The sequence below is a fragment of the Mucilaginibacter puniceus genome (assembly GCF_054783175.1).
Genome location: NZ_BAAGRB010000002.1, coordinates 691,182 through 921,867, shown reverse-complemented (window position 1 = coordinate 921,867; position 230,686 = coordinate 691,182). Strand labels below are relative to the sequence as shown.

General features: G+C 39.8%; 212 protein-coding genes and 4 tRNA genes (2 of these 216 only partly in view). 78 read left to right on the top strand and 138 right to left on the bottom strand.

Features of this window, described 5'->3' with window-relative positions; genetic code table 11:
• Together ACYVJ6_RS11085 and ACYVJ6_RS11080 are read left to right on the top strand one after the other, a co-directional pair.
• Window positions 1-631: the 3' portion of a lysylphosphatidylglycerol synthase transmembrane domain-containing protein gene (locus ACYVJ6_RS11085; RefSeq protein ID WP_460694128.1), read on the top strand. Its footprint begins 335 nt before the window's first position; 631 of the gene's 966 nt are visible here — the last part of the coding sequence; its start codon lies off the left edge, out of view; the stop codon is at window positions 629-631.
• 14 nt (window positions 632-645) lie between these two features.
• Entirely contained in the window at window positions 646-1,350 is a 705-nt protein-coding gene (locus ACYVJ6_RS11080; protein ID WP_460694127.1) for an SDR family NAD(P)-dependent oxidoreductase, read from the top strand.
• A 48-nt stretch (window positions 1,351-1,398) separates the two neighbouring features.
• Here ACYVJ6_RS11080 and ACYVJ6_RS11075 read toward each other — a convergent pair whose 3' ends face one another.
• Window positions 1,399-1,674: a hypothetical protein gene (locus ACYVJ6_RS11075; protein WP_460694126.1), complete on the bottom strand. Its 276-nt coding sequence runs from the start codon at window positions 1,672-1,674 to the stop codon at window positions 1,399-1,401.
• 67 nt (window positions 1,675-1,741) lie between these two features.
• Window positions 1,742-2,089, bottom strand: a complete 348-nt coding sequence (locus ACYVJ6_RS11070; protein WP_460694125.1) for a single-stranded DNA-binding protein — start codon at window positions 2,087-2,089, stop codon at window positions 1,742-1,744.
• A gap of 148 nt (window positions 2,090-2,237) precedes the next feature.
• Here ACYVJ6_RS11070 and ACYVJ6_RS11065 point away from each other — a divergent pair, with 148 nt between their 5' ends.
• Window positions 2,238-2,600 (top strand): hypothetical protein, encoded by a 363-nt coding sequence (locus ACYVJ6_RS11065; RefSeq protein ID WP_460694124.1) that lies wholly within the window; start codon window positions 2,238-2,240, stop codon window positions 2,598-2,600.
• Here the strand turns inward: ACYVJ6_RS11065 and ACYVJ6_RS11060 are convergent.
• A complete protein-coding gene (locus tag ACYVJ6_RS11060) occupies window positions 2,597-3,805 on the bottom strand; it encodes a cation:proton antiporter domain-containing protein (protein WP_460694123.1) in 1,209 nt (402 codons plus the stop codon). The genes ACYVJ6_RS11065 and ACYVJ6_RS11060 overlap by 4 nt on opposite strands.
• A 123-nt stretch (window positions 3,806-3,928) precedes the next feature.
• On the opposite strand from ACYVJ6_RS11060, the gene namA reads away from it, so the two are divergent.
• A complete protein-coding gene (gene namA / locus ACYVJ6_RS11055; RefSeq protein ID WP_460694122.1) occupies window positions 3,929-4,996 on the top strand; it encodes an NADPH dehydrogenase NamA in 1,068 nt (355 codons plus the stop codon).
• Window positions 4,997-5,054: 58 nt separating this feature from the next.
• On the top strand, window positions 5,055-5,474 hold the full coding sequence (locus tag ACYVJ6_RS11050; RefSeq protein ID WP_460694121.1) for an OsmC family protein: 420 nt from the start codon (window positions 5,055-5,057) through the stop codon (window positions 5,472-5,474).
• A 91-nt stretch (window positions 5,475-5,565) separates the two neighbouring features.
• Here the strand turns inward: ACYVJ6_RS11050 and ACYVJ6_RS11045 are convergent, their stop codons facing one another.
• Entirely contained in the window at window positions 5,566-6,663 is a 1,098-nt protein-coding gene (locus tag ACYVJ6_RS11045) for an AI-2E family transporter (protein WP_460694120.1), read from the bottom strand.
• Window positions 6,664-6,956: 293 nt separating this feature from the next.
• Window positions 6,957-8,435 carry a glycine--tRNA ligase gene (locus ACYVJ6_RS11040; RefSeq protein ID WP_460694119.1) on the bottom strand — a complete coding sequence of 493 codons (1,479 nt, stop codon included), beginning with the start codon at window positions 8,433-8,435 and terminating at the stop codon, window positions 6,957-6,959.
• A gap of 84 nt (window positions 8,436-8,519) precedes the next feature.
• Between ACYVJ6_RS11040 and ACYVJ6_RS11035 the strand changes: the two genes are divergently transcribed.
• Window positions 8,520-9,017: a hypothetical protein gene (locus ACYVJ6_RS11035; protein ID WP_460694118.1), complete on the top strand. Its 498-nt coding sequence runs from the start codon at window positions 8,520-8,522 to the stop codon at window positions 9,015-9,017.
• A gap of 51 nt (window positions 9,018-9,068) precedes the next feature.
• Complete coding sequence (locus tag ACYVJ6_RS11030) at window positions 9,069-10,025, top strand: acetyl-CoA carboxylase carboxyltransferase subunit alpha (protein WP_460694117.1); 957 nt, start codon at window positions 9,069-9,071, stop codon at window positions 10,023-10,025.
• A gap of 72 nt (window positions 10,026-10,097) precedes the next feature.
• Here the strand turns inward: ACYVJ6_RS11030 and ACYVJ6_RS11025 are convergent, their stop codons facing one another.
• Entirely contained in the window at window positions 10,098-13,229 is a 3,132-nt protein-coding gene (locus ACYVJ6_RS11025) for a protein O-mannosyl-transferase family (RefSeq protein ID WP_460694116.1), read from the bottom strand.
• Window positions 13,230-13,438: 209 nt separating this feature from the next.
• Here ACYVJ6_RS11025 and ACYVJ6_RS11020 point away from each other — a divergent pair.
• The 7 genes from ACYVJ6_RS11020 (at window position 13,439) to ACYVJ6_RS10990 (ending at window position 19,388) form a co-directional block, all read left to right on the top strand.
• Window positions 13,439-13,509 (top strand) — tRNA-Gln (locus ACYVJ6_RS11020).
• 126 nt (window positions 13,510-13,635) lie between these two features.
• Window positions 13,636-14,580, top strand: a complete 945-nt coding sequence (locus tag ACYVJ6_RS11015) for a ribose-phosphate pyrophosphokinase (RefSeq protein WP_460694115.1) — start codon at window positions 13,636-13,638, stop codon at window positions 14,578-14,580.
• Window positions 14,581-14,724: 144 nt separating this feature from the next.
• Entirely contained in the window at window positions 14,725-15,309 is a 585-nt protein-coding gene (locus ACYVJ6_RS11010; protein WP_460694114.1) for a 50S ribosomal protein L25/general stress protein Ctc, read from the top strand.
• 321 nt (window positions 15,310-15,630) lie between these two features.
• Window positions 15,631-16,191 carry an aminoacyl-tRNA hydrolase gene (gene pth / locus ACYVJ6_RS11005; protein WP_460694626.1) on the top strand — a complete coding sequence of 187 codons (561 nt, stop codon included), beginning with the start codon at window positions 15,631-15,633 and terminating at the stop codon, window positions 16,189-16,191.
• A gap of 6 nt (window positions 16,192-16,197) precedes the next feature.
• Complete coding sequence (locus ACYVJ6_RS11000; protein ID WP_460694113.1) at window positions 16,198-16,545, top strand: Spx/MgsR family RNA polymerase-binding regulatory protein; 348 nt, start codon at window positions 16,198-16,200, stop codon at window positions 16,543-16,545.
• Between the two features lie 53 nt (window positions 16,546-16,598).
• A complete protein-coding gene (locus ACYVJ6_RS10995) occupies window positions 16,599-18,593 on the top strand; it encodes a M1 family metallopeptidase (protein WP_460694112.1) in 1,995 nt (664 codons plus the stop codon).
• Between the two features lie 111 nt (window positions 18,594-18,704).
• Complete coding sequence (locus ACYVJ6_RS10990; RefSeq protein ID WP_460694111.1) at window positions 18,705-19,388, top strand: peptidase associated/transthyretin-like domain-containing protein; 684 nt, start codon at window positions 18,705-18,707, stop codon at window positions 19,386-19,388.
• Between the two features lie 46 nt (window positions 19,389-19,434).
• Here the strand turns inward: ACYVJ6_RS10990 and leuB are convergent, their stop codons facing one another.
• From leuB to ilvD, 9 genes are all read right to left on the bottom strand, one after another.
• The gene (gene leuB, locus ACYVJ6_RS10985) at window positions 19,435-20,493 is read right to left on the bottom strand and encodes a 3-isopropylmalate dehydrogenase (protein ID WP_460694110.1); all 1,059 of its coding nucleotides are present in this window, start codon (window positions 20,491-20,493) and stop codon (window positions 19,435-19,437) included.
• A gap of 47 nt (window positions 20,494-20,540) precedes the next feature.
• The gene (locus tag ACYVJ6_RS10980) at window positions 20,541-22,058 is read right to left on the bottom strand and encodes an alpha-isopropylmalate synthase regulatory domain-containing protein (RefSeq protein ID WP_460694109.1); all 1,518 of its coding nucleotides are present in this window, start codon (window positions 22,056-22,058) and stop codon (window positions 20,541-20,543) included.
• A 95-nt stretch (window positions 22,059-22,153) separates the two neighbouring features.
• Complete coding sequence (leuD, locus tag ACYVJ6_RS10975) at window positions 22,154-22,750, bottom strand: 3-isopropylmalate dehydratase small subunit (RefSeq protein ID WP_460694108.1); 597 nt, start codon at window positions 22,748-22,750, stop codon at window positions 22,154-22,156.
• An 81-nt stretch (window positions 22,751-22,831) separates the two neighbouring features.
• Window positions 22,832-24,238: a 3-isopropylmalate dehydratase large subunit gene (leuC, locus tag ACYVJ6_RS10970; protein WP_460694107.1), complete on the bottom strand. Its 1,407-nt coding sequence runs from the start codon at window positions 24,236-24,238 to the stop codon at window positions 22,832-22,834.
• Between the two features lie 34 nt (window positions 24,239-24,272).
• Window positions 24,273-25,439, bottom strand: coding sequence for a 2-isopropylmalate synthase (locus tag ACYVJ6_RS10965; protein WP_460694106.1), 1,167 nt, complete (start codon window positions 25,437-25,439; stop codon window positions 24,273-24,275).
• 107 nt (window positions 25,440-25,546) lie between these two features.
• Window positions 25,547-26,605 carry a ketol-acid reductoisomerase gene (gene ilvC, locus ACYVJ6_RS10960; RefSeq protein WP_460694105.1) on the bottom strand — a complete coding sequence of 353 codons (1,059 nt, stop codon included), beginning with the start codon at window positions 26,603-26,605 and terminating at the stop codon, window positions 25,547-25,549.
• A 76-nt stretch (window positions 26,606-26,681) separates the two neighbouring features.
• Window positions 26,682-27,284: an acetolactate synthase small subunit gene (ilvN, locus tag ACYVJ6_RS10955; protein WP_460694104.1), complete on the bottom strand. Its 603-nt coding sequence runs from the start codon at window positions 27,282-27,284 to the stop codon at window positions 26,682-26,684.
• Window positions 27,285-27,360: 76 nt separating this feature from the next.
• Entirely contained in the window at window positions 27,361-29,100 is a 1,740-nt protein-coding gene (ilvB, locus tag ACYVJ6_RS10950) for a biosynthetic-type acetolactate synthase large subunit (protein WP_460694103.1), read from the bottom strand.
• 86 nt (window positions 29,101-29,186) lie between these two features.
• The gene (ilvD, locus tag ACYVJ6_RS10945; protein ID WP_460694102.1) at window positions 29,187-30,893 is read right to left on the bottom strand and encodes a dihydroxy-acid dehydratase; all 1,707 of its coding nucleotides are present in this window, start codon (window positions 30,891-30,893) and stop codon (window positions 29,187-29,189) included.
• A 490-nt stretch (window positions 30,894-31,383) separates the two neighbouring features.
• Here ilvD and ACYVJ6_RS10940 point away from each other — a divergent pair, with 490 nt between their 5' ends.
• From ACYVJ6_RS10940 to ACYVJ6_RS10925, 4 genes are all read left to right on the top strand, one after another.
• Window positions 31,384-31,608 (top strand): hypothetical protein, encoded by a 225-nt coding sequence (locus tag ACYVJ6_RS10940; protein WP_460694101.1) that lies wholly within the window; start codon window positions 31,384-31,386, stop codon window positions 31,606-31,608.
• Window positions 31,609-31,698: 90 nt separating this feature from the next.
• Window positions 31,699-32,127, top strand: a complete 429-nt coding sequence (locus ACYVJ6_RS10935) for a hypothetical protein (protein ID WP_460694100.1) — start codon at window positions 31,699-31,701, stop codon at window positions 32,125-32,127.
• Between the two features lie 23 nt (window positions 32,128-32,150).
• Complete coding sequence (locus tag ACYVJ6_RS10930) at window positions 32,151-32,405, top strand: hypothetical protein (RefSeq protein ID WP_460694099.1); 255 nt, start codon at window positions 32,151-32,153, stop codon at window positions 32,403-32,405.
• Window positions 32,406-32,457: 52 nt separating this feature from the next.
• On the top strand, window positions 32,458-32,778 hold the full coding sequence (locus ACYVJ6_RS10925; RefSeq protein ID WP_460694098.1) for a hypothetical protein: 321 nt from the start codon (window positions 32,458-32,460) through the stop codon (window positions 32,776-32,778).
• Between the two features lie 48 nt (window positions 32,779-32,826).
• On the opposite strand, the gene ACYVJ6_RS10920 is transcribed toward ACYVJ6_RS10925, so the two are convergent.
• The 3 genes from ACYVJ6_RS10920 to atpD form a co-directional block, all read right to left on the bottom strand.
• Window positions 32,827-33,996 carry a TlpA family protein disulfide reductase gene (locus ACYVJ6_RS10920; RefSeq protein ID WP_460694097.1) on the bottom strand — a complete coding sequence of 390 codons (1,170 nt, stop codon included), beginning with the start codon at window positions 33,994-33,996 and terminating at the stop codon, window positions 32,827-32,829.
• 267 nt (window positions 33,997-34,263) lie between these two features.
• Window positions 34,264-34,512 (bottom strand): ATP synthase F1 subunit epsilon, encoded by a 249-nt coding sequence (gene atpC / locus ACYVJ6_RS10915; RefSeq protein ID WP_460694096.1) that lies wholly within the window; start codon window positions 34,510-34,512, stop codon window positions 34,264-34,266.
• Window positions 34,513-34,591: 79 nt separating this feature from the next.
• The gene (gene atpD / locus ACYVJ6_RS10910) at window positions 34,592-36,097 is read right to left on the bottom strand and encodes a F0F1 ATP synthase subunit beta (RefSeq protein WP_460694095.1); all 1,506 of its coding nucleotides are present in this window, start codon (window positions 36,095-36,097) and stop codon (window positions 34,592-34,594) included.
• Window positions 36,098-36,335: 238 nt separating this feature from the next.
• Here atpD and ACYVJ6_RS10905 point away from each other — a divergent pair, with 238 nt between their 5' ends.
• From ACYVJ6_RS10905 to obgE, 4 genes are all read left to right on the top strand, one after another.
• On the top strand, window positions 36,336-37,634 hold the full coding sequence (locus tag ACYVJ6_RS10905; protein WP_460694094.1) for a G-D-S-L family lipolytic protein: 1,299 nt from the start codon (window positions 36,336-36,338) through the stop codon (window positions 37,632-37,634).
• A 136-nt stretch (window positions 37,635-37,770) separates the two neighbouring features.
• Window positions 37,771-37,847, top strand: a tRNA-Arg gene (locus tag ACYVJ6_RS10900).
• A 63-nt stretch (window positions 37,848-37,910) separates the two neighbouring features.
• On the top strand, window positions 37,911-38,483 hold the full coding sequence (locus tag ACYVJ6_RS10895; protein ID WP_460694093.1) for an adenylate kinase: 573 nt from the start codon (window positions 37,911-37,913) through the stop codon (window positions 38,481-38,483).
• A gap of 90 nt (window positions 38,484-38,573) precedes the next feature.
• Window positions 38,574-39,572 (top strand): GTPase ObgE, encoded by a 999-nt coding sequence (gene obgE / locus ACYVJ6_RS10890; protein WP_460694092.1) that lies wholly within the window; start codon window positions 38,574-38,576, stop codon window positions 39,570-39,572.
• Window positions 39,573-39,746: 174 nt separating this feature from the next.
• On the opposite strand, the gene ACYVJ6_RS10885 is transcribed toward obgE, so the two are convergent.
• The 27 genes from ACYVJ6_RS10885 to ACYVJ6_RS10755 all read right to left on the bottom strand — a co-directional run bounded on the left by ACYVJ6_RS10885 (window position 39,747) and on the right by ACYVJ6_RS10755 (window position 68,694).
• The gene (locus ACYVJ6_RS10885) at window positions 39,747-40,298 is read right to left on the bottom strand and encodes a WcaF family extracellular polysaccharide biosynthesis acetyltransferase (RefSeq protein ID WP_460694091.1); all 552 of its coding nucleotides are present in this window, start codon (window positions 40,296-40,298) and stop codon (window positions 39,747-39,749) included.
• Window positions 40,295-40,843: an exosortase Y gene (xrtY, locus tag ACYVJ6_RS10880; RefSeq protein WP_460694090.1), complete on the bottom strand. Its 549-nt coding sequence runs from the start codon at window positions 40,841-40,843 to the stop codon at window positions 40,295-40,297. The genes ACYVJ6_RS10885 and xrtY overlap by 4 nt, the downstream gene beginning before the upstream one ends.
• Window positions 40,824-41,696 carry a glycosyltransferase family 2 protein gene (locus ACYVJ6_RS10875; RefSeq protein WP_460694089.1) on the bottom strand — a complete coding sequence of 291 codons (873 nt, stop codon included), beginning with the start codon at window positions 41,694-41,696 and terminating at the stop codon, window positions 40,824-40,826. The genes xrtY and ACYVJ6_RS10875 overlap by 20 nt, the downstream gene beginning before the upstream one ends.
• Window positions 41,693-42,313 (bottom strand): class I SAM-dependent methyltransferase, encoded by a 621-nt coding sequence (locus ACYVJ6_RS10870; RefSeq protein ID WP_460694088.1) that lies wholly within the window; start codon window positions 42,311-42,313, stop codon window positions 41,693-41,695. The genes ACYVJ6_RS10875 and ACYVJ6_RS10870 overlap by 4 nt, the downstream gene beginning before the upstream one ends.
• Window positions 42,306-43,445: an XrtY-associated glycosyltransferase XYAG1 gene (locus ACYVJ6_RS10865; RefSeq protein ID WP_460694087.1), complete on the bottom strand. Its 1,140-nt coding sequence runs from the start codon at window positions 43,443-43,445 to the stop codon at window positions 42,306-42,308. The genes ACYVJ6_RS10870 and ACYVJ6_RS10865 overlap by 8 nt, the downstream gene beginning before the upstream one ends.
• Window positions 43,442-44,836 (bottom strand): exosortase Y-associated Wzy-like protein, encoded by a 1,395-nt coding sequence (locus ACYVJ6_RS10860; protein WP_460694086.1) that lies wholly within the window; start codon window positions 44,834-44,836, stop codon window positions 43,442-43,444. Before ACYVJ6_RS10860 ends, ACYVJ6_RS10865 begins: the two co-directional genes overlap by 4 nt.
• Before the next feature lie 34 nt (window positions 44,837-44,870).
• A complete protein-coding gene (locus ACYVJ6_RS10855; protein WP_460694085.1) occupies window positions 44,871-45,716 on the bottom strand; it encodes an FkbM family methyltransferase in 846 nt (281 codons plus the stop codon).
• Window positions 45,694-46,863, bottom strand: a complete 1,170-nt coding sequence (locus tag ACYVJ6_RS10850; RefSeq protein ID WP_460694084.1) for a glycosyltransferase family 4 protein — start codon at window positions 46,861-46,863, stop codon at window positions 45,694-45,696. Before ACYVJ6_RS10850 ends, ACYVJ6_RS10855 begins: the two co-directional genes overlap by 23 nt.
• A 2-nt stretch (window positions 46,864-46,865) precedes the next feature.
• On the bottom strand, window positions 46,866-47,756 hold the full coding sequence (locus ACYVJ6_RS10845; protein WP_460694083.1) for an FkbM family methyltransferase: 891 nt from the start codon (window positions 47,754-47,756) through the stop codon (window positions 46,866-46,868).
• Complete coding sequence (locus tag ACYVJ6_RS10840) at window positions 47,749-49,032, bottom strand: glycosyltransferase (protein ID WP_460694082.1); 1,284 nt, start codon at window positions 49,030-49,032, stop codon at window positions 47,749-47,751. The genes ACYVJ6_RS10845 and ACYVJ6_RS10840 overlap by 8 nt, the downstream gene beginning before the upstream one ends.
• Window positions 49,029-50,252, bottom strand: a complete 1,224-nt coding sequence (locus tag ACYVJ6_RS10835) for a glycosyltransferase (RefSeq protein ID WP_460694081.1) — start codon at window positions 50,250-50,252, stop codon at window positions 49,029-49,031. The genes ACYVJ6_RS10840 and ACYVJ6_RS10835 overlap by 4 nt, the downstream gene beginning before the upstream one ends.
• Window positions 50,253-50,257: 5 nt before the next feature.
• Window positions 50,258-52,312, bottom strand: coding sequence for a glycosyltransferase (locus tag ACYVJ6_RS10830; RefSeq protein WP_460694080.1), 2,055 nt, complete (start codon window positions 52,310-52,312; stop codon window positions 50,258-50,260).
• A gap of 9 nt (window positions 52,313-52,321) precedes the next feature.
• Window positions 52,322-53,308 carry a glycosyltransferase gene (locus ACYVJ6_RS10825; protein ID WP_460694079.1) on the bottom strand — a complete coding sequence of 329 codons (987 nt, stop codon included), beginning with the start codon at window positions 53,306-53,308 and terminating at the stop codon, window positions 52,322-52,324.
• Window positions 53,305-54,279 carry a glycosyltransferase family 2 protein gene (locus tag ACYVJ6_RS10820; protein ID WP_460694078.1) on the bottom strand — a complete coding sequence of 325 codons (975 nt, stop codon included), beginning with the start codon at window positions 54,277-54,279 and terminating at the stop codon, window positions 53,305-53,307. The genes ACYVJ6_RS10825 and ACYVJ6_RS10820 overlap by 4 nt, the downstream gene beginning before the upstream one ends.
• A complete protein-coding gene (locus ACYVJ6_RS10815; RefSeq protein ID WP_460694077.1) occupies window positions 54,272-55,402 on the bottom strand; it encodes a glycosyltransferase family 61 protein in 1,131 nt (376 codons plus the stop codon). The genes ACYVJ6_RS10820 and ACYVJ6_RS10815 overlap by 8 nt, the downstream gene beginning before the upstream one ends.
• The gene (locus tag ACYVJ6_RS10810) at window positions 55,403-56,275 is read right to left on the bottom strand and encodes a hypothetical protein (RefSeq protein WP_460694076.1); all 873 of its coding nucleotides are present in this window, start codon (window positions 56,273-56,275) and stop codon (window positions 55,403-55,405) included.
• Window positions 56,272-57,336 (bottom strand): glycosyltransferase family 4 protein, encoded by a 1,065-nt coding sequence (locus ACYVJ6_RS10805; protein WP_460694075.1) that lies wholly within the window; start codon window positions 57,334-57,336, stop codon window positions 56,272-56,274. Before ACYVJ6_RS10805 ends, ACYVJ6_RS10810 begins: the two co-directional genes overlap by 4 nt.
• Complete coding sequence (locus ACYVJ6_RS10800; RefSeq protein WP_460694074.1) at window positions 57,337-58,242, bottom strand: class I SAM-dependent methyltransferase; 906 nt, start codon at window positions 58,240-58,242, stop codon at window positions 57,337-57,339. It lies immediately after the preceding gene.
• Entirely contained in the window at window positions 58,229-59,122 is an 894-nt protein-coding gene (locus ACYVJ6_RS10795; protein WP_460694073.1) for a glycosyltransferase, read from the bottom strand. The genes ACYVJ6_RS10800 and ACYVJ6_RS10795 overlap by 14 nt, the downstream gene beginning before the upstream one ends.
• Window positions 59,115-59,789: a class I SAM-dependent methyltransferase gene (locus ACYVJ6_RS10790; protein WP_460694072.1), complete on the bottom strand. Its 675-nt coding sequence runs from the start codon at window positions 59,787-59,789 to the stop codon at window positions 59,115-59,117. Before ACYVJ6_RS10790 ends, ACYVJ6_RS10795 begins: the two co-directional genes overlap by 8 nt.
• 5 nt (window positions 59,790-59,794) lie before the next feature.
• Window positions 59,795-61,045 carry an ABC transporter ATP-binding protein gene (locus ACYVJ6_RS10785; RefSeq protein WP_460694071.1) on the bottom strand — a complete coding sequence of 417 codons (1,251 nt, stop codon included), beginning with the start codon at window positions 61,043-61,045 and terminating at the stop codon, window positions 59,795-59,797.
• Entirely contained in the window at window positions 61,045-61,908 is an 864-nt protein-coding gene (locus tag ACYVJ6_RS10780; protein WP_460694070.1) for an ABC transporter permease, read from the bottom strand. Before ACYVJ6_RS10780 ends, ACYVJ6_RS10785 begins: the two co-directional genes overlap by 1 nt.
• A complete protein-coding gene (locus tag ACYVJ6_RS10775; protein ID WP_460694069.1) occupies window positions 61,892-63,019 on the bottom strand; it encodes a glycosyltransferase family 4 protein in 1,128 nt (375 codons plus the stop codon). The genes ACYVJ6_RS10780 and ACYVJ6_RS10775 overlap by 17 nt, the downstream gene beginning before the upstream one ends.
• Complete coding sequence (gene asnB, locus ACYVJ6_RS10770; protein ID WP_460694068.1) at window positions 63,012-64,796, bottom strand: asparagine synthase (glutamine-hydrolyzing); 1,785 nt, start codon at window positions 64,794-64,796, stop codon at window positions 63,012-63,014. Before asnB ends, ACYVJ6_RS10775 begins: the two co-directional genes overlap by 8 nt.
• A 155-nt stretch (window positions 64,797-64,951) precedes the next feature.
• Window positions 64,952-65,455, bottom strand: a complete 504-nt coding sequence (locus ACYVJ6_RS10765; protein ID WP_460694067.1) for a UpxY family transcription antiterminator — start codon at window positions 65,453-65,455, stop codon at window positions 64,952-64,954.
• 18 nt (window positions 65,456-65,473) lie between these two features.
• Window positions 65,474-67,885: a GumC family protein gene (locus tag ACYVJ6_RS10760; protein WP_460694066.1), complete on the bottom strand. Its 2,412-nt coding sequence runs from the start codon at window positions 67,883-67,885 to the stop codon at window positions 65,474-65,476.
• Window positions 67,885-68,694, bottom strand: coding sequence for a polysaccharide biosynthesis/export family protein (locus ACYVJ6_RS10755; RefSeq protein ID WP_460694065.1), 810 nt, complete (start codon window positions 68,692-68,694; stop codon window positions 67,885-67,887). Before ACYVJ6_RS10755 ends, ACYVJ6_RS10760 begins: the two co-directional genes overlap by 1 nt.
• Window positions 68,695-68,768: 74 nt before the next feature.
• On the opposite strand from ACYVJ6_RS10755, the gene ACYVJ6_RS10750 reads away from it, so the two are divergent.
• The 5 genes from ACYVJ6_RS10750 to ACYVJ6_RS10730 all read left to right on the top strand — a co-directional run bounded on the left by ACYVJ6_RS10750 (window position 68,769) and on the right by ACYVJ6_RS10730 (window position 73,467).
• Window positions 68,769-69,515 carry a glycosyltransferase family 2 protein gene (locus ACYVJ6_RS10750; protein ID WP_460694064.1) on the top strand — a complete coding sequence of 249 codons (747 nt, stop codon included), beginning with the start codon at window positions 68,769-68,771 and terminating at the stop codon, window positions 69,513-69,515.
• Window positions 69,516-69,577: 62 nt separating this feature from the next.
• On the top strand, window positions 69,578-70,681 hold the full coding sequence (locus ACYVJ6_RS10745; RefSeq protein WP_460694063.1) for an MraY family glycosyltransferase: 1,104 nt from the start codon (window positions 69,578-69,580) through the stop codon (window positions 70,679-70,681).
• Between the two features lie 80 nt (window positions 70,682-70,761).
• Complete coding sequence (gap, locus tag ACYVJ6_RS10740; RefSeq protein WP_460694062.1) at window positions 70,762-71,757, top strand: type I glyceraldehyde-3-phosphate dehydrogenase; 996 nt, start codon at window positions 70,762-70,764, stop codon at window positions 71,755-71,757.
• Entirely contained in the window at window positions 71,754-72,188 is a 435-nt protein-coding gene (locus ACYVJ6_RS10735; protein WP_460694061.1) for a GNAT family N-acetyltransferase, read from the top strand. The genes gap and ACYVJ6_RS10735 overlap by 4 nt, the downstream gene beginning before the upstream one ends.
• 88 nt (window positions 72,189-72,276) lie before the next feature.
• A complete protein-coding gene (locus ACYVJ6_RS10730) occupies window positions 72,277-73,467 on the top strand; it encodes a phosphoglycerate kinase (protein ID WP_460694060.1) in 1,191 nt (396 codons plus the stop codon).
• Window positions 73,468-73,547: 80 nt separating this feature from the next.
• Here the strand turns inward: ACYVJ6_RS10730 and abc-f are convergent, their stop codons facing one another.
• From abc-f to ACYVJ6_RS10715, 3 genes are all read right to left on the bottom strand, one after another.
• Window positions 73,548-75,461, bottom strand: coding sequence for a ribosomal protection-like ABC-F family protein (gene abc-f, locus ACYVJ6_RS10725; protein WP_460694059.1), 1,914 nt, complete (start codon window positions 75,459-75,461; stop codon window positions 73,548-73,550).
• Between the two features lie 66 nt (window positions 75,462-75,527).
• Window positions 75,528-75,803: a hypothetical protein gene (locus tag ACYVJ6_RS10720; protein WP_460694058.1), complete on the bottom strand. Its 276-nt coding sequence runs from the start codon at window positions 75,801-75,803 to the stop codon at window positions 75,528-75,530.
• A gap of 37 nt (window positions 75,804-75,840) precedes the next feature.
• A complete protein-coding gene (locus tag ACYVJ6_RS10715) occupies window positions 75,841-76,599 on the bottom strand; it encodes an SGNH/GDSL hydrolase family protein (RefSeq protein WP_460694057.1) in 759 nt (252 codons plus the stop codon).
• A gap of 182 nt (window positions 76,600-76,781) precedes the next feature.
• On the opposite strand from ACYVJ6_RS10715, the gene ACYVJ6_RS10710 reads away from it, so the two are divergent.
• Complete coding sequence (locus ACYVJ6_RS10710; RefSeq protein ID WP_460694056.1) at window positions 76,782-77,819, top strand: quinone-dependent dihydroorotate dehydrogenase; 1,038 nt, start codon at window positions 76,782-76,784, stop codon at window positions 77,817-77,819.
• 166 nt (window positions 77,820-77,985) lie between these two features.
• Here ACYVJ6_RS10710 and ACYVJ6_RS10705 read toward each other — a convergent pair whose 3' ends face one another.
• The 3 genes from ACYVJ6_RS10705 to ACYVJ6_RS10695 all read right to left on the bottom strand — a co-directional run bounded on the left by ACYVJ6_RS10705 (window position 77,986) and on the right by ACYVJ6_RS10695 (window position 79,046).
• Window positions 77,986-78,159: a spore protein gene (locus tag ACYVJ6_RS10705; protein WP_460694055.1), complete on the bottom strand. Its 174-nt coding sequence runs from the start codon at window positions 78,157-78,159 to the stop codon at window positions 77,986-77,988.
• Between the two features lie 30 nt (window positions 78,160-78,189).
• Window positions 78,190-78,260 (bottom strand) — tRNA-Cys (locus tag ACYVJ6_RS10700).
• Between the two features lie 30 nt (window positions 78,261-78,290).
• A complete protein-coding gene (locus tag ACYVJ6_RS10695; RefSeq protein WP_460694054.1) occupies window positions 78,291-79,046 on the bottom strand; it encodes a TrmH family RNA methyltransferase in 756 nt (251 codons plus the stop codon).
• Here ACYVJ6_RS10695 and tamL point away from each other — a divergent pair.
• Window positions 79,037-81,430 (top strand): translocation and assembly module lipoprotein TamL, encoded by a 2,394-nt coding sequence (tamL, locus tag ACYVJ6_RS10690; protein WP_460694053.1) that lies wholly within the window; start codon window positions 79,037-79,039, stop codon window positions 81,428-81,430. The genes ACYVJ6_RS10695 and tamL overlap by 10 nt on opposite strands.
• Window positions 81,431-81,517: 87 nt before the next feature.
• Here tamL and ACYVJ6_RS10685 read toward each other — a convergent pair whose 3' ends face one another.
• The 3 genes from ACYVJ6_RS10685 to ACYVJ6_RS10675 form a co-directional block, all read right to left on the bottom strand.
• Entirely contained in the window at window positions 81,518-82,051 is a 534-nt protein-coding gene (locus ACYVJ6_RS10685) for a hypothetical protein (RefSeq protein WP_460694052.1), read from the bottom strand.
• Window positions 82,052-82,164: 113 nt separating this feature from the next.
• Complete coding sequence (locus ACYVJ6_RS10680) at window positions 82,165-82,740, bottom strand: YceI family protein (protein ID WP_460694051.1); 576 nt, start codon at window positions 82,738-82,740, stop codon at window positions 82,165-82,167.
• A gap of 107 nt (window positions 82,741-82,847) precedes the next feature.
• Window positions 82,848-85,073, bottom strand: coding sequence for a S9 family peptidase (locus tag ACYVJ6_RS10675; protein WP_460694050.1), 2,226 nt, complete (start codon window positions 85,071-85,073; stop codon window positions 82,848-82,850).
• A gap of 106 nt (window positions 85,074-85,179) precedes the next feature.
• Here ACYVJ6_RS10675 and ACYVJ6_RS10670 point away from each other — a divergent pair, with 106 nt between their 5' ends.
• Window positions 85,180-85,701 carry an acyl-CoA thioesterase gene (locus ACYVJ6_RS10670; RefSeq protein ID WP_460694049.1) on the top strand — a complete coding sequence of 174 codons (522 nt, stop codon included), beginning with the start codon at window positions 85,180-85,182 and terminating at the stop codon, window positions 85,699-85,701.
• Between the two features lie 134 nt (window positions 85,702-85,835).
• On the opposite strand, the gene ACYVJ6_RS10665 is transcribed toward ACYVJ6_RS10670, so the two are convergent.
• From ACYVJ6_RS10665 to ACYVJ6_RS10655, 3 genes are all read right to left on the bottom strand, one after another.
• Complete coding sequence (locus tag ACYVJ6_RS10665; RefSeq protein ID WP_460694048.1) at window positions 85,836-86,768, bottom strand: TolB-like translocation protein; 933 nt, start codon at window positions 86,766-86,768, stop codon at window positions 85,836-85,838.
• Between the two features lie 202 nt (window positions 86,769-86,970).
• Window positions 86,971-88,377 (bottom strand): D-alanyl-D-alanine carboxypeptidase/D-alanyl-D-alanine endopeptidase, encoded by a 1,407-nt coding sequence (gene dacB, locus ACYVJ6_RS10660; RefSeq protein ID WP_460694047.1) that lies wholly within the window; start codon window positions 88,375-88,377, stop codon window positions 86,971-86,973.
• Window positions 88,355-89,788, bottom strand: coding sequence for an APC family permease (locus ACYVJ6_RS10655; RefSeq protein ID WP_460694046.1), 1,434 nt, complete (start codon window positions 89,786-89,788; stop codon window positions 88,355-88,357). The genes dacB and ACYVJ6_RS10655 overlap by 23 nt, the downstream gene beginning before the upstream one ends.
• A gap of 148 nt (window positions 89,789-89,936) precedes the next feature.
• On the opposite strand from ACYVJ6_RS10655, the gene ACYVJ6_RS10650 reads away from it, so the two are divergent.
• From ACYVJ6_RS10650 to ACYVJ6_RS10640, 3 genes are all read left to right on the top strand, one after another.
• Entirely contained in the window at window positions 89,937-92,183 is a 2,247-nt protein-coding gene (locus ACYVJ6_RS10650; RefSeq protein ID WP_460694045.1) for a sodium-translocating pyrophosphatase, read from the top strand.
• Between the two features lie 166 nt (window positions 92,184-92,349).
• Window positions 92,350-93,828, top strand: coding sequence for an amino acid permease (locus ACYVJ6_RS10645; protein ID WP_460694044.1), 1,479 nt, complete (start codon window positions 92,350-92,352; stop codon window positions 93,826-93,828).
• 84 nt (window positions 93,829-93,912) lie between these two features.
• Window positions 93,913-94,485, top strand: coding sequence for a MarC family protein (locus ACYVJ6_RS10640; RefSeq protein ID WP_460694043.1), 573 nt, complete (start codon window positions 93,913-93,915; stop codon window positions 94,483-94,485).
• A 177-nt stretch (window positions 94,486-94,662) separates the two neighbouring features.
• Here the strand turns inward: ACYVJ6_RS10640 and ACYVJ6_RS10635 are convergent, their stop codons facing one another.
• The 7 genes from ACYVJ6_RS10635 to ACYVJ6_RS10605 form a co-directional block, all read right to left on the bottom strand.
• Window positions 94,663-94,827 (bottom strand): type II toxin-antitoxin system RelE family toxin, encoded by a 165-nt coding sequence (locus ACYVJ6_RS10635; protein ID WP_460694625.1) that lies wholly within the window; start codon window positions 94,825-94,827, stop codon window positions 94,663-94,665.
• Between the two features lie 97 nt (window positions 94,828-94,924).
• Window positions 94,925-95,128: a hypothetical protein gene (locus ACYVJ6_RS10630; RefSeq protein ID WP_460694042.1), complete on the bottom strand. Its 204-nt coding sequence runs from the start codon at window positions 95,126-95,128 to the stop codon at window positions 94,925-94,927.
• A gap of 58 nt (window positions 95,129-95,186) precedes the next feature.
• Window positions 95,187-96,356: an RsmB/NOP family class I SAM-dependent RNA methyltransferase gene (locus ACYVJ6_RS10625; protein ID WP_460694041.1), complete on the bottom strand. Its 1,170-nt coding sequence runs from the start codon at window positions 96,354-96,356 to the stop codon at window positions 95,187-95,189.
• The gene (locus tag ACYVJ6_RS10620) at window positions 96,353-97,561 is read right to left on the bottom strand and encodes an ABC transporter substrate-binding protein (protein ID WP_460694040.1); all 1,209 of its coding nucleotides are present in this window, start codon (window positions 97,559-97,561) and stop codon (window positions 96,353-96,355) included. Before ACYVJ6_RS10620 ends, ACYVJ6_RS10625 begins: the two co-directional genes overlap by 4 nt.
• Complete coding sequence (gene guaA, locus ACYVJ6_RS10615) at window positions 97,548-99,077, bottom strand: glutamine-hydrolyzing GMP synthase (protein WP_460694039.1); 1,530 nt, start codon at window positions 99,075-99,077, stop codon at window positions 97,548-97,550. The genes ACYVJ6_RS10620 and guaA overlap by 14 nt, the downstream gene beginning before the upstream one ends.
• A gap of 69 nt (window positions 99,078-99,146) precedes the next feature.
• Window positions 99,147-99,707 (bottom strand): DMP19 family protein, encoded by a 561-nt coding sequence (locus ACYVJ6_RS10610; protein WP_460694038.1) that lies wholly within the window; start codon window positions 99,705-99,707, stop codon window positions 99,147-99,149.
• Window positions 99,704-99,871: a hypothetical protein gene (locus ACYVJ6_RS10605; protein WP_460694037.1), complete on the bottom strand. Its 168-nt coding sequence runs from the start codon at window positions 99,869-99,871 to the stop codon at window positions 99,704-99,706. The genes ACYVJ6_RS10610 and ACYVJ6_RS10605 overlap by 4 nt, the downstream gene beginning before the upstream one ends.
• 61 nt (window positions 99,872-99,932) lie before the next feature.
• Between ACYVJ6_RS10605 and ACYVJ6_RS10600 the strand changes: the two genes are divergently transcribed.
• The 3 genes from ACYVJ6_RS10600 (at window position 99,933) to ACYVJ6_RS10590 (ending at window position 104,236) form a co-directional block, all read left to right on the top strand.
• Window positions 99,933-100,517 carry a hypothetical protein gene (locus ACYVJ6_RS10600; protein WP_460694036.1) on the top strand — a complete coding sequence of 195 codons (585 nt, stop codon included), beginning with the start codon at window positions 99,933-99,935 and terminating at the stop codon, window positions 100,515-100,517.
• 31 nt (window positions 100,518-100,548) lie between these two features.
• The gene (locus tag ACYVJ6_RS10595) at window positions 100,549-100,866 is read left to right on the top strand and encodes a nucleotidyltransferase domain-containing protein (protein ID WP_460694035.1); all 318 of its coding nucleotides are present in this window, start codon (window positions 100,549-100,551) and stop codon (window positions 100,864-100,866) included.
• A 76-nt stretch (window positions 100,867-100,942) separates the two neighbouring features.
• On the top strand, window positions 100,943-104,236 hold the full coding sequence (locus ACYVJ6_RS10590; protein ID WP_460694034.1) for a leucine--tRNA ligase: 3,294 nt from the start codon (window positions 100,943-100,945) through the stop codon (window positions 104,234-104,236).
• Between the two features lie 95 nt (window positions 104,237-104,331).
• Here the strand turns inward: ACYVJ6_RS10590 and ACYVJ6_RS10585 are convergent, their stop codons facing one another.
• The 4 genes from ACYVJ6_RS10585 to ACYVJ6_RS10570 form a co-directional block, all read right to left on the bottom strand.
• Window positions 104,332-105,183, bottom strand: a complete 852-nt coding sequence (locus ACYVJ6_RS10585) for an alpha/beta fold hydrolase (RefSeq protein WP_460694033.1) — start codon at window positions 105,181-105,183, stop codon at window positions 104,332-104,334.
• The gene (locus tag ACYVJ6_RS10580) at window positions 105,183-105,635 is read right to left on the bottom strand and encodes an SRPBCC domain-containing protein (RefSeq protein WP_460694032.1); all 453 of its coding nucleotides are present in this window, start codon (window positions 105,633-105,635) and stop codon (window positions 105,183-105,185) included. Before ACYVJ6_RS10580 ends, ACYVJ6_RS10585 begins: the two co-directional genes overlap by 1 nt.
• Window positions 105,625-105,960 carry an ArsR/SmtB family transcription factor gene (locus tag ACYVJ6_RS10575; protein WP_460694031.1) on the bottom strand — a complete coding sequence of 112 codons (336 nt, stop codon included), beginning with the start codon at window positions 105,958-105,960 and terminating at the stop codon, window positions 105,625-105,627. The genes ACYVJ6_RS10580 and ACYVJ6_RS10575 overlap by 11 nt, the downstream gene beginning before the upstream one ends.
• 65 nt (window positions 105,961-106,025) lie before the next feature.
• A complete protein-coding gene (locus ACYVJ6_RS10570) occupies window positions 106,026-107,843 on the bottom strand; it encodes a MutS-related protein (RefSeq protein ID WP_460694030.1) in 1,818 nt (605 codons plus the stop codon).
• A 64-nt stretch (window positions 107,844-107,907) separates the two neighbouring features.
• On the opposite strand from ACYVJ6_RS10570, the gene rlmH reads away from it, so the two are divergent.
• Window positions 107,908-108,381 carry a 23S rRNA (pseudouridine(1915)-N(3))-methyltransferase RlmH gene (rlmH, locus tag ACYVJ6_RS10565; protein ID WP_460694029.1) on the top strand — a complete coding sequence of 158 codons (474 nt, stop codon included), beginning with the start codon at window positions 107,908-107,910 and terminating at the stop codon, window positions 108,379-108,381.
• A 43-nt stretch (window positions 108,382-108,424) separates the two neighbouring features.
• Window positions 108,425-108,844, top strand: a complete 420-nt coding sequence (locus ACYVJ6_RS10560; protein ID WP_460694028.1) for a hypothetical protein — start codon at window positions 108,425-108,427, stop codon at window positions 108,842-108,844.
• A gap of 111 nt (window positions 108,845-108,955) precedes the next feature.
• Here ACYVJ6_RS10560 and ACYVJ6_RS10555 read toward each other — a convergent pair whose 3' ends face one another.
• Together ACYVJ6_RS10555 and ACYVJ6_RS10550 are read right to left on the bottom strand one after the other, a co-directional pair.
• Window positions 108,956-109,498, bottom strand: a complete 543-nt coding sequence (locus ACYVJ6_RS10555; RefSeq protein ID WP_460694027.1) for a DUF5606 family protein — start codon at window positions 109,496-109,498, stop codon at window positions 108,956-108,958.
• Between the two features lie 84 nt (window positions 109,499-109,582).
• Window positions 109,583-110,020 (bottom strand): peptidylprolyl isomerase, encoded by a 438-nt coding sequence (locus ACYVJ6_RS10550; protein WP_460694026.1) that lies wholly within the window; start codon window positions 110,018-110,020, stop codon window positions 109,583-109,585.
• A 120-nt stretch (window positions 110,021-110,140) separates the two neighbouring features.
• On the opposite strand from ACYVJ6_RS10550, the gene ACYVJ6_RS10545 reads away from it, so the two are divergent.
• Both ACYVJ6_RS10545 and ACYVJ6_RS10540 read left to right on the top strand, forming a co-directional pair.
• Entirely contained in the window at window positions 110,141-111,406 is a 1,266-nt protein-coding gene (locus ACYVJ6_RS10545) for an asparagine synthetase B (protein ID WP_460694025.1), read from the top strand.
• 72 nt (window positions 111,407-111,478) lie between these two features.
• Window positions 111,479-112,795: an asparagine synthetase B gene (locus ACYVJ6_RS10540; protein ID WP_460694024.1), complete on the top strand. Its 1,317-nt coding sequence runs from the start codon at window positions 111,479-111,481 to the stop codon at window positions 112,793-112,795.
• Here ACYVJ6_RS10540 and ACYVJ6_RS10535 read toward each other — a convergent pair.
• The 4 genes from ACYVJ6_RS10535 to ACYVJ6_RS10520 all read right to left on the bottom strand — a co-directional run bounded on the left by ACYVJ6_RS10535 (window position 112,792) and on the right by ACYVJ6_RS10520 (window position 117,902).
• Window positions 112,792-114,903: a putative porin gene (locus ACYVJ6_RS10535; protein ID WP_460694023.1), complete on the bottom strand. Its 2,112-nt coding sequence runs from the start codon at window positions 114,901-114,903 to the stop codon at window positions 112,792-112,794. The two genes, ACYVJ6_RS10540 and ACYVJ6_RS10535, sit on opposite strands and share 4 nt — an antisense overlap.
• The gene (locus ACYVJ6_RS10530) at window positions 114,903-115,718 is read right to left on the bottom strand and encodes a purine-nucleoside phosphorylase (protein ID WP_460694022.1); all 816 of its coding nucleotides are present in this window, start codon (window positions 115,716-115,718) and stop codon (window positions 114,903-114,905) included. The genes ACYVJ6_RS10535 and ACYVJ6_RS10530 overlap by 1 nt, the downstream gene beginning before the upstream one ends.
• Complete coding sequence (lpxK, locus tag ACYVJ6_RS10525; RefSeq protein WP_460694021.1) at window positions 115,681-116,745, bottom strand: tetraacyldisaccharide 4'-kinase; 1,065 nt, start codon at window positions 116,743-116,745, stop codon at window positions 115,681-115,683. The genes ACYVJ6_RS10530 and lpxK overlap by 38 nt, the downstream gene beginning before the upstream one ends.
• Before the next feature lie 209 nt (window positions 116,746-116,954).
• Window positions 116,955-117,902 (bottom strand): MBL fold metallo-hydrolase, encoded by a 948-nt coding sequence (locus ACYVJ6_RS10520; protein ID WP_460694020.1) that lies wholly within the window; start codon window positions 117,900-117,902, stop codon window positions 116,955-116,957.
• Window positions 117,903-117,947: 45 nt separating this feature from the next.
• Here ACYVJ6_RS10520 and ACYVJ6_RS10515 point away from each other — a divergent pair, with 45 nt between their 5' ends.
• Window positions 117,948-118,253: a hypothetical protein gene (locus tag ACYVJ6_RS10515; RefSeq protein ID WP_460694019.1), complete on the top strand. Its 306-nt coding sequence runs from the start codon at window positions 117,948-117,950 to the stop codon at window positions 118,251-118,253.
• Here ACYVJ6_RS10515 and ACYVJ6_RS10510 read toward each other — a convergent pair whose 3' ends face one another.
• Both ACYVJ6_RS10510 and ACYVJ6_RS10505 read right to left on the bottom strand, forming a co-directional pair.
• Window positions 118,254-119,348: an AI-2E family transporter gene (locus ACYVJ6_RS10510; RefSeq protein WP_460694018.1), complete on the bottom strand. Its 1,095-nt coding sequence runs from the start codon at window positions 119,346-119,348 to the stop codon at window positions 118,254-118,256.
• 53 nt (window positions 119,349-119,401) lie between these two features.
• Window positions 119,402-120,277 (bottom strand): nucleoside phosphorylase, encoded by an 876-nt coding sequence (locus ACYVJ6_RS10505; protein WP_460694017.1) that lies wholly within the window; start codon window positions 120,275-120,277, stop codon window positions 119,402-119,404.
• Window positions 120,278-120,339: 62 nt separating this feature from the next.
• Between ACYVJ6_RS10505 and ACYVJ6_RS10500 the strand changes: the two genes are divergently transcribed.
• Window positions 120,340-120,513 (top strand): DUF6496 domain-containing protein, encoded by a 174-nt coding sequence (locus tag ACYVJ6_RS10500; RefSeq protein WP_460694016.1) that lies wholly within the window; start codon window positions 120,340-120,342, stop codon window positions 120,511-120,513.
• A gap of 101 nt (window positions 120,514-120,614) precedes the next feature.
• Here ACYVJ6_RS10500 and ACYVJ6_RS10495 read toward each other — a convergent pair whose 3' ends face one another.
• From ACYVJ6_RS10495 to ACYVJ6_RS10430, 14 genes are all read right to left on the bottom strand, one after another.
• Window positions 120,615-121,595, bottom strand: a complete 981-nt coding sequence (locus ACYVJ6_RS10495) for a Gfo/Idh/MocA family protein (protein ID WP_460694015.1) — start codon at window positions 121,593-121,595, stop codon at window positions 120,615-120,617.
• 136 nt (window positions 121,596-121,731) lie between these two features.
• A complete protein-coding gene (locus ACYVJ6_RS10490) occupies window positions 121,732-123,024 on the bottom strand; it encodes a bifunctional folylpolyglutamate synthase/dihydrofolate synthase (protein WP_460694014.1) in 1,293 nt (430 codons plus the stop codon).
• Window positions 123,025-123,036: 12 nt separating this feature from the next.
• The gene (locus ACYVJ6_RS10485) at window positions 123,037-123,762 is read right to left on the bottom strand and encodes a hypothetical protein (protein ID WP_460694013.1); all 726 of its coding nucleotides are present in this window, start codon (window positions 123,760-123,762) and stop codon (window positions 123,037-123,039) included.
• 84 nt (window positions 123,763-123,846) lie between these two features.
• The gene (locus tag ACYVJ6_RS10480; RefSeq protein ID WP_460694012.1) at window positions 123,847-124,659 is read right to left on the bottom strand and encodes an energy transducer TonB; all 813 of its coding nucleotides are present in this window, start codon (window positions 124,657-124,659) and stop codon (window positions 123,847-123,849) included.
• An 88-nt stretch (window positions 124,660-124,747) separates the two neighbouring features.
• On the bottom strand, window positions 124,748-125,149 hold the full coding sequence (locus ACYVJ6_RS10475) for an ExbD/TolR family protein (RefSeq protein WP_460694011.1): 402 nt from the start codon (window positions 125,147-125,149) through the stop codon (window positions 124,748-124,750).
• The gene (locus ACYVJ6_RS10470; RefSeq protein WP_460694010.1) at window positions 125,149-125,865 is read right to left on the bottom strand and encodes a MotA/TolQ/ExbB proton channel family protein; all 717 of its coding nucleotides are present in this window, start codon (window positions 125,863-125,865) and stop codon (window positions 125,149-125,151) included. Before ACYVJ6_RS10470 ends, ACYVJ6_RS10475 begins: the two co-directional genes overlap by 1 nt.
• Window positions 125,866-125,874: 9 nt before the next feature.
• The gene (locus tag ACYVJ6_RS10465) at window positions 125,875-127,098 is read right to left on the bottom strand and encodes an HU domain-containing protein (protein ID WP_460694009.1); all 1,224 of its coding nucleotides are present in this window, start codon (window positions 127,096-127,098) and stop codon (window positions 125,875-125,877) included.
• A 34-nt stretch (window positions 127,099-127,132) separates the two neighbouring features.
• Entirely contained in the window at window positions 127,133-128,932 is a 1,800-nt protein-coding gene (locus ACYVJ6_RS10460; RefSeq protein WP_460694008.1) for a TonB-dependent receptor, read from the bottom strand.
• A gap of 22 nt (window positions 128,933-128,954) precedes the next feature.
• Window positions 128,955-132,023, bottom strand: a complete 3,069-nt coding sequence (locus tag ACYVJ6_RS10455; RefSeq protein ID WP_460694007.1) for a tetratricopeptide repeat protein — start codon at window positions 132,021-132,023, stop codon at window positions 128,955-128,957.
• Between the two features lie 149 nt (window positions 132,024-132,172).
• Complete coding sequence (locus tag ACYVJ6_RS10450) at window positions 132,173-132,535, bottom strand: response regulator transcription factor (RefSeq protein WP_460694006.1); 363 nt, start codon at window positions 132,533-132,535, stop codon at window positions 132,173-132,175.
• Between the two features lie 187 nt (window positions 132,536-132,722).
• On the bottom strand, window positions 132,723-135,656 hold the full coding sequence (locus ACYVJ6_RS10445; RefSeq protein ID WP_460694005.1) for a M16 family metallopeptidase: 2,934 nt from the start codon (window positions 135,654-135,656) through the stop codon (window positions 132,723-132,725).
• A 95-nt stretch (window positions 135,657-135,751) separates the two neighbouring features.
• Window positions 135,752-136,249: an RNA recognition motif domain-containing protein gene (locus ACYVJ6_RS10440; protein ID WP_460694004.1), complete on the bottom strand. Its 498-nt coding sequence runs from the start codon at window positions 136,247-136,249 to the stop codon at window positions 135,752-135,754.
• Between the two features lie 158 nt (window positions 136,250-136,407).
• Entirely contained in the window at window positions 136,408-136,770 is a 363-nt protein-coding gene (locus tag ACYVJ6_RS10435; RefSeq protein WP_460694003.1) for a response regulator transcription factor, read from the bottom strand.
• Between the two features lie 247 nt (window positions 136,771-137,017).
• The gene (locus ACYVJ6_RS10430) at window positions 137,018-137,344 is read right to left on the bottom strand and encodes a hypothetical protein (RefSeq protein WP_460694002.1); all 327 of its coding nucleotides are present in this window, start codon (window positions 137,342-137,344) and stop codon (window positions 137,018-137,020) included.
• Window positions 137,345-137,550: 206 nt separating this feature from the next.
• Between ACYVJ6_RS10430 and ACYVJ6_RS10425 the strand changes: the two genes are divergently transcribed.
• The gene (locus ACYVJ6_RS10425) at window positions 137,551-138,774 is read left to right on the top strand and encodes a multidrug effflux MFS transporter (protein WP_460694001.1); all 1,224 of its coding nucleotides are present in this window, start codon (window positions 137,551-137,553) and stop codon (window positions 138,772-138,774) included.
• Here ACYVJ6_RS10425 and ACYVJ6_RS10420 read toward each other — a convergent pair whose 3' ends face one another.
• Together ACYVJ6_RS10420 and ACYVJ6_RS10415 are read right to left on the bottom strand one after the other, a co-directional pair.
• A complete protein-coding gene (locus ACYVJ6_RS10420; RefSeq protein ID WP_460694000.1) occupies window positions 138,775-139,155 on the bottom strand; it encodes a hypothetical protein in 381 nt (126 codons plus the stop codon).
• Between the two features lie 69 nt (window positions 139,156-139,224).
• On the bottom strand, window positions 139,225-139,383 hold the full coding sequence (locus ACYVJ6_RS10415) for a hypothetical protein (protein WP_460693999.1): 159 nt from the start codon (window positions 139,381-139,383) through the stop codon (window positions 139,225-139,227).
• Window positions 139,384-139,545: 162 nt separating this feature from the next.
• Between ACYVJ6_RS10415 and ACYVJ6_RS10410 the strand changes: the two genes are divergently transcribed.
• Entirely contained in the window at window positions 139,546-139,728 is a 183-nt protein-coding gene (locus tag ACYVJ6_RS10410) for a hypothetical protein (protein WP_460693998.1), read from the top strand.
• 65 nt (window positions 139,729-139,793) lie between these two features.
• On the opposite strand, the gene ACYVJ6_RS10405 is transcribed toward ACYVJ6_RS10410, so the two are convergent.
• The 3 genes from ACYVJ6_RS10405 to ACYVJ6_RS10395 are packed head-to-tail and all read right to left on the bottom strand — an operon-like array spanning window position 139,794 to window position 142,407.
• The gene (locus ACYVJ6_RS10405; protein ID WP_460693997.1) at window positions 139,794-140,804 is read right to left on the bottom strand and encodes an MlaD family protein; all 1,011 of its coding nucleotides are present in this window, start codon (window positions 140,802-140,804) and stop codon (window positions 139,794-139,796) included.
• A gap of 20 nt (window positions 140,805-140,824) precedes the next feature.
• Entirely contained in the window at window positions 140,825-141,598 is a 774-nt protein-coding gene (locus ACYVJ6_RS10400) for an ABC transporter ATP-binding protein (RefSeq protein ID WP_460693996.1), read from the bottom strand.
• Complete coding sequence (locus ACYVJ6_RS10395; protein WP_460693995.1) at window positions 141,598-142,407, bottom strand: MlaE family ABC transporter permease; 810 nt, start codon at window positions 142,405-142,407, stop codon at window positions 141,598-141,600. The genes ACYVJ6_RS10400 and ACYVJ6_RS10395 overlap by 1 nt, the downstream gene beginning before the upstream one ends.
• A gap of 123 nt (window positions 142,408-142,530) precedes the next feature.
• Between ACYVJ6_RS10395 and ACYVJ6_RS10390 the strand changes: the two genes are divergently transcribed.
• The 4 genes from ACYVJ6_RS10390 to ACYVJ6_RS10375 all read left to right on the top strand — a co-directional run bounded on the left by ACYVJ6_RS10390 (window position 142,531) and on the right by ACYVJ6_RS10375 (window position 145,372).
• Window positions 142,531-142,836 carry a hypothetical protein gene (locus ACYVJ6_RS10390; RefSeq protein ID WP_460693994.1) on the top strand — a complete coding sequence of 102 codons (306 nt, stop codon included), beginning with the start codon at window positions 142,531-142,533 and terminating at the stop codon, window positions 142,834-142,836.
• A gap of 89 nt (window positions 142,837-142,925) precedes the next feature.
• Entirely contained in the window at window positions 142,926-143,774 is an 849-nt protein-coding gene (gene nadC, locus ACYVJ6_RS10385; protein ID WP_460693993.1) for a carboxylating nicotinate-nucleotide diphosphorylase, read from the top strand.
• A gap of 79 nt (window positions 143,775-143,853) precedes the next feature.
• Window positions 143,854-144,501, top strand: a complete 648-nt coding sequence (gene plsY, locus ACYVJ6_RS10380; protein WP_460693992.1) for a glycerol-3-phosphate 1-O-acyltransferase PlsY — start codon at window positions 143,854-143,856, stop codon at window positions 144,499-144,501.
• 70 nt (window positions 144,502-144,571) lie between these two features.
• On the top strand, window positions 144,572-145,372 hold the full coding sequence (locus tag ACYVJ6_RS10375; protein WP_460693991.1) for a M48 family metallopeptidase: 801 nt from the start codon (window positions 144,572-144,574) through the stop codon (window positions 145,370-145,372).
• A 99-nt stretch (window positions 145,373-145,471) separates the two neighbouring features.
• Here the strand turns inward: ACYVJ6_RS10375 and ACYVJ6_RS10370 are convergent, their stop codons facing one another.
• The 4 genes from ACYVJ6_RS10370 to ACYVJ6_RS10355 form a co-directional block, all read right to left on the bottom strand.
• Entirely contained in the window at window positions 145,472-146,734 is a 1,263-nt protein-coding gene (locus ACYVJ6_RS10370; protein ID WP_460693990.1) for an anthranilate synthase component I family protein, read from the bottom strand.
• 130 nt (window positions 146,735-146,864) lie between these two features.
• Entirely contained in the window at window positions 146,865-148,142 is a 1,278-nt protein-coding gene (locus ACYVJ6_RS10365) for an adenylosuccinate synthase (RefSeq protein ID WP_460693989.1), read from the bottom strand.
• Between the two features lie 33 nt (window positions 148,143-148,175).
• Window positions 148,176-148,643, bottom strand: coding sequence for a Fur family transcriptional regulator (locus ACYVJ6_RS10360; RefSeq protein WP_460693988.1), 468 nt, complete (start codon window positions 148,641-148,643; stop codon window positions 148,176-148,178).
• Window positions 148,644-148,755: 112 nt separating this feature from the next.
• On the bottom strand, window positions 148,756-150,978 hold the full coding sequence (locus ACYVJ6_RS10355; protein WP_460693987.1) for a RelA/SpoT family protein: 2,223 nt from the start codon (window positions 150,976-150,978) through the stop codon (window positions 148,756-148,758).
• A 151-nt stretch (window positions 150,979-151,129) separates the two neighbouring features.
• Between ACYVJ6_RS10355 and ACYVJ6_RS10350 the strand changes: the two genes are divergently transcribed.
• The 3 genes from ACYVJ6_RS10350 to bshB1 are packed head-to-tail and all read left to right on the top strand — an operon-like array spanning window position 151,130 to window position 152,933.
• Window positions 151,130-151,702: a DUF4294 domain-containing protein gene (locus tag ACYVJ6_RS10350; protein ID WP_460693986.1), complete on the top strand. Its 573-nt coding sequence runs from the start codon at window positions 151,130-151,132 to the stop codon at window positions 151,700-151,702.
• A gap of 2 nt (window positions 151,703-151,704) precedes the next feature.
• Window positions 151,705-152,205: a glutathione peroxidase gene (locus ACYVJ6_RS10345; RefSeq protein WP_460693985.1), complete on the top strand. Its 501-nt coding sequence runs from the start codon at window positions 151,705-151,707 to the stop codon at window positions 152,203-152,205.
• A gap of 5 nt (window positions 152,206-152,210) precedes the next feature.
• Window positions 152,211-152,933, top strand: coding sequence for a bacillithiol biosynthesis deacetylase BshB1 (gene bshB1, locus ACYVJ6_RS10340; protein WP_460693984.1), 723 nt, complete (start codon window positions 152,211-152,213; stop codon window positions 152,931-152,933).
• Here bshB1 and ACYVJ6_RS10335 read toward each other — a convergent pair.
• The 3 genes from ACYVJ6_RS10335 to ACYVJ6_RS10325 all read right to left on the bottom strand — a co-directional run bounded on the left by ACYVJ6_RS10335 (window position 152,928) and on the right by ACYVJ6_RS10325 (window position 155,567).
• A complete protein-coding gene (locus ACYVJ6_RS10335; protein WP_460693983.1) occupies window positions 152,928-153,365 on the bottom strand; it encodes a hypothetical protein in 438 nt (145 codons plus the stop codon). The two genes, bshB1 and ACYVJ6_RS10335, sit on opposite strands and share 6 nt — an antisense overlap.
• Before the next feature lie 239 nt (window positions 153,366-153,604).
• A complete protein-coding gene (locus tag ACYVJ6_RS10330; protein WP_460693982.1) occupies window positions 153,605-154,492 on the bottom strand; it encodes a 1-aminocyclopropane-1-carboxylate deaminase/D-cysteine desulfhydrase in 888 nt (295 codons plus the stop codon).
• Window positions 154,493-154,499: 7 nt separating this feature from the next.
• Window positions 154,500-155,567 (bottom strand): DUF6588 family protein, encoded by a 1,068-nt coding sequence (locus ACYVJ6_RS10325; protein ID WP_460693981.1) that lies wholly within the window; start codon window positions 155,565-155,567, stop codon window positions 154,500-154,502.
• A gap of 119 nt (window positions 155,568-155,686) precedes the next feature.
• Here ACYVJ6_RS10325 and ACYVJ6_RS10320 point away from each other — a divergent pair, with 119 nt between their 5' ends.
• From ACYVJ6_RS10320 to ACYVJ6_RS10310, 3 genes are all read left to right on the top strand, one after another.
• The gene (locus ACYVJ6_RS10320; RefSeq protein WP_460693980.1) at window positions 155,687-156,742 is read left to right on the top strand and encodes an RluA family pseudouridine synthase; all 1,056 of its coding nucleotides are present in this window, start codon (window positions 155,687-155,689) and stop codon (window positions 156,740-156,742) included.
• 5 nt (window positions 156,743-156,747) lie between these two features.
• On the top strand, window positions 156,748-157,584 hold the full coding sequence (locus tag ACYVJ6_RS10315) for an aminotransferase class IV (protein WP_460693979.1): 837 nt from the start codon (window positions 156,748-156,750) through the stop codon (window positions 157,582-157,584).
• 79 nt (window positions 157,585-157,663) lie between these two features.
• The gene (locus ACYVJ6_RS10310; protein WP_460693978.1) at window positions 157,664-158,545 is read left to right on the top strand and encodes a 3-keto-disaccharide hydrolase; all 882 of its coding nucleotides are present in this window, start codon (window positions 157,664-157,666) and stop codon (window positions 158,543-158,545) included.
• Between the two features lie 371 nt (window positions 158,546-158,916).
• Here ACYVJ6_RS10310 and fmt read toward each other — a convergent pair whose 3' ends face one another.
• The gene (gene fmt / locus ACYVJ6_RS10305) at window positions 158,917-159,837 is read right to left on the bottom strand and encodes a methionyl-tRNA formyltransferase (protein WP_460693977.1); all 921 of its coding nucleotides are present in this window, start codon (window positions 159,835-159,837) and stop codon (window positions 158,917-158,919) included.
• A 73-nt stretch (window positions 159,838-159,910) separates the two neighbouring features.
• Complete coding sequence (locus tag ACYVJ6_RS10300) at window positions 159,911-161,110, bottom strand: exo-beta-N-acetylmuramidase NamZ family protein (RefSeq protein ID WP_460693976.1); 1,200 nt, start codon at window positions 161,108-161,110, stop codon at window positions 159,911-159,913.
• A gap of 94 nt (window positions 161,111-161,204) precedes the next feature.
• Here ACYVJ6_RS10300 and ACYVJ6_RS10295 point away from each other — a divergent pair, with 94 nt between their 5' ends.
• The gene (locus ACYVJ6_RS10295) at window positions 161,205-162,425 is read left to right on the top strand and encodes an ABC transporter permease (protein ID WP_460693975.1); all 1,221 of its coding nucleotides are present in this window, start codon (window positions 161,205-161,207) and stop codon (window positions 162,423-162,425) included.
• 6 nt (window positions 162,426-162,431) lie between these two features.
• Here the strand turns inward: ACYVJ6_RS10295 and ACYVJ6_RS10290 are convergent, their stop codons facing one another.
• The 6 genes from ACYVJ6_RS10290 to ACYVJ6_RS10265 all read right to left on the bottom strand — a co-directional run bounded on the left by ACYVJ6_RS10290 (window position 162,432) and on the right by ACYVJ6_RS10265 (window position 168,553).
• Window positions 162,432-163,784: a hypothetical protein gene (locus ACYVJ6_RS10290; RefSeq protein WP_460693974.1), complete on the bottom strand. Its 1,353-nt coding sequence runs from the start codon at window positions 163,782-163,784 to the stop codon at window positions 162,432-162,434.
• Window positions 163,777-164,331 (bottom strand): RNA polymerase sigma factor, encoded by a 555-nt coding sequence (locus tag ACYVJ6_RS10285; RefSeq protein ID WP_460693973.1) that lies wholly within the window; start codon window positions 164,329-164,331, stop codon window positions 163,777-163,779. The genes ACYVJ6_RS10290 and ACYVJ6_RS10285 overlap by 8 nt, the downstream gene beginning before the upstream one ends.
• An 81-nt stretch (window positions 164,332-164,412) precedes the next feature.
• Window positions 164,413-164,844 carry a hypothetical protein gene (locus ACYVJ6_RS10280; RefSeq protein WP_460693972.1) on the bottom strand — a complete coding sequence of 144 codons (432 nt, stop codon included), beginning with the start codon at window positions 164,842-164,844 and terminating at the stop codon, window positions 164,413-164,415.
• Between the two features lie 64 nt (window positions 164,845-164,908).
• Window positions 164,909-165,712, bottom strand: coding sequence for a nucleoside triphosphate pyrophosphohydrolase (gene mazG, locus ACYVJ6_RS10275; protein WP_460693971.1), 804 nt, complete (start codon window positions 165,710-165,712; stop codon window positions 164,909-164,911).
• Window positions 165,713-165,762: 50 nt separating this feature from the next.
• Entirely contained in the window at window positions 165,763-166,443 is a 681-nt protein-coding gene (mnmC2, locus tag ACYVJ6_RS10270) for a tRNA (5-methylaminomethyl-2-thiouridine)(34)-methyltransferase MnmC2 (protein ID WP_460693970.1), read from the bottom strand.
• A 70-nt stretch (window positions 166,444-166,513) separates the two neighbouring features.
• On the bottom strand, window positions 166,514-168,553 hold the full coding sequence (locus ACYVJ6_RS10265) for a M13 family metallopeptidase (protein WP_460693969.1): 2,040 nt from the start codon (window positions 168,551-168,553) through the stop codon (window positions 166,514-166,516).
• A gap of 132 nt (window positions 168,554-168,685) precedes the next feature.
• Between ACYVJ6_RS10265 and ACYVJ6_RS10260 the strand changes: the two genes are divergently transcribed.
• Both ACYVJ6_RS10260 and ACYVJ6_RS10255 read left to right on the top strand, forming a co-directional pair.
• Complete coding sequence (locus ACYVJ6_RS10260; protein ID WP_460693968.1) at window positions 168,686-171,367, top strand: valine--tRNA ligase; 2,682 nt, start codon at window positions 168,686-168,688, stop codon at window positions 171,365-171,367.
• A gap of 76 nt (window positions 171,368-171,443) precedes the next feature.
• Entirely contained in the window at window positions 171,444-173,303 is a 1,860-nt protein-coding gene (locus ACYVJ6_RS10255; RefSeq protein WP_460693967.1) for an ATP-binding protein, read from the top strand.
• Here ACYVJ6_RS10255 and ACYVJ6_RS10250 read toward each other — a convergent pair.
• Window positions 173,300-173,758 (bottom strand): type I restriction enzyme HsdR N-terminal domain-containing protein, encoded by a 459-nt coding sequence (locus ACYVJ6_RS10250; protein ID WP_460693966.1) that lies wholly within the window; start codon window positions 173,756-173,758, stop codon window positions 173,300-173,302. The two genes, ACYVJ6_RS10255 and ACYVJ6_RS10250, sit on opposite strands and share 4 nt — an antisense overlap.
• A gap of 159 nt (window positions 173,759-173,917) precedes the next feature.
• Between ACYVJ6_RS10250 and holA the strand changes: the two genes are divergently transcribed.
• The 3 genes from holA (at window position 173,918) to ACYVJ6_RS10235 (ending at window position 175,753) form a co-directional block, all read left to right on the top strand.
• Entirely contained in the window at window positions 173,918-174,940 is a 1,023-nt protein-coding gene (gene holA, locus ACYVJ6_RS10245; protein WP_460693965.1) for a DNA polymerase III subunit delta, read from the top strand.
• A 144-nt stretch (window positions 174,941-175,084) separates the two neighbouring features.
• Window positions 175,085-175,321: a hypothetical protein gene (locus ACYVJ6_RS10240; RefSeq protein WP_460693964.1), complete on the top strand. Its 237-nt coding sequence runs from the start codon at window positions 175,085-175,087 to the stop codon at window positions 175,319-175,321.
• Window positions 175,322-175,465: 144 nt separating this feature from the next.
• On the top strand, window positions 175,466-175,753 hold the full coding sequence (locus ACYVJ6_RS10235; RefSeq protein WP_460693963.1) for a hypothetical protein: 288 nt from the start codon (window positions 175,466-175,468) through the stop codon (window positions 175,751-175,753).
• A gap of 61 nt (window positions 175,754-175,814) precedes the next feature.
• Here the strand turns inward: ACYVJ6_RS10235 and ACYVJ6_RS10230 are convergent, their stop codons facing one another.
• Together ACYVJ6_RS10230 and ACYVJ6_RS10225 are read right to left on the bottom strand one after the other, a co-directional pair.
• Complete coding sequence (locus tag ACYVJ6_RS10230; RefSeq protein ID WP_460693962.1) at window positions 175,815-176,744, bottom strand: DUF2806 domain-containing protein; 930 nt, start codon at window positions 176,742-176,744, stop codon at window positions 175,815-175,817.
• A gap of 3 nt (window positions 176,745-176,747) precedes the next feature.
• Entirely contained in the window at window positions 176,748-177,485 is a 738-nt protein-coding gene (locus ACYVJ6_RS10225) for a YEATS-associated helix-containing protein (protein WP_460693961.1), read from the bottom strand.
• Window positions 177,486-177,597: 112 nt separating this feature from the next.
• On the opposite strand from ACYVJ6_RS10225, the gene ACYVJ6_RS10220 reads away from it, so the two are divergent.
• Both ACYVJ6_RS10220 and ACYVJ6_RS10215 read left to right on the top strand, forming a co-directional pair.
• Window positions 177,598-178,002, top strand: a complete 405-nt coding sequence (locus ACYVJ6_RS10220) for an EVE domain-containing protein (protein ID WP_460693960.1) — start codon at window positions 177,598-177,600, stop codon at window positions 178,000-178,002.
• A 12-nt stretch (window positions 178,003-178,014) separates the two neighbouring features.
• The gene (locus ACYVJ6_RS10215; protein WP_460693959.1) at window positions 178,015-178,998 is read left to right on the top strand and encodes an aldo/keto reductase; all 984 of its coding nucleotides are present in this window, start codon (window positions 178,015-178,017) and stop codon (window positions 178,996-178,998) included.
• On the opposite strand, the gene ACYVJ6_RS10210 is transcribed toward ACYVJ6_RS10215, so the two are convergent.
• From ACYVJ6_RS10210 to tyrS, 3 genes are read right to left on the bottom strand one after another with little or no spacing between them, the layout of a single operon-like run.
• Entirely contained in the window at window positions 178,995-179,444 is a 450-nt protein-coding gene (locus tag ACYVJ6_RS10210) for an RES family NAD+ phosphorylase (RefSeq protein WP_460693958.1), read from the bottom strand. The genes ACYVJ6_RS10215 and ACYVJ6_RS10210 overlap by 4 nt on opposite strands.
• Window positions 179,444-179,944 (bottom strand): type II RES/Xre toxin-antitoxin system antitoxin, encoded by a 501-nt coding sequence (gene parS / locus ACYVJ6_RS10205; RefSeq protein ID WP_460693957.1) that lies wholly within the window; start codon window positions 179,942-179,944, stop codon window positions 179,444-179,446. The genes ACYVJ6_RS10210 and parS overlap by 1 nt, the downstream gene beginning before the upstream one ends.
• A gap of 37 nt (window positions 179,945-179,981) precedes the next feature.
• Window positions 179,982-181,265, bottom strand: coding sequence for a tyrosine--tRNA ligase (gene tyrS, locus ACYVJ6_RS10200; RefSeq protein ID WP_460693956.1), 1,284 nt, complete (start codon window positions 181,263-181,265; stop codon window positions 179,982-179,984).
• A gap of 132 nt (window positions 181,266-181,397) precedes the next feature.
• Between tyrS and ACYVJ6_RS10195 the strand changes: the two genes are divergently transcribed.
• The 5 genes from ACYVJ6_RS10195 (at window position 181,398) to ACYVJ6_RS10175 (ending at window position 187,266) form a co-directional block, all read left to right on the top strand.
• Entirely contained in the window at window positions 181,398-182,069 is a 672-nt protein-coding gene (locus tag ACYVJ6_RS10195) for an ACP phosphodiesterase (RefSeq protein ID WP_460693955.1), read from the top strand.
• 157 nt (window positions 182,070-182,226) lie between these two features.
• Window positions 182,227-184,209 (top strand): 30S ribosomal protein S1, encoded by a 1,983-nt coding sequence (gene rpsA, locus ACYVJ6_RS10190; RefSeq protein WP_460693954.1) that lies wholly within the window; start codon window positions 182,227-182,229, stop codon window positions 184,207-184,209.
• A 143-nt stretch (window positions 184,210-184,352) separates the two neighbouring features.
• Complete coding sequence (gene pyrR / locus ACYVJ6_RS10185; RefSeq protein ID WP_460693953.1) at window positions 184,353-184,895, top strand: bifunctional pyr operon transcriptional regulator/uracil phosphoribosyltransferase PyrR; 543 nt, start codon at window positions 184,353-184,355, stop codon at window positions 184,893-184,895.
• A gap of 4 nt (window positions 184,896-184,899) precedes the next feature.
• Window positions 184,900-185,826 carry an aspartate carbamoyltransferase catalytic subunit gene (locus ACYVJ6_RS10180; RefSeq protein ID WP_460693952.1) on the top strand — a complete coding sequence of 309 codons (927 nt, stop codon included), beginning with the start codon at window positions 184,900-184,902 and terminating at the stop codon, window positions 185,824-185,826.
• Between the two features lie 9 nt (window positions 185,827-185,835).
• Window positions 185,836-187,266: a serine hydrolase domain-containing protein gene (locus tag ACYVJ6_RS10175; protein WP_460693951.1), complete on the top strand. Its 1,431-nt coding sequence runs from the start codon at window positions 185,836-185,838 to the stop codon at window positions 187,264-187,266.
• Window positions 187,267-187,268: 2 nt separating this feature from the next.
• Here the strand turns inward: ACYVJ6_RS10175 and ACYVJ6_RS10170 are convergent, their stop codons facing one another.
• From ACYVJ6_RS10170 to ACYVJ6_RS10140, 7 genes are all read right to left on the bottom strand, one after another.
• On the bottom strand, window positions 187,269-187,931 hold the full coding sequence (locus tag ACYVJ6_RS10170; RefSeq protein WP_460693950.1) for an MBL fold metallo-hydrolase: 663 nt from the start codon (window positions 187,929-187,931) through the stop codon (window positions 187,269-187,271).
• Window positions 187,932-187,970: 39 nt separating this feature from the next.
• Window positions 187,971-188,615 (bottom strand): HAD family hydrolase, encoded by a 645-nt coding sequence (locus ACYVJ6_RS10165; RefSeq protein WP_460693949.1) that lies wholly within the window; start codon window positions 188,613-188,615, stop codon window positions 187,971-187,973.
• Window positions 188,616-188,850: 235 nt separating this feature from the next.
• Entirely contained in the window at window positions 188,851-190,521 is a 1,671-nt protein-coding gene (locus ACYVJ6_RS10160; RefSeq protein WP_460693948.1) for an ArnT family glycosyltransferase, read from the bottom strand.
• Between the two features lie 17 nt (window positions 190,522-190,538).
• Window positions 190,539-191,789 carry a type IX secretion system plug protein gene (locus ACYVJ6_RS10155; RefSeq protein WP_460693947.1) on the bottom strand — a complete coding sequence of 417 codons (1,251 nt, stop codon included), beginning with the start codon at window positions 191,787-191,789 and terminating at the stop codon, window positions 190,539-190,541.
• A gap of 33 nt (window positions 191,790-191,822) precedes the next feature.
• Window positions 191,823-192,467, bottom strand: coding sequence for a PH domain-containing protein (locus tag ACYVJ6_RS10150; protein ID WP_460693946.1), 645 nt, complete (start codon window positions 192,465-192,467; stop codon window positions 191,823-191,825).
• A 115-nt stretch (window positions 192,468-192,582) separates the two neighbouring features.
• On the bottom strand, window positions 192,583-192,942 hold the full coding sequence (locus ACYVJ6_RS10145; protein ID WP_460693945.1) for an endonuclease domain-containing protein: 360 nt from the start codon (window positions 192,940-192,942) through the stop codon (window positions 192,583-192,585).
• A 97-nt stretch (window positions 192,943-193,039) separates the two neighbouring features.
• A complete protein-coding gene (locus tag ACYVJ6_RS10140; RefSeq protein ID WP_460693944.1) occupies window positions 193,040-194,026 on the bottom strand; it encodes a LuxE/PaaK family acyltransferase in 987 nt (328 codons plus the stop codon).
• A 90-nt stretch (window positions 194,027-194,116) separates the two neighbouring features.
• On the opposite strand from ACYVJ6_RS10140, the gene ACYVJ6_RS10135 reads away from it, so the two are divergent.
• From ACYVJ6_RS10135 to glgB, 6 genes are all read left to right on the top strand, one after another.
• The gene (locus tag ACYVJ6_RS10135; RefSeq protein ID WP_460693943.1) at window positions 194,117-194,821 is read left to right on the top strand and encodes a DNA alkylation repair protein; all 705 of its coding nucleotides are present in this window, start codon (window positions 194,117-194,119) and stop codon (window positions 194,819-194,821) included.
• A 21-nt stretch (window positions 194,822-194,842) separates the two neighbouring features.
• Window positions 194,843-195,493 carry a beta-phosphoglucomutase gene (gene pgmB, locus ACYVJ6_RS10130; protein ID WP_460693942.1) on the top strand — a complete coding sequence of 217 codons (651 nt, stop codon included), beginning with the start codon at window positions 194,843-194,845 and terminating at the stop codon, window positions 195,491-195,493.
• A 140-nt stretch (window positions 195,494-195,633) separates the two neighbouring features.
• Window positions 195,634-197,898: a glycoside hydrolase family 65 protein gene (locus ACYVJ6_RS10125; protein ID WP_460693941.1), complete on the top strand. Its 2,265-nt coding sequence runs from the start codon at window positions 195,634-195,636 to the stop codon at window positions 197,896-197,898.
• A gap of 51 nt (window positions 197,899-197,949) precedes the next feature.
• The gene (locus tag ACYVJ6_RS10120) at window positions 197,950-199,668 is read left to right on the top strand and encodes an alpha-amylase family protein (RefSeq protein WP_460693940.1); all 1,719 of its coding nucleotides are present in this window, start codon (window positions 197,950-197,952) and stop codon (window positions 199,666-199,668) included.
• Window positions 199,669-199,829: 161 nt separating this feature from the next.
• Complete coding sequence (locus tag ACYVJ6_RS10115; protein WP_460693939.1) at window positions 199,830-202,286, top strand: glycoside hydrolase family 31 protein; 2,457 nt, start codon at window positions 199,830-199,832, stop codon at window positions 202,284-202,286.
• A gap of 258 nt (window positions 202,287-202,544) precedes the next feature.
• Window positions 202,545-204,575, top strand: coding sequence for a 1,4-alpha-glucan branching protein GlgB (glgB, locus tag ACYVJ6_RS10110; protein WP_460693938.1), 2,031 nt, complete (start codon window positions 202,545-202,547; stop codon window positions 204,573-204,575).
• 182 nt (window positions 204,576-204,757) lie between these two features.
• Here the strand turns inward: glgB and ACYVJ6_RS10105 are convergent, their stop codons facing one another.
• Window positions 204,758-207,796 (bottom strand): glycosyl hydrolase 115 family protein, encoded by a 3,039-nt coding sequence (locus ACYVJ6_RS10105; RefSeq protein WP_460693937.1) that lies wholly within the window; start codon window positions 207,794-207,796, stop codon window positions 204,758-204,760.
• Between the two features lie 654 nt (window positions 207,797-208,450).
• Here ACYVJ6_RS10105 and ACYVJ6_RS10100 point away from each other — a divergent pair.
• Together ACYVJ6_RS10100 and ACYVJ6_RS10095 are read left to right on the top strand one after the other, a co-directional pair.
• Entirely contained in the window at window positions 208,451-211,615 is a 3,165-nt protein-coding gene (locus tag ACYVJ6_RS10100) for a SusC/RagA family TonB-linked outer membrane protein (RefSeq protein WP_460693936.1), read from the top strand.
• 11 nt (window positions 211,616-211,626) lie between these two features.
• The gene (locus ACYVJ6_RS10095) at window positions 211,627-213,612 is read left to right on the top strand and encodes a RagB/SusD family nutrient uptake outer membrane protein (protein WP_460693935.1); all 1,986 of its coding nucleotides are present in this window, start codon (window positions 211,627-211,629) and stop codon (window positions 213,610-213,612) included.
• Window positions 213,613-213,740: 128 nt separating this feature from the next.
• On the opposite strand, the gene uxuA is transcribed toward ACYVJ6_RS10095, so the two are convergent.
• The 4 genes from uxuA to ACYVJ6_RS10075 form a co-directional block, all read right to left on the bottom strand.
• Window positions 213,741-214,931, bottom strand: a complete 1,191-nt coding sequence (uxuA, locus tag ACYVJ6_RS10090) for a mannonate dehydratase (protein ID WP_460693934.1) — start codon at window positions 214,929-214,931, stop codon at window positions 213,741-213,743.
• Between the two features lie 192 nt (window positions 214,932-215,123).
• A complete protein-coding gene (locus tag ACYVJ6_RS10085) occupies window positions 215,124-216,800 on the bottom strand; it encodes a sodium:solute symporter family transporter (protein ID WP_460693933.1) in 1,677 nt (558 codons plus the stop codon).
• A 36-nt stretch (window positions 216,801-216,836) separates the two neighbouring features.
• Window positions 216,837-218,168 carry a xylose isomerase gene (gene xylA / locus ACYVJ6_RS10080; protein WP_460693932.1) on the bottom strand — a complete coding sequence of 444 codons (1,332 nt, stop codon included), beginning with the start codon at window positions 218,166-218,168 and terminating at the stop codon, window positions 216,837-216,839.
• 43 nt (window positions 218,169-218,211) lie between these two features.
• Entirely contained in the window at window positions 218,212-219,696 is a 1,485-nt protein-coding gene (locus tag ACYVJ6_RS10075) for a xylulokinase (RefSeq protein ID WP_460693931.1), read from the bottom strand.
• A 130-nt stretch (window positions 219,697-219,826) separates the two neighbouring features.
• Between ACYVJ6_RS10075 and ACYVJ6_RS10070 the strand changes: the two genes are divergently transcribed.
• Entirely contained in the window at window positions 219,827-220,858 is a 1,032-nt protein-coding gene (locus ACYVJ6_RS10070; RefSeq protein WP_460693930.1) for a LacI family DNA-binding transcriptional regulator, read from the top strand.
• A 13-nt stretch (window positions 220,859-220,871) separates the two neighbouring features.
• Here the strand turns inward: ACYVJ6_RS10070 and ACYVJ6_RS10065 are convergent, their stop codons facing one another.
• From ACYVJ6_RS10065 to ACYVJ6_RS10025, 9 genes are all read right to left on the bottom strand, one after another.
• Window positions 220,872-221,642 carry a hypothetical protein gene (locus ACYVJ6_RS10065; RefSeq protein ID WP_460693929.1) on the bottom strand — a complete coding sequence of 257 codons (771 nt, stop codon included), beginning with the start codon at window positions 221,640-221,642 and terminating at the stop codon, window positions 220,872-220,874.
• Window positions 221,643-221,653: 11 nt separating this feature from the next.
• The gene (locus tag ACYVJ6_RS10060; protein ID WP_460693928.1) at window positions 221,654-222,460 is read right to left on the bottom strand and encodes a hypothetical protein; all 807 of its coding nucleotides are present in this window, start codon (window positions 222,458-222,460) and stop codon (window positions 221,654-221,656) included.
• Window positions 222,461-222,466: 6 nt separating this feature from the next.
• Window positions 222,467-223,297 (bottom strand): hypothetical protein, encoded by an 831-nt coding sequence (locus ACYVJ6_RS10055; RefSeq protein ID WP_460693927.1) that lies wholly within the window; start codon window positions 223,295-223,297, stop codon window positions 222,467-222,469.
• Window positions 223,298-223,416: 119 nt separating this feature from the next.
• Window positions 223,417-224,952, bottom strand: a complete 1,536-nt coding sequence (locus ACYVJ6_RS10050; protein WP_460693926.1) for an alpha-N-arabinofuranosidase — start codon at window positions 224,950-224,952, stop codon at window positions 223,417-223,419.
• 89 nt (window positions 224,953-225,041) lie between these two features.
• Window positions 225,042-225,851: a hypothetical protein gene (locus ACYVJ6_RS10045; RefSeq protein WP_460693925.1), complete on the bottom strand. Its 810-nt coding sequence runs from the start codon at window positions 225,849-225,851 to the stop codon at window positions 225,042-225,044.
• Window positions 225,852-225,863: 12 nt separating this feature from the next.
• The gene (locus ACYVJ6_RS10040) at window positions 225,864-226,661 is read right to left on the bottom strand and encodes a hypothetical protein (RefSeq protein ID WP_460693924.1); all 798 of its coding nucleotides are present in this window, start codon (window positions 226,659-226,661) and stop codon (window positions 225,864-225,866) included.
• 180 nt (window positions 226,662-226,841) lie between these two features.
• A complete protein-coding gene (locus tag ACYVJ6_RS10035) occupies window positions 226,842-227,507 on the bottom strand; it encodes a porin family protein (RefSeq protein WP_460693923.1) in 666 nt (221 codons plus the stop codon).
• 142 nt (window positions 227,508-227,649) lie between these two features.
• Window positions 227,650-228,423: a hypothetical protein gene (locus ACYVJ6_RS10030; RefSeq protein ID WP_460693922.1), complete on the bottom strand. Its 774-nt coding sequence runs from the start codon at window positions 228,421-228,423 to the stop codon at window positions 227,650-227,652.
• 123 nt (window positions 228,424-228,546) lie between these two features.
• A tRNA-Arg gene (locus tag ACYVJ6_RS10025) sits at window positions 228,547-228,620 on the bottom strand.
• A 130-nt stretch (window positions 228,621-228,750) separates the two neighbouring features.
• Here ACYVJ6_RS10025 and ACYVJ6_RS10020 point away from each other — a divergent pair.
• Entirely contained in the window at window positions 228,751-229,605 is an 855-nt protein-coding gene (locus ACYVJ6_RS10020) for a BadF/BadG/BcrA/BcrD ATPase family protein (protein WP_460693921.1), read from the top strand.
• A gap of 82 nt (window positions 229,606-229,687) precedes the next feature.
• Here ACYVJ6_RS10020 and ACYVJ6_RS10015 read toward each other — a convergent pair whose 3' ends face one another.
• Window positions 229,688-230,374, bottom strand: coding sequence for an NUDIX hydrolase (locus ACYVJ6_RS10015; RefSeq protein WP_460693920.1), 687 nt, complete (start codon window positions 230,372-230,374; stop codon window positions 229,688-229,690).
• Window positions 230,375-230,499: 125 nt separating this feature from the next.
• Here ACYVJ6_RS10015 and pfkA point away from each other — a divergent pair, with 125 nt between their 5' ends.
• Window positions 230,500-230,686, top strand: partial view of a 6-phosphofructokinase gene (gene pfkA / locus ACYVJ6_RS10010; protein ID WP_460693919.1) — the 5' end (the start) only. It continues 800 nt past the right edge of the window; 187 of the gene's 987 nt are visible here — the first part of the coding sequence; it begins with the start codon at window positions 230,500-230,502; its stop codon lies off the right edge, out of view.

Here is a 230,686-nt window from a genome sequence, read left to right as displayed (position 1 = left end):
ATTTAATTTGCGTTTATATATGTTGGGCATATTTTACAATCTATGTTTACCTGGTGGTATAGGCGGTGATGGATATAAAATCTATTTACTAAATAAACGATATAAGCAACCAGCCAAAAAAGTTTTTTGGGCGATATTATTTGATAGATTAAGCGGTTTTTGGGCTATAGGATTTATCACCGTTGTATTGATAGTTTTTTTACCACAATTAAAAATACCACTTGTATTAGCATGGAGCGTTTTTTTGGCAGGCACTGCTATATATTATTTTGTAGCGCATAAGTTTTTTAAAGATTATACAAATAATTTTTGGGAGGCACATGCGAAAGCAATTGTTGTACAAGGTTTTCAAGTTTTAACCATTTTATTGGTTATGATTGGTTTAAATCATGATGGAAAATTTGCTCCTTATTTGTCAGCATTTTTGGCATCATCAATGGCGGCGGTAGTTCCATTTAGCATAGGGGGACTTGGCTTTAGGGAGTTTATTTTTAAATATGTAATAACAGAGCTATTTCATTCAAACGGTGAATTGGCTGTTGTTTTAAGTTTGTCTTTTTACGTAATATCTGCCATAATAGCGCTATTAGGTGTTTATTATGTATTTCGTGATGATAAACTGGCAGAGTAATATCTATTGAAATTATGAACATCATTATAACAGGCGCAAGCAGTGGGGTAGGGTTTGAGGCGGTGTTAGAGTTAATATTATCCGGCAACCATAAAGTGATTGCTTTGGCCAGGTCGCAGGAAAACTTAACACGTTTAGCCGAAATAGCTGCAGGGTTAAATCCTGATGGTGTATTATATCCGATAGCTTTTGATATTGTGCATGATGATTATGACGGCCTGCAGCAGTTTATAACTACCCATTTTGACGGCCGTGTGGACGTTTTAATAAACAATGCCGGTGTTTTAATTAACAAGCCGTTTACCGAATTATTAGAAACCGATTTTGTAGAAATGCTGCAAAGCAATTATATAGGCCATGTACGCATTATACAAAGTTTGTATAAGTTAATGCCAAAGGATTCACACATAGTAAACATTGGCAGTATGGGTGGTTTCCAGGGTAGTGCAAAATTTCCGGGACTATCAGCCTATTCGGCCAGTAAAGCGGCATTACACACATTGACCGAATGTTTAGCACAGGAGTTTGCTGAATTTGGTATCAAGGTTAATTGCCTGGCGTTAGGCTCGGCACAGACCGAGATGCTGGAGAAAGCTTTCCCTGGATATGAATCGCCGGTAATGGCGTTTGAAATGGGTAAATACATTGCCGACTTTGCCGTAACCGGGCATAAATTTTTTAATGGAAAAATATTGCCGGTAGCGGTAACCACTCCGTAAAAGAAAAAGCCTCCCCGAATTTCAGGAGGCTTCTTCTTTGCATGGAGTTTATTTATTCAAAAACAGAAAAGCAATAGTGAGGGTTGCGCCGACTTGTCCAACCCAAAAAATAAACATCCATTTAATGGAATTGCTTATTTCTTTGCTCAAGTCGTATTTGACTTTTGCCAAGTCTTCTTTTGTAGCTAATGTTTTGATAGTTGCTTCCACAGATCGTTCTGTTTTGTTATCAATGTATTTAAACATAGCCTCGGTTGTATCGTTACCTAATTTATCTGATAATAACGTATATAGCCGGGCTGTTTCTTTTGCTTCTAAGTACATAACAAATATAATAATAAAAATAGTGATAAGGTTTAGGTTTTAGGTAAAGGTGTAGGGTTGGTATAAATTACTGATTACTAATTCTGCCGGTTATCTTCAAAAATTCATTTACTACAATTTCGTTAGTGTAACGTTTCACACCATCTTTGTCTACATAACTGCGGTTGCTAATTTTGCCTTCAATGGCTACTTCGTCGCCCTTTTTCAAAAGGTCCTCTGCCAGTTTAGCCTGTACGCCCCAAAATACCAGGTTATGCCATTGGGTATCTGTTATACGTTCGCCTTTGTCATTCTTATAACTATCATTGGTAGCTATTGATAAACGGGCCAGTTTTTTGTTAGTGTCAAAAGTTTTTACTTCGGGATCCATGCCTAAGTTTCCTACTAAGCGTACGCTGTTTCTTAATGTGTTCATGCTATTTAATTTTATGTTTTAATTCGTGTTGATTAACAATACAAAGGTGCATCCATCACCAACTATTAGTCGGTTATTAAGTGTTTATAGTCGACAATATCCGTTTGCAAACGTTTGCAATTGAATAATAAATAACTATCTTAGTTAAATGAATAGCGAAAGAACCTGTTTAGACTGCGGCGAGATCATCCATGGCCGGGCCGATAAAAAGTTTTGTAATGACCTTTGCCGCAACAATTACAATAATCAACTCAATAGCAATAGCTATAATTTGGTGCGTAATATCAATAATATTTTAAAGCGCAATCGCCGGATAATGGAAGAACTCAATCCATCAGGCAAAACAAAAACCACGCGCGAAAAAATGGGGGCAAAGGGGTTCAATTTTAAATACCTTACGCACAAGTATGATACACAGAATGGCAAAACCTATCATTTTTGCTATGAATATGGTTACCTGCCATTAGAGGGCGATGAAGTTTTATTAGTTAAGCGCGAAGATAAAGATTAATGGTTTAAGGTGTCACCTAATTCGCTATAGCTTTCAGGATCTTGTTTTTTGGTTATTAATAGCCCCAGACTCATAATTATACTGGTACCCAGTACTACCATAAATAGTAAACCGGTTTCAACCCCGGGTATTAGCATTTCGGGAGGTAAATTATAATATAGTAAAACACTTATTAGTCCCCGCGGTATCAGCACCAATTCGGGCATCAGGTCGGTTTTGGTAAATTTGATGTATAAAAATCTTACTAAATAAACAGCCAATAAAATTATACACCCATTGGCTAACAACGACCAGTTTTTTAACTGACTAATATCCATAGTTAAACCAAAAATTATAAAAAAGAAAGTACGCATAACAAACGCGCTTTCGGCAGATAGCTGGAACAACTGTTTAATATCATTATTCAATTTAGGATAGATAAATACCTTTTGGAAGATAGGGATATTTATTTGGGAGGCATTATTCAGAAACAGGCCGAGTGCCAATACAATTATTAATGATGATAAATGAAACAATTGCCCTAAACAATAAACCATTATAAGTAAGGAGATAATTAAAAAGGATTTAATGTGATGGGTTAATCGCCCTATAATGTACAGTAACAATAAACATGATCCGATAGATAGTAGCATTATTATACCTAACTCCACACCCAGATTAGTGAACGACCCAAAGCCTATATGCTTATTATGAATCATGAAATTAAACAGAATTACGGTTAGTATATCTGAGAACGATGATTCGTAAATAATAAATTCTCTTTTTTTTCTGTCGATATTGGCAGCAGCGGGTATAGCTACGGATGAACTAACTACGCAAAATGGTATAGCATTTATAAAACATAAGTAAATGCTTTGGCCGCTTATTAAATAAATAATATAGGTAATTATTGCTGTAGATGCAAGTAATACCGTTAAAGCAGAGATAAGAGATTTAATAATTACTGCATTTTTATCGGCAGTATATTTTAACTCAAGTGCGCCCTCAAATACAATTAAAATTAAACCAAGCGTACCCAACGTTGGTAATATGGACACGAAATTAAAAATGGGGAAGTTAAAATATTGAATTACCTGTTGTATAATTATGCCCAACAACATCAATAAAATAACCGATGGTATTTTGGTCCTGCCGGCAATAATATCAAACAGGTATGAAAATATTACCAGTCCGCTTAGTATAATTAATGTAGTGTACGATGTCATGTTTTATATAGGATATCGCAATATGCTGTTTTTAAACAAGAATAAAAATACGGCGTATGCGGTATTTTACAAACCAGTGATACCATTACAAATGTTACTTCTAATATTTGAATAAAAAACAACATGCCTCATCTGTTTTCGCCATTAAAAATAAAAAATATTGAATTTAAAAACCGTATTGTGGTATCGCCCATGTGCGAATACTCCAGCCGGGATGGGTTTGCCAATAACTGGCACCTGGTGCATTTAGGTAGCAGGGCAGTAGGTGGTGCAGGTTTAGTTATTACCGAAGCTACTGCTGTAGCCCCGGAAGGCCGTATTAGTTATGGTGATTTAGGGATTTACAACGACGATCATATACCCAAACTAAAAGAGATAACCGATTTTATACATGAGCATGGCTCTGTAGCCGGTATCCAGCTGGCACATGCGGGGCGCAAAGCCAGCCAGGACCTCCCATGGGATGGTGGCAAACAAATACCATCAACCGCTGAAAATGGATGGCAAACACTTGCACCAAGCCCAATAGCTTTTGAAGGTAGCCCGGAAACACCACTTGAATTGGATAAAGCAGGCATAGAAAAGGTTAAGACGGATTTTAAAGATGCTGCTTCAAGAGCAAAGAAAGCGGGCTTTAAAGTAATTGAACTACATGCTGCACATGGTTATTTACTTCACCAGTTTTTATCGCCTTTAAGTAATAAGCGTACAGATGAGTATGGGGGCTCGTTTGAAAACAGGATACGTTTGGTATTAGAGATTGTTGAAATAGTACAGCAGGTTTGGCCTGTAGAAAATCCACTGTTTGTACGTATATCTGCAACCGACTGGACCGAAGGTGGCTGGGAAATTGAAGATTCTGTAGCGCTGGCAAAAATATTAAAAGATAAAGGAATTGATTTGGTTGATTGTTCGTCTGGTGGCAACGTATTAGCTAAGATTCCATTAAAGCCGGGTTACCAGGTTGAGTTTGCTGAAGCCGTACGCCAAACAGGCATGCTAACCGGCGCAGTAGGATTAATAACAGAACCAAAGCAAGCTGACGATATTATACAAACCGGACAGGCAGATATGGTTATTATGGCGCGCGAATTTTTACGCGACCCATATTTTCCGCTGCGTGCCGCGCATCAGCTTGACCAGGAAGTTAAATGGCCGGTACAGTATGAACGGGCTAAATGGCGCAAATAAGCTGTAGGTAAATTAAAAACAAACCCTATTTTTACAATAATAAAAAACTTAAATAACTATGAAACGCACAGCAAAAGCACACTGGAACGGAACCCTGCAAGAAGGCAAAGGCGAAATTTCAACTCAAAGCACTACACTTAACAATACCCAGTATTCATTTAAAACACGTTTCCAGGAAGGTGTGGGTACCAACCCTGAGGAATTAATTGCCGCCGCACACGCAGGTTGCTTTACCATGGCCGTTGGTGCCGAGTTAACTAAAGCAGGATTTACCCCAGGCGATTTGACAACCGATGCAGTTTTAGATCTGGACATGGCAACATTAAGCATCACTAATATTCATTTAGAATTGAAAGGTTCGGTGATTGATGGTGTATCTGAAGATCAGTTTAAACAAATTGCCGAAGGTGCCAAAGCCAATTGTATTATATCAAAAGCATTAAGTGTGCCTATTACTTTAGGCGTAAACTATCAGTAATAATTATTAAAATTAAGATGGGATAGGTAGAGACACCATATGGTGTCTCTATTTTTTTGCCCTTAAATAATGCCACCAAAAAATTCAGGCATTAATTTACGCCTACTGCTTTTTTACGGCTACGGCTCCATAGCTGCCCCTTGTGTTTGGTAGGTATATTGTCGCCCAATAATTTACCCCAGGGTTTAAGGGTATCAATACGGTCGAATATTATTTTTAATACGGCTATGAACGGTATGGATAAAAACATACCTGATACACCCCACAGCGCATTACCCAATAATACCACCACGATGGAAATTAAAGCATTGATCTGCACTTTTGATGATACGATGCGTGGCACTAAAATATTATTATCAATAAATTGAATAACGATATAAGCACCAACAACACCTAATTGTGTACTGTAACCATCTTTAGTGATAGTAGCCATTATAACCGGCAAAGCAATAGCAATAATACCCCCCAGGTAAGGTATCAGGTTTAATATGGCGCCTAAAACGCCAATTAATAAACCATACTTTACACCTAATAACATCAACGCTGCCGAGTTCATGGCGGCCACAATGATGGTTTCTATTAACAAACCTACTATGTAGCTCTGTATGGCTGTTTTGGTTTCCTTTAAAACTTCTCCTACTTTCTTAGAGTTTTCTTCCGAGAAAACCTCGTAGAAAAAATTAAGGATAAGCGTTTTATAAAGCATCATTAAAAAAATATAAACCGGTAATAAAACTACAATAGACAGTACACCTAATAAGCCGCCCAATGTTTTACCTAGTATAGCCGGGGCAGTATCTAATGCTTCTTTAATCATTTTATCCTGCTTTGTTATAGGCACGTTAAATGTAGCGGCAAGCCAGCTTTTCAAATCAGCGGTTATTACGCCAAATTTTTCTTTAAGCATGGGTAACGAATCGGTAAACTGAGCAATTTGGGTGGAAAGGAAATACAATACCCCTGCTACTCCTATAACCGCTATAAGCAATGATAAAAGGATAGAAAAAATTTTAGGTATCCCAAATTTTTCAAAGCGGTTACTCAACGGGTTTAGTAGGGTGGCTAAAAAAGCAGCAAATGCTATTGGCACCAATATGTCTGCCAGTTGGGCAAATAAATATATTACCAATATTAAACCAAATAATATGACGGTGCTTTTTAAATAAAATGGATATTCTTTAATTGCCATTGCCTGATTAATAAATGCTATCAAACAAAGCAAAATTGAGGCGCATTGTTTTAAAATATTGCATAGATAATTTAGTGCTTTAAAGATGTATTAAATGTCAAACTAAAATTTCTTTACCTATAGCAAATGTTTTGATATAACTTATGTTTTAGTTATCTTGACAGGCGAAACAATAGCCCTCCCGGGCCAGCCTAAACCTTATCACTTATGCCAGCTATTATAAGACTAAAGCTTATAAAAAAAGCCTTGCCATGTAAACTGGCAAGGCTTTCGCTTTAAATTTGTATTTCGGGCTAACTCAACAAATTTTTCCAGCTAACCAAATCGCCAATAATTTTATCTAATTTGTCGGCAGCTACGCGCTCTTGTTTCATGCTGTCGCGATGGCGTATAGTTACGGTATTGTCTTCTAAGGTTTGGTGGTCAACCGTGATACAAAACGGCGTACCAATAGCATCCTGACGGCGGTAACGTTTACCAATAGCGTCTTTCTCTTCGTATTGCAGGTTAAAGTCAAGCTTTAACTTATCCATTATCTCGCGGGCTTTTTCAGGCAAGCCATCTTTTTTAATCAACGGGAATATAGCCGCTTTAACAGGAGCCAAACAAGGGTGTATACGTAATACCGTACGGCTATCTTGTTTCTCATCAATGCTCAGATCTTCTTCTTCAAAAGCGTTAATCATCGTCAGTAAAAACATCCTGTCTAAACCAATTGAAGTTTCGATCACGTAAGGGATATAGTTACCATAAGGCTTGCCGTCAGGGCCCAGTTCGGGGTCAAAATATTGCATTTTTTTGCCCGAGAATTGCTGATGCTGGCTCAAATCAAAATCGGTGCGGCTATGTATACCTTCCACCTCTTTAAAGCCAAATGGGAACTCAAATTCAATATCATAAGCTGCGTCGGCATAATGAGCTAACTTGGTATGCTCGTGATAGCGGTATTTAGCGGCATCGGTACCTAATGCCAAATGCCATTTTAGGCGGGTCTCTTTCCATTTTTCAAACCACTCGGCTTGTGTGCCGGGGCGTACAAAAAATTGCATTTCCATCTGCTCAAACTCGCGCATACGGATAATAAACTGGCGGGCAATAACCTCGTTACGGAAGGCCTTACCAATTTGTGCAATACCAAACGGAATTTTCATCCTGCCTGATTTTTGCACGTTCAAATAGTTTACAAATATACCCTGGGCAGTTTCGGGGCGAAGGTATATCGTGTCAGATTCGTCAGCAATAGCACCTACTTGTGTGCTAAACATCAGATTAAACTGCCTAACTTCCGTCCAGTTAGCTGTTTTTGACAGCGGACATGTAATGTTTTGCGCTATAATTAACTCGCGCAGGCGGGGTAGGTCCTCGGCTTTAAGGGCGTTGTCCATTTCAAGTTGAAGTTCTTCGGCCTCGTTGGTTTTACCTTCCTCGTCAAGTTTGGCTATTTTATCTTCCAATAGCTGATCCGCGCGGTAGCGTTTGTTTGAGTCTTTGTTATCAATCATCGGGTCGCTAAAGCCATCAACATGGCCGCTGGCTTTCCATATTTTGGGGTGCATAAATATGGCCGAATCAATACCTACAATATTATCATTCATCTGCACCATGGCCTTCCACCAATAGGTTTTAATGTTGTTCTTTAGCTCGGCACCGTATTGGCCGTAATCATAAACAGCACTTAAGCCATCATAAATCTCGCTGGAAGGAAAAACAAAGCCATATTCTTTGGCGTGTGCGATAACATTTTTAAAAAGCTCGTCGGTATTTTTACTCATAGTGCAGCAAAGATATATTTTTTTGATTTTGGATGATGGAATTTTTGGTGCAATAATTGTGGCTTACTGAAAAATTTATAATGTATGATCAGACCCTTATTTTTAGGTGTAGTTTTATTGGTTGCTGTTAGGGCTAACGCCCAATTTGCCGATAGTGAAAAAAAATCGCCGGTGCGGACGCTTACTTACCAGCAATATAATGATTACCTGAAAGGCGAAGCAGGTAGTGACATGGCCATGGTGGCCGAAATTAATCATTACCCGATGCCTGATAAGGTGCTGAAGTTTAAAAAGGAACTGGACCTTAGCCCCATCCAAATTAAAAATATTGAAACCGCTAATACCTATATGCATCGCAGAAGGCTGGAAATAGGCGGATCAGTAATTAGTACAGAGCGGACATTGGATAGCCTGTTCCGTAACCATAAAATGGATGATGGTAAACTTATTTTTTTTACCAACCGTTATGGTTTATACCAGGGCGAGTTAAAAAATGCCATTTTACAAGCTTGTTTTGCTACCGAAAAGCAGCTTACACCACAACAAATTAAGCGGTTTGAAGCTTTGCAAAAACCTAATTAGCAATATGCCGTTGGTTTTATTTAATTTAGCGCCCTCATTATTCATAATTGTATGAAGATTAGTTTTGATTTTGAAAAGCCGATAGCTGAGTTAATACAGCAGATAGAAAAAGTAAAGCAGGTTGAAGACAAGAACAAGTTGGATATGACTGCAACTGTTGTTGAACTGGAAGCTAAACTGGAGGCAGCAAAGCAGGAAATATATGGCAACCTTAACGGTTGGCAAAAAGTGCAGATATCCCGCCACCCGGAAAGGCCTTACACTTTACAGTACCTGGAGCTGATGTGCGATGATTTTATTGAATTGCACGGCGACAGGACAGTAGGAGATGATAAAGCCATTATTGGTGGGTTTGGTTCTATCAACGGACAAACAGCGATGTTTATCGGCCATCAAAAGGGACGTAACACCAAAGAGCGCCAGTATCGCAATTTTGGTATGGCCAATCCCGAAGGTTACCGTAAGGCATTAAGGCTGATGAAACTGGCCGAGAAATTTAATAAACCCGTTATTACTTTAATTGATACCCCGGGAGCATTTCCGGGTTTAGAGGCTGAAGAACGCGGACAAGGCGAAGCTATTGCCCGTAACTTGCTGGAAATGTCCATACTGAAAGTGCCAATAATTTGTGTGGTGATAGGCGAGGGTGCATCGGGTGGTGCATTGGGTATTGGTATAGGCGATAGGGTGCTGATGCTGGATAATTCATGGTATTCTGTTATATCACCCGAAAATTGCTCGACCATATTGTTTAAAACCTGGGAACAAAAGGAACGCGCTGCAGAAATGCTGAAACTGACCTCGACAGAGATGTTGAAGAATAAGCTGATTGACGGTGTAATAAAAGAACCACTTGGTGGCGCTCACCAGGACCCAATTGCTATGGCAACCATATTAAAGAAGCAGTTATTAAAAGATTTGAAGGTACTTAAAGAACGCGATATTAACGAGTTAGTTACCGAGCGTATAGACAAGTTTTGCGCTATGGGTGTGGTTAACGAAGGATAATAATATTTAAAGTATCAATAAAAAAGCAGCTTCCTTACGAAAGCTGCTTTTTTTGTTTACAGTAGGTGTTACTTACTGCCCGCTACTCACATTAAATTTTTGTTCGTAACTTTTAAGTTCCTGCGTTACTTGTTTATATAACGCCGGATTATTTTTTTGCGATAAGGCTAACAACCCGTTCAATAACGACATGCTCAGTTGAACATCACTATCTTTCACATCAATTTTGCCATCCTGGTACAAGGTATAGTTATAATTTAATGTACTGGTTACGTATTGATGTACCTGGTTAATTAATTTATCGGCTACGCCTTTTTCGTTTACTTTATAAGCCGCTTCGCTTAAATAGTATTTTCTTATGATCGCGTCGGATGTTGGTACCAGATCCGGCATTACCTCCATGTATTTTTTCAAAGCATTTTTTGCCAGGTCAGTATGGCCCTCTTTTGTCAGGTTCTCAACCAGGTTTAAATATATACGTGTTATTAGCGGATAAAACATGGTTATTGATTCATGATCCAAATATTTGGCATTTTTCATATTGCCCCATTTAAACTTAGTCATGATGTTGTTATACATCTGCAAGGTATTGTCGGCTTCAAGCACCGCGGTTGTAGTGTCAGGTTTTAAAGGCATCAACCTAAAGGCAAAACCTTCATTGTACATATATTTCTCCATCCCAATCATATTTTCATTAGGCATGGTAACCGTAAAGTACACCGGTCTTTTCCAGTTATTGTGCGCCAAAATATCTAACAAGGCCAAATTGTCTTTTGCTACATAGTTGCCCGGATATTTAAATTCCATAACCGGCGTTATCTGGTCCCTTTTTGATGCAGGTACCGCGCCGTTTTTTATAACCTCATCGGGGTTAATAGTTATCTTAAAGTTTTTGGTTGGCAGGTAATTGATCAGTTCGCCGCTTTCCATTTGGGCCTTGGCATCTTTATTATCTGAAGTCAAGAAGTCAAATATTTCCTTCACTTCTATTGATTCATCAATCTTGGCATCGTTATAATACAATACATCCCGCACGCCCGATTTAAATTTATCATCAGCCATAGTGATAGGCAAAGGCTCGCTCTCGTTCATTTTTTTCTTCATCTGGCGGATGTACCAATCGGTACCCAACAAACTCAAATTTACAATACGTACATCCGGGCGCACATTTTCTACCTCCTGTATATACCACAACGGGTAGGTATCATTATCGCCATAGGTAAATAATATAGCATTTGGCGCGCACGAGTTTAAGTAGTTATAGGCCATATCATGCGCGGTCATTTTTTCTGAGCGGTCGTGATCATCCCATTCCTGGCAAGCCATTAATGCAGGTACAGCCACTAAACAAACCGCCGTTGACGCGATAGCTGCCAGTTTTCCGTTAGCTTTTTTGCTGATAAAATCGGCAATAGCTAATACACCCAAACCAATCCAAATGGCAAAAGCATAAAACGAACCGGCATAGGCATAATCACGTTCACGAGGTTGCAGGGGGTCCTGGTTAAGGTATAATACAATAGCTAACCCGGTAAAGAAGAACAATACACCTACAACACCGGCATCGCGCTGGTTACGTTTAAAGTGATATATAACACCAAATAATCCTACCAAGAAAGGTAAAAAGTATAAACGATTATAGGATTTACTTTCCAGCACAGATTCGGGCCATACTTTTTTAAAGTTTAAACCGCTGGTCCAATTACCATCTGGTCCGTCACTGCTGGTTTGGCCATCAAACTCGTTGGTGCGGCCAACAAAGTTCCATAAAAAGTACCGGGTGTACATTTGGTTAACCTGCCAGCTAAAAAAGAATTTCATATTAGTAGCAAATGATGGACTTTCGTTGCCCAGATCTGTCCAACTCCTGTAAAAAGAATCATGTCCCGGTTTTTGGCTAAACATACGCGGGAAGATGGTATTACGATCATAAATCGTTTTTAATTTGGTACCGGCTACCTCGTATTGTTTTTCGCCGCGGCGGTATATTTTAGCACCTTCGGTTTGATCAATAGGTTTCGAATCAAAATATTCGCCGTACAATAATGGGGTGTCTCCATACTGGTCGCGATTTAAATAGCCGTTTAATGCAAAAGCATCCTGCGGATCGGAGTTGTTTAAGTTAGTACCAGCCTTCGCCCTGATCACGATCATTACAAATGAGCTGTAGCCAAATAAAATAAAGGCGGTACAAACTAAAAAGCTGTTTAAGGCAAAGCGTTTTTCGCGTATTTTAACTACATACTCCAATAAAGCTACAATCGCGATAGCGGCAATAAAACCTATTATACCGCTGCTAAGCGTTAATAACAAAACAAAGCTTGCCGTCGCTGTAATAATGGCCGGTACCGATGTGGTTGTGGTAAAATAAATACCCGCTACAACTACAGTGATTAATAAAGCAAAGAAAACAATAGCGCCGGTACCAAAGCCCAAACCCAGGGTGTTTACAAAAAACAGGTCGGCAAAGGCAGCGCCTTTAACCGTAAATTGTATAATACCCCATAGTACTACACCAACAATAACGCATCCTAATAAAAACACATTGATAGTGCCTTTGGTAGTAATGTTTTTTGATTTATTAAAGTAAATCACCAACGCTATTGCCGGTATAACCAACAGGTTTAATAAGTGTATACCTATTGACAGGCCCATTATGTAGGCAATAAATACTATCCATTTATTAGCATTAGGCTCATTTGCATGGGCATCCCACTTTAATACGGCCCAAAATACAATAGCGGTACACAATGATGATTGTGCGTAAACTTCGGCCTCAACTGCCGAGAACCAAAATGTATCTGAAAAAGCATAAGCCAGCGCACCAACCATACCCGCACCAATAATTAATATGGTATTGGTTGTATTTAGGTCTTCCGCTTTTTTAACTAATAACTTTTTAGCCAGGGCCGTAATGGTCCAAAATAAAAACAATATGGTTGCCGAGCTTGATAGGGCCGAAGCCATGTTTGCCCAGTAAGCTACCTTAGTGGAATCGCCCATTGAAAATAAGGAAGCAACCTTGCCTATCATGGTAAACAAAGGCGCGCCCGGCTGGTGTGCTACCTGCAGGCGGTATATACACGCAATAAACTCGCCGCAATCCCAAAAACTGGTGGATGGCTCTAAGGTTAAAACATAGGTGATGGTGGCTATAAGGAATGCTACCCAGCCAAAAATATTGTTTACTTTATTGTAATTCATTTCAAAGATTTTTTGAAAAATTATGGTTATTGCCGACGAAATTAATAAAACTATGCAGATGTTTTATGTTATAGCCTTTGTTTAACACATTTTAACTAATTTATGCCTGATAAATAAGTTATATACTTTTTTAAAATTGGGTTTTAAAGTTTAAAAAATCGTCTTATATTTGCATTCCTTTTCAGAGCATATGTTTTGAAGGAGGAGATTGCCTGATAGTATAATGGTAGTACGACGGTTTTTGGTACCGTTTGTCTAGGTTCGAATCCTGGTCGGGCAACATTCTAATTTCGGATTTCGAATTTTCGATTTCGGATTTACTCCGAACGATGTTCAAATCCGAAATTGTTTTTTAATAGGATTGATAAATTCAAAGTTATAAATCCGAAATTCGAAATAAAAAAAGATGCCCTTACAGTTTAACACGGTTAAATTATTTGCAGGTTCAGGCTCCATACAGGTGGCCGAGAGCATTGCAAAAGCTTATGGCCAGGAATTGGGGGATATGGCGGTGTCGCGTTTTAGCGATGGCGAATACCAGCCGCATTTTAATGAAACTGTGCGTGGCTGCGATGTGTTTTTAATACAATCAACCCACCAACCTACAGATAATTTAATGGAGTTGTTAATGATGATTGATGCCGCTCGCCGTGCATCTGCTCATTATGTAAATGCCGTTATACCTTATTTTGGATTGGCCCGCCAGGACAGAAAAGACAGACCGCGTGTTGCAATTGGGGCGAAGTTGGTTGCTAATTTATTGGTTGCTGCAGGTATCGACCGTATTATGACCATGGATTTACATGCGGCGCAAATACAGGGTTTTTTTGATATCCCGGTAGATCACCTGGATGCTTCAATTGTGTTTGTACCCTATATAAAAAGCCTGGGTTTGGAGCAAATAACCATTGCTTCGCCGGATATGGGCGGATCATACCGGGCACGTAGCTTTGCTAAGTTTTTTAATGCCGAGGTAGTAATTTGCGATAAGCGCCGTAAACGCGCCAATGAAATTGAATCAATGACATTGATAGGTGATGTTACCGATCAGGACATTGTATTGATTGACGATATATGCGATACAGCCGGTACATTGGCTAAAGCAGCCGGATTAATTATGGAGCGTGGTGCACGCAGTGTTCGCGCGGTATGTACACACCCGGTATTATCAGGTAATGCTTATGAAACTATTGAAAAATCGGCATTGACAGAATTAATTGTTACCGATACTATCCCATTAAAGCGCCAAAGCAATAAAATAAGGGTATTATCAACTGCCGATTTGTTTGCAAAGGCAATTACAAACGTTAACGAACACGGATCAATAAGCCAGTTATTTAAGGTAGATTGATAGGTAGCATATAGTTAATAGTTCATAGTATACCATGAACCATGATCTATCAACTATGAACTAATTAGAATAAGAACTTATGGTAAGCAGGTCAACAAATGATCGATGAACCATGAACTAACAATAAACAAATAAATAAAAACAATGAAATCAATTGCTATTAGCGGTTCTCCAAGAGAGAACGTAGGGAAACGAGACGCTAAAGAACTGCGTTACCAATCATTGGTACCTTCAGTACTTTACGGTGGGCCAACCCAAACCCACTTTGCAGTGTCCGCAGCTGATTTGAGACCCGTAGTTTATACTCCGGATGTTCATTTCATCGACCTTGACATTGCTGGTGTTAAAACACAAGCTATCATTAAAGACATTCAGTTCCATCCGTTAACTGAGCAGATCATCCACGTAGATTTTTTACAGTTAGATCCTGCTAAACCGTTAACTATGGAGATCCCTGTACGTTTAACAGGTACTTCTCCGGGCGTTAAAGTGGGCGGTAAATTAGTGCTTAAACTGCGTAAATTACGTGTTAAAGCATTACCTAAAGATCACCTGGACAACATTGAAGTTAGCATTGCAGAATTAGAAGTAGGTAAATCGGTTCGTGTATCTGAAATAAACATACCTAATTTAACTATTACTAATGCTGCCGAAGATACTATCGTATCTGTAACCACTTCACGTGCGTTACGCCAGGCTGAGCAGGAAGCTGCAAAAGCTGGTAAGTAATTAGCCCCCCAGCCCCCTAAAAGGGAGTATGGAGCAGTTTATAATAGCGATGACATTGTCATCGCTATTTTTGTTTAAATGTAATATCTTCGTTCACTCAGCCGGTCTTGCTTCGCTCGACCACCCTTTCTACTGCAAGCGGTAAAGAGGGGGTTAATTAACGCAACAACCCTCTTTACGCCAAAGGCGAAGAGAGGGTCGACCAGCGTAGCGTAGTCGGGGTGAGTCAATAGACGATGGTAAATGAGCATCAGACCTTATTTTAGTAAATTTTTTAAGAAAGCTGCACCGGCTGCAAAACCGGTTCAAAGCAACAGTGGTATGAAATATCTGGTAGTTGGTTTAGGTAATATTGGTCCCGAGTATGCAGATACCCGGCATAATATTGGTTTTATGATATTGGATGAGTTAGCTAAGCAGGAAGGGGCAAAGTTTAGTAATATGCGGCTGGCCTATTATACCGAAGTGAGCCACAAAAGCCGTACCCTGCATTTAATTAAGCCAACCACCTACATGAACTTAAGTGGCAAGGCGCTTAATCATTGGATGAAGGAACTGAAAATACCTATTGAAAACGTGTTGGTTTTGGTAGACGATATTGCATTACCATTAGGCACCCTGCGTTTAAAGCCAAAAGGCAGTGCAGCGGGTCATAATGGACTAAAAAATATTGAGGCCACTTTGGGTCATAACAATTATGCACGCCTGCGTTTTGGCGTAAGCGACAACTACCCCAAAGGCCGCCAGGTTGATTATGTATTAAGCGGATTTGATGAGGATGAGAAACCTGAATTGCCTGCATTGATAGATAGATCAATAGAAATGATCAAAAGCTTTGCCACCATTGGTACAGAGTTGACTATGACCAAATACAATAAATAACTCCCTATGAAAGTTTACGGCATACCCAATTGCAATACAGTTAAAAAGGCGTTAGACTGGTTCAAGGCTAACAACGTAGCTTATGAGTTTCATGATTTTAAAAAGCTGGGTGCACCTGCCCAAAAGCTGGCAGAATGGAATAGCAAAGCCGGATACGAAAAGTTTATGAACAAGCAGGGGCTTACCTGGAAACAGCTGGATCCGGCTGTTAAAGATAGCATCAAAACCAAAGCTGATGCTTTACAATTATTAGCGCAAAAAACAAGTATGATCAAACGTCCGGTGATTGAGGATGGTGATTTTTTGTTTTTTGGTTTTGACGAAGCCGCTTATCAGCAGCATTTTAAGGGTTAACCCATTAATTGACCGGCATTTTTTATAAATTTACGGCAATTAACAATTAACTGATGAGATTTAACAGATTTGCCGGTATAGCACTGGCCTTATTTGCTGGGACTACTATTGCCCATGCACAGCGCGCTCAGGATATCCCTGCCGAGTTGGACGCTTCAAAAACCAAATACGATTATCACGAATTATTCGCCCCGTTTTTTTATACCAAAAACGGAAATGAATATCGCGCGGCTTCAGGCGAACCGGGGCCAAAGTACTGGCAAAACCGTGCCGACTATCAACTGTCAGCAAAGTTGAATGATCAAACTAATGAAATTACGGGTACCGAAGTTTTAACCTATACCAATAACAGCCCGCAAGCCCTGGGTTTTATTTGGATGCAACTGGATCAAAACTTATTTAAGCAAGATTCAAGAGGTACAGCTATTGTGCCCGTATTGGGCAGCCGTAATGCAGGTAAAGGCCAGGTATTTGATGCAGGTTATAAAATTAAATCGGTTAAATTACTTAATGGCACTATAGCTACCGATGTAAAGTTTTTAATAAATGATACCCGTATGCAGGTGTTCTTACCAAAGACTATAGCTCCGGGGGGTGGACAATTGAAATTAAAAATAGAGTATTCATTTATATCCCCTGATTATGGATCGGATCGTATGGGCATCATGCAAACAAAAAACGGTAAAATTTATACTGTTGCACAATGGTACCCGCGCATGTGTGTATTTGATGATGTAATGGGATGGAACACTGTTCCATATACCGGGCCGGGTGAGTTTTATTTGGATTATGGCGATTTTGATATCAGTATTACTGCCCCGGCAAACCACATAGTAGTATGCTCGGGCGAGCTGCAGAATCCTTTAGAGGTTTACACCCCTGCACAGCAAAAGCGCTGGGCACAAGCAGCTGTAAGCAATAAAACGGTGTTGATCCGTTCGGCAGATGAGGTTACCAACCCTGCATCACGCCCGGAAGGCAAGGCTCAATTAACCTGGCGTTTTAAATTACGCAATGCCCGCGATGCTTCATGGGGATCATCAGCCGCGTTTATAATTGACGCTGCTAAAATGAATTTGCCAAGTGGTAAAAAGGGGTTGGCTATATCAGCTTATCCTATTGAAAGTGCTGCTGATACAGCCTGGGCACGTTCAACCGAATATGTAAAGAAATCTATAGAGTTTAACTCCAAAAAATGGTTTGAATACTCTTATGGCAACGCTACCGCGGTAGCCGGCATAGTAGGAGGCATGGAATACCCTGGTATTGTATTTTGCGATGCCAAACGGGGTAATAAAAGATTATGGTCTGTTCATGACCACGAATTTGGCCATAACTGGTTCCCGATGATAGTAGGCTCAAACGAGCGTTTATACGGTTGGATGGACGAAGGTTTTAATACTTTCATCAACACCCTGTCTACAGAAAATTTCAATAATGGCGAATTTAAAGCAGCTAAAGCTCCTGATTTGCAAGCTTTATCCGCAAGGTATACTCCTGAAAGCATGGAGCCGGTTTTAAGTTATCCGGATAACTTAAAAGAAAAAAATAATGGCACATTATTATACTCAAAACCGGCAGCGGGTTTGGTTTTGCTGCGCGAACAGGTATTGGGCCCTGAACGTTTTGACCGTGCCTTTAAAACCTACATTGATCGTTGGGCCTACAAGCACCCAACCCCTGATGATTTTTTCCGCACCATGGAAAATGTTGCGGGCGAAAGCCTGCAGTGGTTTTGGCGCGGATGGTTTGCCAATAACTGGCGACTGGATGTTGCGGTGCGTGATGTAAAGTATATTGATAATGATGCTACAAAAGGCGCATTGATCACCATCGATAACCTGGATAAAATGGCCATGCCTGTAACGCTTGAAGTTAAGCTGAGTAGCGGTAAAACAGATCGCGTTAAGTTGCCTGTTGAGATATGGGAGCGCAATGTAAGCTGGACATTCAAGTATCCATCAACCGAGCAAATTGAAACGGTTACTTATGACCCGGATAAAAACATGCCCGATTATAATCCTGCCAATAACGTTTGGAAAAAATAAAGCAGAAGCCCGTTAACAGCCGGGTTTTTTATTAAAGCAAGTGTTAAATTAAGTTATACTAAAACCATTAATACCTTAAATAAGTTATCTTAACAGGAAATTTGCCGGATCATGAAAAAGTATATCGGAGTTACTTTGCTATTATTAGTTGCTGTTACCGTACATGCCCAAGATTATATTAAAGGGAGTGTTAGAGAGAAGGGCAGTGGAAAAAAGATGGCTGATGTTTTTATCAAAGACAATAATAATAAGCAAATAACGGTAACAGATAAAAAGGGAAATTATACAATAAGGGCAGCTGCCGGCCACTTGCTAATTTTTTCATCACCGGGGTATATATCGGATACGTTATATTTAATCAATACTCAACCAAAATTTATTGAATTGCAACCAGTTCCTATGTCATTGGGCGAGGTTAATATTCGGTCAACCAAAACGACCTTTGATCCCAGGGCAGAATATCCTGAGATATACAGAAAGAGTAAAATATACCCGCTTTCATTAAGTTCCATATTTTCAAAAGAGGCAAGAAATGCGCGCAGGCTAAAAAAATACTTTGAACAGGAGGAGAAAGAACGTTATATTGATGGTATTTATACCAAGTTGTACGTTAGCGGCATTGTGCCGTTAAAAGGGAGGGACCTGGATAATTTTATGGGGATGTCAAGACCGAGCTATGAGTTTTTAAAGCAAAATTCGGGCGGCGAGTTGGTACTGTATGTGAATGATCAGTATAAAAAGTTCATGGCTATGTCGCCGGAACAAAGGGCTTCATTTGGTTTATCAACCGAATAAAACAAAAAGAGCCGCAATTTGCGGCTCTTTTTGTTGAAATATAACATTAAACGTTTTTAGCTAACCAATCACCAACTTCGCTGGTTTTGTAGGCTTTGTTTTTTCCGGCAAGGTCTTCAGTAACTATGCCTTCGGCTAATGATTTGTTTACTACTTCTCTGATGGCTTCAGCTTCGGCTTTTAATCCGAATGCATCCTCAAACATCATAGCTGCTGATAAAACAGTTGCCAATGGGTTAGCAATGTCTTTACCTGCTGCCTGTGGGTAAGAACCATGTATAGGCTCGAATAACGACGTATGCAAGCCGATTGATGATGACGGCATCAATCCCATTGATCCTGAAATTACTGATGCCTCATCGGTTAAAATATCGCCAAATAAGTTTTCGGTAATTAACACATCATAGCTGTTTGGCCATTGTACCAAACGCATGGCAACCGCATCAACAAACTCATAGCTCACCGTAACTTCAGGGAAATCTTTTTCCATATCCTGTACGGTTTCTCTCCAAAGGCGGGAAGTTTCCAGTACGTTAGCTTTATCTACACAGCATAATTTTTTGCCACGTGTCATCGCCATTTCAAAACCAAGTTTAGCCAGGCGCTGTACTTCTGCACGGGTGTAGGTACAAGTATCAAAGGCAGTGTTTCCATCGTCTTTACGGCCACGTTCGCCAAAATAAATACCGCCTGTTAATTCGCGAAGAATGATCAGGTCGGTTCCTTCAATGCGCTCTCTTTTTAAGGGAGAGTTGTCAATTAGCGATGGGAAAGTAAACGTAGGGCGAACGTTTGCAAATAGCCCTAATTTTTTACGCATTTTTAAAAGACCTTGTTCCGGCCGTACAGTAGCCTTAGGATCGTTATCATATTTTGGATGGCCAATAGCACCAAACAAAACCGCGTCAGCAGCCATACATATCTCGTGGGTAGCGTCAGGATAAGGCTCGCCAACGGCATCAATGGCACATGCGCCGGTTAAGGCAGATGTCCATGCAATTTCATGATCAAATTTTTTAGCTATAGCTTCAGATACTTTTACAGCCTGATCAATAACCTCAGGTCCAATTCCGTCTCCTGCTAAAAGGGCGATATTAAGTTTCATTGTAATTTTATAAGGTGTTTATATGTCTTGTTTCTTAATTTTTGACTCTAAATGATATTCAGCATTTTCTGCGTAGCCTTTATCGCGCAAACAGTTTGGTCCGAATCTAACCCACGGGTTATAAATTTCCTTTCCGCGGTTTCCCAGGTAATAATAGCTTCACATAATGCATCCGAATCGCTACCCGGCGCTATCCTTACCGCGTAATCAATCAGGTTAGGTAGGGTTAATTTCTTTTTATCATAAACCTTTGTCAGCGCATTCATAAAGGCATCAAACTGGCCATCACCTTGTGCATTCTCCTCAAATTTTTCACCGTCTATTTTTACAGAAATGGTAGCCGAAGGACGTAAGCCCATTGAGTTCATCAACACGTACGATTCAACCACAACTTTTTCTTCATACAAGTTGCTATCTAAAACATCAGATATGATATAAGGGAGATCTTCTTTAGTAACGGTTTCCTTTTTGTCGCCCAGTTCAATAACACGCTGGGTTACTTTTTTAAGGTCTGCATCATTTAATTTAAGGCCCAGTTCCTGCAGATTTTTTTCAATGTTGGCTTTGCCTGATGTTTTACCTAAAGCATATTCGCGCTTTCTGCCAAATCGCTCGGGCAATAAGTCATTAAAATACAGGTTGTTTTTATTGTCACCATCGGCATGTATACCTGCGGTTTGGGTAAATACATTATCGCCTACAATAGGTTTGTTAGATGGTATACGTACTCCCGAAAACGTTTCAACCAACTTACTTACCGAATAAATAGACGACTCCTTAATATCAACCTGAACATCCTTGGCAAAATCATTAATTACCGCTACAGCGCTTGCCAACGCGGCATTACCCGCTCTTTCGCCCATGCCGTTTACCGTTAAATGCAAACCGTTTATACCGGCGTTTACCGCCTCTAAAACATTGGCTGTTCCCAGGTCATAATCATTATGCGCATGGAAGTCGAAATGGATACCGGGGTATTTCTGGATAATGATGGTTAAAAACTTAGAGGTTTCTTCAGGAGTTAATACGCCTAAAGTATCGGGTAACATTATCCTTTTTACCGGCTGCTTTGTCAAAAAATCTAAATACTGCAACACGTATTGCGGCGAATTACGCATACCATTGCTCCAGTCTTCTAAATAAACATTGGTTTCAATGCCATTGGTCTTAGCCAGATCGATTACATGCTTTATCTCGGCAAAATGTTGTTCTGGCGTTTTTTTAAGCTGATGGGTAAGGTGGTTTAATGAGCCTTTGGTTAAAAGGTTTTGCACTTTAACCCCTGCCTTCGCCATCCAGTCGATAGATACGCCATTATCCACAAAAGACAATACCTCAATTTGATGGGCATGGCCATTCTCTGCGGCCCAGTTTAAAATGACCTTTACCGATTCAAATTCTCCTTCGGATACACGTGCAGAGGCTATCTCGGCCCTGTCTACACGTAATTCTTCCAATAATAATTGGGTAATAGTCAATTTTTCGGAGGTGGAAAACGATACTCCCGATGTTTGTTCTCCATCGCGAAGTGTGGTATCCATTATCTCTATTTTCCTCTTTTCCATGTTATTGGATTTGGCTTGGTTTATAAACTATATAAGGTGAAAGCGTTTCATTTGATACTATGAAACGCTTTCACCTTTATAATTCATAGTATATTTTAAAACGGCAGTTTTTCAGCAAATTCCTGAATTTCGCCTTTAATGCTTTGCAAATAGTCAATATCATCAAAGCCGTTAAGCATATTATTCTTTTTGTACGAGTTAATGTCAAACGTTTCTTTATCGCCTGTGGCTAATAATGTAATGGTTTGTTCAGGCAGGTTTACTTCCAGTTCAGTATTAGGGTCAGCATGTATGGCAGCAAATATTTTATCTGCAAACTCCGGGCTAACCTGTACTGGCAATACACCTATATTTAAGCAATTTCCTTTGAAAATATCAGCAAAAAAGCTGGATACCACGCAACGGAAACCATAATCATAAACCGCCCAGGCAGCATGCTCACGCGATGAACCAGAACCAAAGTTTTTGCCACCTACCAGTATTTTACCACTGTAAATAGGGTTGTTTAGTACAAAATCTTGTTTAAGGGTATTATCCGGGTTGTATCTCCAATCGCGGAAAAGGTTATCACCAAAACCAATACGTTCTGTAGCTTTTAAAAAGCGGGCAGGTATTAATTGGTCGGTATCCACATTCTCAATAGGCAGTGGTACCGCGGTGCTTGTAAGTATATTAAATTTATCGTAAGCCATTTCTTTTAAGTCGATGGTCGATGGTCCATGGTCGATAGATAGTTTCGCTATGGACTATCAGCCATGGACTATGGACCGTATTTATACCAATTCTTCTATTAATGTTCTTGGGTCGGTTACTACGCCGGTTACCGCAGCAGCAGCAGCCACTAACGGGCTGGCCAGCATAGTACGTGAGCCCGGACCTTGTCGTCCTTCAAAGTTTCTGTTTGAGGTACTTACCGCGTATTTACCGGGAGGTACTTTATCATCATTCATAGCTAAGCAGGCAGAGCAACCAGGCTGGCGCAATTCAAAGCCGGCCTCGTTTAAAATATCTAACAAGCCTTCTTCTTTAATTTGAGCCTCCACAATGTGCGATCCCGGTACTAACCAAGCAGTAACATTAGGTGCTTTGTGTTTGCCTTTTATAAGCGATGTAAACGCCCTGAAATCTTCAATACGTCCATTGGTACAGCTGCCTACAAATACAAAGTCGACCGGTTTGCCTATCATGCTTTCGCCTTCATGGAAACCCATGTAACCTAACGATTTCTCGTAAGTAGCCACACCGCCTTCAACCTGGCTTGCATCAGGAATATCATGAGATATACCCATACCCATACCCGGGTTAGTACCGTAAGTTATCATTGGCTCAATGGTTGTACCATCAAAGCTTAATTCTTTATCAAACACTGCACCTTCGTCGGTCTTTAAAGTTTTGTAATAAGCTAATGCTTTATCCCAAGCCTCGCCTTTAGGGCTAAACTCGCGGCCTTTTACGTAATTGATGGTAGTTTCGTCAGGGGCTATCATACCGCCGCGTGCACCCATTTCAATACTTAGGTTACAAACCGTCATGCGACCTTCCATGGTCATGTTTTCAAAAACATCACCCGCATACTCTACAAAATAACCCGTAGCACCTGATGTAGTTAATTGAGATATGATGAACAAGGCAACATCCTTAGGGGTAACCCCTACACCTAATTTGCCATTAACATTAATGCGCATTTTTTTAGGCTTAGGCTGCATAATACATTGTGTAGCCAAAACCATTTCTACTTCTGATGTACCTATACCAAAAGCTATAGCACCAAAAGCACCGTGTGTTGAAGTATGTGAGTCGCCGCAAACAATAGTAGCACCTGGTTGGGTAATACCATACTCCGGACCTACTACGTGTACAATACCATTTTTTTGGTGGCCTAAGCCCCAATGGCTAATGCCGTACTCTGCAGAGTTTGATTCCAGCATTTGTAACTGGTTAGCCGATAGCGGATCAGCAACCGGTTTGTCCTGGTTAATAGTGGGCGTATTATGATCGGCCGTAGCAAATGTACGGTTAGGATATAATACGGTTGTTCCCCTGGTTTTTAAGCCTAAAAAAGCAACAGGGCTGGTAACTTCGTGGATAAGGTGACGGTCTATAAAAAGCACATCTGGCCCGCCTTCTATCTTACGTACTACGTGTGCGTCCCACACCTTATCAAATAATGTTTTGCTCATTTTATTATTACTGTTATATATTTAATTTGAATGATCAGCCGGTAACTTTCTCGCTGTTCATTAACAAAATAAGATCCTCGTCTTGTATGTCTAATTTGCTATCGGCTAACACCAAAAAGCGGTGATAAGCTTCGGCTAATTCTTCTTTGCTTAGGTTATAACCTAAACGTTCCAAATGGAACTTTAATGCATGCCTGCCGCTACGTGCGGTAAGCACAATAGTTGCGCTTGGGAAACCTACATCCTCAGGGCGAATGATCTCGTAATTTTCACGCATTTTCAAAAATCCGTCCTGGTGAATGCCCGAGCTGTGTGCAAAGGCGTTGCTGCCTACAATAGCTTTGTTGGGTTGTACCGGCATACGCATTTGCGAACTTACCATGTGGCTAAGCTCATAAAAGTTTTTTGTGTTGATATTAGTATGTAAACCTAATACCTGGTGTGTTTTTAAAATCATCACTACTTCTTCAATAGAGGTGTTGCCTGCACGTTCGCCAATACCGTTTATGGTACCTTCAATTTGGCGTGCACCATTTTGCAAACCGGCAACCGAGTTAGCAGTAGCTAAACCTAAGTCGTTATGGCAATGCACAGATATGATGGCCTGGTCAATATTTTTAACGTTCTCTTTCAAAAATTTGATCTTGCTGCCGTATTGATCTGGCAAACAATAGCCATTAGTGTCGGGGATATTTACAACGGTAGCACCCGCAGCAATAACTGCCTCTACCATTTTAGCTAAATACTCAATGTCGGCACGGCCGGCATCTTCTGCATAAAACTCAATATCCTCAACAGATTTTTTGGCATATTTTACGGCTTCAACAGCGCGCACTAATATTTCTTCCCGGGTGCTGTTAAATTTATGTTTGATATGCATGTCAGACGATCCGATACCAGTGTGGATGCGGGGGCGTTTGGCATATTTTAATGCTTCAACTGCCGCATCAATATCGCCTTTGTTGGCACGGGTAAGTGCGCAAACGGTAGGGTTTTTAACCGCTTTTGATATCTCCACCACGCTTTGAAAATCGCCTGGGCTTGATATAGGGAAACCTGCTTCAATGATATCCACGCCTAAGGCTTCCAGTTCACGGGCTATCTCAATTTTTTCGGGGGTAGTCAATTGACAGCCCGGTACCTGTTCGCCATCGCGTAACGTGGTATCAAAAACGTAGACTCGGTTTGGATCGTGTAACATATCTTTTATTTCTTTTCAAGTTTGATAAAAGTGGCAGTTCTTAGTTGCAGTGGCAGTCAAATTTTTTGTCTAACTGCAACTGCTACTAAAAACTGCTACTAATTAAATTATGCTTCTACAGCCTGGTTCTCCGGACGTAAGCTACGTACGGTTTTACCTGCTTGCCATAATTCGCTCTCGCGTAATTCTGCTAATTCAGCATCTAATTTCTCGCGGTAATCTTCTTTACTGTTCAAGTCGATAGAACGTTGAGACTCTTTACCGGTAGCAACGCTATCATATAATTTTTCAAATACCGGTTTAGTAGCATCACGGAAAGGTTTCCACCAATCTAAAGCACCACGTTGTGCAGTAGTTGAGCAATTTGCATACATCCAGTCCATACCATTTTCTGCAACTAAAGGCATTAATGATTGCGTTAACTCTTCAACAGTTTCGTTGAAAGACTCTGATGGAGAGTGGCCATTGGCACGTAATACTTCGTACTGTGCAGCAAAAATACCCTGGATACAACCCATTAAAGTACCACGCTCGCCGGTTAAGTCGCTATATACTTCTTTTTTGAAATCAGTTTCAAATAAGTAACCGCTACCAACAGCAATACCTAAAGCGATAACACGCTCAAAAGCACGGCCAGTAGCATCCTGGAAGATTGCGTAGCTTGAGTTTAAGCCACGGCCCTGCAAGAACATACGACGTAACGAAGTGCCTGATCCTTTAGGAGCAACTAAAAACACGTCAACATCAGCAGGAGGGATGATGCCGGTTTGCTCTTTGAAAGTGATACCGAAACCATGAGAGAAGTATAATGCTTTACCCGGAGTTAAGTGTTTTTTAACAGTTGGCCATAAAGCTATCTGTGCAGCATCACTTAATAGGTAGCAAATAACTGTTCCACGCTCTAAAGCTTCTTCAATTTCAAATAGAGTTTCTCCCGGTACAAAACCATCAGCGATAGCTTTATCCCAAGTTTTTGAATTTTTACGCTGACCAACAATAACATTAATGCCATTGTCTTTTTGGTTTAACGCCTGGCCCGGGCCCTGAACGCCATAACCGATTACAGCAACAACTTCATTTTTTAAAATGTCCTGTGCTTTTGATAAAGGGAACTCCTCGCGGGTTACTACATTTTCTTCAGTGCCGCCGAAATTTAATTTTGCCATTGTTTTGTTTTTTTATTGTTTTGATTTCACCGATTCGCATCGGTTGGTTTTTGATTTACTTATTTATTAATGGTGCTTACATCGTAAACACTTTACTTCCTTTGTTTAAATATTCGTTTTCCATTACATCCTCGCCCGGTTCTAACCTTTCAAATTCGCGTAATTTAGCGTTAAAGCCTTCGCTGTCTTTAATAATAGCTACACGCGCGCTGCGTACAAACTCAATCAAGCCGTAAGGTTGCAGTATGTTGATCAGGTTATCGGTTTCTTCACGATGGCCTGTGGTTTCAAATACGGTATAGTCCTTACGTATCACTACCGCGCGGGCACCGTTTTCGCGTAATAAACGCTCAACGCTTACCTTTTCGGCAATTACATCGGTTGATACTTTGTATAATGCCATTTCCTGCCAGATGATATCCTCGTTGGTATGGTAGTACACTTTTAATACCTCTACCTGTTTTTCTATCTGGCGGCAAAGTTTACGTACCACCTCTTCCGATTCCATAATAACTATATTAAAGCGGTGAATACTGTCAATTTCTGAAGGTGAAGTATTCAGGCTCTCTATATTGATTTTACGGCGGGTAAATATAATAGCTATCCGGTTTAATAAACCAACCTGGTTCTCGGTATAGATGGTAATATTATATTCCTGCTTTTCTATTTCTTCGCTCATTGTCTTAGTCATTTAGTCATTTGCTTCGCTGTCATTAGGTCATTAACCTTTTCAGCATTAAGCTTTACCTTTCCGCTTATTTAAGTCTGATCTCACTTACACTACATCCCTGCGGTACCATCGGGAACACATTGTTCTCTTTGGTTACCATCACTTCAAGCAAGAAAGAGCCTTTACTATCAATCATTTCTTTTAAAGCACCCTGCAGGTCGGCACGCTGATCTATTGATTTGCCCGGAATACGGTAAGCCGCAGCTAAAGCCACAAAATCAGGACTTTGAATATCAACGAAAGAATACCTGCGCTCGTTAAATAATTCCTGCCATTGGCGTACCATGCCCAGGAAACGGTTGTTTAATATAATGATCTTCACATCTACACCGCATTGCATAATGGTGCCTAGTTCCTGACAGGTCATCTGGAAACCGCCATCGCCAATAATGGCTACTACGGTGCGGTCCTGTGCGCCGTATTTAGCGCCTATCGCCGCAGGCAAAGCAAAACCCATAGTACCTAAACCACCGCTGGTAACATTGCTGCGTGTTTGGTTAAACTGTGCGTAACGGCAAGCCACCATTTGGTGCTGGCCTACGTCGGTTACTATTACCGCCTCGCCATTGGTTAGTATGTTTAATTGTTTAATAACCTCGCCCATGGTCATTTCGCCCGATGTTGGGTTCAATTCAGGCTCAATAACCGCTTCAACTTCTTTTCGGGTAAACTCATTGAATTTATTAACCCACTCGGTATGTTGTTTAGCCTCAACAGCTGCAGTTAAAAGCGGCAAAGTTTCTTTACAATCGCCCCATACCGGTACGGTTGATTTTACATTTTTATCTATCTCGGCCGGGTCAATATCCAAATGGATAACCTTAGCCTGTTTAGCATATTTATCTAAGCGGCCGGTTACACGGTCGTCAAAACGCATACCTATGGCAATTAATACATCGCACTCATTAGTTAACACGTTAGGGCCGTAATTGCCATGCATGCCCAACATACCCACGTTAAGCGGATGATCGGTTGGTATAGCGCCTGCACCTAATATGGTCCAAGCCGCAGGGATGCCGCTTTTCTCGACAAATGCTTTAAATTCCTGCTCGGCACTACCTAATAATACGCCTTGTCCCCATAATATAAATGGTTTTTTGGCTTCGTTTATCAGTTTGGCAGCTTCTTCTACATATTGCGGGCGAACAATTGGTTTCGGCCTGTAGCTACGGATGTGGTTACAGGATGTATAGCCCGCATAATTAAATTTCTGTATCTGCGCGTTTTTGGTGATATCGATCAATACCGGGCCAGGGCGACCGCTCCTGGCAATGTAAAATGCTTTAGCAATAACTTCCGGAATTTCGTTAGCATCAGTTACCTGGTAGTTCCATTTGGTTACAGGGGTGGTGATGTTGATCACATCTGTTTCCTGGAAAGCATCGGTACCTAACAGGTGCGCGAATACCTGCCCGGTGATACATACCAATGGGGTACTGTCTATTTGCGCATCAGCCAAGCCGGTTACTAAGTTAGTAGCACCCGGACCGCTGGTGGCAAAAACCACACCCACACGGCCTGACGTACGGGCATAGCCCTGACCTGCGTGTATACCGCCTTGCTCATGCCTAACTAATATATGGTCAAGCTTATCATTATAATCATATAATGCATCGTAGATAGGCATAATAGCGCCACCCGGGTAACCAAAAATGGTATCGGTACCCTCGGCAATCAACGCCTCTAATAATGCTACAGAGCCGCTAACCTCGGTAGTTTGTTTCGGTTCTGTTTGTTTTAGTATTTCCTGTTGTGCAACTTCCATAGTGCCCCCTAACCCCCTAAAGGGGGAATTTTTGTTAATATTTTATTTAGTAGACCCTCTAACTCCCCCTTTAGGGGGCAGGGGGGCTACATCTCGTCTGTCACGCAACCTTCGGCTGCAGAGGTAACAGTTTTAGCATACCTGTATAACAGGCCTTTGCTTACTTTTAATTTGGGTTGTACCCAGGCTGCTTTACGTGCTGCCATTTCTTCGTCAGATAGTATAACGTTGATCTGGTTAGTTGTAGCATCAATAATGATCTTATCATTATCCTGTATCAAGCCTATTGCCCCGCCATCAAAAGCTTCGGGGGTGATGTGGCCTACCACAAACCCGTGTGTACCGCCGCTAAAACGCCCATCGGTAATTAACGCTACCGAACTACCTAAGCCTGCGCCAAAAATGGCTGATGTTGGTTTAAGCATTTCGGGCATACCCGGCGCGCCTTTAGGGCCCACGTTGCGGATAACCACCACATCACCGGTTTTGACTCGGCCGCTTGATATGCCCGCAATCAGTTCAAATTCGCCATCAAATACGCGGGCAGGTCCTTCAAAATGAGTTCCCTCTTTACCGCTTATTTTGGCTACGCTACCACCTGTGGCAATATTGCCGTACAGTATTTGTAAGTGACCGGTAGCTTTAACTGGCGCTTCAACCGGCCATATAATTTTTTGACTGTCAAAATCAAGTTCGGGTACATCTGCCAGGTTCTCGGCAATGGTTTTACCGGTAACGGTAAGGCAATCGCCATGTAACCAGCCTTGTTGTAGGCAATATTTCATTACCGCAGGTACACCGCCAACATTATGCAGATCTTCCATCATGTATTTACCGCTTGGCTTCATATCTGCCAATACCGGTATGCGGTTACTTACCGCCTGGAAATCATCCTGCGTTAATTTAACGCCAACACTTTTTGCCATAGCTATCATGTGCAGTACAGCGTTAGTGCTTCCGCCCAGTACCATAATTACCACCATTGCATTTTCAAATGCTTCGCGGGTCATGATATCGCTTGGTTTAATATCTTTTTCTAATAATATCTTAATGGCTTTACCTGCTGCCAAACACTCGGCTTTCTTTTCGTCGCTTAACGCGGGATTAGAAGAGGAATAAGGCAAGCTCATGCCCATTGCCTCAATAGCAGCGGCCATGGTATTAGCCGTGTAAACACCACCGCAGGCACCCGCGCTTGGGCAGGCATTTTTAATTACGCCCATAAAATCCTCGGGAGTAATGGTGCCGGCAATTTTTTTGCCTAAAGCCTCAAATGCCGATACAATGTTCAGATCCTCGCCTTTATAATGGCCGGGTTTAATAGTACCACCGTAAACCATGATAGACGGGCGGTTTAACCTGCCCATAGCCATGATAGATCCCGGCATGTTTTTATCGCAGCCCGGCAGGGTAATTAACCCATCATAATATTGTGCGCCAGTAACGGCTTCTATACTATCGGCAATTACATCGCGGCTTACTAACGAGTAGCGCATGCCTTCGGTACCGTTGCTCATGCCATCGCTTACACCAATGGTGTGGAATATTAAACCTACCAGGTCCTCATCCCAAATACCTTTTTTTACAATTTTAGCCAGATCATTCAGGTGCATATTGCAGGTATTGCCATCATAGCCCATGCTTGCCACGCCTACCTGTGCTTTGCGCATATCGTCATCAGTTAAACCTATCCCGTACAACATGGCCTGCGCGGCAGGTTGCGTTGGGTCCTGGGTAAAGGTTTTACTGTATTTATTCAACTCTACGGCGTTGCTCTTATCTGACGAACTCATATATGTATTGGTGTACTGTGTGCTAAATTGTATTAAATGTTATTGTATAGATAACTACCCCGGCACGTGCCCGATTATTTACCTGTAAGATAGCTATCGGCGAAAAAATGGGCAATAGATAAAATATTTTTTTAGAAAAAATATTTAAAATTGATTTTATATGAATTAATAAAACAATATACTTAATTTATAATTTAAAACAAAATATAATTTTTAGTCAACTATACCAAAGTTTAAAACGGTATTCGGTACAGATTTTATGCATGCATAGCAAATGATCATTTTTCTGCCCGAAATGGGCAGGTGCCGCCAAAAAGTTAGTAAAAACGCAGATGTGTTAATTGTCCTGTTTTGTGGAGCAAGTGATCAAATACTTACCCATTGGTTTATTGTGTTTTTACCTTTAAATTATATGTTTCGTGACAGCGACATTAAATCAGTTATTTTAAAACTTTAGTGGGTATGGCTTAAAAATTGCCTACCGCTGTTTATGGAAGCATTAGAATATAGAACCAAATTAGGTCAACTGGTAATGATCAACCCTAATAAAGACGGTGAAGATTACCACGTTTTTGTAGATAATGATTACCAGGGCAACGTAGAAAAGCAAAATGGCCATTGGATTGGCGATCTGGAAGGACACTCGGCCCTTACTATTGATGAAGTAAAGATATTGGGCGCAATCATTGAAGAGAAGTTGGGTAAGGCTGTATAATTTCCTTTGTCACTTTATTATTGCGATATGGTGCATGGGCAGTTTGTTCCTTAAACTATTTATATATTTAAGCCACTTATTAAGCTTAATATGAAAAAAGCAATTTTAGCATTTTTATTAATAACCGCGTTTTTAGGCGCAAAGGCACAGGACGAACCGAAACTGCCGCCGGATATAGATATGCTGAAGTTTTTTTATACATACTACATGCTACCCTATATTGATGGCAGCAAACCGACTGAATTTTACAGTAAACAATATCAAATGCGAAAAAGATATTGTACTGCCCGCTGCCTGGCCAGGTATGAGCAATTAATGCAAATACCAGATTCAATAGATGACCCCTTTATTAAAGCGGCAGGCAGCGACAGGGAAGCCATCATATCCCTCGCGTTTGCCAAAGACCCCAAACAGCCCAATAAATACACAGTAACCTACAATGCTGGGGAAGAAAAAATAAGCATTGAGCTTAGCCTGGTTAATGATAAAGGCGATTGGAAGGTAGATTATTTGTATTAGTATGTATTCTTTAACTTTAGTACATGAAAAAAACTTCCTACTGGGTTATCGGTACAGCTATTAGTCTTCTATTACTACTTATTATTTCTAACCCAACAACAAATAATCTAAAGAATTACGCTAAGCTTCCCAAACAAGACAAAGTGACTATAAATAGAGAAAATTATTTCCTATTTAGTTTATATACCATAGATGGTACAGATGGTGCTGATTTTTATCAGTATAAATACGTTGGGGTTTTGTGGACTTTTTTTGGGAGCTTGACAATGATAACCTAATAACCATCCTGTCAACTAAAATCCTACCTTTAACTAACCAACCTTATTAATTATGAAGAAGGAATTGCTATTTAGCCTGATAGGTTATGTATGTTTGCTAATAGTGGGCTGGGTTGCTGGACTATGGATTTATATTGCAGATTACACCAGACCTTACGAAGAGGTAAAGCAAGAATATTATAGCTACTTCCCCGCCGCGCTGGCAAATGGCACATTACTATGCTTCATTAGCATTGTTATAGCAGCTATAGGTTTATTTTGTGTAACCGTGGCAAACAAACACCTCACTTCAAAACCCTGGATAACCATCAATACAGTAGTAACCGTTTTATTAGGGTTGATATTGTTTTTGAATGTGTGGTCGTTGATGTAGGGTTTGTCCCGCTGTCACATAGTATAAGAGTGGGACAGTGTAGGAATATTACCCTTTTTTAACTAACGCTTTAATAATAGCCTCCATTTTTATTTCAGTTTGCTCATCAAATCCATCCAGTACATTTGCTATTTTTCCGTTTTTGTCTATGAAATAAAAAGTCGGCCATCCACTTACATGATAAGCTTTCACCACTTCGGCCGCATCTGCAAAACCGGCATAGGCTATTTTATGTAGCTTATCAAATGCGGCTACATCTTCCTTGCTGTCTCTTTGGGTAAGGCTTGCAATTATTAGCCTGTCTTTATATTTTTTGTATAAGTTGCTCAACGGTTTTAACGATTGCATGCAAGGGGCACAGCCAATAAAGTAAAAATCCATCAATACAATTTTGCCCTTCATATTATTTAATGATGTCTTTTTACCATTAACGTCATATAAGGTCCAGTCAGGCGCATCGGTTCCCGCTGCTAATAAGGCCGGTGGTGCCGCTTGCTTTTTTGGGGGATGATAACCTTTAGGTATGGAGAATTTAGCCAGATCAATACCCGGATCATTTATCTTATAATCGTAATACTCATAAGCCGAGTAAACACTGGTTATCCCGTTCCCATATCCTGCATGTTGACCTTTAGTTATCACAGCTTTTGGTAGTCCCGTGTTTTTGTCGGCTAACAAATGCCAGCGCATAACCAGGCGTTGTTTATTTACGGTGGTATCGCCTGTAATGATGGTGAAATGATCATACGCCACAGCATTGATCACGCTATCTTTTACCTTAGTTAAACTGGCCGGGTGGCTTTTTACAAAATCATTTATCCATTTCAGTTTATAAACTGCGGTTAAATTAAATGCCCTTGCTTGCATTTTGCTGGTTGTGTAAACACTATCGTTAGGACTTAAGGTGACCAGGTTATCGCCAAAAAAAAGATCTGTTGATGGAAACTTATTGGTGCTAAGTTTTTCTGTAGTGCTAAAAAAATATCCTACCGTTTTTTCTTCGGGTATTTTTAAAAGTATATCCTGCGCATTTCTTACCAGGGTATCGCCCACATCATCTTTTTGTTTATAAAGGCTTTTATAGCTCAAGCTATTAAAGCCTTGAACTTTGTCTAATATACTTTGAATAATAGAGGACTGTGCCCGGGCAGATGTTGTGTATATTATTAATGCTATGCAGGCAGCAAATTTTAAAAATGATTTAATAGTGTGACTCATGTTGTGTAAGGGATTAATCAATCAAATTTACGAATATTTCGTAATATTACGAATATTTAGTAATAAAAATATTTTTTAACAATTTTTAACACTACCGGAGTTCTGATTAAATGGATGAAGAAAATTCGTTGCATTGATTTGCATATGCAGTCCCCAATTAATTGGGGATCGTTCCTCGCAATGGCGCGTAGGGAGTATGGTAGGGGGAGTCAAAAAAAAGACCCGGATAAAACTACCCGGGTCTCAAAAAAAAATATAAAAAAAATATTATTTCTGGGTAATGCCTTCGGCCAATACCACTACTTTATTGTTTGAGGCTTCAACCACACCGCCGTTTATAAAAAACACTTCTTCTTTACCATTGCCGCGTACGGTTAGTTTACCGTCCTGCAGGGTAGAGATAATAGGCGCGTGGTGATTTAATATCTCAAAAAATCCCATAGTACCCGGCAGCGTTACTGAACTAGCTTCGCCTTCGTATACTTTTTTATCGGGAGTAAGAATTTCTAATGTCATTTGTGTTAGTGATTGGTGATTAGAGATCAGAGATTAGTAAATATCAACTATTCACTAATCTCCAATCACTATTCACTATTTAAGCATTCGCTTCTTCTAATAGTTTTTTACCTTTTTCAATAGCATCTTCAATGCTACCTACTAAATTAAAGGCTGCTTCCGGATACTCATCAACTTCGCCATCCATGATCATGTTAAAGCCTTTAATGGTTTCTTTAATATCAACCAATACGCCTTTTAAGCCGGTAAACTGCTCGGCTACGTGGAATGGTTGTGATAAGAAACGTTGTACACGGCGTGCACGGGATACCACCAATTTATCTTCTTCAGATAACTCGTCCATACCTAAGATGGCAATGATATCCTGTAACTCTTTGTAACGTTGTAATATTTCTTTAACACGCTGGGCAGTGTTGTAATGCTCATCACCTAATACAGCAGGGCTCAAGATTCTTGAAGTTGAATCCAATGGATCCACAGCAGGATAAATACCTAACTCGGCAATTTTACGTGAAAGTACGGTAGTAGCATCTAAGTGGGCAAATGTTGTTGCCGGTGCTGGGTCGGTCAAATCATCCGCAGGTACATATACCGCTTGTACTGATGTAATTGAACCACGTTTGGTTGAAGTAATACGCTCTTGCATCATACCCATCTCGGTAGCCAAAGTTGGCTGGTAACCTACCGCTGACGGCATACGGCCCAATAACGCTGATACCTCTGAACCTGCTTGTGTAAAGCGGAAGATGTTATCAATAAAGAATAATATATCACGGCCTTTACCATCAGCATCACCATCACGGAAATACTCGGCAATAGTTAAACCTGATAAAGCCACACGTGCACGTGCGCCCGGAGGCTCGTTCATTTGTCCGAAAACGAAGGTTGCTTTTGATTCTTTTAAAGCTTCGCTATCTATTTTAGACAGATCCCACCCGCCTTCTTCCATTGAATGCATAAATGCATCACCATATTTTATAATACCTGATTCCAGCATCTCGCGCAGTAAGTCGTTACCTTCACGGGTACGCTCACCAACACCGGCAAATACTGATAAACCATCGTATGCTTTAGCAATGTTATTGATCAATTCCTGTATCAATACAGTTTTACCAACACCGGCACCACCAAACAAACCAATTTTACCACCTTTTGAGTATGGTTCCAATAGGTCAATTACTTTGATACCTGTAAACAATACTTCAGCCTCGGTTGAAAGATCTTCAAAACGCGGAGGAAGATTGTGGATAGGGCGCCCATTGGTTTTATCTAAGTTAGGGATACCGTCAATAGCATCGCCCACTACGTTAAATACACGGCCTTTAATGTTGTCGCCAACCGGCATTTTAATAGCCGATCCTAAGTCAACTACATCCATACCGCGCAATAATCCGTCGGTCGAGTCCATGGCTACGGCACGCACGCGGTCTTCACCTAAGTGCTGCTGAACCTCTAAAATAATTTTCTGGCCATTATCCTTAGTAATTTCTAACGCGTTAAAAATTTTAGGAAGCTGGGCATTGTCAGCAAAGCTAACGTCAACTACTGGACCGATGATCCTTGAGATTTTTCCAATGTTTGGCATATATACCTGGTAATTTTTTAAAGATTATTATTGAAATGGATACACTACTGTCTATCCGCTATTTCAGGGCGCAAAGTTATAGTTTTTGGTGTAATATTAAAACACTTATATCAACATTTTTTAAAACTTATTTTTAGCGTATTACGTATTTATTGATACACAAAGTATTTATTATGAGCGTTAAGCAATAGTATGCTGTGTTTTGTATATTTGCATATAGATATTAACATCTAAAGAAATGAATAAATTTAGATTTTTTATTGCCGGAACAGTATTTTTATTGGGGGGATGTAAGCTTGATGCAGTTACCGATTTACCCGGCCCGCCTGATTTTTCTACGTTTATAGCTATAGGCGATTCGCAAACGGCGGGGACTGCCAATGATGGTTTGTACCGTGACGCGCAGCTGGTATCTTTTCCGGCTATAATGGCCAAACAAATGAATACCACTTTTGCTCAGCCCTTATTTAGCGAGGCCGAAAAAAATGGGTCAGGATATTTACAGCTTATTAGTTTTAATAATGGCATACCTGTAATAACCCGGGTTACTACCGAGCGGGCCATACGTGGTACTATATCGGTACCGCTAAAAGGCAATGTTAGCCTGTACACCAAATACCAGGGGAGTATTAATAACTATGGTATACCCGCCATGAAACTGGCCGATATAAATAATACTAACCTGGGTAATACCAATGGGTTTTTTGAACGTTTGCTTAGTGGCAATGCGCCCAATAATACTACTACCTATTTTAATTTTGCTACGGCAAAGGCCCATACTTTTTTTACCTGTTGGCTTGGTGGTAATGATGTATTAGGATATGCGGCTACAGGGGGCGCAGGTGATACCCTAACCAGTAAAAGTTATTTTAACACTACTTATACTCAACTTATAGGCCAATTAACTGCTAATAAGCAAAAGGGGGTGGTAGCAACTATACCTGATGTAACCAGCCTTCCATTTTTTACTATTTTAACTACCGATTCCATTTCAAAACTCATACGGGCGGTTAATCCTAATTTTTCCGGGTTATATATATCGGCAAAAAGTACTGCTGATGTAGCAGCCACCTATACTACACGTTTGGCTACGGCAAATGATCTGTTTAATATGAGTTTTGATATAAGCCTGATAGGCAAACCTACTGCGACAGCATCCGGAATTATGCCTTACGGCTTATCGCCTTTAGCACCTATTGAGCATAAGTACGTGCTGGATCAAAACGAGGTATTGATTGTTAAGGATCATACACAGGCCTATAATGCCTTTATCAAAGCAATAGCAAAAGCTAAAGGTTTGGCGGTGTTTGATGCTTATACTTACTTAAATTCATTAAAAGGGCAGGCTATAATTAAGGATGGTGTTAAACTAAGCGGGGCCTACATTACGGGGGGGATGTTCTCGTTAGATGGTGTGCACCTTACGCCCAGGGGTAATGCCGCTACGGCTAATGAATTTTTGAAAGCCATTAATGAGTATTACCGAACCAATTTGCAACCGGTAAATATTAGTGGTTATGCTGCGGTGCTGCCGTAGTTACTCCCTGAATATGCTTCATTTTAACGTAATTAAGCTAAACTGTATAAGTAATTTCAAATTTTTTAGGGGAGATTGAAAAGAAATCCTATTTTTGCAGTCCGTTAAAAAACGCGTTAGTTTAATATCGGGAAATGCATTTGTAGCTCAATTGGATAGAGCATCTCACTACGGATGAGAAGGTTTGGGGTTCGAATCCCTACAAGTGCACCAATTTAATTCAAGCCTTTCTGTATATACATCTATATATCGAAAGGCTTTTAATTTGAAAACGCTATGCTAAACTTAGTGCTATTTGGCCCTCCCGGTGCAGGTAAGGGTACGCAATCACAAAAACTTATTGAAAAATACGGTTTGATCCATTTGTCAACAGGCGATTTATTGCGTGGTGAAATATCACAGGGTACCACCTTGGGTTTAGAGGCCAAAAAGCTAATGGACGAGGGTGCATTAGTGCCTGATGCCGTAGTAATAGGTATGATAAGTAATAAACTGGATGCCAATAAAGAAGCCAAAGGCTTTATTTTTGATGGTTTTCCGCGTACAGTAGCACAAGCGGAGGCTTTAGATAATTTACTGGAGAGCAAACAATCGGCCATTTCAGGCATGATAGCTTTGCAGGTTGATGATGTGGAGTTGGAGAAGCGTTTATTATTACGTGGAAAAGATTCGGGCCGTGCAGATGATGCCAACCCTGAGGTTATCCGCAAGCGTATAAAAGAGTATAATGATAAAACTGCACCTGTTGCTGATTTTTACCAGGCTCAAAATAAATTTACAAGCATAAACGGTATAGGATCAATAGAAGAGATATCAAAATCTATTGATAATGTGGTTGCCGGTTATTAAAACTATATCAGGTTTTAATAGTTTTTCTTGAAACATTCTAATATTGCGATATAGGTAATCTAAAATCGTAAATCGTAATTCTGAAATCAAATGTCGGGTTCCAATTTTGTTGATTATGTAAAGATCTGTTGTCGCTCTGGTAAGGGTGGTGCAGGTTCTGCGCATTTACATCGTGATAAGCACACGGCAACAGGTGGCCCTGATGGTGGTGATGGTGGCCGTGGCGGGCATGTTATTGTAAAAGGTAACGCGCAGTTGTGGACACTACTCCACTTGAAATTCCGCAAACACGTCATAGCCGGTAACGGCGACCCGGGCAGCAGCTCGACCAGTACCGGCAAAACCGGCCGCGATGAGATATTGGAAGTGCCGTTGGGTACTATAGCCAAAAATGCCGAAACCGGTGAGGTGCTGTTTGAGATAAACACCGATGGCGAAACTAAAATATTAACTCCCGGCGGACGTGGTGGATTGGGTAACTGGCACTTTAAAACGCCAACCATGCAAACCCCCCGTTTTGCACAACCCGGCGAAGAGGGCCATGAAGAATGGAACGTGCTGGAGCTAAAATTATTGGCCGATGTGGGTTTGGTGGGTTTCCCTAATGCGGGCAAATCAACACTATTATCGGTAGTATCGGCAGCTAAGCCCGAGATAGCAGATTATGCGTTTACTACCTTAGTGCCTAACCTGGGTATCGTATCGTACCGTAATGGTCGCTCATTTGTGATGGCCGATATCCCGGGAATTATTGAAGGGGCATCACAAGGTAAAGGTTTGGGTATACGCTTTTTAAGGCATATTGAGCGTAACTCGGTATTGCTGTTTATGGTGCCGGCTGATACATCGCGCACGATAAAAGAAGAGTTTGAGATTTTATTAAAGGAGTTAAACGAATACAACCCCGAACTGATGCACAAACCACGTGTATTAGCTATTACCAAAGCAGATATGCTGGATGATGAACTGATAGCCGAGATGAAAAAGGAAGTACCGGCTGATATCCCTTCGATATTTATATCATCAGTAGCTCAAAAAAACATTACCGAGCTGAAGGATATGCTTTGGGCCGAGATTAATAAGCAGTAGCGGTACTTATTGGTGTAGAACGGTGTTTCTAATATGGATTTATTTAGAAATAAGATAGACATTTGCTAAATACCAAAGAGCTAATAAAAGTCTAAGTAAGACAACTATAGCAATTACCCAGAGAATATACTTAATAATACGTCTCACTTTTTGCTTTGTCTTATCCTCTCGGAATTAATCAATCACCCTATCCCTGATTTTTACAGCAGGATTGCCTTGGTAAACGCTGTAAGGCACCAGGTTTTTGGTGGCTACCGAGCCGGTAGTGAGTATCGCGTGCGAGCCTACGGTAATGCCTTGATTAACTATAGCAGCCGCGCCTATCCATGCGCCATCTTCTAAAATAACGCTTCCGGTTATTAAGTCAAACGAGGTTTTTTTATAGTTATGACTGCCGGTAAGTATCACAGCGCCTTGCGATAGGCATACGTTATTGCCAATAGTTACAGGCACCAGGCAATCAATCCACACATTTTCGCCAATCCAAACTTCGTTGCCTATAGTTAGGTGCCACGGGTATTTAATATTTACACCGGGTTTAAACTCCACTTGTTTGCCAATTTTAGCACCAAATAAGCGTAATAGAGCAACTTTTAACCCGTACAAAGGGAACAAGCTTGATTTGAAAACAAACGCGTTTACATAGTGCCATAATATCCTTTTCAGGGTGGTGCCACCGGAATGGTAAGGATAATTATTATAACTTTCCAGGTTGGTTTGCTTCATCGGGTTTTATTGGGCTTTAGATCGCGCATTATCCAAAAATACAAACCCGCCATGATTATTGTGTATATGATGGCGTTAAAAATGGTATGATGGTCAAGCAGGTGGTTTTCGCTGGGCTTCCAATACAAAGCCAATACTATAAACCTGATGATGTTTAAAAGCTGGATAACTAAAATACCGGCGGTTAAAAATATTGCCTTTTCTTTTACAGGCTTTGGATAAGCTATCACAAAAGCGGCTAAAAAACTCATCACGCCCATACCCAGGCATGAGTATTCTAACGCTATATGGCCACGGCCTGCTACCAGCAGGTCAATGTCGTTGGTAATGGTGGTATAGCCTAAACCCAATAGTATTTGCCTGCTTACAAACAGAAGTACGTCGCGTAGCCACTGTATATAATTTAAGTGTTCGGTTAAAAATGCACTGTAATGGTTGCCCGGAGTGGTTAAGCCAAGAAATAAAATATGGAAATAGTAAAAGCATACAAACAGCAATACAAAAACAATCGCGAAGCGTATGGGGTTATACTTGCTTTTGGGCATCTTTTTGTTGTTTGATGATCTCATCTATCTTGATATCTACGATCAGCCTGAACCAAAACCCTTGTAAAAAATGAAATATTATACCCGTGAGGCCATCTAAAATACCCAACTGAAATATCATACGATATTTAAAATATAACAAGGGCCTTACATAACGTGGCAACCTGAACCATATACTTTTAAACCAGGCCTTACGTTCGTTGGGCGAGCCCCAAAACTTTGGTTTAACACTTTGCGAACGCATTTGCTGCATGCGTTCAATTTCTTCGTGAGCTACCAGGTCGCTGTAGCGGTTATGTTTTTCTATCCAAAAACTGATGTTGTTTTCTTTTAAGTTTTCTTCAATGATGATACCGTCTTTCCAAATAAGTGTTTCTCCGGGTACAATAAAGCGGTGGTCCATGTTTTCGTTTAGGTCAGAGTAGCCAATGTCATAACGAAACATTTTAAGCAAATAAAAAGGGTAATAGCCACCATATTTTATCCAACGACCCTTAAAGAAGTTTTTGCGGTTGAAGTAGATTCCGTTAATGTTCCTGTAATCAGCATCGTTAAAAGCTAATAGTTTGTTTTTGAGTTCGTCGGTTACAATTTGATCGGCATCCAGGCCTATTACCCAAGGGGTTTGAATGGGGAAGTTTTTTAGCGCGTAGTCCCACTGTTTAGGGTGGTTTTCAAATGGGTTTTGCAAAAATTGAGCACCAAAGTTTTCGCCAATTTCTATTGTACGGTCAGTACTACCGGAGTCTAAAATAAATATGGGCGCATTAAGCCCGCTGATAGACTTCAACAGCCTTGGCAAATGCATTTCCTCATTATAGGTTAATATAATAAATGAAAATTGTACGCTCAATTGATTTCGGCTTTAATGATCATTGATTTCCAAAAATACGGAATACGGCCACATCCTTTAAAAATAACATGTGTAAAACCATTTTTGGTAACTAACCGGCTTAATGTTGCTTTTGACCATAATTTAATATGCCCGCCAACCCAAAATGGGTCTAAATGTGTATCCCATTTATTAAATAAACTAAGCACCAGGTTTTTTAAATAACCATGATAGGGGGTAGATAGTATAATTTCACCTTTATCACCCAGCACCTGTTTGCAAAATATTATAAATTCTTCCGGGTCATATAAGTGCTCAATTACCTCTGTTGCTATAACGGTATCAAACTTTAAGTCTTGCAATTCTACAGGCAATTTATTGGTAGATAGGTCCTGTACATAAAATCTATCCGGGTTAGTTTGTTTGGCAATGATTATTCCCTTTTCAGAAGCATCCGTGCCATAAGCATTATAACCTAATGAAATTAAATAATTAACCAGGTAACCATTGCCACAGCCTACATCCAATATGCAGGTGTTTTTACCTTTATCCAGCAAGCTAAGCAAAGGGCCCAACATATAGTTAAAATTATAGGTCATAGCATCACTATGATAACCGTAATCCTGGTATTCACTCATGGCTCATAATTTGGTTATACATAGCTAAATATTTTTCAATCAGGTTATCCGGGTTAAAATCATTGTAAATTATTGCAGGGGCATCTTTCCTGATGCGTAACAGATCATCCTTATAATTGCGGCTAATGGTATTGATATAGTTACTGATGGATGTCGTATTGGTTTCGCATATCCAGCCTAAACTTTTTTGTTGTACATAATCGTACAAACCCACATTTTGGCTTATTAATACGGCTGTTCCTACACTTAAACTCTCAATTACCGTATTAGCAAAATTTTCGTCGTGCGATGGTAGTATAAATAAGTCGTGCTCGCTAAGCAGGTCAAACTTATCATCATTATAAAACCCTGCCCAGGTAATATGGTTATCAATGCCCTGTGTCACAGCGTATTGTTTTAAACTATCAATATACCCCATATTGCCGTTACCGGCTATGGTTAAGTGATAAGGAACAGACACTTTATCTAAGGCATTCAGCAATATATCTAACCCTTTTTTTTCTTCTATCCTTGAGAAGAAGAGAAGTTTTATTGGATTGCCGGGGATATTTTCAACGCCTGATTTATCCGCCAGTTTAACAAAATTGGCAATGTTAAAAATGCCTTTCGGCTGTATTAAATCGCTCATTGCGGCACTCTCCCTTTTGGAAGTTACATGCAGGTAGCATTTATTTAAAAGCGGTTTACCTAAAAATTGATGGATCAGATTTTTAACAAACCGGTTTTTATTTGAAAATGAGTAGGAGCTTAATGTACCCCTGGGCGAAACTATTACCGTTACCCCACGCATTAATGCAATAAGGCAGGATAATACCGATACCATATTCCACCAGGCATGTATATGTACTACATCATAATTTTTAACTTCCTGCCATAATTTTGATAAAAGCGCAGGCGAAAAATGAGTATGATCTTTTGTTAATCGTTTAAAATAGGTTACCTGTACATCATCAACTTTTACCGGAGTGTTTACTATTACCGGCAATTCATCCGTCCCATTTGCAGTGGTGGTAAAAACCATTACATCAATATGCTTTTTTACCAATTGCTCGCATAGCATTGATACAGACATGGTGGGCCCGCCATATATAAAGGCAGGTTTGTATGAGGCGTTAATTTGTATAATTCTCAAACCTCTTGTAATATTTTATATAATTTGAATATCCTAGAAATTAGGAGCATGGTTATATAGCTCCAAAAAACAGTATTTATCAAAAATTCAAAACTTAACCCGCGCCATAATATTTGAAACAATCCTGTAAATATTAAAGCTGTTCCCAGCGTGTACCCGCCAAATAATTGTTCGGCTTTAAGCGAAATTAATTGGGCGGTGGCACCATATATAAATAAGCTTAAAAATATTCCGAATGTACCGCCAGATAAATAGGCATCTACAACAAATGCAGGTTTAGCAGATACTTTGGCTCCCCTGTAAATAACATTTGCATCGTAAACCCGTTCCATGATCATATCTTCGGTACTGGGTTTTGATGGCCAGGCTACACGTGGAATAATAGCCATAAATGATTGCTTCAGTAGCTTTAATCCATAATATCCTATTTTATCAGGGGTTGATTTAACAAATAAGGTAAACATTTCAATTTCACTTAACCGGTAAACAAAAAAATCCCAATTGCTTTCGTCAGACCCCTCAAACACGGCTTTCAGGGCCAGCTTACTTGCATCATCGTCGCTGGTTTCACCAGACCATGAGTTTTGCCGAAAAACTCTGTTATAGGTTGGTAACAACATAAATAGCGCGAATAACAAGGGTAAAAAAGTAAAAGTAACCGCACGCTTATAATTTGGATACAAAAAAACTCCCAATACCAAAACGCTAATAATTATGGGTTCTTTAAAGCCCGAAATTAGTGCCTGGTAAAAATTGAAAAAATATAAAACGAAGCAGATTATTGTATTATTGACTTTTTGAAGCGGAATAGCGTATGCCAGAGCTAAGGTACCTGCAATAAAACTTAATGAACTTAATTGATAGTAAAACTGCGATAAACCCGGTATAAATTTAAACACAACTGATACAGGCAGAGTTATAATTGCAAATACAAACAATAAATTAGGTATTTTTTCTTTGTCAACTTTATACCGTTGTATTACGGGGTAACGCATAAAAACTAATATACCTGATACAAACGAAGCGTGTGCCAAACAATAGTAACGCTGGCATTGGGCTACATATTTTAACTGTTCCTGATCAACTAAATAGTAATCGTTTATTTTTTTAAAATCCTCATATCCTAATGTGTTAAAAAGATAAAATATAGAGGTAAGACACATAAATCCAGCAAAAATGATCTGTGCCAAAAATATGGGCCTCATCAATTGTGATGAGATGCTTCTATCGGTAGGTAATGGTTTAAGTTTGCCCGTTAAGGTGATATAGAAAATATAAAATGAGCCTAACCATGCTATAAAATAGGAGGGAACCGGATACGGGTTAAATAGCACAGCTAATAACCACGGTAAAAATAATATTGTGTAAACCCCAACCGGTTTTTCTTTCATATAATAATGTTAATTAATACCAATTTAATAGAGTTTAATTAGCAATGCAAAGCAGGTTGCCACTTTCAATATTATCAGGAGCGGTTATTAGTTCGCAACCTACCATACTAATTTGGTAAAGCGAGTAATTAAGCGAATGTAAAAATTTATAACAATCAACCATACTTTGTCCCGTATCTCCCCAGTAATTACTATCATATTCAAAAATTATACGTGGTTGGTGTTTTTGCAAAGTTTGCTTTAATCCCTTTAAAACATGAAATTCAAAGCCTTCTACATCAATTTTTATTAATGCTACGTTAGTTAATAACTCTATTTCAGGCATATCGTCAGCAACCTTTACAATAACACGTTGCTTATCATTACCAGTTTCTTTTTTGCTTAAACTAAATGCTCCCTGGTTCCATTGGTGTTTATTAATGATTAGGTCAAGCTCATTTTGTTGGTCAGATAATGCAAAGGGAAACAAAGTGACATTGTTAGCCTTATTTAACGCCATATTTTTTTTGAACTTTTCCTGCAGGTAGTTAAGCGGCTCAAATGCAAAAACCTTTCCGGCGGCGCCAACGCACAATGACATGCGCAAACTTTGTAAACCTATGTTGCCCCCAATATCAATTGCAGTATCTCCCTCATTTAAGGATATTTTGATGAGTTTGCCAATCTCGTCCTCATAGGTTCCGGTACTTAAAATACTCCATTCAATATAATTATCGGCAGTAGTATAAATAGCTATATCTTCTTTATTTAACCAAACAATACCGTCTTTGAGGTTGGTTTTAAGTGTAATTGATGGCGTAAACCAATTGGCAAGTCGCTCCTTTCCGGGTAGGCTCCAGTTTCGGGTAAAGTTTAACTTAATTTGGTCTTTCCGCTTCATGTAATAGTGTATTTTCAATTGCCTTTGCTACATTCAAAAAGCTCCAGGGCTGAATTATAATAGAGGAGTAATTTCCGTACGCGGCTAAAGTATTTTTGGTCTTTGTTAACTGTTTTAAATGGATAATCAAATCACCCAGGTTTTCACTTTTAAATATAGCTCCATTTTTGTTATCCTGTACTAAATCAACAGCACATCCGCATTTATCTGATACCAGTATCGCTTTTCCGCAAGCCATGGCCTCGTTAACTGCCAACCCCCAGCTTTCGCCCGGACCTTTTGATGGCAAGCAAAACAAATCACACGCCTGGTATATTACCGGCATATAACTTTGGTTTTGAAAGTCAATAAAATGGATGTTTTGATATCCACTGGCCCTGGTTTTTAAAGTGCTTTCTAATTGGCCATTTCCCGTAAATATCAAATGGAGGTTGGTATCATTTACACTTAAAAAGGCATCTAATAGTAATTCCGGATTTTTTTTCTCTTCCAGTTTACCTGCAAAAAGAATAACCGTAGCTGTTGGTGGTATATGTAATTTTTGTTTCAGTTGTTCCACCTCTTCAGTTCTTGGCGATGAGAATCTTTCATTGTCAACTGCGTGTGGGGCAAAGCTCAATTGGGCATCTTTTAACCCATATTTTTTAAAATAGGCTTTATTGTTTATTCCATTGTAAAATGCATGGTCAATATGGCTATACACCCATTTCAAAAAAAAGCTTTTTAAAACGGACTTTAATGAATGTTTTTCATCCAGCAGGGTAGAGTCGCCTCTAAAATATACCGGTACTTTATTTTTAAAATATCGTATAACCTTTAAATGACTATGATAGGCCCAGCCAATAACCAACACCGCATTGGGGTTATAGCTTTTAACCTCCTTAATTAGCCTTGGAGTGATGATGCCATTAAAATGATGCGAACCCGGATTGCGTGCCTTGTTTTCTGCCCAATCAAACGGATAAGCATCTAATAAAGGGATATCCCAGGCTATATGCTTATCAAAACCAGGGTCGTATTTGTTTTGGGCACTTTTCCCCCAGGTATAAAAAACCTTGATCTCAATTTTTTGGCGCTCATGCAACAGCTTAAATATGGGGGCATAATATTGAATAGGATGGGTGGTAATAATAGCCAGTTTTAACATACCTAAATAATTTCGCCCATTAATTTTATGCCGGGTGCATTTTTTAAACGATCATTAATAAAATCTATATCGCGGCAATATATGGTATTGTAATTACCGTGAACAGCCAGTAAAGTTAATGAACGGGTAAACGGATCATAGCTGTATGGCTCAAAATTATTCTCTATTAATAACTGATGAATAGCCTGCTCATCAAATCCATACCTTTCGCCGCTACCGTTTAATTCAATGATTATAGCTTTAAGTGACGGGGATTTTAATGTTGTTGCCATGCCCTTTAACACTTCTGTTTCATATCCCTCTACATCTATTTTTATTAACGATGGTGTACCATCTGTCAATAAAGAATCAATAGTTATTATTGGGATAATGCTGATGTTATCAGCTATTTCATCATCTGCTAACACATGATTTGTAGTATCCTCGGCTGATGAAAATGCGAGGGCTCCAATAATTGCGCCCGCGCCGCTGTTTAACAACTTTACACTGTGTTGCAGGTTATTTAAAGTGATGTTTTGCTGTAGTATATTAAAAGCTGTTTTTACAGGTTCAATAGCTATACTTTTAGCTTTGCAAGCACCCGATGCCAGCAGCGTATAGGAGCCTACATTAGCTCCGACATCAAAAAAGATATCCTCCGGACGTAAAAAATGAATTAAGAAACCCATGTCGCCAAATTCATGTAACCCCGTATAAATATTACCGGTAATACCTGTCAAACCTTTTTTTGCATAAAATTTTACCTGCCCAACAAATGGCTTGATAATTAACTTTGACGGCGATAACGAACTTTGTAACTGCCAAACTATAAAGCGAAACAAACTTTTTAACGGGTGCCTTTTGCCTAAAGGGTGCGAAAGGATAAAACCGAATGTCCGCTTAATTTTATTCATTAATTACTCTATTAAATAGGTTGCATTGCTGTAACGTCATATTTTGAGCATCATATTTTTTTACCGCATCGGGATGGTAAGCTATAGTATTCTTGCCACCATCAACAACCTCTTTTAAATAGGTATCTATTTTCGATCCAAGATCCTCTGTTTTATCATAGCTGTAGCTGTGCGCAACACCATACTCCTGCAGAACATTTATTGCCGGGCTTAACGAGTTAAACAGGGTAAGCATGGGTTTATTGGTAAGCAGATAAGGATAAATTTTTGACGCGGTATACGCAGGATCATCCGAACCGGGAATAAACAATCCATCAGCTTTGAGCAAAGTTGACAGCGTATGGTAATAGCTTATCCTGTCGGTTATTTCCACAACGTTATTCTCCAAATTGTATTGTTTTGCCAGGGGAAGTATTGTTGGTATACCTTGCCCCTGGGCGGCATAACTTGTACCAATAAAATATATTTTCACCTGGTTATATACTGCTGGATGGTTTTTTATACCGGCAGCTAAAACTTCAAAAAGTGGTGTTATGGCCTTATGCATATCAGCCCCTCCGCGACCTATATATACTATATTTTTAAAGGCCGGGTTAAGCAACTGTATGAATTTGCTTTGGTTGTCCGTAGCAATTTTCATATCGGGCTCAAATGCGCCAAAGGTTATAGTAGCGGCGGGTATATTTTTTAGTGCAGGATATCTTTTTTTAAGATCATGTACATAGCTATCTGATACACTTATTAAGCCATCAACTTTTTTCATAGCGATTGACTCTAAAAATTTATTTAGCGGGTATGATAGCCAGTATTTATTGGGTTGCTGGTGCCTGGGTTTGTCTTTGTAGTAATCGGTATGCCAGGGGTCTTGTATATCAATCACGTATGGAACTTTAAATTTAGCTTTCCAATATGCTCCTAAAATGCAAACCGGGAATTGTGTGGTTGAAAAATATACCAGGTCAAAGCTGCCAGTTTTTAATAATTCATTTACCTTTTTGCGGTAATACCATAATGATCTTAGCGCTATACTACCTAAACCTACTTTTGCTGTCCAGCTTTTATTAAGCGCTTCAACTTTGTGTATTTTTATGGTTGAGGGTACACTTTGCATTAAAAGCTCATCTTTTGCCAGATCTGAATATCTTTCATCAACGGTTACTATTTCAACTTCCCAGCCATAATCATTAAAATAAGGCAGGCTCATCCTCACGCGTTGCATATCCGCCCCGTTTGACGGCGGAAAGTACGGCGAAATGATCAGGGCTTTTTTTTTCAATTATTTAAGGTTTTGTTGACGATATTTAAGAAAACCCGGCTTTCGTTTTCCCAGTTATATTTTTCCTGTCCCAGTTTTAATGCGGCTTGACGTTTATGAATAAGCATTTCCCTATTTGCTTCGTATTCGGATAAAATACTGATCAATGAATCAATATTGTTGTTTTCGTAAACGCTGCCTATGCCGGGGTTTTGTTCAACAAGTTGTTTTTGTGAGGGGATGTCGCTGGATAAAATAGCTAACCCTGCTTGTAAATAAGTAAATATTTTATTGCTTAAAGCCATGGTATTATTTAAGCTAAAGCCGGTTTCGCAAGCCAGGCCAATATCAAATTGGCTTATAAATTCAACCAGTTTATCAGGGGCTATTGGCGGATGAAAAAATAGCGACTTAGCTGTGTTTTGAGCTAAATCAACAAATTCGGTTTTTATGGTGTCGCTGGCGTTGCCTAGCAAGTGTAATTCAAAGCTTTTATTTAATAATTGTAAAGCCTTAATAATATTTTCTATGCCGCGTTTTTTGCCAACAGTTTGCGAAAACCAAATTAATTTTACCGGGCCTTTTTTGTTAGTGCTTTTTACATCAACATCGGTGCTTTTAGGGAAAACGTTAAGTATGGTAGCAATATTGGTATTAGGGTATAGTAGTTTATATTCAGAAGTAATTAACGGACTCGAAGCGGTTATATAATCTGTTTGAATTAAGTATTTATCCTCAATGTACTTTGTGAGTTTATAGTGGAGTGAATTTACATCATCACTAACCTCTTGCCGGTGAAAATCTTCGGCATCAAACCCGCATTTTGCTTTGTGTTTTTTGGCCGCTATTACTGCAGCGGGTAAGGCCCCAAGGTTATGCCCGATGTAGAGGTCGGCTTTATGGTTTTTAGCCTCCTGTATCAAAAAGTAAGTGCTACGCGTTGCCGCCGGTTCTGCTAAAAATTGGATGCCTGTTGATTTATAAAGTGATTTTGCAGCCTTATGTAAAATGCGGCTTAACAAAAAAATTGAAGGTTTTTGTACCGGGTCGCCACCCACCCGTATGGCTTTCCATTTTTTATCAGGTAATTGCTCCTCGTCAAATTTTGTTCCCCAATCATTCCAGTAAGCATACAATACAGTTACCTCATAATTTGCATTGGCTAATGCATCAGCTTCTTTTACCAAACGTGGGTTTAGTGAAGGTTGACCCGAAGTAATAAGCAGGATTTTATGAGGCATTATATTTAAATACTTAAATAATCGTTTGCAATCTTAGCTACATTAAATCTTTTCTCAGCTTGTTCCCTGCACTTTAAGCGATCAATTTTTTCAATATTATTTATAGCGTTAATCATCCCATCAATATCAGTAACTATGTTGCCGGTAATACCTTCGTCGACAACCTCCGGCACTGCGCCTCTTTTAAAACCAATAACGGGTGTGCCACAGGCCATTGCCTCAACCATCACAATACCAAAGGGCTCTTCCCACTCAATTGGGAATAATAGCGCTTTTGATTGGCGTAAATAACGATTTTTTTCTTCGTCATTTAATGCCCCCAAATACACTATTTGCTCATTATCAAATAAGGGTTCTATCTCATTTTTATAATATTGATAATTATCGTCTGTTGTGGGAATGTTACCGCCAATTATGAGTTTATTGTTTGTTTTTAAAACTGCAGCAATGGCAGTGTGTAACCCTTTTATCTTATCTAATCTCCCTAAAAACATAAAAGGCGAATTACTATCTACATCGTTGTTAAAATCATATTTACTAAAGTCAACACAGTTATAAACTGTTCGCCATTCGCCGGCTACATTACCTGAAGCCGCGCAATTATCACTACAGGCGGTAAATGTTAAATTTTTATTAGGGAGGGCATTGGTGAAACGTATCCCGTCTGCAGAAATGAGCCTTTGGTAACTCATTATTTTTTTTGAAGGGTGGTTCAAAACCGGAAGCAGGTAAAGTAACCTTCCAAAATTGTGGATCATATCAAATTGGTTTTTATACCTTTTTAAATATTTCCAAACAGATAATATATTTTGATACCATTCAAGTTCTGAAGGTTTGTTATTGGTTTTGCCAAAAATAACCGTTGTTCCGTCGCAGTATGATCCGGGGCCGGCCAGTAAAGTAACCCGATGCCCATTTTTAATATACTCATTGGCCAGCATATAAACTATACGCTCAATACCACCATAAAATTGCGGCGGTACCGCAATACCCGGATCCATTATTAATAATATTTTTAAAGAGCTGGATAAAGCTGTTTTAGGCTGATATAATTTAAAATAGTCATTAGCTATTTTTTCTGCACTGTACTCTCTTTCGGCTTTGGCCCGGCAGGCAGCCCGGCTTAGCTTATCTATTTTTAGTACCTGCCCGGCCATTTCTTTTACTGTTGAACTGATGTAACCGGTTACGCCATGATCTATACCCTCGGGTATACCGCCCAGGTTAAAACCCAGCACAGGCGTGCCACAGGCATATGATTCAGGTATAATAACCGGGAAAGGTTCAACCCATTCTACAGGGGTAAGTAAAGCGCTTGCGCCACGGTAAAGCTCATTTCTTTGCGCATTGTTAACTTCACCTATCCATTTTATTTGTTTACCATCAATGTATGGCTTTATCTCTTTTTCATAATACCGCTTTTCATGCTGGATATGCGATATAAAGCCTGCTATTATTAATTGTTTATTAGTTAGTTTGGCTACTTTAATAGCGTTATGTAAACCTTTAACACGCTCAAATCTTCCAACAAAACATAAATAGCTATCGGCTGGGGTGTCTGCTTTATAAGTAAACTGATCTATAGGGGCGCAATTATATACGGTTTCCCAACGGCTTTTAGCGGTTTCGCCCGTTTTTTTAATAGCGTTAGATACAGCGGTATAAATTAAGTTAACTGGGCTTAACAAATCAGCATTTATAATATTTGAGCGGCTTACTTCGCGTAAGTAAGATTGTACTTTAGGTATCTTATTCCAAAAAAACGGAACCAAAAAAGCCAGGCGGCCAAAATTATGGATCACATCGTGATTTGGGATCTCCGTTTTTAGGATATTATAAACCAGCCAAAGGTTTTTAAAGTTTAAATTTGGATTTAGTGGCCCGTTTTTTCCGTAGGTTATTAAACGGTCGGGCGATTTTGAATTTGGTCCTGCTACTATAGTTACCCGGTGGCCGTTCTTTACATATTCATTAGCCAAGTCATATACAATACGTTCAATACCACCATAATTTTCAGGCGGAATTGGTATAAACGGGTCCATTAGTAGAAGTATTCTCATTGGCTGTTATTAAAGTTCTTTGTCAACTTTTAGGTATATATCAACATATTTTTGCGCGCATATCTCCAATGTTAAATTTTCCAGTATATAATCCCGGGGCTTAAAACTATCTCTATTGATCAAAAAGCCGGTTAAGTTGGTTTTAAATTGGCTAATATCGGTAAACTTCATACCACAACGGTTGTCCCAATATGGCACAGAACTTACGGGTTGGTATTTTACCTTTTCGGGGTAATAATATGGGTCCTGCCAGTAACCGCCCCTATCCCAGGCAAAAATAGGAGTATTGGTAGACAGTATTTGCTGATAGGCTATACCCTGTGTTTCATGCTCGCACAAAAAAATCACTGCTTTTGATTGGCTTAGCTTATCTTTTAAGTCACTTGGTTTATATTGTCCGTACCTGATGGTGTGGTAAGTTATGCCGCCGGTGTTAAGTGTTTCAATAATTGGGTTAATCAACTCGTCCTCGTGCTTTTCATGTTCCCATCGTACCTTATCATATATCAAAAAATCAAATGGTTTATCATCATCTGCAGGCTGCCAATTATCGGTATCAATACCAACGGGCCACGCTAAAACTTTATTACCATAGTAAGGTTCAAACATATCCCTCATCCATTCCCCTGGCACCAATAGGCATTTTAAATTAGGGTAGCGTTCAAAAATGTCAGGGCATTCTATCGGGTGCGAGTAAATGCCTGCACCCAAAATAATAGGATTTGCCCATTTTTTATCAAACAGCAAATGGGGTTTGCCAATTATACAAGCTATTTCACCGGGATGGTTTTTAATATACTTATAGTCATTAAACCTATAGGGGATGCCTAACTTATCTAAACCGCGCATCAGGTAAATTGCCACCATCATTACTCCGCCCGGTTTTTGTTTCCCCCTTATTATACGTCGTATTATTCTGCGTGGATAACGATCATATTTGAACCAGCGGTCCGGATCGGGTTCGGCATAAAATATATTTAAGGGCTTCGCTATCATCTTACTATGGCCTGCAATTTTTTAGCGGTTTTCCAGCCAAATGTTTTTTTAATAAATTCTATAAGGTTTCCGCCCATAACCGGGACATAATCAGTACCTCCCGAATCTTTCACAATTTGAAGTAAATCAGACGTAATGGTATTGTTAATCAGGTAACTTTCAATAGCCAAACTTATAGCGCTATTAGCTATTGCTTTTTTTGTTGTAATGCTATTTGAAGCGTTTAATAAGTATTGTCTTTTTAATAAAAGCGATCTGTATTTCCCTTCAATTGCCGCTTTTGTTTTCATTGACGCCAAATTGTTGTTTGCATGGTATTTGCGGTAATAATTAAAGCAATCTTTGGCGTATACTATGCCGTTGCAGGCTAACACTACCCTGCAAAAAAACTCGCCATCGTCATCGGGAGAATAAAACTCAGACCATTTTCCGGCTTTATGTATTATATCTGCAGGAACCAACCATGTATTGGTTTGAATCATGGATGCGCGGTTATTATTGCCGCCGTAAAGGTTTATTAAAAATTCAACAGGATCATTAGTTTCATATAAAAATGAATCTTCGTAAGCAGAAGGGGTTAGCGTATATGGATTTTCTTTTTCAAAAAAATGCACCGTACTGCAAACAGCTATTTTACCCGGGTTGGGTATTAATAATTTTAACTGACTTTCAATTTTATTAGCGCTTAAAAGATCATCGGCATCTAAAAACTGAATATACTCTCCCTTTGCTTCTGCAAGGCCTTTGTTTCTTGTCGCGCCCGAACCTTTATTTTTTTGAGTAAAAAGACTTACCGCTGGGTGGCTTTCGTACTGTTTGGCAATGGTTAAAGAATTATCTGTCGATCCATCATCAACAATTATAATTTCTTTATTGCTCCATGTTTGATCAATAGCACATTGTATAGTTGCATTAAGGTATTTAGCTGCATTGTATACGGGAATAATTATTGAAACTAATGGATCACTCATTTATTTTGTTAAGCAATATTTTTAATTTTTCAATATCAATATTAATATCCGCGCCCTTGTTTTCGGTTGTTATGGCTTCCTGGTTCTCTCCAATTATATAACCATACCTTAAATTTAAGTTTTCTGCTAATATCCAATAGCAGGGATTTATCCATTCGGGTGCAAACATATCTATAACCCGTGTCCCGGGCTTACAAAAAGCAATATTTGTAAACCCTGCACCATGAGGCCCTATAATAAAATCAGCACCTGCAAAAAGCTTAGCCTGTTGTTTTACTGTGAGTTTTTCGGGATGCACTATCTCAAAATTTAAAGGCTCCAATATTTTTAATATTTCCGTTTCGTTAATGATGGTCCTGCCCGATAGCCGTTGTATGTAAATTTTTTTAAGGCTACTACCAGTAGCAATTTCTTTAGCAAAAAGCGATCTTAAGTATAAGCAAGCTTCTTTACCCGGCACGTCATTCGGCGAAACTAATGAGGGTATTACCAACTCATCAGCCCTGATATGGAAATTCCAATGGTTATTTGACCTGACTATTTTTGCGAGTGGTATCCCCGCAATTGCCAGTGTTTCTGTTTGAAACGGTATATCTGTGTAATCAATTATAAATTGATCAATACTATCAAATACTCCGCTTTGCTTCAATAAGTTTATACGTGGTAAAACGTCAAACATCCAATGATAATAAACGTTGCTGCCCGATGCAGATAGGATTGCGGTAGTTTTATGGATGTTTGTTATAGGTTTAAGTTTAATTTGTTTAAATATGGAGTGTTGCTTATTATCAAACTCTCTTGAAACATCTTTAAACAAATAATTATTGTTTGTTATTACAGCACCCTGGTTCCCCCAAACTCTCCAGTTTTTTGCCTGTATTACAAAGTTATGGAACGGAGCTGCTAATAAAGCCTTATTAAATTTATGGTCAATTAACCCATTCCAGGTTACAGGTTTTGCTCGTTTAATTTCCGCGCTATATGATGAATATAAAGTGTCTATACCAGAAGGTAATTCACCATAATTTACAGCCCTTTCAGGCACTTGAGACCAGGTATAGTAATAGCCCGATTTTTTAAAAAATCGTATAAATAGTTCTTTAAAAAATGATTTGATACTCAATTAAGGCAAAAGCTTGTAAAATAATCTTTTCAATATTTGTGTAACCCTATTACCAATATATTTTTTTTTGAAGTACATAAAAAGCTCTTCAATGCGATCATATTGGTGTATAATCGGGTAGACGTGGCCCTCTGTGTTGGTTAACAATCCGGCTTGGTTAAGGTTGTAGGTGTTGCATGCCCCCAGCGTTAAAACCATAGGTGTGTTGTTTGGTATTAGCTTGAGATTTTCAGGCTTATCATGATAGGCATAAAAGTTATGTATGCCTTGATCAAGCCCCCAATCAGGTTTCTCTCTAAACTTCAGGTTGTTTTTTATAAACTCCAGGTACTTTATCATATGGGATGTGCCACCAATAACTACACCTGCACAACTAACCACTTCATTTAATACGGAGTTTGCAAATTCTTTTCCCCCAGCTTGGGAAAGCCAATTGAAATTTAATTCAGAATTTTTAAAAGTTTGCGACTGGTCTTCCAAAAACAAATATATCTTTTCATCAAGGCCATTAAACGGAAGTTTTTGAAATATCACATCTCTAATATCTGTCAGCATTATGTTTTTATAATTTGCCTGGGTTTCTTTTAAAAAATGAAGGAATAAAATAAAACGATAATTATTGATGGTGATAGCCGGGTCAATATCTTCAAAACTTTTAGCATAGTTTTTTATAAAAGGATAAACCGAGCTAAATTCAATTAGTATTGCGCCTTGCTGTATAAGTTTTTTTTTGGTTGTTTTAGATATATTGTTTGATGTAAAGATGACAAGGTCATCGGTATAACCTGTGTTGTTTAATGAATTTATAAAAGGCTCAACAAACGGATAATCATACCCATGCATTATAGTAAGGATCAAATTTTTTTGTTTCATATTGATCTGAACAGCCGGGCGGTTTTATCAGCCACTATATCCCAGCTTAATTCATTAACAGCCTTATTTCGGGCATTTGTAGCCATTAATTTTCTTTTTTCAACGTTTTTTTGAAGTTCAAGTAAGGCATCGCATAAATCATCAGCATTGCCTTTACGCCCAAGTATGGAGATAGAACTATCTAAATAGGTTTTTATCGACGGAAGGTCTGTTGATACTATTGGCAAACCGCAAGCTATGGCTTCTAAAATGGCGTTATTAGCAGTACAATCCAGTAAAGGTACCAGGCAGCAGTCTGCTTCCTGGTATAAAGTTAATAAGTCATGGTCCGAAACATTTGAATACCAATTAACATTGGGTAATTGCATAATATCAATTAGGTATGGCTCAATAACCAGTGCTTTATCAAAATATACAATATCAAACTCAAAGGCAATGGATGATGAAGATAGGTTTTTGATTACCCGGGCCAGGGTTTCCATATCCCGCAAATATCGGCCGGAAAATATTACTTTAAATATATCGGCACTTTTTTGTTTATCATCCGGCGATGGTTTGTAAAAAAACGTATCTACACCATGAGGTATACATACAGCCTTGTTTGGAATAAAAGAATTAAAATAATCTCTATCATGTTCTGATAAAGCGATAACCGTGTGGGCGCTATTATATCTTTTAAATAGTTCTTTATGGCTATCCCACCAGGTTGTTGGCTGGTGATTGGTTACTACAACAGGTTTGGTGATTTTTTTTGCAATACTTCCTATAGCATAATAGGGCTCGCCATAACTGTAATGAATAAGGTTATACCGTTTTTGAGCTGATTTGTATAATAGCTTTAGTTCACTTTCTACAGATTGCGCATTATAAAATGATGATTTGCTAATAAGTTTGGACGAAGTAGAAAGCAAACGGCCTATGCCGCGTGGGTACATTTTTTTGAAGTTGCAAAACACATTGTCAACCTGTATATCACCGGGTAAATAACGGTACAATACATCATAACCACTGTACTGGCTCATGTGATCAAATTTTTCACGTAAGGCTAATATTTGGGTCATTTATTTTTGAGCTATTATTACAATTTCGTTTGTAATATTAAATGGTTTGATCAACCGGTGATAAATACGTTTACGCATGCTAATACTTTTAAAAAGCATTAAACTTTTTTCGAGCATTAAAAACAAACTGGCATTTAAAGACGATAATACCTGCATGTTTTTATCCAGGCTCACGGGAATATCAATTTTATTAAACCCAGCTGATTTTAGTAAGGAATACACTTCATGGTATTTATATTCTTTTAAGTGCATACCCTCTGCCTGGGTTTTTCCAAAAACCAGTGAAACGTCGCCGGGGCCCAGGTAATAATGGGGGGTGTAAAATATATACTTACCGCCGGGTTTTAATATTTCAAATACGTTTTTAAAATGTAAGTCAATATCATCCGGATGTAAGTGTTCAATTACCTGGTCTGAAATTACGATATCATAACTTTCCATAGCTTCATAATTAACCAGGTTAACACCATCGGTACTGTGCCATACTAAGTTTGGCTGGGCATGCTTATCAGGTCTGCCTTCCGATATTTCAGTACCGGTACAAATAGCCCCTTTTGTTGCCAAAAAGCTAATTAAACTACCATTGCCCGAACCTACCTCATAAATTCTTTTTCCTTTTATTTCTTTTAAAAGCGGTAGCCATCTCCTGGCATAAACTTTTTCGGATGCTGCATGATTCACATTACTGCCCGACTTCGCCAGCCACGGTAACTCATTATATAAAGTATTGTAGGCGTTATAAAATGTAGCTTGCCTGTTTTGGGGAGTCGATTCGAGTAACTGTTTGGTTAATAATTTTTCTAGTTCCCAATGCTTTTGTATCATAGCAAAGGTTACCTCATCAGCATTTAAATTATAGTTGTTAGCATAACGTATAATTAATTCGTCGTTACTAAATTCCGACATAAAAAAACAACTTCTTTAAGTATAATAATCTACTCCTGTTAAAAATTACCGAAAGCGTTTTAGCTGTTTGATATTTTTCAATTAAAGTTAGTTTACCGTATATATACCTCAAGGTTTCAAAAAACCAAATTTCCAAATCGTTAAGAATATTGTCGCCAAATTTATTTTTCACCCATAAACAATAGGCTAATAATGCTTCTGTTTTTTGTTTTTGTAAACCACTTTTTGAGCTTATGTTGATAGCGCTTGACCTCCAATAAACTTTTGATCCGGGTATGGTATATATAGGTTTATTGTTGGTAAACGTTATCCATGAGGCATCATCTGAGCAAAATGCCAAAGGGAAGTTTACAAAGCCGTTGTTTTTTTCAAATACTTCCTTTTTAAATATGTATTCAACCGCAGCGCTTAATGATTTGGAATGCAACCTTCGCAATAAAAAATCATATCCTGTTTCTAACCGGGGATGTGTGTCTTTAACCAAAATTACTTTACCTGAGTTATTTATCATTTCAATATTAAAGCGGTAAATATCATGTTGTGATCCGGTTTTGTTAAGTGCATCATAAAACGCCTGCACACAACCTTCGCTCATCACATCATCGTCTGAAAATAACCATATCCATTCTTCATCGGCCAGTTTTACACTACGGTTCCAATGCGCAACCAAATCGGTTTTACCCAAATTGGTATCAAAACGAACATATTCCAACTCAATTTTTGATTTAAACTGATCAATTAAAGGTTTAACATTTTCTGTGCTTCCATCGTCAGCAACATATACCTTGAAATTTTTATTGGTTTGGTTGGCTATTGAATTTAACGCAACCTCAAAAAAGGTTAACTTATAAAATGGAATAACGATGGCCAATTTATGCATTATATGAGTCAGGGTAGGCTACAATAGCATATTGTAAAAAGGTAATATCAGTAAGCCATTTTTTTAAAAACCAGCTCAAAAACTTCATTTTTTTACCTTGTACAGGGTATTGGTTTATACCTTCAATTGATTTGATGGTATACCCATTTTCATTAAAAAGCCTGATCATGCTTTTTTTAGTAAAAAATCTAAGATGAGTTTTATCCATTATGCCAGAATCCTGGTATTTAAAATCCTGTTCAAATAGCAGCTCATTTATAACGGTATAAAAGCGCATATTAGGTAATGAGGCAACTATTACACCGCCGGGGTTTAATAATTGATGGCACTTACGCAGTGCCCAATCAGGGTCGGGTACATGCTCCAGTACATCGTTAAAAAAAATCACGTCAAATTTTCTATCTAACTTTTTTAATGATTCATCATCAAAAACATCGTTTATTATCTTATCAAGTACACCTTCGGCTATAGCTGCCGATTTTTTATCCGGCTCAATGCCCCATACTTCTGCGTTAAACCTGGTTTTTAATATCCGGCCAAAGTTTCCTGCGCCGCAACCAATATCCAAAGCGCTGGTAATATGGGGTGGTACAAATTCCAATAGTTCCTTGCGCTCGTTTACGTAATACGATTGATTTTTATCCTGGTAAAGTTCGTTGTAACTCATGATGATTATTTTATTTCAAAATCATAATCAATGTCACACATCCCGCGTACATGCAATGGGTATGCAATGTTATTATTTAACAACTCTTTCTGGATTACTTCAAACTGAAGGAGATCAAAAAAGTCTTCATATAACAAGTTTGATTGGATGTGCAGGCCCAACTTATATTTACCCGGTAATAATGGTAATGATTTAAGGGTCCCAGTAATTTCAATATGTGTTTGTATATCTGAATTTGCAGTAAGTGTATTACTACGCAGGTCAAAAAACGCTACTTTTTGTTCAAATTGATTGTAAATAAATAAAGCCACAGCGTTTGTATGATTTATTTCCCTGCTATTTATTTTTAAAGTAAAATTCAGGTCATCATGTGTTGTTATTTGGGGTTTATCAATTTCAAACAATTCGACAGATACCAGGGGGTTAAGTTGACGATGTGAAATCCTTTGTAGCATGGTTTCGTTTTTGTTGATCTCCATGTACCGTGAAATAGCGTTATGGATGTCTCCGTTAAAATCTAACAAACCATTTTTTAATATTATTCCTGTATTACAAAGCGATCGTATAGAATCCATATTGTGGCTAACAAACAATACGGTTCTGCCTTCTCCCTTACTTATTTCGCCCATTTTACCCAGACATTTTTTTTGAAATTCTGCGTCGCCTACTGCCAAAACCTCATCAATGATCAATATCTCTGATTCAAGGTGGGCAGCCACTGCAAATGCCAACCTAACGTACATGCCTGACGAGTAGCGTTTAACCGGTGTATCAATGTATCTTTCAACGCCGGCAAAATCTACTATTTCATCAAACTTGCTTTTTATTTCGGCCTTGCGCATACCTAATATGGCTCCGTTTAAATAAATGTTTTCCCGGCCACTTAATTCCGGGTGAAAACCGGTTCCTACTTCCAATAAACTGGCAATGCGCCCTTTAACTTTAACAGAGCCGGTAGTAGGGGAGGTTACACGGCTTAAAATTTTTAACAATGTACTTTTACCCGCGCCATTGCTTCCAATAATACCTACTGCATCTCCTTGTTCAATTTCAAAATTGATGTCTTTTAAACTCCATACTATATCGCTTTCGCCTTTGGTAACCCGGTTATTTACCTCACCTATCTTTAAAAAAGGATCTTCTTTGCCCCACATGCGTGCCCACATACGTTCCAGATCGCGCGATATGGTACCCGTGCCGTAGTTGCCCAGTTGATAGGCTTTTGAAAGATTTTCTGCTTTAATAACTTTAGCCATTATACCGTATCTACAAAAGATTTTTCAACTTTATTAAAAACTACCGCGCCAACTAAAAGAGTAACTGCAGTTATTATAAAACTATAACCAATTAAAAGCCAGCTAAACTCACCTTTACCTAAAAAACCATACCTAAAAGTTTCAATTACAGCGGTTATTGGGTTAAATTTAATGAGCCAGCTGTATGCCGGGTATTTTAATTCGGCTATAGATAGGGGGTAAATAACAGGTGCCGCATACATTAGCAGCGGCACACCGAAACTAACCACAAAGGCAAGGTCGCGGTATTTGGTGGTGATAGAGGATATGATCATGCCTATTCCCAGGCCTTGCGCGGCAACCAAAATTATAAGTACAGGGAAAAGTAGCAACGCGGCATTAGGTACTATTACCGATCCTTTAAATGAATAATAGGCCAGCAATACCAAAAACAGTAAAAATTGCACACCAAACCTTATTAGGTTAGACAGTACAATACTTAAAGGCATTATCAACCTTGGAAAATAAACCTTACCCAGCATACTCGCGTTATCTTTAAATACGGTGGATGTTTTAACCAGGCAATCGGCAAAGTAATTCCATATAATAATGCCTGCTAAATAAAACAGCGGTTTCGGAACATCATCAGTTGGTATGCCCGCCAAATTACCAAATACAATGGTATACATTACAACCGTAAAAACAGGCTGTACAAAAAACCATATTGGCCCCAAAACGGTTTGCTTATAAAACGATATAAAATCGCGCTTTACCAGTAAAAATAATAAATCGCGGTATTGCCAAACATCCTTTAGCCCCAAGCCGAAAAGGTTGTTTTTAGGTGTAAGTTCTATATCCCAATATTCTTCAGTTGGCAAACTCATTAATTAGTAAGTCATTTAGGTGTTGTATATAATTATCCTCGTTAAAGTATTTTATGCACTGGCTTTGTAATTCTTTGCGTTTAGTTTCCGTAAGCGTTTTTTGTAATTCTTCGGTTAAAGCATTTTCCAGTTCTGCCAGGTTATTGGGGTTTATAGCTGTTCCTAATAGCCCATTTTTTATAGCGTCAACACTGCCATCAACATTGCCGCAAACAACCGGTAGGCCACAAGCCAATGCTTCAATAAATACAATACCAAAACCTTCATTACTGCTGGGTAGCACAAACAAATCGGTCATTAAAAAATGGTCTACTAATTCACTTTCCTTAACAAAGCCGGTTAACAAAACTTGTTGTTCAACATTATACGTTTTTATGAGCTTATTGATGCGATTTTTTTCGCCCTCATCATATTTACCCGCAATTATATATTTAATAGCCGGAAAAGTTTGCTTCAAGTTACCTATAATTTTTATTACCTGCTCATAGCCTTTATACTGTTCAGCTGCGTTAAGGCGTGTTAATGTGAATAACAGGGGGGTATTATCAGTTAAGTTATACCTTTCTATCAAATATTGGGGCTTATTAAAAGTAACAGGCAAATTCATGAACGGATCAAGCGCATTATTTAACACCTCACACTTGGCAGCATCAATATGGTGCTTTGCTACTACCTGTTGTTTAGTAAAATTACTTACGCAAATTACTTTATCACAATTTTTAAGCAACCAATTTTTAGTAGCAGATAACTCATCCCATACTTCAATACCATGGGCCACCACCCATATTTTACATTTGGGATTTATGGTTTTTATGGCCCTGCCAACAAGCGCCATGTTGATATGGCTTATAACCACTATATCAAATTTGGGGGCCTTTAAAAATGCCTTTAAAGTAAAAGTAATGCGGCTGGCAAAACCTTTAAACTTATTTGCCGGTAAGTATTGTGGCAACAAATCGGTGTTGGCGTCATAGGCGCTCCATAATTGAAAATTCCAATTGTTATGATTAGCTACCTGGTTTAAAGCGTGCGCCAAAGTGCGGGTCATTTTTTGAATGCCACCTGTGGTACTAAACGTTTGCAGCGTAAAAAGCATTATATTTTTACTCATGCTTATTTAACTGGTATAGCATAAAGGCTTTTGACCAATGTACTCCACCATTTTTAAATTGTGTTATAATGCTTTTTGCTGTTTTGTTATTATATAAGTTTTCGTTGCTGATATCGGCATGTTGTTTCATCCATTGCTGTAGCGGAAATGAAAATCCCATTTTTGGCCGGTTCCAAACCGTTTCTGGCAATAGTTCTTTAAAACTATCTATTAATAATTTTTTGGGCGGATGATTATCAAACCGTATTTGCGGCGAAATACTTTGTACTACTTTTATAAATTCTTCATCCAAAAACGGAACGCGCACTTCCAAACCATGGCTCATACTCATTACATCTGTATCGCGCAGTAGTTGGTTTTGCATATACATATTGGTTTCAAAGTCTGATGCCAATTGTTCGTCATAACTTTTTATAGAGGGATATGATCCATCGCTAAACAAAACTTCATCTACCTGGTTAATGTCTGCATCTAAAATTTTCGCAATATCATCCGGTATAAAAATTCCGCGCAGCAATAAATAATCTGCCAGATAGTGGTCATATTGCAGGTAGGATAACTTTTTGTATTTATCAGCTTTAAAATGCCTTGTAACTCCAAGCAATTGCTTCGGCAGCATTCTCAAATATTTAAGATTTTTGATCCGTTTAAACGACGGATATCCACCAAACAACTCGTCGGCTCCAATGCCCGATAGTACAGCCTTTAAACCATCCTCATGCGCATACTTACTGATAAACCACGAATTGATGCCATCTGTTGTTGGCATATCCATCGCATTTATAATTTGTGGCAGGTATGTATTAAAGTCGTGTTGTTTTACCAGGTGGGCAAATTTTTCGCCTTGTATTTGAGCAGCAACCGCATTTTGGTAACTGCTTTCATCATAAGCACTTTCATCAAAAAATATAGATACCGTTTTAAGGTTTTTATGCTGTTGGTTGGCCAACAGTGTAATAATGCTCGAATCAATACCTCCGCTTAAAAAAACACCTAAAGGAGCATCGGCCACTAATTGCCTGTTTACCGCAGTCTTTAATGCCTGGTGTATGTAGTCCCGCGCCTGGTCAGCACCATAAACCAGGTTGGTATTATGCGGTTGTAAGTAGGTGTTTATTGTACATATGCTATTCTTATTATCCCACTTTAAAAAATGGCCCTTTGGCAGACTGAATACGTTCTTTAATGTGGTATACGGTTCAGGGATGTGCCCATAAGCTAAGAAGCGTATGCGCCAATTTTCGTCAGCTTCAGTAGCAATGCCCGCTTGTTTTAAGGCTTTTATTTCTGATGCGAAGCTTAGCTGTTTGTTTTGAACATGATAGTATAGTGGTTTAATCCCGCTACTGTCCCTAACCAGGTAAGTAATGTTTTTTGTTGTATCAAATAAGGCAAAAGCAAACATGCCCTGTATTTTTTCAAATGATGCTGTTCCCCAATGTAAATAAGCCTGTATAATAACTTCGGTATCGCTGTGGGAATGAAATTGAGTACCAAGTTTTATCAATTCTTCTTTTAACTCGCGATAATTATAAATTTCGCCATTAAAAGTTATCCATGCTTTTTGATGAATATCAGCCATCGGTTGATGGCCATTGGAGGTCAGATCAATCAACGAAAGCCGGCGATGCCCAAATACCAGGCCCTTTTCGCTATCAGAAAATATGCCTTCATCATCAGGACCGCCATGCTGTAAGGTAGTACACATGGTATTTACCACTGCTTTTATTTGATCAAAGTCAGTTCCAGGTGAAATTATTCCTGCTATTCTACACATTGTTGGTGTTTGTACATGGCTTCGCCACGTAAGTCACATATTTTAGGTAACTTATTATTTATCAGCAACTTAATTTTTTGCTGTTGATTTATTACTGTGCTACATTAAATTAAGCTAAAAAATGTCAATTTTTAACTATAATATGTCTATATAAATTAAAATCTGTTGATTAATGATGGTGCAACCTGCACTAATATGGATAGCCCCATATTATCTAACCTTAGCAATAATTGTTTTTGCGAACGATGTGAAACTATTTCGCCCTGCAAACCTTTAAGGGGACCGGCCTTAATAATTATCTTTTCCCCGGGTTGTAAGTTTTCTTCTGTCACCTCCAAATCGTAATGGCTAGCCATCAATAATTTAAGGTCATCAATTTGGCTGGTGGGCATTGGGGTGATCTTTCCTGAAAAGTATATAAAGCGGGCCACACCTTTGGTCATTAGTACCTCCATTTGTTCCTGGTCGGTAATATTAACAAACAGGTATGATTTAATCAGCGGCTCTTCTACCCATTTTTTACGGTCGCTCCATTGTTTAAGCTGACGGTTAAGTGGAAGATAGGTTTCTATTCCCTTTTTTAATAAAGCCTCATACGCTTTTTTTTCAGCACGGGCATGTGTATAAACGGGGTACCACTTACGTATTGGTGCAGTCATTTAAAATAGTAAGCAGTTTTATCTGAACCAATTCCTCACATCCCACCATTTCTTTTTCTCGTCTTCAATATAATAGCCAGAACCCTGGTAACCGGTGTAATCAGAATAATAATGGCCCGGGTTATCGCCGCTAAATTTGGTGGTGTAGAATCTTGAATGTAATAAATCCTCCTCAAACGCATTAAGCACAATTACGCTATTATTCAAATTATACTCGGCCGATATACGCTGCGGAATGGTAGCCGCGTAGAATTTAGATTTGCCTGAACGAATAACAAATACATTAATATCACTTGCCCTAATTAATGGTATGGAATCGGATACCAAACCAACAGGAGCGGTATCTATCATAATAATATCGTAAGTTCGTTTTAGTACATCAATTAAAAAGGTCATCCTATCGGTATGCAACAACTCTGATGGATTAGGCGGAACCGGCCCCGACGGTATAAAATCAAGGTTGCTTTGATTGGTCGGTATAATGATCTCTTCAATAGTATTTTGATTGGCCAGGAAATTACTTAAACCAATATCATTGGGTACATGGAAGGTTTTATGCAGTTTTGATCGGCGTAAATCCGCAGCAATCAAAATTATTTTTTTATCAATTAATGATAAAGTACTTGCCAGGTTAACCGCAACAAATGATTTTCCTTCGCCTGCCACTTCCGATGTAACACATATTACTTTCTGGTCCTTTTCGGCGGCCAGGAAACTCAGGTTGGTCCGTACAGACCGTACCGACTCGGCAAATACCGATTTAGGCTGGCTAAGCACCAATATTTCTGAACTGTTTTCATCCAGTTTTTGAGGAAATTTGCGGATAACCCCAATTATAGGAGTGGTGGTTAAGCTTTCTACCGTTTCTTTATCGTATATATAAGGATTTAGTACCCTTATCAATATAATAAAGCCAAGACCAAATAATAAGCCTAATACAACACCGGTTTGTTTTATTTCACTTTCATTGGGCGATACCTGGTATGGATTAACTTTTGCCGGTTCAATAATACTTGCGCCAGGTAATACTGCCGAACGGCTTATTTGTGCATCAAGTTTTTTCTCTTCTAAAAATGTATACGCCTTTTGTTTGATATCAAAATCACGATTTAATTTTACCAACTTTTGCTCGGCTTGTGGGAAGGTATACATTTTTTGGTTAGCGTGTGCAAGCTGGCCATTTAACGTTTCTATCTTTTTTTGAACACTTATTATTGCAAGGTTAACGTTTTGCAGGATATCGTTTTTTACCAGTGCTATACGGTTGTCAATATCAGCAATGGGTTGCGACGTGCTGATGTATGTTTTTAATAACGTTGCCCTGTCAGCAATAAGGTTGTTCAAAGTGGTAATTAATGTACTCATGGCAACATCGTTACCCCCTTCTACACTACTAAAATTCAAACTCACATTATCTTTTCCTGCAATTACTTGTTTTTTAAACTGTTCAATTGAACTTAATTGCATTTGTAATTCATTTCGTCTTGATTCAATTTCAGCGGCTTTTGATAATTCTAATTGGGCGGATGCGTTAACATCCATTATTTGTGATGATTCTTTAAAATTACCAATGTCTGCTGCCAAACCTCGAACGGACGGTGTTATACTATCTACTTGTTTGTCTATGTAACCAATTATCCTGGTGGCCGATAGTTGTTTATTTTCACGGTCATAGGTTAAATACTCCGTCATTAAAGCATTTAAAAAATCAGCTGCAAATTTTGGGTGCGAATCTGTTTGCCGAAGCCCGATAATGCCTGAGTTTTTTATACTTTCGCTAATTTGTAAGCCGCCCCTGGCCCTGTCGGCAAGTTCGTCAACAGAATTAAATTTAAACAAAAGCTTATTATAATTACCCTCAAGGCTAACTATGCTGAATATTGTACCCTCTATGTCTATCGGGCTGTTATAAAAATAATTCTTTTTAACTTCCCGCCCGCCTGATAAATAAGTAAGATTGAACGTGTTTTGATTTACAGGTTTAAACGTAATTAATGGCCTGTAAAAATTTAAACTGTCAAATTTTATGAACTTAATATTAAGAGGTTTCACTTGTTCACCATAAAGCTCAACGGTACGCACCGTCCCCTCTGAAAAAAAACTTACTGGATAATCAAGCTTTTTAACTGCCTTAAGTATAAGGTTGCGGCTTTGTAATACAAATATTTCGCTTTGGGTTTTTGAAGCTCCTTTTTCTGTTCCCATTACGTTTACCAGATCAGATATATCTGATTTTTTTTCCTCAAGTTTTATAGTGCCCTCGCTGGCAAATATTTTAGGGGTATACCACAAATAAATATTCGCAGCTATCATGCATACAATAACAGATAGTACTATCCAGTACCAGCGGCTTATAACTATTTTGCCAATTTTAAAATAGTCAAACTCCTGGTTAGGTAACGTTTGCTTTAATTTTTCAGTTTCTTCCATCAATTTTTAGTGATCGAAAGCACTACTAATATAGTACTAAGTAAAATCAAAAAAGGCTGTGCTGTTGTTATAATATTTTGCAGGTTCTCTTTTTGAAGAGTTTTTTGGTTTTTAGCTATAACAATAACATCATTATTTTGAAGAATAGTTCTCTGGCCGGCAATTGAGTTTAAATTATTTAAATCAATTTTAGTAACTATAGTATCGCGAATAATTTTTATATCCTTCTGATCTGCTACGTCTGTAAAGCCACCGGCAGTTCCAATCATCTCAATTAAAGTACTCCTGTCTTTTACTAAAGCGTAATTACCGGGTACCTTAACTTCACCAAGTAAGGTCACTTTAAGGTTAACTATCTTTACATCTATTATTGGGTTTGTTAATAGTGTATCTTTATAAAGATCTTCAATATATTTTCCTGCCTCGGCCCTTGTTAAGCCGGCAACTTTTACATGCCCTAATCCTGTTAACGCTACCGTTCCATCATCTTCTACCAAAAAATTTTCGGGTTGCGGAGTGGTGGTTGTCGCGGCACTCGCCGGAGAAGCTGAAGTAAGTGGCGTTAAATCAGCAATAGATTTGCTGTTTTGCATATTTCTTATCTGTAGTACATCCTGCGGCTGAATGCGATAATTGCTTATATTTGTAATTGCGTTTTGTATCAACACGCTATCAGCAATTGGCGCAGCAACCGGCGTTTTTTTTGAAGTAACTGCTTGGGTATGTTTGTAAGTACACGAAGCCAGAATAAGTAGAAGTCCTAAAATAGAATAAGTTGTATATAAAATTCGCATATGGGTACGCCTCATAATTTCTTTACAATCCGGCTAAACTATTCAAAACTACGTATTTTGCAGTATATTATTAATCTATTTTTTAACAAGTGCATAATTTAAAAATATCTTTGATAACCGTCGTTTATAATGCTCAAAGCAGCATTAAACGTTGTATCGAATCTGTGCTTGCACAAAACTATACCAATATTGAGTATATCATAATTGATGGTGGCTCAACTGATGGTACACTTCAAATTATTGAACAATATAAGCCATATATATCTATTTTTTTATCAGAAACTGATAAAGGTATTTATGATGCTATGAATAAAGGCATCAAGCTAGCAACAGGCGATATAGTAGGCACATTAAATTCAGACGACTTTTTTGCTGATAATGAAGTACTTAACCACATAGCCAAAACTTTTGAACAAAATAAAACTGATATTGTATACGGAAATTTAGATTATATAGATCTGAAAGGAAAAATAATTCGTAAATGGAGGTCAGGTGCGTATACGGAAGGCTTATTTAATTGGGGATGGATGCCACCGCATCCTACGTTTTATTGTAAACGATTATTATTTGAACAATTAGGGGCATATAATTTGCAATATGGTACAGCAGCTGATTATGAATTAATGTTGAGGTTTATACATTTAAATAAAATAAGTACATATTATTTAAATAAAACCATAATTAAAATGAGTTTGGGTGGGGCAAGTAATAAAGCCCTTGCAAATAGGTATAAAGCGTGGATATTTGACTACAAGGCAATGAGAAAAAATGGGGTTTTATTTCCACTGGTTACCATAGTTTTAAAACCACTCCGAAAAGTTGTGCAATACTTTTAAAAAAATGCAACTAAATAAATACTTTATAAGTATAAATAGATATATTTAAACTATTTAACGGTATGCCTGAATTTTTATATACACATCATTTAGTATACTACATATTTATTGTTTGTTTTTCGGCGTTGATAACCGTACTGGCAATCCCGTCTATTTTGCATGTTGCCCGGGCAAGGCATTTATACGATGATCTAGGACATTTCAGAAAGCAGCATGACCACGGTATACCACGCTTAGGAGGAGTAGCCATTTTTATAAGCTTTAATATTACTATACTGGTGTATAGTATGATCAACCAAACAACCCCTATCAGCTATTTATTGATATCATCAATCGTTTTATTTGCAATGGGGTTAAAAGATGATCTGTCAGGCGTAAATTCAAGTACTAAGTTTTTAATACAGTTTATAGTTGGTTTAATATTGGTTGTGTTAGGTGATATACGTTTAACCAGTATGTATGGCATATTTGGTGTGTTTGACTTGCCTTATGTAGCTAGCATCACACTTTCAATTTTAGTTATAATGCTGCTTGTTAATGCTTTTAATTTGATTGACGGCATTGACGGGCTGGCAGCTACAACAGGTATTATAGTTAATGGCACATTTGCAGGTCTGTTTATTTATATTAAGGAGTATGAGTTGGCCATTGTTGCATTAGCTGCAGTTGGTGCAATTCTTGGTTTTTTAAAGTTTAACATTACTCCCGCCAAAATATTTATGGGCGATTCAGGTTCATTAATAATTGGTTTAATATCAGTTGTTTTAGCTATTAAATTTATTGAGCTTAATAGGGTTGACGATGCAAGAGTGCCTGATGTTTATTCGGCCCCGGCAGTAGCAGTAGCCATATTAATAGGGCCAATTTTTGATGCATTAAGAGTGTTTTTTATACGTGCAATAAACGGAATACCGCCCTTTACAGCCGATCGTAATCACATTCACCATCGTATGTTACAATTAGGGCTAACTCATTTGCAAGCTACCGTTATATTGGCAGGCTTAAACATCGTTGCTACCATTTTGGTGTTAACATTTAATACTTACGGAAATTACGTATTAGTAATTGCAATTTTCGGAGTGTGTTTGCTATTTAACTGGGCACTAACATTTCTTCTTCGTTCTAAAGAACGCCACAGTCACGCATTGCGCAATTTGTTTGTTTAGCAATTTCCAAAAGTAATTTATAACTCATAATATCTTTATAGATATTATACGCCTGCTATTTTTAGTAAATTTGCCTTGTAATGAGAATAGCAATAAACGGATTTGGCCGTATAGGCCGTATATTTTTAAGAAGCATTTTAGCTAAGCCCGGTATACAGGTAATAGCTATAAATGATTTAACGGATACTGCTACATTAGCCCATTTATTTAAGTACGATTCTGTACATCGCGGCTTTAATGGTACTGTTGATTTTGATCTGGATTACCTCAGCATCAATCGTCAAAAAATAAAGGTGTTGGCTCAAAAAAATCCAAATGATTTACCCTGGAAAGATCTGGATATTGACCTGGTAATTGAATCAACCGGTAAGTTTGCTTCGCGACAAGCAGCCCAACAACATCTGGATGCGGGAGCTAAGCAAGTTATCATATCGGCCCCTGCTATTGATAGGGATATGCCCACAGTAGTTTTAGGTGTTAATGACGGTATGGTCGATCTGCGCTCATCTATCCTATCTAACGCATCATGTACCACTAACAATGTTGCTACTATGGTGAAGATAATGGATGATAACTGGGGGATTGTAAATGGCTATATAACTACCGTGCACTCCATGACGGGTGACCAAAGTTTGCATGACGCGCCACATAAAGATCTGCGCCGTGCCAGGGCCGCATCGGCGTCTATTATCCCAACCACAACAGGTGCAGCAAAAGCTATTACCGCCATATTCCCACATTTAGATGGTAAACTGGGTGGGGCAGGTATACGTGTACCCGTTTTAAATGGATCATTAACAGATTTTACCTGTACATTGAAAATGCTGCCAACAGTAGAAGAGATCAATCGGGCTTTTAAAACCGCCGCTAATGGTGCTATGCAGCATGTATTAGAGTATACAAATGACCCTATTGTATCGGCAGATATAATTGGTAATACCCATAGCTGTATTTTTGATGCCCAGCTAACATCAATAGTAGGCGATCTGGTAAAAGTGGTTGGCTGGTACGATAACGAGGTAGGATACTCCAGCCGTTTAGCCGATCTTGTTGAAAAAATAAGCCTGCTTAAATGATAAAATTCATCGCGCTTGAAGATTTACTGCCTATACGTAACGAAGTATTACGAAATGGAAAATTAACCCCCAATGAATGCATATTCCCCTCAGATAAATTAGATAGTATATTTCATCTGGGTTATTATGTGGGCGATGAGTTAGCAACCATAGCCTCCTTTCATCAGCAGGGATATGGTGATTTTGAAGGGGTAGGATATCAGTTACGCGGGATGGCCACAATTGAAAAATACCAGGGACAGGGCCTGGGTAACCAGCTACTTAACTTTGCTATTGTGTATTTAAGGGGGCAAAAAGTAAATTACCTGTGGTGCAATGCCCGTAAAGTAGCTTTGCAGTTTTATCACAATACCGGGTTCGAAATTATTTCCGATGAATTTGATGTGCCCAATATTGGTCCGCACCATGTGATGTATGTTAAAATCCAGTAGATACACAAACTGCTAATTGAATTTATATGTTCAAATTTTAGAATAATTTGCTCAATTTGCAGCCTAATTCCACATGTATAAAAGTAATATGAAAACTATAGATCAGATAAATTTTTCGGGTAAAAAAGCATTAATAAGGGTTGATTTTAACGTTCCTTTGGATGATGATTACAACATTACCGACGACAACCGTATCACTGCTGCGTTACCAACCATAAAAAAGATTTTAAAAGATGGTGGCGCGGTGATATTAATGTCGCACCTGGGCAGGCCAAAAGATGGCCCAACAGAAAAATATTCTTTGAAGCATGTGGTAAAGCACTTGTCTGATCTGTTGGGCCAATCGGTTGATTTTGCTAATGATTGTATTGGCGAGGAAGCCATTAATAAGGCGAAGGCTTTAAAAGACGGGCAGGTATTGTTATTAGAAAATCTTCGCTTTTACAAAGAAGAGGAGAAGGGTGACAAAGCCTTTGCCGAAAAGCTATCAAAATTAGGCGATATATATGTAAATGACGCTTTTGGTACAGCTCATCGTGCACACGCTTCAACAGCTATTATAGCCCAGTTTTTCCCGGATGCCAAGTACTTTGGCTATGTAATGGGCGCGGAGCTGGCTAACGCCGAGAAAATATTGAATCATGCAGAAAAACCTTTTACGGCTATCATGGGCGGTTCAAAAGTATCGGATAAGATTGAGCTGATTGAAAAGTTATTGGATAAGGTTGATAACCTGATCATAGGCGGTGGTATGGCTTATACTTTTGCTAAAGCCAACGGTGGCAACATAGGTACATCATTAGTGGAGTTAGATAAGCTGGACCTGGCGCTTAGCCTGGTACAAAAAGCAAAAGATAAAGGCGTTAATTTATTATTGCCGGTAGATAATGTTATAGCTGACGCGTTTTCAAATGATGCCAATACCAATACCGCTAAAACAGGTGAAATACCCGATGGCTGGATGGGATTAGATATTGGCCCTGAAACAGTAGCGTTATTTAGCAAAGTAGTTGCCGAATCAAAAACCATATTATGGAATGGCCCAATGGGTGTTTTTGAAATGGAAAAATTCCTGGTAGGTACTAAAGCAATTGCCGACGCAGTGGTTAAGGCGACTAAAAAAGGCGCGTTTTCGCTTATTGGTGGTGGCGATTCTGCAGCAGCAGTATCTAAATTTAATTTGACAGATGATGTTAGCTATGTGTCAACAGGTGGCGGTGCGTTGTTAGAGTATATGGAGGGTAAAGAGCTACCGGGCGTAAAAGCTATAAATGAATAAAAGAAAATCTGTGTCCCGTCCTGAAAAAAGTTGACTAATTTTAGTCAACCTATTTCAGGACTACTCAAAATATAGATATACTAAGCTTCTAACTCCATGATCTGTTCGGCAAGAGTTTCCCATTGTTTTTGCACTTCCTTTAGTTCATCTTGTTTTTCGCTGTAAGCTGCTTTTGTTTTTTTAACGTTAACAGCATCCAAATAGATATCCTGTTCAGACAGTTTTTCGCTCAACGCTTTTACTTCCCCTTCAATAACTGATGCCTGCTCTTCTAACTTAGCCAGGTCCTGGTTTAGTTTTTTAAGCTGTTGAAACTTATTTTCGGATATTTCTTTTACAGGCGCAGGTTTTTTCTCTTCCTTTTTTGGTGGCATGGCGGCTTGCCTTGGGTCAAGTTTACGTTTGGCGTTCCAAACATCATACTCGGCATAAGTGCCCGGGTAAACCTTTATTTTTTGGTCCTCAATAAACCATATTTTGTTGGCTACATTATCCAGGAAATGCCTGTCGTGCGATACCACTATTAATGTGCCTTCGTATTGTTGCAATGCCTGTATCAATATATTAACCGACGCCATATCCAGGTGATTGGTAGGCTCATCAAGTACCAGGAAATTAGCATCAGCAGTTAAAGCTTTTGCTAAAGCCACACGCGATTTTTCACCACCCGACAATACTTTGATCTTTTTAAACACATCATCACCGGTGAACAGGAATGATCCTAATATAGAGCGTAACTCGGTATCGGTATGTTTTGGGGCAAATGCCTGAAGTTCCTGTAATATCTGGTTCTCTAAATGCAGGCTCTCCAACTGGTGCTGCGCAAAGAAAGTTTGGGTAACATTATGGCCGGTAATAGCTGTGCCTTCAAACTCTTTATCGGCGCCTGCAACAATACGCAATAGGGTTGATTTACCTTTACCGTTGGCGCCTATCAAGGCTATTTTATCACCTTTTTCTATAATCGCTTCAGCATTATCCAAAATATCAATTGTAGGATATTTTTTAGTAATATGTTCTAAAGTACATACGTGGCGACCCGATTGCTTACTAAATTTAAAACTGAAGTTAACTTCCGGGTTATCATCATCCACATCATCCACCCGTTCCATTTTATCCAGCATTTTAATGCGCGATTGCGCCATTTTTGCTTTAGATGCCTTGGCACGGAAACGCTCAATTAACCGCTCTTCCTGTTTTATCTTTGATTGCTGATTTTTAAATTCACCGCGCTGAATTTCGGCACGAAGCGCTTTTTCTTCTAAATAGAAAGTATAGTTACCCGAATAAACATTCAGCTTTCCTTTACGAGATTCAACCGTGCGGTTAATTACTTTATCTAAAAACCACCTATCGTGGGATACAATTACAATGGCGCCCTCAAATGATTTTAAATAATCTTCCAACCATTGTATAGATGGTAAATCCAGGTGGTTGGTAGGCTCATCCAATAGCAAAATATCAGGGGCCTGTAATAGTATTTTGGCCAGCATAACCCGCATGCGCCACCCACCCGAAAAGGTGCTTAACTTGCGGAAACAGTCCACATCGCTAAATCCCAATCCGGCTAAAATTTCGCGTGCTTTGTACTCTATATTATAACCATCAAGCAACTCAAATTCGTGCTGCTTGTCGCTTAATTTATTTAAAAGTTCTTCGCTATAATCAGTTTCAATCTTCTTTAGCAAAACCTCTATTTCATCATGCAGTTGGTTTTGGCGCTCAAAAGCTTCCATGGCTACATGCACAATATTTTGGTCAGATGAGTAGGATAACAGATCCTGGTTAAGGTAACCCATAGTAAGGTCCTTAGCCATTGATATGGTACCTGATGTAGGCGTATATTCGCCTGTAATAATTTTAAGGAGGGTGGTTTTCCCGGTACCGTTGGCCCCTATAAGGCCTATTTTTTCTCCGGGTTTAATGTGCCAGTTGGCTTCATCATAAAGGGCCCGCGCACCAATCTCAAACGTAAGGTTATTAATAGCAATCATTTCGGGCGCAAAGATACGCTTTTTAAGCGGAGCTTAAAATAGAGATTAGTTAATTGGGATTAGAGATTAGTTGTTTCCTTTATTATTTAAATCTGAAAATTTTACACGCAGCCAATTCCCAAAATTTAACATTAACCAAATTAATGCACTCATCATTAAAATCGCAAATGGCAAGTATAAAATTGGAGTAATAAAACCTTCAAACCCATATCGAGGAGTGCCATTAAAATCTACAGGAACAACATTAAAAAGTGCTAATAAGCTACTTAATATTGTAACAGGTGTAAATAAGAAGACAAATGCCCAAAAAATCTTTTTAAAAGGGAATGGTTTATTATCCATCGAAATTACTAATCACTAATTAACCAATCTCTAATCACTATTTAATCACCCCCAACCACGTCTGCGCCATCAAAGCTGCGCCTGCAACTGATGGGTGTACGCCGTCTACGGTCCAGTAAATAGGAGGAGCCAGTTTTAATGCTTTATCAAAAGCCGCCTGGTAGGGTACAAAAGGGGCATCGTATTGGTCGGCAATATCGCTTGCCGCTTTTCTAAACAGGTCAAAAGTAGGATACCACTTTTCATCCACAGATCTTACACCTAATACCGCAAACGGCTCGCAGATGATAAGCTTAACATTAGGCAATAAACGTTGGGTGGAGTCTAATAGCTTTTTATAATCGTCAATATAGGTTTGCAGCGTGCCTTTGTAGCCGTTGGTTAATGTGTGCCAAAAATCGTTAACGCCAATATGTATGCTTAAAATGTTAGGCTTTAATTCAATACAATCTGCCTCCCAGCGTTCGGCCAGTTGGTAAACTTTGTTGCCGCTAATGCCTTTGTTAAAAAACTTTAGTTCTTTTTCCGGGTATTTTAATAAAAGATTGCTTGCCACATCTAATGCATAACCGTTACCCAAAGCCCGGGTGCTGTTGGGTTCGGTGGCTGTTTTACTGCGCCCGCTATCGGTAATTGAATCACCCTGCAATAAAATAATATCGTTTTTGTTGATACTTATTTTTTTGCCTTTTGCCGATGCAAAAGCTGATGCCGCTATTTGTGGTATGCTGATACTGGCAAGCGTACCTATAGCTGCGGTTTTAATAAAATTACGGCGATTGTTAGTTAAGCTCATAGTTATTGGTTGTTCATGGTTTATAGATCATGGTTCATGGTCCTGATAGCTGTCAGAATTGGTTTCATAAACTTAGGTATGCTAATATAGTTATTATTTTATGTTAAATAAATTCATCGCACTACTACACTGCTATGAACTATCAGCTATGAACCATGAACCAAAAAACCTAACTTCGCCTTATGTATTCGCTTATAAAACCCATACTATTTCAATTCGATCCTGAAAAGGTGCATTATTTTGTAACCCGTAATCTTAAATGCTTTAACCGTTTTCCGGGTGGTGCTACTTTAAGTCGTGCCTTGTGGGATGTAAAAGATGCCTCGTTAGAGCGGGAAGTATTTAGCCTGCAGTTTAAAAATCCGGTTGGTTTAGCTGCCGGTTTTGACAAAAACGGCGAAATGATAAGCGAAATGGCTAACATGGGTTTTGGTTTTATTGAAGTGGGTACAGTTACCCCCTTGCCACAGCCCGGGAATCCTAAACCACGCATGTTCCGCTTACCTGCCGATAGTGCTTTAATTAACCGAATGGGTTTTAATAATTTGGGCGTTGATGTAGTGGCAGAGCATATTGCGGCATATCGTAAAAACCGACCTAAAGAACAGGAAGGAGTAATAATTGGAGGCAATATTGGCAAAAATAAAGTAACCCCTAATGAAGATGCGGCAAGCGATTATATTAAGTGTTTTGACCGCCTGTTTGATGTGGTTGATTATTTTGTGGTAAACGTAAGTTCGCCCAATACGCCCGGCTTACGCGAGTTGCAGGAAAAAGAGCCGCTGATGCAGCTATTAAACACGCTACAGCAACGCAATTCAAAAAACGGGATAAGCAGGCCTATCTTATTAAAAATAGCGCCAGACCTCACTATTGAGCAATTAGACGATATTGTAGAAATAGTAACCGAGAGCAAAATAGCAGGTGTTATAGCTACCAATACCACCATTAGCCGTGATGGTTTAGTAACCGAGGGCCCGGTTAAAAATGAGGCCGGTGGCTTAAGCGGAAAACCATTGACCAAACACGCCACAGAAGTAATTAAATATATAGCCCAAAGATCAAAAGGGGCTTTCCCCATAATAGGTGTAGGGGGTATACACTCGCCGCAGGATGCTATTGATAAATTAAATGCCGGCGCATCACTTGTTCAGCTATATACTGGGTTTATTTATGAGGGTCCGGGGTTGATCAAAAGGATCAATAAAAGGCTGGTCTGAACCATGATTAGTTAGATTTAAGGACGGCCTTGATACTATTAGGCGATTTTATAAGAATCCTACAATCATTTAATCCTAAAAATCATGGTTCTGACAAAATCTGCCCCATAAAAAAATCCTGTCGGTTTAAAACCAACAGGATTTTTGGACTTGAAATTTATTAAAATTACTTACCGGCTACCTTAGCTAAAACTTCGTTGTTTTTAGCTATTTGGTTGCCTTTTTTCTCTGCAGAACGGCTTCCCGGCTCCAGGTTAGTAGCATTTTTTAAAAACTGAACTTCTAATCTTGAAGTGGTTTTGTTTCTTCTATCTTTTCTTTTTAAACGTGTTACGCCCATGACTTTGTTTTTTTAATGTTTTAAACCTCGAGGTCGGGAGCGGATTCGAACCGCTGTAAAAGGTTTTGCAGACCTCTGCCTAGCCACTCGGCCACCCGACCATTTTTAAGGATTGCAAAAATAGCAATTATTTATTGCCTGCCAACATTATTTCTGTTTATTTCTGAACAGAATATAGCTGTGGCTATAGCCACATTTAATGACTCGGCTTTACCTATGCGTGGTATGGTAACCGCTTTGTTAACCAGGGTGGTAATTTCAGGGCGCAAACCGTTGCCTTCATTACCCATAACTATCAAACCTTCTGTGCCAAAATTGGTGGTGTAAATATTTTCTCCGTTTAGCAGGGCGCCGAATACGGGTAGTTTAATATTGCTCAATACATCAGCAATGTCGGTATAATGCACATTTATCCGCGACAGCGAGCCCATCGTAGCCTGTACTACCTTAGGGTTATATACATCTACACAGTCTTCAGAGCATATGATGTGGTCTATTCCAAACCAGTCGGCAGTACGTATTATAGTGCCCATATTACCCGGATCTTGTATGCCATCTAATACTAATGAAAACTTTTTTTGTAATGTACTGTATTGTATAGCGGGCCATTGGGGTATTTTAACCAGTGCAATAACGTGTTGAGGGGTTGTTAAACTGCTTACCTTTTCGATGGATTTTGATGAAATTTCCTCAAAATTTATTTTCTGCGATAAATTGAGCAATTTTGGGGCAATTGCTGCTGTATGGTAAACAGCTTCTATCTGGTAGGCCGAATTTATAAATTCGATAACAGATTTATAGCCTTCAACCAAAAAAGCAGCATGCTCCCTACGGAATTTTTTATGTTGTAAGGACTGTAATAAACTGATTTGAGATTTTGAAAGCATATACACTGAATAATTTCCGCTTTGCAATATTAAGTATTTTGCTGGTTTTTATAGTTTCGGCCTGTAGTATTACCCGCAAGCTGAAGGAAAATGAGTCGTTAGTACGTAAAATAACTATAAATGGAATGGATGAGGAATTTGAAGAAGCTGCATTAAATTATGTAGATAAAGAACAACAGCCTAACAACATCCTGAATCTGCAGTTTTACTATATGTTTAGTAAAAATGGCAAAAAAAATATAGGCGAACCGCCTGCTATTTTAGATAGTAACCTGGTTGAGTTTTCGCGTTTCCAGATAGAAAAATTTATACAAAGTAAAGGCTATTTAAAGGCTAAGGTTACTGATAGTATAATTATAAAAAAGAAAAAGGCCGAGTTAGTATTCAACACCATTCAGGGCCCAATGTTTAGGTTCCGCAAGCTGGATGATAGCATACCCGATAAAAAGGTAGCCTATTTATATCAAACCTATCGTCGCTCCCTTTCGCATGTACAGCCGGGTGGCCGCCTTGACGCGGATAGTTCAGCTTATGATAGGGACGAATTTTATCAAGTGATGAAACGTAACGGGTACTTTGAATTTTCCAGGAAGGACATGAAATTTAGATATGATACTAATTACAATAGCAGTGTAGCTGATATAAAAACCATTATTAGTAACCCGCCAGATAAGTCCCAACACCCGGTTTATACTATAAACAATACATTAATTACTATAGCCCTCAGTAATGGGAGAATTCCGCGTACTAAGGTGGATACTATACAGGTTGATTCACAGTTTAGGTTTGTTGATTATTCGGGCAAGTTTAGGCCGCGTGTGGTTACTGATTATGTTTTTCAGAAAAAGGGAGAATTATTTAATGTTGATAATCAAACATTAACTACAGCAAGGTTATCAGAGTTAAACGTTTTCAGAAACGTACCCAATCCAACCTATACTAAAACTGCCGATAGCACAAACCGGCTGGACACAAGAATTGACATAGTTCCATTAAAGCAAATGTCAGACCGTGTGGAGGGTGAGTTTTTATTTACCGCGGGTCGTTATGGTTATAACCTGGGTAATACATTTACCCACCGTAATATATTTAAAGACGCTGCCATATTGCAATTAAAGTTTAATGCCAGTGTGCTATACAATGTTGGAGGTGGTACCGGCGGCGGTGTAGAAAACCAGGAGTTTAAAATAGGTGCCAACTTAATTTATCCACGTATTATTACGCCTTTTAATTTTGCAAAACCCGGCAAGTATGGGGTGCCGCATACCACATTCTCCACCAGTTATTCATTATTTTTTCAAAAAGATTTGGTGGAACGTAAAAGCTTTAATGCTGCACTTACTTATGATTTTTTTGAAACGGCTAATAAGTCGCATAGTTTTACACCAATTAGCATTGAATTTTCAAAAGGTACTATTGACCCCGATGCTCTTGATACATTAAGAAAATATAATCGTTACTCCTATATTTATTTAATAGGCCGCACTATATTCACTACCGGTAGTAAATATACTTACCAGGTAAATGCCAACCAGTTAAGTACCTTTCGTAGTTTTTCTTATTTCAGAGGATCGCTTGATGTAGGTGGTAATTTTCTTTCGGGCGTAAGTAATGTATTAAATACGCCCCGTGATACATTGAATCAACGTACTTTTTTTGGATATGCATTTGCACAATATGTAAAAGCTGATATTGATTTTAGGGTATATAGGTTTTTAGGTGGAAACCGTCAGTTTGTTTTTAGGGTAAATCCGGGCATCGGGATACCTTTTGGCAATAGTAACCAATTGATCTTTGAGAAAAACTTTTATGCCGGTGGTGCTAATGATATGCGGGCATGGTTACCACGTACACTTGGGCCGGGTCAGTTTAACCGTGCAAGCTATGGTACCGATGCGGCAGCGGATAATATACGTGGTCGTTTAAAATACCTTGACCAGTTTGGAGAGGTAAAATTTGTAGTGAATGCCGAGTATCGCTATAAAATATCTAATAATTTTTTGGGTACCATATTACGCGGAGCTGTTTTTATGGATGCCGGTAATATTTGGCGTTTAAAAGAGCAACCAGAAAATCCGGGCGGCGAATTCAAGTTTAATAATATTTTGCAATCAACAGCAATAGGTATAGGCACAGGCTTAAGGTTCGACCTTGGTTTCTTTGTATTCAGGCTGGATGCTGCGTTTAAATTTAAAGATCCGCAGTTCAGGGGAGCAGACCAATGGGTATTGCTTAAACACGGAAATGAATTGTTTAGAGACGGCGCGTTTAAAAATGCTTACAAAATAGCAAACAGTACCGGTACAGATCCGGAAACCGGCCAACTCAGGGGCGATAGTTATAACTTTATGCAATTAAACTTTGGTATTGGAATGCCGTTTTAATGTGCAGATATGTAAATGCGAAGATGTGCAAATGACTGTCAATCGGTTGGTATACTGACAATTTTGATTATTTGCATATCTGCACATCTAAAATAGCCCCCTCAAGCCATCAAATATGCTTTCAAAAAAGGTAGGTATGCTTAAACCATTATGATGGTTAAAGTATAGGAAGATGCAAAATATTACAGCGGCTATTATAATAAAGCGCTTAAATATATAGCCCAATAGTATCAAACCAATGGGTATGGCTATTAATAATATCCAGCTAATACGGATGGGGGTTATTTTGCCGCTATGCTTGTAAACGTAATATAATACCGAATGGGTGCCACTCTCATTAATGTGTTTAACATATAAAAAGCTTGATTTATCCAGCTTTTGGCGGTAAAAGGCCGTGCCTTTATCAAACACTAAATCCTGCTTAAAACCATTCAATGTAAAGTTGAATACCCCATTTACGCTTTCGCGGATATTTTCAGCAGAATCAACAGCTACTATAGCAATTTCATTTTCGGCAAAAGGATTTTCTTTAACTACAAAACGGTCAACCGATATAGTATCGGCAAAAGCAGTTGTAGTTATAAATAGTGGTAATAGGCAACTTAATAATATCCTTTTCATTATATATATGTTAGGCATTAAGCAATAAAAGTAGATAATACTTTTATAAAGCTGCTAACAAAAAAAAGCGCCCCGTGTTTTGGGACGCTTTTTTAATATGCTGTAGTAGTCAATTAGCTTGCTTTTGCAAACTCGCCATTGGCAATAATTTCAACTTCGTCGCTTATTGTCGCGTTACCAAAGCCTTTACCAAAGTTAAAGTCAGAACGTTTAATAGTTCCGGTTACTTTAAAGCCGGCATTTTCTTTTTTGTTACCTGAAGCAGGGATTGTACCACGGTGCCAAAAATCCATAGTAACTGGTTTAGTAACACCATTTAGTGTTAAATTGCCTGTTAATTTATATTTACCTGCACTAACAGGAGTAATACCGGTGCTTGTAAAATTCATGGTTGGGTTTTTGGTTACATCAAAAAAGTCGGCACTTTTAAGGTGCGTATCGCGACGGTCGTTATCCGTATCAACTGATGCGGTTTGCGCAACCAAAGTAACTTTAGCATCACTAAAATCAGGTTTTGCCGCTGCTATAGTCACATCAAAATCTTTAAATCTGCCGTCAACATCAGATACCAATAAGTGGGTAACGGTAAATTGTAAACGCGAGTGAGCTTTATCTACTTTCCAGGTAGATTGCGCCATAGCAGCTGTTGATAATAATGCTACTGTTAAAAGGGTAATGATCTTTTTCATGGTTTTTGAGTTTGTTTTTTAATTAAGCGACACAAAAATATATTTCTGAATTATAACCCAGTTAAATATTTGTTATAACATTTATTTTGTGACTTTATTATGTTATTCTACTTGTTGCCTTTTAAATAACGCTCCAAATACTCAAAACTTACATTTTTTATTAAAATTGAACTTTGCGAGTTATAAGCCGCGCCATGCGCGCCTTTAGGATATATCCGCAGGTCAGCATCTTTGCCGGCATCAGTTAAGGCAGTAAGTAACTGCATAGTATTAGCCGGGTGCACATTGTCATCACTCATAGAGTGTATTAATAATAACTTATCCTTTAAGTTAGCGGCGTGCGTCATGGTACTGCTTTGCTTATAACCTTCGGCATTGTCTGATAGTAAGCCCATATAGCGCTCGGTATAAATATTATCATATAAACGCCAATCAGTAACCGGCGAGTTGGCTATGCCTACTTTAAACACGCCAGGATGGGTAAGCAGGCTGTATATCGTACTGTAACCACCGTAGCTTGTGCCCATTATGGCCATTTTATCAGCATCAACAAAAGACATGGTAGCTAAATATTTAGTGGTTTCTACAAAATCGTTGGTTTCCCATTTACCCAGTTGTTTGTAAACTACTTTCATAAAAGCGCTGCCATAATTAGCCACACCGCGATTATTAATATTGGCAACTATATATCCGTTTTGGGCCAGCCATTGTTGCCAGCCATCGGTATAAAATTTATTAAATACATCGTGCGAGCTTGGTCCGCCATACACCGTCATGACCACCGGGTATTTTTTTGCGGGATCAAAGTTGAATGGTTTAATAATGTAACCATCTAAAACTACGCCATCGCTGGTTTTAAACTTGATTAGTTCGGGCGCAGAGTACATATGCGTACTTAAAAATGTATTTACAGCCGCGTTATCTTCCAGCATTTTTAGTTGTGTGCCTTTGTCATTACGCAAGGCTACATGGGTAGGCGTGCTGATATTGCTGTACTTATCAATATAATATTTGGTATCGGGTGACATATCAATCTCATGAAATCCTGATATGTCTGATAGCTTTCTTTTTTCGCTGCCATCAAATTTAATGGAGTAAAACTCCTGTTCTAAACCAGATGTTTCTGCTGATAGGTAATAAATGGTTTTGGTTTGCGGGTTAATGCCCGATACCTTGATCATATCCCAATCGCCTTTGGTAACCTGGTTGATCAGTTTGCCATCATAGCTGTAATGGTAGATATGAAAATATCCCGATCTATCTGACACATAGAAAAATTCTTTCGAGTTTTCCGGGAAGTAAACCATATCGTTTACATGGGTGTAAAAGTCATGTATGTCAATCCAGGTGTCGTTTTTTTCTTCCAGTACCACTTTTTTAGTGCCGGTTTTAACGTTAAAGAAGTATAGTTTTAAATGGTTTTGCGCACGGTTAAGCGTCATTACGGCCAATACATCAGGGCTGCTGGTCCAGTAAATACGGGGGATATAAAAATCGCCGGTTTCATCGGGCTTTACCCAAATCTTTTTACCGGTATTTACATCCACCACCCCAATACGTACGGTAGCATTTGGGTCGCCAACCTGGGGTATAGGTATTTGTATTTGTTCGCTGTGTAAGCCTTCAAAATTGGTCATCTGGAATATAGGCACTTTGCGCTCATCAAACTGCCAGTAAGCTATGTATTGATTATCCGGCGACCATTTCCAGGCCTGTGTTTCGCCAAATTCTTCCTCATAAACCCAATCATAGTGGCCGTTAAATATGGCATTTTCGCCTGTGGCATCGTTGGTAAGCTGTTTCTCCTTACCCGTAGCAAAGTCATATACAAACATATTGCCCCTACGCTCCATACCTATTTTTTTTCCGTTTGGCGATAGTTCAGCCGTACGTGCATCTTTAGCTGCCTGCTTTAATTTTTTGGTAGCCAGGTCATAAATAAAATAATCAGAAATACCCGAGTTACGGTACAACGGCCTGAAATTGGATTGAAAAACCAGGTATTTTGAATCCTGCGACCATTGGAAGGAATCATATTCAAAAGGCTTGGTAATGCCAGGGAAGGTAAAACCCTTATTGGTAAATATTAGTTCATCTTTTAAAGCACCCGGCTCCATCGAGCGTATTTCGTCGCCGGCTATGTACGAGTATTTTTGTCCGCCGTTAATCCAGTTTACACTTTCCGGGCCAGCACTGCCACGCAGTCTTGATGTGGCACGCAGGGCATCAGTTAATGAAGTATAGGGTGTTTTGGTTTGCGCCTTTAGGTCGCCAAAAATAAAGCTGCATACCAGCAGCGCGCCTAATATAAGGCGTGTGGTTTTGTTTGTCATATCAAATAATAAAATCAGCGTTTAAAGCTAACAGATTTATGGCATTTGAGCAATAATTAAAACTCCTTAGAGCTTTAAACGTATATTTACAGTAAACATATATACTATGATGTCAAAATCGCCCAAAGAATCATACACCATAATGAATGAACTGGTATTACCCAATGATACCAATATGCTGCATAACCTGATGGGCGGGCGCTTACTGCATTTAATGGATATTGCCGCGGCTATATCTGCCCAAAAACATTGCAATCATGTAGCGGTAACCGTGTCGGTTGATAATGTATCCTTTAAGCAAAGCGTTAAACTGGGCGATGTGATCACCATTGAAGCCGTAGTAACCCGTGCTTTTAATACTTCGGTAGAGATAAGGCTGAATGTTTGGGCCGAGAATATCCCATCGGGCACCCGCGTAAAAAGCAATGAGGCTTACTATACCTTTGTGGCATTGGATAAAGAGGGCAATAAAGTACAGGTACCCGAATTAGTCCCCGAAACTGCCGAAGAGATCGTACTATTTGATAGTGCCCTGCGTCGCCGCCAGTTAAGGTTAATATTAGGCGGTAAAATGAAACCCAGCGAAGCTACCGAGTTGAAAGCGTTGTTCTTTCCGGAGGATGTATAGTGTTCAATTTTGCGTAAATGGAACACTATGGAACATTTTAAATTGAGGTAGCGTATTCACTATCGCTATTAGTTAAGCGGGGCGGGGTAGCAATTTCGGACATGGCTGTATGCTGTTGACAATCAAAACGGAACTCAAAAAATGTAACCTTGGTATACACCGTTGGTAACGTTATTGAACTGGGTTATTTGACCAGAGGTTTGACTGTAGATATAACTTGTTGATGATGAACTACCTTTGGCCGTAAAAATGATCTTATCATTATCAGGAGCTAATGACATATAATGATATGTGTCGCTTCCGAATCCGGTGGTAATTGACACATCAGTATATTTCTTTGTAGCCAGATCAATAATGCGGCACTTTATTCCGTAATTAAGATAAAGCGCTATCAATTTCTTTCCATCGGGAGATATGCGCGCCTGTTGTAAACCAGGTATAGACTGGTCGGTATATAAAGCGTTTCTTACATCTCCATTGGCTGTTACGTCAAAATAATTAAGGCGTACAAAATTACTCAAATCAGAAAGCGCAACTACATACTTTCCATCGGCCGTAATATCACTTATACCCCTAAACACACCGCTAATTTTAGTTTCCCCTGTTCCGTTTTCATTAATGGAGTAAAGTTGGTAACTACCATCATTAAAGTCCCTATAAGCATAATAAATAATCCCATTGTTACCTATTTTCACCATAAGCGGATACACGTTGTTTTGTTTGTAGCTCTTTAAAACACGGTCATTACTTCCATCGGCTCCCGCAAGGTGTAACTCTGTTAAATACGCACCGGGTTCGCCTTTACGCAACAAATAAGCAATTTTGGTAACGGGTGTGTTGGCAGACACATCACCAATAAAAACATTTTTGCCCGCATCCTGCTGGTGGGCCACCAAGCTTTTGGGAGCCGTTCCATCTAAATTTTGACGAAGTATGCTTACGTTATCATTATCAACGGTATATACATTTAGCGTTCTTGGGGATGGTGTTTCGGGTGCGGTATTGTCGCCTTTTTTGCATGATAAAAGGCTTGTCACAATAAGTGCCAATGCTAAAATTCTTTTCATTGTTGTGTAAGGTTTAAATTAAAGGCCGGATGGCTTATAGCTGGCAAATTTAACTTTAATTCTGAGATTTAAAAAAACGGTTGCTTGCACAAGAATGTGCCCGCTTTTCTATGCTGTATTCTTATGCGAGGGAACACGCGGCACGCGTGCATCTACTTTTTAGTCAGCCCCGATTATGCTTGTAGTCTCCGACTATTTGTTACTACTTCAACTCATCCAATACCCTAAACATTTTATCCTTAATGCTTCGTGTAGAGCCATTATAGTTGCTTACAACAATAGAAAAGCATAACTGGCGGCCATTAGCGGTATGGTAGCCTGCATAGGCTTGCACGTTATGTATGCTGCCGCTTTTCATATGCATATTATTGTAAACGGGCAGGCTCTCGTAAAAATTATTAAACCAACTTTCTTTTTTGGCAGATTGCAGGATGGCGGCTATGGTTTGCGTGGTAATTTTATTGGCAGGAGATAAGCCGCAACCATCCGCTATATCCATCGAATTTGGATCAATGCCTTTAGCTTTCCAAAAGCTTTGCAGGGCATCAACACCGTTAAGGGTGGTAGCTTCTTTGCCGGTTTTTACGGCTATGGCTTTCAGCAACTCCTCGGCATACAGGTTAAGGCTTTTACGGTTGGTCCAGTACACTATTTTACTTAAATCGGGGGATAGCAGGGTAGTGAGGTTGGTGGCAATAGCAGGGGTAGCCTGCTCTTTGGCTACCAGGGTAATGGTTGATTCAGGCTGCCCGGTTATATCAAAGCCCAATCGTTTCAACGTATCTCTCAACCTATAAGCCGCATCATAGGCAGGATCAGGCAAAGCCGCACCCACACTTTTTTTAGACTGATCAACCGCGTACGTGCCACGCAGGTACATTAAATTGGTGCTACTAACCGGCAGGTAAGGGTAAGCATTATCACCCGTGCCTGCTGGGGCGTTGGTTAGTTCGCTTTTATAAGTTAAGTAAGGTGTGTTAGGTGTAGTGCCAGCAATAGTTATAGGAGTACCTACCGGGCCGGTTTTTAAATTAATATCAAACTGGTTCTCGCGCCAGCAAAGGGCGTTAACGCCTGCGCCGTAATAGGTTCCCAAATCCTGCACTATCCAGCCATCAGGTACAGCCTGTGTACCATAGGCAGTATCATCGCCAATAATGCGGCCATTAATTTTTTTTATTCCCGCTTTGCGGATGGAGGCTACCATTTGGTTAAGGATGTAATTCTCTTTGGTAGTTTCCCAACGAGGGCTGCCAAGGGTAGGGTCGCCGCCGCCTTTAATGATAATATCGCCATTGAGCACGCCATCAGTAATTGTTCCTTTATAACCAAACTGCGTTTGATATTTAAAATCTGCCCCTAAAACATTAAATGCGGTGATGCTGGTAACCGTTTTTAAGGTAGATCCGGGGGTTAAGCCCATATTGGGGTTGGCTGCAAATACCTGTTCGCCGGTTTTAGCATCCAGTACCGTTAATGATACGGAAGCATATTTACATTGCGCGTCGGCCTGCAAACGATTGAACGCGGTAGTAAGTTTTTGCTTGAGCGATTGTGCATCCGCGTAAGCGCAAATCAATAAAAAACTAAGTAGTACTAATCTCTTCATCCTTAATGTAACGTTTCGCAACGTAATAAATTGGTATGCCTGTTAAAACAATTATTAATCCACCCCATGAATATTGGGGTTTATAAACCAATAGCAAAATACAAAACGCCAGGCCCAATACAATATAAATAGCAGGCAGTACCGGGTAAGCAAAAGCTTTATACGGACGCTCGGCTCCTGGCCGTTTAACACGTAAAATAAATATACCTATGATGGTGAGTACATAAAACAGCACCGCTACTAATGATATCATATCCAGCAGGTCGCCATATTTGCCGCTCAGGCAAAGTATTCCGGCTACCAAACATTGTATCCATAAGCCAAACTCAGGTACGGCACTTTTGTTTAAAGTGCCCGTACGTTTAAAAAACAAACCATCTTTAGCCATGGTATAATAAACCCGCGCGCCCGACATGATCAACCCGTTATTGCACCCAAAGGTAGATACCATGATCATCAACGCGATAATTACCGTACCCACATTGCCAAATATCACCTGTGCCGCTGATACCGCTACGCGGTCTTTACTGGCGGTAGCAATTTCCTGTAAAGGCAAAACGCCTACATATACCAGGTTAATACTTACATAAACTACGGTTACTATCAGGGTGCCAAAAAATAAACTTAAGCCTATATTACGCTGTGGGTTCTTCATTTCGCCGGCTATAAAGGTTACATTGTTCCAGGCGTCGCTGCTAAAAATACTGCCTACCATGGCTGCTGCTATTGCACCTAAAGCCGCGCCCATAGCGTAAGGGGCAACACTGCCATCTTTATTTAACTGGTGAATATCCCAGGCGTTGGTCCAGTTAGCGGTCCATATATCACCTTTCAGCATAATAAAGCCAAACAATATCAAACCAAATAAACTGGCCAGTTTGGTAATGGTAAATGTATTTTGAACCAGTTTGCCGCTTTTCACACCACGGGTATTGATGTAGCTTAAAAATATGATCAGCACTATAGATACGCATTGCGCCGCGCTTATGGTGAAGTTGTAGGTACCAATAGTTGTATCAAACAAAATATTATCCTCGCTTACCGCAGGGATTAAATAGGCGGTAAATTTAGAAAAGGCCACCCCAACAGCCGCTATAGTACCGGTTTGTATCACCGCGAAAAAGCTCCAGCCGTATAAAAAGGCTATCAGTTTATTATATGATTCCTTTAAATAAACATACTGCCCGCCTGCTTTGGGAAACATGGCACTTAGTTCGCCATAACTTACCGCTGCGGTTAGTGTCATAAAGCCTGTAATTAGCCAAACCGCTATTAACCAACCCGCCGAACCCACATTGCGTATTATATCGGCACTTACAATAAATATACCCGACCCTATCATAGAGCCGGCTACCAGCATGGTGCCGTCAAGCAGTCCTAATTCGTGTTTTAAGTGTGGTTTTTTTTCCATTAAGGTATAAGCTTTAAAGTCATTAAACTTATTCAAAAAACTTTATAATTAGGATAGTGTACTAAGAAATTAATTTTGTTATTTTGCACGCCCAATTATAACGGCAAATTAAAATAATACACTAAATAATAATACTATATATATAACTATGGATTTTTTGTACACTAATCTAATCTATCTGATTCCTGTATTCGGACTAATCGGCCTGGTATTTATGGCCATCAAATCGGCATGGGTAACCAAGCAAGAAACCGGCGATGCTACCATGAATGAACTTGCCGGCTATATAGCCGCGGGAGCTATGGCATTTTTACGTGCCGAGTGGAAAATTTTAGCCTGGTTTGTGGCAGTTGCCGGTATTTTGTTGATGTGGAGCGGTACTACTGTTGCTACATCAAGCCCGGTTATTGCCATATCATTTGTTATTGGCGCATTCTTATCTGCCTTTGCAGGTTATTTGGGAATGCGCATTGCCACCAAATCAAACGTACGTACTACACAAGCAGCTAAAACCAGCTTAGCACAAGCACTTAAAGTATCATTTACAGGTGGTACGGTAATGGGTTTAGGTGTAGCGGGTTTAGCTATTGTTGGTTTAGGGTCATTATTTATTGTTTTTTACACCATGTACGTGGTTAATGTACAAGGTAGCAGCGTTAACGGTGAAGCTATGGCTAAGGCGTTAGACGTATTAGCAGGGTTCTCTTTAGGAGCGGAGTCTATCGCATTATTTGCACGTGTTGGTGGTGGTATTTACACCAAAGCTGCTGACGTAGGTGCTGACCTTGTGGGTAAAGTTGAAGCCGGTATCCCTGAAGATGATGTACGTAACCCGGCAACTATTGCTGATAACGTAGGCGATAACGTAGGTGATGTGGCAGGTATGGGTGCCGATTTGTTTGGATCATACGTAGCTACTATGTTGGCTACCATGGTATTGGGCCGCGAAATTGTATCAAACGATAACTTTGGTGGTATAGCCCCTGTATTATTACCAATGGTAATTGCAGGTTTAGGTTTAATATTCTCTATAGTTGGCGCTGCAATGGTCCGCATTAAAAGCGAAACCGACAGCGTACAAAATGCATTGAATATAGGTAACTGGGCATCCATCGTATTAACAGGTATTGCTACTTATTTTGTAGTACAATGGATGTTACCAAACGAAGTAATGCACTTAACCCGTGATATGGATGCTGATGGTGTTATTAAGGAAGGCTCGTTAGAATTTACTAAAAACGGTGTGTTTGGTTCTATCCTGGTAGGTTTAGTGGTTGGTACATTAATGTCAATCATTACAGAGTATTATACCGCAATGGGTAAGCGCCCGGTGTTAAGCATCATCAAACAATCATCAACCGGCCATGCAACCAACATTATTGGTGGTTTAGCTATTGGTATGGAATCAACCGTATTGCCAATTATAACCTTAGCGGCGGGTATTTATGGTTCATATTATTTTGCAGGATTATACGGTGTGGCTATTGCCGCTGCCGGTATGATGGCAACTACAGCTATGCAATTAGCTATTGACGCTTTCGGGCCTATTGCTGATAACGCGGGTGGTATTGCCGAAATGAGCCAGTTACCTCCGGAAGTACGTCACCGTACAGATAATTTAGATGCCGTAGGTAACACTACCGCGGCTACAGGTAAAGGATTTGCCATCGCTTCAGCAGCATTAACCTCACTGGCCTTATTTGCGGCTTTTGTGGGTGTTGCAGGTATCGAGCATATTGATATTTATAAAGCCAACGTATTGGCAGGTTTATTTGTGGGTGGTATGATACCTTTCATCTTCTCGGCATTATGTATTTCGGCAGTGGGCCGTGCAGCAATGGCAATGGTTGAAGAAGTTCGCCGCCAGTTCCGCGAAATACCGGGCATAATGGAATACAAAGCCCGCCCTGAGTATGAAAAGTGTGTGGAGATATCAACCAAAGCATCTATCCGCGAGATGGTTGCCCCGGGCTTGATCGCTTTAATTACACCTATCATCATTGGTTTTGCTTTTGGCCCTGAGGTATTAGGAGGTTTATTAGCAGGTGTAACCGTATCAGGTGTGTTGATGGGTATTTTCCAAAGCAATGCAGGTGGTGCATGGGATAACGCTAAAAAATCATTTGAAAAAGGTGTAGAGATCAACGGCGAAATGTTCTACAAAAAATCAGAGCCGCATAAAGCATCTGTAACCGGCGATACCGTTGGTGATCCGTTTAAAGATACTTCCGGCCCGTCGATGAATATCCTGATCAAGTTGATGTCTATCGTGTCATTAGTTATTGCACCTCACTTAAATCAGGAGGTTAATAACAGCCAACGTTTGCAAAACGAATTAAAGCTGCGCTCACATGTTATCACTACTCATGTAATTAAAGCTAATAAGCCGCTTTAAGTTATAAAGATCATATTTTGAAAGAGGCAATCCATTTGGGTTGCCTCTTTTTTGTTATTTGTAACGATATTAACTAACTGCCGTTCAACCTTACCGACATGTATTTTCAAATTAAATAAGTAAGTTTGGATTGATTAACTGACAAAATATATAAATTCATATTTCTATGAGATACAAAAAACCTCTCGACACCTTACTAAAGGAAGCCGCCGAAACCGGAGCCGGTACTTTAAAACGCACACTAAGCAGTTTTAACCTGGTAACTATGGGTATTGGCGCTATTATTGGTGCCGGACTATTTTCATTAACAGGTTTAGCCGCGGCAAATAATGCCGGGCCAGCTGTAACCATATCATTTATTATAGGCGCTATTGGTTGTGCCTTTGCAGGTTTATGTTATGCTGAGTTTGCCAGTATGATACCTATCGCGGGTTCTGCTTACACCTATTCATACGCTACCATGGGCGAGTTTGTAGCCTGGATAATTGGATGGGACCTGGTTTTAGAATATGCGCTTGGTGCTGCAACCGTATCAATTAGCTGGTCGCAGTACTTAATTAAATTTCTACACTATTTTGATATACTCATACCCCCGCAATTAACGATGTCCCCATGGGAGCAGGTAACCATGGCTGATGGCAGTATTGTACATGGTTATTTTAATTTACCGGCAGTTTTTATAATTGTTTGTCTTTCATTATTATTAATACGGGGGTCAAGAGAATCTGCTTTCGTAAATAACACCCTTGTTGTTTTAAAAGTGGCAGTTGTATTGGTTTTTATAGCGGTAGGATGGCAGTTTATCAACCCGGCTAACCACACGCCTTATATCCCTAAAAATACAGGTACTTTTGGTGAGTTTGGCTGGTCAGGTATCTTCCGTGGTGCGGGTGTTGTGTTTTTTGCCTTTATCGGTTTTGATGCCGTATCAACTGCAGCGCAGGAAGCGAAGGACCCTAAAAAAGGTATGCCAATAGGTATTATTGGATCATTATTAGTATGTACATTACTTTATGTATTGTTTTCACATGTAATGACGGGGATAGCTAACTACACAGAATTTAGAGACAGTGCCGCACCGGTTGCTATCGCTATTGCAAAAACGCCTTATGCCTGGTTGCAGGAAAGCATCATTGTAGCCATATTGGCCGGTTACACATCAGTTATATTGGTGATGTTAATGGGGCAATCGCGTATTTTCTTTACTATGTCAAAAGATGGTTTATTACCCCCCGTATTTTCTAAAGTTCACCCTAAGTTTCAAACTCCTTATAAATCAAACTTATTTTTCGCGGTATTTGTAAGCTTGTTTGCCGCTTTTGTACCGGTAAGCGTAGTTGGCGAGATGGTTTCTATAGGTACTTTATTCGCATTTGTTTTGGTATGCATAGGCGTAATGGTAATGCGCAAATCCGATCCTAATACACCGCGTCCTTTCAGGGCGCCATGGGTACCTTTTGTACCTATTGCCGGTATTTTGATCTGTCTGTCAATGATGGTTTCATTACCGGGTGATACCTGGATTCGATTAGCTGTTTGGATGGCTATAGGACTTATAATATACTTTGCATACAGCAAGCATCATTCACTCATCAGAAAGGGGATAGTAGCTGTTCCTAAAGACCCTGAGCCGCCAATGGCATAATACATATCAAAAAAAGGTTCTGGTTTTCAGAACCTTTTTTGTTTAAATTGCTTTAACTATTGCATATCATAAATACTAACCTTTATGCAGCCATTAAATTTTAAAGAGATACTATCCGTTACCATGATCCTCTTCGCGATCATTGATATACTGGGCACTATTCCGGTTGTTGTTCAAATGCGCCAAAGGGCAGGCCGTATCGAGTCGGAAAAGGCAAGCATAGTGGTATTGGTACTGATGATCGTGTTTTTATTGGTAGGTGATAAATTGTTAGATATTATTGGGTTGGATGTCGAATCGTTTGCCATAGCAGGTTCATTAGTGATATTTATCATCGCTATGGAAATGATATTAGGCATTAACCTGTTTAAAGCCGAAGATATGCCGCAAACGGCATCAATTGTTCCGCTGGCTTTCCCGTTGATTGCCGGGGCAGGTACTATGACCACCTTACTATCCTTAAAATCTCAATATGCAACCCAAAGTATTATAATAGGCATTTTCATCAATACCGTGTTTGTGTACCTGGTGCTAAAAAATGTGCAATGGCTGGAAAAGCTTTTTGGTAAAACCGGGATTGATATCCTGCGCAAAGCGTTTGGGGTAATTTTGCTGGCTATCGCTATTAAACTGTTTAGAAGCAATACGCATTTATAGTCCTAAATCATGGTTTACACAACTTAACACATTTTAGGGTTTACATATATTTAAATCTTTGATAATCAATGTTTTAATAAAATAGATTGCAAAAATGTGTAAACCATGATTTTGCTTCAATTTTGCTTCTTGCGCTCGTCTGCTACGAGTGCTTAACATGGTCAAGTATTTTCAATACTATTCGTAAATATCTTTCCTATGCCCAAGTGTGATAATATCTACAGTAAGTATATTATCAAAGATCTCATAAATTACCCGGTAATTTCCTACCCGTATTCTGTACCCATCTCTGCCTTTTAGTTTTCTATATCCATTTGGGCGTGGATCGGATGAAAGTTGTATTATGGCAATTTAAATGTTGGAGTAAAATGGCCCATTGATCTTTTCTAATTCTTTGAGCGCTTGTTTGCTAAAGGTTAAGGTGTAAACCATTAAACATTTATTTACGATTAGCTTCGATCAGTTTAAAAGCATCATCCATAGGTATACGTTCGCCGGTGTCGTTCTTTTTAGCTTCGTCGTATAAGCGAATATCTTCCAACTCATCTAACTCCTCCATCAAATTATCAAACTCATTTTGAGGGAGAATCACAAGGCTTTTTCCTGCTGTATCAGTAATGTATTGAGGATGTAGAATAAGCATAGCCTGTTATTTATTTAAACAAAAATAATCAATTTTAATAGATAAAAAAACTCCCCCTTTAGGGGGTTGGGGGGCTAAGTCGTGCCACAAACATCGTATCCGCCTTATGACCATAACCTTTTAGCACCTGCTTTTCTTCCAGCTTTAAGCCAACTTCCTTTACCAAATAATCAACTACATCTTCATTCTCTGCTTTAAAGGCCGAGCAGGTGATGTAAATTAATGGCTTACCGGGTTTTAGGTATTTAACCACGTTGGTGGCTATGGTTTTTTGTAGTTTTTGGAAGAATTCAATTTTATGCTCGTCAAACTGCGCTATCATTTCCGGCGTTCGGCCCCAGGTGCCTGAGCCGCTGCAGGGGGCATCCAGTATAATACCGTCAAACGCGTAGCTGTGCAAGGTTTGGTCCACATTTTGGGTTAGGTCAAGCACTTTCTTTTGATAACTCTTCAATCCCGCATTTTGAAAACGCTCATCCAGGTTAGCCAATACCGATTCGCGGATGTCGGACACCACTAATTTAATGGTCGGTTCATCTTCATGCAACAATAACGATTTACCGCCCGATGCCGCGCAGGCATCCCACCAGCTATCCCACTTTTGGGGCTTAAAGTAATTTACGGTTTGTTGTGAAGAATAATCCTGTACCTCAAACCAATGCTGGGTAGGGAAGAGGTTCTCTAACCGCGTACCGTTAGGTAAACTTAAGCAGCCATTGCCCTCATCCTTAAAAACAACTTCAGCCTTGTTTAATACGCCCTTTACCAAATGGTCATAGCCATTATGTACATGAATGTATAGGTCGGGCTGTATAAAAAACGACTTTAAAAATGCATCCTTATCAATATCTGTTGATACTTGCTTAACCCACGGAAATACATCCTCCAAAGTAAAATCAGGATGGGCCGCTTTAACCATCGCCAGTTTCTCTTCAATAGTAAAACCAACGCAGGCCGCCCACTCGGGTTTAAAATGCTGTAGAAAGGAGTTAAGCTGATTGTTGCATAAAAACTCGGCTACAAAAAGGCGTTCGTCACTCGGCAGGTTGGGTAAGGCTTTGCCTAACCTAAAATAGTTATACACCAACCTGTTGGCAATGCGCCTGTCGGTGGAGCCCATTTGCTTGTTTTGACGATAAAAGCCGGGTAGAAATTTGCCTAAAGGCGCTTCAGCCGGGTATTCATCAATAATGCGCTGAAACGTTTTAAGCTGGTTTATCGCCTTCATTTTACTTGCTTTAATGCAAAGTTACTGTACTTAAACACATTTACGTGTGTGTTTATCCATCCCAGGCCCGGTTTTTTTATAAAACGGAAAGAATTATGCATCCCGGTAAACTTATGCTCTCCCAGGTTTTTTAAACCATCGTTCTCCTTACCCAATAAATTGCCAAAGTACATACCCTCATCAAATCCTTTTATAGAATATTCAGAGGCCTCGGCTTTGAAGGTTTTACGGTAATTATTGGTAAATACTAACGTTGCTTCAGCTTTATAATCAATATGATCCCCGGATGTGATATGTGTATTTAAGTTTTGCAATAATTCGGTTTTTAAAAAGGACATATCTTTCCAGCTTGGGTGGCCAAAAACAATAACAGGGTACTTGTTACTTAACATTTCTAACGATTTTAAAGTTACCGTTAAAAAAGCCTGGTTGGTGGCAGGCACTACAAATACATTTGGTTCGGTTAATGAAAGTTGGGGTAATAGCGAGTTCAGGTTGCCCTTAACAACTGTTAATTGTTTAACCTGTATGCGTTTTTTACCCAGGCTGTCAATACCGGCTTTAAAAGGGGTAGCATATTCGTTATCGGCACTGTAGCCCGATTTGAGTATAAATACCTTTTTAGCTTTAATATCATTTACCACATAATCAGCAGCACCCCAGGCATGGTATTCCAGTGGTGTCATGGCAGTAACCAGGTTTTGATTTTTAAAGGTAGACGGTGCCGAAGCCGCCAATGGCGAAAGTATAGGTTTACGCGCGCTGGTTAAAACTGATGTAAACGATTTTAAACCCTCCGGAAACACCGGGCCCACTATCAGGTCGCTTGCCCTGATATCCGGGTTATAAGCCAGCGAATGCGATTGTGAGGGCAGATCGCGGGTATCATATAGCAATAGCCGGTAATTATATCCCTTAGCGGTTAACGAGTCAAGCGCCATTTTAAAGCCCTGGTAATAATCAACCGCTATGTTGGCTTGCTTTAAGGCAGTAGTGCTGTACCCTGTTTTTAAATAATCCAGCTCAAAAGGCAGCAGCAACGCTATGGTAGCAACTTTTGGGCCTGTTTTTACAGGTGCGGGTTCGGGTGCTTTTGCTACAGGTTTTTCAGCGGGCTTTACGGGCGCTTGTACAGGCTGCACTTTTGGCGAACAGGCAGCCAGTACAATTATCCATAAATAAAGTATCCACTTATTCCCACTCAATAGTGGCCGGTGGTTTTGAACTGATATCATATACTACCCGGTTAATTCCTTTTACGTTGTTAATGATCTCGTTGGATATTTTAGCCAGCAAGTCATAAGGTAAATGGCACCAATCGGCGGTCATCCCGTCTAATGATTCAACGGCACGCAGGCAAATAACGTTTTCGTAAGTACGCTCATCGCCCATAACACCAACAGATTGTACCGGTAAAAATATAGATCCGGCCTGCCATACTTTATCATAAACACCGGCCGACCGTAAATTGTTGATATAAATTGCATCGGCTTCCTGTAAAATAGCCACTTTCTCGGGCGTAACCTCGCCTAATATCCTGATAGCCAGTCCCGGACCGGGGAAAGGGTGGCGGCCCAAAATATTCGGATCGATGCCCAAAGCCTTACCTACCTTGCGTACTTCGTCTTTAAATAAAGTATTTAGCGGCTCAACTACCTTTAATTTCATAAAATCAGGCAAGCCACCCACGTTATGGTGCGATTTAATAGTTGCCGATGGTCCTTTAACCGATACCGACTCAATAACATCAGGGTAGATAGTACCTTGTCCTAACCATTTAACATCCTGTACCTCGTGCGCGGCATCATCAAATACTTCAATAAATACACGGCCTATGGCTTTACGCTTTTTCTCCGGGTCGGTCAATCCCGCCAAAGCATCATAAAAACGTTGCTTGGCATCAATACCTTTTATATTCAGGCCCATGTGCTGGTACGAATCCAGTACCGATTGATACTCATCCTTACGCAGCAAGCCGTTATCAACAAATATGCAATGCAGGTTTTTGCCAATAGCATGGTGCAATAACACCGCCGCTACTGATGAATCAACACCGCCTGATAAACCTAACACTACTTTATCATCACCTAATTTTTCTTTTAACTCGGCAACGGTAGTATCAATAAACGAATCCGGGGTCCAGTCCTGGCTGCAGCCGCAAATATCTACCAAAAAGTTATGCAGCAATTGCTTGCCGTCACTACTATGGGTTACTTCCGGGTGAAACTGTATGCCGTAAGTTTGGGTATCTTTAATATGGTAGGCAGCTACCTTAACGGTATCTGTACTGGCAATCACTTCAAAATCATCCCCTATACGTGCAATGGTATCGCCATGCGACATCCATACCTGCGAGTTTTGCGGGATCAGCTTAAACAAAGGGTTTTTACTGTCGATGTATTGCAGGTTGGCACGGCCATATTCGCGGGTGCTTGATGGTAATACCTCGCCGCCGTTAAAATGAGCCACATATTGCGCGCCATAGCACACGCCCAAAATAGGCAGGGTTTTATGGTAACGGGCAAACTCAAACATCGGCGCGTCTTCCTGGCGTACCGAATAAGGGCTGCCCGAAAGGATAATGCCTTTTACGCTGCTGTCAACATCGGTAAACTTGTTGTATGGGTGGATCTCACAGTAAATATTGAGCTCCCTGACACGGCGCGCTATCAGTTGGGTAAACTGCGAGCCGAAATCAAGAATGAGGATTTTTTCTTGCATGGGCAAAGATAGTTTTTTGATGGGATTTTTGAAGAGGTAATTTTTGGATTTGTAACGTTCGACTTGAAGTTAAAATTGGTCTTGGTTATTTTTAACAAACTCCATGTTTAATTGATTCAGGTCATCCTCATATTTAAAGAATTGTTGGTCAAGATTTTCCCACGGTTTACTGATCTCAGTTTCTATTTCGGCAATGATATCTTGACGCGTGCTCTGGTCTATAGGTACTTGTTGGTTAGGGAAAAAATTAATAGCTGCTTGTAAAATATCAACAGTTTTATGAGCTCCAATTTTTTTTAAAGTAGCAAGAGTTTCATTCGCGTACATGCCGGAGGAGTTATTAAAGTATTGACTGAATCCACCATTATTTATTTCTCGTTCAAACTCTTGGTTAAAGTAAAATGTTCTTTGCGGATCAGTTAAATTAGAAAGATTATCACCCCATTCGCAAAGTGCGCAAATGTAATTATCCAGTTCAATGATACTACTATTATCACTTGAAGCAAGAAGTTGTTGCATGTTAGGTTTTGAATTATTTGACGATATATTCGGTATAATTCTATCAGTCGAATCTTTATCCGAAAACAATCCTTTAATTGTATTTACTAAAGTAGTTAAGATATTTTTCACTTATTTCTTAAATTTAATTGAATGGATAAAGCATCTTCCTTTAAGGAAAGTACACCATTGTATTTTTTGGCATCAAAACAATTTGAAGTTTTCTCGTTATAGAGTTTTTTATCTATAGCCTTAATATCTTTTTTGCTTGCGCCGTTTTTTAATAAAAATATCATAGGTATAAATTATAATAACAAGTTTAGTGAAAAAAACGTTTATACCATTTATCTATATTTGATGATGTTTAAAAAAGTCGCGGTATTCTTATCCTTATTATTTATAGGTGCATTCGCCCACGCCCAAACTGCCGACCAGATTTATGATCAATACCTGGATATGGACATAGCCCGTAGTAACAAAGAATTGTCAAAGGCATTATTAATTGGCGAAAGCCTGTTATCCAATGCGAGCAAACTGCCCGCAAAAACCCGGACAATGTATTACAACAGTTTAGCAAAGTTGTATGAGGACAGCTATCAGACAGATCAAGCCGTAATTTATTACGATAAGGTATTAGCGGCATATCCTGATTATTATGTGCCGCACAGGGCTTTGGGATTTATCTACTACAATAAGTTTAGTGATGTTTCAAAAAAACTCCAGGGTGCAAAAATTGATGCCAAATTAATGGCAGATTATAAGGCAATGGTATTAAAAGCCCTGCCGCATTTAGAAAAAGCCGAGGCCTGCGACCCCAATGATGAAACACTGGATATGATCAAAACACTTTATACGGCCATTAATGACACCGCGGGTTTAAATACTTTAAAAAGCCGATTAGCCGGTTTAAGTAAAAACTGCTTAACGGTTTTGAGTGAGTAAGACGACTTAATTATAATGTCTATTTTTGTTTATGAGGTACGGATTAACTGAAAATGTAATTGATCAAATTGGCGGAATATTAAAAGAGTTTCCGGAGGTGGAGGCTGCTTTAATTTATGGTTCAAGAGCTAAAGGTAATTTTACGCCTTCATCAGATATTGATATGGTGTTAAAGGGTGATAATATTGATCTGCGCATATTAAACCGTATTATTCTAAAGTTGGATGATATGCTACTGCCTTATAAGATCGACCTTTCAATTTATGGTCATATAACTAATAATGATCTGTTGAGTCATATAGACCGTATCGGGCAAACTATCTATAGTAATACCCTTTCAGTTTCATAATCAAAGCAATTCGCTTTATTACTAATCCGCCATTTTTCTTAATTTCGCGGTTCAATACCTAATAACCCTAATAAGCATGGATTATCAATTTAAAGATATAGAGCAAAAGTGGCAGCAGTTTTGGGCCGATAACAATACGTTTAAAGCCGAAGATGCATCTGATAAGCCTAAGTATTATGTGCTGGATATGTTCCCTTACCCATCAGGTGCGGGGCTGCATGTGGGCCACCCGCTGGGTTATATTGCCTCTGATATTTTTGCACGCTATAAACGTTTAAAGGGTTTTAACGTGTTGCACCCCATGGGTTATGATAGTTTTGGCTTACCGGCCGAGCAATATGCCATACAAACCGGGCAGCACCCTGCGGTTACTACCGAAGCTAATATTGCAACTTATCGCCGCCAGTTAGACCAGATTGGTTTTTCGTTCGACTGGAGCCGCGAGGTACGCACCAGTTCGCCTGATTATTATAAATGGACGCAGTGGATATTTATGCAGCTGTTTAACAGCTGGTATAATAAGGATGCTGATAAGGCCGAGTCTATTGAAAAGCTGGTTGCTTATTTTGAAGCTAACGGTTCAAAAGGGGTTAACGCGGTTTGTGATGAAGAAGTGTTGGAGTTTACCGCCGCTGAGTGGAAAGCCATGAGCAGCCGTGAACAACAGGAAGAATTGTTAAAATATAGATTAACCTACCTGCGCGAAAGTACCGTAAACTGGTGCCCGGCTTTAGGTACGGTATTGGCAAACGACGAAGTAAAAGACGGCTTTAGCGAGCGCGGCGGTTACCCCGTTGAGCAAAAGAAAATGATGCAGTGGAGCATGCGCATTACCGCCTATGCCGAACGTTTATTACAAGGCCTGGATACCATTGACTGGCCCGAGCCTTTAAAGGAAATGCAGCGCAACTGGATTGGTAAAAGTATTGGTGCATCTGTAAGGTTCCCGTTGGAGAAATGTGCCCATAACCCGGAGCCGTCCGTGACATATATAGAAGTTTTTACTACCCGTGTTGATACTATATTTGGGGTTACATTTTTAGTGATTGCGCCAGAACATGAGCTGGTAGCAGAGTTAACTACTGATGCACAAAAAGCCGAAATACAGGCCTACATTGAGCAAACTAAAAAGAAATCAGAACTGGACCGTATGGCTGATGCCAAAACGGTTTCGGGTGCATTTACCGGAAGCTTTGTACATAACCCGTTAAATGACGAACTGATACCGGTTTACATTGCCGATTATGTTTTGGCAGGATACGGTACAGGCGCCGTTATGGCCGTACCATCAGGCGATCAGCGTGACTTTTTGTTTGCTAAACATTTTCAACTAAACATAGTACCCATACTGGATACCCAAAATATTACTACCGAGGCCGACCCCACCAAGGAAGGTAAATACATCAACTCCGATTTTATTAATGGCTTAACTTACAAAGAAGCTACCGACGCGGTGATAGCCAAATTGGAATTATTGGTTGCCGGCAAAGCCAAGGTAAACTTCAGGATGCGCGATGCCATATTTGGCCGCCAGCGTTACTGGGGCGAGCCGGTGCCGGTTTACTTTAAAGATAACCTCCCGCATTTAATTACCGAGCAGGAACTGCCTTTATTATTGCCCGAAGTTGATAAATACTTACCCACCGAAAGCGGCGAACCGCCTTTGGGCCGTGCAGACAACTGGACATACAAGCCCCACCCAAACCCTCCCCGGGAGGGAGGGCTTTCTGAGCATGCGGGTAATTATCGTGAAACTGCTGATCCTGTTTATTACGAACAGTTGAAAGATTTTAGTAGAGATAACCGCAAACAACCCACCGAAGCAGAAAACATACTTTGGCAATTATTAAGAGATAAGCAAATTGGATATAAGATAAGAAGGCAACATGCTATAAGCCAGTTTATAGCTGATTTTGTTTCGCTTGAAAAGGGTTTGGTTATTGAGTTGGATGGTCATCATCATAAGCAAATAGAAGAAGCAGACAAATTAAGAACAGATGCGCTTAATTATTATGGATTTGAAGTAATCAGATTTACTAATGATGAAGTTTTAAAAAGTCCTCAAGATGTTGCCGAAAAAATAAAGCAAAAGTTAAACACACTGCCTGAAAGAGACCAGTCAAAAATACTTGGAGAAGCCGATCAAAAAGTCTCCCCTACCGGGGGAGATTTAGAGGGGGCTGGTGGCTATGCATACGAACTAAGCACCATGCCGGGTTGGGCGGGTAGCAGCTGGTACTGGTACCGTTATATGGATGCACATAACGATAAAGCATTTGCATCCAAACAAGCTATTGAGTACTGGAAAGATGTTGACCTATACATAGGCGGCAGTGAACATGCCACAGGCCACCTACTTTACAGCCGTTTCTGGAACAAATTTTTAAAGGACCTTGACCTGGTAGTTGAGGAAGAACCTTTTAAAAAGCTCATCAACCAGGGGATGATACAGGGCAGGAGTAACTTTGTGTATCGTTTAATTGACGATGAAGGCAAAGGGACTAACACGTTTGTATCGCATGGGTTGATAGATCAGTACAAAACTTCACCATTGCATGTGGATGTAAACATTGTAGAGAACGAAGTTTTGAACCTGAACAAATTTAAGGAGTTCAGGCCTGAGTTTGCCGATGCTGAGTTTATATTAGAGAACGGCAAATACATCTGCGGGGTTGAAGTGGAGAAAATGTCCAAGTCCAAATTCAACGTGGTTAACCCGGATGACCTGATAGCCCGTTACGGCGCGGATACTTTGCGTATGTACGAAATGTTTTTAGGTCCGCTGGAGCAAAGTAAACCCTGGAATACTAACGGCATTGAGGGCGTATTTAAATTCTTACGTAAGTTTTGGCGCTTGTTCCATAACGACGCATGGGAGTTTAAGGTAAGCGATAACGAGCCAACCAAAGCCGAATTAAAATCATTGCATAAAATTATCCGTAAGGTGGAAGAAGATATCGAGCGTTTCTCGTTCAATACCTCAGTTTCTAGCTTTATGATAGCCATTAATGAATTAACCGACCTGAAGTGCAATAACAAAGCTGTTTTGCAGGATCTGGTTATTGTGCTATCACCTTATGCACCACACATTTGCGAGGAGTTATGGGTACAGTTGGGTAACGAGGCGGGTACATTATCGTATGCCGCTTATCCAAAATTCAACCCATCGTATTTGGTGGAGGATGAATTTGCCTACCCGGTATCTATCAACGGTAAAACAAAAATGAACCTGAACATCTCCTTAAGTTTAGACCAGGCCGAAATTGAAGCCTTTGCCTTAGCCAATGCCGATGTACAACGCTACCTGGATGGCAAAACCCCTAAAAAGGTAATTGTAGTGAAGGGGCGTATCATTAATATGGTGGTGTAAATAATAAACTATGTCATTGCGAGCGTAGCGTGGCAATCTCAAGTTTGCATAGTCTGAGATTGCTTCGTCGTCCCTCCTCGCAATGACATATCATTTTACTTTTGCTCCAAAAAATCCTGCACCAATAACGCGGTAGCTTCCGGTAGTTTACGGCCTTTTGCACTATCCATCTCCCCAAAAAACTGGCCATGCCCACCCGGTAGCACTATCAATTGCGCACCATTAATTAGGCTTGCCATATCCGCAGTATGTTTAACACTGATGACATCCTTATCCGCCACCATAAACAGGGCAGGGGCCTTAATGGTGCTTATGGCCGCATCGCTGATATCTTTAAAATCTATCATTCGTTGCTTGTCTTTATTAAACATGTTCAGCAAACCCGCTTCATTGGGGTTTACTTTCAGGTAGCCGTCTTTTAACGGCTGCGGCATAGTATCAAAAGCAGCAGTCTTCATAAAATCAAAAAAGCCGGTCATAAAACCCTCGCGTTTGGTAGCACCGGATATTACGATGATCTTATTCACCAATTGCGCATGCCTCATGGCAATCTGCAGCGTGGTTGTACCGCCATTACTGAAACCTAAAATATTTGCTTTGTCAACTTTAAGGTGGTTTAACAGTGCCGCCACATCATCCGCGTCCTGTTCAAAGCTTTCGGGCGCGTTCCTGTCGCTCGTGCGGCCGTGTGCCTGTAACTCCACGGCAATTACTTTATTGTTAGCGGCCAATAAAGGTAATAGTACACCAAATGAGGTTTCAATGGTCGAGCCGCCGCCGTGTATCAATACCAAGGGTATTTCGCCTTTGCCATGTATCTCGTAATACATATTAATGCCGTTTACCGAGGCATGTTCTGATGTTTCCATTTTATTGTTTTTTTGTGCCGATGCTTGTATGAGAGTAGTCAAAAAGATAACTATCAAAGCACGCCATTTTCTGTTCATTATTTGTTGATCTGGTTAGCTAAGTAAACGCTCAGTTTTTCGATGTTTTGTTTCAAGCCTTCAGCAGCATTATGCGCTTTGATGATGGCTTTCAATATCTCCGCCGAATCAAATAACATATGCCAGGTAATTCGAGTTTTATCGCCCTGCGCCTCAAAATCAATGGTAGCTGTAAAGTTAGGGTTAAAATGCTCGTAGCTTATTCGTTTGTGTTCAATTACCTCTTTATAGGTGCTTTTGTTCACGTAATCTACTCCGTCCGGGCCGTGCATGGTTAAATGAAATTGGCCGCCCGGTACCATATCCATAGTATAAACCGTATTGGTGAAGCCATTTGGTCCCCACCAGTTGGCTAAATGTTCGGGCTTGGTCCAAACTTCCCAAACCAGTTCAATAGGGAAATCAAGTGTACGTATCAATAATAATTCACGGTCTTTAGTGTTATTTTCCATGGTCGCGTTCTGCTTTAAGTTTGCCTAAATAAGTTTCTAAGTTGTCCAGTTTGTTTTCAAAATGCTTGCGGTAATTCTCCAGCCAAAGGGCTACTTCGTTAAGCGGCCCCATTTGTGCCTCGCAGATCCTTTCGCGGCCCTGCTTTTTTATTTTAAGCAGTTCGCACTCTATCAAAATTTTAATGTGTAATGATATGGCCTGACGGCTCACATCAAAGCTATCAGCAATGGTGTTTACATTAAGCGGTTTGTCGGCCACCAGGTTGATGATCTGGCGGCGGGTCGGGTCGGCAATAGCCTGGAATACATCTCTTCTCTGAATCATTATGCAAGTATATGCTTGCAAATATAAACGCAAGTATTTACTTGCGCAAATTTTAAAGAAAATATTTAGCTATCGGTATTGGTATCGATCTCTATCCCAATTTGTTTAAGCAATAGGGTAGCGTTAAAGGTTTTACACTCGCCGTGCTTCATTTTATAATCAAACAGCATTTCGCCGTCTTTTACCTGTATATCAAAGTAAAAATTGCGCACATAATCGGGGTATTGCTGCTCCAGTTGGGCAATTTGTAAGTCGTGCGTGGCTACCATACCTACACCTTTCTTTTTTATCAATAATTCAATTACCGCTTTTGATCCCCGGTATTTATCAACCGAGTTGGTACCCCGCAGCATTTCATCTATTAAAAAGAAAACCTTAGGCTCATTATCTACCGCAGCTAATAACATCTGCAGGCGGTCCAATTCGGCTTTAAAGGTGGATGTACTTTCGTTTAGCGAATCTTTGATACGCATATAGCTCACCATGGTCATCACCGAAACCTGCATGTTTCTGGCACAAACAGGCGCACCGCAAAGTGCCAGTACCGTATTAATACCCATAGTGCGTAAAAAAGTACTTTTACCCGCCATGTTCGATCCGGTGATGATATCAACCTTGAAGGTGTTGTTCAACTCATAATCATTCACTACACGGCTAACTGCAGGTATTAAAGGATGAGCAATGTCGGTAGCGGTTAAAGTATAGCCATCACCATCGGCAATTTGTGGCATGGCCCAATCCGGGTAATTAATATGCAAACCTGCCAGGCTTATCAGGGCCTCGTATTCGGCAATTACATCAAAAGCCATTTCTAAGCCGTCGGCGTTGTTGCGCTTCCAGTTTTCAATAGCGATGATCTGCTTGATATCCCATAAAAAAAACAGGTTAAGTATAACGCCAACTATAATGTTTAGATGGTAGTTTAACTTATTTATCAAATCTCCCAGCTCCTTTAACTTGGCTGATGTACCCGCATCCAACAGTTTTTGCGCCTGCCGGCTGGTATAGGTGGCTTCCCATTTTTCTTCCTCTATCTTTTTAAAAACCGCGGCATAATGGGCTAAGGTATCTCCAATTTTCCCGGCTATGAGGTCGGCTTTTCGGATAAATGCCGCTTTTGACCCAACAATGCCCATGTTAATAATCCCCGTTAATATAGCCAGCCCTTTTAATGATGGGTAGAAATAAGCGAGAACTATCAACCCTATTAATAAATAGGGAGCAATTTTAACGTATTTATTCAGCCATTGCTCACCCGTTAAGTTTAAAGGGATATGCAGGTACATAAGCAGCTTTTTAAGTTGATTAATGTCCTCTTTTTGGGCAAATAACAGCAGGGTTTGCAGTTCCAGTTTCCATTGATTTTTGGTAGCTAATTCTTTAACCGAGTTCTGTCGGTCTAAAATAGTTACCTTATCAGCCGGGGCACTCAACCATTCGGCCAGCTTTTCATTACCGGGTGTAGTAGCAGCACGGTTAACCAGTTGAAACAGGGTCAGGTCGCCAAAGATATCCAGGTCGGCGGTGTAGAAATGCTTCTCGCTGGTAAAGCGGCTGCCGTTGTCGTACAGGTTATTTCGGTTAGTTATGCTGCCAATTTCATTCTCATTTACACGTTGCAGGTCCTGGTAATATTTCTTTTTGATATCATAAACACTTTGTCGCGATACCAGCCAGGCAAAATTCAGCACCAGCAGGGGGAAGGCAATGGCTATAATGGTAAAGTTATCATAAACTATCCCCAGGGATATGGCTAATATCATCAGCGCAAAAACCGTTAACCGCATCAGCGAGTAGGTGTCGGCCAGTTTTTTATATTTAGCGGCTTCCTGTTGGGCCAGCGAAGCGTTTATTGTATAATTATTAATAATAGTATCCTGCATGTTCAAATAAAATTCAGGCTAAATAAGCACTTATATTTCAAATAAACGTTTATTTGCCCTGATTATGAAGATTGTTTTTTTAACGGTAGGTAAAACAGAAGATGCTTATTTAAAAGAAGGCATTGATAAGTATGTAAAACGGTTAAAGCATTATACCAAACTGGAGCTAATTGAACTGGATGCTTTAAAGAATACCAAAGCATTAACTCCTGAACAGCAAAAGACCAAAGAGGCCGAGGTGATACTGAAAAAGCTATCGCCGTTAGATCATGTGGTATTGCTGGATGAGAACGGCACCGAGTTTACCTCTAAACAGTTTGCCGGTTATTTAGATAAAAAAGCCATCGCTTCCACATCAACTATAGTTTTTATAGTGGGCGGCCCGTATGGTTTTGATCAAACCGTTTATGCAAGGGCCAATGATAAGTTGTCGTTATCCCGAATGACATTTTCGCACCAAATGATTCGCTTGTTATTTACCGAGCAACTGTACAGGGCGTTTACGATAATTAAGGGAGAGCCGTATCATCATGAGTAGGTGTGCAGATATGCAAATGTGCAAATAGATAATAGAATATCGAATGAAAAAGCAAGTTACAAGAGTTGTTAAATATTTTTTAGTGTTTATCTTGATATGTGCTATCCCATTTTTTGGACTTTTAGCTTATTCATTTTTTGCTCGCTCGGGTTTATTAAATGATTGGGGTAGGACACCAAGTAAAGAACGATTTGAGAAAAATTGCCACATAAAACTTCCGCCGAACTATAAGGTTTTAAGAGACGAATATCAGGATATGATGCAGGACTATGCTATTTATTATACCCTTAAAATGGATAGTGTGAATTTGAATGCCTTGATCAAAAGTATCCGAAAGTCTAATGGATTTTGGCAAACATCAACGACCGGATATAAATTTCATAGGCAGGTTGGTGGCACGGACTATTATGTTGACGTAGATACAGTTAACAGGATAGCAAGCTTTGAAGAAATTGCTGATTAATCAAAAAGCTATACAGGCAAGAAAAATGTTTCTTAAAAAATCCTATTAAATAAAAATGCGAATAAGTATTATCTACTCATTCGCACGTCTGCATATTTGCACATCTGGAGCCTATCCGGCTCTTGATGGATTTTTAGGTGTATTAATTTTTGGTGCTTTTGGCGCAACCGGGGCTTTCTTTTGTACGGTAGCTTTAGGCTTTGGTTTTTCTGCAACTGCTTTTGCCGCTGCTGTAACCGGTTTTTCAACCTCAGCAGTTTCAGCAGCTTTAGGTACCTCATTAAATATAGGCAGGTCCTTCAATATCTGGAACCATGATATTACCTTTTTCATGTCAGAAGCATATACTTTCTCTTCATCATGATCTGGTGCTACTTCTCTGAAAAATGTTCTTAAAACTTTGCCGTCAGCCTTAGCATCCGGAATGTTGGCAGCGGTTTTCATACGCTCTAAAACATCAATTAGCTTAATATCCTCGTCATTGCTAAACAAAGTGATCTCATCCAACGCCGCCAATTTAGCGGTTGATAGGTTAGCTATCAGCTTAGTTTTTTGCGCGTCCAAACTCTCTAACACAAAACCTGTTTTGTTTTGTGCCAATGCTTTCCATAATCCCGGTTTGCCCGATACGGCTACTATTCCGCTTAAATTCATATGATAGTGATTGGTGATCAGTGATTAGAGATTAGTCATTAGCACAAAACTAATCACTCATCTCTAACCTCTGATCTCTAAAAATTAGTCTTCTAAAACTTCAATAGTTAAAATCTTATCGCCCTGGCGAATATCATCCACCACATCAACATTCTCAATAACCTTACCAAAGCAAGTATGGTTCCTGTCTAAATGCGAAGTGTTATCGCGGCTATGGCAGATAAAAAACTGCGATCCGCCGGTGTTGCGGCCTGCATGTGCCATTGATAATACACCGCGGTCATGGTATTGGTTATCGCCGGTTAATTCGCAATCAATATGGTAGCCCGGGCCACCTGCACCGGTACCTGTAGGGTCGCCGCCCTGTATCACAAAGTTTGGTATAACTCTATGAAAGATAACGTTATTATAAAAACCTGATTTAGCCAGTTTTTTAAAGTTTTCTACTGCGATAGGGGCGTCGTTATCGTAAAATTGTACGGTCATATCGCCCTTTTCGGTTTTAATGATTGCTTTGCTCATTGGTGCTTAGTTAATGGATGGCAAATGTAATATAAAAAGCAGAAACGTAAAAGTTTAACCTAAAGTTTCATTTATGTATTAAACATAATACCTTCAATAAATATTCGTTATTTTTGGATAATGACGCGTTTTAATAAATACTTACTGCTTTTAGCTTTTAGCTTTCAGCCCTTTTTATCTAATGCCGCATCTATTCTTATCCCTATGGATGAAGCGCAAAAAGATCATTTAAAATCATATGGCATTGCTTTTTGGGTGTTGAAAGGTGAGAAAGAGGTTGACTGGCTGCTTAACTATCGTGGCGGCAGCTTTTTAACAGATTACAATAAAGCTATTGAGGATGAATGTAATATACGCGGCGTAAGTTATGAAGTGATACCCGATGTAAAAGTGAGCGCTATCATTGCCGAGGTGGGCGATCCATCTGTAAATATGGACATTGTAAAGCTGATGAAGGTGCCGCGCATGGCGGTTTATTCGCCCAAAACCAAAATGCCCTGGGATGATGCCGTTACGCTGGTATTAAAATATGCCGAAATACCTTTTGATGTACTGTATGATGAAGAAGTTATAGCCGGCGACCTGCCAAAGTATGATTGGCTGCACATGCACCATGAAGACTTTACCGGACAGTACAGTAAATTTTATGCTAATTTTTATAATGAGGCCTGGTATAAAAATGACCAACGCACCCAGGAAGCCATGGCCAAAAAGCTTGGCTTTAATAAGGTATCAAAAATGAAACTGGCCGTTGCCCAAAAAATAAGGGACTTTACAGCCGGCGGCGGATTTTTATTTGCCATGTGTTCGGGTACCGATACGTTTGACATTGCGCTGGCTGCAGCCGGTACGGATATATGCGAGTCGATGTTTGATGGCGACCCCGCCGACAGGGATGCTGACAGTAAACTGGACTATAGCCAAACTTTTGCTTTTCAAAATTTTTCGTTGGATATGAACCCGCTGAGCCATCAATTTAGTGATATTGATGTAACGCAAGTGCGCCAGGTTAATAGAACAATGGACTTTTTCACGTTGTTTGATTTTTCGGCCAAGTGGGATGTGGTGCCCAGTATGCTTACCCAAAACCACGATAAGGTAATAAAAGGTTTTTTAGGGCTAACTACCGCTTATAATGCCAGTAAGATAAAACCGGGCGTTATCATTATGGGCGAAATGAAAACTGCTAATGAAGCGCGGTATATACATGGCGATTACGGTAAAGGGCAATGGACATTTTATAGCGGGCATGACCCGGAAGATTACCAGCATGCCGTTAGCGATCCCCCAACTGATCTGAAATTACATCCAAACTCGCCTGGTTATAGGTTGATACTAAATAACGTACTGTTTCCGTCGGCACATAAAAAGAAACAGAAAACATAATTTCTGTTACAATAGCTACTTATAAAATAAAACTTCCTAAATTTATAAAAAGCAACCCCTAAATAGCTAATAATGAAAACCATCCCTAAATATCTTTTAGCTTTAACCTTTTTAATTTTGCCTTTTTTAGGCAAGGCTACATCTATACTTTTGCCTATGGATGAAACACAAAAGGATCATCTAAAATCATACGGAATAGCTTTTTGGATATTAAAAAACGGCGACACGGTAGATTGGTTACTCAACTATCGCGGTGGCAGTTTTATGGCCAAATACAACAAAACCCTTGAGGATGAGTGTAAGATAAGAGGGGTGAGCTATGAGGTTATATCCGATGCAACGGTAGCGCAGATACAAGCCGAAATTGCCGACCCATCGGTAAATATGGAGTTGGTAAAGTTAGAAAAGGCACCACGTGTGGCGCTATATTCACCACCCAGTAAAGGATCACTTGAAGATGCCGTATTACTGGTATTGAAATATGCCGAAATTCCGTTTGATATGGTATATGATGAGGAGGTGTTAAAAGGCGATCTGTCAAAGTACGATTGGCTGCACCTGCATCATGAAGATTTTACAGGACAGTATAGTAAATTTGGTGGTGGTTTTAGAGGGGGAGGGGATAGTCAACAAGACCGAGCGACACAGGAAGCAACGGCCAAAAAGCTGGGGTATAGCAAAGTATCAAAAATGAAGTTGGCTGTGGCCCAAACCATACGCACTTTTACTGCAAATGGCGGGTTTTTGTTTGCCATGTGCTCGGGTGCTGATAGTTTTGATATCGCCTTGGCAGCGGCAAATACAGACATTGTTGATGAACAGTATGATGGCGATGGGATTGACCCCCAGGCACAATCAAAATTGGATTATAGCCAAACACTGGCCTTTCAAAATTTTATTATACCCACAGACAGTTATTCAGGAATGAAGTTTAGTGATATAGATGTACGAAGCGGCGGCGGTGGTGGCAGAGGAGGTAGAGGCGGAGGCGGCTTTGGCGGTGGCAGAAACGGGGATATGTCTACAGATTTTTTTACCCTATTTGATTTTTCGGCCAAATGGGATGTGGTACCAAGTATGTTAACCCAAAATCATGATAAGGTGATAAAAGGCTTTATAGGTTTAGCTACAGCTTTTAACAAAAACAGGCTTAAACCGGGCGTTGTCATCATGGGCGAACGAAAAATTGGCGACGAGGCCCGCTATATACACGGCGAATATGGTAAAGGGCAATGGACATTTTATGGTGGCCATGACCCCGAAGATTACAATCATAGTCCAAATGACCCGATAACAGATCTGAGCCTGCACCCCAACTCACCGGGATACCGTTTGATACTGAATAATGTATTGTTCCCGGCCGCTAAGAAGAAGCATCAGAAAACTTAGTTATAAAACATCCAGCTTACACCAAATTTAAGTTGACGGTCCTGCTGTGGATAGCGGTTAACGGTATAATAGCCGTTGCTAAATACACCTTGATTGGCATAATCATACCCCACAAATAAATTAGTGCGCTGTAAGGTTGCTTTTACAAATACAGAGGCAATAGGGTATGAGGAGAACGTAACATTAGGCCCATTATAAAACTGCCCCAGCCCAACCGCGTATGATGGCGCGGTATAGGCGGTATTAAACCTCACGTTAGCGCCAATTACCGTAGTTAGTACTTTAAATAAAAAGGTGTCATAATGTAAGCTGGTATAAGTATAAAGCTCGGGTATACGCAGCGTGTTCTGGTAATCAGTTTTTTGGTATACTATAAAGTTATCAAAGTGCCATTTGCGCCAGGCCAGGTTTTTACCCAAACTTACTTTAAGCAGGTTTATTGGTGTGCTTAATTGTTGGGGCCTTGCATCATTGCCGCCGTTTGGCGACGCGAAATACAGGTAATCAGCAATTAAAAAATACTCCGCTTTCAGATCAAGTTGAAGCTTATCATTAATATAATTAAAGGATAAATTGGTTGTTTTTTGATTGCTGAAGGTATTGTTAAATATGTAGTGATTGGATGTCCAGTTGGTATAAACCAATGCCGGCGAACTGCTTTGTACATAGGCTCCTAAAACTATTTTTCCGGCTTTATTGCTGGATACGGTTGCTTTGGCATCATATAAAAAATCGCCAAAGTTGCGGCCGGTTACTATTTGGTTAAAATTACCCTCTAAACCCACTTTATCGCTAAACCTATAACCAAATTTGGCCCTAAGCGTAAAATTCTGAAAAGTTGAACCTTCCACCTTACTCATATTTCTGACCTTAACACCGCCTTCATTTATAATGGTATCGCTCACATATTGCGAGTAATTATAAAAGTCGTGCGTTAGGCCAAGATCAAGCTTTACCTCGTTTTTAACAAATTTGGTTGCTTTGCCCCGCAGGTAAAAACTGTACGAAAAATCATTTTGTATATGTGTTACCGTTAATGAGTCTCTTGAACGGTTTGCGGCAAAATAATAATCAGGAAATACATTATAGGTATCTAAATCATTCTGTAAAAAATTATACTTCTGTACATTATAATTAAGCGTATGTGCTATACGCTGTGTGGGTAAAATATTGGCGGCCTCTTTTTGTACAAGCGTATCAATACGGCCTATGTAATAAAATTGCTTAATATAAAACCCGGCGGTTTTCCAGTTAGTAAAAGCATTATTCAAGCGTACCGCTTCGGTTGGTTTATTTATAGAAGGTTTGCCTGTAAAAATGGTATCTTTTAATATTGATCCTGTTTCGGGGGATTTTAAATTATTAAATAACAGGTTTCCTAACAAGTTATAACGCTTGCTTTTCGACTCGTACCAGGTAAAAACGGCGGCATTTAGTTGGCTTACGTTTTGCCCCAGGTTACTATACCCATAAAACCCCTTTGACCCTACAAAATTAAGGTTAAAGCCAACGTTCCAATTGGGTTTGATGTTTTGCGTATGTGTTGCTTTGAATATCTGTTCTGCCTTGCCCCCGGTTACTAATGATAGTATTGTAATAGGTGCCTGTGTGCGATAGTATAAAATATCCTGTGGGGTTAGTAAATAGGGGTCAAGGGCATGCAAACCCACATCAAACCCAATAATGCGCGATGGCTCAAATAACAAAGGCCTGGTGGCATAACCTACGGTTCCGCTTAAACTTATTTTAGGCGTTCGGGGCTGAAAAAGCGGGCTGTAATTTTCAAAATTAGCCAGCCCGGTATCTAAAGGAAATACCTGTGTGCTGTCATTCAATAACCGCTCGTTGGTAACCTTTATCATTTTTGAAGTGAACTCAATAGAATCAGCGCGGCCCTCTTCGCGTTTACGTAGGGTATCCAGCAGCGCGTCGCCTGTAAGCGGGGTGGCTGTTTTAGCGGTATCAGCAGCAAATTGGCCTTGTCGTGACCCACCTGAGCTACCAAACCCGGTTTGACTGGGATTAGTAGGATCAAATTGCGCAAATACTGCCTGAGCCGAAACGCAGATCAATAAAATAAGTAAATATTTAAACTTGCTATAATGCATTAAAGACCGGCGATCAAGTTTTTAAGTATCAATGTCATTTTTGGCTCGGCCGCTTGTGCTACCGCTATAATTTCTTCTACCGATACAGGCTTTAAAATCTCCGGAAAACCTTCATCAGTTAATACGGATATTGCAAATACAGGCAGGCTCATGTGGTTAGCCACTATTACTTCGGGTACGGTACTCATGCCAACAGCATCGCCGCCTATTATGCGTAGGTATTTGTATTCGGCGCGGGTTTCTAAATTTGGCCCGGTTACGGCAACATACACCCCCTTGTGGCAGGTTATTTTATTAGCCGATGCAATATCTAAAGCTTTATCTATCATATCCCACTTATAAGGCTGGCTCATATCCGGGAAACGCGGGCCCAGTTCACTTTCATTTCTACCCAATAGCGGGTTGTCTGTTTGCAGGTTGATATGATCTTCAATAACCATCAGGTCGCCTTTTTTATAAGCGGGATTTAATGCACCACTAGCGTTGGAAACCAGCAAGGTTTTTATGCCCAGCATCTTCAATACTCTAACCGGAAAAGTGATCTGCTGCATACTGTAGCCTTCATAATAATGCAGGCGGCCCTGCATGGCCACTACTTTTTTGCCCGACAGTGTACCGAAAATTAATTTACCGGAGTGAAACTCTAAAGTGGATATAGGAAAGTCAGGGATGTTGGAGTACATCAACTGTTTTTCAACCTCAATTTCATTAACTAAGCCACCCAGCCCGGTGCCTAATATTATACCTACTTCGGGTTCAAAATCGCCTATGCGGCTTTTAATATAACTGGTGGTGCTTTGTATATTCGCTAACATATTTTTTTACTGTTTTATCAAAATTTTCGCTGCCGTTATTTAAAAACTTTACACCTATTGGCAATACCAAAATAGGTAGTTGATTAACTAACGGCAACAACGATTGTTCTCTTAAACGCTGTGCATCCTTTTCTGTTGTAATGATCACTTTTTTTTGTGATTTGCAGGCAGAAAATTCATCGGCAAGTTTACTGATATTTTTTAAGCTAAACTGATGATGGTCGGGATAATTATGATGTACAATAGCAGGCGTATATTTTTGCAGATGGTGTAACAATGGTCGTGGATTTGCAATACCTGTTAATAAAAATAGAGTGGTATTGGCATCAATTACGGCATCGGTGCTATTGCCGTTCATATCCTGCATATCCAGGTAAGCAATAGTTGCAAAATATAATTGTTGGTAGGGTAGCGGGTCAATTAGGTTTGTTAAAGTAGCACGATCTTCTTCTGTTAGCCCTTCTGGGCATTTGCTGATGATAATAACATCTGCCCGCCACCGCCCGCTAAACGGCTCGCGCAGGTTGCCCGCAGGCAATAGCATATTGAACTGTTTAATACGCGTATAATCAAACAATAAAATACTTAAACCCGGTTTTACGGCCCTGTGCTGATAGGCATCATCTAATAATATTAAATTATGTTGCGGCAGCAATTGTTGTATGCCATGCACACGGTCCTCGCAAACCGCTACGGTAACATCCGGAAACTTGGCTTTAAATTGTGCAGGCTCATCGCCTATTTGAGCGGCTGTTGACGAGGTATCAGCTAAATGATATCCCCTGGTCTCCCTGCCATAACCGCGACTTAAAATAGCCAGTTTGTTATCGGTTTTAAGCAGGCGCACCAAATATTCGGTCATTGGGCTTTTGCCTGCGCCCCCAACCTCCAAATTACCTACAACTATTACAGGTGCATTAAACTCATGACTTTTAAACAAGCCTGCATCATAACACCAGTTGCGCATAATAACCACCAACCCATATAGTAATGAAAACGGAAACAAAAGCAGGCGCAGGTATTTCATATATTAAATGTAAAGATATAAAAAGGAGAGTTAAGTACGTTTACCTGTCGGCGGTTGACTCACCCCGACATCGTTTCACTCGTCGACCCTCTCTTCCGCAAGCGGCAAAGAGGGTTATTCAGTAAAAAAATCCCTCTTTACGCCAAAGGCGAAGAGAGGGTGGTCGAGCGTAGCGATGACCGGGTGAGTTGATCGCACGCGTTTACAAATCAAAACTCCAACAACTTCCCCTGCTCCGGGAATATCAAATTCAGCCCCAGCTTATTCTCCGCCTTTAATTGAGCTTTTATTTTAGTAATACTATCAACAGGCGGCTTTAGGTGGGTAACCATTACATTCAAATTTTTAATGGCATCAGCACCTGTCAATTGGCTCAAATTATTCATTTCGGCCATTAATAATCGTGGAGTTAAGTGCCCGGCTAAACTGTCGTCGGGCCGTTCATTAGGGAAGGATACCTCTATCATCAGGGCCTTTAATTGCTTATTTTTTATCAATGGGGCAATGGCCTTCCATACGTTTTGCAGCTTGTCGCTTTTTTCTATCGCATCGCTGCCTGTGTCGCCAAAGTATAAAACGTAATTGGTTTTGCTCTTAATCAAAAAGGCGGTACTGGTTAAATCGGCGTGGCTAAGCGGGAAAGCCGCGACGGTCATTTGAGTATTATCAACAAATGTTTCTGTAAGCGGAGTAAGTGCTTTATAAGAATATTTATTAATGGCACCTACGCCTTCATTACCAAAATTGGCCCAGCTTTGAGGCGTAAAATAATGTGTTTTTAAAGTGGATAGGGTACTTGCTAAGCCGTAAATACTTTTGTTGCTGTCTCCCGGCGAGTTAATGATCATACCGCCCAGATGATCTAAATGGCCATGCGATATAAAATAACCTTTGATGTATTGTTTAAGCACCTCTTCGGCCGGGATATTAAATACCTTATTAGCTACTGCTTTTTGTATGCCATAATTGATGGTGCCGGCATCTAAACAGATGTAATTATTACTGCCCGAAGCTGCAACCATATAGGCCGACAGGTTACTTTCATCGGCCCCGCCTAAAACACCTAAAGGCACTATTTTAAACAATTTGGTTTGCGCATTACCGGTAACAGCTGTTACAATAAACCATACAATTAAAAGGAGGTGTTTAATTTTCATGAAGTGAGTTATAACTGTATAAATTTAAAAGTAATTTTGGCCATTATGAAAGCCAGTCAACTTGCAGCAAAAATAGTAACACGTTTGTTTTTTATATTGTTAATAGCGGCGCTTGTGCCATTTTTTGTGGGCGACAATTATAAACTGAAGCATCTTTATTTGCATACACCTAATAAGTGGACATTGATAGCCCCGATATTGTTAATGCTGGGATTTATTGCCTTGTTTGTTATATGCACTGTTAAAAAATATAAAGAGACCGACCTGAACTGGCTACTGGTTTTAAATACAGTTATCCTGATTATTTATGGGATAACGCTGGGCGTAAGTATTTACCATATGGTTGGCTAACTATTCTGTTTTCATTTTCTTTTGGGCAGATTTTTGGTATTCATAATCGCCACCCAATAAATAGCCCCAGGGTTTTAGCGGTTCTATCCTGTCAAAAATAATTTTGAAGATAGCTATTATAGGTATAGATAAAAACATACCCGACAGGCCCCACATCAGTTCGCCCAGGATAATTCCTAAAAAGGTGATCAGGGCGTTCAGCCGTACCTTGGAGCCTACTATGGTAGGCAATAAAAAGTTAGAATCAATTAAATGAATAGCAATTACGCTTACACCAACCCAAATGGCGTTTTCTATAGGGCCGGTGGCAAAGGTTATTAATATGCTTAAAAGCAAGGCTGTAAAAATACCCAGGTAGGGGATGATATTAAAAAGGCCAACTAATAAGCCCAAAAGCACCGCATATTTAATACCTATCAGCCAAAAAACCATGCAAGATATTGCGGCCACCACCACCATTTCAATTATTAGGCCCAGTATATAATGCCTCAATATTTTCTGAATGTTGACGACTATATCTTTCACCACATGTTCGTCATCGTCATTAAAAACGGCCAGTATAAACCGGTATAATAACCGTCGGTAAAACAGGATGAAAAAGGTAAATATGATAATGAATATATAAAACAAAACCATTGATGATATGGCCCCAAAGGTGGTGGTTATAACTTCGGTACCTGATGATACAATTTTACGGGAAGTATCAGTTATATATTCTGTTTGTTGCTCGGCATTAATATGAAAAACAAAATTTACCCAGTCCTTTAGGTTGACTATAGATTCTGCAATCTGCTTTTTAAGCATGGGCCAATCGCCGCTTAAATACGTTATTTGATTACTGACCAGGTATACAATACCGCTTACAAAACTTACCAATAATAATATCGACACAAAGGAAGACATACTACGCGGCATGCGTAATTTTTTTTCGAGAAAGTTGGATAGGGGCAATAGCAATATGGCAAACAAAAAGCCAAATACCAGGGGGTCTAAGATCTCTTTACTTAATATCACTAAAAAGCCAAGCGCCAGCAGCCCTATAATAACCAGGGCAAAGCGTTCATAAAACGGGGCGGGTATTTTTTTAATGGTCATGTAATCATTTTAAACTTACAGGTTGTAACAATACGTGTTATTTATATGTTTTGTTATAACGTGATATTAATTTTTTCTAATAGCTGCCGTATGTAATGGTCCATAATTTTTGCGGGTTGTTTACTAAACGTTTGTGTAACCCGGTTGGCTAAAATTACATTAAGTGATAGGGCTTTATGCCCTAAACTTGCCGCCAGCCCATAAATGCCTGCGGTTTCCATCTCCAAATTGGTAATACGTTGCCCGGCTGAGTTGAAATTTTGGATAATATCCATCAGATCAGGCATCATATTTTCGGCTCTAACCTGGCGCCCCTGAGGCGCGTAAAAACCGGGTGCGGTTATGGTAATACCTTGCTGCAGGTCTTGCCCTAAATGGTTTAATAATGAACTATCTGCTGAAGCGATATAGGGCAATAGTGGATAATTATTTGGCAAAGCCGATTGAAATGCATTTAGCAACTCTTTTTCTTGTTTGGATAGCTCATGCTTATAATAATGCATCAAAGCATCCAACCCAAACGCGGCGGATGATGCCAGCATACTATCAATAGCAATATCCGCCTGCACCGCTCCTGATGTACCTATGCGGATGATATTTAAGCTTTTTAAATCAGTATGTGGTATGCGGGTTTTAAAATCAATATTAACTAATGCGTCTAACTCGTTCAGTACAATATCAATATTATCGGTACCTATCCCGGTTGAAATTACGGTTAGCCGTTTATTGCCTATGCGTCCTGTATGGGTGATAAATTCGCGCTTGCCTTTTTTAAGTTCGATGTGGTCAAAGTATTGCGTTATCTCTACCACCCGGTCCTGGTCGCCAACGGTAATAACGGTATCCGCCACATCACCCGGCAACAGGTTAAGGTGATAGGCGCTGCCATCGGCATTTAATATCAGGTCGGTTTCGGCAATGCGTTTCATAGTGCATAAAGTTGGCAAATAATTTGCATGATTATTACATCATTAACTTAAATATTAATACCATGGCAAAGTATTCAGAAAAAGCAAGTGAAAAAGTAGGCGAAGTAATGCACGAAATGAAAGAAGGCAAGCTAAAAAGCGGTAGCGGTAAAAAAGTTACCAGTAAAAAACAAGCCATAGCCATTGGCCTGTCAGAAGCCAGGAAAGAAGGGGCGAAGGTACCGAAAAAGAAGTAATATCAACTGTCATTTCGAACGTAGAGAGAAATCTATACATTGATATGCGTGTGTATAGATTTCTCCTCGTACCTCGTTCGAAATGACAATGGATATTTTAATTATTTACTCTCCGCGAACGCATCCATAATATCCATCAAAGGTATGGCATCCTCAATACTGCATGGGTTTTGTGCCTGGTCACCGTTAAAATAATTGGTCACCTGTTGTATCATAGGCTGGGCAATATGCGCACCCGGATCAAAAGTTTTATCCTCGCTGCCGGCTTCGGTTTTTATGTTTACCGTATTACCAAACACCGGGAAGTTAATACTGCCCTTGCTACCTATAATTTCGCAAAAGTCAATAGCTCTATCAGGGGTTACGTTAAAGCTCCACGAACCGTTAAATACTACGTTGTTTTTAAATTTGATAAAACCGGTTATATGATCTTCGCATGGGTTGGCACCCGATTGATTAAGGGCCACACCATGATAAAGCTCAGGTTCACCAAAAAAGTAAAGCATCAGGTCCAGTTGGTGGGGGGCCATATCATGAAAATAGCCTCCGCCAGAGCGTGCCGGGTCAACGCGCCAGTTATCTTCTACGTGGGTTACCAGTTCGGGTTTTACACTTTGCCACAGGCGAATCATTACCGTGCGAACATCGCCTATTACGCCTTTATCAATAGTATCTTTTATATACATAAACATGGGCATTGCCCGGCGGTAGTGGGCTATGCTCACTTTTTTGCCCGTTTGTTTTACGGCATCCGCTATCTGGCGTGCCTCTGCGGCGTTTAGGGTAACCGGTTTTTCAATATATACATTCAATCCTTTTTTTAAGGCTGATATGGTATAAGCTGTATGCGAATCAGGCGGAGTAGCAATATATACCGCATCTACTTCGGGATCGTTAATTAGCTTTTCGCCATCGTCATACCATTTGGTCACGTTGTGGCGTTTGGCAAAATCGGCAGCTTTAGCCGCATTACGGCGCATAACTGCTACCAGTTTACTGTTTTTTGATTTATAAAAGGCCGGACCGCTTTTCACTTCGGTTACTTCGCCGCAGCCAATAATGCCCCAGTTGATAGTGCTCATAATTTTAATATAGGTTGTGGTAAAAATAGAATTAATTTTTAAAATAGGGCTGTCATCCTGAGTTTATCGAAGGATGCGTGTGTAAGGGCTTTACGCTCAATGGTTCGACGGGCTCACCATGACAACGCTCCCGATGTTAAACCACCTCGGCCACTACAAAGGTACTACCGCCTGCAAATACCAGATCGTTAGCCTGGGCGGCTTTTTGGGCTGCTGCCAATGCTGCTTTTACGTTAGGGTAAGCTTCACCTTGCAACCCAAAGCCTTCCGCTTGCTCCTTTAAACTTTCCGCCTCCAACCCACGCGGAATATCCGGCCTGCAAAAATAGTAGGTAGCGTTTTGCGGCAGCATACTTAGTACTTTGCTGATGTCTTTATCATTCACCATACCCAATACAAAATGCAGGTGGTTAAAGGCTACGGTGGCAATGTTTTTCAATACTTCGGCAATGCCTTCGGGGTTGTGCCCGGTATCACAAATAGTCAATGGATTTTGGCTAATGGTTTCCCATCGGCCATGTAGTCCGGTAAGCGTTTTAACCTGCTTTAGCGCATTTTTTATATGTTCGTCGGTAATTGTATAGCCTTGTTGGCGCAATTCATCTACGGCTAACAATACCGTCTTTATATTTTTAAGTTGATAGCTGCCTGTTAAATCCAGTTGTAAGTGGTGAGTAGTGAATGGTGAGCGGTGAGTTATTTCAATATCTAAAAAATCACCTTTCTCCTTTAACCTTTCTCCTTTCACCTCAAAAACTTCCGATGCAAAGCTAATAGCTGCTTTTTCTTCTTCCGCTTTGCGGATAAATACATCGGCTACATCATCCTGCTTTTCGCCGATGATAACCGGGATATTGGGTTTAATAATGCCTGCTTTTTCTGCGGCTATTTTGGGCAGGGTATCGCCCAGTAAATTCATATGGTCCCATCCTATATTAGTAATGATGGACAGGAGCGGGGTGATCACGTTGGTCGAGTCCAGCCTGCCACCTAAACCTGTTTCAACTACGGCTATATCTACCTGCTCTTTGGCAAAAGCATCAAAGGCCAGTGCTACGGTCATTTCAAAAAAGGAGGGGGCTATCTCATCAAAATCTTTACGGTGTTTGGCTACAAAGTCAATTACCGTTTGCTCGGGTATCATTTGCCCGTTAATGCGTATGCGTTCCCTAAAATCCTTTAAATGTGGTGAAGTGTACAACCCGGTTTTATAACCTGCCACTTCCAATACCGCTGCCAGCATATGCGAGGTTGAACCCTTACCATTAGTACCCGCTACATGTATACTTTTAAATTGATGCTGCGGTTCACCCAAACGCATGCACAACTCCAAAGTATTACCCAGATCTGCTTTATAGGCTGATGCACCCACACGGGTAAAAACGGGTAACTGGGTGTAAAGGTAGTGGAGGGTTTCGGCGTAATTCATGGTAGAGCAAAACTAACGAATTGTAGTCATGCTAAAAATAACCATTCCATCTAAAAGCATTTTTGGTTCTCCGGGTTTTGGATATTGAGGAGGATAATATGCCAAACCATCAATTGAGATATCATCAATTGTAACTGAATACTGTGATAAAATACTTTTCAAATCTGCTGTTACTTGTGAATTTTCAATTAGTTCTACAGCCTTTTGATTACTACCAGAACCAAAATTTTCACCATACTTTGTGATGTATTGTTTCAATAAATTTTGAGGCAAGCCTTTTATTGATGACATCATCAGTCTCAAAAAATGCAACTTGCTAAAGTTGTAATCTTTTGATGCACGTTTCATGATAAGCCTAATTTCTTCAATCTGACCATTATAAGTTAATTTATGATTTGAGTATTGGGGAAGTGCTTTTTCTTCCACAGCTGCAGAATCACCCGCCGCAATTATTGCAGGTGTTTTTCCATTAGGTGTATTCCTATAGTTTATTGATACCTTTCCTGTGTTTTTATTTTCGGTAATAAAGCAAGAGTAATTTGAAGTGTCATTTTTAGTAATGACAAAATATTCCTTTTCTATATAGTCCGGAGTTGACAATTCATTGGGAATAACCCTTACACCAATAATAGTATCAGGCTTTAGGGTAGCTATTTTCGTATGAGTAGATTCTGTTTTGGTGCTACAGTTGCACTTAGCTAATAGAAAAACCGATAGTAGGATAAATAATATCTTCATCTATCTAAAATACAATAAGTTTTAAGTATTTCTGTCCTATGTAGAGATTGCTTCGTTCCTCGCAATGACGCGTGGATGGGAGCATTAATTCACCTTAAACACAAAAACAACCTGACCCATCTGTGTTTCGGGGGCCGATTCCAGTGGGCTTACGCGCGAACGCATTACAGCATCTTCACATTTTTGTAGTAAGCGCGAGTCGGATATGGTAGTACCGCGGGCACCTGCACGGGCATATATAATATTGCCGCCCTTATCTACGCGTATATCTACCACAATTTTACCGGTGTTTCGGCCATCATAGCTAACATTGGGCCTGCTTATAAAACTCCGTTGGCCAAGTCCTGTTAAATTACCGCCATTGCCAGATCCTGTACCATCATAGTTGTTAGTCAATGTGCTGCCTTCGGGTTTGCCCTGGTTGCCGGGGGTACCGGTTGTGCCATCACCCTGGCCGGCGCCATTGTTGGTTGGGCCCTTATATAAGGCGTTTTGGTTAACGCTTGGTTTTGCTTCTTTAGATGGCTGGGTAGCTACGGTATTACTTGTTTTTTTGGTATTGGCTGCTACTTCGGGCGCGTCCTCAGTATTTTGTGTCACCACGTTTTTATCGCTGTTTTCGGTAGCGGTTTGCTGGTCGGTAGTAGGATTGGGGTTAACTTTATCCGGCAGGGTATTATTAGCTTTTTCCGCTACTGAAGGTTCTTCAATACTCATATAATCGCTGCCCATGCCCTCATCGGTAGTACCATAATTAACCAATATGCCGCCTGTGCCATCATCCGCTTTATGTGGGGTGCTAAAAACAATAAAATAACACATAGCCATTACCAACGCCAGTACAATACCTGTTGCTGCAAATGCTTTTGGATAGTTATTTTCTTCTCTGTTGGTCATTAGTTAATTTGTCATTGGTCATTAGTCTTACTCAGGTCGTTTAGCAGCAGTTAAAATAAACCAATGCCTAATGACCAGTGACTAATGACTATCCCTTCGGTTGCGTTGCTAAAACCAGTTTAATATTCAATTTTTGGGCCACATCCATTACCGATACCACATCTTGTATAGATACGGTTGGCTCGGTATACAGTACTATGGTTAACTCGGTGCCTATACTTTTGTAGGTTGCCAATGTGCTTTGCAGATCAGCTACCGGTATTTCCTTTTTTTCAACGTAATATTTCAGGTCCTTTGTTATAGATACTGTAACTGTTTTTTTTGATATAGATTGCCCGGTTGATGATTTAGGCAGCATCAGTTTAATAACGTTGGGGTTGGCAACTGTTGACGCTATCAAAAAAAACAACAGCAGGAAGAACATGATATCATTCATGGCCGAAGTATGCACCTCGGCGCTCGCCCTTTTATGTCTCTTTCTTAAATTCATTATTTGCTGGGCTCTTCTAACAGGTCAATAAATTCAATGGCATCTGTTTCCAGTTTTAATATCACCTTATCCACCATCATATTTAAAATATGGTAGCATACATAAGCCACAAGCCCTACAAATAAACCCGCTGCGGATGTTACCATTTTTACATATAAACCACCTGATATAACACCCATGCTGATGTTATCGGTTTTTGAGATATCATAAAATATTTTAATTACCCCGGCAATGGTACCCAAAAAGCCAAACATGGGTGCAATACCGGCTATAATACCTAATATACCTATGTTTTTTTCAAGTTTGGATACTTCCAGCTTGCCTACGTTTTCAATAGCGCCTTCAATATCTTTAATAGGGCGGCCAATGCGTAGCAAACCTTTGGCCAGCATGCGACCCAATGGCGAGTTGCTGTTTTTACAAATAGCAATAGCCGAGTCTAAATTACCGGTTACTATGCTGCTGCGTACCTGCGACATTAAGTGCGCTTCGCTTTTTGACGCTTTACGTATGGTAAAATAGCGTTCAAAAAATATGACCAATCCCAATACCGCCAAAATACCTATTGGCAGCATTATCCATCCGCCTTTTATAAGCAGGTCGCCAAAGCGTAGGTCCTGATCGGGTAGGGGGGCTAACTGTTGAGAAACCTGGGTTGCAGTATCTGCAAATTGTTGAACAGTGTCTGCCACTGCCTGTGCAAGTAGTAAAGTCATTTTTTGGTTTTATTGGATTTTCATTGGATAAGCATCCTTAAGGATCTTTCCTGATTCTATTAATTTGGTCATAGCCACTTCGGCTTCATCTATTGAATTATAACTTCCCGCTGTGATAGTTATTCGGGGTGCTTTTGTCCCCGGTACTATCAGTACATCAACACCCTTATCTTTATAGGTATTTACAACCCTGGTAGCTTCGTCCATAGTTTTTGCTGTGTATACAATTACGCCATACTTCTTCACCGTTGGCGTAATTGCAGCTTTTGGTGGCCCGACAGCCAATTCGGATGCATTGTTTGGTTTACCGGCAGGTATAGTAACTACGGTAGTTTTGGTTACTTCTGTTTGTGTTATCTTATCGGTAACCCGGCCTGCAGGCGTATTCTTTTTGATAGTGGTGTCTGCAACTACCGCGCTGTCAATACGTACGGTAGTATCCGCTGATATGGTATTGGTATCAACATTTATTGGAGATGCCGCCTCTAGTTTTACACCGGTTTGTTTAGGTTGAAAGTAGTTTTGTATACGCTCAAAAGCCGATGGCTTGTACCTATATAACGCATAAGCTATTGCCAACAACACCAAAATTACCGATAATATGATCAACCCGGCACGTAAAGTCCTGTTAGTACGCGGTTCTTCGTAATATAATTCTTCTTCCGGTTCTTCCCGCTCGGCTATGGTTTCAGCAATTCTTTCCGGCACCATTTGATACCCCGACTCGGCAGGCGTAGGCTCAGGTATCGGTTGCGAAACAGGTGCGGCTTGCGGAGCAGGTGGGGCTTGCGGAGCAGGCGGGGGCGTAGGAGTGGCCGTTTGGCTCAATAACTTATTGGCCCTTACCGCAGGGTAACCATAAAATACGGGGTCATTGGTTATTTTATTGGCTTTAAAAGCCAATTTGCCGCCATTATTATAAAACCAGCCAATATTGGCCACAGGTACATCATTATATAATGCGTCCTCTTTTAAATTGGTAATATATTTTTCGGTAAAGTATTGGGATGATTCCAGCGATATGTTTTTCTTATCGGCAATGTATTGGGTCAATACATTGTCCTCGTTTAACCTTTGCGGGTCAAACGTCACCTCGTTACGCGGCGGATAAAACTTAAAGTCAGCGGCATTATAATACCCACTTACACGTGTCTGTGCCAGGTGCCCTAATCCGGGTACATTTACTTCTCCATGTTGTTCAAGTAGTTCGCTTATGTACAAGCTTACATCCATACTTTAAAAATAGGCAGTTTATTATAACAATGCGCTAAAAGCTGTAGCTTGCGCCTCCAAATATATTAAATCCATATTCAGGATAATATAGCCAGGTTTGATTTGTTCCGTTTAAAATATTATTAACTCTTCCAAAAATAGATATTTTATCGGTGGCTTTATATTCAACCCCGCCACTAATATCAACAAATGAAGGTATAGCGCTGTAAGCGCTACCAACAGGCCTGGGATCATTTGTATCACCGCGGAACAATAATGATCCCGAAACATTTACTTTATTGTTGATATGGATGTTTGTACCGGCTGTTAGCTTAAATTTAGGTAAGTTCCAGGCTAAAGCCTCGGTAGACATTTTGTAATCCTTAAATTCGGCACGGCCAAAAATATTAAAATCATCATCAGCCTTGTAATCCAATTCGGCGTTAAGGCCGGTAACACGTGCGCGGCCGTTATCATAAATCACACCAAAACGGTTATAACCATTGGTAAAATCAAAATTGCTTACAAACAGCGGCATATCCTTAACGGTATTGCGGAAAATAGTTGCCTTAAAGCTTAAGCCCGGGGCTAAAGTTCCTTTTAAGCCTGCGCTAACATCTAACTGGTCTACAGAGTTTTTTATGGTGATGTTTGGGCCAATGAACGGATTGATCATCGAAAAATCACGTATGGATGATCTGTTGATATCTCCCTTAGCTTCAACAAACAAACGAACATATTTAGGTATTACCTGCAACTCGGCTTTGGCAGCCGGGAATAGTAGCAGGCGAGATGAGAAACCAAACTCACTTACCAAACGCACACCCGCATCAACTTTATAGTTTGTACCCTGGAATTTGATATAGGGGTTAACCCTTAACAGGTTATTGCTTAATGAATATAAGGCATCGGTTTGGGTGCTTACATCCATTGACGCACTTAAACCCGCGTAAAATTGTTTTACGGTTTGGTTTAAAAATCCTGATAAAACAATATTGTTTTCTTTAGCCTGAAAAGCATTACTAAACACATAGCCTTTTAGTTTTACCGCGTAGGTAAAATCATTTTCTACATCTTTATAATTTTTAGCCAGTTCGCCTTCGGCAGATATGGTACTGAATTTTTGTTGTGCTACGTCTAAATTAGCAGGTACGGGCACAATATTAGGATCATACCCATAAAAATAATTAGTATTCAGGCTGTAATCAATGCGTCCGCTTAAGGTATGTTTATCGTTAATGCTTTTGCCAAAAACGCCTATCTCGTTACGGCTTTGGTTTTGTTTGTTAATTATGCCCTGCTGAGCAAAATGTTTAATGTATAAACCGGTTTGCAAAGCTTCATCACGTCCGTTACTAATATAAGCTTCGCCATAGGTGGTACGCAAGCTGCCAAAGCCCAGTTTAACGTAGTTAAGTTTTAATATCGAGTCTTTTTCAGCAGGCATTTTCATCGCATCCAGCTGTTTTATTTCTTCGTCTTTAGTTAGTTTTTTATCAATAGATGTATAATTTAAAGGCGCCTTAAAAGGCACTTTATCTTCCATCTCGGGGTTGCGGCGTATTTTTACCGCGTCGGCTAATACAGGTTTATAGGCCGATGTTATGATGATCTCATCAGATAAACTACCTCCATTATTCTGCGGGTTGTTTGTAGTAGCCCCACCGCCATTTCTAACGGTATCCTTTGGTGCTACCTTTGAGGCAACGTCGCCCAGGCTTTTGGCTTCGGCTGTTTTTTGAGCCGCTGTTTTAGCAGGTGCTTTGGTGGCCGGTTTTTTATTTTGTGCTGTAACCGGAACAAAGTATAATACCATGAGTAAGGTAAGCAGCGTATATATGTATTTTAGTTTCATTTGCTTGTCTTATTTTACTTTGTTACCGTGGTTGTGTGTTTAAACTATCTGTGTTAAGCGAAGGTTTAGTTGGCGATAGGGCTTCTAATTTCTGCTTAGCAGTTGGTAATATATCATCATCGCCTTGGTAACCATCTATAATACTTTGCAAAGTCGCTTTTGCCTGAAAATCATCTTTCAACTTCACATAATTATCCGCCAGAAGTATGAGTGTTTTAGCTACCCAGTAATCATAAGTAGGCATTTCTTTAAGCAGGTCAAAGCAAGTTTTTTGCGACTCTTTGTATTGGCCCCTTGTATACTCAATTAAAGCAATGTTATATTTTGCTTCGGCGGCGGCAATGGTTTTAGTGTTGGCAACTGTGTAACCAAATTCGTTATAAGCTGCGGTCATATCTCCTTTTTGCAGATAAGCTAAACCGGCATATAATCCTGTTTTAAACTTATCTTCCTGTGCCGATTTTTCGTTCAGCCTAATCTCCTGTACATATTTAAGCACATCATCAGGCATTTTCATTTGGGCATAACAAATAAGCAGGTTATTTATAGCAAATGCATAGTTGGCTTTATATTCTGAATTAGTTTCCAGTCGTTTTAAAAACACAATGGCATCATTATATTTTTTCTGCGCCATGTACAATTTGGCCATGCTTACTAATGATTGCTCGGTATAAGTGCTGGTCCAATCGTTTAATATTACGTTATAATCGCCTACCGCGTCATCGGCTTTGTTTAGTTTAACTAAGCTTTGTGCGCGAATAAAACGGGCTTCTTTATCATATATAGGCTTGTTGTTAAACTTGTCAAAATAAGCATTCACGGCAGCAACCGTACCTTGCCAGTCGCCACGCAGATACAAGTTATTAGCCGCGGTATACATAACGCTTTCCAGCTTCGCTTCCGAAAAGTTGCCTATTGGCGTACTTTGCGCGTAAGTAATATAGGTTTGCGCATCGCCTTTATCTATGTATATTTTTTCAATTTGTTTTAATGCCTGCTGGGCTTCATCAGTTGATGGATAACCCTTTATTACCTGTTTAAATGATTCAACAGCCAGGTCATCATTATGAGCGTTATAATCTATCAAACCAATAGTAACCAATGCGCGTGGTACATAGCTGCTGCGCGGATACTTTTGTATCATAGCCAGCAAGCTGGTTTTTGATGTTTGATCTTCGTTTTTAAGAAAATAGGTATAAGCTATTTCAAAATCAGCATCATCCGCATAGTCTGATTGCGGGAAACGAGTTAATACACTATTTAATGTACTTATTTTGGTATCCAGCGATCCCTGTAAACCTTGGATCATTCCGCGTTGAAACAAGGCATAGTCCTGTCCGTTACTTTGCTGCGCTATAATGCGGTTATAATATTCAAGCGCTTTGCTGTAGTTTTTTAATACAAAGTAGCTATCACCAATACGGGTGATGGCATCGTTTATGCTATTTTGATCTTTTTCTTCGCCATGAAGAAACTTCTCGAAGTAAGTAGCGGCTGTCCTGTACTTTTCATCGCCAAAGGCGGCATAAGCAAGGGCATAATTTGCATAATTGGCTACGTTGGTTTCATCTGCTTCGGGCATAGACAAAAACTTCTGAAACGTTTCCACAGCTTCGCCGTATTTACGCACTTCATACATAGCCTCGGCCATCCAATAGTTGGTTAACGCTGTAATTTTACGATCAACAGGTGATTTTAACGAACGCAGGAAAATACCAATGGCATTTTCAAAAGCTCGCTCATTGTAAAATTCCAAGCCCCTGTAGTAAGTTACTTTTTGGTAAGCTGTACGTGCACTTTCATTTTTGTTAGGGATGGGTTCTAAAATTTCCACCGCTTCCTTGTAGTTACGTGAGTTTAGTAAAACTTCGCCCAATAATATTTTTACCTCATCGGTACGGGTAGATTGCGGGTAGTTTTTTAGGTATAACCGCGTGGCTTCTAATGCCTGCGCATTAAAATCCAACTCGTACGATAGTTTGGCGTATTCAAACAAGGCATCTTCCTGTAACTGCTTGTCGAAGCTCAATTTTGAAGCCGCCAGGTACGCGTTACGGGCGCTTTGCTTATTATCCAGCTTTAAAAATACGCCACCTAATAAGTAACTGCCGTTTTGGCTATAGGTATCATTTTGGCCAACCAATTTCTCCAGTTCAGTAGCAGCTTTAGTATAATTACCAATTTTATTATTGGCATAGCCTATCTGGTAACTATCCTGCGTACTTTGGGTTTTACCCAAATCGTTTGCCTGGAAACGGTTGTAATAAGTTACCGCGTTAGCATAATCGGCCTTGGCAAAGTATGATGCACCAATAATGCGCAGCATTTCGGTCTCGTTTTGCTGTTTGGTGCTGTTAATTATGGGCACCGCGTAGCTGATCACGTCATCGTAACGTTTGTCTAAAAAGTATACAGCACTAATGTAGTAGGGATAGCTGTTTTGGTATTTTTTTGAGTTTTTAAGCTTTTCAAAATCTAACAAAGCCAGGTGATAGTCTTTATTCAGGTAAGCTATGTAGGCAAAATAATAAGTAGCATCATCGGTATACGGCGACTTTTTGTTTTTTACCTGGCTAAATAATGCCTGCGCGTTTCTATAATCTTTGGTGGCGAAGTAGGCGTAACCTTTTCTGAATTTGTACTCGGTATTTTCGCGCCCGCTTAGGTCATTAGCATTCACCTTATCAAACCACTTAATGGTTTCAATATAGTTTGACCTTTTAGAGTATGATTTACCTATTTGAAAGTAAGCCAGCTTAGTTAACGTATTTTCAGGATGCTCCTTAATAAATTTCAGGAACAGGCTCTCGGCATTGTCATTTCCCAACTCCAAAGCACATAACGCAATATAGTATTGCGCGTTTTCTTGTACCAGTGATAGTTCTGATTCAAATTTTGGCTGGTTACTGGTTTTTAACCTTGAGCTTTCTACCTGTTTAAATTGCTCACTGGCTGCTACGTACTTTTCCTTATCCAACAACTCCATACCGGTATGGTAGGTGCTATAAATTTTAAAAGAAGGGTTTTGCTGTGCGTAAACAGATATTGTGAATAATGAAAAAACGGGTAGGATGTATTTGATTTTTATCATAAAACGCGTACAAAGGATATGCTAAATTAGTAAACCCAAAAAATGTAACTCACATTAGTAATTAACACATGTGGAAAACCAAATTAACGAAAGAAAAACAACGATTGTTGTTGGTGTGGAAAACTTTAATGAAAGTGGGCGTATGCCGATCAGGCAGCTAATTGTTTGTGTACCGAGTTTAATAATTCATTGATATCAAAAGGTTTTGCTACAAAGTCATTTGGGCCCAGGTCGGCATTGAAAAGACCGGATATGGTATGGCTAGCCGATATCATTATAACAGGGATATTATGGGTTTCGGTTTTGGATTTTATGCTTTTGCAAAGTTCGCGCCCATCCATACTGCCCAGCATAACATCTAATAATATAAGGTCGGGGATGTGTTCATTTATTTTATCAAAAAGGAAATGACCGTCAGAAAGGGTTTCCACTTCGTAACCTGATTCCTCCAGAATATATTTCAGAACTTCTAAAATATCTTTATCATCATCCACCACTAATATCCGTTGCATTTTAAGAATGTATAAATAGTAATTGCTAAATTATATTATCCATGCACAACAACTTTTATACCAGTAATAGCCTATTTAATATTTATAATACGTTTTATACCTAATTGAGAGTGAGAATATATTATTAAGCAGGATATTTATAAAACATCCTGCTTAATAAGTGAGCTTTATTAAATACTATCTGTGGTTAATAACCAAATACCTGCTTCAGATCGGGCTTTACCAGTTCGCCATATTTTTTCAGATCATCATCACTTACTTTTTTCTCAGATGCTATAATGCAGTACGTGTATGGTTTATCTTTTAGCTCCGCGTTATGAAATGCCTTCATGTCGGCATAGTTTAGTTTTTCAATAGCGGTAAAAGTATTTTTGCGCTCATCGTAATCAATGCCACGGCGTTTGGCACTTAAATAGGATAGCAAAATACCATCTTCAGTGATTCGCTCTGTTTCAATTGATTTGCGGATATTATCTCTTGCCGTTGCTATCCCTTTTTCAGAATCAGGCAGATCATTATTCAATAGCTCATTCATGCCCTTTATTGATTCGTTCAATTTATCTGCCTGTGTACCTACATAGGCAACAAACAGGTCACGATCATCCTTTTTAGAGGGCGGCACATATTGCGCGTAGGTAGAGTAGGCCAGTGCTTTTGATTCGCGAATAGTTTGAAAAACTATCGTGTTCATCCCATTGCCAAAATAGTTATTAAAGAGGTCTATTTCCGGTGCTTTAGCAGGGTCGTACATTGATTCGGGCCGTACCCAATATATCTCGGCCTGTACCATATCATAATCAGCAAATAGTACCTTATTGGTGGTTGGAACTATTTTAACAAAGTTTTTTTGTGGGGGATAATCTATAAACGCAGCAGGGGTTTTATGTAATCCTGCAATATTTGCAGCCGCTTGTGCAGCGGTTTGCGGGCCGTAATAAAGTACAACATGTTTATAGCTGTTTAGCTGATGCAATATTTTTACCAGGTCATTAGCTTTTAAGGCGTCTATTTCTTCATCAGTTAAAGTATTATTAAAAGGATTAACCGGGCCATATTGCGCATAACTTACCAATCCCTGTATAATAGCTGTTTTATTCAACTTGGCATTTTCTCTTGACCGTTTTAAGCGTAATTTTAAACTGGCCAACGCCGCTTCATCGGGTTTGCAATTAGCCAGCAAGTCTTCATATAATTTCATGGTAGCATCAAAGTTTTCCTGCAAGCCGGTAAAGCTAACCGTTGTTATTTCGCCGCTTACGCTAATGCCGTATGACGATGCCAGTTTGTAAAATTCCTTACTAAAATCTTCAGCAGTTTTAGTATCTGTGCCTAAAAACTGTAAATATTGGCCCGCTAACGATAATAGTTTATTGTTATAGCTGCCCATATCATACCGATAATACAGTTTGAATATGCTATTCTCTTTATTTTGAACAGCTAATAATTCGTTAGGGCCCGATTTTGCCCTTTGTATATCCTTGTCATAGTCTACCCAAACAGGTTTAATAGCCGTGGCGGGCATAGCATTAACTTTCTTTAAAAATGGCGATTGCGCCGTAGGGTTCACATCAACCGGGGTAATGGTTGGTTTTTCAACCTTAACAATGCTTTTATCCTCGCCCTGGCGCTTATAAACTACCACGTAATTATTATCATTAAAATATTTAACCGCAAAGTTTACAATTTGCGCTTTGGTGATTTTTGAGAGGCTGTTTACCAAAGCCACACGTGTTTGCCAATCAATGCCTGAGGTATAAGCATCCATCAAATTACTGGCACGGGCAAGATAATCCTCATTCTCTTCCAGGATGCTTTTCTTTAAGTTATTTACGATGGATTGTACCAAATCGTCAGAAAAATTACCGCTTCTTAGTTTGGCAATTTCGCCAAGCATTAATTCCTTCACTTCATCTAACGACTGCCCTTTTATAGGATTGCCCTGTAACAACAGCACACTATAATCTTTTAAGGTATATGATTGTGCAACCGCGCTCAACAATTTTTGCTTTTTAACCAAATCCAGGTCAAATAGTCCGGCTTTGCCATTGGTCAACATAGCGCCAATAAGGTCAAGCATACGTGCATCGCTGGTGTTGGCACCCGGGAAACGGAAACCTATGGTTAGATTCTCGGGTGTTGGTCCGTAAACTTCGCGTACTATAGGGCTGGCAATAGGTTTTTCGGCATCGAATTTATAAGGTGGTATGGCTTTTGGCTTCATGTAGTTAAAATGAAGCGCCACCTTTTTGATCATAACATCAGGGTTAAAATCTCCGGCCAAAATTATACCCATATTGTTGGGCACATAATAGTCGTAATAGTACTTGCGTATAGCTTTTAATGACGGATTTTTTAAATGCTCAACCGTACCAATTGTGGTTTGCTTGCCATAATTATTATTAGGGAACAATGCCCCGAATAATGATTCTATTACCTTACGGGGATCATTATCCAGTGTGCGGTTTTTCTCTTCATACACGGCCTCTAACTCCGTATGAAAGATACGCAGTACAGGTTTGCGGAAACGTTCTTCCTGCAAAGTTAAATACTTGTCAACGGCGCTGGCAGGTATATCATCTGTATAAACGGTTTGTTCAAATGAGGTAAAAGCATTGGTGTTTTGGCCACCCATTGATGCCATCATTTTATCATACTCGTTTGCAATGGCAAATTTTGATGCCTGGCCCGACACCTGGTCAATTTGCTTATAAATTTCCTTGCGTTTGGCTTCGTCTTTGGTGGAGTTATATTGTTCGTACAGGTTATCTATCTGGTCAAGCAATGGTTTTTCTTTTTCCCAGTTTAATGATCCGTATTTATCGGTACCCTTAAACATCATGTGCTCCAGGTAATGCGCTAAACCGGTATGATCTGACGGGTCGGTCTTGCTACCCGCTTTAACAGCTACATACGCTTGTATGCGGGGTTGCTTTGGTGTAGGGCTTAATATTACTGTTAAACCGTTTTTTAAAGTATAAAAGCGCGATTTGGTAGGGTCGCCGGTTACATATTTATAAGTGTATCCGCCCGATGTGGCTGTTTTCCACACAAAGTTTTGGGCAAATGATATTTCCGCGGAAGCGAAAAACAAAAAAGCGAGTAATAAGGGTTTAAGTTTCATACGCGTTGTAATTTGAACTATAAATATATCTAAAAGCTGTTAAACAAAAAAGCCCCAATGAAATCATCGGAGCCGTATGTTTTGTGCTGGTTATTTTAATAATCTTCTGAGCTTCTTTTACTGTTATTCCTGTCACGGAAACCGCCCCCGCCACCTCTTTTATCATTATCGCGATAGCTGCCACCGGCTTTTTTATCACTATTGCGAAAATTACCGCCATTGCCTCCATTTCCACCACGATAACTGCCATCACTGTTACCTCCGCTGTTTCCGCCACGGTAACCACCACCGCCGCTATTTCCTCCACGATACCCCCCGTATCCGCTACCACCTGATGGGCGTTCGGTGCGTTCTTTTTCTTTTGCTTCGCTTACGGCTATGGCTTTGTCTAAAATTTGTGTTTCATTTAAACCGCTAATGGCGGCTAAGGCTTCTTCAGCATTGGGCATTTCCACAAAAGCATAGCATTTGCTTCTGCCGGTTTCGCGGTCCATAATTACATTTGCAGCGCTTACTTCGCCATAAGGGGCAAATAATTCGGTTACATCGGCCTCCTTAAATTGATAAGGCAGCTTGGCAATAAAAATTTTCATTGGTAAAATGTTGTTGGTTAATCAATATATATATTAAAATTAAAGGAGTATAAGCCAAAATGATTTAACCGCCTTAAACTGCTTGAAATTAAATATTTATAAATTAATATCCAATTGAAATAATCGGAAAGGCTAATATATCAACAATATTACGGGGACTATTGCTTAATTAAATGGTTTACTTTCTCAACCAGTTCATTTAAATCAAAAGGTTTATTGATGATGGCATCGCAGCCGTAAGCAAAAAGATCGGCCTGGTGGTTAATATAAGCCGAGAAAATAATAACAGGGGTGTTGCAAAATTGCGGGTGGGCCTTAATTTGCCTGCACAATTCGCCGCCATTAATGCCGGCTACACGATAATCCAATATAACCAGGTCAGGGGTAAAACTTTCAACCATACCCATAACTTCGGTACCATCGCCGGTACTTTTTACATCAAACTGCTCATACGCGAGCGTTTCATGCACTATTTCCAATATATCCTGGTTGTCGTCTAAAATTAATATACGCTTTGACATAGAAAGTTTTTTAGAAACGTCGAAAAAGCGATTAAATTACAATTGGTGGTATGCTATTTAATAAGGTATAAGCTAAAACTATAATCTTTTCGAAGTTGCTATCCATCAAATATACATTTATTTTAATAAAAAAAATACTTGCATAACTTATTATTAATTAAGCAATTACTATTTTTTTAGGTATAAAATAAAGGCGTAAAAAAAGCCATAAACAATGCATTTATGGCTTTAAATAGGGTTTATTTCATTAAGGTTTTTTATAAACATAAGCATTAGGATAATGCCCATGTTTTTTAAAGTAAGCTGCGCGATAGGCCGCACGGCGTTTCTTCTCTTTAGCTTTACGACTTTCGTTACCAATAATGTAACCACCGCCTGCGCCAACGGCCCCGCCTATTAAGGCCCCGCCAACATTTTTACCAATAATACCACCCGCTACGGCACCGGCCGCCCCGCCTATGATAGCTCCTTTACCTTGATCGCTTATCTCTTTTTTCTCTTGTGCTTGTGCAAAATTACCGGCCGATAGCAATAGGCCCATTGTAATGCCGGTATATAAAATTATCTTTTTCATAGGTATCTGTCTTTAATTATTTGTAGGTATAATAGCAAATAGTAAGCCAAGGCAATTTGCAGTTGTGTAAAGTAAAATATTAGTTATTGATGTTTAAAAAGCGTAGGCTATTGTAGGCGATATGTTAATAAAATTACATTAAATAAATAGGCGGTTACGGCCAAAAAACGATCTTTGCGCACTTATTTGGTACTGTCCTATTATTTATGACTAAGCAGCGATATTTTTTTACGGTTTTAATATTAGGTTCGCTCACCGCGCTGGGGCCATTTTCTATTGATATGTATTTACCGGGCTTTCCGGCTATTGCAAAATCATTAAATACTACAACGGCACAGGTTTCATTATCGTTATCCAGCTTTTTTATTGGTATATCGATAGGGCAATTATTATATGGCCCGTTACTGGATAGGTTTGGCCGTAAAAAGCCATTGTATGCAGGGCTGGTTTTGTATATACTGGCTTCTATAGGCTGTTTTTTGGCTACAGATATACAAACGCTGATATGGGTAAGATTTATACAGGCAATAGGCAGTTGTGCGGCGGGTGTAGCTTCAATGACTATGGTACGCGATATCTTCCCCTTAAAGGATAACGCCAAAATATTTGCCCTGCTGATTTTGATATTAGGCGCATCGCCCATGATAGCACCAACCATTGGCGGATATGTTACCGAGTTTTGGAACTGGCATTTGATATTTATTGTACTGGGAGGAATGGCTGTTTTGATACTGTTATCTGTTATTTTTTTCCTGCCCGAGAGTTACAAAGCCGACCCAACATATTCTTTAAAACCGGGACCGATCATCAATAGTTTTTTAACGGTGATCAAAAACCCGCAGTTTTATACTTATACGTTTACCGGGGCTTTTGCTTTTGCAGGGTTGTTTGTTTACGTAGCCGGATCGCCGCTGGTGTTTATGGAAGTTTTTAAAGTAAGCGGTAAAACTTACGGCTGGATATTTGCCGGGTTATCTATTGGTTTTGTAGGATCAAGCCAGGTAAATAATATCCTGCTTAAAAAATACAAAAGCGAGCAGATCATCTTTTGCTCGTTAATTATACAATCCATTACCGCTACCACTTTTTTAATAGGCAGTATTTATGGTTGGTTTGGTTTGGGGGGCACCATATTTATGATATTTATTTTGCTATGCTGCATTGGCATAGCAAATCCAAATGCCTCGGCATTATCACTGGCACCGTTTGAAAAAAATGCGGGTACAGCTTCCTCTTTATTAGGCGCTTTGCAATTGGGTTTAGGTGCAGTAGTATCTTTCGCGGTAAGTATTTTTGATAGCAGGAGCGCGATACCTATGGCCGGGATTATGGCCGTTTCGGCATGTATAGCATTTACTGTTTTGTTAATAGGCCGAAGGTTGATCAAACAACCAATTAGTGGTGGTAGCGCTGTAGTTGCGAGTCACTAATTATTCTTTAACTGCCGTAACTCTTGAACCTTCTTTACCCAAAGTTTCAAAAACTATTTCCTTACCGGTAAATTGGGTTACATGAAACGGAAACTCATTAGTTCGTCCGTCGGCTAAAACCTGTTTGTAACGGATGTTTTTACCGTCAATAGTAAATGTTCCGTGAGATAATATTTTACCGCCCCAGTAAATAGTTAACTCATTATTTTTTGTGAACTCAATGGATGGCTTATCCATTTGTAATTTCCACTCGGGCTCGGCAGATGGGGGATTGGCACCCGGGCTTTCCAGTTTGGTATAGTTCCATTTGCCGTAAAGGTTATCGGAGTTTATGGATGGTCCGCACGATGTGAACAGGGTGATGGTTAGTAACCACAGCAATGTATATCTTAATATAATTAGCATGCCCTAATTTAAACAAAATGGAATGCTACCAGTGCAATATTTTGTTTACAAGTTATGTTTCAACCCTTTTTGGGTACGCGTTTCAGCATCTTTCACCTCATCCTTTTCACTTAAAGGTATATCAGTTTTTATTTTATCTGAAGAGGTTGAGGAGGTTTTTTTTGTTGCATTGCCTTTTTGCGATTCCTTATTTTTCGTTTTCATATCCCTTGCTGTTTTGATTCTGATTAAGTAACCTTTGGTGTTATAAAAAGTTTGTTAAAAAGCGGATAGTTTTTAAATGAAAGAATGGATAAATAATTTGCTTTTTAGGTAATTGTGTTGTAAATTGTATATAGTTGATACAATTGCAAAAAGGAGGATATCATGAAAAAACAATTAACCGTTAACCAGGCCGCTGCCGCAGGCGAGGTAAAGGCTGATACACCAGGTGCAAATCGGGCTGCAAATCGTAAAGTTGTAAATAGCCGCAAACCTGCTGATCATTTACATGGCCGGGTTAACAGGCATGCTTTTGGTGCTAACCACGAGCCGGGTTTATTTCATTAAATAAACCTAAAAATCTTCAATAAAATTGGCTCCAAAAAAAGGGGAGGGGATAATTACGGTTTAAGCTATTGCTGTTGCTGCTGTAATTTTTGGGCCTTTTTAATACTGTCCTGTTTGGCTTTCTCTCTTTTCTTAAAAAATCCGCGTAGCAAGAAATTGCTTTGTGCCGCCTCCAGGTCATCATTTAACTTAACAGAGCTTTGCTGCAAATAATTCATGGTGCTTTGTAACTGTGCTGCGCCTTTTGGGTCGTTTAATAAAACACCAATAGGGTTGTCGGTGCGGTTTAGCTTATCGCTGGCTTTGCTTAAATTATTGGTTATAGTAGCCGCGTTGGTAGCAGATTCTTGTAGTTGTGTAACCGTAGCTTTAAAACGGTTAAAGGTAACTGTATCTGTCAACAGGTTATCAGCCAAACCGCCTTTTGTATTCATTTTTTTGCTGAACACATCCAGTTGGGTAGCCATGCGTGCCGCGCTGGCGGTGGTAGCTTCTAAATTGCGCATAGCGTTGCGTAACTGTATAGCCATTAAACTATCGGCCATTAAAGTACCAACAGTGCCCTTGCCTTGCAATATTTTGCGGCTCAATAATTTAAAATCGCCGGTGATGGATAGCAGGTTTTGATTGTTTTGCTGCAAGGTTTTCATCATATCATCGGTTGATGTCAACTTCTCGGCTTGCAGCACATCACCGTCCTGTATAATTGGTGCTTGCGGGCTGCCGCCATCAATTACTATGATTTTATTACCTATTAACCCGTCAGAACTGATGCGGGCGTTAGCATTACGGTGTATGTATTGCTGAGTAGTTTGGTCAACACTCATAAACACCTCAACCTGGCCCGGCCCAATAAACCTGATACTACTTATAGTACCCACCTTTACACCCGAGAACCAAACGTTGTTGCCCTTTTTTAACCCGGCAACATCATCAAATACCGAACTCAAGCGAATGCTTTTTACAAATGTTTTTTGCTGGCCGCCCAAAGTAAGTACCCCAACAACAAATAGAATAAGGCCCAGGGCTAAAAATATCCCTACCATTACTCCGCGTTTATTATCTGCTTTATCCATTATAAATTAATGTCGTAAATCTATTGTATAAAATTGTAATCAAAAAATGGTTTAACCCGCTCATCATTAGTGTCAAAAACTTCATCAAAAGTACCTGTGCGCTGAAACTGCCCATCCAACAACATGGATATCCTATCGCCAACCATTTTAGCACAGGTTAAATCGTGCGTAATAATGATGGATGATGTTTTAAACCGTTCTTGTACCTCGTTTATCAATTCATTGATCTCGATACATGTTATTGGGTCAAGACCGGCTGTAGGCTCGTCATACAACATGATCTCCGGATTCAATATCAGCGTACGCGCAATACCTATACGCTTACGTTGCCCGCCCGAAAGTTCTGATGGCATTTGGTTAATGGTTTGCGATAAACCAACTGCATCTAAAACCGTTTCAACCGAATTGTTAATTTCACCGCGTGTTAAGTTTTTACGGTTACGCACCAGCGGAAACTCCAGGTTTTTACGTACCGTCATACTATCATACAACGCGCTGTTCTGAAACGAAAACCCAATGCGTATACGCAGTGCCTGCAATTCTTTTTCAGATATGGCCGCTATTTCATGCCCCAGCACTTCTACTGTGCCCGCATCCGGTTGTAATAGGCCCGATATGATCTTGATCAAAACCGATTTACCCGTACCTGACCGGCCCAAAACTACCAGGTTCTCGCCCTGATAAAGATCCAGGTCAATACCGCGCAATACTGAAAAATCTTCAAAAGCTTTTTTTAGCCCCCTTATTTTTATAACAGCGTTGTTTGGGTCGATATGTGGTTGTGTTTTTTTCATTATCTAAACCAGCCGGCTATTTGCACAATTAACACTTCTTCCACAAAAACCAAAAACATGGCAGTTACTACCGCGCCGTTGGCCGCTTTACCCACACCCTCAGTACCCTTAGTTGAATAATAACCCTGGTAGCACCCAACAATACCTATAGTAAAACCAAATACCATTGATTTTACCAATGATGACCAAAAATCGACAAAGGTAAGTGGGTCAAAAACCTGCTGCATAAAGGTGGTATAACTCGTACCTTCGTTAGTAGCTACATTTAAATAGCCACCCAAAATGGCAATAAAGCCGGTGTAGGTCGCTAAAATTGGTATGGCAATAGTGGTAGCCAACACACGGGTTACTACCAAAAATTTAAACGGATTGGTACCCGATACCTCCATAGCATCTATTTGCTCGGTTACGCGCATTGAACCCAACTCGGCACCAATACTTGACCCAACTTTGCCTGCTGCAATTAACGCGGTAACCAACGGAGCCAACGCACGCATAATTGCTATTGATACCAGCGAGGGCAGCCATGAAGTAGCGCCAAACTCGGATAACGACGGGCGCGATTGCTTGGTGAAAATTACACCCACAATAAATCCGGTTACCGATATCAAGGTAAATGAACGTACGCCAACTTCGTAACATTGACGCATAATTTCTTTAAACTCAAAAGGGGGTACAAACGCCTCTTTGAAAAAGCGCAATATGAACAGGTGGATATCATACAGGCTGGCAAAAAACTTTAACAAGCTTTTTTTTAAGCGGGCCCACCTTGTAGGTATTGGTTTACTGGTGCTGTTTGTTGTATCCATTTATCAGCGACAAATGTATTATTTATACCAGTAAATGCCCATTAATATCTATAAAAACTTACTAATCGGTCTTAATATGACTTTGAATTTATATTGGCCAATCTCAAATTATTAAAACCATTCATGCCTGCATTCCTTTATACTTTGAAAGGATTTTATATGAACCCATATCAACAAAAATGGTTGGAAATGCTGCAAAAGGCAAACCTAAAAGGATGGACAGTTAAAGCGGTAGAAGATGATATTTATATCGATATGCCGCATGTAACCGACCTGAAATTAATTAAAGATAATATACCTGCTACGCTGGGGGCAATGTCGTTAGATATTACGGTGCCCAAAAGCCGTGTGCGATTTATTTTTCATAATGGTTATGAAACTTTTGACTACATCCTTAACCCGGATAGCAGTGATTTGAATGAGCAGTAGAAGTTAAACAAATACATAATTGGTCAATCAACCTAAACTTTAGCTTCTAAAAAATGTTGTTACTTTTGAAGCTTCAAAAATAGTTTGATTTGGACAAAGAGATTATACACCAATTTATAGCCAACGCCTTAAAAGAAGATGTAGGCGACGGCGACCACACTTCGTTAGCCACCATACCTGAGGGTACCTTGGGCAAAGCCAAGCTTTTAGTGAAAGACTATGGTATACTGGCCGGTGTTGAACTGGGCGTAGAAATATTTAATACCATTGACCCCGGATTGCGTGTAAATGTACTTTTGCGAGACGGCGCCGAAGTTAAGCCCAAAGACATTGTACTGGAGGTGGAAGGTAGGGTACACAGCATTTTAAAAGCCGAGCGGTTGGTACTGAATTGTATGCAACGAATGTCAGGCATTGCCACAAATACCAATGAGATCGTTGATCTGCTTAAAGGAACTAATACCCAGGTATTGGACACCCGGAAAACTACCCCGGGAATGCGCTATTTAGAAAAATGGGCGGTACGTATAGGTGGAGGTGTAAACCACCGCTTTGGTTTGTATGATATGATACTGATCAAAGATAACCATGTGGATTATTCGGGAGGGATAAGACAGGCCATTGAAAATACACACGAGTACATCAAAACACTAAATAAAAAATTAGCCATCGAAATTGAGGTGCGTAACTTTGACGAATTGGAAGAAGTATTGCAAACCGGTGGCGTGGACCGCATATTACTGGACAACTTTAATTTTGCCGACCTTAAACAGGCGGTAAATATGATCGAGGGTCGCTATATTACCGAAGCATCGGGCGGTATAACCGTTGAAAATGCACGTGAGTACGCCAATTGCGGTGTTGATTATATTTCTATTGGTGCATTAACCCATTCGGTTAAGTGTTTGGATCTGAGCTTAAAGGCAGTTAAGCTATAATTAAAGTTTGTAACCATTTTATTTAAAAAATGATTAAACTTGTTTGTACGGGTATCAAATTAGTATTATTGCGTTAAGTATGATAACTATCTACTCGGTTTCTGCTCTTATTGCCGCTTACTTGTTTGGCTCTATCCCCACCGCAGTATGGATAGGTCAGGCATTTTTTAATATAGATGTTCGGGAATATGGCAGCGGCAATGCCGGTGCTACCAATACATTTAGGGTATTAGGCAAAAAGGCCGGTATTCCCGTAATGCTGCTGGACATTTTAAAAGGATGGACAGCCACCAATTTAGCTTATTTTATAGGTATCAGTACAACGGGGGCTTACAACTCAAGTAGTTATACTAACTACGCTTTGGCATTAGGTATAGCCGCGGTTATGGGCCACTTGTTTCCGGTGTTTGCCGGATTTAGGGGGGGGAAAGGTATAGCTACTTTATTGGGTATGATACTGGCCATCCACTTACAGGCTGCATTGCTTTGTGTAGTGGTTTTTATTTTAGTGCTATTGATAACCAGATATGTATCGCTAAGTTCAATAATGGCAGGCTTTACGTACACTATTGGCGTATCCTTTATCTTCCCGAGTAATAAATCAGTTGTTATTTATGGGATGTGTATGTTTTTATTGATACTGGTTACCCACCAAAAAAATATCGAACGCCTGCTTAAGGGCAAAGAATCCAAGGTAAACTTCCTCAAAAAGAAAACATCCGCATAGCTTTTTAAACTTTATATCGGTTAATGTGTTAAGGTTATAATTACTCATTAACATACATACCTTTTATACTATGAAAACGTTAAAACCCTTATTAATACTGTTGATGGTTTCGGTCATTTATGCCTGCTCAACAGTACCCTTAACAGGACGCAAGCAATTGAGCCTGGTAAGTGATGCCGAGCTTAACCAAGCTGCGGCGGCAAGTTATTCTCAATTATTATCAAGCCCGCAAACCAAAGTAGTAACCGGTACTACCGAGGCCCAGCATGTTAAAAACGTAGGTGCCCAGTTGGCAACCGTTATTGAGCGTTACCTGCAACAAAATGGATATGCCAACCAATATGATTTTAAATGGGAGTTTAACCTGATACAAAGTGCCGAACTTAACGCATGGTGTATGCCGGGCGGTAAAGTTGCTATTTACAGTGGTATATTACCCGTTACGCAAACTGATGCAGGTTTAGCTACGGTAATGGGGCACGAGATCGCGCACGCCATAGCCCGCCACGCTGCCGAGCGTATGTCGCAGGAATTGGCGGCACAAGCCGGAGGTAGTGTGATAGGTGCTGCTGCAGGGAATAAATCGGCTGCTACCCAGCAAATACTTGGAACGCTATATGGCATTGGCGGACAGTTAGCCATGCTGCATTATTCACGAGGACAGGAGTTAGAAGCCGATAGATTAGGATTGATGTTTATGGCCATGGCCGGTTATAACCCTAACGAAGCCATAGGATTTTGGCAACGAATGGCCGCGCAAAATAAAAATGGCGCACCACCTGAGTTTTTAAGCACCCACCCTGCGGATGCCACCCGTATAGCAGCTATACAAAATGCTATACCCGAGGCCATGAAATACTATAAAAAATAAGAAGTTTAAAACTTAGTGATCTTTGTGCATTCTTGGTGTTCTTTGTGGTAAGGTTACCGCAGAGGGCACTAAGAATCCACAGAGAACGCAATCATATCTTCACTGGTAGTAACCCAATACTTCCATAATGGCTTTTGCCTTTAAAAGGCATTCCTCATACTCCTTTTCAGCATCGGCGTGATAGGTAATGGCGCTGCCTACGTGGAAGGATAAGTATTTTTCTGACTGGTTGTATAGTAATGTTCTTATCACCACGTTAAAATCAAAATCATCATCGGGGCTAAAATACCCGATAGCGCCTGAGTAAACCCCTCGTTTGCTATGTTCGTATTGCTCCATTAATTGCATAGAACTAATTTTAGGGGCCCCCGTCATGCTGCCCATCGGGAAGGTGTTTTTAATGGCTTGTACGGGCGAAATATCCTCCTGTAGCTCGCATACTATGGTTGATACCATTTGATGTACCTGGCTAAAGCTATGGATGCCAAAAAGCTCCTCAGTTTTAACGGTTCCTTGTTTGGCTGATCGGGTAAGGTCGTTACGCACCAGGTCAACTATCATTACGTTTTCCTGCAATTCTTTGGCATGGTTACGTAATTCTTGTTTTATTACCTCATCTTCAGCTTCTGTAGCACCACGTTTGGCTGTGCCTTTAATTGGCTGAGATATCAACTTATCGCCACGTTTGGCTAAAAACCGCTCGGGCGATGCACATAAAATATACTTATCTTCCCATTTAAAAAATGTGCCGAATGGGTTTGGCGATATCTCATTTAAATGCAAAAAAACTTCAACCGGGTTAATGGTCGCGTTAGCAAAAAACTCCTGGCAAAAATTGGTTACATAAATATCGCCGCGGGTTATATGCTCTTTAATTTTATTGACAATGGATATATATTCGTCCCTGCTTAAACGCGATTGCAAGGTAATATGATTTGCTTCGCTTGCAGATAAGTTTTGCTGTTCAATGGTATTAAATATGTCATCTGCATGATCAGCTATAACTTCCACTTCATTGCCGTTTATCAATATCAAATATTCAGGTGCAAAAAAGCAAAGGTCGGGAAAATGCAGATGATCAGGATTGATAGACGAGAGCTTCTCGATCTCATTCTTCAGATCATAGCTAAAAAAACCTGTTAACCAACCCGGGTTGTTAGCCTTAAACTGTGCCAACGCATCAAAAGCTGTATTTGCATTAGCAACAATACTATCCTTTACTCCTGCGGCTATAAGGGTATCAAATTTGGAGTAAGGATCATTGAAATTGTTGGAATCGAGATAACAAACCGCATTGAATGAAGCCGCCCATATTAAGGCTTTTTGTTTGAATATAAGCGGATCGGCAACCTGTTTAATCACTTGGTAAAAATAACAAATTATTTATGCCTCATTGTGCGCGTAGCGTGGCAATATTACTCATAAAAAAAGCAACCTCTTTTGACTTTTCAGCTTCGAGATTGCTTCGTTCCTCGCAATGACGGTTTTGTTTTTAGTGCATCACTAAGGTTTGCTTTCTATCCGGGCCAACTGATAGCCATTTAATTGGCACACCCAGTTCCTGCTCTAAATAATCGATATATGACTGTAGTTTTTCAGGTATCTCATTTAATTTGGTAATCCCTGTAATATCTTCTGCCCAGCCGTCAATTTCTTTTAAAACCGGCACAGCATCTACCGAGCAAATATCATAAGGCATATAATCAATTTTTTCGCCCATGTAGTTGTAATGGGTACAAGCATATATTTTATCAAACCCGCTTAATACATCAGCTTTGGTCATTACCATTTGGGTAACGCCATTAAGCATTATAGCGTATTTTAAGGCCGGCAGATCGATCCATCCGGTACGGCGGGGCCTTCCTGTCGTCGCGCCAAATTCGTGGCCTATACGGCGTAATTCTTCGCCTGTTTCGTCCTCTAATTCGGTAGGGAAGGGGCCGCCACCAACGCGTGTACAGTATGCTTTAAAAATGCCTATTACGTCGCCAATTTGACGTGGAGCAATACCTAAACCTGTGCAGGCACCTGCAGCAGTAGTGTTTGATGAAGTAACAAAAGGGTACGAGCCAAAATCAATATCAAGCATAGCACCTTGTGCGCCTTCGGCCAAAACCTTTTTACCTTGTTTAATATAACCGTTAACCAAATGTTCAGAGTCAACCAATTCAAATTTTTTGATCAGCTCAATAGCTTCAAAAAATGCTTGTTCGCGCTCGCTAAAATCTGCTACTTCGCCGTATAATGATTGCAGCATAGAAGTATGCTTATCAACCAGTTTTTGGTAACGCTCTTTAAAATCAGGCAGGGTAATATCACCAATACGTAAACCGTTACGCCCGGTTTTATCCATATAAGTTGGGCCAATACCTTTTAAGGTCGATCCAATTTTACCGTCGCCCATGCGTTTTTCAGATGCGGCATCCAGTAATTGGTGGGTAGGTAATATTAAATGCGCTTTTTTAGCTATCACCAAATTCTTTTTGGCTAACAGGTCATGCCCGGCATCTTTTAATTTATCAATTTCTCTTTTTAGAGTAATAGGGTCAATTACCACACCGTTACCAATAAGGTTAAGTGTGTTTGGAAAAAATATACCCGAAGGGATGGTATTCAATACAAATTTTTTCCCGTCAAACTCCAAAGTGTGGCCGGCATTCGGGCCTCCCTGGAACCGGGCTATCAGGTCATAACCTGCGCTTAGTACATCAACAATTTTTCCTTTACCTTCATCGCCCCACTGGAGGCCTAATAATACGTCAACAGCCATTATAAATTCAAGTCTTTGATCAAGTGCGCAAAGTTATATTTTTCTATCGCAATACCCTTCTCTTAATTTTGCACAATTGCCATAAAGATTCAACGAGTGGTGTTTGATCTCAAATTTCAGCAGGTCGCCCATCATGCTTTGTATTTGTTGTATGCGTGGGTCGCAAAACTCAACTACTTTACCGCAATCAATACAAATAATATGGTCATGCTGCTTATAGCCGTATGATTTTTCAAACTGGGCCATGTTTTTACCAAACTGGTGCTTGGTAACCAGGTCGCATGATACTAACAATTCAAGTGTGTTATATACCGTAGCACGGCTAACCCGGTATTTTTTATTTTTCATGTGGATATATAACGATTCCACATCAAAATGGTCATTCCTTGAGTAAATTTCTTCCAATATCGCGAAGCGCTCAGGCGTTTTCCTAAGGGATTTATTTTCCAGGTAAGCTTCAAATATTTTTTTTACCAATCCTATGGTGTCCTGTTGAGGCATAATGTATTATTAATATTCAAAGTTATGTATTTAAGTTGATTTGTTGAATAGTTTATTGGGTTGATCGAGTTATATCAACTACGCACTTATCAACTATTTACTACTCACCAACTCAAGACGCTTTTTCAATATCAGAATCAAACCGGTTAACCGCGGTAACGCCTTTTACCATCTTTAATTTTTTGATCAGGTTGTCCAGGTGTTCTGTATCGTTCACATACACCATTATTGACCCCTCAAAAATACCGTTATCGCTATCCACAGTAATGGAGCGCATGTTTACTTTAAAATCGTTGGATATTACCGTGGTTATCTGGTTTATTAATCCAACATCATCAATACCGGTTATACGTATACCGGTTAAAAATGCCAGTTCCTGTTGGTTGGTCCACCGTGCTTTTACTATACGGTAGCCATAATTGGCCATCAATTTAGCAGCATTAGGGCAGTTGGTGCGGTGTATTTTAATGCCATCGCTCACGGTTACAAACCCAAAAACATCATCGCCGGGGATAGGGTTGCAGCAGTTAGCCAGTTTATAGTCAATCTTCTGCATATCCTCGCCAATAAGCAGCATGTCGCTGTCTTTAGCTTTGATATTGCGTAGCAGGCTTTGTACCTGTTCCTGCTCAATTTTATCCTGGGGCTTATTTTCAATTACTTTTTCTGATGCCTGGTACTCTTTCAGGTCCTTCATGTCTATTAAGCCCTTGGCCACATTGAAAAACAGCTCCTGAGTTGATGCCAGCTTAAAGTAATAGCTTAACTTGAGTAAATTTTCGGAGTTGTAAGTGATCTTTAACGATTTCATCTTACGCTCTAAAATTTCCTTCCCGTCTTCGGCTATCTTACGCCTCTCTTCTTTTAAGGCCGATTTTATTTTGGCCTTGGCTTTGGCAGTAACCACAAAGCTCAACCAATCCTCTTTAGGTACCTGCTTGCTCGAGGTGATGATCTCTACCTGGTCGCCGTTTTGCAGTTTATAGCTTAGCGGAACCAGCTTATGATTCACCTTGGCACCAATACAGCTTGCACCTACGTCGGTATGTATCTCAAAAGCAAAATCAAGCGCGGTAGCATTTAGCGGTAATTGTATAAGCGCGCCTTTTGGTGTAAAAATGAATATCTCATCGCTAAACAAGTTCATTTTAAAATCATCCAAAAATTCCAGCGCGTTAGCATCAGGATTTTTTAGCATGTCGCGCACTTTTTGTACCCATTGGTCCAAACCGCTGTCGGTTGATGATTCTTTATATTTCCAATGCGCGGCAAAGCCTTTTTCGGCTATCTCGTTCATGCGTGTGGTACGTATTTGTACCTCTACCCACTGCCCCCGTGGCCCCATTACGGTGGTGTGTAATGATTCGTAACCGTTGGCCTTTGGCGATGATATCCAATCGCGCAACCTGTCTGGGTTAGGGCGATACAGGTCTGTAACTATCGAGTACGCTTTCCAGCAATCTGCTTTTTCATTTTCAGGCGCGCTATCTAAAATTACCCTGATGGCAAAAAGATCATATACCTCTTCAAAAGGGATAGATTTTTTCTTCATCTTGTTCCAGATAGAGTGTATTGATTTTGGCCTTCCAAAAATATCTGCTTCCAGATCCTGTGCATGCAAAGCTTTTTTTACCGGCTCGCCAAAGTCGCGAATAAATTTTTCACGTTCGGTTTTTTTCTCGTTTAGCTTATTTTTTATGAACTGGTAAGTTTCCCGCTCCATGTATTTCATGGACAGGTCCTCCAACTCAGATTTTATAGCATATAAACCCAAACGGTGCGCTAATGGTGCGTACAAGTAAACAGTTTCTGACGATAGTTTGAGCTGCTTATCGCGCGGCATAAACTCCATGGTACGCATATTGTGCAACCTGTCTGCCAGCTTTATCAATATTACCCTTACATCATCGGCCAGGGTAAGCAGCATTTTTCTAAAATTTTCGGCCTGTAGCGAACTATTGGTATCAAACACGCCCGATATTTTGGTTAGCCCATCAATAATTTTAGCTACTTTTTTACCAAACTCGTTTTCAATGTCCTCAAGCGTAACATCGGTATCTTCTACCACATCGTGTAATAAAGCACACACAATTGAGGTTGTACCTAAGCCTATTTCTTCGGCAGCAATTTGGGCTACAGCAATGGGATGGTATATATAAGGCTCGCCAGATTTACGGCGCATGTCTTTATGGCTTTCCAATGCCATGTCAAATGCCTTGCGTATCATGCGTTTATCACCTTTTTGCAGGGTTGATTTACTTGCACGTAACAAAGCCCGATACCTTTTTAATATTTCGTTCTTTTCTTCTTCCAGATCTATCACTAAACTTTTCATGTATTAAGTAGTACCGTGTATAATATCATTAACTTGCAATAAAGTTTTAAATTGCAGGTTATTATAAAAAGCAACAAAAAATTGCGTTAATTTTGCAATAAGTAAAATTATGAAATTTATTGGTTTAATGTTATTGTATTGTTGTTGTACTTTGGGAACGCTTAGGGCCCAAACAGAACCTCCTGAACTTACAATTGGCAAAAATGATACCATAAAAACCTATATAGCTGTTGTTGATGGTGTTAAGATACCATGGATAATTACCGAAGATGTTAATATATACGATACCCGTATTTTTAGAAGCCAGGCCGACAGGCAAGCCTATAACCGTTTAAGGTATAATGTGAAAAAGGTAATTCCTTATGCCAAATTTGCAGGTAACAGATACCGCCAATTAGAGCGCGACCTGGCATTAACCGCTGATAAGAAAAAGCAAAAGCAATTAGTAAAAGCATGTGAAAAAGAAATAAAAGACATGTTTAATAAGGATGTGAAGAATTTAACCATCAGCCAGGGAGAAGTATTGATCAAGTTAATTGATCGTGAAACGCATAATACCACCTATACCCTGGTTAAAGAGCTTAAAGGTGGGTTTACAGCATTTGCTTTGCAAACCATCGCCCGCATTGCCGGGCACGATTTGAAAGAAACTTACGACAGGGATGAACAGCGCGATATTGAATATATTCTTCAAAAGGAAGGCTATGATTCTTATAATAACTAATAATGATCGATAATAATATCTACCGTTTTATTGTTCAAAAATTAAACGGCGACGAAATAAGCCTATCAGCCTATACCAATAAGGTGCTATTAATAGTCAATACCGCTTCGCAATGTGGTTTTACACCGCAGTTTAACGAACTGGTGGCATTAAAAAATGAATTTGCAGGCAGTGATTTTGAGATACTGGCATTCCCTTCAAATGACTTTGGCGGCCAGGAGCCGTTGGAGGGAAATGCAATAGCCCAATTTTGCGAAAATTTTGGTGCCAACTTTCCCATATTTGATAAGATAAGAGTTAGGGGGCCTTATGCCGATTCCCTGTACCAGTTTTTTGCAGATAAAAAGCAAAATGGTGTACTCTCATCAGTACCCAGGTGGAACTTTCATAAATTTTTGATCAGCAGATCTGGTATAGTAACTGATTTTTTTTATCCGTTTACTAAGCCCATGTCTTCAAAAATCAGGAAAAAGATAACACGTTTACTAGCCGCCGATAAATAATCATCATGCTTAAATTAGATATTTTAGTTCTGTCCGTTCATCCCGATGATGCCGAATTAGGGTGTGCCGGTACTATTTTAAAACATATTGCCTTAGGTAAAAAAGTAGGTATTGTTGATTTAACACGTGGCGAATTAGGTACACGTGGCTCTGCCGAAATACGTGATAAAGAAGCCGCTGCATCCGCAAAAATATTGGGGCTGTCCGCGCGCGAAAATTTAGGCCTGCCTGATGGCTTTTTTCAAAATGATAAAGAGCACCAGTTAAAAGTTATTGCGGCTATACGCAAGTATCAGCCTCAAATTATAATTACCAATGCCTACCACGACCGCCACCCTGATCATGGCCGCGCCAGCGATTTGGTTGAAGCCTCGGCCTTTTTATCCGGACTGCGCAAAATTGAAACATCAGTTAACGGCGAGGTACAACAACCATGGCGCCCCGAGTTATTATTGCATTTTATACAGGACGAATATATAAAACCTGATATTTTAATAGATGTAACAGACTATTGGGATAAAAAGATAGAGAGTATACAGGCTTTTGGATCACAGTTTTTTAATCCTAATTGGGAGAATGAACCACAAACCTATATTTCATCGCCTGAGTTTATACAGGTAATTGAAGCGCGCGCCCGTGAATTTGGCAAAGTAATACATGTAAAATATGCCGAGGGATTTACCTCCCGCAAAATTTTGGGTGTAGATAATTTGTTTAGCTTGTTATAAAGCTTTTACGTATTCAAAACGGTTATTACCGTTATTTCTTTCCCTGCGCAATTTGCTTTCTTTGGTCAGTTTTAATAAAATTCCTGATAATTCAGATGTTTTAAAATCCGAATCAAAATTATCTTTGCAATAATCTGCTATGGATGAGATCGATTGCGGTACATTAAAAAAATCAGTAGACAATAATTGGTTTAAAACTTTGGTTGCACCGGGCTTTTTACGCTCCAAAATAGGTTGACTATTTCTATAAGCGGAAGATTTGCTTGTTCTTACGTTGAATAATTCAGCATCGCCTTCCCCAATTTCTGTTTCAGACATAGCATCAAACAGTTTATCAATAATTTTTACCTGAACTGCTTCAGATTTAAATGAATTAACAACTTCCGAGATCTCTATTAGCTGCTTTTTTAATTTTTCAATTTGTTTACTCATGGTAACAACCGCGATGTTATTATACGGCAAGGTAGCCTGTGATAAAAAGGTGCGTTTAGATTAATTAGGGGGAGAAACGCTTAAACATACGAATATTGTATGTATACTTTAAAATTGATAATAAATTCCCAATAGTTGTAGCAACATTATTACAATTTCGATAAAATAAAAAGCAGCAATTTTAAGTGTTGATTAAAAAAGCATGGAATAACAACAATTATTACCTAAGGGTATAATTGCTAAAACTTATCCTTCATACCCAATAATCCCCAAATACCACCGCTATGAATGGCTAAAATGCGGCTCCCGGGTTTAAAATATTGTTTAGCCGCCAAATTGTATACGGCATATAACATTTTACCTGTATAAACCGGTTCTATTAATATCCCGGTGGTGGCTATGAAATTTTTGATAAAGGTAATTAGCTCGGGTGTAGTTTTGCCATAACCCCCAAAGTGGTAATCGGTATGTAATTGATAAGCGGCGGGGGTTACTAAAAGAGTATTAATTTCGTCTTTAATAAAACCACCATTTTTTAGCACGGGTACGGCGTTAAATACGGCAGGGTAGTTATGTTTGTGTATACCGTTAATTATGCCCGCAGCCGTTGTTCCTGTACCGCAGGCGCAAAATATATGATCATACTGTTGGGTTAACTCAGTTACCAATTCACTGCAGCCTTTAGCTCCTTCAGCTGATGCTCCGCCTTCATCAATAAAAAAGGCTGCTGCGTCGTCACCAAAGTGTTTTTTAAACAGAGCCTGGTTATCCCGATAGCTGTCACGATCAACAAAAATTAAATTCATGCCATGTAACCGGCATAAAAAAAGGGTGTCGTTTTCTACTTCTTCACCTCGCACAATCCCTGTAGCTTTAAAGCCAAATTTTGCCGCGGCTGCGGCAGTTGCCAATAAATGATTGGAGTAAGCACCGCCAAAGGTTATTAGGTGGCTTTTATTTGCGGCTTGTGCTTTTTTAAGGATGTATTTTAATTTGCGCCATTTATTGCCTGATATAATGGGGTGTATCAGGTCATCGCGCTTAATAAAAACAGTTAAGCCCTGCTCGTCAAATAATTTGTCGTTAATTTGATGAACAGGGCTTAAAAAATCTAATTCAATATCCATTAAGCTATTAGAAGCCTAAACCAATACCCGCGTTAGCAGATTTGTACTCGGCAAAGCTATATGAACCGTATATTTTCAGGAAGAACAAACTCATTTGGAAACCAACATCAGCACGCATACCGTTAGTTTGGGCAGCAGGGCCGCTTATGTTGATAGGGTTAGCAGTAGTAGTGTATATAGGACGACCGGTATTGTCTACACCTGTAACAAATGGGTAGTTTCCTTTTAAGCCTACATCAGTTTTGCTGGTTAAGTAACCCAAAGAAACAAATGGTGTAAAGAAGGCTAACTTTTTAGAAAGGATTACTTGTGCGTTCCAGCCGCTAAAATTACCTTCTAAAGCTTGTGTGCTATAATCTGTGTTACCGCTTACACCGCCGTTATTTGTTTCTGGTCTAACTTCTAATGGTTTTTTATAAGTTAAACGGGTATAACCTACAGCAAGGGCTAAATCAAATGGTACAATTTTTTCTGCTTTACCAAAGTATTGCGAAATGCTATGTTTTACACCCAAACCAAACATACCTACCGAACCCACATCATCAGTAATTTTGGTAGTTGGTATTAAACGTAAAGTAACATCAGTGTTTTTAATAAGGCCCACAGTCAACTGTATTTGTGGTGCAGGTACATATTGGGTAACACCTCCAGGTAATGTAGTACTATATTTTTTTAAAGGGTTGTTTGGATCTGATGGGTCAGAAATTACGATACCAGTTTTAAGGTTTTCGTCGCCACCAAAGGTTGGTGCAATTGGTGAGCCGGTAGGTTTAATGTATTGTAATCCTAATGAATTAAGGTTGTATGATTTATCCTTGTCGGCTATCATACTAACAGTAGCACTTACCCTGATGTTAAATTTTAGTGGGCCTAAGGTTCTTGCGGTATTGGTCCAGCCACCGTTTAAGCTATTGCCAAAGCCTTTAAATAAGGGGGCAGTGTAAGCATTTAATAATTTGTTTACATCGGCAGCGTTACCTGTAAATAAATCATTAATACCATCATCCTGCGCATTTGCCTTGAATGTCGCAGCAGATAAAATTACTAAAGTAATTAGGAAGTAAAGTTTTTTCATGTTTTGTGTTTAAGATTGAATGATAAAAATAGTACATATTAATCATATTTCAATATTATGCTATAATTACTGCAATATTATCAACGTTTTAGCCTGTAAAAACCATTACTTTTGCGTTGATGACCCATGATGCCGAACTTTTAGAATCTGACGAACAGGACCTGTATGAGCACTTACGTGTAGTGGTTGACAAAGGTCAATCATTACTGCGTATAGATAAGTTTTTAATGCACCGGGTTGAAAATGCTTCGCGTAACCGCATCCAAAACGCTATTGAACTGGGTAATGTGTTGGTTAATGAAAAGGTAATTAAAGCGAGCTATAAAGTAAAACCTTTGGATGTAATATCCGTTGTGTTACCCCATCCGCCACGCGATACAGAAGTATATCCCGAAAACTTACCCATTGATATTGTTTACGAGGATGATGATGTGCTGGTGGTAAATAAAGCGGCAGGTATGGTGGTGCATCCGGGTTATAATAATTATACGGGTACCCTGGTTAACGCGCTGGTATACCATTTTCGGCAATTGCCTACTTTACCCGGTAATGATGGCCGCCCTGGTTTGGTCCATCGTATTGATAAGGATACTTCGGGCTTATTATTGATCAGTAAAAACGAACGCTCCATGACCTGGCTGGCCAGGCAATTTTTTGAGCACACTATTCAACGTAAATACATAGCCCTGGTTTGGGGCGATCTGGAGCAGGATGGAACCGTTACGGGTTATATTGGCCGCAGCGTGAACGACAGGCGGGTGATGGCTATTTATGATGACCCTGAAAAGGGAAAATGGTCTGTAACCCACTATAAAGTTTTAGAGCGGTTAAATTATGTAACCCTAATTGAGTGCCAGCTTGAAACCGGCCGCACACATCAAATACGCGCGCACATGAAACATATTGGCCATCCGCTTTTTAGCGATGCTACTTATGGTGGCGATAAAATTTTAAAAGGCACGGTATTTAGCAAGTACAAGCAGTTTATTGAAAACTGTTTTGAAATTATGCCCCGCCAGGCGCTGCATGCGCAATCGCTGGGATTTTTGCACCCTACGCTCAAAAAAAATATTTTATTTGAAGCGCCTTTACCACAAGATTTTGCAGACGTTTTACAAAAATGGCGCAAATATATTGGTGCAAGTGCAACCCAAAATGATGAACTTAGCGTTTAAGTAAAATGGCATTAAATCTCATCAACTTTAACGGGCAAATAGTTCCTGCTGATAGTAAATTACTAACGGTAGCTAACCGCGCATTTAAGTATGGCGATGGTTTGTTTGAAAGTATGCGCCTGTTTAAAGGCAAGCTGATGTTTGCCGATTTACATGCCGATAGGTTACAGCGGGGTATGAAGGCCCTAAAGATTGATAGCTACTCGCAAATGGATGTTTACTTTTTACGGGATATGGCCGAGCAGTTGGCCCTGCGAAATAAAGCTAAACACGGGCGTTTACGGTTAACCGTTTACCGCGATGCGGCGGGTTTTTATGCGCCAACTACTAATGCTATGGGTTACTACTTAGAGATAGTACCAACCGATGAGCCCCGCTATTTTTTAAATGAGAAAGGCCTGATAGTTGATATTTATACCGAGGTGCCCAAGCCTTGTAATTTCCTGTCGAACATAAAAACCTGTAACTCGCTAACCTATGTAATGGCGGGTTTATATAAAACGCAAAATAATTTAGACGAAGTTTTTTTGCTGAACCAAAATGGCTTTTTATGCGAGGCCAGCAGTGCCAATGTTTTTGTTTACTATCAAAGCCATTTATACACGCCGGCACTAAGCGAAGGCTGTGTAGAAGGTGTAATGCGCCAGGTGGTTATTGACCTGGCTAAAAAAATAAATATCCCGGTTATTGAAGCCCAGATCAACCCTGATATATTATACGAAGCTGATGAGGTATTTATAACCAACGCCAGCCGGGGTATACAATGCGTTATGGGCTTCGGTGTGCGGCGTTACTTCAACAAAATAAGTAAGGTTTTGATGGAGGAGTTGAATAAGATTTAATTTTCTTGTCATCTTAAATTGTTTGTATATCTTTGGTATATAACCAATTAAATACCTTTAAACCTCAAATTAAAACCTAATGAAAGCCAAATTAACTTTGCTGCTTAGCATGTTCTTGCTACTGTCAATTACTGTTTTTTCGCAAGAGCTTACTAATAAATGGACCTCATTGTTAACCCCGGATGGAAGATATTTTGAAAAATATATTGGTATTCCGCATACCAGCCTTACCAGTTTGCCGGGTGTAGAAAAAGGTAACGGAACAGATAAAGGAACACCCCTGGGTTTAAATAATGATCCTTTACATGTGTTTACTATTGAGGTGGTTGATGGCCAGCCGGTATTGCATGTTTCGGGCGAAATATTTGGTGGTTTTAGCACCAAAAAGGAGTTTGGCAACTATCATTTAAAAGCAGAAGTTAAATGGGGCGAGAAGAAATACGAACCAAGATTAACCGCGAAAAGAGATAATGGTATATTATTTCATGGCAAAGCCCCGCATGGGCAGTTTTGGAGTGTTTGGTACCGCGCACCTGAGTTCCAGGTAGAAGAAGGTAATATGGGCGACCTGTATACATTGGCCGGAGTTGGTGCTGATGTACGCTCCAAAATGAAAGATACAACCAACAAGAGATTAGGTTGGATATATGACCCTTCGGCTCCGTTACGTGCCTATGCAACAAGCGGAACACCCGAAACCCATCTATCGCATTTAAAAGGTAATTTTGAAAAACCAATAGGCGAATGGAACACCATTGAACTTTATTGCTTTGGCGACAAAGCTGCCTATGTAGTTAATGGTAATGTGGCAATGATTTTGGAGAATATACGCACCGTATTGCCCGGAGTTCCCCCAACACCATTGACTAACGGTTATATCCAATTCCAATCAGAAGGTGCGGAATGTTATTACCGCAACATCCAAATAACTAAACTGGATAAAATGCCTGATTTAAAATAGGATATAATGATAATAAAGAACATTGACCCGTAGGGTCTACCTATTTGTAGAATATTATCTTTTACATTATTGCCCCTTTGGGGGCTACCCAAATTTGTAAAGGGTAGCCCCTAAAGGGGCACAATAAATTATTTTAACTTGGTGCTACAAATAGGTAGACCCTATGGGTCATATCATACATTGTAAATTAAAATATGTGAAAAGCTAAGTCGCCAAAAATTAATTATGCCACTCCCGGTGGTGTGATAGATATGCAAGAGTTTGCGCAAATGATCCGCAAAGCAGAGGAAGGCTCCTTTCATACCATAAAGACGGTAAAATCTGAATTAGCGAAATGGAAAGTCAAAAATTTGAAGTAGTCAGGCTTTAAATTACAATTTTACCCCTCTCAAAAACTCTTCAATCCCCATGCGTTTTTTACCTTCTAATTGTACATCAAGTACATTTATAAAGCCATCAAGCGTGGCAAACTTTAAGTAGGTTCTATTATCGGTTAAAAAGCCACCGGGTTGTATGCCGGGTTCAGTATTGACGTATTCGGCACTGTAAATTTTAAAAGTTTTTCCGTTTAAGGTGGTATAAGCTGTAGGAGTAGGGCTTAAGCCGCGTATTTGATTATATACCGCTTCGGCAGACTTGTTCCAGTTGATATTGCAATGTTGCTCTTTAAAAATTTTAGGGGCATCCCGCAACTCTATACCATCTGCCAGTTGAGCTTGCGATAGTTCGCTATATCGTCCGCTTTCAACCGCTTTAACAGTTTTAACTAATAGTCCCGCGCCTTTATTCATTAATCGGTCATGCAATTCGCCGGCAGTTTCGTGGCCGGTGAGCGTAATTTTTTCGGTGAATAAAATATCGCCGGTATCAATTTTATGTTTCAGGAAAAAAGTAGTTACGCCGCTTTCTTTTTCGCCATTAATTAAAACCCAGTTTATAGGTGCTGCTCCACGATATTGGGGTAACAAAGAAGCGTGCAGGTTAATGGTACCCTTTGGTGGCAGGCTCCAAACCGCCTCGGGCAACATACGGAATGCCACCACAACTTGCAGGTCGGGTTGTAAAGCTTTAAGTTGCTCTAAAAATTTAGGGTCCTTTAAATTGGTGGGTTGCAATACATTTAAGCCATTCTCAACAGCATATTCTTTAACTGCAGATTGGCTTACCTTTTGGCCCCTTCCTGATGGCTTATCGGGTGCGGTTATTACCCCAACAATATCGCTGCCTGCTGTAATTAAAGCATCAAGAGATGCAACAGCAAACTGCGGCGTACCCATAAATACAATTCTCATATTACCCTAACGTTTTTGTATCAAATTTAATTAAACCTAAATTGTTTGCAATCCTCATAGTTTTTGGCCGTAATTATTGATATAATAAATATTTGCGCCTGGTTTGTTTAAATTGGGTTAGTGCAGGCTCCCAGCTATTACGTATTTGCTGCTCGGTTTTACCGGCTTCAATTTGTTTTCTTAATATTTCGTTTCCTGCCAGTTTAGTAAAGTATGCATTAAAAAAATGTGGCTTATCCGGAAATGCTTTGTATAACTGTATTAGCCAGCCTAAATTAATCTTACCTGTAGAACGTATGTTTTGCGTATTATAATTTTTAAGGTTGATACCGTAGCATACCTGGTTTTTTTGTGGCGGATCTTCGCTCATACCGGCAATGCTTACCGGTTTAAAAGAATATTGATACTTGCCTTTTAAAGCAGGGTGGCCAACCACCTGAAAGGGAAACATAGTACCGCGTCCCAAACTCAATGTAGTGCCCTCAAAAAGGCATAGGCTTGGATATAATAGTATAGATTGATTGGTATTTAAATTAGGCGATGGGTTAACCGGCAATACATAAGCAGAAGCATGCGTGTAATTGGCTACTTTAATGATCTTTAGTTTGCATTGTACTTTATTTTGCAGCCATCCTTCACCGTTTATCATTTGGGCATATTCGCCAATAGTCATGCCGTGTGTAATGGGTATAGGGTGCATCCCTACAAATGATCTATAAGCAGTATCTAACACAGGCCCATCAACCGAGTAGCCATTAGGGTTTGGCCGGTCTAATATCAATAACTCTATATTATTTTCGGCGCAAGCTTCCATTACATAATGCAGGGTAGATATGTAGGTATAAAACCGTGCGCCAACATCCTGTATATCAAAAATAATCAGGTTAATCCCTTTTAAATCGTCAACAGTTGGCTTATAATGCTTGCCGTAAAGCGATATGGCAGGTAAGCCGGTTGCAGGGTCAACACTGTCGTTTACTACCGCGCCGGCGCTGGCATTACCCCTGAAACCATGTTCGGGTCCGAATATTTTTTTTACAGCAATACCACGTTTTAGCAGGCTATCAACACTCACCATACGGCTATTGCCAATTACAGAAGTTTGATTAATAACCATGCCTATATTTTTACCCTTAAGATAATTAAAATATAGTTCGGTTTGATCGGCCCCGGGAATTATTTTTTTAGCGGCAGTGTTTCCGGGGTTTGTTTGGCCCTGCGCACATCCAAACATTAAAGTGGCGGTAATAACCAATTGGAAAAAATATATCATCCTAACCATAAAATAATAATGCCAAAGCAATTTAAAAAGTAGCGTGTTTAACCGTAAAACCGCATATTTGCGAAGTTACAAAAATCATACTGCATTGAGCTTTGCCACTTTTATAGCCCGAAGGATCACCTTAAGATCCAAGCGTACGTTCTCCAAATTGATCGTGCGGATTGCTATTGTTGGTATTATGCTGGGTTTAGGTGTAATGATATTATCAATAGCCGTCGTAAAAGGGTTTAAGCGCGAAATAAAAAACAAGGCCCGCGGTTTTGATGGCGACATTAAAATAGTGAAGTACGATACTAATACCTCGTACGAAAATTCCTCATTTCTTAATGATAAGGCGTTTGTTAAAGTAGCGCAAAGCAACCCAATTATTACTCATGTAATGCCCATTGCCACCAAGCCCGGTATTATTAAAGTTAATGACGAAATTGAAGGAGTGGTTTTTAAAGGGGTTGATAAAACTTATGACTGGACATTTTTAAAAAGAAACCTGATAGCAGGAAAAGCTATAGATTTTACAGATACGGTTAAATCAAAAGCCCAGTTAATGATATCTGATATTACAGCCAAACGTTTAAAATTAAAGGTTGGGGATAAGATATTGTTATACTTTGTTCAGGAACGTTTGCGACCGAGGCCATTTAAAATAACAGGCATTTTCAATTCAGGTATCGAGGAGATTGATAAAACGTATGTTATTGGCGATTTAGCTATTATTAAAAGGCTTAATGATTGGACTGAAACAGAAATTGGCGGTTATGAAATTAAAATTTCCAACTTTGATCAATTGCCTCAGGCAATTACATTTATTAACTATACCCTACCTCAAACCTTAAGGGCCTTTACTGTAGTAGATAATTATCCCACTTTATTTGAGTGGTTGATATTATTAGATGTGAATGCCCAGGTGATGCTGGTTTTAATGGTTATAGTCGCGGTTATTAATATGATATCGGCCTTATTGATCATGATACTGGAGCGTACTACCATGATAGGGTTATTTAAAGCTATGGGTGCGGGTAACTGGAGCATACAAAAAGTATTTTTATATAACGCCGCTTATATCATAGGCTTGGGGTTAATATTGGGTAATACCCTGGGTATTGGCTTAAGTGTTTTTCAATATTACACGCACTTTTTTAAACTGGATCCGGCCTCTTATTATATGAATTTCGTGCCTATTCAATTGGAGTTGGTAGACGTAGTGCTTTTAAACATAGGCACCATGGTTATATGTTTGCTGGTGCTCATTATACCATCCATGCTGGTATCGCGTATTTCGCCGGTAAAAGCTATAAGATTTAAATAGCGGCTTTTATTTTTTTGAGGAGGATTGAAAATCAAACTTCAAATTAACACCACCTGCTCCAAAATATATTTGCTGGGCACCTAAACCTGCCAATGGGTACTTTAAAAACGGTTCAATAATTAAATGGTTTTTGCCTAATGGATAGCCTATTCCAAAAGATACATTTAGTGTCCTGGCAAAGTAGAAATCGCTAAAACTGTTTTTGGTAGTTTGCGACTCTAGCTGCTGCTGCAGGTTTGAAGCTAATGCAACACCTCCGGCATAATTACGTGTGTTAATTGTATTAAAATTATAGGTGTATGATTCATTGATAAACGTACCCGAACTTAACCCAACAACAATGTAATTGCGATTTTTTTGCGGGTTAAATTCATATTTTAAATTCAATGGTATATCTAAACCTACCAATAGGGCATTATAATCTTTAATAGTAGGTGCAGATTGTGCGTTAACAAAATTGTAGGCATTAGCTGTGCCGGCCGTATTGGTAGATACAGCACCATTATAAAGGAAATTCTGCGGAGCTGAAGCCGGCTGATTTGTATAATTTAATGAGTTTTGAGCTATAGCCACGCCCGTTGATAGTTTTACTTTTTTACTGATCTTAATATCAGATGTAAAACCTACGCCCATGTTAAGTTGATTTTCGCTTCCTTTTGCATAGTTAAGGTAGGTAGCAGCATATACGCCAAATTTAACTTTCTTTTCATTGTCGGTAACAGGTGCAACAGGTTGATTATCCGGTAACGTATAACTATTTGTTTTTGGCAGCACAGCGGGATCAACCGTTTGTTGTTTCGCTATATTTTGCCCGGGTTTATTAACTGTGCTGTCTTTAATTATGGTTTGTGTAGTATTGGTTATAGTTTGATCAGGGATTACGCTTGCCGGTAAATTAGTATTGGCGTAATTGTCTAATGCAGGTTGATCAGTATTATCTGTAGCAGATATTCGATTATTATTCGGCAGTATATATGGCTTACTTACAGGTTGTTTAGCTATTTTTTTACCCGGAGATAAATTATTAGGGTATGCAACACTATCAATTACAGCGTCAGGAATGGTTTTGTTGGCTAATTGATCGTTATTTTTCTTAAGCCTGTCAACTTTTGGTAATTGAGTAGCCATAGTTTCTTTATCGCTATTTTTATAATTTACCCATGTTCCAATACCAAATGCTACAATTATAACGGCAGCAACTGCTGCTGCGCGCCACAGCCAAACAACAGGGCGGTCTTTTTCTTTCTCCGGAAATTTTTTCCGAAGCATTAACCATCCCTCATCAGCAGTAGGCACTTCAATATTTTCAAAAGCCTTGCTGATATGTTTTTTTAAGCTATCATCAAACTGGTCATCCATGGCTTTGCTGTTGTTTGTTTATGATACTTCTTAGCTTTTCTTTTGCCCGGGTCAAGTAAACCCTTGATGAACTTGCCGACAATGAAAGCATCTGTGCAATTTCATCATGGCTATAACCATCTATTTCATACAGGTTAAATACCGTAATTTGTACAGGTGGCAATTGCTCCATAATTTTTAAAATATCCCGCACATTTAAATTTTCAACCGCTGTTGCCTGGTGGCTTATACCCGCTGCATCCTCCAGGTTGGCTTGGTGTTGATGTTTTAAATCTTTACGGCGCCGGTCAATAGCCGTGTTGATTATTACTGTTCGTAACCAGGCTTTAAACGGTTTAGCATTATTATAACTCTTAATGTTATTAAAAACCTTAATAAACGCGTCGTTAGTTACCTCTAAAGCATCATCACGGTTAAGGCTGTAGCGTAAACTAATGCCCATAGCATAGCCATAGAAAAGCTTATAAAGCATTTCCTGGTGTTTTAGGCTGCCTGTTTTGCAGTGATGAATAATTTCTTCTTCAGCAACGCCCGGGCGTGAATGCATTAAGTGTTTTTAGTAAGTGTTGTTTACCTGTACGATATAAAAAGGGATTTTGCTACACCGAAAATAATTTTATTAATAAAATTACGGGACACGTACCAAATCATAATAATAGTCAAGCGTATCGTTTGACTTAGCTAATTTCAAAAGGTCATCCTTGTAATAATATAGATAAAATCCGGCCAAATGTGTTTTTCCTGTTGTGGGTAAAGGGCCTGGAGGTACGGTAGTGTCTCCAAATTCAATATATAGCGGATCAATAGCATATCCGCCTTTGCTACCGGCATGTACAACGGATGTATCGCTTAAAACCGCGTAGCCTGCGGTGGTAGATAATGTTATAACCAAATTGGCCGTTAAAGTATCTATCTTGCTGGTTGTTTTATCTAAATGCAGGCGCCTAAAACTGCCTGAAAATTTGCCTTCCGGTATCTCAAGGGGTGCTTCTTCTTCTTTTGCACATCCTGTTGCTATAACCGATAGTATTATAAGCAATCCAAATAAATTTTTTTTCATAATATATGTTTTATGCTACTTAATACGTGTAAACAATTGTAATCGCTACAAAACAATTTAATAATTAAAGTTTTTTTGCCTCGTTCCAAAAAACATCCATTTCGACCAGTGTCATTTCCTGCAACTGCCGGCCGCTTTCACGGGCTTTATCTTCCAGGTATTGAAAACGTTTTATAAACTTGCGGTTTGTTTTCTCTAATGCATCTTCGGGGTTAATATTTATAAAACGGGCATAATTTATTAAGGAGAAAAGCAGGTCGCCAAATTCGCTTTCGGCTTTTGCATGGTCCATAGTAGTTTCATCATCCACATTAAACTCTGCTTTAAATTCCTGCATTTCTTCTTCAACCTTGGCCCATACCTGGCTTTTCTCTTCCCAGTCAAACCCTACGCCCCGTGCCTTTTCCTGTATACGCGATGCTTTTACCAACGCGGGTAATGATATAGGTACGCCACCAAGTACAGAACGGTTGCCTTCCTTCAATTTTATTTGTTCCCAATTACGCTTTACATCATTTTCGTCATTTACCTCTACATCGCTGTATATATGCGGGTGTCGGGTTATCAGTTTATCGCAAATGCCATTTAAAACATCAGTTATATTAAAATCGTTAGTTTCTGATCCTATACGGGCATAAAAAACCAGGTGCAGCATAATATCGCCCAACTCTTTTTTTATTTCAGATTTATCGCCGCTTAATATAGCATCAGATAGTTCGTAAGTCTCTTCAATAGTTAAATGGCGAAGGCTCTCCAGCGTTTGTTTTTTATCCCAGGGGCAATTCACGCGCAAATCATCCATAATAGTAAGCAGGCGTTCAAAAGCAGATGCCGGGGTTGATGCTGTTGTAGAAGGTGTTATAGCCATATTTTTTAATGTGCAAATGTGCAGATATGCAAATGTGCTGATTTTTTGATCTATATAGGTAAAATAGCCCGTAGCATTTCGCGTTTGCCAGCCGCACCGGGTATTTTTTGTACGGTTAAGCCTATTGATTTAAGCATACGCTTTAAGTTACCGGTAATGGCATAGGTTACAAATACACCCCCGGGCTTTAAAAAATTGATAGTGTGGTTTATAGCTTCTTGATTCCACATTTCGGGTTGATGAGCCACTGCAAAAGCATCAAAATAAATAACATCATACTTATGGTTGCTATTAAAATCAAGTAGCGTGCAATCCTCAACTTTTAAGGTGCAAAATGGATTAAAAGCAACCGTGTTTTTTAATGTTAGCGGATATTGTTCGGTAAAGCTTTCCCAAATAGATGATGGCACATATTGGTCATACCCGGTTTGCGCTATTATTTGCGGAGTTAAGGGATAGGCCTCAATACCTGTATAATTAAGTTTTATTTTATGGAGCGTACAAAAATCTGCACTCAATAAAAAATTAAGCCCGGTGCCAAAGCCTACTTCTAATACGCTTACTTGTTTTAAGCTATTGGTATCTAAAAAGTAATTTAACCCGGCGTTTACAAATACGTGCAAACTCTCTTGTAGCGCGCCGTGGCGTGAGTGATAATTTTCGCCTACCTGTGGGCTGTAAATGGTGTTTGAGCCGTCGGCTGTTGGTACAATCTGGAGTTCGTTATTCATTTACTGCAAATATATTGTAAATAGTAAAGCCCGGACATGCCGGGCTTTACTTGTAATTCGGTATATAAATTTACCAAATCTTAATTCTATCCTCCGGTTTCTTGTATAATTTATCGCCGGGTTTAACATTAAACGCGCTATACCAGGCATCAATGTTAGTTAACGGCGCATTACCCCTGAATTGCTCAGGCGAATGCGGGTCAGTTAATATACGCTGAGCCAACGCTTCAGGCCTTTGCTTACTGCGCCAAACCTGCGCCCATGAAAGGAAAAAGCGTTGGTCGGGAGTAAAGCCATCAATTTTGGTGTTTGATTGCCCCTGCTTGGTTTTCTTAAATGCTTCGTAAGCAATATTTACTCCACCCAAATCAGCAAGGTTTTCGCCAAGGGTTAATCTTCCGTTTACATGGATGGTATCTAAAACCGTATACGCGTTATATTGATCAACAACCTTATCTGCGCGCTGATTAAATTTATCAGCATCTTCTTTACTCCACCAGTCACGTAATGAACCGTCCGCATCATATTGGCGCCCCTGGTCATCAAATCCGTGTGTCATTTCGTGCCCAATTACCGCGGCAATACCGCCGTAATTCACAGCATCATCCGCCTTAAAATCAAAAAACGGGAATTGTAAAATCCCTGCAGGGAAAGTAATATCATTATTATTAGGGCTATAGCTGGCATTAACGGTAGGCGGGGTCATATTAAAGCGTGTCTTATCAACGGGTTTGCCAAGTTTGTGCACGTTAAAGTTATATTTCCACATCGCTACACGTTTCAAATTACCTGCATAATCATCGCGGGTAATCACTAAACCGGTATATGGTTCCCATTTGTCAGGATATCCAATTTTAACTTTAAAGGCAGCCAATTTTTTAAGTGCGCGTTGTTTGGTAGCCGCGCTCATCCAATCCAAACGTTTAATACGGCCCTCTAAAACCACTTTCATATTATTAACCAGGTTAACCATATATGCTTTGGCAGCCGGTGTAAAGTATTTTTTAACGTAAAGCTGCCCCAACAATTCGCCCATATTGGCATCAATGTATTCAGATACCCTTTCCTTGCGTGGGGTAGGGGCTTGTTGACCGCTTAATACACTATTAAAAGCAAATGTTGCATTTACAAAAGGTGAGCTTAATGCATTTGCCGAACTTTTTAAAACATTCCATTTTAAATAAATCTTCCAGTCGTCAACAATGGTACCGCCCAGTTCGTCGTCAACCGTTTTAAAAAAATCAGGTTCGTCTACCAAAATACTATCCTGTCCCGGTGCTTTCATTTTTATTAAGGTTTCTCCCCACTTAATGTGTGGTGTTATTTTGGTAAAATCGTAAACCGATAGTTTATGATAAGTTTTAACAGGGTCGCGCAATTCGGTACGGCTTAATTGTGCTTTTGCTAACGCAGTCTCTATCTTCATAATAATATTGGCATTTTTAATGCCGTCAGCTTCAGGTGTGCCGGTTAATGAAAATAAGTTTTTGATATACTGCTTGTATGCATTTTGTATTTGTAGGGTACGTGCATCATTTTTTAAATAATAATCACGGTCAGGTAGTGTTGTGCCACCTTGCGAAAAATCAGCAATGTTGCGGGTAGGGTATTTGGAATCAGGTTGAACAGAAAAGGCAAACAAAGGGTTTGCAATGCCATTTACTTTCATATAAATTATTTCGTTCACCACCTCATCTGTGTTTTTGATATTGTCAACACGTTGCAGGTAAGGTTTTATGGGGTTGTAACCCCTTTTTTCAATTGCCACGCTATCCATCGCGCTGGCATACATATCGCCAACACGTTGGGTTAAAGTACCTTTTGCTGCTTTGGCTTTGCTTGCTTCGTTTAATATAACCAATAGGCGGTCGGTACTTTCCTGCCTCAAAACATTAAAGCTACCCCAGCGGGTTGATTTTGCGGGAATAACATTGTTCTTTATCCATGTACCGTTAGCATACATAAAAAAATCATCGCCCGGCTTTACGGATAGGTCCATATTGGCAGGGTCAATAAATTTTGTGGGTGGGGCTGGTTTAACTATAATAAACGCACTGGTGGCTACGCATACGGTACCCGCCACAATTAAATGGGAGAGTTTTAATTTCATCGGACTAATAATTTCAGTTAATTACTACAAATTAACGTATTTTAATAGTTATTATTTGGTAATCACCCAACTATTATCATACTTCTATTTTTCAAGCCTAAACTTTGTTACAAAACGCTATTTTTGCAGCTTATGAGTATTACAAAAACATATTTGCCAAAAGAGGCCGAAGAGAAGTGGTACAGCTACTGGTTGCAGCATGATTTTTTTAAATCGGTACCTGATGAGCGCGAGCCCTATACCATTGTAATTCCACCGCCAAATGTTACCGGGGTGTTGCATATGGGGCATATGTTAAATAATACCATACAAGATGTTTTGATACGCCGTGCCCGTATGAAAGGCAAAAACGCCTGCTGGGTACCCGGTACCGACCATGCCAGTATTGCTACTGAAGCTAAAGTGGTTGCCATGCTTAAAGAGCGCGGTATCAGCAAAAAAGATATCACCCGCCCCGAGTTTTTGGCTTATGCCTGGGAGTGGAAAGAGAAATACGGCGGTATTATATTGGAGCAACTTAAAAAATTAGGAGCATCCTGTGATTGGGACCGTACCCGGTTTACTATGGACGAGGAACTATCCGAAGCAGTTATTGATACGTTTATCCATTTGTACAATAAAGGCCTGATATACCGCGGCGTACGCATGGTAAACTGGGACCCGCAGGGAAAAACCGCGGTGTCAGATGAAGAGGTTATCCGCAAAGAGGTTAACCAGAAGCTTTATTATATCAAATATAATGTAGTGCCTGATGAGTTGTCGATGATGAGCGAGGCCAGAGCAACTCACCATTCACATTTATCTGATCGTTACTTAACCATTGCCACAACCCGTCCGGAAACCATCATGGCGGATGCTGCTATATGTATCAACCCTAATGATGAAAGATACCTGCACTTGCATGGTAAAAAAGTATTTATCCCTCTAATTAACCGCGAGATACCGGTTATTTTGGATGAATACGTAACCATGGATTTTGGTACAGGCTGTTTAAAAGTTACTCCGGCGCATGATCTGAATGACTATGAGTTGGGCCAAAAACATAAGCTGCCGGTTATTGATATTTTAAATGACGATGGTACACTTAACGAGAAAGCTACCATTTTAGTTGGTGAGGACCGTTTTGCGGCACGTAAAAAAATAGCCGTTTTATTGGAAGAAGCCGGGGTGTTAGATAAAGTGGAAGAATACAAATCGCAGGTAGGTTTTTCTGAACGTACCAATGCGGTTATTGAGCCCAAGCTATCTATGCAATGGTTTTGCAAGATGGAAGAAATGGCCAAACCCGCGCTGGATTATGTATTGAATGGCGAAGTAAAGCTGATACCCGAAAAGTTTGTAAATACCTACCGCCACTGGATGGAGAATGTCAAGGATTGGTGCATCAGCCGCCAGTTGTGGTGGGGGCAGCAAATACCTGCCTATTATTTACCCAACGGTGAGCATATTATCGCTAAATCCAAACAGGAGGCACTTGAACAAGCAAAACAGCTAACTCATAACTCACAACTCACTATTGACGACTTAATTCAGGACGAAGACGTAGTTGATACCTGGTTCTCGTCATGGTTGTGGCCAATATCAGTTTTTGATGGTTTTAAGGACCCTGATAATGCTGATATCAACTATTATTATCCAACAAACGACCTGGTAACCGCGCCCGAGATATTATTTTTCTGGGTAGCGCGTATGATCATGGCCGGGCACGAGTTTAGGGGAGAAGCGCCGTTTAAAAATGTATATTTAACCGGGATAGTAAGGGATAAGCTGGGCCGTAAAATGTCCAAATCATTAGGTAACTCGCCCGATCCTTTAGACCTGATCGAGAAGTTTAGCGCCGATGGGGTTAGGGTGGGTATGCTGTTATGCTCGCCTGCCGGAAACGACCTGATGTTTGATGAAAGCTACTGCGAACAGGGCCGTAATTTCACTAATAAGATATGGAACGCCTTTAAGTTGGTAAGCGGTTGGGAAGTTGACGATAAACTGGAAAACCCGAATAAAATAGCTGTTGATTGGTTTGAGAGCCGCTTTAACCAGGCGTTGGTTGAGATTGAAGATAATTTTGCGCAATACCGTTTATCAGAAGCATTGATGGCCACTTATAAGCTGGTATGGGATGATTTCTGCGCATGGTACCTGGAGATGATCAAACCGGTGTATTTACAGCCTATTGATAGGGAAACATATAACCGTACTATCGGCTTTTTTGAGAACATCCTGAAGATATTACATCCATTTATACCGTTCATTACAGAAGATCTGTGGCATGATGAATTATTTGGAAAAAGACATGAGAATGATTGTTGTATTGTTGCCCAATTACCCAAAATTGGGGAAGTAAATACACAACTATTAAATGATGTAGAAATAGCAAAACAGGTTATTACACAAATTAGGAATATCAGGAATAATAAACAGATATCACCAAAGGAAACATTATCCTTATCAGTAAAAGCTAACTCTTCTATCAATTACCCTCAATATGAATTGATGATAAAAAAAATGGCCAACCTTGGTCAGTTTGGTTTGGTGGCTGATAAAGTAAATGGAGCAATTAGCTTTTTAGTGGCTACAGACGAGTTTTTTGTGCCTTTTGCAGAAAATATTGATCCGCAGGCCGAGGCTGAAAGATTGAAAAAAGAGAAAGAATATCTGCTTGGTTTCTTAAAATCTGTTAATGCTAAGTTATTAAACGAGCGTTTTATGGCCAATGCCAAACCCGAAATTATTGAGGTTGAATTAAAGAAGAAGGCTGACGCTGAGGCTAAATTAAAGATTATCCAAGATCGGTTAGACGGATTGGCAACTTAATTGCATATATAAGTGCTTGTGACCCGACATTACCCCCTCTGTCGGTCAATACTTTAGTTTATAACAGGCACATTAAATGAATGCGGATATAAGTTTTTTTAACTTTTCTGTCGACAAAATTACTTCAAAAGAAGGGTCAGAACTTGATAACGGGCGCATACGCCTGCTATATTACGGCCTGATGTTGTCTATTTACCTGCTTTGTGTATTACAAGTAAATTTCTTTTTCAGGCAAGTTCCAATGCTTGAGACTTCAAATGCTGTAATGCTGCTAAGTGCGATAGTTTTGTTTAAAGCGCTTACTTACAGGCCTAATTGGAGGGCTATAGCGCATAGCGCTTTAATAATTGGCACCCTGGTTAATTTAATGGATGTACTGGTTATTTTGCAAAGATTTAATTATGTGGCCATAGGCGCGCTAATTATTGTGGTGCTGTTTAGTTTTTATATGTTGGGGCAAAAATGGGGGGCATTTTATTCGTTACTAAATTTAATACCGGTTGTTGCCTTTGTAGCATTGAAATATAATGAGATGTATGCTATAAGCATTGTCCCCGAAAAAACCGGCCAGCTAACCTTTGTTATCAGCATGATAGCCAGTTTTGGTATTGGTATTTATATCAACACTCATTTTTATACGGTACTTGCAAAAAGCAGCCAGTTGCTAAAAGAAAATAACGAAAAGCAAAAAGCACTCAACCAAAAATATGAGGAAGCTATTGCAAAGGCCGAAAAATCATACGAGGCAAAATCCGAATTCCTGTCTACCATGTCGCATGAGATACGCACCCCATTGAACGCGGTAATAGGGATGAGTAATTTGCTCATCATGGGCGAACCAAGGCCCGATCAAAAAGAGAACCTGGAGGTATTAAAATTTTCGGCTGCTAATTTGCTTTCAATTGTAAATGACGTACTTGATTTTAGTGTTATAGAATCGGGCAAACAAGTGTTTGAAAACACCCAAATGAACATTGGCCAGCTAATGCAGAATATTTGCGGCGGGCAGGTGCTGGAGGCCAAAGAAAAAGGCTTAGGCTTTAATTTAGAAGTTGACGATATTTTACAGCAAAAGGATGTATACGGCGACCCGACACGCATTACCCAGGTTGTTTTTAACCTGATAAGTAATGCTATAAAGTTTACACATGATGGTGCCATACAGGTTAAGGTTTCTTGCGTGGAAGACCATTATAATATGCTTGCGGTAAATTTTACGGTGAAAGATACCGGTATAGGTATTGGGCAGGATAAATTGGATGTAATTTTTGAACCTTTTACGCAGGAATCTTTAAGTACTACGCGCCAATACGCAGGTACCGGTTTGGGCCTGGCTATTGTTAAACGGTTGTTAGAATCTCAGGGGGTAAAAATACAGGTAACAAGCGAGCCGGGTGTAGGGTCCGAGTTTTCATTTAATATGGATTTCCCGGTTCATACCGAGAAAAAAGTGTTAAACGGTTCACATCAAGTGGATGAGGGTAATACATTAGCAGAAACTGTTAACAATTTAAGAGCGTTGCGTGTACTCATTGCCGAAGATAACCCGGTTAATATTATGCTGATGAAAAAACTGCTTGCCAAATGGGAGATAGCGCCTACCATTGCCGAAAATGGCGAGCGTGCGGTTGACCTGATGCACAGCACTAACTTTGATATTATATTAATGGACCTGCAAATGCCATTGATGAATGGTTTTGATGCAGCTATGCAAATACGCAAAATGTCCGATCCTCAAAAATCAAACGTGCCTATTATTGCTTTAACCGCCTCAGCGCTGGCTGATATTAAAGAAAAAGTATATGCTTCAGGCATGAATGAGTATATATCAAAACCATTTAAACCAACTGAACTGCTGGAAAAGATACAACAATTTACTGCCGCACCTTGTGCTTGCTCTTCGTCTGCTGTTTCTAATACTACAACTGCTGCTTAAAGTGCCTTATAATCCGGCAGCTCCTCAATAAAATTATAGGTTTTTTTTTCAAAATCGATACGGCAATAATAATGCTGCAGACCATTGGTTACCGCCAGCAAAGCTATTTTATGTACAATATTGTACCGTGCTATCTGGTCAAAAACCTTTTGATCAATATTTACCGAGGGCGCTTTACACTCTACCAATAAGATCTTTTCACCACTCGGGTTAAATACCACAATGTCCGATCGTTTTTGCATACCGTTCAACCGGTGTCCGCCTTCTAATTTGATCAGCGTTTTAGGATAATTTTTTTGGCCGATAAGGTATTGTACAAAATGCTGACGCACCCATTCTTCAGGAGTTATAATAATGTTCTTCTTCCTTATCTCATCAAATAAGGTCAGCACGCCATTCTCGTCTGTTATTTTAAAAGGGTAGGGAGGTAAGTTAAGCGGCTGTAGCTGGTTCATAGATAAGTCAAAAGTAAAAATTCAAAATTAAAAAACCCTCTTTCCGCCAAAGGCGAAGAGAGGGTCGACCAGCGAAGCGTAGTCGGGGTGAGTCGATAGCAAACAATATTTACAAACACACATCACTTTTGCCTTTTGAATTTTTACTTTTGACTTTACATGACCGCTGCCGAAATAATAAAGGATCTTAAGAACCGTAAATACAAACCTGTATACCTTTTACATGGCGACGAGCCTTACTTTATTGACCAGGTGAGCGATTATGTGGAGCACCACCTTTTACCCGAAGCAGAGAAAGGTTTTAACCAAACAGTGCTGTATGGTAAAGACACGGATATCATGACCGTATTAGGTGCATCCAAGCGTTACCCTATGATGGCCGACTACCAGGTAGTGTTGGTAAAAGAAGCGCAGGAAATGAAATGGGGGACTGAAGGCGATGATAAAAAAACCATCAACCCGCTGCAAGCTTATTTAGAGAATCCGCTGCCCAGCACCATACTGGTTTTTTGCTACAAGCATGGTAAGTTTGATAAGCGTAAAAAAACCTATAAAGCCATTGAAAAATCGGGATTGGTATTCGAGTCGGGCTCGTTATATGACAGTAAGATACCCGCCTGGGTAGAAGCTTATTTAGCAGAGAAAGGCCATAAAATAAACCAGCAGGCCTCCTTAATGCTGGCGGAGTATTTGGGTAATGACCTGAGTAAAATTGCAAATGAACTGGATAAGCTGATGCTTAACGTAGCCGCAGGGCAGGAGATCACCCTGAGGCATATTCATGATAATATTGGAATTAGTAAGGAGTATAATGTATTTGAGCTGCAAACCGCCCTCGGTAAAAAGGACGCGTTTAAGGTTAACCAGATCATTAACTACTTTGAAGCTAACCCTAAAGCTAACCCTATAGTATTGGTGTTAGGCAACCTCAATAACTTTTTTAGCAAGGTATTGGTTTATCATTATGTAAAAGATAAATCGCCCCAAAACCTGGCACGAGAGATAGGGGTGAGCCCTTACTTTGTAAAAGACTATGAGCAAGCCGCACGCAGCTATCCGTTAGGCAAAACCATGCAAATAATAAGCTACCTGCGCGAGTACGATGTAAAAAGCAAAGGAGTTGAATCAAACACCGACCACGGCGGATTGATGAAGGAATTGATGTTCAAGATATTGCATTGACATTCAAGCGAATTATTTTATATAATTCATAACAAAATCAAACAACAAACGTATAGTATATATATAGCGCCCTATTATACCTCGTATCCCTGATAATGCACCAACCCGGCATTTTATCGCGCATCATCTTTAAAACTCAACATTATGAAAAAGGTAAGTATTATTATGATTGTCATCGGTATTGCTCTTCTGCTATTTGGTATATTTTTTTATGGCCACAAAGTAAACATGGTTGACAGTGGAGGTTCGTCAACTATTACAACCTTAAATGGAAATTGGTCTGTTGAGATACCTGCCTATTTCGGGGGTGTAATGTTATTATTGGGTTTAATATTTTTTTATATCGATAGGGATATCAAGAGCAAGCATTACCATGCCTAAGGCCGGCGACTGATGTTTAAGATATTGCATTGAGCGTTCCAGGTGTTCCATTTTTTGTGAGTGGAACACTTTGGAACACTTTGTTGTTCAATTATGCGCGGTTAAATGATTTGATGTTTACGATATTGCATTATAATTGTTGAAATGAATAGTTTAACCCAATTTAAAGAATCGCTTAATGCAGAACGGCCCGATGCAGCGATGACTCCACAACTAAATAGTTTATGGTATGATGGTAAGGGCGACTGGCAAAAAGCGCATGATCAGGTTGATCATTTAAATGACCAGGCCTCAGCATGGGTACATGCTTACCTGCACCGTAAAGAAGGCGATACATGGAACGCCGACTATTGGTATAGGCGGGCAGGCAAAACCCGCCCCAATATATCTTTAGATGAAGAGTGGGAACAGTTGGTTTTGGAGTTTATTTAAAGTGAAAAGCTTGTACGCTATTGCTTATCGATATTGTCACTGACAAAAGGGATAAATTAATCTAAAAGGATATTGTGGGCTTACGATAATTTATTAGATCTTTTGTTCGGCCAGTAATAATGCTATAGCTAACTTTTATTTTTTGCTTTTGAAGGAACTCAGCGAAAAACTTAAGGTAGTCAAAAGGCGGTTGTTTGGAAGCCAATTTCAATAATTCCGTACCGACCCTTGTAAATAAATAAAGGGGAATTTGAACTTCAGGCGTATTCGCATTTTTTTCACCTAATACGATTGTGGATCCAAATATGAAACCTTTTTCATGCGTTGTTGGGGTGTTCTGATATTTTAGATGTATTAAATCTCCAGGCTGTATAATTCCAAGTTCGACCATTAGCGTTATTTCTGGGAATGAAATATTAAATTTAGTTCTTAAATCTTCATTACTCCCTCTAAAAATAAAATACACACCATCGGCTTCTATCGCAAAGTTTGCGATTTTTATAAATGTAGTAGCCTCTTCTTTACTTAAATTTCGGATTACTTCAAGCGTTCTTAGTGAATAGGATTTAGGTTGTTTAATCTCCCCAGCAAGTATTTTACCCCATATTGCTTGCATTTCTTCATTTGAAACGTCTTCAACTATTGAAAAAAATCGCGAAGTCCAGTCATCATCTACAGGTTCAGGAGTAATTAAGTCTTCATTTTTTAATTCATCAGAAGCAAAGTTTGTTATTTTCTCAACATTAATTTGTCTCTTTTGTGATTGATAAGTTTCGCGTTCATTAGCTCTTTCGTACAATGATTTAACTTCATCTATATCTTCTTCGATCCCAACATTTACCTTCAACTCGTTATTATCTAATTTATTGATAGGTTCTTCAGGTAATAATTGTTTCTGATTGTTTTCGAAATAATTTTTTGTTGCTTTTCCAACCTCATTTCGGATAATATTAGCCAGTTTGTCAAGGCCTGACATTCTTGAATCGTTCATGAATTAATTTTTTGTTTCTTGATTCATTAATTGGCCAACTCTTGTTAGTGACCATAAAGTTCTGCTATTTGAGTCTTCAAATTTTTTTACTGCACCTTGAGCCTCTAGTCCGTCAAGAATAAGGTCGACTATATTTTCCTTGTAATTTAACTCTTTGGCTATTCCTTTTGTGGATCTAAATTTATACTCCCCCTTAAATGATTTTATAATTTTGTTGACTTGTACCGGCATATCATCATCATTTAATTCAGTTTTTTGTATTAAGTCATTTAATGAGATATTATTTAGTGATTCATCATCCATTTCAGCTTCACTATCAACCAACGCGTCTATTTTTTCCTTGTTTTCTTTAAGATCTTGAGATGTTTTTTCCAATTTATCACTGGTGGAATTTACCAATTCTTGTGTTTGTTGTATTTCCTTTAACAGCTTATCTCCAATTGAATCTATAAATCTATCCGAAAAGTAACCAGCTATGAAACAGAAGCCAGCAAATACAAAATAACTATTATTGTCGAAATCGTTAGTTTGCCGAATTAAATTGCTTGATAGCATATTTAAAAATAGAGGTACTAAAATAGCTGCCCCTACCCCTGAGAGAATATAACGCCATTTGCTATCATTATTAGGTTGTATGGAAAATGAATATCTTAATGAATTAATATAACCAGCTAATCCGCCAATTATTACAATAAGAACGGTTAAAATTAATTCGTGTTGATATAGAGCTAATAAATTCATAATTATGTAACAAGGTTTAATCATCTAATTTAAAAATTATAATTGATTAGCATCTTAAAAAAGAAGTTTGAAGTTATTTATATAATTGTCTGTTATCAAGAAATTTAGCATAATGCAACATTGGTTAGTAAAAAGTGAACCGGTAAAATATAGCTGGGAAAAATTTAATAAAGATGGCCGCACCTTTTGGGATGGCGTGCGCAATTACCAGGCGCGTAACAACCTGCGCGAAATGAAAACAGGCGACCTGGTGCTGTTTTACCATAGTAATGATGGTAAAGAAGTAGTTGGCATAGCCAAAGTGGTAAAAGAAGCCTACCAGGACCCAACCACCGACGATAAAAATTGGGTTGTGGTTGACCTTTCGCCGGTAGAAACATTAAAGAATCCGGTAACCCTGGAAACCATAAAAGCCGACGAGCGATTAAAAGACGTGGGTTTGGTGCGCCAGGGCCGCTTATCCGTAATGGCCCTAAAGCGCGAAGAGTTTGATAGAATAGTGGAATTAGGAAGTTAAGAAAACAAATACATGAATTATAGAGATTTTAGAGGCACCAAAGTTGCCGAAGTGGGTTTAGGTACCTGGCAATTAGGTAGCTCGGAGTGGGGCAACGTAAACGAAGAAGATGCTTTTAGCATTTTACAAGCCTATGTAGATGCCGGCGGCAATTTTATTGATACTGCCGATATTTATGGCGGTGGGGTAAGTGAAAAGGTAATCGGTAAATTTTTAAAAACTACCGATAAAGAAATATATGTAGCTACCAAATTAGGTCGCCGCAGCGATGGCGAGTATGGCTGGCCACAAAATTTTACCTATGATGCCATGAAGCGCCAGGTAGAATATTCATTGAATAACCTTGGTATATCGCAACTGTTTTTAGACCAGTTCCATTGCATCCCTACCGAAGAAATGAGGGAAGGTAAGGTGTTTGATAACTTCCGCAAGTTACAGCAGGAAGGTTTAATTAAACATTTTGGTGCCAGTGTAGAAACATCTGAGGAGGCTTTGATCTGTTTAGAACAGGAGGGATTGGCATCACTGCAAATCATCTTTAACCTTTTCCGCCAGCACGTGGCCGATGAGATATTCGCGAAAGCAAAAGAAAAAAACGTGGCTTTGATTGTACGTGTACCATTAGCCAGTGGTTTATTATCGGGCAAGTTTAATGAGCAAACCAGCTTTGATGAAAAGGATCACCGTAATTTTAACGCCAATGGCGAAGCCTTTAACGCCGGCGAAACTTTCTCGGGGGTTGACTTTAAACAAGGCATACAATTGGTTAATGAGATCAAAGCCATATTGCCCGATGACCGTACCGCGCAATGGGCCATCCGTTGGATATTGGATCACCCGGAAGTTACTACCGTTATACCGGGCGCGACCAAGGTAGCGCAAGTACATAGCAACGTTGGCGCATCAGCATTACCATCATTACCTTCTGAAACCTTTAACGAGTTACGGAAGCTGTATGACGAAAAAATTTATAATTCTATCAGGGGGCATTTTTAACCGGTCAGCCGCTGATCGAAAGCAAAGGGCTGGGTGCTTATAATTTTCACTAAACCAGCGTTTTTATGTAACGGGTTAAGCAGGTAATTAAATTCTTCTTTAACAATAGCCGAAGGCACCTTTAACAAAAGGTGCTTTTGTTTTAATAGGAAGTCGTTGCCAATTTGCTTAAGGCTGTTATGCTCGGGGTATTCGTTCCAGTTTTTAGGTAGTTGCGCAACTTTTACTTCCAATATATCATCCGGAGCCTCAATGGTCATGATGCAAAAATTGGTCGGCAAATTAGTCGGGCTTAAATGAACCAGGGCTTCTAACACCGCCAATGATCGGGAGGAGGCTAAGTATACCATGGAGCGGCCCTCACTGTTCCACCGGCCGCCGTATAAACGCGCACCCGTTCCAGATAAGTCGGCAAAAGCACATTTAACAATACGGTACAGTATCATCAGGCAAAAATACCGTACTCAATACGGCCCAACTCTTTAAAAACCATATCAAAACCTATAGATGTATCTAAAAGAGAAACAGGTGCTTCGCCTTTAAAAACATGCAAAGGGGTTTTCATCCAGGTTTTAAATTTATCTAACGAGCCAAAAACCTCTTCGCCGCGGGTATATAAGCGCGCCAGCTCAATAGCCTTTTCGGCGTACTCGGTTTTGATGATAGTATTATCCTCGTAGCGTTGTAATGTACGCTCACTGATGTGCATGATATTGGCAAACTCCTGAAGGGTTAATGATATTTTTTTGGCCAGCGCCATTAACGAATGTTTGGGCAAACCCTGGCGTGATGTTTCCAATATATCAAAATCATTCATCAGGGTATATTGCCCTGCCGAACGTCCAAACAACCCGCTAAATAAGTTAACAGAAGCCTGGTAAGCTACCATTGGCTCATTTAGTTCATTGGCATTTGGCCCTGATATTTTGTACTTCTTTTCAGACATCAGTACAAATATAATGCATTAATGTCGTAATCTAAAATTATTCGGCAACAATTAAAAAATAATTTTTCTTGCCTTTTTGCACTACCAAAAACTGATTATTGATAAGATTTTCAGTATTGTAGATATCTTCGCCCGCTGCTATTTTCACTTTGTTGATAGCAACACCACCTCCTTGTATCATTTTTTTAGCCTCGCCTTTTGATGAGAAAACTGATGTGTTGCTTGCTAATAAGTCGATGGCATTGATACCCTGCTTTAAATCAGCTAAAGCGATAGTATATTGAGGTAAACCCTCAAACAAGCCTAATACTTCGTCTTTGTTCAATTCGTTCAAAAACTCAATACCGGTATTGCCAAATAAAAAGTCGGATGATTTAATGGCTTTTTCATATTCTCCCTCGCCGTGTACGCGTATGGTAATATCTTTTGCCAGTGCTTTTTGTAGTGTGCGTAAATGTGGCGCTGCATCTTGTTCAATTTCTAAAGCCTCAATAGTGGCTTTATCAAACAAGGTAAATATCCTTATATAGTTTTTAGCGTCAACATCACTGGTATTTAACCAAAATTGGTAAAACTGGTAAGGCGATGTACGTGCAGGGTCTAACCAAACAGCGCCACTTTCGGTTTTGCCAAATTTGGTACCGTCAGCTTTTTTTATCAGTTGAGTGGTCAAAGCAAAGGCCTCGCCTGCATCTTTACGGCGAATTAACTCCGTACCGGTAACAATATTCCCCCACTGGTCCGATCCGCCCATTTGCAATACACAGTTATGGTTTTTCCATAAATAGTAAAAATCATAACCTTGTACCAATTGGTAAGTAAATTCAGTGAAGGACATGCCGGTATCGCCTTCTAAGCGCTTTTTTACCGAATCCTTAGCCATCATATAGTTAACGGTAATGTGCTTGCCTACATCACGTATAAAGTTTAAAAAGGTAAAGTTTTTAAACCAGTCGTAATTATTAACCATTTGGGCGCTGTTGGCACCGCTGTTAAAATCTAAAAATTTCTCCAGCTGTTTTTGTACCGATGCCAGGTTATGGTTCAAAGCCTCTTCTGACAATAAATTACGCTCGGCTGATTTTCCTGAGGGGTCGCCCACCATACCGGTAGCACCGCCAACCAACGCATAAGGTTTATGGCCCGCCCGCTGAAAATGTATCAGCGTCATTATCTGTGTTAAATGGCCCACATGTAATGAGTCGGCAGTAGGGTCAAAACCAATATAGCCGGAAGCCATCCCCTTGTTTAAAAGGTCCTCGGTACCGGGCATAATATCATGCAGCATGCCTCTCCAGCGTAGTTCTTCAACAAAATTCATGGTATAATTATCTTATATCCCGTTAACAATCGGGATGGCAAAGATAATAGAATAGTGTAAAAACTGTTTTTAAATAAGACAAAGGCAGTTCAAAAAATCAACTATTTTTTGTATTTTGGGGCATACAGCACTATGAATTTTTTATCGCATTACTATTTTGACCGGGACGAAACTAACTGTTACCACATATTAGGTACAGTACTGCCTGATCTTTTGAAAAATGCCGATAAAACCATTGTCCTTCATCCCGAAAAATTAAAACATACCGATCCGGCTATAAATGCCATTATAACCGGCTGGAACAAACATCTCGCTGTCGACCGTTATTTCCATTCGTCTGAGTTTTTTTTGCATCACTCACATCAACTCAAACTATTGCTGGTACCTGTTATTGAAAGCTCGCCGGTTAAACCTTTCTTTTTAGGGCATATTGGGTTAGAGTTGATATTGGATAACCTATTGCTAACTACCCAAAAACTAAGCGTGCACAATTTTTACGATCAATTACAGGCATGTGATAATGAGGTAATAGCCGAATTTTTAGCTTTTGCAGAGCTAAATGATGATACCCGTTTCTTTAAGTTTTTTGGAGGGTTTAAAAACAACGCGTACCTGCATACTTATGCAGATACTCTGCAGGTTGCCTATGCCCTTAAACGGATATGTATGCGTGTATGGACAGACCCGTTTACACCTACACAAGAAGTTGCAATTAGCGAGGTTGTGTTAGCATACAGGCAGTTATTACTGCCCAATTTCATGGAAATCTTTAAAGAGATTGAAGCCCAATTAGCTGGTCAGTAATAAATAATTTACGCAAATACACCCATATATACCCTTTAAGCTACCAAAAACACTTAAAAATCAGCATTTAACAGCAAATTAATTTTTTTGAAATAAAATTATATCCCTACCTTTGCAGTCCCAATTAGAAAATTGGGAAAAGGAGATAAATTATTTAATGGCAAAAAAACAAGAAGCAGAAAAAGAATTAAAAGCTAAACAAGCTGAACTGGAAACAGTTGAAGCAAATGGCAAAAAGGAAACAATTGAATCAGAAGCTGATTCAATTTCTATCGAAGAGATCAAATCTCAAATTTCAACAGCACCATTTGAAGATTTCGACTGGGATGCTGATGATAAAAAGTTTGGTAACTACAGCGATACCGAGCGTGAAAAAATGGAGAAATTGTATGATGGAACTTTCAGTTCGATCACCAAAGGCGAAATTATCACCGGTACGGTTGTAAATGTTAACAACAAGGATGTAGTATTAAACGTTGGATTTAAATCTGATGGTTTGGTATCTGTTTCTGAATTCCGTGATACACCTGATCTTAAAGTAGGTGATACCGTTGATGTATTTGTTGAATCACAAGAAGATGCTAACGGACAGTTGGTACTTTCTCGTAAACGCGCAAAAACTCAAAAATCATGGGAGCGTATTAATTCAGCTTTAGATAACGATGAGATCATCACCGGTTTTGTGAAGAGCAGAACTAAAGGTGGTTTGATTGTAGATATTATGGGCGTTGAAGCCTTCTTACCAGGTTCACAGATCGACATTAAACCTATCAGGGATTACGATGTGTACGTTGGTAAAACAATGGAATTTAAAGTTGTTAAGATCAACCACGAGTTTAAAAACGTAGTGGTATCGCACAAAGTGTTGATCGAAGACGATTTAGAAAACCAAAAAACCGAGATAGTTGCTAAACTTGAAAAAGGACAAGTATTGGAAGGTACCGTTAAAAACATTACCGACTTTGGTGTATTTATTGACCTTGGTGGTGTTGACGGTTTATTACACATTACTGATATTTCATGGGGACGTATTGAGCACCCAAGAGAAGTATTAGCGTTAGACCAAAAGATCAATGTAGTTGTTCTTGACTTTGATGACGAGAAAAAACGTATTGCTTTAGGTTTAAAACAATTAACATCACATCCTTGGGCTAGCCTTGACGATACTATCGTTGTAGGTTCAAAAGTTAAGGGCCGTATAGTTACCGTAGCTGATTACGGTGCTTTCTTAGAGATCATCCCGGGTGTTGAAGGTTTGATACACGTGTCAGAAATGTCATGGTCTCAAAACCTGCGTAACCCTCAGGAGTTCCTGAAAGTTGGCGACGAAGTTGAAGCACAAGTATTGACATTAGATCGCGAAGAGCGTAAAATGTCATTAGGTATCAAACAATTAACCCCTGATCCTTGGCAAAACGCTGCTGATAGATATGCTGTTGGTACACAACACGTAGCTACAGTTAAAAACATGACCAATTTTGGTGTGTTTGTTGAATTGGAAGACGGTATTGACGGATTGATCCACATCTCTGACCTTTCATGGTCTAAAAAAGTAAATCACCCTAATGAATTCACTAAAGTTGGTGAAAAATTAGACGTGGTTGTTTTAGAATTGGATGTTGAGAACCGCAAACTAAGCCTGGGCCATAAACAATTAGAAGAAAACCCTTGGGATACTTTTGAAAGCATCTTCACTATTGATTCAATACATGAAGGTACCGTATTAAAAGTAACCGAAAAAGGTGCTATTGTTGCTTTACCTTATGGTGTTGAAGGCTTTGTGCCAACCAAACATTTGGTTAAAGAAGATGGTAAGAGCATAAAAGCTGAAGAAGTAGCTGATTTCAAGATCATTGAATTTAACAAAGAGAACAAACGTATTGTTATTTCACATGCACGTATATGGGAAGAAGCCCGCGCTGATGCTCGTGTACAAGATTTCGAAAACCGTAAAAAAGAAGCAAAATCTGCTACTAACGCGGTGAAGAAAGTGAAAGATTCAGTAGAGAAATCAACTTTAGGTGATTTAAGCGTGTTAGCTCAGTTAAAAGAGCAAATGGAAGGTGCCGAAACTAAGGCAGCTACCAAAAAAGCAGCTAAAAAAGCCGAACCTGCTTCATCTGACGAAGCAGCTGAATAAGTTTAACTTAGCTTAATATACAAGCCCCGCGGTTACCGTGGGGCTTTTTTTATGCCCATGGTTTAATTTCCTTCAACTAATCTCTGATCACTAATCAACTAATCTCTAAAAAATTATTACCTTTGCCCAAATCCACCCAAACGATGCAAAACCTTACGCTGCTCGACGGTCAAAAATTTCAAATCACTATTCAGCGTTTATGTCGTCAGTTAATTGAAAATCATAATGATTTTTCTGAGTCGGTACTGATAGGCATTCAACCGCGTGGAATTTATCTGGCTAAACGTGTGGCCGAAGAATTACGTAAGATATTACCGGATAGTAAAATTGAGCAGGGCGACCTGGATATCACCTTTTACAGGGACGATTTCCGCAGGCGCGAATCGCCGCTGACGCCTAATGAAACCAATATAGATTTTATTATTGAAGGCAAAAAAGTGGTCATGATGGATGACGTGCTGTGGACCGGCCGCACTATACGCGCCGCGATGGATGCTATGCTAGCATTTGGCAGGCCCGAAAAGGTTGAATTGTTAACCTTAGTTGACCGCCGCTACTCGCGTCATGTACCCGTAGCTGCAGATTATGTAGGTATTGAGGTTGATTCTATTGCATCGCAAAAAGTGGTAGTAAGCTGGAAGGAAACAGATGGGGAAGACAAAATTGTATTGATATCAGAGAAGTAAACTAATGGCCGGATTAAGCACACGACATTTATTAGGAATTAAGGATTTGAATCGTGAGGATATCGAACTCATATTTGAAACAGCCGATAATTTTAAAACGGTTTTAAACCGCCCGATAAAAAAAGTCCCTTCGCTGCGTGATGTTACCATAGCCAATATATTTTTTGAAAATTCTACCCGTACCCGCTTATCGTTTGAATTAGCCGAGAAGCGTTTATCTGCCGATGTGGTAAATTTTGCAGCTTCCTCATCATCGGTAAGCAAAGGCGAAACACTGATTGATACGGTAAATAACATACTGGCCATGAAGGTGGATATGGTAGTAATGCGCCATCCTTATGCAGGGGCAGCTACCTTTTTATCTAAGCATGTAAAAGCACAAATAGTAAACGCCGGCGATGGCGCGCATGAGCACCCTACACAAGCCTTGCTGGATGCTTTCTCTATACGAGAAAAGTACGGCGATGTAGCCGGTAAAAAAGTGGTTATTGTGGGTGATATACTGCACTCGCGTGTGGCGCTTTCAAATATATTGTGCCTAAAACAACTGGGTGCCGAGGTTATGGTTTGCGGGCCAACCACATTGATCCCTAAATACATTAAATCGTTAGGCGTTAAAGTAGAACATAACTTAATTAAAGCCCTTAACTGGTGCGATGTAGCTAATATGCTGCGCATACAGCTGGAGCGCCAGGATATTAAATACTTCCCTTCGCTGCGCGAATACACTATGCTATATGGCTTAAATAAGCAAATATTAAACTCGCTGGACAAACAGATAACCGTAATGCACCCGGGCCCTATAAACCGCGGAGTAGAGATCACCAGCGATGTTGCCGACAGCAAGCAATCTATCATACTTGACCAGGTAGAAAACGGTGTTGCTATACGTATGGCCGTGCTATTTTTACTTGCCGGGCAAACTCCGTAACTTAGCGTTATGAAATTCTTGTGGGGTGTTTTGCTGTTGATATGTTGTCTTACCCTAACAGTTGATGCACAAACCCGTCAGCAACAAAAAACAGATTCGGTATACAGGTTGGTTAAAAAGGCATTTAACGAAAAAGATGTAAATGCTATATATGCGCTTGCAGGTGCAAATTTTAAAAAAGCCGTAGATTTTGAATCATTTCGAAATGTTGCCGAGAAGCAGCTGTTCCCACTGGGTGCTATAAGGCGCGATTCATTACTCAGTTTTAACAATAATAAAGATGCCACCTATAAAATTCAACTGGACGCGGTGACATTAAAGTTATTGATGAACCTGGATGAAAAAGATAAGCTGGAAGCGTTTGTATTTCAGCCTTACAATATTGTTGCTCTTAGTGATAAACCAAACAAAGTTGCTACATCAAATCCAATGCTTACTATAACCGATAAAATGGTAGACTCCATAGCGCGGTTATATATACAAAAGCAAAATACTGCCGGCTTAAGTTTAGGTATAATTAAAGATGGCAAGGTGAGTACTTTTAACTATGGCGAAACCACCAAAGGCAATAATAAATTACCTGATGGTAATACATTGTTTGAAATAGGATCTATCACCAAAACTTTCACCTCGATATTGTTAGCCTGGTATGTAAATCAGGGCAAGGTGAGTTTGAACGACCCGATAACTAAATTTTTGCCTGAACCTGCAGCGTCAAACCCTCAACTAAAGGATATTAAATTAATAAACCTAAGCAATCATACATCCGGCTTACAAAGTATACCAACAAATACCGAATTGCAAAGACCGTATGACCAGGCAAATCCTTATAAAAATTATAGCAAGCAATTGCTATTTGATTACCTGGCCAAATGTACACTTATTGCCAATCCGGGCGAAAAGTATGCCTACTCCAATTTAGCCCCGGGGCTATTAGGTATTATTTTAGAAAAAGTTAGCGGTAAACCCTATGAGCAAATGGTGGCTGAAATTATTACCCAGCCATTGGGTATGAAAAGCACCATTCAACATATATACCCTATGCTTTCGCCACGTTTTGCAACCGTGTACGACGAGGAGGGAAACCCAACTTCGCCATGGGATTTTGATGCCTTAGCGCCAGCCGGAGCATTACGATCAAGCATGAACGATATGTTGCTATATGTTAAAGCGAATTTGAACACTAAGGGTACAAGCCAACTGGATAAAGCTATTGACCTGACACATCAAATCACTTTAAATAATGACGCACGAATAGGCTTAGCCTGGCACATTATTGTAGTTGGAGGCGTTGATTATTATTTTCATAATGGCGGTACAGGTGGTAGCAGCAGCTTTTTAGCTTTTAATAAAAGCAAACAGTTAGGCGTTGTCATATTATCAAACGCTGCCGAAAGTACCGACCCGATCGGTGTTAGCCTGTTAAGAAACCTGCAATAAACCTAAATTGTTATACTATCCCCCGGTTGGTAAATTTGATGGAACTTAATACCCAACTTATCAAAGTGTTTGGTATAAGCCGCGTAGCGTTGTTTGATAAAGAATTCTTTAGCATATCCATCATGCACAGGCAATATCTGTTTGGGCTGTAATGCATCCGCGAAAGCTGCTATACGTGGTTCATTGGCAAAGGGGGCCATCGTTACCATAATTAGTAATTCTATACCCTTATATCTTAGTAAAGCATCTTCCATGGAGTCGACAGGGTGAAGCACCTTGTCATTAATTAACAAACCCGTCATTTGCGGCAGCGGGTTATCCATTATCAATTCATGTACTACCGTGAAGGCTTCCAATTTAAACGGCCCAACTTGCGATAAACCATTACACAACAAACAAAACGGAATATTATTCGTGGTTAATTGCTCGCCTACCTGTTTATTAGCTAACACCGTAGCATTGCTTAAAGCAACAATAGTTTGAAGGTTTTTAATATCCAGGTGGTCAGGATGAATGTGAGTAATGATAATGGTATTTACATCTGCAAACTGTTCAGGCTTTACTAATCCCTCGGCAAAAGTAATATTACCGGGATCTATCAATAGCTTATAGCCCTCCAACTCAAATAGCAAACAGGAATGCAGGTATTTAGATATTTTCATCATGTCAATATACTAAACCTTAAGCTTTTACAAAAGTTTGGCTTATAAGAGTTCCTGTAATTCATTAAACTGTTGTATGGTTGCCACCTGGTCTTCTTCAACCACACCAAAACCGTACGCTGCAAAAATAAACGGTACCCCCGCCTGTTTTGCCGCCGAATAATCGCCCATGGTATCGCCTACGTACACCGGTGCGGTAAGGCTATGGTCGCTTACAATATCGCGGATATTATCTGCCTTAGGCAAACTTTTGGTACCATAGCATTGGTGCCCCAAAAAGTATTTTTGCAATCCGCTGGTTTTAAAAAACGTTTCAATGTATCCGCTTTGGCAATTGCTTACGATGTATAGTTTATAGTTTGTGGCTAAATATTGAAGCGTTGCTTCTAATTCAGGATATAGTTCGCCGCCTTTTTCTTCCAATATATTCAATTCGTGATTAGCACAAATGGCTTTAAACTCATTCCGCTTATCTTCATCCAAATACGGAACCAGCTTTTCAAAAATGGCTTTATACGTCATTCCGCAAATGGAGCGTATTACCTCTTTGGTAAAATCATCTTTAACATAGTCAACCTCTTCTTTGGCTTTTTGCCATGCATCGGCAACAGTTTGTGTACTATCCCAAAGTGTACCATCTAAATCAAAAATTATGCTGTCAAATTTGTTTTTCAGTGTAGTATTCATTGCGGCAAAAGTAGGATTATTATTTGGCGAGAGTTTCTTATTAGTGTCATTTAGGTTGTTTAAACGCGCGCCGTTGACTCACCCCGACATCGTTTCACTCGTCGACCCTCTCTTCCGCAAGCGGTAAAGAGGGTGTTGGTTAAATACGATGATTTCGTTTATGGAAACGCTAACCCTCTTTCCGCCAAAGGCGAAGAGAGGGTGGTCCAGCGAAGCGTAGACCGGGTGAGTCAACTTACCGACTAACCAAAACCACCTCCGCACTACTTAATTCACTATCCCGTGTAGCCTCGTTTAAAAAAGCAGGTTTTAGGCGACTAACCCAATACCGGTCAAATTTTTTAAGGGGACGGGTGTTCCAACCTTTGGCATTTAAACCTGCGATAATATCAGATGGTGCATATAAAATAAATTGACCCGCAGGAGCAGCGCCTGTTCCATCAAGACCTAAATTTATTACCGGCTTATCGCTGTAAAACTCCATCGCGGTAGCGTAAAAATCATCAATTTGGGCCACGGGCAGGTTGTTTTTATTGTTTTGGTTGATCCATACTGCCGCCTCGCTGCCTGCCTGGTAATGCGCCAAACTGGTATAGAATACCTGGTTTAAATACAGGTTCACTACAAACGATGCCAATAGGGTACGGAAGATGATCTGCTGTATAGGGTCTTTCGTTAATTTTTGAGGTAGAAAAAGGAAACCGAAGAAAAGTATAAATAGTGATAGACGAGTAGGATCGCTAAACACTTTTGGGTTGAAAAAGTGTTGCAAAGCGGTTAATGCCGCCAGCATTAATACAATTACTATTATTTGCGTGATCTGTATAGCTAAAATAGTTTTTGCTGATTTTATTTTATATAGATATTGGGCTGTGATGATTGCGAAAAATGGGAATACAATATTTAAATAATGCGGTAACTGGAATTTAGAAGCAGAGAATAACAAGAAGGTTAACAATGATCCGCAGATGCAATACCATTCAATAGCCTGTACATTTTTAATTCCTTTTTTAATAAATTGATATATGGCCGCGAATAATAACAGCGACCATGGCAAAAATGCCCAAAGGGTAGTATGTATAAAAAAGGTGGGGTCGCCGTGGCCCTTAATGGGCCCGGTGTTAAAAAAGCGGCCAAACTGGCTATCCCAAAAAAAGAATTTAATACCGGATACGTTTTGCCTGTCGAACACTATTTTTTCAGGATGCGCGTCAAATTGTACATACAGGCAATAGAGTTCAGGTAGGATGAATATCAAGGTCAATACAGCCGCTATAAGCCACCGCCAATTAAAAAACAGCTTCCATTGCCTGTTGATAATAAAATGCCCAAATATGGCCCCGCAGATAGGTATAAGGGCAAACATTCCCTTGGTCATGATGGCGCAGGCGGTAAATAAACAACCAGCCAACAAATGCCAAAAGTTATTGGGCGTATAACTTTTATAAAAATGATAAACAGCCGCAATAATCAGCCCGGTTAAATAAGGCTCGGCACGTACATCATTGTTGGATAGTATGATATGCTGTGCGGTAAGTAATATCAACACGGCCCATAAGGCAACCCGTTTGTTATACAGTGTTTTGGCAAAAAGATAGGTATAATATGCCCCGCCAAATAAAAAGAGTATGGCGGGCAACTTATAGGCCCAGGTAGTAAAACCAAAAACGTTAAATGATAAAGCCGTTACCCAAAACGGGAAGTGGGGTTTGTCCAGCCAATCTTTACCAAAGGCAAATAGTTCAACATAATTATTGCGCTGTACCATGGTTTTGGCAATGGTAGCGTATAATGTGCCATCGGGGCCCATGATAGGGACAAACAATCCGCTTAAGTTGATAACCGCGGCAACGCCTATAAACAGGTAAAGCCATTGGGTATAACTAACGGATTGCAATCGGTTCATGGCCGAAGATAATGAGATTATCTTTTATTATTCAATAAACTATAGCCTACCAGTTCTTCCCAACGGGCATTGGCGGGGCGGTAATATACCAATAGCTGGTAATCGTTTTCTGTTTCAAAATAGGAACCTTCGAGTATGATATCATCGGGTTTGTTATCCCGGCCAACCCACACATATTGATAATCATATACGCCTTGTTTTAAAAACAAATTGATATGAAACCGGCCCTGAACCGATTCATACTCCATTTTACTGTGCTCGTCAATTTTAAAATCATTAAATCGGCCAATGATATAGGCAGTGCCTTCTGTAGCATTTTTATTGGCGGCGAGGCTAAAGTATACCTGGGCATAATCGGCATCACGGCGCGGGTCGCTGCCGTTGGCATCTGTGTTCATTATAAAAAACTGCCCGTTATTATCATATTGAAAAGAATAGGCAGGGGTGTTGCGGTTGGGGTCGCCCAATAAAACTACAGTATAACCCGTATCGCGATAGATCTGCCCGACGCGCTCGGATTTTAATCTTAACGAACGCGTATCAAAACGCCTGAACTCATTCCGGCCGGGAAAATCATTGGTGCTTATATCATTATATACTAACTGTGTGCCACGTATGGACTGCGGTTGCAAACTCCATTTACCCGTTTCGGGCCTGGCGTTTTGCATGATCAATACTTTAATATCCGCGTTAGGGTTTTGCAGGGGTAACCTGCCATAATCTACCTGGAAATTAATTTTTTGATTTGATTGGCGGTTGGTATTTGACGGTACAATGGTAGCAGCTAATGATACTTTTGTGCCCACCACATACAATCTGCGGGTTAATATGAGTTTAGATGGGTCGCTATCTTCATAAACCTTTAAAATGTAGTTGCCTGCCAATTTAGGGGCAATAGTTTCATTAGGGAGTTTGACTTCGTAATGGGTGTATTTTTGAAGGGTGCCGCCAGAATAAGTATAATCTCTTATTCTATCCTCATTAAAACTTATTAAATATTCGGCAGGGGAGATGTTGGATGACTTCCATTGGCTGTTGCAATGCTCCAGTGTATAAAAGTAGTTTCGTCCCCCGCCACGCAGGTCATCAAATCCTAATAAAATTTGCTCTTTTGAATTTAAAGGATAAACAGGGAACGAACCTTGTTTGGTGGTATTATAAAACTCAACACTTTTAATGTTGCCATTAAAAACCTGGTTATCATAAACCTGCTGTGCAAAGCCACGAAATGAAATTACCAGCAACAATAAAATTATAAACTTCCTCATTGGGTAATATCAACGTTAATAAAAGCTATCTTATTACAGGTCGCTTAACAACTCCAGTTTTTTATGGTTGTATTCTTCCTGCGATATTAGGCCGTTATCAAACAACGTACGTAGCTTTTTCAATTTCTCGGTTAACTCATCTGCTTTTGGTGCTTCTGGTGCAGGAGTTGGCGCGGCAGCCTGTACAGGTGGCGCAGCGTGGTAGCCTGCGAAAGCAGATGCGGCAGGGTTTTCAAATTGTACTGAACCTGATTCGGCGCGTTTTTCTTCCAGTTCGCGTAGGCGGCGAGCCTCACGTTCAGATTCTTTACGCTCCTGCGCATATTGGTAAAGTTTACGCGCCTGTATTTTAGGCAGGTAATCAACACCCATTTCAGTTCCGTTAGTGGTTTTAATACTGAATACGGCACCAATAATTTCTTCTTTGGTAGTAACATCAACCACATCTTTCCAAACAAAATCAACAAATTTTATTGATAGCCCCAGGTTGGCGGGGGTGAAAAATAACACACGTTTATTGGTGATGGCGATACAGTCGGGCAATAGATTTACCAATGGTTTTTTTTGTACTGCTATATATAATATTTCCTCGCCGGTTGTTAACAGGTCAACCAAACGTGAGTGAACTTTCTCTACCGCTTTTGGGTCCTGGTCGTCGCGCAAAAATTTCTCTATCATGATGTTGTTTTTCTTTATGCAGATGCAAAAATAATCAATTTCTGTTAGTTTACTCACCCCGACATCGTTTCACTCGTCGACCCTCTCTTCGCCTTTGGCGGAAAGAGGGTGTTTGTTATTGAAGATATTCTCGGATTTTGTTTAACGCATTTTCTGTATGATTTAATATCTCATCATTTTCAAATCTGATAATTGTTAATCCCAGGGCTTTTAAAACTTCATCGCGGTTATTGTCATAATCCTTTTTCAACAAATGGATTGGGCCATCAGCTTCAATAATCAATTTGGCTTTATGACAATAAAAGTCGGGGATATAATATATGTTTCTACCTGATTGAGAGGTTACACAGATAGGATATTGCCTTAAAAATTTATGACTAAACAAACTTCTGTTTTTGAGATTAACCCACAAAAGTTTTTCAGCAGGAGTTTCCCGCCGTCTTAATTCGCGACATAATTCAGTTATAGAAGGCATATACAACTAAATGTAAAATTTATTTTCAAATCCCTTTCCCTCTTTCCGCCAAAGGCGAAGAGAGGGTGGTCCAGCGTAGCGCCGACCGGGTGAGTCACTATCCCACCAGCAAATTACACCCCCTAATATCCGCGTTGTCAAACCTGCCCAGTATCTCAAATGAGCCGTCGCTATATACTTTTCCTAAATCCTGCGTAGCAATAAACGAGCAGGAATTAATATTAGCCAGGTCAATTACATTAACACCGCCTGCCCGATCATTGGTTAACAGGCTCATCGGGTCGTTGGTATCCCGTGTAATAATACGCATCCAGGGTGGGCAATTGAATATGCCATTGCCTTTAGAGTAGCCTTGTGATAATAGCTCCGTCATCCCATATTCCGAATGGATAGCATCCACACCAAAACCTTTACATAAAGTATCATGCAGTTCTTCGCGTATCATTTCTTTACGCCGGCCTTTCATGCCCCCGGTTTCCATGACGATCAGTTCGGGAAAGTTAATGCTATGTTGCTCCACAAAATCAAGCAGGCCGAAAGTAACGCCTATGAGCAAGGTTGGTTTCTTTGCTTCCTGTTGTTTTTTTAGCTGATGGGCAAGCTCCTCATAGTTATACAAAAAGAAACCGCTATCCGGGTTGTTGGATTGTTTAATGAGGTCGTTCGCCATATAGATCAACGATGATCCTTCGCGCTCCAAATAGGATGGAAGCAAAGCCAATACGGTATAGCTTTTAATATCGCCATAAAACAAGCTAAAAGCCTTACGGAAGCTATCCTCATACCAACTTACATCAGTAACTTGATGGCTGCTGGTTATCATCCCGGTGGTCCCTGAACTGGTAAATGTAATCTCAACCGGGTCAGTACTGCTTACCACATCGCGCGATTTAAAAAACTCAATAGGTAGAAAGGGGATTTGTTGAATGGAGGTAACAGAAGTTGGATCGATTCTTAAACCCTCAATAAACTCCCTGTAAATAGCACAGTTTGCAGCCTGGTATTGAAATATAGACAAAGCAGCGGCACTAAATTGCGCATCATTACTGATAGAAAATATTTGCTGCTTACCGGGTTGGTTCATTACCCGCAAAGATAAATATTGCAAAGGTTGTAAGCAGATAAAAATTATAAGCGCTTTTTATTAAATTGCGCTAAGTTAACTCACGCTATCATGACGGTACCCGAAATCATGGCCAACCTGCAGGCCAACGGCAGCGAAAGCATCAAGAAGATTTTGTCGAAACATGGGGTTAAAGAGCCGTTTTTTGGGGTTAAGGTTGAATATTTAAAAACTATCCAGAAGAAGATCAAGAAGGATTACCAATTAGCAAAGGACCTTTACGCCACAGGTAATGCCGATGCCATGTACCTGGCCGGATTGATTGCTGACGATGAGCTGATGACCCGCGACGATTTGCAAATGTGGGTGCACCAGGCGTTTTCCAATAATATCAGCGAGTATACCGTGCCCTGGGTTGCTGCAGGTGGCCAATATGGTTTTGAACTGGCACTGCAATGGATAGATAGTGAAGAAGATTATATTGCCGCCGCGGGATGGTCAACGCTGGCAAATTGGGTGTCGCTTAAGCCGAACGAACAATTGGACATGGCGATAATAAAGCAATTATTGCAACGTGTTGCCGGTAAAATAAAAACTGCCCCCAATAGGGTGCGCTATACCATGAACATGTTTATAATTTGTGTGGGCAGCTATGTTACACCGCTAACTGATGATGCAATTGCCACAGCTAATAAAGTAGGCATGGTAACGGTTGATATGAATGGTACCGCTTGTAAAGTACCCGATGCCGCGCAATACATTGAAAAAACATTAGCCCGGACTAAAGGCAAAAAGAAAAATACGGTAAAGTGCTAATACTTGCCTTGAACTATTAATATGAATAATATACAAGCCTGCCTTTTCGATCTGGATGGAGTAATTGTTGATACCGCCGTTTACCACTATAAAGCCTGGAAAAGGCTGGCCAACCAATTGGGTTTTGATTTTACCGAGGAACAAAACGAATTGCTAAAAGGTGTGAGCCGTGTACGGTCCTTAGAAATTATTTTGGAGATTGGCGGCGTTGCTAAAACAGAGGTAGAAAAAGCAGAACTCGCTGCCCAAAAAAATACCTGGTATGTAGAAATGATAACACACATGCAACCTGACGAAGTTTTACCCGGGGCACGTGAGTTTATACAAGTATGTCGTGATGCCGGTATAAAGATAGCATTGGGTTCTGCCAGTAAAAACTCCATGACCATATTGCAGAAAATTGATATGGTAAACCTGTTTGATGCCATCATAGACGGCAACAAAGTAAGCAAAGCCAAACCCGACCCGGAAGTGTTTTTAAAAGGAGCAGAAGCATTGGGGGTTACCCCATCGGCCTGTGTGGTATTTGAGGATGCCATAGCTGGTGTAGAAGCCGCAATTAATGGCGGAATGAAAGTAGTGGGTATTGGCTCGCCAACGGTGCTTAAAGGGGCTAATTTGGTGGTGAAGGGGTTGAATGAAATGAGTTTGGAGATATTAAAAACATTATAAAAAACGTCATTGCGAGGAACGAAGCAATCTTTATATAGGACAGTCAAGCAGATAAATGTCGTTCAATAACGAACACTCCGGTTTTGATTTGCATGTGCAGAGATTGCTTCGTTCCTCGCAATGACGGTAATTAATAAGAAATGAAACAATACTTTAAAGTTGACGAGTGGAAAATAATTGAAGAGGGTTTTGACCCCAAACATCACCCAATAGCCGAGAGCGTATTTAGCCTGGGTAATGGCCGTATGGGCCAGCGCGCCAACTTTGAAGAAGCTTATAGTGGCGAAACTTTACAGGGTAATTATGTAGCCGGGGTTTACTATCCCGATAAAACCCGCGTAGGCTGGTGGAAAAACGGCTACCCCGAATACTTTGCCAAAGTATTAAATGCTGCCAACTGGATAGGTATAGATATTGTAATTGATGGCGAGCAACTGGATCTGGCTAGATGTGAGGTAACCAACTTCAGGCGTGAGCTGAATATGCAGGATGGCTATCTGAAAAGAAACTTCCGCGCGAAAACGGCTAATGGTAAAGAAGTTGAGGTAGAAGCTATCCGCTTTTGCAGTATGGCTGATGATGAAACGGGTGCCATAAAGTATACCCTAACGCCTTTAAATTTTAGCGGCCCAATAACCATTACCCCCTACATTGATGGCGATGTAGTCAACAAAGATTCTAACTACGATGAAAAGTTTTGGGATGAGGTAAAAAAGCAGGCCAATGCTAATGGTGGCTATGTGCAACTCAAAACCAAGAAAACAGGATTTGAAGTAGCTACCGGAATGCTTTTCAATATTTCGCAGGAGGGTAAAAAACAACCTGTTGAAAAGGAAAAATATGTTGGTGTTAAAGTTGATTTACAAGCGGAGCAGGGTAAACCCATCACCATCATCAAATACGCGGCTAATCTATCTTCTCAAAATTATAAGGCAGAGGATATGGTAAATGAATTGAACAAAACCTTAGATCGCATAAGCAAAAAAGGATTTGATACGATGTTGGCCGAGCAAGCCGCTGCCTGGGCCGAAAAGTGGAAGCATAACGATATAATTATTGAGGGCGATGTAGCCGCGCAGCAGGCCATCAGATTTAATATTTTCCAGTTAAATCAAACTTATACCGGCGAGGATGACCGCCTGAATATTGGTCCGAAAGGATTTACGGGCGAAAAGTATGGGGGCTCTACCTATTGGGATACCGAGGCATATTGTGTGCCTTTCTATTTGGCCACTGCCGACCCAAAAGTGACTCGCAACTTACTGCTTTATCGCTATAAACAATTAGAAAAAGCTATTGAGAACGCGCAATTATTAGGCTTTAAGGGTGGTGCCGCATTATACCCCATGGTTACTATGGATGGTACCGAATGCCATAACGAATGGGAAATAACTTTTGAAGAGATACACCGCAACGGCGCTATTGCCTATGCCATTTATAACTATGTGCGCTACACGGCGGATGAAAGTTATTTAGCCGATTATGGCTTAGAAGTTTTAATAGCCATCGCCAGGTTTTGGTCGCAGCGGGTTAATTGGAGCGAGGATAAACAGCGGTATGTTATGCTGGGTGTAACCGGGCCAAACGAGTATGAAAATAACATTAACAACAACTGGTACACCAATACTTTAGCGGTATGGTGTATGCAATATACGCTGGATATAATTGCCCAAGTGAAGGCTGCGGATAGTGCAAAATACGATGCATTGGTTAGCAAGATCAGCTTTGCTGAAGGAATGGAAACTGCTCGTTTTAAACACATCATCCAAAATATGTATTACCCGTATGATGAAAAGCAGCAGGTGTTTTTACAGCAGGATGGGTATTTGGATAAAGAGCAGATATTGGTTAAAGATATCCCCGCAGGGGAGCGCCCGTTGAACCAAAAATGGAGTTGGGACAGGATACTGCGGTCGTGCTATATCAAACAGGCGGATGTATTGCAAGGTATTTACTTTTTTGAGGATAGGTATGATATAGATACCATCCGCCGCAACTTTGATTTTTACGAGCCGCGTACGGTGCATGAGTCATCATTGTCGCCATGTGTGCATGCCATATTAGCCGCCAAACTGGGTGATGAGGCACGGGCCTACGAGTTTTACCTGCGCACTTCGCGTTTGGATATAGACGATTATAACAACGATACCGAAGACGGTTGCCACATTACCTCCATGGCCGGCACCTGGATGGCTGTTGTGGAGGGCTTTGGCGGTATGCGAGTTAAAAATGGTATGTTATCGTTTGATCCCTTCTTGCCGGGTAAATGGGAATCGTTCTCTTTTAATGTGGGTTTTAGAGGAGCGATATTAAATGTAAAAGTGAGTAAGGGCGGGGTTGATATAAAGAATTTATCCGGTGCGCCAATAGCTGTTTTGGTGCATGGAAAAGAACGTGTTGTTTAATAAATAATCAAGCAACCTTTAATTAAAAATACTTTACTTTAGTATTTCAATATGCAATCCACCCCAACCGATCATAAACTCATCATATACCAACTATTGCCGCGTTTATTTGGCAATACCCAAACATTAAACAAACACTATGGCTCCATTGAAGAAAATGGAGTAGGTAAGTTTAATAATATTACTGACAAAGCCCTTCAAGAAATAAAAAATATGGGTTTTACCTACGTTTGGTATACCGGGGTAATTGAACACGCTACCATGACCGATTATTCGGCTTATGGCATAAAACCCGATGATCCGGATATTGTAAAGGGCAGGGCAGGCTCGCCTTACGCGATAAAAGATTATTATGATGTCGATCCCGATCTGGCGGTTGATGTAAATAACCGGATGGCTGAATTTGATGCCCTTATTGAACGTACGCATAACAACGGCCTAAAAGTTATTATTGATTTTGTACCCAACCACGTGGCGCGTACCTATGCATCTGATAAAAAACCTGCGGGGGTGCGCGATTTTGGGCAGGACGATGATACTACCAAAGCATTCTCGCCCACTAACGATTTTTACTACCTTCCGGGGCAGTACTTTGAAGTGCCGCATGGCTATAACCCGGGCGGTGACGAATTTCATAGTCCGCTTAAGGATGGCGAATTTGATGAATATCCCGCCAAGGCAACGGGTAATGATGTATTTGATCCCTATCCATCCATTAATGATTGGTTTGAAACCGTGAAGCTGAATTATGGGGTCGACTATGCTACTAATCAACGCCATTTTGACCCTATTCCGCCGCTATGGAACAAGCTATATGATATCCTGCATTTCTGGACGCAAAAAGGCATAGATGCCTTTAGGTGCGATATGGTGGAGCACGTGCCATTTGAGTTTTGGGGATGGATAGTACCAAAACTAAAAGCCGAAGTGCCCTCGATCATATTCATCGGCGAAGCCTATGATAAAAGTAAATACCGCGATTATATTTTTAAAGGAAAGTTTGATTACTTATATGATAAAACTGGATTATATGATACATTAAGACCTCTTACTACTGATCCATATAACCATTCTACGTGGCAAATAAACGCCGTGTGGAACTATGATACTAAAGATATTGACCAGCACATGCTGCGCTTTATGGAAACGCATGATGAGCAGCGCATTGCTTCCAACTATTTTGCAGGCAATGCCTGGTATGCCATACCGGGTATGATAGTTACTGCAACTTTATCAACAGGGCCGGTATTAGTTTATAGCGGGCAGGAAGTAGGTGAAACTGCATACAGAAGCGAGGGCTTTAGCGGAGAAGATGGCCGCACCACCATTTTTGATTATTATGGACTACCAGAGCATCAAAAATGGTTAAACAACGGGCAATTTGATGGCGCCGGCTTGAGCGAGGAACAAAAAAAGTTGCGTGGGTTTTATTGTAATTTATTAACCGCGGTACAAACCCATGAGGCTCTGCGCACAGGCGAGTTTTATGAATTGATGCTGGCCAATCAAAACCGCGGTGGCTTTGATGAACGCATATACTGTTACCTGCGTTACACTGCACAGGAGCAAATTTTAATTGTGGTAAATTTTGACCGTAACCCGCGCGACCTGAATGTTATTTTGCCGGATGATCTGTTAGATAAATTGAATATGCATGGTGAAAAGCAACTAACCGATCTGTTAACAGGTACAAGTTATAATTCAGCAGACATTAAAAGCGGCTTGAATATTGCTTTATCAGCCATGAATGGTGTAATATTGAAATTTTAACATGTATTTGTTGTGATTTTCATAAAAATATATCCATTTCGTTATTTTTAAAGCAATCTATTGTCCGTTTATTGAAAAATAATTCGTTTATTAGCTAATAGAAAGCATATCCCAATTATTCATTAATTGGTTGGTGATGTGCATGCATATTAAAGTTGTTTATGGAAGAAAATATACAAGATCCGGAGTTGTTGGCCAATAAATTGCTTGAAGAGGAAGAGGAGTTTCATCATTTGAATAATCCTGCCGATGCCATAAAGCCGGTAGTTAAAAAATACCTGGGCATACCTAAACAGGCAGAACAATCAGACAATAGAATATACTTTACAGATGGCGATGCCAAGGTGGAGATCGTCATTGTAACCGAGCAGGTTATACGCGTAAGGTTGGCTCCGCATGGTGTATTCCTCGAAGAATTTTCATACGCTGTACCTAAACTAAATAGCAAGCCTGTTGCTTTTACCATAGCTGAAAATGAAGATGAGTTTCGTGTTTCTACAAGTGCTGTAAGTTGCCATATATCAAAAGAGAATTTTCATATATCATTTTCTGATTGCGAGAGCAATATCACCAGTGCGGATGCTGTACCTATGCACTGGGAAGAAAATATAAAATTTGGTGGTTACTATGTATTCTGTACCAAAGAGTGCCGCCCCGAAGAAAGCTTTTTTGGCTTAGGCGATAAACCTACCGAGCTTAACCTGCGCGGCAAGCGCCTGAAAAACTGGAACACCGATGCCTATTCCTTTAACTGGAACCAGGATCCATTATACCGCGCTATACCATTTTATATCAGCTTAAATGATGATATAGCCCACGGTATTTTCTTTGATAATACATTTAAAACGCACTTTGATTTTGGCGCCGAAGATAAAACCAAAACCAGCTTTTGGGCCGATGGTGGCGAACTGCAATATTATTACATCCACGGCCCGCATATGATGGATGTGGTGAAAAGCTACCACCTGTTAACCGGTACCCACCCTATGCCGCCACTTTGGGCGTTAGGTTATCACCAATGCCGCTGGAGCTATTACCCTGAGGCTAAGGTAAAAAAGATCGCGAACGGTTTCCGCGAAAATAAAATCCCGTGCGACGGTATATATCTGGACATTGATTATATGGACGGGTACCGCTGCTTTACCTGGAATAAAAAATATTTCCCTAACCCTAAGCGGATGATCAGCGAGTTGGCGGCTGATGGCTTTAAGACGGTAGTAATTATTGACCCGGGCATACGCGTGGATGATAATTACTGGGTGTTTAAAGAAGGCAAGGAGAATAAGCATTTTTGCCGCCGAAGCGATGATTACTTTATGGAGGGCCACGTTTGGCCGGGCCGTTGCCAGTTTCCTGATTTTACTAACCCTGATGTAAGGGAATGGTGGGGAGGATTGTTTGAAGGTTTGGTTGAGGCAGGCGTAGCGGGTGTTTGGAATGATATGAACGAGCCGGCTGTATTTGGTGCAGGTACTTTCCCGGATGATGTGCGCCACCAGTATGACGGGCACCGTGGTTCGCACCGTAAAGCACATAATGTTTACGGTATGCAAATGGTGCGCTCAACCTATGAAGGTTTACGTAAACTCATGAAAAATAAGCGTCCGTTTACCATAACCCGCGCAGGTTATTCGGGCGTGCAGCGCTACGCTTCGGCATGGACGGGTGATAACGTGGCATCATGGGAGCATTTAAAATTAGGTAATATACAGTGCCAGCGTATGTCGGTTTCGGGCATACCATTTATTGGTACAGATATAGGTGGTTTTAGTGGTGAGCCTGATGGCGAACTATTTACCCGCTGGATACAAATGGGAACTTTCTCGCCATTTATGCGGGCACACTCGGCAGGTGATACCAAAGAGCGTGAGCCATGGAGCTTTGGCGAACCATTTACTGCTATTAACCGCACATTTATTGAATTACGGTATCGTTTATTGCCTTACCTGTACTCGGCGTTTTGGGAACATCATCGTTATGGCTTCCCGATACTAAGGCCGGTGGTAATGCAGGAGCAGGAGGTATATAGCAACCACTTCCGCCAGGATGAGTTTACCTATGGGGATAAAATATTAGTTTGCCCGGTTTTAGAACCCGGCCAAAAAAGCAGGAAAGTGTATTTGCCAACCGGCAACTGGTACAACTTCTGGAGCAATGAAATGGTTGCAGGAGGTAAAGAAACCGAAGTATTGACCCCACTGGAAACCATACCACTTTTTGTAAAAGCAGGATCGGTAATACCCGAATACCCGGTAATGCAATATGTGGGCGAAAAGGAGATTGAAGAAGTTATATTAAACATTTATTATAGCGACTACGAAGCCAATTCCTTCCTGTTTGAAGATTACGGCGAAACATTTGCCTACGAGCAGGATATCTATTTAGAGAAAAAATTTGCGGTAAGCGGTACCAAAACCAGCTTTACTATTAAACAAAGTATGGAAGGTTTATATAATCCGCGTTATGAAAACTATGCCTTTAAAATAATTGGTTTACCATTTAAACCATCAAAAATTACTAACAGTGAAGGTAAACTGATAACCGATTTTACATTTGAAAATAACTGCCTTGAAATGAAGTTTAGTAAAAACTTTAAGCGGCTGGAGATAGTGAAGTAACATATCAAACCGTCATTGCGAGGAACGAAGCAATCTCTAAACCAGACAGTAAAAAGGATAATGCTTTTGTGAAGTCCTACGACTCGTCAGTTTTGATTAGCTTATGTAGAGATTGCTTCGTTCCTCGCAATGACGTTCGGTAAAAAAGACTTTCGAAGTTTTAAAAACTTCGAAAGTCTTTTTTGTTTATGGTGTGTACGCCCACAATATTTATATATTTGGTTATTATACATCTCATCCCGAAAGGATATCTAAATTATGGCCAAAAAAGCACCTGCAACACCAAAAGCCGAAAAAGAAGTTAAAACTGTAAAGCCTAAAGCTGCAGCTAAGGAGAAATCCGCGCCAGCCAAAAAAGCGACAGCGCTGGTACCTCCACTAAAATATAACGTACAGCCCTATAGCCGTTTTACCGAGTTTGATATCGGCCTTTTTAAAGCCGGTAAACATTATAAGTTGTATGAAAAATTCGGCTCGCACGTAGTGGAGCATGATGGCGTGGTGGGTACTTATTTTGCAGTGTGGGCACCTAATGCCAAGTTTGTATCGGTAATGGGTGGCTTTAACGGGTGGAACCGTGGTTCGCATGGCTTATATGTTCGTTGGGATGGTTCAGGTGTTTGGGAAGGTTTTATCCCCAATATTGGCAATGGCGAAGCTTATAAATATTTTATAGCCTCCAACACCGGCGAGGATTTGGAGAAGGCCGACCCGTTTGCCTTACGCTGGGAAGAACCCCCGCGTACGGCATCCATCATTGCAGATACTTTTTACGAGTGGAATGATAAAGCCTGGATGGAGAAGCGTTATGAACACAATGCTTTAGATAAGCCGTACTCGGTTTACGAGGTACATATAGGCTCATGGGCACGTAGTCCCGAAAGCCCTGATCTGTTTTTTAACTACGAACAACTGGCAGATAAATTGGTTCCTTATGTAAAGGATATGGGCTTTACGCATGTAGAGTTTATGCCGATTATGGAGCACCCTTATTATCCAAGCTGGGGTTACCAGGTAAGCGGGTATTTCGCGGCATCATCACGCTATGGTACACCACAGCAATTGATGTTATTAATTGAGCGCTTTCACCAGGAAGGTATAGGCGTAATACTGGATTGGGTACCATCCCATTTCCCGGGTGATGCACATGCCCTGTACAATTTTGACGGTACGCATTTATATGAGCATGCCGATATGCGCAAAGGCTTCCACCCGGATTGGAAGTCTTACATATTCAACTACGGGCGTAACGAGGTGCGCGCATTTTTAATAAGCAATGCTATTTTTTGGTTAGATAGATACCATGTAGACGGCCTGCGTGTTGATGCGGTAGCATCTATGCTATACCTTGATTATTCGCGTAATGAAGGCGAATGGGAGCCTAATGTATTTGGCGGCAACGAAAACCTGGAAGCCATATCATTTTTAAAAGAATTTAATGAGGCCTGCTACAGCCATTTCCCCGATATACAAACTATTGCCGAAGAATCAACCTCATTTACAGGCGTAAGCCGACCGATATTTTTGGGTGGATTGGGTTTTGGCATGAAATGGATGATGGGCTGGATGCACGATGCTATAAAATACTTTAGCGAAGATCCGGTGCATCGTAAATATCACCATAACCAAATAACCTTTAGTTTGATATACGCGTTTACAGAGAATTTTATGCTGCCTTTCTCGCATGATGAGGTGGTTTATGGCAAAGGCTCTATGCTGCGTAAAATGCCGGGCGATGAATGGCAGCAGTTTGCCAATTTACGTTTGCTGTATAGCTTTATGTTTACTCATCCGGGTACCAAGTTGTTATTTATGGGTGATGAATTTGCGCAGGGCGAAGAGTGGAACTACCAATACTCGTTAGACTGGCATGTAATGGAATACCCCAATCACCAGGGTATGGCGGCAGCAGTAAAAGCTTTAAATAATTTGTATAAAACAGAGCCTGCTTTGTATGAAAAAGGTTTTGATAGCAGCGGTTTTGAATGGATAGACGGTGGCAATGCGGATGATTCTATTGTGATATATGCCCGTAAAGGCCACGATGCCCAAAACGATGTAGTGGTTGTATTAAACATGACACCCGTTACCCGCCATGATTATCGCGTAGGTGTAACTACAGGTGGGGGTTGGAAAGAGATATTCAATTCAGACTCGACAGAGTTTTGGGGTAGCGGTGTTACTAATTACGGCACTTTAAATGCCGAGTACATTAACTGGCACGGAAGAGATCATTCTATCAAAATAACTATACCACCGTTGGGAGCGGCAGTGTTTAAACGGATTTAACTAACCACCGCGTCATTGCGAGCGATAGCGTGGCAATCTCTAAATAGGACATTCAAACGGCAGATTTCGATTTACGGAACTAATGAACGTTTTATTTATTGATTTGCAAGTGCAGAGATTGCTTCGTTCCTCGCAATGACGAGAAGAAAATAAAAAAGCAGCCATTGGCTGCTTTTTTATACTTACTTTTTAGTGGCCGTAACCCTATAACTTTCAGGCGGACCTAAATAGCTTGATTTTACACCGCCACGGTCTAATACTATTTTCTCTAATACAACCGATGGGTCAACCATCCAGTATTTAACTATATGTTTACCCGGTTTGCTGATATAATGGTTTGAACTTAATACTTTGATCAAATTAGCCGAGTTACCCTCCATAACGCCATTAGCCCTTCTTGGGTCGGCAATAAGCGGATCAATATTAACTTTAACAGGCGCTTCATCATCAATGGATATAGCATACCATAAACCTTTTTCGTGTGTAAAGTCGATAGAAGGAGCGGTGTAAACCAATAGTTTCACTTTTCCGGTATCAGCAACATTCACTTCGTACTCCAAATGCGGACTGTTACCCCCCGGATTTTCAATACGAGGATGAGTTATAGGCGTACCTTCAATACCAGATAATGTACGCCCGTAATCAGGCAGGATGTTCCATTTAACGTCAGTTCCGTTTACCAGCTTGCTGTAGTGGATCGCCTCCATCGATGCATATCCATTACTTTCAACAAATCCAGAAGTTGGCACCGGTTTGCTGTTATTTACAATTGCTTGCACAACTACGGTCTTACCATCACTTGACGTAATAGTAATGGGTACACGGTTAATACCTTTTGGCGCTGTGGTCCAATCTACATTAACCCAAACCCGTTGTTGTTTATCAATTTTACCGGTTGCAGGTGTTACCTGTACCCATGGCTGGCTGGATTTTGCGGTATAAGTAAATGAGGCCAGCCCGCGGTTAAATACTTCAAAATAACGGCCAACTCTTGGGTATTGTGTAAATTCCGGCAATACAGCTTCGGTAGTAGCTTTTGGCCAGTAATCGGCAGAGCCTTCAATAGATACACCCATTTCGGCAGCTTCGGTAGGGGTTATCTTTACAAATGTAGGTAACCTGTTTTCGTTGCCACCACCTGCTTTTCTCGGTGCATCCCAACTGGTATAGCCAATATGTACCTGGTCCATCATGTGGCTCCATTTGCCATTAGCTAATGTATCATTAAAATATTTGGTTATGCGGGCATCTTCTGCGAATAATTTTTCTGCTTTTTTAGCTTCATCATCGGCAGCAGTTCGGCCCTGGTTGCCATATAATTTTTGTTTGGCAGATGCCAGGTACATTTCATTAAAATTAGCAGATGCCGTTACCGGGTGTAATACTAATTGATAAAATGCATCTTTATATATGGCAGGTATTTTTTTGCTCAGTTTAATAGTTTGTTCTTTCAAGTTATTATAGTCAGATACTACGGTTTCAAATTCGCGGTAATCAGTTAAACTATAAGGTGTGCTGGTACGAATGGTAGTTGGGTCAACCATTTCAGGTTTACGCCTGCCATTATATTTACCATATAGTGATATAATCTGGGCAATTTCGGCAGCATGTTCGGGGCCAAATTGTTGGGCAGCCCAATTTCTGGTATATTCCTGTAAACTATTAGCCGGATATTTTTTAGGGTTCCATGCCATATCTAAAAAGAAGCTTATAGGAAATTCATATGGCTTTAAATCACCAACATTTACCACCCATTCTTTTGTTACACCATAATTATAAGCCAGGTTCATTTGTTCCCAAATGTGAGGTAATGGGTTAGTGTTAACCCATTGGTAATTGCGTGGGCCGCCATGATAATCAAAATGATAATAAATACCATAGCCGCCTTTATTGTTTTCACCTAATTTTGGCAGTCTTCTTACGTTGCCCCAGTTATCGTCACAATATAATATGGTAATATCTTCAGGTACGCGCATTCCTGCATCATAGTAATCCTGCACTTCTTTATACAATGCCCAAACCTGCGGGGTTTGGTTAGCTGGTTTACCTGTAGCTGCCGCGATAGACTCGCGTTGTTCTTTAATGATCTTTTCTAATAACGATATATTGGCAGCAGCACCCCCCTGTGCCATAGGCTCATCGCCATCGCCACGCATACCTACAGTAACCAATACTTCTTTACCGTTATTGCGTTGCATACCTTTTAACCAAAATTCTTTTAACACCTCTTGGTTAGTAGCATAATTCCAAACCTGCTGTTCTTTAGGAAAGTTTTGTTTGTAACGCTCCCAATCTTTTTGTGCACGGGTCATAGGCTCATGGTGCGAGGTGCCCATGATAATCCCCATTTTATCAGCCAGGATAGGGTTATCCGGGTCATCATCATTAAAGGCGTTGTTCCACATGGCCGGCCATAAAAAATTGGCCTTTAATCGCAGCAGCAACTCAAACATGTGTTCGTATAAATAATGGTTAACACCGTTATCCATTATTTTACCATTTATAGCTGATGGCTTTTTATTTAAAGCAGCAAATTTCTCTTTGGCCCAGCCCGAAAAGCCGGGAGCCTCATCATTGATAAAAATACCGCGATACTGTACAGCGGGTTCGCCATCGGTATGGCGGCCGGGTAATACGTATAAGGCGTTTTTATGTAATACAGGTACATCTGCCCAATAATACCATGGCGATACGCCTATTTGCGATGAAAGATCATAAATGCCATATATAGTGCCTCGTTTATCGCTTCCGGCTATAACCAAAGCACTTTCGACACCCGGCATAGGGTTTTTTACCAGTTGCGATATAAACAGTTCGTTTTTACCTGCTAGATCGGCAGCATTTAATTTTTTAGCCTGAATAAGTTGATCAATCAAAGGGCTTTTACCAAAAGTGCCAATAATTACCACCTCGCGGCCGGTTACCTTGCCTGTAGATATTGCAGGTTCGGCACCGGTTACTTTATTAATATCGGTTTGCAGGTTTTTTACAGCCATCATAACACCTTCAAAATCTGTATCGCTAATAAACAGGGTAGTTGATTTTCCCGCCGCTGATAATGTAAAAGACCCGGTTACCCTTTTTGTGGATACGTAAGGCTCATCAACAGCATATAATGTGGTGCTTATAAAAATAAGCCATATGGCTAATGATGAAATAATAGTTATACGGGGCTTTAAATAACGCTTTTGGGCTTTAACCCAAACAAAAATATTTTTCATAATTGTGGTTTTATAATCGATATTGCAATCGATTGCAAATAATAGTTAAATGTAGTATTTTTATATTAATAGTTTTTTATTCTAACTGTTATTTTACATATACCCCTATACTTATTGATAGTTAAATTGTGGGGTACAAATAAAAATATTTTTTGAAAAATTATTTTTATTTTTTTTTGATAAAAACCCTCAAAAATTTCATTGTATTTTAATTAAGTGTCAATTAAATTATAATTTTTTTAATAAAGCGCGCTTTAAATTGCAATCGATTACTGCAACCGATTACAAAAATATAGTAACCGATTGCTGCAACCGATTGCAATTGTAATATTTTATTTACTTTTATCCGTTCTAAATCAATTATAACATAAAGTTTAGTAGATAAACTTAACTCCAATCGCTGTTTTTTTATTTCAATTATCTGTTTTTCAATTACTTGTAAATATTAATGCAATCGATTGCAATAAAAATGAATAAACCAATTAATTATATAAATATGGGGAAAAGCAAACTTTAAATCCTGAAAAGCAATCAGGCCATAGGCTGTAAGTATTGCACTGACTATGTCTGGCTTGAAATTGCATTGAATAGCCGGATATACTGCAAAATTGGAAATTAACAACAATGCAAAATTTTATATCAATCAATTAAATTATGGAAAAACTTAAACTTATCAAATGCTTGAAAACATTGCTTTTGCTTATAGGCATAAGCTTGTTTGCAGGTAAAATTTATGCGCAGAATGTGACCTTGCGTGGCCATGTTACTGATCAAAAAGGAGAATCCTTAATCGGTGCTACTGTTAAGGCAGCCGGGCAAACCGAAGGGACATCTACAGATGTAAATGGTAATTTTGTATTACCTGTAAGCGCTAACACCACGTCATTAAGCGTGAGCTATATTGGATATCTTACTCTGAATGTGCCTGTTAAAAGTGGTGCAACTAATTTAGGTAATATAGTGTTGGCCAATGATGCTAATAACCTGGATGAGGTTGTAGTAGTAGGTTATGGTACCTTAAAAAGGCAGGACGTAACAGGTACGGTTGCAACAGTTGATCGCAAAGTATTACAGGAAATTCCTGCTACAAACGTATTCGAGCAGTTAAAAGGCAGAGTAGCCGGTGTTGACGTGGTAAACGGTAACAACGGACCGTCAATTCTTATTCGTGGCGCCCGTACAATTGGTAACCCAGGAGCGGATGGACCACTCATAGTACTTGATGGTGTTCCTTTTCGTAACAATATCGAAAATATTAACCCTAATGACATTAAAAGCCTTGACGTGTTAAAAGGTGCTTCGGCAACAGCCATTTATGGTTCACGTGGGTCAGGTGGTGTGATTTTAATTACAACAAACAAAGGCCGTGTAGGGCAAACTCAAACTTCATATGATGCATATTACGGTGTCAATAAGTTAGCAGATCAGTTGCAAATGCTTGATGCTACCGGATATCAGCAACTTAAAAAGGACGTACTACAAGGTGCTATTTTACAAGGTTTACAAGCCGGGGTTACGGATCCAAACGGTTTAACAGCAGTTGAACTTGCCAATATTCCAAAAGGTGTTAATACAGACTGGGGTAGATTGGTGATCAAAAATGGTTATACTACCGATCATAGTTTACGTGTATCAGGTGGAACTGAAAAAGCACAATATAATGTAGGGTTGGGTTATAATTTGGGTACAACGCTTGAGCCAAATAACCAAACTCAACGTATTACCCTTAACACAAATGTTGATTTTAAAGTGAATAGTATTTTGAAAGTTGGTGCGAGCATTCAAAACAGCTTAAGAATAATACAAGCAGACGGCGGCAGTCAGTACGCCATTGCAAGAACATACAGCCCATTATTTAGCCCTTATAATGCTGATGGTACACTTAATGTTACTCCATTTGTAGGCACACAAGATTCTGGAGCTGCAAACCCTTTACTACGTGCTTCATTACCTAATGCATATTATAACCACACACGTGGCTTTGTAACCAATGATGTTGTTTATGCGGAGTTATCGCCGTTTGACCATTTTAAGTACAGATACCAGGTGGGTTACAGCTATTCACAGTCTTTACAGGGTCAATACAATGGTATCAATGGTGCTGATATTCTTACTATAGCAAAAACAAATGCCAGTACAACCAACAACTCTCAGTATGCTACCAGCCAAGAACACTTATTAACCTATGATAATAATTTCGGGAAACACCATATCAATTTTGTTGGCGGTTTTACGGTAGAAACTGTACATGTTGAAAATTCAAACATGAGCGCTACAGGTATTCCATCAGATGCTAACAAAAACAGTAACCTTAATTTAGGTACTTTTCAAAGCTTTGGTGGTAACATAACCGAAACTGGGCTTATATCTTACCTTAGTCGTTTAAACTACGCATTTGGTAGTAAATATGATGTTACTGCAACCTATCGTGTAGATGGTAACTCTACCCTGGCACAAGGCAAACAATATACCAGTTATCCTTCAATAGGTTTAGGCTGGGTTATCAGTAATGAAGATTTTATGCGCCCATATGCTTTTATTGATAATTTAAAACTAAGAGCCGGTTATGGCGAGAACTCTACAATTAGTGGAAGCGCTTATCAAACCTTGGGTCAATTAAGTACTACCAATTTTCAATATGGCGGCCTAACTACAGGTGATGCACAAGGTGTTAGGGTTACTAACCTGGTTAATACGGCCCTTACCTGGCAGCGTACTAAAGAGTTTAACTTAGCATTAGATTTCTCTGTATTAAAAGGCAGACTTTCTGGTAGCATTGAAGGTTATGCACAAAATACTTCAGGTATAATTTTAGATAATATTTTACCTGTTACAACGGGTGCAAGTACCCAGAAATCAAACTTAGGAAATTCGTCGAACAGAGGTATTGAGTTAACTTTAAGCAGTATTAATGTTAGGGGTGCCCATGGATTATCATGGAGTACTGATTTTAATATTGGTTTTGCACGAGAAAGAATCGACCAATTACCTAACGGCGCTCCTTTTAACATAGGTTCAGGCTTATGGGTAGGCCAACCGCAAAATGTGATCTATGACCTGCGTAAATTAGGTATCTGGCAGATATCAGATTCGCCAGGTATAGATGTTACTAAATCAGCTCAAACGGGCGGTGCAGCAAACGGACAAAAAGTATACTTACCAATTGCTGGAATTACACCGGCACAATATCCCGGCCAGATCCACGTACAGGATTTAAACAATGATGGGAAAATAGACGCTAAGGATAACCAGATAATAGGTCACTCAAACCCTAACTATACCTTTGGTTTTACTAACCGTTTTACCTATCGTAACTTTGATTTGAGCATTGTTATTCAAGGCAGAATGGGCTTTACAACGGTGGTTCCTTATATATCATCATCCAACACAAATTCACAAGGATGGCAATTTTTGAATACTGGTCGTAAAAATCAACCGGTTATTCCTTACTGGACACCTGAGAATCCGGGCGGTACTTTTCCTGAGCCTAACTTTACACAGAGTAACTATTACTCAACCTTGCAGTATTATGATGGTTCATTTATCCGTGCAAAAAGCATCAACCTTGGTTACAACCTACCAAGCGCGGTACTTAAACACATAGGTATTGCATCACTTCGTTTATATGCAAACATGACTAACCCATTCTTTATTTATGCCCCGGTACGTAACTTTGGTTTCACAGTACCTGATGCAGAATCAACTAATAATGTACAAATAAACGCCTTTAGTACAAGTGGTAGTGCTCCTCGTGCGGCTGGTCTTAATGCTACCACACAAGTACGTACAATTATTTTTGGTATTAACGCAAGATTTTAATGATAAGAAATATGAAAATTTTAAACAAAATGAGTATGATCGTCGCATCTGTGGCGATACTCACTTCAGTAAGCAGTTGTAAAAAGATACTGGACGAAAAACCACAGTCTGCTTTATATCCTGATTACTTTAGTACGCCCGGTGGTGTTATAGGTGGCATAACCGGTGTGTACCAGGATTTAAGACAAAATTATTTTGGCAGGCAGGAATTTGTTTGGTTTTATGATGGTACAGATGATTCTCAATTCGGCTCAAGCGGAGGTGGTCAATTGCCATTAGATACTTATAGCGGTATCAATTCGTCCTTTACGGGCCCAACGTTTAATCCCGATGGTGGTGTTAATAGCCTTTGGGCTGATATAAATACTTTAAATGGTGTTATAAAATTTGCACCGGCACTAAGTATTGACGCCGCTACAAAGGCAGCATATATTGCACAGGCCCAGTTTTTACGTGGATGGATATACTTGTTTATGGTACAAACTTGGGGCGGTACCACGGCTACCCAAAAAAGTGGTATTCCGTTGCATACAACTTTTATTACTGAAGCTACCACTGCTGATGCGCCTGCAGCAGCAACTGATATCTATAACCAGATCATAGCAGATTTTACTGCAGCAGCAGCAGCATTGCCAAATACCATTACTTCTTCAAATCCGTTTTCGGCAGGGGGGCAAGGTAAAACAGCAACCGCGGCAGTTGCAAATGCTTACCTGGCAAAAACATACCTTACAAGAGGGTATCTTACAGAGGTTACACCGAACGCAGCTGCCGACTTTCAAAAAGCTGCTGATCTGACTGCCGCTATTATCGCAAACAAAGGTCTTTATGGCCTTGATCTATGGCAGGATTATAATGATGCCCATAACCAAAATAATGATTATGGCAAAGAAAATATGTTTGCTATTGATTTTGGTATCGGCGATCCTGCTTTTACGGGTTATACGCAACAGGGTAATGGTGGTTTTGGACTAAATTTCATCACTGTATTAATGCGCCCTAATTATATTGCCAGCCCAAGGGTAGATAACGTTGCCGGTAAAACCGACGCGGTGCCACAGGTATTTAGTGGCCCGGCAGCAATGCAGCGTGACGTTTACAACGGCCGTCCTTATATACGTGTAGCGCCAAACCATGTATATACCAACAAAGTTTTTGCTGACCAGGTACATGATGCCCGTTGGGACGCTACATTCCAAACTTTCTGGATTAATAATACCAATACAGCTGCAGGTAAAAAGTTTGACGGCACTTTAAAAGGCAAATTAGCTCAAACGTCAAATTTCTCACTAAGTGTATATAACGTTCCTGTTGATGGTGATACCGCTGTATTAATGCCGGGTGTTGAAGTTACAAATGCTCGCCGGGATAACTTTAAAGGTGTTATCATTACTCCATCACAATACAGTAATGATATGTTTCCATGTGTGAAAAAATTTGATGATACAAGACGTACAGATAGGAATGACATGTCTGGCCGTCCGCTTGTTTTTCTGCGTTTTTCGGAAATTTACATGATGAATGCGGAAGCAAACTATATGTTAGGTGGTGCTAATATTAGCAAAGCAGTAGCTTCATTGAATGTTATCAGGCAGCGTGCGGCTTACCGTGTACCGGCTGATGGTGACCGTATTCCGAAAGGACAGTTCCGTGTTACGGCTGGTAATATGGCAGCATTAAACGCAGCAAATGCTGCTGAAATGGCTTTAACACCTGCACAGATCGCTTTGTTATCGGTTCCTAATAATACAACAACCCTAACACCTGATATTTGCGGTATGGACTTAATACTTGATGAATATACAAGAGAGTATTATGGTGACCCACGCAGATGGTATGATTTGGTACGTACACAACAATTAGTACGTAGAGCCAAATTATATAATGCAAGGGCTAAACCTAACATTCAGGATTATCACATGCGTCGTCCTATACCACAAGGTTTAATAGATGCCGTGTTAACCGGTCCAAAATATCCTCAAAATAATGGTTATTAATTGGTTATAATTTGATTGAGTGAAAAAAGCACCCCGTTTATCGGGGTGTTTTTTTTTGATTAAAAATGTAGTGTAAAATAGAAAAGGCCCCTATTTAGGAGCCTTAGTAAGTTGTAAATATATTTCTATTAAAATAATGTCCGTTTAATTCCCATCTCTAAGCCTCTCAACTCAGCTAAGCCTTTCATACGGCCCGTAACCGAGTATCCGGGGTAAGTATTATAATTGTAGTCGTCCAGTATTTTATGGCCATGATCAGGGCGCATAGGGATGGCAACGTCATCACGACCGGCATCAACTCTTTTTTGTTGCTCCAATATCACGGCTTTCATTACGGCATACATATCTGTGGTGCCTTCTAAATGGTTATCTTCATAAAAACTACCATCAGCTTCGCGCCTTACATTACGTAAATGTATAAAGTGCACATGTTGGCCCAGGCGATTCATTATACCCGGTAAATCATTATCACCACGGGCACCTAATGAGCCGGTACAATAAGTAAGGCCATTGCTTGGCGATGGCGCGGCATCTACAATAAATTTCAGATCAGCTTCGGTTGATACCACACGCGGCAACCCTAAAATAGGGAAGGGTGGGTCATCAGGGTGAATACACATCTTAACACCCAGCTTCTCCGCATCCGGAATAATGGCTTGTAAAAAATAAGCCAGGTTAGCTTTTAAAGCAGCAGCATCAACATTAGCATATTTTTTAAGATGCTCCTTAAATTCGGGTATGGTAAATACTTCATCAGTACCGGGCAGACCGGCCATAATGGTATTTATCAATAATTCTTTTTCACTGGCGCTAATGCTATCTAAATAAGCCTTAGCAGCCTTTTGTTGCTCGGGTGTAAACTCATCAAATGCTCCGGGGCGTTCTAAGATATACAGGTCAAACGCATGTACAGCCGCTGCCTCATAACGTAATGCCGACGCGTTGTTAGATAATCTAAAATCCAAATTGGTACGTGTCCAGTCCAGCACAGGCATAAAGTTATAGCATACGGTTTTAATGCCCTGTGCGGCCAAATTTTTTAAGGTCTGAATATAGTTGGCTATAGCCTCATCGCGGCCCTCTGTAGCGGTTTTAATGCTTTCGTGGATGTTGACACTTTCGACCACCGACCAGGTAAGCCCGGCAGCCTCTATTATATCTTTGCGTTTTTTTATTTCTTCGGGGCTCCATACCATACCTGAGGGGATATGATGCAAAGCATTAACAATACCGGTAGCACCGGTTTGCCTGATAGCTTGCAGGGAAACCGCGTCTGACGGGCCAAACCAACGAAATGTTTGTTCTAAATTATTAATCATTTGATGTCAAGTATATGCTTTTAACAGACAGGCAATTTACTACAAATGCTGTTAATGGAATTAAAATTTTGTGAAGGTATTAACAAAAAGCGAAAACTGCAATCGATTGCAATCTATATTGTAAAAAAGCATTACAACAAAAAAGCGCTCCCGATTTATCGGGAGCGCTTTTAGAATACTAAATTATTTGTATTAATAGAATACGGTGTATAGGGCAGTTAATATACCTATAATGATAAGCGCACCCACAGCAAAGCCGTTAGTGGTTTTAAACATGGAGGCATCAACTTCAAGGCCATTGGTTTTCTTGCCGCGTGCAGCGTCAATTAAACTAATGATGATCATGGAAATGATACATATTACAAATGTAATACCCATACGATCTAAGAAAGGAATTTCCCATAAGCCACTTTGCGTATTAAAGAAAGAAAAACCTATATTTTTCAATGGCTCCAAATTGGCAAACTTTGGTAAAAACTTAAAGAATACTGAGAAACCAAAACCACCTACTGTAGCAAAAAGAGCCGCGTTTGATGATGCTTTTTTCCAGAAGAAACCCAGGATAAACATGGCGAAAATACCGGGAGATACAAAGCCGGTATATTCCTGTATAAACTGGAAACCACCTTTTTTATCAATGCCTAAAAACGGTGAAATAACAACACCCAATATCATAGCTACCACAACACTTATCTTACCTACAGTTACCAGGTTTTTCTCGGTTGCATTAGGGTTTATTTTTTTGCGATAAATATCCAATGTAAAAATGGTTGCAATACTATTTGCCTTACCTGCTAACGAAGCTACTACGGCAGCTGTTAACGCGGCAAAAGCTAAACCTTTAACACCAGCAGGCAATAGGTTTAATAATATCGGATAGGCATTATCCGCATTTTCGCCAACACTTGCAGCACTTTGAGCATCAAATACTTGTTCTTTAAATAACACATAAGCTGCAATACCTGGTAATACTACTATTACAGGCATTAATAGCTTTAAGAAAGCCGCGAATAAAATACCACCACGTGCAGTTTTCAAATCGGCACCCAGGGCACGCTGAGTAATGTATTGGTTACAGCCCCAATAGTTAAGGTTAACTATCCACATACCACCCAATAATACAGTTAAGCCAGGCAGGTCACCGTAACTTTTATTATCGCGTTGTAATATCATGTGGAAATGGTCATTGTATTTTTCGTACATAATGGATAAACCATTAGCTACACCTTCCTGGCCGTAATGCTCGGCTACAAGGCTAACAGCAATATAAGTTGTTACTAAACCACCCAGTATTAAAAAGAATACCTGTATAACATCGGTAAAGCCAATTACCTTCATACCGCCAAGCGTTATTATTACAGCAAATACGGCCAATAAACCCAGACATAAGTTGAAATTAATGCCCGATATACCATGAATAGCAATAGCACCCAGATAAAGTATGGAGGTTAAGTTTACAATTACATATAGCAATAACCAGAATATGGCCATGATCATGGCCACCGTACTGTTATACCGCTGATGCAAAAACTGGGGCATGGTGAATATCTTATTCTTCAAATAAACAGGAATGAAGAATACAGCTACAATTACTAATGTAATGGCAGCCATCCACTCATAAGTTGAGATAGCGAGGCCCATGGTGAAGCCGTTACCACTCATGGCGACAAATTGCTCTGCCGATATGTTAGAAGCGATAAGCGATGCTCCGATTGCCCACCAGGTAAGTGAGCCTTCTGCTAAAAAGTAGTCCTTTGAAGAGGATACTCCCACAATTTTTTTACGGCGGTAAACTACAATTCCGTAAACGGCGACGATTATAAAGTATATTAAAAATACAATGTAATCGCCGGTAGATAATTCTTTCATAATTTAGGTTTGTTTTGTTGGTTGAACAATTATAAACTATATATAGCGATTTATCAAATTTTCGATATATTCTTGTCTGCCGCTAATAGTTTTAGGTTCGCCATTTTCAACAGCATAAGCTCTTAAGTCTTCTAAAGTAAGTTTACCTTGTTCAAATTCTTTTCCTTTACCGCTATCAAATGAAGCATAACGCTCTGCACGTATTTTTTTAAATTCTGATTTTTGCAGGATGTTATCAGCAGCTATCAAAGCTCTTGCAAAAATATCCATACCACCTACGTGCGCGTAGAATAAGTCTGCAGGATCAGTTGAGTTACGACGGATCTTAGCATCAAAGTTTACACCACCACCTTGTAAACCACCTGCCTGCAGGATGATCAACATAGCTTCAGTAATTTCATTGACATCATTAGGGAACTGGTCGGTATCCCATCCGTTTTGGTAATCGCCACGGTTAGCATCAATTGAACCTAACATACCGCAATCGGCAGCTACCTGTAATTCGTGAGTGAAAGTATGGCCGGCTAATGTAGCGTGGTTAACTTCTAAGTTTAATTTAAAATCATTTAACAGATCATATTTTTGCAAGAAACCATATACGGTAGCTGCATCATAATCATACTGGTGTTTAGTAGGCTCGCAAGGTTTAGGCTCGATAAAGAAATTACCTTTAAAGCCATTTTTGCGCGCGTAATCTTTTGATGCATGTAAAAATTTAGCTAAATGCTCCTGCTCACGTTTCATGTCGGTATTTAGCAAGGTCATATAACCTTCGCGGCCACCCCAGAATACGTAGTTTTCGCCACCTAAAGCAATGGTAGCATCTAAAGCAGCTTTAACTTGTGCAGCACCGTGTGCTACCACATGAAAATCAGGGTTAGTTGAAGCTCCGTTCATGTAGCGTACATGTGAGAAAAGGTTTGCAGTTCCCCAAAGTAATTTTACACCGCTGGCAGCTTGTTTTTGTTTAGCATATTCAACTAAAGCTTGTAAGCGCCTGTCGTTTTCGTTAATGTCGTCAGTATAATCAACCACATCCACATCATGGAAACAATAGTACGGTAAACCTAATTTGGTAAAAAACTCAAACGCCGCATCCATTTTATCTTTTGCACGTTGTACCGCATCACCATCTTTATCCCAGGGGAAAATATGAGTAGGGCCACCAAATGGATCGGCACCGCTACCTACAAAAGAATGCCAGTAAGCACCCGCAAAACGGAAATGCTCTTTCATGGTTTTACCCGCCACAACTTTATCTGCGTCATACCAGCGAAAAGCTAATGGATTGTCTGATTCAAGTCCTTCGTATTTGATTTGGCCAATTCCTTTAAAAAATTCTTTTTCGCCTGTTACAATACTTGCCATAATGTTTATTTGTTTATTGAAATTATATATTTACTTATCTGTATTAGTTAGTTGCTATTAATTGTCGCTCCAGTAAGCCTTTCCATTCCTGGTAAATAGGCTCAACTTCATCGCCGTTAGGTTCAATGAATTGTATAGCATGCATAAATTTAAATGCATCCTGTGGCGACGCATATATTTTAGCACCAATACCGGCACCTAATGCGGCACCTACGCTGCCATCGTTTTTATACAACTCAACCGGGATGCCTGTCATGTTTACAAATGATTGTGCAAAAAGGTCGCTTAAAAATAAATTGGCCCTGCCCGCACGTATTACAGTTGGGTTCATTTTGTTTTCGCGCATAATATCTAAACCATAACGGAACGCGCAGGCAATACCTTCCTGTACGGCACGGTAAATGTGCGAGCGGCTATGCAGGTTCAGATCAATGTTTTGCATGTGTACACCCACCAGTTTATTGTTAAGCATACGCTCGGCACCGTTACCAAATGGTAAAATACGTAAGCCATCGCTACCCAGTGGTACCTGTTTGGCTTCGTCGTTCATTTGCACATAGCTTTCGCCCGATCCAAAAAGATTTTTTGTCCAGCGGTATAAGCTGCCTGTACCGTTTATACACAATAACACACCCATGCTTTTTTGCTGCTCGGTGTAGTTTACGTGTGCGAATGTATTTACACGCGATTGTGGATCGTAAGTTAACTGATCGCTTACGCCGTATATTACACCTGATGTACCCGCAGTAGCTGCAACCTCACCCGGGTTTAATACATTTAATGACAGGGCATTATTAGGCTGGTCGCCTGCTTTGTAGGATATGGGTATACCCGCAGATAAACCTAATTTGTTAGCCATTGAAGCCAATAATTTACCATGCTCGGCAAATACCGGCCTTATCTCAGGGAACATTGACTCATTAAAGCCATAATAGTTAAGTATGTCTTTTGATATTTCATTATTGATGAAATCAAAAAATACACCCTCAGATAATGACGATACCGATGTAGTGATATCCCCGGTAAGCTTCATACCGATATAATCGCCGGGAAGCATTACTTTGTATATCTGGTCGTATATTTTTGGCTCGTTCTTTTTTACCCAGGCCAGTTTTGACGCGGTAAAGTTACCCGGAGAATTTAACAGGTGCGACAAACATTTTTCATGCCCAATAGCATCAAATGCTTTATCACCAATTTCAACCGCGCGGCTATCGCACCAAATAATGCTATCGCGTAATAATTTTTGATCTTTATCAACCAAAACCAGGCCGTGCATTTGGTAAGCAATACCAATGGCAGCAATGTCGCCGGGGTTGTATTTACCACTGCTATGGCATAAAACTATGGCTTGTTGTATGTGTTCCCACCACATTTCGGGCGATTGTTCTGCCCAACCTAACTGTAATGATGTAATTGGCGACTCCGTTTCGGGGTATTGTGCCAGTGCCAGTGTTTTTTGCGAATTTGCATCAACAATAGCTACTTTTATAGAGGAAGTACCTATGTCAATACCTAATAATAACATGCTATTTGGTTAGTAAAATGCATAAAATGAGTTAGTAATTTCTCGGTTTTTTTAACGCAACGAATTTAATTTTTTTTTTATAAAAGCAATCGATTGCTGAAATTTATTTTTTGTATAATTTTGGCGACAGATGAAACCCAAAAAGCGCACTACCATTTATGATATTGCCGAGAAGCTGAACATCACACCTTCATCCGTATCGCGTGCGTTAAACAATCGTAATTACGTTAACGAGGCTACCAAGCAGTTAATATTGAAAACCGCTGCCGAACTTAACTATAAGCGTAACGTATTGGCGTCCAATTTACGGATGGGTAAAACCAAGACGATAGGGGTGGTGGTGCCACGTATCAATCAAAACTTTTTCTCGAATGTAATTGTAGGTTTAGAGGATGCTACCTATCAACAAGGGTATAATTTGATCATTTGCCAATCTAACGAGTCGCATGAAAAAGAGGTGCAATGTATCAATACGCTGATCAACCAACATGTGGATTGTATTGTAATATCGGTATCTGTTGATAGTAATGATTACAGCCACCTGCAAAACGTAATTGACCACGGTATACAATTGATACAATTTGACCGCATTGTTGATGAACTGGAAACCCTGAAGGTTATAAACGATAATGAACAGGCATCAATGGAGGCGGTATCGCATTTAATTGAGCAGGGATATAAACGCATAGCTTTGTTAGAGGGGCCACAAGCACTGGGTATTTTTAGCCAGCGTAAAGCCGGGTATTTAAAAGCTTTAAAAAAGCATAACATCCCGCAGGATAGTGAATTAATTGTTGAAAATGCCTGGACAAAAGAGCTGGGTGCCGAAGCTACCCGCAAACTATTAAGCTTACCTAATCCGCCTGATGCCATATTTGCATCAACGTCTGATTTCTCGGCACTGGGTGTATTAGAGGTTGCTAACGCGATGAACTTTAAAGTACCCGCACAATTAGGCATTTGTGGTTATGCCAATGAGCCTTTTACCGAACTGACCACACCATCAATTACCACTATTGATCAGTTTAGCGTATATATGGGTAAAACTATTGCCAACCTATATTTTCAGGAAAATGAAAGTAATGAGGTAACCATTACGCCAAAAACAATAAGCATAATGCCTAAGTTGTTGATTAGGTCGTCAACTATTAAAAATAGTTAAACAACATATTTGCTTATTCGGCTAATTCGTAATCAGCCGTTAAATTAGTTGTTGAGGTTATTACCAGGTTTTCAGGTGTATTCTTCAGCACATTAACACTTCTGGCAACAGTATTAATAATTATAGTTGATTCGGGATTTCTTTCTATGGTAACATTTTTATCTGTTGTTCCCCAACCATTTAATTGTATAGTGTAATTTAATTTATCTGATGTCGATCTTATATATTTTCTTGGTATAGCTAATTCATAGGTAAGCCAATTGCTTTTATCAAAAAGAGCTTTTGCTTGAATGTCATATTCATTATAAATAGGTATCGACTCGGTGTTTATTCCATCAAACCCACTTATTCTTAACTCTTTTGCTTTTTCCAGTCTTGAGTTCAATATCCTGATCAATGAATCGTTTTTTAGAGAAGTTTCAGAAAAAACAGATAACAGACCGTATTTATCATCTCCCGAAAATAGAGGCAACAAAATTGACAATGTTTTTTTACCATCATCTATCTTATTTATTGCAAAAGTAAAACCACTCAGTATTATTTTTCTCATAATAAGTTTATCTGTAGCCCTAATAGTAACATACAAGTTATTACCATCATTGGCTATGGTGTAATAAATATCAGTGCTTTTATTATAGGCTTGCAATTCATTATTCCATTCGGTTGCCCTACCATCTATTTTTACAGTGGCAGGTGCCAGTAAACTTGTAGTTTGTATATTAGGTAGTTTTTGAGCTACAGCTGATGTTGCAGCAAGTAAGATGATCGATAAATATTTTTTCATATAGCAAGTTGTTATTTTACCAGCGTATACTCTGCTTTGAAATCCGTTGGGGCATATTTTTTGGCTAACTGTGCCCTTCCTTCCTCAATTTGTGCTTGTTGTTCAGGGGTAATATCCTTAGGAGCTGTAAAAGTGGTACCTCCTCCAGACGAAAAGGTAATAACACCTCTATCGGGGCCAGATGGTTTAGGTAGCCCGTTAATTACCATATGATATAAAAATTTAGAGCTATCGCCCGGTAAAAGGTTAATATACTTAACAGGTACCTGTAATTCTACAGTGTAATCTTCATTGCTATCAAACGCTTCAGCAAAGCCTATTCCTGCGTCATTATAAACAGCTACGCTATCAAGCCCTGGTATGCCCTTAACTATCATATATTTATGGTGTTTACTTAAAAGCGCATTATTGTTTTTCAGGATCTCTTTTTCAAGTGCTACGTCGGATCGTGTGGGTTTACTTAAATCGAGGTTAAAGTATTTATTTGCAGAATAAGGAAGAGTGATACTTATAACATCTTTATCTTGCGGGTTCTCATTTTTATAGATTTTAAAAGTAAACCCATTATTGGTTATCCTGTTAATTACTGCAGGGTCCTTTATATGCGCTGTAAGATAAATAAACTCAGCATTATTAGCCATGGTATAAAATATGCTGGTAGCGGTATTGTAAGCCTGAAAATTATTATTCCATTCAGTCGCTTTACCATCTATTTTAACAGCAGCCGGGGCACGCAGACTTTTTGTTTGTAGGTTTGGCAATTTTTGAGCAATAGCTTGCGACGTAAATAGCAGGATTATCCAAAGTGCTTTTTTCATAGATATTTATTTAGCTAAAGTGTATTCCGCTTTGAAATCCGTTGGGGCATTTTTTTTGGCTATCCGGGCTACTGCTTCATCAACAGCTGCTTGCATTTCAGGGGTAACATCCCTAGGCGAAACAGGACTACTGATTCCGTTAGCTGAAACCATACCAATGCCTCTAACGGGGCCAAAATCAGGTTGTCCATTAATTACCAGGCGGTAGGAGAATTTAGAGTTATCGCCCGATAAAAGTTTAATATATTTAACAGGCAACTGTAATTCCATAATGTAATCATTATTGCTATCGAAAGCTTCAGCAAACCCTATACCGGCGTCATTATAAACCGCTACGCTATCAAGGCCTTGCATACCTTTAACTACCATATATTTATGGAATTTACTTAAAAGCGCATTATTCTCTTTTAGAATACTTTTTTCAAGTAATGTGTCGGGTCGTGTGGGTTTACTAAAGTTTAAACTAAAGTATTTATTTCGAGAATAAGGAACAGTTATGCTAACAAGGTCTTTATTTAGCGGGTTCTCATTTTTATATATTTCAAAGGTAAAGCCGTTATAAGTCATTCTTTCAATTACTGCAGGGTCCTTTACATGCGCTATCAAATAAACAAACTCAGCATTATTGGCCATAGTATAAAATATACTTGTGGCGTTGTTATAGGCCTGAAAATTATTATTCCATTCAGTCGTTTTACCGTCAATTTTGCTATTTGGGGGGATGCGGAGGCTGGTAGTTTGTAAATTAGGCAGCTTTTGCGCATAGGCAGTAAACGCGAGTGAAAGCGTAACAATTGTTATGGCTAATTTGGATTGGAGTTTGTTTGATAAGCTCATAGTAGGTTTGTTTTTTACGAGTTATTGGTAAATCTACGAATAATTCGTAATAATGCAAATAAAGTAAAAAAAAGGATAAGTAAATCGCTTATCCTTTTTTATGAAGAGGAGTGAACTAATTAATTCAACTCCAAAGTCACCGCCGATTTTGATGGCATATTCACTATCAGTTTATCGCCTTCTTTACGGGCATCAGTAAAGCCTTTAAGTCTGATAGTATTTGGCTGTTTAAAGGTATTATGATCTGCAACATTAGCTGATGTCAATATCTGGCCGGTTACGGTGGTCCATTTTATATCTTTCAGATCAATGGTGATAGGTATATTTTTATGCGAATCATAATTAACTAATGACACATGTATTTTGCCCGCTTTATCCTGCGAAGCAGAAGCACTAACAGCAGGGATTTTTTCGCCACCCATTTCAAAATCGGGGGTGTTTAATTTGATATTTAAATACTTTGCATCCTGGTGTACTTTATACATATCAAATATGTGGTAGGTAGGAGTAAGTATCATTTTTTCTTTTTCAGTTAAAATCAGCGCCTGCAATACGTTTATAGTTTGAGCAAGATTAGCCATTTTAACACGGTCGCAATGGTTGTTAAAAATGTTTAAAGTTGTTGCCGCTACCAACGCGTCGCGCAAGCTATTTTGCTGGTACAGGAAACCCGGATTAGTGCCCGGCTCAACATCTGTCCAAACACCCCATTCGTCAACCACCAAAGCTACTTTTTTCTCAGGATCATATTTATCCATAATAGCCGAGTGTTTGGTGATCAGTTCTTCCATTTTTAAACTGCTTTTAACAGTTTTAAAGTACTCCTCATCGTTAAAACCAGTTGCAGGGCCTTTAACGGTCCAGTTGCCGGTAGGTACGGTATAATAGTGTAATGACATTCCCCACATATATTTTGCAGGTACGTTTTTCATCATGGTTTCTGTCCAGTTATAGTCAGCCACGTTTGGTCCGCAGGCAATTTTTTTAAGCGGCGCATTAGGGTAGCTTTTAGCAAATGATGCGTATTTACGATACTCATTAGCATAATATTCTGCCGTCATATCGCCACCACAGCCATAGGGCTCATTACCTACACCCCAAAAGCTTACATTAAACGGTTTGGGGTGACCATATTTTTTACGCAAGGCAGTCATTGGGCTTTGCCCGTCAAAATTCAAGTATTCCACCCATTTCGACATTTCATCAACCGTACCGCTACCTACGTTGGCAGTAATGTATGGCTCGGTATTTAATAGTTTACAAAGCTCCAAAAATTCGTTAGTGCCAAAGCTGTTATCTTCAACTACACCACCCCAGTTGGTGTTCACCATCCGCGGGCGTTGCAGGGCAGGGCCTATGCCGTCTCGCCAGTGATACTCATCAGCAAAGCAACCACCCGGCCAGCGCAGGTTGGGTATATTTATTTTTTTTAGTGCATTAACAATATCCAGGCGTATGCGTCCCTGTTTAGCCACAGTAAGGTTTTTATCAACCCAAAAGCCACCATAAATACCGCGACCTAAATGCTCGGCAAACTGGCCGTAAATGTGCTTGCTAATAGTTGATTTGGAATCGTTGGTGATAGATATACTGGCCGTTTGCGCATATCCGGATAGGGTAGACGCTGCTAATAACAGTAACAGGTACTTTTTCATAGAAGAATAATTAATGTAAAATTGACGTTTATAATTGCCCTAAGTTATAAAGGATTTTAGAGAATGCAAATACAAATGAGAAAGCCTGGTTATTTTGCTAAAGTATATTCTCCCCAAAAATCATTTGTATATGCAATTACTTGTGTAATTGGATTGGACTTGCTTCTATCAACCATAATACTCGCTATCTCTCCGATTGGCCCTCTTTTAATAGTAAATTCCGGCCAATCATCTATCGGCAGTTTATTTAGTGTTATTCTGTAAAAAAACTTATTAGGATGACTTGCATTAATTCCAAGTACTTTCAGGTCAATTGCTAACTCATAGGTATAAGCCATTTTATTATCAAATGCTCCTGCTGCCTGTATACCATCAGTATTGTACACTGCTATCAAAGTATCCAAACCTTTAACCCCTTCTACCTTTATCATTTTTGACTTTTCGGTAAAAGCCTTATTAGTTGCCTTCACGTACTGGTCGGCTTCTGCTACCGATGCCGGGTTACCTTCAATGATCTTAGGTTTTTCTTTGAAATTAATGTCTGGTCGGTTGTTAAAATATATAATAGGATAACTGATAGTGATGTTATCATTGCTTTCCTTTTTTTCTGTACGGTTAATACTAAACATCACCCTGCCCCATATCATCTTCTTGATGATGTATTCATCGGTAGATCGCATTACCAGGTATAGTTTCTCCCTATCGTTTGCTATAGTGTAAAAAACATCTGTTGCCTTATTATAAGCCTGAAACTGACCGCCCCATTCCGTTGCTTTGCCATCAACTTTAACATTTGCCGGAGCACGCAAACTTGCTTCTTGAATATTAGGAAGTTTTTGGGCCGATACTGATTTAGCTAACACAAAAACACTCAGAAAGATGTATTTATAATGTTTCATGAGCTAAATGTACTATTTTGCAAGTGTATATTCGCCCCAAAAATCGGTAGGGGCAGCTAATGAAAAATTTTGAGGGTTATCGTCCAATTGATAGGTATTGCCTTTAGTATCTTTGTAAACTACCAGGTTTAAGTTTGTCCGTGGAGTTATAATTTCTACTTTATAGCCATCAATAGTGGCTGGGTTCAATTTAATGTTATACATAAACTTTCCACCGGCGTCAACCTTTAAATGTTTTAATGGCACAGCTAGCTCATAAGTGTAATGTAGCTTGTTGTCAAACCTTGCCGATGCCATGATATCTTCGTTATTGTAGATGGCCAATAAGCTGTCGGTTATGGCGTTAACACCCGCAATACCAATTAATTTATATCGTGTCAATAATTCCTTGTTATGCGCGTTCATCAACGAATCGGCATTGGTGCCAATTTTTGAATTACTGAATTTGAAAAAACCATAAGAGTTGCTGCTATCATACGCCGGAAAAGTAAATGCAGCTGCATTTTTAGCATCACGTTTATTGGCTGTGTTAACCGTAAACGTAACACCACCCATCACTATTTTTTTAATAATGGTTTCATCTGTGGCCCGTACAGTTAAATATAGTTTCTCATTATCATTGGCAATGGTGTAATATATCTCGGTTTTATTATTGTTGGCCTGAAACTGATCGCCCCATTCCGTTGCTTTGCCATCAACTTTAACATTTTTCGGGGCACGTAAACTTGTTTCTTGAATATTAGGCAATTTTTGGGCAATAGCTATATTAACTGCAATTAATGCAGTAACAAAAAGGAATAATTTCTTCATTATAACTTGGTTGGTTAATCAAATATATAAACTAAATAGTTAGTATTTGTATAAAACAATCCACTATTCAGCAAAAGGAAGTTACTGCAATTGTGCTCGCCCGGAAAAGCTGATGAATTTATCTTCGAACTGCAAAAGATCATTCCTGATATTAAGATAACCGGCTAAAAATAAGCTTTATCAAAAAGTGTGTCCAACAGAAAACGTTAGTGCCCCATTTTTTGTCATGGGAGGAAATTTATTTGTAGCAGTAGGAGCCAAAATGTCGGTAAAACCCTTATAACCAGCCAAATTAAATAAAAAGCCATTTTTTAAACCCAGGCCCACTACAAAATTTACACCAAGATCAATTCTTTTATAATCGCCCCCCTTGCCAACTACAAATTTGGTTTCGCTATAGTTTGCTGTACCCCCGGCAGTTACGGTACTGTGTCCATTTGCAGCTAAAAGATAACCCATGTATGGGCCTGCACCTACAAATATTTTACCGGGTTTAATTTTAAAATTATAAAGCAGGTTAACGGGTAATTCTAAATAATTAAATGTTCTTGTACCGGTTATTTTATCCACTCCAAACGTGGTAGCGGTTGGTGGCAAAACACTAACCCTGAACCCTTTAACTGAGTAAAGCAAACTTGGCATAATAGACCATTTTTTAAACTCAAATTCTTTAAATACCCCTACATGAAAACCGTAGCGGGGGATGCCCTCAACACCAGGAGGAAGTGCTCCCCCGTCTATAAAGGAGCGATTTAAACCGCCTTTAATACCAAATTTTGCTGATGATTGTGCAAAAAGCAATTGTGTGGCAAATACCAATAAAGTGAGTAAGGTTAGTTTTTTCATAATTGGTTTAATCAAACTTGTTAAGTGTTAGGATGGAGGAAATTACGAAATAATTTATATAAACAAGAAAACCCCTTTCAAAAAATGAAAAGAGTTTAATGTGATCTCATTAGGGTTCGAGCCTGCGACACCAAATAGATTTTTATTTCTTACTTAAAGTATAAGTAGCATTAAAGTAAGTAGGCGCGCTATTATATGATGGTCCGGGTTGAGCCGGTTTTTCTGACGGGGCTGACATGCCTGGACCCACGCCGCCTACGGTAATAACATCTTTACCCATGCCGTTTACCTGCACTTTATAGTTAAATGTACCCTTATCATTTATTAACGGACGTATTAAACTTAATGGAAATGCAAGCTCATAAGTGTAAACTTTATCCCTGCTGATATAATGGCCACCCGTTATGCCTTTATCATTATAAACAGGTACAGTTCCTTCCGGAAAATCCTTTAAACCACTTATTTTTATTTCTTTAAGATGTCCGCTTATTTTATCGTTTATTGACGAAACAAGCGACTCTTTAAGTGGTGCCTTTTCACGAAGATCATAATTGATCTGCACGTTTACCCATGGTACTATGGGGTAGGTTATGCCTACAGGTGCAATTACTGACTTTTGATCGACAGGCATAATGGTTAAAGTAATACCGCTAAATTGAATCTTCTGTATAGCCTCGGGTATGGTGGCACTGCAAATAAAATATAGTTTATCGTCATCGTTGGCTATAGTATAGGCTATTTCGGTAGCCGGGTTATAGGCTTGCAAATTCCCCCACTCGGTTATTTTGCCATCCAGTTTAATGGTTGAGGGGGCATAAACACTAATTTCTTGTTTGGCGGGCAGTTTCTGCGAAAAGGCAACAATTGTGCAGTTTAAAATAACTAATAAGCTGGGTATAAGTTTCCTTGAGATCATAATGGGTTTATTTTTTATAAATCTACGAATTATTCGTAAATATCCAAATTTATCGTAGATTTTTTTAAAACGAGGAGAGTATAGCATAAAAAAAGCCCTTTCAATTTGAAAGGGCTTTTAATGTGATCTCATCAGGATTCGAACCTGAGACCGACAGATTAGAAATCTGTTGCTCTATCCAGCTGAGCTATGAGACCATCCTGCCCCGAATTATCGGAACGGTGCAAAGCTAATAAATATGCTTAAAACTGCCAATGCTAATTATATCTTTTTAGTTTACCAAGCCAGGCTTAAGTCAAATTGATAAAAAATCACTATATTTCAATCATGATTTTAATTGCTGACGGAGGATCTACAAAAACCAACTGGTGCTTGGTTACTGACGATGAAAAGAAGGTGTATTTTAATACCGAAGGGTACAATCCCTATTTTGTAAGCGAAGCGTATATTACTAAATCGCTCAACGAAAATTTACCTGTCGACTTAGAAAAGGATAAAATTACCGAAGTGAATTTTTATGGCGCAGGCTGCTCAACCGACGAAATGCGCGAACATGTGCAGCGTGCCATGCAATTGGTTTTTACTAAAGCAACGGTAAACATTGAGCATGATATGCTGGCCGCTGCACGGGCGGTATTAGGCAGAAATGAGGGCTTTGCAGCTATATTAGGTACGGGTACAAACACCTGCCTGTATGATGGTAAAAACGTAGTACAGAATATTGACTCGGGCGCATACATATTAGGTGATGAAGGCAGCGGATGTTATATTGGGAAAAAACTATTGACAGACTATTTGAGGGGATATATGCCCGAAAACCTGCGTCAAATTTTTTGGGACACCTACCATCTTACTCCCGATGATGTAAATGAGCAGGTGTATACCAAACCCTTAGCCAATCGGTTTTGCGCCCAGTTTAGCAAGTTTGTTTACGATAACAATAATGTTCAGCTTCAATATACCCATAACCTGGTAAAAACATCGTTCCAGGATTTTTTTAAGAACCTCGTAACGCATTACCCCAATTACCAAAGGTATAGCTTTAACTGCATAGGCTCGGTAGCGTACAATTTCAGGAATATACTGGAAGAGGTAGTAGCCGAAAATGGAATGAAGCTGGGTAATATTATCCGCTCGCCGATAGATAATTTAGTAAAGTATCATTTGGAGGATAGAGGTTAGTGATTAGTGATCAGTGATTAGTAGTCTCTTGCAATTGAATAAATAATCACTAATTAACTAATCTCTGCTCACTAACTTAGCGTTAGCTAAGTTCACCCTGGAATATCTTATTGTACTTCCGCCTGTCAAACTTATACAGTTTTGCTGCGCGATAGGATACCCCTTTTTGTTTTTCCAGCAATGGCTTTAAAAACCCATAGCTCAACATTTTTTTACGGAAATTACGTTTATCCAGTTTCTTATTGAGGATGGCTTCATAACAAACCTGTAGTTGGGTAAGGGTAAACTTTTCGGGCAGCAATTCAAAAGCTATAGGCTGATAGCTTAATCGCCGGCGTACTTTATTAAGGCTCCTGTTAAAAATTTCGCTGTGGTCAAACGCCAGTTTAGGTAATTCGCTAATAGGGTGCCAAAAGGCCTTACGGGCAAATTGGGTAACAGGTTTTAATTCTTTATGGCCGGTAAGCCTTAATAAAGCGTAGTAAGCAACGGTAATAACGCGTCCTTGCGGGTGGCGGTGCACCTCGCCAAAAGTATGAAACTGCTCCATGTGCAAATCGCGCAAACCGGTCAGCTCATACAAAATGCGTTCTGCGGCGTCATCAACGCTTTCTTCCTGCATGATGAGTTTGCCGGGCAACGCGTACCAATCTTTAAACGGTTCTTCGTTTCGTTCAATCAGCAATATTTTAAGCTCTCCGTCTTCAAAACCAAAAATAACGCAGTCAATTGAAAAGGCCGAATCAAATGTGGGTAGTTTTTCTTCCAAATTATTTTATATTAAGTTAATTGAAATAAATGTAAGGTTATTTTCGATGTAAAATTAAAGTAAAATAAATTTAATGGTGTAATTTTGACACCTTATATTCGTACAATAATTTAAAGTTGTAAATTATGCATAAAATTTCAAAGTTAGGTGTACTTACTTCGGGTGGTGATGCCCCCGGAATGAACCCCTGCATTAGGGCTGTTGTGCGTACTGCTATATATAACGGATTGCAAGTGGTTGGGATACGTCAGGGTTATAAAGGCCTTATTGAAAATGATATGTATAATATGGTGGCCCGCTCCGTAAGTAATA

What these genes read in the sequence shown, in the direction of transcription:
- ACYVJ6_RS11080 (WP_460694127.1), top strand. Translation starts at nt 646, where the DNA reads ATGAACATCATTATAACAGGCGCAAGCAGTGGGGTAGGGTTTGAGGCG.
- ACYVJ6_RS11075 (WP_460694126.1), bottom strand. Translation starts at nt 1,674, where the DNA reads ATGTACTTAGAAGCAAAAGAAACAGCCCGGCTATATACGTTATTATCA.
- ACYVJ6_RS11070 (WP_460694125.1), bottom strand. Translation starts at nt 2,089, where the DNA reads ATGAACACATTAAGAAACAGCGTACGCTTAGTAGGAAACTTAGGCATG.
- ACYVJ6_RS11065 (WP_460694124.1), top strand. Translation starts at nt 2,238, where the DNA reads ATGAATAGCGAAAGAACCTGTTTAGACTGCGGCGAGATCATCCATGGC.
- ACYVJ6_RS11060 (WP_460694123.1), bottom strand. Translation starts at nt 3,805, where the DNA reads ATGACATCGTACACTACATTAATTATACTAAGCGGACTGGTAATATTT.
- namA (WP_460694122.1), top strand. Translation starts at nt 3,929, where the DNA reads ATGCCTCATCTGTTTTCGCCATTAAAAATAAAAAATATTGAATTTAAA.
- ACYVJ6_RS11050 (WP_460694121.1), top strand. Translation starts at nt 5,055, where the DNA reads ATGAAACGCACAGCAAAAGCACACTGGAACGGAACCCTGCAAGAAGGC.
- ACYVJ6_RS11045 (WP_460694120.1), bottom strand. Translation starts at nt 6,663, where the DNA reads ATGGCAATTAAAGAATATCCATTTTATTTAAAAAGCACCGTCATATTA.
- ACYVJ6_RS11040 (WP_460694119.1), bottom strand. Translation starts at nt 8,435, where the DNA reads ATGAGTAAAAATACCGACGAGCTTTTTAAAAATGTTATCGCACACGCC.
- ACYVJ6_RS11035 (WP_460694118.1), top strand. Translation starts at nt 8,520, where the DNA reads ATGATCAGACCCTTATTTTTAGGTGTAGTTTTATTGGTTGCTGTTAGG.
- ACYVJ6_RS11030 (WP_460694117.1), top strand. Translation starts at nt 9,069, where the DNA reads ATGAAGATTAGTTTTGATTTTGAAAAGCCGATAGCTGAGTTAATACAG.
- ACYVJ6_RS11025 (WP_460694116.1), bottom strand. Translation starts at nt 13,229, where the DNA reads ATGAATTACAATAAAGTAAACAATATTTTTGGCTGGGTAGCATTCCTT.
- ACYVJ6_RS11015 (WP_460694115.1), top strand. Translation starts at nt 13,636, where the DNA reads ATGCCCTTACAGTTTAACACGGTTAAATTATTTGCAGGTTCAGGCTCC.
- ACYVJ6_RS11010 (WP_460694114.1), top strand. Translation starts at nt 14,725, where the DNA reads ATGAAATCAATTGCTATTAGCGGTTCTCCAAGAGAGAACGTAGGGAAA.
- pth (WP_460694626.1), top strand. Translation starts at nt 15,631, where the DNA reads ATGAAATATCTGGTAGTTGGTTTAGGTAATATTGGTCCCGAGTATGCA.
- ACYVJ6_RS11000 (WP_460694113.1), top strand. Translation starts at nt 16,198, where the DNA reads ATGAAAGTTTACGGCATACCCAATTGCAATACAGTTAAAAAGGCGTTA.
- ACYVJ6_RS10995 (WP_460694112.1), top strand. Translation starts at nt 16,599, where the DNA reads ATGAGATTTAACAGATTTGCCGGTATAGCACTGGCCTTATTTGCTGGG.
- ACYVJ6_RS10990 (WP_460694111.1), top strand. Translation starts at nt 18,705, where the DNA reads ATGAAAAAGTATATCGGAGTTACTTTGCTATTATTAGTTGCTGTTACC.
- leuB (WP_460694110.1), bottom strand. Translation starts at nt 20,493, where the DNA reads ATGAAACTTAATATCGCCCTTTTAGCAGGAGACGGAATTGGACCTGAG.
- ACYVJ6_RS10980 (WP_460694109.1), bottom strand. Translation starts at nt 22,058, where the DNA reads ATGGAAAAGAGGAAAATAGAGATAATGGATACCACACTTCGCGATGGA.
- leuD (WP_460694108.1), bottom strand. Translation starts at nt 22,750, where the DNA reads ATGGCTTACGATAAATTTAATATACTTACAAGCACCGCGGTACCACTG.
- leuC (WP_460694107.1), bottom strand. Translation starts at nt 24,238, where the DNA reads ATGAGCAAAACATTATTTGATAAGGTGTGGGACGCACACGTAGTACGT.
- ACYVJ6_RS10965 (WP_460694106.1), bottom strand. Translation starts at nt 25,439, where the DNA reads ATGTTACACGATCCAAACCGAGTCTACGTTTTTGATACCACGTTACGC.
- ilvC (WP_460694105.1), bottom strand. Translation starts at nt 26,605, where the DNA reads ATGGCAAAATTAAATTTCGGCGGCACTGAAGAAAATGTAGTAACCCGC.
- ilvN (WP_460694104.1), bottom strand. Translation starts at nt 27,284, where the DNA reads ATGAGCGAAGAAATAGAAAAGCAGGAATATAATATTACCATCTATACC.
- ilvB (WP_460694103.1), bottom strand. Translation starts at nt 29,100, where the DNA reads ATGGAAGTTGCACAACAGGAAATACTAAAACAAACAGAACCGAAACAA.
- ilvD (WP_460694102.1), bottom strand. Translation starts at nt 30,893, where the DNA reads ATGAGTTCGTCAGATAAGAGCAACGCCGTAGAGTTGAATAAATACAGT.
- ACYVJ6_RS10940 (WP_460694101.1), top strand. Translation starts at nt 31,384, where the DNA reads ATGGAAGCATTAGAATATAGAACCAAATTAGGTCAACTGGTAATGATC.
- ACYVJ6_RS10935 (WP_460694100.1), top strand. Translation starts at nt 31,699, where the DNA reads ATGAAAAAAGCAATTTTAGCATTTTTATTAATAACCGCGTTTTTAGGC.
- ACYVJ6_RS10930 (WP_460694099.1), top strand. Translation starts at nt 32,151, where the DNA reads ATGAAAAAAACTTCCTACTGGGTTATCGGTACAGCTATTAGTCTTCTA.
- ACYVJ6_RS10925 (WP_460694098.1), top strand. Translation starts at nt 32,458, where the DNA reads ATGAAGAAGGAATTGCTATTTAGCCTGATAGGTTATGTATGTTTGCTA.
- ACYVJ6_RS10920 (WP_460694097.1), bottom strand. Translation starts at nt 33,996, where the DNA reads ATGAGTCACACTATTAAATCATTTTTAAAATTTGCTGCCTGCATAGCA.
- atpC (WP_460694096.1), bottom strand. Translation starts at nt 34,512, where the DNA reads ATGACATTAGAAATTCTTACTCCCGATAAAAAAGTATACGAAGGCGAA.
- atpD (WP_460694095.1), bottom strand. Translation starts at nt 36,097, where the DNA reads ATGCCAAACATTGGAAAAATCTCAAGGATCATCGGTCCAGTAGTTGAC.
- ACYVJ6_RS10905 (WP_460694094.1), top strand. Translation starts at nt 36,336, where the DNA reads ATGAATAAATTTAGATTTTTTATTGCCGGAACAGTATTTTTATTGGGG.
- ACYVJ6_RS10895 (WP_460694093.1), top strand. Translation starts at nt 37,911, where the DNA reads ATGCTAAACTTAGTGCTATTTGGCCCTCCCGGTGCAGGTAAGGGTACG.
- obgE (WP_460694092.1), top strand. Translation starts at nt 38,574, where the DNA reads ATGTCGGGTTCCAATTTTGTTGATTATGTAAAGATCTGTTGTCGCTCT.
- ACYVJ6_RS10885 (WP_460694091.1), bottom strand. Translation starts at nt 40,298, where the DNA reads ATGAAGCAAACCAACCTGGAAAGTTATAATAATTATCCTTACCATTCC.
- xrtY (WP_460694090.1), bottom strand. Translation starts at nt 40,843, where the DNA reads ATGCCCAAAAGCAAGTATAACCCCATACGCTTCGCGATTGTTTTTGTA.
- ACYVJ6_RS10870 (WP_460694088.1), bottom strand. Translation starts at nt 42,313, where the DNA reads ATGAGTGAATACCAGGATTACGGTTATCATAGTGATGCTATGACCTAT.
- ACYVJ6_RS10860 (WP_460694086.1), bottom strand. Translation starts at nt 44,836, where the DNA reads ATGAAAGAAAAACCGGTTGGGGTTTACACAATATTATTTTTACCGTGG.
- ACYVJ6_RS10855 (WP_460694085.1), bottom strand. Translation starts at nt 45,716, where the DNA reads ATGAAGCGGAAAGACCAAATTAAGTTAAACTTTACCCGAAACTGGAGC.
- ACYVJ6_RS10850 (WP_460694084.1), bottom strand. Translation starts at nt 46,863, where the DNA reads ATGTTAAAACTGGCTATTATTACCACCCATCCTATTCAATATTATGCC.
- ACYVJ6_RS10845 (WP_460694083.1), bottom strand. Translation starts at nt 47,756, where the DNA reads ATGAATAAAATTAAGCGGACATTCGGTTTTATCCTTTCGCACCCTTTA.
- ACYVJ6_RS10835 (WP_460694081.1), bottom strand. Translation starts at nt 50,252, where the DNA reads ATGCCTCATAAAATCCTGCTTATTACTTCGGGTCAACCTTCACTAAAC.
- ACYVJ6_RS10830 (WP_460694080.1), bottom strand. Translation starts at nt 52,312, where the DNA reads ATGAGAATACTTCTACTAATGGACCCGTTTATACCAATTCCGCCTGAA.
- ACYVJ6_RS10825 (WP_460694079.1), bottom strand. Translation starts at nt 53,308, where the DNA reads ATGATAGCGAAGCCCTTAAATATATTTTATGCCGAACCCGATCCGGAC.
- ACYVJ6_RS10820 (WP_460694078.1), bottom strand. Translation starts at nt 54,279, where the DNA reads ATGAGTGATCCATTAGTTTCAATAATTATTCCCGTATACAATGCAGCT.
- ACYVJ6_RS10810 (WP_460694076.1), bottom strand. Translation starts at nt 56,275, where the DNA reads ATGAAACAAAAAAATTTGATCCTTACTATAATGCATGGGTATGATTAT.
- ACYVJ6_RS10805 (WP_460694075.1), bottom strand. Translation starts at nt 57,336, where the DNA reads ATGACCCAAATATTAGCCTTACGTGAAAAATTTGATCACATGAGCCAG.
- ACYVJ6_RS10800 (WP_460694074.1), bottom strand. Translation starts at nt 58,242, where the DNA reads ATGTCGGAATTTAGTAACGACGAATTAATTATACGTTATGCTAACAAC.
- ACYVJ6_RS10795 (WP_460694073.1), bottom strand. Translation starts at nt 59,122, where the DNA reads ATGCATAAATTGGCCATCGTTATTCCATTTTATAAGTTAACCTTTTTT.
- ACYVJ6_RS10790 (WP_460694072.1), bottom strand. Translation starts at nt 59,789, where the DNA reads ATGAGTTACAACGAACTTTACCAGGATAAAAATCAATCGTATTACGTA.
- ACYVJ6_RS10785 (WP_460694071.1), bottom strand. Translation starts at nt 61,045, where the DNA reads ATGGCTAAAGTTATTAAAGCAGAAAATCTTTCAAAAGCCTATCAACTG.
- ACYVJ6_RS10780 (WP_460694070.1), bottom strand. Translation starts at nt 61,908, where the DNA reads ATGAGTTTGCCAACTGAAGAATATTGGGATATAGAACTTACACCTAAA.
- ACYVJ6_RS10775 (WP_460694069.1), bottom strand. Translation starts at nt 63,019, where the DNA reads ATGAGTAAAAATATAATGCTTTTTACGCTGCAAACGTTTAGTACCACA.
- asnB (WP_460694068.1), bottom strand. Translation starts at nt 64,796, where the DNA reads ATGTGTAGAATAGCAGGAATAATTTCACCTGGAACTGACTTTGATCAA.
- ACYVJ6_RS10765 (WP_460694067.1), bottom strand. Translation starts at nt 65,455, where the DNA reads ATGACTGCACCAATACGTAAGTGGTACCCCGTTTATACACATGCCCGT.
- ACYVJ6_RS10760 (WP_460694066.1), bottom strand. Translation starts at nt 67,885, where the DNA reads ATGGAAGAAACTGAAAAATTAAAGCAAACGTTACCTAACCAGGAGTTT.
- ACYVJ6_RS10755 (WP_460694065.1), bottom strand. Translation starts at nt 68,694, where the DNA reads ATGAGGCGTACCCATATGCGAATTTTATATACAACTTATTCTATTTTA.
- ACYVJ6_RS10745 (WP_460694063.1), top strand. Translation starts at nt 69,578, where the DNA reads ATGCCTGAATTTTTATATACACATCATTTAGTATACTACATATTTATT.
- gap (WP_460694062.1), top strand. Translation starts at nt 70,762, where the DNA reads ATGAGAATAGCAATAAACGGATTTGGCCGTATAGGCCGTATATTTTTA.
- ACYVJ6_RS10735 (WP_460694061.1), top strand. Translation starts at nt 71,754, where the DNA reads ATGATAAAATTCATCGCGCTTGAAGATTTACTGCCTATACGTAACGAA.
- ACYVJ6_RS10730 (WP_460694060.1), top strand. Translation starts at nt 72,277, where the DNA reads ATGAAAACTATAGATCAGATAAATTTTTCGGGTAAAAAAGCATTAATA.
- abc-f (WP_460694059.1), bottom strand. Translation starts at nt 75,461, where the DNA reads ATGATTGCTATTAATAACCTTACGTTTGAGATTGGTGCGCGGGCCCTT.
- ACYVJ6_RS10720 (WP_460694058.1), bottom strand. Translation starts at nt 75,803, where the DNA reads ATGGATAATAAACCATTCCCTTTTAAAAAGATTTTTTGGGCATTTGTC.
- ACYVJ6_RS10715 (WP_460694057.1), bottom strand. Translation starts at nt 76,599, where the DNA reads ATGAGCTTAACTAACAATCGCCGTAATTTTATTAAAACCGCAGCTATA.
- ACYVJ6_RS10710 (WP_460694056.1), top strand. Translation starts at nt 76,782, where the DNA reads ATGTATTCGCTTATAAAACCCATACTATTTCAATTCGATCCTGAAAAG.
- ACYVJ6_RS10705 (WP_460694055.1), bottom strand. Translation starts at nt 78,159, where the DNA reads ATGGGCGTAACACGTTTAAAAAGAAAAGATAGAAGAAACAAAACCACT.
- ACYVJ6_RS10695 (WP_460694054.1), bottom strand. Translation starts at nt 79,046, where the DNA reads ATGCTTTCAAAATCTCAAATCAGTTTATTACAGTCCTTACAACATAAA.
- ACYVJ6_RS10685 (WP_460694052.1), bottom strand. Translation starts at nt 82,051, where the DNA reads ATGAAAAGGATATTATTAAGTTGCCTATTACCACTATTTATAACTACA.
- ACYVJ6_RS10680 (WP_460694051.1), bottom strand. Translation starts at nt 82,740, where the DNA reads ATGAAAAAGATCATTACCCTTTTAACAGTAGCATTATTATCAACAGCT.
- ACYVJ6_RS10675 (WP_460694050.1), bottom strand. Translation starts at nt 85,073, where the DNA reads ATGACAAACAAAACCACACGCCTTATATTAGGCGCGCTGCTGGTATGC.
- ACYVJ6_RS10670 (WP_460694049.1), top strand. Translation starts at nt 85,180, where the DNA reads ATGATGTCAAAATCGCCCAAAGAATCATACACCATAATGAATGAACTG.
- ACYVJ6_RS10665 (WP_460694048.1), bottom strand. Translation starts at nt 86,768, where the DNA reads ATGAAAAGAATTTTAGCATTGGCACTTATTGTGACAAGCCTTTTATCA.
- dacB (WP_460694047.1), bottom strand. Translation starts at nt 88,377, where the DNA reads ATGAAGAGATTAGTACTACTTAGTTTTTTATTGATTTGCGCTTACGCG.
- ACYVJ6_RS10655 (WP_460694046.1), bottom strand. Translation starts at nt 89,788, where the DNA reads ATGGAAAAAAAACCACACTTAAAACACGAATTAGGACTGCTTGACGGC.
- ACYVJ6_RS10650 (WP_460694045.1), top strand. Translation starts at nt 89,937, where the DNA reads ATGGATTTTTTGTACACTAATCTAATCTATCTGATTCCTGTATTCGGA.
- ACYVJ6_RS10645 (WP_460694044.1), top strand. Translation starts at nt 92,350, where the DNA reads ATGAGATACAAAAAACCTCTCGACACCTTACTAAAGGAAGCCGCCGAA.
- ACYVJ6_RS10640 (WP_460694043.1), top strand. Translation starts at nt 93,913, where the DNA reads ATGCAGCCATTAAATTTTAAAGAGATACTATCCGTTACCATGATCCTC.
- ACYVJ6_RS10630 (WP_460694042.1), bottom strand. Translation starts at nt 95,128, where the DNA reads ATGCTTATTCTACATCCTCAATACATTACTGATACAGCAGGAAAAAGC.
- ACYVJ6_RS10625 (WP_460694041.1), bottom strand. Translation starts at nt 96,356, where the DNA reads ATGAAGGCGATAAACCAGCTTAAAACGTTTCAGCGCATTATTGATGAA.
- guaA (WP_460694039.1), bottom strand. Translation starts at nt 99,077, where the DNA reads ATGCAAGAAAAAATCCTCATTCTTGATTTCGGCTCGCAGTTTACCCAA.
- ACYVJ6_RS10605 (WP_460694037.1), bottom strand. Translation starts at nt 99,871, where the DNA reads ATGATATTTTTATTAAAAAACGGCGCAAGCAAAAAAGATATTAAGGCT.
- ACYVJ6_RS10600 (WP_460694036.1), top strand. Translation starts at nt 99,933, where the DNA reads ATGATGTTTAAAAAAGTCGCGGTATTCTTATCCTTATTATTTATAGGT.
- ACYVJ6_RS10595 (WP_460694035.1), top strand. Translation starts at nt 100,549, where the DNA reads ATGAGGTACGGATTAACTGAAAATGTAATTGATCAAATTGGCGGAATA.
- ACYVJ6_RS10590 (WP_460694034.1), top strand. Translation starts at nt 100,943, where the DNA reads ATGGATTATCAATTTAAAGATATAGAGCAAAAGTGGCAGCAGTTTTGG.
- ACYVJ6_RS10585 (WP_460694033.1), bottom strand. Translation starts at nt 105,183, where the DNA reads ATGAACAGAAAATGGCGTGCTTTGATAGTTATCTTTTTGACTACTCTC.
- ACYVJ6_RS10580 (WP_460694032.1), bottom strand. Translation starts at nt 105,635, where the DNA reads ATGGAAAATAACACTAAAGACCGTGAATTATTATTGATACGTACACTT.
- ACYVJ6_RS10575 (WP_460694031.1), bottom strand. Translation starts at nt 105,960, where the DNA reads ATGATTCAGAGAAGAGATGTATTCCAGGCTATTGCCGACCCGACCCGC.
- ACYVJ6_RS10570 (WP_460694030.1), bottom strand. Translation starts at nt 107,843, where the DNA reads ATGCAGGATACTATTATTAATAATTATACAATAAACGCTTCGCTGGCC.
- rlmH (WP_460694029.1), top strand. Translation starts at nt 107,908, where the DNA reads ATGAAGATTGTTTTTTTAACGGTAGGTAAAACAGAAGATGCTTATTTA.
- ACYVJ6_RS10560 (WP_460694028.1), top strand. Translation starts at nt 108,425, where the DNA reads ATGAAAAAGCAAGTTACAAGAGTTGTTAAATATTTTTTAGTGTTTATC.
- ACYVJ6_RS10555 (WP_460694027.1), bottom strand. Translation starts at nt 109,498, where the DNA reads ATGAATTTAAGCGGAATAGTAGCCGTATCGGGCAAACCGGGATTATGG.
- ACYVJ6_RS10550 (WP_460694026.1), bottom strand. Translation starts at nt 110,020, where the DNA reads ATGAGCAAAGCAATCATTAAAACCGAAAAGGGCGATATGACCGTACAA.
- ACYVJ6_RS10545 (WP_460694025.1), top strand. Translation starts at nt 110,141, where the DNA reads ATGACGCGTTTTAATAAATACTTACTGCTTTTAGCTTTTAGCTTTCAG.
- ACYVJ6_RS10540 (WP_460694024.1), top strand. Translation starts at nt 111,479, where the DNA reads ATGAAAACCATCCCTAAATATCTTTTAGCTTTAACCTTTTTAATTTTG.
- ACYVJ6_RS10535 (WP_460694023.1), bottom strand. Translation starts at nt 114,903, where the DNA reads ATGCATTATAGCAAGTTTAAATATTTACTTATTTTATTGATCTGCGTT.
- ACYVJ6_RS10530 (WP_460694022.1), bottom strand. Translation starts at nt 115,718, where the DNA reads ATGTTAGCGAATATACAAAGCACCACCAGTTATATTAAAAGCCGCATA.
- lpxK (WP_460694021.1), bottom strand. Translation starts at nt 116,745, where the DNA reads ATGAAATACCTGCGCCTGCTTTTGTTTCCGTTTTCATTACTATATGGG.
- ACYVJ6_RS10520 (WP_460694020.1), bottom strand. Translation starts at nt 117,902, where the DNA reads ATGAAAATTAAACACCTCCTTTTAATTGTATGGTTTATTGTAACAGCT.
- ACYVJ6_RS10515 (WP_460694019.1), top strand. Translation starts at nt 117,948, where the DNA reads ATGAAAGCCAGTCAACTTGCAGCAAAAATAGTAACACGTTTGTTTTTT.
- ACYVJ6_RS10510 (WP_460694018.1), bottom strand. Translation starts at nt 119,348, where the DNA reads ATGACCATTAAAAAAATACCCGCCCCGTTTTATGAACGCTTTGCCCTG.
- ACYVJ6_RS10505 (WP_460694017.1), bottom strand. Translation starts at nt 120,277, where the DNA reads ATGAAACGCATTGCCGAAACCGACCTGATATTAAATGCCGATGGCAGC.
- ACYVJ6_RS10500 (WP_460694016.1), top strand. Translation starts at nt 120,340, where the DNA reads ATGGCAAAGTATTCAGAAAAAGCAAGTGAAAAAGTAGGCGAAGTAATG.
- ACYVJ6_RS10495 (WP_460694015.1), bottom strand. Translation starts at nt 121,595, where the DNA reads ATGAGCACTATCAACTGGGGCATTATTGGCTGCGGCGAAGTAACCGAA.
- ACYVJ6_RS10490 (WP_460694014.1), bottom strand. Translation starts at nt 123,024, where the DNA reads ATGAATTACGCCGAAACCCTCCACTACCTTTACACCCAGTTACCCGTT.
- ACYVJ6_RS10485 (WP_460694013.1), bottom strand. Translation starts at nt 123,762, where the DNA reads ATGAAGATATTATTTATCCTACTATCGGTTTTTCTATTAGCTAAGTGC.
- ACYVJ6_RS10480 (WP_460694012.1), bottom strand. Translation starts at nt 124,659, where the DNA reads ATGACCAACAGAGAAGAAAATAACTATCCAAAAGCATTTGCAGCAACA.
- ACYVJ6_RS10475 (WP_460694011.1), bottom strand. Translation starts at nt 125,149, where the DNA reads ATGAATTTAAGAAAGAGACATAAAAGGGCGAGCGCCGAGGTGCATACT.
- ACYVJ6_RS10470 (WP_460694010.1), bottom strand. Translation starts at nt 125,865, where the DNA reads ATGACTTTACTACTTGCACAGGCAGTGGCAGACACTGTTCAACAATTT.
- ACYVJ6_RS10465 (WP_460694009.1), bottom strand. Translation starts at nt 127,098, where the DNA reads ATGGATGTAAGCTTGTACATAAGCGAACTACTTGAACAACATGGAGAA.
- ACYVJ6_RS10460 (WP_460694008.1), bottom strand. Translation starts at nt 128,932, where the DNA reads ATGAAACTAAAATACATATATACGCTGCTTACCTTACTCATGGTATTA.
- ACYVJ6_RS10455 (WP_460694007.1), bottom strand. Translation starts at nt 132,023, where the DNA reads ATGATAAAAATCAAATACATCCTACCCGTTTTTTCATTATTCACAATA.
- ACYVJ6_RS10450 (WP_460694006.1), bottom strand. Translation starts at nt 132,535, where the DNA reads ATGCAACGGATATTAGTGGTGGATGATGATAAAGATATTTTAGAAGTT.
- ACYVJ6_RS10445 (WP_460694005.1), bottom strand. Translation starts at nt 135,656, where the DNA reads ATGAAACTTAAACCCTTATTACTCGCTTTTTTGTTTTTCGCTTCCGCG.
- ACYVJ6_RS10440 (WP_460694004.1), bottom strand. Translation starts at nt 136,249, where the DNA reads ATGAAAATTTTTATTGCCAAGCTGCCTTATCAATTTAAGGAGGCCGAT.
- ACYVJ6_RS10435 (WP_460694003.1), bottom strand. Translation starts at nt 136,770, where the DNA reads ATGTCAAAGCGTATATTAATTTTAGACGACAACCAGGATATATTGGAA.
- ACYVJ6_RS10430 (WP_460694002.1), bottom strand. Translation starts at nt 137,344, where the DNA reads ATGAAAAAGATAATTTTATATACCGGCATTACAATGGGCCTATTGCTA.
- ACYVJ6_RS10425 (WP_460694001.1), top strand. Translation starts at nt 137,551, where the DNA reads ATGACTAAGCAGCGATATTTTTTTACGGTTTTAATATTAGGTTCGCTC.
- ACYVJ6_RS10415 (WP_460693999.1), bottom strand. Translation starts at nt 139,383, where the DNA reads ATGAAAACGAAAAATAAGGAATCGCAAAAAGGCAATGCAACAAAAAAA.
- ACYVJ6_RS10410 (WP_460693998.1), top strand. Translation starts at nt 139,546, where the DNA reads ATGAAAAAACAATTAACCGTTAACCAGGCCGCTGCCGCAGGCGAGGTA.
- ACYVJ6_RS10405 (WP_460693997.1), bottom strand. Translation starts at nt 140,804, where the DNA reads ATGGATAAAGCAGATAATAAACGCGGAGTAATGGTAGGGATATTTTTA.
- ACYVJ6_RS10400 (WP_460693996.1), bottom strand. Translation starts at nt 141,598, where the DNA reads ATGAAAAAAACACAACCACATATCGACCCAAACAACGCTGTTATAAAA.
- ACYVJ6_RS10395 (WP_460693995.1), bottom strand. Translation starts at nt 142,407, where the DNA reads ATGGATACAACAAACAGCACCAGTAAACCAATACCTACAAGGTGGGCC.
- ACYVJ6_RS10390 (WP_460693994.1), top strand. Translation starts at nt 142,531, where the DNA reads ATGCCTGCATTCCTTTATACTTTGAAAGGATTTTATATGAACCCATAT.
- plsY (WP_460693992.1), top strand. Translation starts at nt 143,854, where the DNA reads ATGATAACTATCTACTCGGTTTCTGCTCTTATTGCCGCTTACTTGTTT.
- ACYVJ6_RS10375 (WP_460693991.1), top strand. Translation starts at nt 144,572, where the DNA reads ATGAAAACGTTAAAACCCTTATTAATACTGTTGATGGTTTCGGTCATT.
- ACYVJ6_RS10365 (WP_460693989.1), bottom strand. Translation starts at nt 148,142, where the DNA reads ATGGCTGTTGACGTATTATTAGGCCTCCAGTGGGGCGATGAAGGTAAA.
- ACYVJ6_RS10360 (WP_460693988.1), bottom strand. Translation starts at nt 148,643, where the DNA reads ATGCCTCAACAGGACACCATAGGATTGGTAAAAAAAATATTTGAAGCT.
- ACYVJ6_RS10355 (WP_460693987.1), bottom strand. Translation starts at nt 150,978, where the DNA reads ATGAAAAGTTTAGTGATAGATCTGGAAGAAGAAAAGAACGAAATATTA.
- ACYVJ6_RS10345 (WP_460693985.1), top strand. Translation starts at nt 151,705, where the DNA reads ATGATCGATAATAATATCTACCGTTTTATTGTTCAAAAATTAAACGGC.
- bshB1 (WP_460693984.1), top strand. Translation starts at nt 152,211, where the DNA reads ATGCTTAAATTAGATATTTTAGTTCTGTCCGTTCATCCCGATGATGCC.
- ACYVJ6_RS10335 (WP_460693983.1), bottom strand. Translation starts at nt 153,365, where the DNA reads ATGAGTAAACAAATTGAAAAATTAAAAAAGCAGCTAATAGAGATCTCG.
- ACYVJ6_RS10330 (WP_460693982.1), bottom strand. Translation starts at nt 154,492, where the DNA reads ATGGATATTGAATTAGATTTTTTAAGCCCTGTTCATCAAATTAACGAC.
- ACYVJ6_RS10325 (WP_460693981.1), bottom strand. Translation starts at nt 155,567, where the DNA reads ATGAAAAAACTTTACTTCCTAATTACTTTAGTAATTTTATCTGCTGCG.
- ACYVJ6_RS10320 (WP_460693980.1), top strand. Translation starts at nt 155,687, where the DNA reads ATGACCCATGATGCCGAACTTTTAGAATCTGACGAACAGGACCTGTAT.
- ACYVJ6_RS10315 (WP_460693979.1), top strand. Translation starts at nt 156,748, where the DNA reads ATGGCATTAAATCTCATCAACTTTAACGGGCAAATAGTTCCTGCTGAT.
- ACYVJ6_RS10310 (WP_460693978.1), top strand. Translation starts at nt 157,664, where the DNA reads ATGAAAGCCAAATTAACTTTGCTGCTTAGCATGTTCTTGCTACTGTCA.
- fmt (WP_460693977.1), bottom strand. Translation starts at nt 159,837, where the DNA reads ATGAGAATTGTATTTATGGGTACGCCGCAGTTTGCTGTTGCATCTCTT.
- ACYVJ6_RS10300 (WP_460693976.1), bottom strand. Translation starts at nt 161,110, where the DNA reads ATGATATATTTTTTCCAATTGGTTATTACCGCCACTTTAATGTTTGGA.
- ACYVJ6_RS10290 (WP_460693974.1), bottom strand. Translation starts at nt 163,784, where the DNA reads ATGGATGACCAGTTTGATGATAGCTTAAAAAAACATATCAGCAAGGCT.
- ACYVJ6_RS10285 (WP_460693973.1), bottom strand. Translation starts at nt 164,331, where the DNA reads ATGCATTCACGCCCGGGCGTTGCTGAAGAAGAAATTATTCATCACTGC.
- ACYVJ6_RS10280 (WP_460693972.1), bottom strand. Translation starts at nt 164,844, where the DNA reads ATGAAAAAAAATTTATTTGGATTGCTTATAATACTATCGGTTATAGCA.
- mazG (WP_460693971.1), bottom strand. Translation starts at nt 165,712, where the DNA reads ATGGCTATAACACCTTCTACAACAGCATCAACCCCGGCATCTGCTTTT.
- mnmC2 (WP_460693970.1), bottom strand. Translation starts at nt 166,443, where the DNA reads ATGAATAACGAACTCCAGATTGTACCAACAGCCGACGGCTCAAACACC.
- ACYVJ6_RS10265 (WP_460693969.1), bottom strand. Translation starts at nt 168,553, where the DNA reads ATGAAATTAAAACTCTCCCATTTAATTGTGGCGGGTACCGTATGCGTA.
- ACYVJ6_RS10260 (WP_460693968.1), top strand. Translation starts at nt 168,686, where the DNA reads ATGAGTATTACAAAAACATATTTGCCAAAAGAGGCCGAAGAGAAGTGG.
- ACYVJ6_RS10255 (WP_460693967.1), top strand. Translation starts at nt 171,444, where the DNA reads ATGAATGCGGATATAAGTTTTTTTAACTTTTCTGTCGACAAAATTACT.
- ACYVJ6_RS10250 (WP_460693966.1), bottom strand. Translation starts at nt 173,758, where the DNA reads ATGAACCAGCTACAGCCGCTTAACTTACCTCCCTACCCTTTTAAAATA.
- holA (WP_460693965.1), top strand. Translation starts at nt 173,918, where the DNA reads ATGACCGCTGCCGAAATAATAAAGGATCTTAAGAACCGTAAATACAAA.
- ACYVJ6_RS10240 (WP_460693964.1), top strand. Translation starts at nt 175,085, where the DNA reads ATGAAAAAGGTAAGTATTATTATGATTGTCATCGGTATTGCTCTTCTG.
- ACYVJ6_RS10235 (WP_460693963.1), top strand. Translation starts at nt 175,466, where the DNA reads ATGAATAGTTTAACCCAATTTAAAGAATCGCTTAATGCAGAACGGCCC.
- ACYVJ6_RS10230 (WP_460693962.1), bottom strand. Translation starts at nt 176,744, where the DNA reads ATGAACGATTCAAGAATGTCAGGCCTTGACAAACTGGCTAATATTATC.
- ACYVJ6_RS10225 (WP_460693961.1), bottom strand. Translation starts at nt 177,485, where the DNA reads ATGAATTTATTAGCTCTATATCAACACGAATTAATTTTAACCGTTCTT.
- ACYVJ6_RS10220 (WP_460693960.1), top strand. Translation starts at nt 177,598, where the DNA reads ATGCAACATTGGTTAGTAAAAAGTGAACCGGTAAAATATAGCTGGGAA.
- ACYVJ6_RS10215 (WP_460693959.1), top strand. Translation starts at nt 178,015, where the DNA reads ATGAATTATAGAGATTTTAGAGGCACCAAAGTTGCCGAAGTGGGTTTA.
- ACYVJ6_RS10210 (WP_460693958.1), bottom strand. Translation starts at nt 179,444, where the DNA reads ATGATACTGTACCGTATTGTTAAATGTGCTTTTGCCGACTTATCTGGA.
- parS (WP_460693957.1), bottom strand. Translation starts at nt 179,944, where the DNA reads ATGTCTGAAAAGAAGTACAAAATATCAGGGCCAAATGCCAATGAACTA.
- tyrS (WP_460693956.1), bottom strand. Translation starts at nt 181,265, where the DNA reads ATGAATTTTGTTGAAGAACTACGCTGGAGAGGCATGCTGCATGATATT.
- ACYVJ6_RS10195 (WP_460693955.1), top strand. Translation starts at nt 181,398, where the DNA reads ATGAATTTTTTATCGCATTACTATTTTGACCGGGACGAAACTAACTGT.
- rpsA (WP_460693954.1), top strand. Translation starts at nt 182,227, where the DNA reads ATGGCAAAAAAACAAGAAGCAGAAAAAGAATTAAAAGCTAAACAAGCT.
- pyrR (WP_460693953.1), top strand. Translation starts at nt 184,353, where the DNA reads ATGCAAAACCTTACGCTGCTCGACGGTCAAAAATTTCAAATCACTATT.
- ACYVJ6_RS10180 (WP_460693952.1), top strand. Translation starts at nt 184,900, where the DNA reads ATGGCCGGATTAAGCACACGACATTTATTAGGAATTAAGGATTTGAAT.
- ACYVJ6_RS10175 (WP_460693951.1), top strand. Translation starts at nt 185,836, where the DNA reads ATGAAATTCTTGTGGGGTGTTTTGCTGTTGATATGTTGTCTTACCCTA.
- ACYVJ6_RS10170 (WP_460693950.1), bottom strand. Translation starts at nt 187,931, where the DNA reads ATGATGAAAATATCTAAATACCTGCATTCCTGTTTGCTATTTGAGTTG.
- ACYVJ6_RS10165 (WP_460693949.1), bottom strand. Translation starts at nt 188,615, where the DNA reads ATGAATACTACACTGAAAAACAAATTTGACAGCATAATTTTTGATTTA.
- ACYVJ6_RS10160 (WP_460693948.1), bottom strand. Translation starts at nt 190,521, where the DNA reads ATGAACCGATTGCAATCCGTTAGTTATACCCAATGGCTTTACCTGTTT.
- ACYVJ6_RS10155 (WP_460693947.1), bottom strand. Translation starts at nt 191,789, where the DNA reads ATGAGGAAGTTTATAATTTTATTGTTGCTGGTAATTTCATTTCGTGGC.
- ACYVJ6_RS10150 (WP_460693946.1), bottom strand. Translation starts at nt 192,467, where the DNA reads ATGATAGAGAAATTTTTGCGCGACGACCAGGACCCAAAAGCGGTAGAG.
- ACYVJ6_RS10145 (WP_460693945.1), bottom strand. Translation starts at nt 192,942, where the DNA reads ATGCCTTCTATAACTGAATTATGTCGCGAATTAAGACGGCGGGAAACT.
- ACYVJ6_RS10140 (WP_460693944.1), bottom strand. Translation starts at nt 194,026, where the DNA reads ATGAACCAACCCGGTAAGCAGCAAATATTTTCTATCAGTAATGATGCG.
- ACYVJ6_RS10135 (WP_460693943.1), top strand. Translation starts at nt 194,117, where the DNA reads ATGACGGTACCCGAAATCATGGCCAACCTGCAGGCCAACGGCAGCGAA.
- pgmB (WP_460693942.1), top strand. Translation starts at nt 194,843, where the DNA reads ATGAATAATATACAAGCCTGCCTTTTCGATCTGGATGGAGTAATTGTT.
- ACYVJ6_RS10125 (WP_460693941.1), top strand. Translation starts at nt 195,634, where the DNA reads ATGAAACAATACTTTAAAGTTGACGAGTGGAAAATAATTGAAGAGGGT.
- ACYVJ6_RS10120 (WP_460693940.1), top strand. Translation starts at nt 197,950, where the DNA reads ATGCAATCCACCCCAACCGATCATAAACTCATCATATACCAACTATTG.
- ACYVJ6_RS10115 (WP_460693939.1), top strand. Translation starts at nt 199,830, where the DNA reads ATGGAAGAAAATATACAAGATCCGGAGTTGTTGGCCAATAAATTGCTT.
- glgB (WP_460693938.1), top strand. Translation starts at nt 202,545, where the DNA reads ATGGCCAAAAAAGCACCTGCAACACCAAAAGCCGAAAAAGAAGTTAAA.
- ACYVJ6_RS10105 (WP_460693937.1), bottom strand. Translation starts at nt 207,796, where the DNA reads ATGAAAAATATTTTTGTTTGGGTTAAAGCCCAAAAGCGTTATTTAAAG.
- ACYVJ6_RS10100 (WP_460693936.1), top strand. Translation starts at nt 208,451, where the DNA reads ATGGAAAAACTTAAACTTATCAAATGCTTGAAAACATTGCTTTTGCTT.
- ACYVJ6_RS10095 (WP_460693935.1), top strand. Translation starts at nt 211,627, where the DNA reads ATGAAAATTTTAAACAAAATGAGTATGATCGTCGCATCTGTGGCGATA.
- uxuA (WP_460693934.1), bottom strand. Translation starts at nt 214,931, where the DNA reads ATGATTAATAATTTAGAACAAACATTTCGTTGGTTTGGCCCGTCAGAC.
- ACYVJ6_RS10085 (WP_460693933.1), bottom strand. Translation starts at nt 216,800, where the DNA reads ATGAAAGAATTATCTACCGGCGATTACATTGTATTTTTAATATACTTT.
- xylA (WP_460693932.1), bottom strand. Translation starts at nt 218,168, where the DNA reads ATGGCAAGTATTGTAACAGGCGAAAAAGAATTTTTTAAAGGAATTGGC.
- ACYVJ6_RS10075 (WP_460693931.1), bottom strand. Translation starts at nt 219,696, where the DNA reads ATGTTATTATTAGGTATTGACATAGGTACTTCCTCTATAAAAGTAGCT.
- ACYVJ6_RS10070 (WP_460693930.1), top strand. Translation starts at nt 219,827, where the DNA reads ATGAAACCCAAAAAGCGCACTACCATTTATGATATTGCCGAGAAGCTG.
- ACYVJ6_RS10065 (WP_460693929.1), bottom strand. Translation starts at nt 221,642, where the DNA reads ATGAAAAAATATTTATCGATCATCTTACTTGCTGCAACATCAGCTGTA.
- ACYVJ6_RS10060 (WP_460693928.1), bottom strand. Translation starts at nt 222,460, where the DNA reads ATGAAAAAAGCACTTTGGATAATCCTGCTATTTACGTCGCAAGCTATT.
- ACYVJ6_RS10055 (WP_460693927.1), bottom strand. Translation starts at nt 223,297, where the DNA reads ATGAGCTTATCAAACAAACTCCAATCCAAATTAGCCATAACAATTGTT.
- ACYVJ6_RS10050 (WP_460693926.1), bottom strand. Translation starts at nt 224,952, where the DNA reads ATGAAAAAGTACCTGTTACTGTTATTAGCAGCGTCTACCCTATCCGGA.
- ACYVJ6_RS10045 (WP_460693925.1), bottom strand. Translation starts at nt 225,851, where the DNA reads ATGAAACATTATAAATACATCTTTCTGAGTGTTTTTGTGTTAGCTAAA.
- ACYVJ6_RS10040 (WP_460693924.1), bottom strand. Translation starts at nt 226,661, where the DNA reads ATGAAGAAATTATTCCTTTTTGTTACTGCATTAATTGCAGTTAATATA.
- ACYVJ6_RS10035 (WP_460693923.1), bottom strand. Translation starts at nt 227,507, where the DNA reads ATGAAAAAACTAACCTTACTCACTTTATTGGTATTTGCCACACAATTG.
- ACYVJ6_RS10030 (WP_460693922.1), bottom strand. Translation starts at nt 228,423, where the DNA reads ATGATCTCAAGGAAACTTATACCCAGCTTATTAGTTATTTTAAACTGC.
- ACYVJ6_RS10020 (WP_460693921.1), top strand. Translation starts at nt 228,751, where the DNA reads ATGATTTTAATTGCTGACGGAGGATCTACAAAAACCAACTGGTGCTTG.